The following is a 225,960-nucleotide window of genomic DNA, read 5'->3' as shown; positions in this document are numbered from 1 at the left end:
TCAATGCGGCATTGGATCGGAATGATATGATCGCTGCCCGAGCGACATTGGCTGAGCTTGTTTCCGGCTATTCGTCAACGGGCGAGGTCTCGGATCTCGCTTTCACCGGCGCCGAAACCAATACGGCGGCGTGAACGTAGCTGCGAGTCCGTAAAATCACCGCGACGACGCAGGCGAAGATCTGCAGCCGTGCGGTTAACTGGATCCCATGAGGCATCGTGATAAGCCCAGGTTGTGGTCTTTTGATGATTGACATTGAAGGTCCGATAGGGTTGAAGCGTGATTAGGCTCCCAGCTGCTATGAAATTCTTTGCTAAATTTGAGCCTATGGCGGATGCTGAAAGCTGCGATCATGGAACAAAGATTATTTGACGAGGAAATTAATCTATTCTCTGTTGTTTCCTTTCTAAGACGTGGCATGGCCATCATTATTGTGTGCTGCACCATCGGAGTTGCACTAGCAGGCATGTTCCTCTGGCGTAGCCAACCTTACTATCAAGCCTCAGCACAACTAGTGCTAGCAACCACGTCGGCTCCGACACAGCTCGACCCTGATGCCGTCGCTCTTGTGGAGCCTCGTGAGCATGTTACTTTTCGTCTGCGATCTCCATCAGCTTTCGATCAGCAGACCGTCTCCACGTGCTCCGACGGCGGCCCGGTAACCGCCGAACAGATTTCGCAAAATGTGAGGGTGACGGCACCATCAGTTCCCAATGACGTCATCGAAATTTCCTTTACCGCCCCAACCGCTGAATTGGCGCGGCAGTGCGTCGCCGCGATCGTGCGGGGGGTTCAAGAACAGCAGACGTTGGTTGCGTCCATCAGCTCGGAACATCTGAAATCTCAAATCAGGTCACTGCAGGATCAACTCGTGCAAAATTCGAAGCTCCTGAAGGAGGCGCAGGATTCCGGATGGCAGCAGGCAATATATCTCGCGACACGCGACGATGCGATCGCATTGCGTAAGGACATTGCCGACTTGACGGGTAAACTAGAATTAAGCAAGTCTGCAACTCTGCTTTCCCCAATTTACGCTCCATCGAATCCCGCTTCTCCGACCAAGATAACCATTCTGACTGCAGGTCTCTTTGTCGGGTTCGTTATCGGCGTTCTAGTCAACCTCCTTAAAAGCGCATACCTCAGGCAGCGAAATCGTCGTAGCCGGTCGAACGGCTAATGCGTTAGCGCACCTTGAGCAAGGCCGCACGAAGTACCTGCATGCCCCGCGATACAAGCTTCCTAGAGAAGAAATGTACTGGGCTGGCTCTTAATCCGTGAGTTTCAAGCGCAAGTAGAATTTCTTTGTTTTGCTGCAGAATATTCTTCCAGCTGCGATTTGTCGTGCCGCCCATTCGCATCTTCACCATAGTGCCGGGCAGGTATTTCGACTTGATACGGTGACGTTCCAGAAAGCGCATCATTAATTCTACATCAGCAGCAATCCTATAACAGAGGTCAAATGACCCAAGGCGCTTATAGACCTCGCGCCGAACGAAGAAGGTTGGATGAGGCGGGCACCAGCCTTCTTCGAAAGCCCGAGGTACAAAAGGCGAAGAGCGCCAGTCGCGCACGATCGTTGAGGTATCATCTTGCCGAACATAGCAGAGATCCCCGTAACATGCTTCCAAGGCCGGATCCCGGAACGCCTCCGCGACCTTTGCCAGAGCGCCCGGCATGTAGAAGTCGTCCCCATTTATGAAGCCGATAACATCGCCGGTCGCAAGACTTATTCCTTTATTCATGGCATCATAGATGCCGAAGTCCTCTTCGGAAATTAGGCGCGTGACAACATCGCGGCGTTCGTTGATCCGATCAAGCGTGCGGTCCTTTGAGAGTCCGTCGACGACAATATACTCCATATTTGGATAGTTTTGAGCGCGAACGGATTCGATCGTATCAGCAATCGTGGCTTCGTTGTTGAAGACAACGGTGATGATTGAAATTTTCGGTTCGCGCATTCACACTTACTTTCATAGCTGGTGGGAGGCGAGGTTCCCCGGCCTTCTTCTGTGGTTTGCTACCGGCTTTTGGTGGCAGCCCATTGAACAAGCGCATGGAAATCAGTGATGAAGCGGTTGACGCGTTCATTAGCGATGGCCTGTGCCTTCGCCGCCCTTTCGAACAGAATATCCGGCGAAGACAGATTTGCCGAAGCAAGTGCGTCTGCAAGCGCCTGCGCGTCACGGCGGTCGAAAAATACGGCCACTTCGCCCGCCTGTTCCCTGTTGACGTCCAAATCGGACAAAATCAACGGCACGCCCCACGACAGGGCCTCTTCGACTGTCGTGCTCCATCCTTCGAAGAGAGATGGATTCAGCAAGGCCATACTAGCGGTTGCGAGTGGAGCAAGATCGCCATATGGGATAAGACCGAGAAGAATGAAGTTTGAGGAGAGACCGGAATTGTCGATAGCAGCCTTCACACGCGGAAAATAAGAAGGGTCGCGCGGATCAGACTGGCTGCCACATGCTACGACAGTAACGTCTTGACCGCGGCGACGGAGGATCGTCAATGCCTCCACGACAAGAAGATGGTTCTTGTGCTGCCAGAACTGGTTGGGAAGGAAGATATACCGCTCAGGCAGTCCATATTTGTCGGCAAGAGCACGAGCAGCCGCAGGAACAATCACTACCTTGGGCGGCACCGCAAACCTGACGACGTGTGTGCGCCCCCGGGAGGACGGATAGAAAACTTCGCACGAGACGCGCGAGTCCTCACTGCTCAACATGATCTCGCGTTTTCCCAGGACCTGAATTTTAAACCCTATATCGCGTTTCCAGTAGCCAAGCTTACTGAAGAGATGGGGGAGGAAGCGGTGCTGGAAATCTGGGATCCAGGCAATAACTGGGATGCCGAGATTGAAACCAAAAAATTGTGCCACCTCAAATACGACATCTATCCGGTAAGTTCTAAACAGCTTACGCACACGCCAGTCGGCGCCGGTGACAAGACCGGTGAGCAGAGATCTAAAGCTCCTGGATCTGTTAAAGAGCGGGCTACGGACCACATCAACGCCATTGAGAGCCGCAAATGGAGTTATATCTTCTTCATCGACGTCGGTTCCAAAGAACATAACGGGCGTAAGAGCTCTGCTCTGATCAGCGGACAGCAGCCTAGCGAGATTTATCAGATAGTTATAACCGCCGGTCCAGTTTTTCCCGCCGATCATCGTAAAGGCAATACGGGTCATGATCTCACACCGGATTCCGATCGAAACCACCTGACATAGCCTGAGAGGCCTTCCATCAGATCCTTTTGCCACTCGAACCCGAGGGCCGCGAGCTGCTCGGATTGGGCTATCAGGCTTTGAGGGTCGCCAGCTCTTGCTTTACCCGAAAATTCAATCCTGGCTTCCAAATTGGTCTCGACCGCCCATGCTTGGGCAATACCTTCAACGATCGCACGAACATTGGTGCCGCGGCCGGTGCCGATATTGATAACTTTTGGCGAGGGGTTTGCCTCGGTGTGGATAAGCGACAGCGCGCGCGCGACGTCGGTCACCGCCGTCCAGTCTCTAAGCTCGTTGCCACTTCCACCGAGAAGGAGTCGCTCAGGATGAACCTCGAGCTGGGAGCAAACGTCCCAGAGCAATTGCTTGCGCAATCCTTCCCCATAAACTGAAAACAGACGACCGATCACGACCTTTAACTCGTAACTCTCGCAATAGGAGATGCAGAGAGATTCCATTATATGCTTGTGATGACCGTAGGGAGAGAAGGGGTTGGGTTTCGCCGATTCAGCTATCTGACCTGTATGGCCTGCCCCGTAAACAGCAGCGCTAGAAACCGCCACTAAGCTGCTTTTAGGGGCCTCCAATCTCATCCATTCAAGCAGTTCAATGCTCGAGCTGACTGTGCGGTGGAAATCTTCCCGGGGATTTGCGATTGCTGCTCCGACCGACGAGCCCCCCGCAAGATGGTACACAATGTCCACCGTCCCAAACTGCTGTTGAATCAACCGAAGATTGGGGATATCGACCTCGCCGTTATGCCAAGAGACCAGCCCCCAGCGCTGGGCGTGAAGCGGTGACCAGGTACCGTGCCCAAGGCCGAACACGGAGTTCCCGGCAAGTGCAAGCGACTTTGCCAGATATCTTCCGATAAATCCGTGAGCGCCTGTGATTAGTATACGAGCCATTCTTTTTCTTTATTGGGGCCGCGTGGCGACGAACGAATATAGCCGGCCCGGCCGCCGATCGAATTTTGCTGCGATATGCGAGAAGATCGTCCAGGTTGACCGAGAACTCAAAAGCGCTGGAGCGGCTCTTGCGAAGAGCGGCAATCGCATGCAAATCTGCGCCTTCACCTCCGCCGGAGTGTAGGGGGCGAAGTTGATCTCGCTCTCCAGCGGCATAAGGAGCTTGTCCATCTTGAAACCGGCCGAAACAATTGAGTTCTGATACTCCTTCAGAAGAAAGGCGTTTTCCCCTCCATAGAGTTTGTGGAGGGGATGGCGATCCAGAAAGATCGGCAAATCGCGCTCGCTCGATATCACATGTTCGCGAACTGCGATGAAGCGCCCGCCGGGCTTGAGCACTCGAAAGAATTCGCGACACGCGGCCGACAGATCGGAGGTGTGATGCAGAACGGCTCTGGCAAAGACCACATCGAAGGCATTGTCGGAGAATGGGAGCTTTTCGGAAAACTCCTCGGCGATCGAAATGGGAAGATGAACCTCATTGAAGAGGGCACGAATTGCACCAGCACCCACGAGGTCGCTCGCGTCGGGCTCCAGTGCCGTTACTTCAAAACCTTCCTTTGCCAGAGCATAGCTGGCAATACCACGACCGGCGCCGATATCGACTGCAGTTCCTGGCGCCTGCGGGAGAAATTCGCGAATGGCACCCCACTCGCCGCTCCGCCAATACCGCTCGGCCGCCTGCAGAATCGGATCGTCGTAGTAGGCATCGAGCACCAGCTTTTGCTGGTCAGGCTGTTGCCGAAGCCACTGGACGGCTGCTTCCCACGTGTCCAACTTTGTTGCCGTCATGGTTGACCTTCTGTCTCTTTTTGCGTCCGCTTGAGATTCCGAATTATGCGAGCGGGGTTACCGGCGGCGACGGTATAAGGGGGGACATCGCGCGTGACAACAGCATGGGCTCCAATAACTGCCCCGTCGCCGACTGTCACCCCCTTCAGGATACTCACGCCAAAACCAATCCACACATTGTTCTGAATAAACACTGGCTTGATGGAAACCCCGGTCCAATCCTTCTTTCCTAAGCCCCAATCGGTCACATCGTTCTTGCGCAATTCCCACTCGAGAGAATGAGAATCATGATCCACGATTGTCACTCCCCATGAGATGATAACATCGTTTCCAATCGTAATTCCGGAATGGCATACCAGGTGACTGGCACCAATATAACAGCGATCGCCAATGCTGATGCGACCGCGGGGATCATCGAAGCTGATATTGCAATTGATGATACAGTTCTCGCCGACCTTCACATTGCCTCCGCGAACGGATCGCAATGCCAGCCAACGGACATTGCTACCACTCCCAACGAGAAATTTGCTCCGCTTGCGGGCCAACCATCCCGCCGCCATGTTTGCGATCGTGGTCAGGCTAAGCTTCATGCGCTTGCAGCCAGCTGTTGGAAGTTAAGCCATTGGGCACGCTTGTTGTACACGGTTCGTACAGTACGGGTTCCTTCGTTCGCTAACGCCTGGAGGCGCTCCGGTTCCCGAAGCAGATTTACAATTGTCCGCGCCGCGGATTCCGCATCTTCATATGTTACCATGCTAATATTATTGACCATCCCCTCGGGATAAACACCGGAGTCCGAGACCATTAGCGCACCGCATCCTAGCGCCTCCCAGCATCGCATATTTCCCCTGTCCGTTCCCGCCATATCCACGGCGCCGTTTAGAACAATTTTCGCCTGCGAAATCGCTTCATAAAGCTCACGTCCGAAGAGTGGGGTACGCGACACTGCACGAATATTCTTCGGACGCCTGTGCTTCCCAAGCGGCAGAAGCCAGCCAATCGGGCTCTCAGCAAGCCTAGTCAATCGCGACCGATCAAGGTGGTAATAAACTTTAAAATCCCTTCGAATAGCCGACACGGCTTGCAGTATCTCTGCACGCCGACGATGGTGACGGCTATAGCCGCCGACAAAAAGCACATCGATTGGCCGGTCTCGATTTTCGGCATAGCTATCCATTGCCGGATCATGGGCTGGTGCAAAATATTCCGCACGCCAGCCAAGCTTCCGATAACCTTCCAATATGGTAGGAAAGTTGCAGACGATCAAATCGTAGGCGCCGAAGTCGGTATTGCCGGAAGGCGCCGCTCGCCACATGATTGACTTGCGCACGCAGCCAGGAAGCTTGCGGACGAAATCGTTCCCGTATCGCATCGGATCCGAATTATAAAATATCTCGGTGCGGTGATGTTCGATCTGGCTCAGCAAGATCTGCTCCATGTCGGAGATGGCGGGCAAACCATTTTCTACCGCCCAGTATCGTTGAAGTATCTCGTCATCGCCGTTCGTAAAGAAGATGTCCGGAGAGGTCTCCATCACCGGTTTCAGTATATGGCAGGCGCCATAGCGATCATCCAAAAAAAGAGACAATCTGTCTGAAAACTGTCTCGCATCAGCTGCGAGTATATCAAGCCGCCGCATATAAGCAGCATATACCCCGGAATTTTGAAAAACACGCATATTGGATTCTATACCTGTCCGAGTTGGACAAGATGCTTTTGTCCACCGTCGTTCTTGTCTGGCGCCCACTTCAGCGAGCTGGACAGCGCTACCACTAATGGAACAATCAAAAACAAACCGCCGGTCATCATCGCAGTTGGAAGTGCGGTCGAAAGCATCACGAATATTCCATAGTGGCCGAGAGCCAGCCCCGCAATCGTTGCGACGGTCTTCCCTCGTTTCACTATTAGCTGGATATCCAGCAAGCGGATAAAAAATCCGGCTAATAGCGAAAATAGAAAGACACCCACCCAAGAGAAGTCGGCCCAGGCATCGGCGATAAACATCGCTGTCGAGGTGGAACCTTCCATGCCGCGGTGGACGGCGCCGACCAGTACATAGGTTGGTTGACTGGGTTGACCGGCCAGAGAGCCTACCAGCCAACTGAACTTGCTACCCCAACCATAAGAGAGAACACTTGGAATTGCGGCATAATACTCAAGCAAACTTTCATTTGCGATCATGAATATCCGATAAAATAGAAAATCGAGCGCGTCGCCGACACCATGCAATTCACGAATGGCAACAAGTACCATCGCACCAAACAAAATAACACAAAACGAAATAAACCTAATCGCCATCCCCAATGGCAGATCCAAAGATTTGCGAAGATGTTCCACGACTATCAACTGCAGTACAAATATCGCCAATGGCGCCTTGCTCAAAGTCGAGGCCTTGGCCACCATGACGGCAACGATAAAAGCCCACGCGATCGCTGACAGTTTCATTGACCGCTGTCTTATAGCTATAAAACAGCAAAAAGCAGAGAAGGGAAATAGGTTGGAGACGAGGAGATTGAAAAGATAAAAACGGCTTCCACCCGACTCGCGTCGCATCGCAATCTTCGCGACTTCGCTTGCATCGGAGATGAAGTAGACAATAATTTTGGGGATTTTGTTTTCAACTATAATAAAGGCGAGAATGATAAAGAAACCGATGGTCGAGATTATTTTGAGTCGTTGAGCGACACCGCTAGCTATCCGGACAGGCTGAGTACGCCAGGAATGCAGTGCCGCCTGGATCTGTTGATGGTTAACGCCGAACGCGAAATCCGCCCCTGCTATACCGATAGTGATACAAACAAATGAAAGGGCAAGGGAGAGATCCAGTGCGCCTATAGCATCAGTGTAGGGAGCGGAAGACATGATTGTCTCAAAAAACTTGGTCTGGACACCCCATATTCGAGTGTAATAGAGATACATGGGCCCATGAAGCGCGAGCATGAGACCTAAAAAAACTGACGAAAGCGTCAGATTGATCCCCACCCTCCAGATGTAAAACGCCACTGACATTGTAACAGCCATGGCAAAGACGAGGCTAGTCGACATCTGCTGCCTCTGCGGCTGCGTTACGTGTCGGCAGGAGTATCCGTGTCATGTTACGCAGGCGCAAAAGCGCTTTATGAAGCCACATGCCGTTCGGATAATTGCTATGCGGTACTGGCGGTGCCTCGATATATGATTGGAGCTCTTCCGGCTTCAATCCCAGTTTCTTGGCCACAAACTTTGTTTCCCTGCGGGCATCCTGAACGGAGATGATGGGCTTTGAAATTTCGCGTAGCGCCTCCTCCCGCGTCATTTGTCCGGCAACAATCAAACTTGAAAGATGAAGCCGTCTTTTGTCAAAGTTAAATTTTCTCGGAAGATAGATATCCTGGTAGAATTTTGTGAATCTGGATTCACTGTGCTTGCCGCCGTAGTCACGCCACCCATATTCGCGCTGAAGCTCAGTGCGCGCCTCTTCTTTATTGTAGTCGATGTAGTTGAGCGGACGGTGAATCGTGAGTTGCCGGCGGACGCGGGTAAGCCAAATATACTCAAGGGGGCTCATGAAGGGATAGGTCGTGAGCTTCAAGGAGCCGAAGCGTTTTTGAATCGCGCTCGCATGCGTTCCGTCAATCGACGGATAGCCAAAGCCGCGGGGTATCACCGATTCTGACGCGAAGTTTACGCCGCTGAGGAAGTGACGAATGCCGAATTTAGCTGCTGTCCTATAGAGCGTGGAAAAGAATGCATGATCTTGCGGGATGTCCTGATTGAGGACAGACGCTTTCATAAAGGCAATCTGCAGATCGCGCATCTCCTGCCACTCGACTACATACGTGTGAAGGTCGAGATCGAGTTTTCGGACAAGAATTTCAATATTGTGGACGGCGGGCTCGGAATTCCAACCGCCGTCAACATGGACCGCCAGAAGACGAAGACCATGCTTTCGGGCGGCGAGATGCGCAAGAAACGCGCTGTCAATTCCACCGCTAAGCCCGACCATTGCGTCATATGGCTTACCTGCGCCTTCTTCCTTCAATGTGGCGATCAATCGCCGCATTCGTATGTCGCCTTCGGGGCCAATCCACCACTCGTGCGGCTTGCGATTCAGCGCATCCCGACAGCAGTTACATTGGCCGTTTGCGTCAAACACGATCGACGGGTTAGAATTGTCCATGGCGCAAAATGAGCAAACTCGCGACGCTTTATCCATGAGCACCTTGCTCCGCCTCCTCCAAAATTTCTGGTGCAGGGTAGCTTATGAGGACTGCCCTTAGCCGACCGATAAAGGTGAAGGCGCTCCCCGAGGCCGCGGCGGAAGCGCCGGCATCGAGGCTTTCCACCAGGTGGGCGACGCTTCCGGCACCACCCAAGGCAACGACCGGAATGCTCAGCTTTCGGCTAATCGACTGGATCAACTCAAGATCATACCCGTTGCGCGTGCCGTCGAGAGTTTTCGACTGAAGAATTATTTCGCCAACGCCGGCATCCTGCAGCCTCAGGCAGAATTCTATCGGCTCTTGCCTCGCACCGCTTGAAACGTAGCAGCTCGCCGCCGCGCCGCGACCGTCAACGTCGACACAGGCAACCAGAGCCTGGCTGCCCATATCGGCAGCGATCGCTCCCACCAGTTGCGAATTGCGCGCGCCTCGACCGAGTACAAACTTCTCGACGCCGGAGCGGTTAAGTTCCTCGCACTGCTTAAGCTCGGTGATGCCGCCGCCATATGCCAAAGGCATGAAACATTCGGTTGCGAGTTCGCGAACGAAACCGAGGTCAGGACCTCGCCCCGTACGCGTGGCGTCGATATCGAGAATGCAGATCTCGTCGACTTCCTTTTCGTTGAACAGGCGCACAACATTGAAGGGATCGCCGACGTAGGTGCGCTCACCAAACTCTATCGTTTTCACCAGCCGACGCTTCTGATCGACCAGCAGGACGGGTATAAGCCTTTTTCTCATCAAAGCTTTCCGAATGCTTCAAGAACCCGCATCCCGAAGCGGTGGCTTTTTTCAGGATGAAATTGCACGCCGCTGACATTGTCCGAACTCATTGCGCAACATAGTTCCTCGCCGTAGTCGATGACGGCGGTAACGTCATTCGGATCATCGCAATCGACAAAATAGCTGTGGTCGAAATAAAAGCGCTCCCTCCGGTTGAACCTGTCGAACAGAGCGCTTTCTCGGCGCGGCCTTATCTCAAGCCAGCCGATATGAGGAACTTTAAGGGATGATGTTGCCGGCAGCCTGATGCGCTTCACATCCGCATTTATCCAGCCGAGTCCAGTTTCCGAGCCTTCCTCGCTGGATCGCGCCAACAGCTGCATACCGAGACATATGCCGAGAACAGGAACCCTCCGTTCGCGCACAGCGTGATTCAGTGGATCGACTAATTTTCTGTTTCTCAACGTGGCCATTGCTTTGTCAAATGCACCGACCCCTGGAAGAATGAGCTTCGCAGCACTTTCGATCTCCTTGGGATCACCGCTTGGCCGAGCATCGATCCCCAAATACTCCGCCATATTGGTAATTGCGCCGATATTGCCGACGCCATAGTCTACCACAGTGATCACTCAAAACCCTCTCTTGCGTTTCACAAGATGGTTATTCCATCCAATCAGGCGTCTCTCGGACAAAGCCGTTCTAACGGACCCATAGATACGGGACAAGATAATGCTCCCGGTTTTCGTCATCATCGCCACGGCTGCGATCGCGGCCGAGACAACGCAGACAGTACAGCCATACGCGAAAGCGAGGGACAGCCAGCCATTTATCCAGGTGAAATTCAGGCTTAAAGATCCGACAACTATGCAGATGCCAACCAAGATAGGAGCAACTGTACAGGCGAACATTTGCTCCGCGCTGAAAGTGCGAAAGAAGCACTTGCGAGTCACCAAAAGCGCGAGAGGCACTCTTACAAGGCTGGCAGCAAGCAAACCTGCTCCAGCAGCGTACGGACCGTAAAACCAGATGGAAACGAAAGAAAAAACAACCGTCATCACCGAATACGCAAGCGAAGTATATGCAGCCGGTGCGTTTCTGCCCATTCCCATGGCGTAATACTGGAATACATTCGAGCCGCACCCGACGATGCCGCCGAGAATGAGTATCTGGAGCAGATGCGTGCCGCCTGCAGCGGTTTCTTCGCCGACCCAAACCGTCAACAGCGGCCTAGAGAGAACCGCGATTGGCGAGAGTACGATGGCTCCGAAAGCCGAATTGCCCCATGAGGCGAGCATAAAGAAATCATGCCGCTCCTCTTCGCGGCTGTTCGACATGTTGCCAAATCGTGGAAACAGGACTTCACAGATACGTATGACCGCGATGTAAGCGGCCTCCTGGAGGCGATTGCACACGTTATATTGGCCGACAACGGCAGACGGCGCGAGCGAAGCCAGAACGTAGCGGTCAATCTGGTTGCCAAAGATTCCGGCAAGCTGCGAGAGGCTTTGCCATTTTCCAAAATGAAGCAATGATTTCAGTTCGTCGGGAGACGACGAGATCAATCTGCCGCTCTCACGGAATTCCGGGGATGTAACCCATATCCATCCTGCAGTCGATAATACAAGACTTCCAGCAAATCCGAGCAAATAGCCATTCAGCACTGGAAAGGACCACGTGCATCCCAAGGTCACGATGATGGTTGCGAATGAACTCCACGCTGATGCTTTGGCCACCAATCGAAAACTTTGCTTTCCCACGCAAATACCTTGCAGGACAAACGAGAACTGCTGCGCCACGGTGCCGGTTGCGACAATGACGAAGGAGACGGTGAGATTCTGTGATGGAAGAGACGCACCGGCGATGCCGGTCATGATCCACGGACCGGCAAGCACGATCCCTAGCCACGCCACAGCCGAAGCGATCAGGCAGATTTTCATTCCGACGATAGCAATACGGGCGGCGGCATGCTCCTCGCCACGTCCAATCCGCGCGGAAATTTCCCTGACAACTGCCTGCCCGAGCACCGTACCGATCAGCGTCACGGGAGCTGCGATAGCGATCACTATGCCTGCGCTTCCCAGCGCCTGCAGTCCAATCCAGCGCACGACGAACGGCACTGTGGCAAGGTTAGCAATCAGCGTAAAAAGGAAACCCGCAAAATTCCAGCCTGAGTTTCCAAGAAGATTGCTGCGCCTTCCATGGTTCTCCGGGCGTTCATCACTCACTCGGCGAATCCCCTGATCATATCTGCGACGTACAGGAGTTGAGCTTCTGTCATTTCAGGGAAAATCGGAATTGAAAGAATCTTGGATTGATTTCCAAACGCGTTGGGAAAATCTTCCGGCCGATGGCCGAGGCGTTCGTAAGCCGGCAGGAACGGCAGCGATATTGGATAGTTGACCACGGTTTGGATGCCGCCATGATTGAGGTGGGCGGCCAGGGCATCGCGCCGCTCGTGCTTGATCACAAACAGGTGATAGACGTGATTTCGTCCGGCTGCCGTTTCAGGCAGTTCCAGCCAACCAATATCTTCGAGGGCGCGCGCATAGCGTCTCGCCCATTCCTGCCGCTTTGCAGTCCATTCAGGCAGACGCGGCAGCTTTACCGACAGGATCGCGGCCTGCAGTCCGTCGAGGCGGCTATTTATGCCTTCGATCTGGTGGTCGCCCTTTGAAAGCCCGCCATGCCGCGCAAACATTGCCATCCGATCGGCAAGTGATTTGTCCTTGCAGGTAATGGCGCCTGCGTCGCCCATCGCGCCAAGGTTCTTTCCCGGATAGAAAGAATAGGAAGCGACATCCCCGAAACTCCCGACGACCTGCCCATCAATCTCAGCCAGATGGGATTGAGCACAATCCTCTATGACCCAGAGACCGTGCTTCCGGGCGATAGCCATGATCGCAGGCATATCGGCCGGTTGGCCATAGAGATGAACCGGGATGATGCCAACCGTTCTAGGCGTGATCTTCGCTTCGATTTGAACAGGATCAATGGTGTATGTCGAAGCGTCGGTGTCGCAGAAGACAACATTGCCGCCGGCCTGTGAAATGGTCTCGGTAGTTGAAATCCACGAATGGGCAGTCGTAATAACTTCATCCCCGGGTTTGACGCCTAGCGCGCGCATGGCGATGAAGAGCGAGTCCGTTCCATTCGCACATGAGATGCAATAAGGGGCGCCAACGGCGGCGGCAAATTCGTCCTCGAACTTCTGGACGAATGGCCCCCTGATAAACGAGGAAGAGCGGATGACTGAAGCAATTGCAGCATCGATCTCCTCCTTTAGAGAGAGATATTGGAGATGAAGATCAGCGAAAGGAACTTTCATGAAACCTGCTCTCGGTAAATTGTGATGATTTCCGTGTGCGTCGGCGCCGCCATATGCACCAACTAAAATAACATTCAGCCAAGCATCGGCTCAACGCTGAAACAACCCTTCGCGAAAGACTGGGGCCAACACCCCTTCCCACGGGGGGCTGACGGCGAGAAGCTCAAAGCCAGGGGCATGTACCGACGTGTCCACCCAACGACGACCTTCCTGGGACAAACCTAAACCTCATTCCTTGCCGAACGAGGTAAAGGCCGGGCGGGGTTGCCGGCATAGGTGCCAGAAATGGTGATATCCCGGGTTACAACCGCGCCTGCGCCGATCACAACATCGTCGCATATCCGAACTGCCAGGACCGTAGCGTTTGAGCCGATCGAAACTCGGTTGCCGATCCGGGTCTCCTTCCAGAGCGCGCGATTTCCCCGCGCAGGCCCACCTCCCGAAAAAAGGTCGTTCACAAAAACAACCCCATGTCCGATGAAACAATCCTCACCAATCTCCACAAGTTCGCATATGAAACTGTGTGACTGTATCTTTGTGCGCGGCCCGATCTTCACGCCCTTCTGGATTTCGACGAACGGACCGACGAAACAATCATCCGCAAGTTCGCATTCATAGACATTAGCGGGCTCAACTATTTTCACCCGAGCGCCGCAAACGACGTCTCTGACCTGCGCCTTCCAGAGCGTGGGGGAGCCGTCGGTCACTGGGAAGATCGTCCCAGTTTCGAATGTTTCACTTCCAAAGGCAATTTCACTTCCTGATTGGAAGCGATTGATTCGTATAGTGCGGAGATTAGCTCAAGACTCTGGCGCCCCTCATGACCATCCACGAGGGCTTTTGTATCATTCACTAGGCAATCGACGACATGTTCGTAATAAGCCTGATGACCAAAACCATAAACGTTCGGAGGATTAACAGAGTACTTATCCATAACTTGCTCATCGCCTAAGTCATGGTCGCCGAACTGCCAGGTGCGGATCTTGTTCACCGCAAAACCCGCAATCTCAACAGAACCCCCGGCCCCAAGTATCGAAATCGATCCTTCAATGTCCTTGGGTCGCGTTGCTGCGGTGGCTTCTATAATGCCGAGTGCACCGTTGCGGAACTTCAGTGTGGCTACGGCAGTGTCTTCCGCCTCGATATCCACCAACGCTGTCGCCGCCCGCGCGTGAACACTTTCGACATCACCCATGAACCAACTTAACATGTCGATATGATGACTTGCCTGATTGGCAAGGACACCGCCGTCATATTGCCAGGTACCGCGCCAGTTATCCTGATCATAGTAACCCTGATCGCGGCACCATCGTACCCTAACCGTCCCGAGTACCAGCTTACCGAAGCGGCCCGCATCGAGAGCTTCGCGCGCTTTCAAGACCGGGACGTTAAACCGGTTTTGTTTGACGACAAAAAGGCGAATGTTGTTGTCATCACACGCCTTGATCATCGCTTCAGCGTCGGTCAAAGTCAGCGCCATTGGCTTTTCAACCACGATGTGCCGTTTATATTTTGCAGCAGTTATGACGTGCTCTGCATGCATGCCACTTGGCGTCAATATCGATACGACATTGGCGTCAGTGTTCTGGAGCATTTCGTCGATGGACTGATAGTGAGGAACGCCGAACCTATCTCCGAACTCCTTTGCCTTTTCTTCCACTACGTCACAAACTGCGACTAGCGACGCCCCGGTTATCTGTGACAAGCCCAACAGTTCGGAATGTCTTTTAGCAATGCGTCCGCACCCAACAATAGCGAATTTTATCAAGAGCTTCTCCACGCGCGATAGTATCCGCCGCCCAAAATCATTCGGCGGTTCACATTGACATCGAAGTCATTCCGTTTATGCAAAGCGGGTTTTTGCGCTTGCGCTAAGTCACGCATAACCACTTCCCGGCACATCTCTTTTGCAGAAATCTTGAGAGCCCAAGCAGTTGCCTGAGCTAGCCGGACACCCTTCCGCGATCAAGCGTCGTTCAACGGCCGAACCCACCATACCGGTATGGCCAGCAATGATTTTTTTTGGAAGACTTCTCATATTTGCTTGTGCACCGTGGCATGACCGGAGGCACCCGGTTTTATCGGCGACCGCACAATTGCCATGTCGGACTCGCGCGGACAGGAATGATTTCGCCTCATTGGGTGTTCTCGTCACAAAAGTCAATCTTCATCAATGGTAGTAAACGCACGTACTCTTAGTTTTCCAAACTCACCCACCCCTCCGGGGAGGCGTACTGGAGTTTGCCATTTTCGCCCAGGATCGGCATGCGATCTCTAGGATGGAGGTGGTCTCAATATAGGTGATGCCTGCAACGCTGACACGGGGTGGAATTGAAAGCGCTAGTTTATATGGGATGATATTTTTGCGGCTTTCTTTTGATGAACTCTCGAAAGTCGCAACCGTGCGATGAGGTGAGCCGCCCCAATCGACGTGACGAAAAAGTATAATGGAAGCAATGGTACTGAATAGCGCGGGTTTCCGACAGGAAACGCATACGCGACAGCAAAGGCTGTCGCTAACGAACAAACAAGCAATATTGTTACCTCCTTCGCTTGTATCGTCAAAAATGCAGCAGCCAGCAAAGCCAACAAAAGCCAAAGGTCGGGCGGCACAACACCTATATTTATTGGGTCACGAAGCGCCACTCCGAAGGTCGAAATGTACGGATTGAATGCTGCATAGATCTTAGCGTTTGATAGAACCGCGAACGGAAAAATTGCCGCATCTGAGGCTGCTTGCGGCCCAAAAAAGCGCCCGAATGTCGACCGATAGTCCTCCGAGGATGCCCAGCTTTGCCAACGATAATAACCGTAAAGATGATCGAGAAAATTCCTGGGAGAGTATCCTGGAAAGACTTCATGTGTTTGCGGAACTACCGCCGACGGCAAGATCGCTCCGATTGAGGCCATGGCATATAAGAGCCGGTTCAATTGAACACTCGCCCCATCCGAGCGTAGCGCACTGGCGAGTTCCTCTGCCTTTTCGTTGATCTCGCTATTAGGGCGTCCTTCAGCTCTCCACTTTTCAGCGATTAATAGCGCGTCGGACATTGTGATACCGCTATGCGTCAAAGTGTCCGGAAACCCTGCCACCTTAAGGAGCGCATTCACTGTCGACGAGGGGTGTGGATTAGCCTGCGACGCCGATATTAGAAGGTTGATGCCGCCAGTTGGAAGAAAAAATTGCCCGTCCTGCAGATATCTGTATGTCGGAAACGCTAGGGCCGAGCTAGCCGACACCGCGAAAAGGACAATCATCCATCTAGAAATAAGAAATGTCCGGGAAACAAGTGCGTATAATAACATTAACGCGACTATAGCTCCCCAGTAACTTCTAACTTGGGTCACGCACACGATCACTATAAGAGCTCCAACAACGCAACCACTGATAGACCGACTCCCCCGCGCTATTCTTAAACAACACGAAAACCCTATCAGAACGAGAGATGAAGTGCACGATTCGGTCAGAAGTGAATTATGAAATGCCTGATACGCTGGCAGCAGCAGCAGCAATAGGACAAAAATCATGTGCACGGGCGATGGCCAAAGGCGATAAACCGTCCGAAATGCGAAAATGAGCGCCCCTGCAGCCACCATGTGCTGGAATATTGCGAGCGCCGGCCATTGCCAGGAGACCGGCAACTCGCTGAGCAAGAGCCAGGCTCCCGGCACGCCAGGCCCGAGATGGCTAAATATCCATTGACCTGTTGTTTGGTAAAACAGCTGCAACCCGCCAGGCGAAGACATGGCAGCGGCCAATGATATATAGTCGCGTGAATCGATCCAATACGTCGCCCCGAAGACTACTAAGGCATAGGCATGGATACAAATAATGAGAGGGTAAGTGAACAACTCAACTCGCGACAATCGATCCACCTTAATTGTTAGGCCGCTTGTCATTCGGTTCTGCGAGAACATTCATGCCTCCACCTTCTGGAATTGCCTTACAGCCCAATTCCAGGCTCTGCGGCAGCAACTTCTTCAACTCGATCGACCGAACTGTGACGCTCAAAATTTGATCGAATTTCCCTGGTTTTCCGAATACACGTAGGGAGCCAAATCAAGCAATGATTTTGGGACGAAATGTTGAGATCATATTCGTCGCGCCGAGAAGCACATCCAGTTCATTCCCATCGACTACCCACGGTAGACACAATGTCGACCGCGGATCTGCAAGGGTTTGATGCATCAGGTTGGTCTTTAACGACCTCCGGGCTAGTCTGCCCTGCCATCCGCCCGCCCGTTCACGAACGGCAGCACCCGATGGACGAGGCGATCGAATTCCAGCCATAGCGGAGGAACTTTCAGCTCCCACACTTCATTTGTGATTGGGTCGGCATGCCCAGCAGCGATGATTATCTTATCGCCCACAACATAAGTCGATTGTTCATGTCTTGGTCGCCAGCTGTCAGATAATGGCATTCGGGTCCAATCAATGCCGTTGTCCGTGAACCAAATTCCGCCGACGTTAAGCGTGTCTTTGCTCCAGCCACCAATGACCCACATGCGGTCTCGATACTCTGCCGCCGAGAACCAGATCCGTCCGCTCCATGGCGCATTGGAAACTTTTTTCCAATTGATACCATCTTCAGAGTTCCAGACGTCGTTCAAGGCGATGTAGTCTGGATGATAGGACCCGCCGCCAAGAACCCATAGTTTTCCGTGATAAGCGATGGCTGCGTGAAACGCCCGTGGCTGCCATGCCGCGTGTTCTGTCACTTTAGTCCAATTGATACCATCGCTGGAGCTCCACACGTCGTTCTTAAGGGTCTGCTTGCCATTAACCCACTCAAGCCCCCCGAGAATCCACAGCTTGCCATTTAGCATCACAATTGGCGTAGCTGTTCTTGGGCTCCATGAAGCCGCTGCTTGCACGTTGTTCCAGTGAATTCCGTCATCGGAATTCCATACGGCATTGGTGGCAGGATGATCTGGATCCGAGAGTGTGGTCCCACCTAGTACCCACATTCGGTCCTTGAACACGATCGTCATTGGCAAGTCGGTATAGTGGAAAGGTAGCTCCGGCTGGACTAGATCCCACTTGACACCATCCGTCGAGTTCCAGACATCCCTGAGCAACTCTGTCGGCTTTGTTTTCCAGCCACCCAGGAGCCAAAGCTTGTTGTGATACACGAATTCTCCAGCCGAGTCGCGCGGTTGCCAACGAGCGACAGCTATCCGCTTCAAATTGGGTGCGGGGAACCCCGGTGCTCCGCAATAAATCCATCCGACAACAAGACAAAAAACGACCAATGGAAATACGCAGAAAAACAAAAGCCGTTTGACGTTTAAATTCATGATTTCATCCCGTATCACCGAATGGAGAGCAGGCGTTTATGGCCGCACAAGCGCTTCATGCGCACAATTGCCGATTGTCAAAACTTGCTCAGGGCCGCCAGCTGTGGCGCGGGCCAGTGCGACGCGATTATGTTGATGATTATTTCTGCGGATCACCCAAATTAAGTTTCATCACCCGGCTCGATCCCGCCGACGACGAAGACGGAGCCAAATTTTGATCACCTCAATTGCCGGAAAAAATGGTGCAGTTCAATCCCCTTGCTTCGTCCTCAAAGCTGCACCCTCCCCCGCACCCCATCCGCAATCGCCGTCATCCGATCCGCCGCCACATGGCCGATCAGCATGAAGGCATGCGTCGCGTTCGACCAGTAGACGACATTCATGCCCTTGCGGTTTTCGAGGTCCGGCGCCTTGATGCCTGCATCTGATCTGACGATGCACAGCGCCATCGGGCCGGTTTCGGGGTCGAGATAGGCGATCTGGGCGAGCGGTTTGCCGTCATATTGCAGCAGCAAAGCGCGCTTGAAATCGATGCCCGGCAGCGAGACGGCTTCGGGAGACAGCGACAGGCCGAGTTTGTCGTCGAGGGGGCCGAGCTGGGCGGCCTGGGACTCCCTGGCAGGAACGGGGCCTGCCAGCGTTTCCGGCGTATAGAGCGAGATATAATCGGCGACCACGGCGCGCCATTCGCTGTTTTCGTCCCTTGCCGAAAAGCTCCTGCCGATGCCGATGAAAGCGCGGTCGATGGCGATGCCGGCAATCAGCGAGGCGGCAAGCGCGCCGAGGAAGTGGCGACGGGTGGCGAATGTGGGTGCGGAGCCGGATTTTGTGCTGTTAGCCGCCGGGATTGCGGCGAGCATCGTCTCCAGTTTCCGGCGCGGGGCTTCGGCGAGCAGCGGGGCAAAGGCCGGCTCGAAGGGCAGGCTGGCGCGGGCCAGGAATTCCAGCCGCTCGGCGACGCTCTCGTCTTCATTCACCATGGTCTCGATGCGTGCGGCCTCTTCGGCCGTCAATTCGCCGTCGATGAAGGCGGTCAGATCCTCGTCGGAGGGAATGATTTGCTTCGTGTTCATTGCCGTCCCCCTTCCAGGCCATCGCCTGAGAGCTTGGCGCGGGCTGCCGCCAGCCGGCTCATCACAGTTCCGATCGGAATATCCAATATGCTTGCCACCTCGCGATAGGAAAGCCCTTCGACATAGGCGAGGAAAACCACCGTTCTCTGTGCTTCGGGCAGCGCATTCACCCGTTTCAGCACCTGACCGGCCATCACCCGCGTTTCGGTGGAATGCGCGCCGTCGAAAGTCAGCGTTTCCCGGGCATCGACGAAACCCTGGCCCTGGCGCACCCGGCGGGAACGGATCTCGTTCAGCCAGATCGAATGGAGGATCGAAAACAGCCAGCGGTCGAGCCGGGTGCCGGGAATGAACTGATCGGCGCGTTCCAGGGCGCGAACGCAGGTCGCCTGCACCAGATCGTCGGCGACATCACGCTGATGCGAGAGAACAAGACCATAACGCCACAGCCTTGCCAGATTTTCAGTCAGGCCGCTCCTGATATCCGCTTCGCTGGCGATGGCCGCCTCCGCCGATCCTGCATTTTTCGGAACCGCCGGACGAACCGGCGATTCCATTCTCGCGCGACTATAGGCAGGAAATGAGGTAGGCGCGACAGACATTCTCACATGCCTTTCTCTGTTCCGTTTCCCGCCGGTGCCTGCCAATCAGATCTTCGACGGGTCGATGATGGCGGCGTTCAGATCCTGATATTCCTCACAAGAGGTGCCGCAGATCGCCTTGATGGTGCTCAACTGATCCTTGGCGAGGTCGAGCTGACCCTTGATGACATAGGCTTCGCCGAGATATTCGCGGACCTTGGCGTATTGCGGGTCCATCTTCACCGACTTGAGGTAATAGGAGATGCCCTCGTCGGTGCGGCCGAGCTTGCGGGTGGCATAACCGCGATAGTTCAGCACCTCGGCCGTATTCTGGTCCTTGACCGTGTCGAGCATGGCAAGCGCCTCTTCATAGCGGCCGGTCTTGGCCAGCGAATAGGCGTAGTCGGTGCGGTTCTCGTCCGAGACGTTGGCGCTCTGCTGCTTGACGCATTTCTTGGTCTTCTGGTCGTAGATCTCACCCTTCTTGCAGGTCGGCATCGTGCTGCTGTCATTGCCGGCTGCAAAGACCGGGCCGGAGAAAACGGAAGCGGCAAGGCAGCCGGCGAGAATGAGGGAAGCAATACGGACTGTCATGATCGTCATGGGAAAACTCCTCGAAAGTGACGTTGCGAGGAGAAAACACCGCTGCCCCGCGCTTTATTCGGCAGCCTTCCTATTTTCTCCATCACGGCTTCGTGAAGCCACCGAGGCCGAATAGATCGTCGAAACCGGGTGTTCTCAGCGTTACGCCGGGAACGACAAGGAGAATTTAGTGACCGATACCGTAAAACTCGTCAGCCTCGCCGTCGCCGCACCCGAACATGTCATTTTCCAGAAAGAGGCGGTCGAAGCCTCCGGCCGGCTGTTTGCCGATCGTTTCGAGGATTTCCGCCATCTTGCCCGCGTCTTCGACAGTGCCGGCATTCAAAAGCGCCATGCGGCACGGCCGCTTGCCTGGTTCGACGAACCGCATGGCTGGCAGGACCGGATGCAGGCCTATGCGGAGGTGGCGGGTGAGCTCTTCGTCGAGGCCGCCACCTCCGCCCTTCGTCAGGCCGGGCTGACGGCCGACGATGTCGACTGTGTGGTTACTGTCTCCTCCACCGGTTTTACAACGCCGAGCCTCGACGCGCAGCTGGCCCGCCGGATGGGCTTCAGGGCCGATATCGAGCGCGTGCCGGTGTTCGGGCTCGGCTGTGCTGCCGGCGTGTCGGGCTTTGCGATCGCCTCGCGGCTGGCGCGAAGCCGGCCGGGCGCCGTCGTGCTGTTCGTCTCGATCGAGCTCTGCACGCTTGCCTTCCGGCTGGACGAGCTGACAAGGCCGAACATCATCGCGACAGCGCTGTTCGGAGACGGTGCCGCCGCCTGCGTGCTCCGGTCAGGCGGAGGCGGCTTGGCGGAAGTGGAATCGACCGGCGAACACCTCTTCCCCGATACGCTCGACATCATGGGCTGGAAGATCGACGATGGTGGCTTCGGCATCGTGCTGGCGCAATCGCTGCCACCCTTTGCCGAGCGCGAGCTTGGCCCGGCGGTGACCGCCATTTTGGCGCGAAACGGGCTGAGGCCTGCAGATATCGACCGCTTCATCTGCCATCCCGGCGGAACGAAAGTGCTGGCAGCGATGGAGAGCGCGCTTTCGCTGGCGCCTGGCTCGCTCGATCACGAGCGCGCCGTGCTTGCCGACTACGGCAACATGTCGTCACCGACCATCCTGTTCGTGCTGGAACGGGCGATCCGTGCCGGGTTGCCGGGGCGCGCGGCGATGATTGCCATGGGGCCAGGCTTTTCGGCCAGCTGCGTGACGCTGAGGAGAACGGCATGATGTGGCCGTCGATCGCGCTGCTTACCTTCGTGACGCTGCAGCGGCTGGCGGAACTGGCGCTCGCCCGGCGCAACACCGCCGCCCTGCTCGCCAAGGGCGCCAGAGAGGTCGCGGCGGAGCACTATCCCGTCATGGTGGCGCTGCATACAGCCTGGATCATCGGGCTCTGGCTGCTTGCTTCAGGGAGGCCGGTCGAGCCGTTCTGGTTTGCCGTGTTCATGGGGTTGCAGGCGCTGCGGCTCTGGGTGCTGGCGACGCTGAAGGGCCGCTGGACGACGCGCATCATCGTCCTGCCCGGCGCGCCGCTCGTGACATCGGGACCCTATCGCCTCCTCCGGCATCCGAACTACGCGATCGTCGTCGGCGAGATCGCCGCCCTTCCGCTGGCCTTCGGACTGCCGTTTTACGCGATCGGCTTTTCGCTTCTCAACGCCCTTGTCCTCTATATCCGCGTGAAGGCTGAAAATGCCGCACTGAAAAGCGCAATGATTTTGAAATGAATGCGATTTTTCGTTTGCGCGGCGGTATCCGCACGGGCATTTTCACCCGATAAACAAAGCGGAATGCAGGGGAAATGACGAAGAACGCAATCGTGCTCGGCGCCGGCATCGTCGGGGTGTCGGCGGCCATCCATCTTCAGCGGCGCGGCCGGCAGGTGACGCTGATCGACCGCAAGGATCCGGGCAGCGAGACCTCCTTCGGCAATGCCGGCCTGATCCAGCGCGAAGGCGTCATGCCTTACGGCTTTCCCCAGCAGCTCGGGCTTCTGCTGCGTTATGCACTGAATAACCGCACCGACGCGCATTATCACCTGCGCACGCTGCCGAGCCAGGTCGGCTTTCTCGCCCGCTACTGGTGGAATTCCAATGCGCGGCGCCACGCGGTCATCACCCGGGCCTATGCGCCGCTGATCGAAAATTCAATTGCCGAACATAAGGATCTGGTCGAGGCGGCGCAGGCCGAAGCGCTGATCCGCAAGGACGGCTGGATGAAGATCTTCCGGACTGAGGCCAAGCGTGACCAGGCCCTGGCGGAGGCCGCACTTTGGCAGAATGAATTCGGGGTGGAATATGACAGCCTGACCTCGGCCGATATCGCCCGCATGGAACCGGATATAACAGGCGATTTCGCCGGCGGCATCCACTGGCGCGACCCCTGGTCGGTGCTCGACCCGCATGCGCTGACATCGGCCTATCGCCGCTATTTCGAAAGCCTCGGCGGCCGGTTCGTCAAAGGCGACGCCGCCTCGCTCGGCCAGTTCGGCTCCGGCTGGAAGATCATGACTGCGGAAGGCCCCCTCGAAGCCGACGATGCAGTTCTGGCGCTTGGTCCCTGGGCGGCGGTTGCGACGCGCCGGCTCGGCTATTCCTTGCCGCTCGGCGTCAAACGCGGCTATCACATGCATTATGCCACCAAGGGCAATGCCGTTCTCAACAACTGGATGCTCGATGCCGAACGCGGCTATCTCATGGCGCCGATGCGCCGCGGCATCCGTCTGACGACGGGCGCGGAGTTCGCAACGCTCGATGCGCCAAAGACGCCGGTCCAGCTCGACCGGGCCGAGGCCGTGGCCCGCACGATTTTCCCGCTCGGAGAGAGGCTCGATCCCGAACCCTGGATGGGTGCCCGCCCCTGCACGCCGGATATGATGCCGATCATCGGCAAGGCGCCGCGCCATCAGGGACTGTGGTTCGCCTTCGGCCATGCCCATCACGGGCTGACGCTCGGACCGGTGACCGGCCGCGTGCTTGCCGAACTCATTACCGGCGAGGCGCCGTTCATTGATATTGCCGCCTATTCGCCGCAGCGCTTCAAGCCGTGATACCGAGGGCTGCAAGACCTTCGAGGGCCGTGGCCGAGATGCCGTCGATCGTGTCGTCGATATCGACGGTGACGACGCCATGCTCGCCGGTCGGCGCTTCAAGCGTCGCCAGCTGGCTTTCGAGCAGCGACACCGGCATGAAATGGCCCTTGCGCTCGCCCATCCGTTTCGTCAGCAATTGCCTGGAGCCTTCGAGGTAGACGAAAAAAAGATTGTCGCCGGCAGCAGCTCGCAGCCTGTCGCGATAGATGCGTTTCAGCGCCGAGCAGGAGACGATGATGCCCTCGCCTTTCTCAAGCGAGGCCTTCATGTCTTCGCCGATGCGGTCGAGCCAGGGCATCCGGTCCTCATCGGTCAGCGGAATGCCCTTCGACATCTTCTCGACATTGGCGGCGGGATGCAGCGCATCGCCTTCGACGAAGGCCAGGTGCAAGGCTCCCGCGAGCTTTTCGCCGACGGAGGATTTGCCGCAGCCGCTGACCCCCATGACGATGATTGCATGGGGCCCGCTCGTCTGCTCACCCGGCATGTTTCCTCCTAAAACTTGACTTTCCCACTCAATCGAGCGGGAAGTGACAGGCATATTGTTGTGCACCCTCGCCGCTTAGTTCAGGCGAGACCTGGCGGCAATAATCCTGCGCCTTCCAGCAGCGTGGATTGAAATGGCAGCCCGACGGAGGTTTCAGCGGCGAAGGCAGTTCGCCCTGCAGGCGGATGCGGTTCTTGGCGCGGTCGGGGTCGGCGATCGGTGTCGCCGATAGCAAGGCTGCCGTATAGGGATGGCGCGGCCTGGCGAAGACCTCGGCGGCGGGACCGGTTTCCACCGGCCGGCCGAGATACATCACCATCACCTCGTCGGCGATGTGATGGACGACGGACAGGCCATGCGAGATAAAGAGATAGGCAAGTCCCATCTCCTTCTGCAGATCCATCAGCAGGTTCAGCACCTGCGCCTGGATCGAGAGGTCAAGCGCCGATACCGGTTCGTCGAGCACCAGCACCTTCGGCCGTAGCATCAAAGCGCGGGCAATGGCGATGCGTTGGCGCTGGCCGCCGGAGAACATATGGGGATAGCGGCCGTGATGCTCGGGACGCAAGCCGACGCGGGCCATCATCTCCTCCACCTTGCGGCGGCGCGCGGCGGCGTTGAGATCAGTGTTGATCTTCAGCGGCTCTTCGAGGATCGAGCCAACCTTCTGGCGCGGATTGAGCGAGCCGTAAGGATTCTGGAAGACGATTTGAACCTGGCTGCGCAGGCTGCGGTCGCCGACATGGGCGGGCTTGCCGTCAATCAGCAATTCGCCCGACGTCGGGTTCTCGATCATGGTGACCAGGCGAGCGAGCGTCGACTTGCCACAGCCGGATTCGCCGACGACGGCTAGCGTCTTGCCGGAATGGAGGCTGAAGCTGACGCCGTTCAGCGCCCTGACGGTGGCATCGGCTTTGAAGAGCCCGCGATTGACGGTGTAGAAGCGGGCGAGATCCCTGCCCTCGAGAACAGCGCCCGTCATACGAGATCTCCTGCAGTTTCAACGGCCATGATGCCGGGATGCCCGAGCGGCTTGCCGTCCTTCAAAGGATAATTGCACAGCGCCAGCCCAAGCTCCGGCCCCTGACGGACGACACCGCGGTCACATTCGACCGTGGCGTAGCCGCAGCGCGGCGCGAAAAGACAGCCGGTCGGGCGGCCGTGCTGACCGGGAACGACACCGGCGATCGAGGGAAGACGCTGGCCGACTTCTGCGCGTTCCGGCAGGGCGGCGAGCAGGGCCGCGGTATACGGATGATGCGGATCGCGGAACAGCGCCTTCACCGGCTGCTCCTCGACCTTCTGGCCGGCATATTGCACCTGCACACGCTCGGCGGTTTCGGCAACGACACCCATGTCGTGGGTGATCAGCACCAACGCCATTCCCTGCTCTTTCTGTAGACGCACGAGCAGATCGAGGATTTGCGCCTGGATCGTCACGTCGAGCGCGGTTGTCGGCTCGTCGGCGATCAGAAGCTTCGGATTGCAGGCGAGTGCCATGGCGATCATGACGCGCTGGCTCATGCCGCCCGACATCTGATGCGGGAAGTTCGACAGCCGGTCTTCCGGCGCCGGAATTCCGACCAGGTTCAGGAGTTCGATCGAGCGTTCGCGGCGCTCCTTGCGGTTGAGGCCCATGTGAACGCGCAGGGTCTCGCCGAGCTGGAATCCGACCGTGAAGCACGGATTGAGGCTCGACATCGGCTCCTGGAAGATCATCGCCATGTCCTTGCCGACGATCCTGCGGCGCTGGCGGCCGGAAATACCGCGCAGATCCTGGCCGTCGAACTGCATGCGGTCGGCGGTAATCTTCGCCGTCCAGGGCAGAAGCCCCATCAGCGCGAGCATGGCGACAGATTTGCCCGAGCCGGATTCACCGACGACCGACAGGATCTCGCCCTTGTCGCAGGCAAGCGATACGCGGTCGACGGCGCGGAAGAGACCGGACGACGTCTGGAATTCGACGGTCAGATTTTCAATCTCGAGGAGCGGCATCACGACCTCTTCAGCTTGGGGTCAAGCGCATCGCGCAGGCCGTCACCCATCAGATTGATGGCGAGAACGGTGATGAGGATGGCAAGACCCGGGAATGTTACCACCCACCAGGCGCGCGAGATGAACTCGCGGGATTCGGCCAGCATCGTGCCCCATTCGGGTGTCGGCGGCTGGGCGCCCATGCCGAGAAAGCCGAGGGCGGCGGCATCAAGGATCGCCGCCGAGAAGGCGAGCGTCGCCTGGACGATCAGCGGCCCGAGACAGTTCGGCAGGATGGTCTTGAACATCAGGCGGAAGGTGCCGGCCCCGGCGACACGCGAGGCGATCACATATTCCTTCTCGCGCTCCGATATGACCGAGGCGCGCGTCAGCCGCACGAAATGCGGCTGGTTGACCAGCGAAATCGCGATCATCGCATTGGTAAGTCCAGGCCCGAGCACGGCAACCAACACGAGGGCGAGCAGCAGCGACGGGAAGGCCAGGATGATATCCATCAGGCGCATGATCGCCGTATCGACCTTGCCGCGGAAATATCCGGCGACGAGGCCGATCAGCACGCCTGAAATGACCGAAAGCGTGACGACGACGACGCCGATGAAGAGCGAGAAGCGCGCGCCGTAGATCAGTCGCGACAAAATATCGCGGCCGACGGCATCCGTTCCGAGCGGGAAGGAGATGCTGCCGCCCTCCATCCAGGATGGCACGGCCAGCAGCACCTGACGGTTCTGCTCATTCGGTTCATGTGGTGCAAAGAGCGGCGCGAGGACGGCGACGACCAGGATGATGGTAAAAACCACGAGGCCGATGACGGCGCCCTTATTGCGGGAGAAATAGTGCCAGAATTCCGCGAGAGCGGATGGCTGGCCGGTTTTGATGGTGACGGTGCTCATGAACCGCTCCTAATGACGAATGCGCGGATTGATGAATCCGTAGAGGACATCAACAATCAGATTGACCATCATGATAACGCCGGCGATCAAAAGAAGGCCGCCCTGGACCACGGCGTAATCGCGCTTGAAGACGGAATCGACCATCCATTTGCCGATGCCCGGCCAGGAGAAGATCGTTTCGGTGAGGATGGCGCCAGCAAGGAGAACGCCGATCTGCAGACCGATGGTGGTGATGACCGGGATCATCGCATTGCGCAGCGCGTGCACGCCGACGACGCGCAGCGGCTTCAGTCCCTTCGAACGCGCGGTGCGGACATAGTCCTCACCCAGAACCTCGAGCATCGCCGAGCGCGTCTGGCGGGCGATGACGGCAAGCGGAATGGTCGCCAGCACGATGGTCGGCAGAATGAGGTAGCTGACGGCGGAGGAAAACGCCCCTTTCTGGCCTGACAGCAGGCTGTCGACAAGCATGAAGCCGGTGACCGGCTTGAAGAAATACATCAGCGAGATGCGGCCGGAAACGGGCGTCCAGCCGAGATAGCCGGAGAAGAAGATGATGAGGAGCAGGCCCCACCAGAAAATCGGCATGGAATAGCCGATCAGGGCAACACCCATCACACTCTGATCGAACCACGTGCCTCGCTTGACGGCGGCAAAGATACCGGCGGGCACGCCAAGACAGACGGCGAGGATGATGGCGCAGAGCGAAAGTTCCAGCGTCGCCGGAAACAGCGTCAGGAATTCACCGAGAACGGGCCGCTTGGTGACGATCGAGGTGCCGAGATCGCCATGCAGCAGTTTTCCGAGATAATCGAAATACTGCACATACACAGGCCGGTCGAAGCCGAGATCATGCATGATCTGGGCATGACGCTCCGGCGCCATGACGCGCTCACCCGACAGAAGCATGACGGGGTCGCCGGGAAGCATGCGGATGAAGGAGAAGGCAATGAGGGAAACGCCGAGGAATGTCGGGATCAGCACCGCAAGGCGGCCGATGAAAAAACGCAACATGGCAGATGTCCAATAGTTTCCGGCGGTCAGGAGATCCTGACCGCCGGCTGCGCCCAGCTCTGCCGGGCATTCTTACATTATTCTGGTTATTCGGAAACGTCGACGCCGTCGAAGCGGTGAATGCCGAGCGGATCCATGAAGAAGCCGGAGACCTTCTTGCTCATCGGAACGAAGACGAGCGAGTGATCGAGGGTCGCCCAGGGAGCTTCCTTCTTGAAGATCAGCTGCGCCTGCTCATAGGCCTTGGTGCGCTCGCCGACATCGGCGGTCAGCTTGGCCTTGGTCATCAGTTCGTCGTATTCCTTGTTACACCACTGAGCGCGGTTATTGCCGCCGACGGCGTCGCAGCCGAGCAGCGTATCCATGAAGTTATCCGGGTCGCCGTTGTCGCCGGTCCAGCCGAGGATGACGGCGCCGTCACGCTTCACGTCGGAGGAGAGCTTCAGATATTCGGCCCATTCATGGGTGACGATCTCGACCTTGACGCCGGCCTTGGCGAAATCAGCCTGCATCAGTTCAGCGGCACGGCGCGCATTCAGCATGTAGGGACGCGAAACCGGCATTGCCCAGATCTTCATGCTGAGATCCTTGACGCCGGCATCGGCAAGAGCCTTCTTGGCAGCGTCCGGATCATACTTGTCGTCCTGAACAGCGTCGTTATAGGACCACATCGTCGGCGGGATCGGGTTCTTGGCAACGGCCGCGGCACCCTGGAAGACGGCATCGATGATCGCCTGCTTGTTGATCGCCATGTTGAGGGCGCGGCGAACTTCCGGCTTGTCGAACGGGGCCATCTGCGTGTTGTAGGCGAGGAAGCCGACATTGAGACCGGCCTGTTCCATCACCGTCAGTTTGTCATCCTTCTTCAGTTCGGGAACGTCGGCTGCATTCGGATAGGGGATCAGCTGGCATTCGCCGGCCTTCAGCTTCTGGGCGCGGACAGCCGCGTCGGAGGTGATGGCGAAAACCAGATCGTCGATCTTTTCCTTGCCCTTAAAATAGGTTTCGTTGGCCTTGTAGCGGATGACGGCATCCGGCTGGTAGGCGACGAAGGTGAACGGACCCGTGCCGAGCGGCTGTTGGTTGAGCTGCGCCATCTTGCCGTCGGCTGCGAGCTTGTCGGCATATTCCTTGGAAACGATCGAGGCGAAGTCCATGGCAAGATCGGCGAGGAACGGCGCCTCGGGATGGTTGAGCGTGAACTTGACGGTGAGGTCATCGACCTTCTCAACGGACTTGATCAGATCCGGGAAGCCCATGCCGGCTGCGTATTCGTAGGAACCGCCTTCGACATACTTGTTCCACGGATTGTCGGATTTCAGCTGGCGCTCGAAGGAGAACACGACGTCGTCGGCGTTGAAATCGCGGGTCGGCGTGAAGAAGTCGGTGGTCTGGTACTTGACGCCGGGATGAAGCTTGAAGGTGTATTGCGTGCCGTCGGCCGAAACGCTCCAGCTGTCAGCCAGGCCGGGCTCGATCTCTGTACCGCCATGCTTGAATTCGACGAGGCGGCTATAGACCGTGCGCGACGACGCGTCGAAGGTCGTGCCTGCCGTATAGAGGCTCGGGTCGAAGCCTTCCGGCGAGCCCTCGGAGCAATAAACAAGGGTCTTGGACCAGGCCGACGTCGCCATGACCGAAATCAGGGCCGTCGCTGCCAGCATGACAGAGATCTTTTTCATAATATTGTTTCCCGGTTGTTCTTTTTTGATGTCTGGAGACCGCAGATTGGCATCCCGGTCGACGGTCGATGGAACGACATTTATCTACTGAAAGCAACGGGCTACGGAGAAAATTTTTCCAGTTGGACAATGTTAGAAATTTTCCGTCTAAAATCAGCCTCATTCGGAAATATTCGGATAAAAATATCCCGAATTTCGTCGTATTTTGGATAATTGCGCCTCTTAAGCGTGTCGCGATCGATCGGATTCGCTCCCCACGCGAGGATGTTTATCTCTTGCGAGCCGGTGAGACGCACCAAAATGAAAAACCGCGATTGCCGGGGCAACCGCGGTTTCACAACTCTGTCCTGCTCTTTAAATTCAGGCGGCGGGTGCAATGATCGCAGGTTTGCGATATGGCCGCTCGCCGGTAATTCCGAGCAGGAAATTGATCTGCGGACGCGCCTTGACGAGGTCATCGATGGAATATTCCGAAAGCACGGCGAAGAAGGCATTGAGCGCCTTGCGCAGCGCCGAATTCAGGCCGCAGCTGTCGACCAGCGGGCATTCGACAACACCGTCATCCTCGAAGCATTCGGCCATGGCGAAACTGTCTTCCGTCACCCGAACGACGTCGAAGAGCGTAATGTCTGCCGCCGGCTTACCCAAGCGCACGCCGCCATTGCGACCGCGCACGGTTTCGACCAGGCCCGCCTTGTTCAGCGGCTGGAGGATCTTGAAAAGAAACAGTTCGGAAACGCCGTAAGCCCTGGCGATTTCTGGAATCCGGCTTAGGTGCCCGTCATTGGCAGCACAATACATCAACATGCGAACCGCATAGTTGGTCTGCTTCGTCAACCGCATGCCGATCTCCTGACTCGTGCCTGTTCGGACCTATATAGGCGGTTTGGTAGTTTTGAACAATTCCAAAATATGAAATTTGCATTCAGCTTATGAGGCCATTTGCCGCGACGTCGAATCCTGCTCCGGATTGGGTGCCAAATTTCAATCCCAACAGATCGAACAAAACGGGGGCCAAAAAGGCCCCCGAATTGCAGATCGATCTATCGGTCAGGTCACCTCATCGTCGGCATGACGAATTCGGCGCCGCTCTTGATGCCGGAGGGCCAGCGGGCGGTGACGGTCTTGGTCTTCGTCCAGAACTTGATCGAATCCGTGCCGTGCTGGTTGAGGTCGCCGAAGCTCGAGGCCTTCCAGCCGCCGAAGGAGTGATAGGCGAGCGGAACCGGGATCGGAACGTTGATACCGATCATGCCGATATTGATGCGCGAGGCGAAATCGCGGGCGGCATCGCCGTCACGGGTGTAGATCGCGACGCCGTTGCCGTATTCGTGCTTCATCGGCAGCGACAGCGCCTCCTCGTAGTTCTGGGCGCGAACGACGGAGAGAACCGGTCCAAAAATCTCGGTCTTGTAGATGTCCATCTCGGGCGTGACGTGATCGAACAGGCAGCCGCCGACGAAGTAGCCGTCTTCATAACCCTGGAGCTTGAAATCGCGGCCGTCGACGAGGAGCTTGGCGCCTTCCTCGACGCCGCGGTCGATAAGGCCGCGAACACGGTTATAAGCGTCCTTGGTGACGAGCGGGCCCAAGTCGGCCTGGTCGTCGGTGTAGGGGCCGATGCGCAGCGATTCGATCTTCGGGATCAGCTTTTCCACGAGGCGGTTGGCGGTGTCCTCGCCGACCGGAACGGCAACCGAGATCGCCATGCAGCGCTCGCCGGCCGAGCCGTAGCCTGCGCCCATCAGCGCGTTGACCGCCTGATCCATATCGGCGTCCGGCATGATGATCATGTGGTTCTTGGCGCCGCCGAAGCACTGGGCGCGCTTGCCGTTCATCGCCGCAGTGCCGTAGACGTAGCGGGCAATCGGCGTCGAGCCGACGAAGGAGACGGCGCCGATATCCGGATCGCTGAGGATCGCATCGACGGCACCCTTGTCGCCATTGACGACATTGAGGATGCCGGCCGGCAGGCCGGCCTCGATCATCAGTTCGGCAAGACGGATCGGCAGGGAAGGATCACGCTCGGAGGGCTTCAGGATGAAGGCGTTGCCGCAGGCAATCGCCGGCGCAAACATCCACATCGGGATCATGCCGGGGAAATTGAAGGGGGTGATGCCGGCGCCGATGCCGACCGGCTGGCGGATCGAATACATGTCGATCGCCGGCCCGGCACCCTCGGTGAACTCACCCTTGGAGAGATGCGGAATGCCGCAGACGAATTCGCAGACTTCGAGGCCGCGGATGACGTCGCCCTTGGCATCCTCGATCGTTTTGCCGTGCTCCCTGGAGAGCATTTCGGCAAGCTCGTCCATGTGTTTGTTCAGGAGTTCGACGAACTTGAAGAAGACGCGGGCGCGGCGCTGCGGATTGGTGGCGGCCCATTTCGGCTGCGCAGCCTTGGCGTTTTCGACGGCGGCGCGCAATTCCTCGGCGCTTGCGAGTGCGACCGTCGCCTGCACTTCGCCCGTTGCCGGATTGTAGACATTGCTGACGCGGCCGCTGGTGCCGGCAACCTGCTTGCCGCCGATGAAATGACCGATCTCATGCATGGGATGTTCCTCCTGTTTTTGGATGACCCACAATCGCACTTCAATTTGCACAAATCAATGCGCTGATATAAGTAACCGTTGTGCGTATATTATAGCTCTGCCGTTATGTGCGACGCTGCTGCTCCGAACTTGGAACGGTGTGCGGACAAGTCAAACCCGAGGGGAGGACAAAACCGATGCGCCGGGAACCTGTCGTCAGAATGGCAGAGCTGGAGATCGATCCGGACATGCTGGAAGCCTACCGCGTATTGCTCACCGAAGAAATCGAGGCCTCCGTCGCGCTGGAAGACGGCGTAATTTCGCTCAGCGCTGTTTCCATCAGGGACAATCCAAACCGGATCCGAATTCTCGAGGTCTATGCCGACCAGCAGGCCTACGAGGCCCATCTGCAAACACCGCATTTCCTCAAATACAAGACCGCGACGGCCGGCATGGTGACATCGCTGACGCTGATCGAGGTCGATCCGATCGCAATGCGGGCCAAGCCATGAACTGGGACGATGTCCGGATTTTCCTCGCGGTCGCCCGCACCGGGCAGATCCTTGCCGCCTCCAAGCGGCTGGGGCTCAACCACGCCACGCTCTCGCGTCGACTGACGTCGCTGGAAGAGGCGCTGAAGACCCGGCTTTTCATCCGTCGCACCAATGGCTGCGAGTTGACGGCCGAAGGCGAAGTGTTCCTGGCATCGGCAGAGCGGATGGAAACGGAAATGCTCGCTGCGCAGGCCAAGCTCGGCCACACCGATACGGCGATCGCCGGGACGGTGCGCGTCGGCGCGCCGGATGGGTTCGGTGTTTCCTTTCTTGCGCCGCGCATGGGCCGGCTGATCGAGCGCCATCCGGCGCTGAAGATCCAGCTTGTACCGGTGCCGCGCTCCTTTTCGCTGTCTCAGCGCGAGGCCGATATCGCGATAACGCTGGAACGGCCCGAACAGGGGCGGCTCGTCTCCTCCAAGCTCACCGACTACACGCTCGGCCTCTATGCCTCGCGCGACTATCTCGCCTCCAGGGGCACGCCCGGTGATATCGACGCGCTGAAGGCGCATCCGCGCATCGGTTACGTCGAAGATCTGATCTTCACCGCCTCGCTGAATTTCTCCGGCGAGGTGATGCGAAGCTGGGATGCGAGCTTCGAAATCTCGACGGCGATCGGGCAGACGGAGGCGGTGCGATCCGGCGCCGGCATCGGCATCCTGCACGATTATATTGCCCGGCAGTATCCGGAGCTGCAGCGCATCCTGCCGGACGTTTCGATCCGGCGCGCCTATTGGACGACCTATCACGAAACGGCGCGCGACCTCGTACGCGTCAGGAGCGTCGTCGACTTCCTGCAGGAACTGGTCAGCGCCGAACGGCAGATCTTTCTTTAAAGACCGCCAACGTGCTTTGCCGGCTCGTCGTTCTCATCGGGATTGGGAACGGGTGCCTCGTGGGGAAGCCTGTCCGGCTCGGGCTCGGTGATCGGCGGCATCGGCTTCCAGCCGGGTGCCGGCATCGGCGGCTGATCAGGAATGGGTTCGTTGGGCACGGACATGACCGCCTCCCTTTTCATAATGTTCGATTAAGCTCACGTTCGGCCGGGTTATCTGTCCGGCTTCAGCGGTTCGGCAGCGCGCATCGGCATGCTGTCGATGATGGCGAAAAGCTCGCCGGCGGTGATCGGCTCGCTGAGCTTGAGCTTCACGGTGCCGTCCTTGCCGACAAGGAAGGCGGCGAATTCCCCGATCTCCGCCACCTCGAAATCGCGGCGGATCGCTTCGCCTTCAAGACCATCCGCGTCACCGAAGAGCGGCCGGACACCCGCGCCGGATATCTTGAGCACCACCAGATCCCGCTCGTCGAGGGCTGAGCGGTCGGCCAACAACTGGTTTTCCTGGCGGGCGGCGCGGGCATTGCCCTTGTCGGCGAAAACAACGAAGACGCGGTTCTTCCACTGGAAGGCAGCAAGGCTTTCGACCGGCGCATAAGCGCTGTTGGTCTCGTCGATTTTGGTCGCGCCGTAGAGAAGGGTTTTCGACATGCATATTCTCCCGTTAACTTGGAGAACGGCGCGAGATGGGATGGGTTCCATCGAAACGGCGGGAACTGGGTTTTCGTTCTGATCGTGTGGGGGAGATGGTACGGTTGGGGGGTCTCGAACCTCCGACCTCAGGTGCCACAAACCTGCGCTCTAACCAACTGAGCTACAACCGCATAAATCGCGCTTGGCGCGACGGGGGTCACATACGAGGACTTGGCGATGAATTCAAGCCCCATTCCTCGTCAATATAGAAAAAGGCTGGACGCGGGGTCCAGCCTTTTGTCTTCGACCGGTCAAGACCGATCAGGCAACCTTGAAAGAAGCCATGGCCTTTTCGGCCGCTTCCTTGGAGGGCTTTGCCAGCTTTTCGGCCACCTGCTTGGTGGTTTCCTGCATCGACTTCGCCTGCTCGACGGTGAGCTCGGCCTGCTTGCGGATGAACGAGGTCTGCAGCTCGAAGAATTCTGCGACGGACTTGACGCCGAGCAGCGCTTCCATGTGCGACAGCGAGTTCTCGGCATTGATCCGCAGAACGTCGATCGCCTTCAGGCCGATCTCGACGGTGCCGGCCTGCGCGGTCTGTACGGTGGCTTCGAGCGTCCTGCCGGCTTCTTCGCCAGCGGTCTTCAGCTTGGCATAGGCGTCCTTCGACTGCTGAGCGCCCTTTTCGGCGAATTCACGGAAGGATTCCGAGAACTTGGACGGGTCGAAAGAAGCGATTGAAAAAACGTCGTCGGTCTTTATGGTAGCCATGGGTCGCATCCTTTGGGCTGAGGCAGTCGCTGCCTGCAATAGTTGGGATGATGCTTATATAAGACATTCCATTGTGCATTGCAACATTTATTGTGCAATGCACAAGACGTTAACCTTGCCGGCCGAAAACCCCCTCCTCTTCTGGACCCGCATGCGCCCTGCAGTTATTAATAAGCCGTTAATTTAAGAAGGCCGACAGCGACAAGGTTTGATCATGCCCGCAGTCCAATATCCGTTCATCGATATCGCCGTGCATGCGCGGGTGCGGGAACGATTTTCACGCGGCGAGGCGATGGTGCTGTTTTCGGCCGATCTTGCCCGCCTGCTCTGGGCGAACGGTGCCGGCGCCGAACTATTCGGCCATTCGGCCGTCTATGATCTGCTCGACCAGGGCGTCGACCGCAGCGACATTACCTTCCGCCAGCTGGAAACGGCCGCGCGCCAACTTGCCGATATCGGTGACTCCAGAAGCCTGATGATCCGCGTTGCCAAGGGCTTCCAGCGCGTGCAGGTGCAGGCGGCGGCCGAACTGATCCGGCTTTCCTCAGGCGAAAAGGCCATGCTGTTTTCGGTGCCGGTCTCGGCAAAGCCGCTCGCAGCCAGCGCCTCGGCGGCCCAGATGCTGCAGGGGCTTGATGATCCCGACACGCATATGGCGGTGATCGGCGCCAACGGCGACGTCATCGCCGCCTCGCCAGGTTTTGCCTCGCTCGGGATTTCCGAGCAGACGGCAAAGACCTTGATTAACCTTGCCGGCGCGCATCCCGACCGGCTGGTGAAGCGACCCGTCGCCACAGGCAGAGGCAATCTTCCGGCAGCAGTCGGCAAGCTCAGCGACGAGCCGGCGCTCAATCTGCTCTTTGCGGTGGAGACCGCGATCGGCCATCTCGACCCAATCGACACACCCGCGGCGCCCGAACCGATCGATGCGCCGGCGCAGGAAGATAGCGTGTCACCGGCCGAACAGCTCCACGACGAGCCGGTTGCCGCCGCAGGCTTTACCGAAATCATCGAGGCGGTGTCGGGGATTGAGGAAGTCGAGGAAACGCTCGAGGAAATCACCGGTGAAAATGATCTGCCGGCAGAGACCGCAGCGGCATCCGCAGACGAGGTGGTTGAGGAGACCGATCTCGCCGGGCATGCGGAGCCGGAGTGCGACGGCGGCGTGATCGACAGCAGCGCGGATGAAGCCAACGAGCCTGCCTCCATCATCGAGGACGACCTGGCCTCCGTCACGGAGACGGTGGAAACAGCGGCAACGGCGGAAGCGCCTGTCGAAGACATCGAAGCGCCTGTCGGAGAGGGGCCGGAAGCGGTTCACGAAGAGCCCGTCATTGCAATGCCTGTGGCCCCCTCCCCCGTCCCCGAGCTTGCAGCTGAACCCGGCTTCGTTTTCAGGCCGAACAGCCGCGCCACGCGCTTCGTCTGGAAGATCGATGCAGAGGGCCGTTTCAACGAGGTCAGCCACGAATTTGCCGATGCCGTCGGTCCGCATGCATCCGACATTATCGGTTCTGCCTTCGGCGATGTCGCCGCCCTCTTCAATCTCGATCCCGATGGCAAGCTTGCAGAGGCGCTCGCCCGCCGCGACACATGGTCAGGCAAAACGATCCTCTGGCCGGTCGAAGGCACCAGCCTCGTTGTTCCGGTCGATCTGGCGGCGCTGCCGACCTATACCCGCAACCGCGACTTCGACGGTTTCCGCGGCTTCGGCGTCGTCCGGCTTTCCGATGCGCAGGAAGATCCGCTGGCACTCGGCCTGACGCTCGGCCCAGACGGTATCGGCCATGATGCGGCAAGCCTCGGCCCGGTGTCCGAGACCATTGCCGAGGTGGAACACGCAGTGCCGGCAGTGCAGGAAGAGGCCGTAATCGAACCGGTCCTGACGGATGAGGTCGAGGACCAGGCGTTTGCGGCAACCGAGCCGGAGACGGAGACTGAGCCCGCGCCGGAAGAGATTGCCACCGAGCAGGCGTCCATTGAGCAGGAGTCAGGCGAGCAGGCATCTGGCGAGCCGGTTTTCCAGGAAAGTGTTTCGCAAGCAGCAGGCGATAGTGCCGATGCCCGTGATATCTCCGCCGCCGAACCGGAAGCGGAAACATCGGACGAGCCGCCGGCGCTTCGCATTTCGGAAACGCCCAATCGCCGTTTCTCCGACAAGATCGTTCAGCTTCATAACAGCAGCGCCGGACTGACGGCCGCCGAGCAGGCCAATTTCCGCGAGATCGCCAAGCGTCTCGAGGCCTTCGGCGCCAGCAAGGATGAAGCTGCTGCGCCGGCACCGATCGAACCCGTGACGGAAACGGCCAGCTTCGAAGAGGCTCCCGAATCGGAAGACCTCGCGGCCGAAACACCCGTTGCCAACGAGACGGAAGTGCCGTCGCTCGAGGAGATCGCGCCGCAGGAAGCGATTTTCGAGAATGCCGACGACGCGGCGGGCGACGACGACGGCGCCGCCGAGGAGCCTGAAGTCTTAACCGAGGACGAGGCGACGGAAGGGCTGGAGGAGACGGTCAGCCAGATCGAGGTCCTGACGAGCTTCATCCCGCCGCGCATCAAGATGACCGACGGGCTTTCGCTGGGAACGGTCGACCAGCTGCCGGTTGCCGTGCTCATCCATGTCGGCGATGCGCTGATCCATGCCAATCCGGAATTCATGCGGCTGACCGGCTATGCGACGCTCGACGCATTGCGCGAGGTTGGCGGCATCGAAGCCCTGCTGCAGCGCCGCGAACTCGAGGAAAAGGCCGCAGGCTCCGGCACAATGATGCTGGTCAAGGCCGACGACAGCCTGGTTCCGGTGACGGCGCGGCTGCAATCGGTGCGCTGGGAAGACGCCAATGCCCTGATGCTGGCGCTGATGCCGGTGGAAGGCAAGGATGATAGCCGCAGCGAGACAAATCGCTCTGAGGGCCGATCCGAAGCCCGGTCCGAAGCGCGTCCCGAGCGGATGGTCGAAAAGGTCGCCAAGCTTCAGGTCGAGGTAGAGGAACTGCGCTCGATCCTGGAAACGGCGACCGACGGCGTCGTCGTCATCGGCACGGAGGGCGATATCCGCTCGATGAACCGGTCGGCGAGCGCGCTCTTCAATTACGATGAGCAGGAGACGCGCGGCAAACCCTTCGTTATGCTGTTTGCCCATGAGAGCCAGAAGGCAGTGCTCGACTATCTCCATGGACTCTCCGGCCATGGCGTCGCCAGTGTGTTGAACGACGGGCGCGAAGTGATCGGCCGCGAGGCCGCCGGCGGCTTCGTGCCGTTGTTCATGACGATGGGCCAGCTCACCTCCTCCAACGGCTATTGCGCCGTCATCCGCGACATCACCCAGTGGAAGCGCACCGAGGACGAGCTGCGCAACGCCAAGGGTGCGGCCGAAACCGCCAACGCCCACAAGACCGATTTCCTTGCCCGCGTCAGCCACGAGATCCGCACGCCGCTCAACGCCATCATCGGCTTTTCCGACATGATGGCCGGCGAGCGCTTCGGGCCGATCGGCCATCCGCGCTATATCGAATATGCCAACGACATCGGCCGTTCCGGCCGGCACGTTCTCGATATCGTCAATGACCTGCTCGACATTTCGAAGATCGAGGCGGGCGAGATGGATCTCGATTTTGCCGCCGTCGGCCTCAACGAGGCGGTCGCCGAGGCCGTGGCGCTGGTCCAGCCGCAGGCAAACGGCCAGCGTGTCATCATCCGCACGGCGCTGTCGCATGCGGTGCCAGAGGTCGTGGCGGATCTGCGCTCGATTAAGCAGATCGCGCTCAACATCCTGTCGAACGCCATCCGCTTCACCCCATCAGGCGGGCAGATCGTCGTTTCCACATCCTATGAGGCCAATGGCAGCGTCGTGCTCAGAGTCCGCGATACCGGCATCGGCATGACGCGCAGCGAACTCGACCAGGCGATGAAGCCGTTCCGGCAGGTTTCCTCGACTCAATCGCGCCATCGCGGAGACGGCACCGGGCTCGGCCTGCCGCTGACCAAGGCGATGGTCGATGCCAACCGGGCGGTGTTCTCGATCAATTCGGCGCCGAACGAGGGCACGCTCGTCGAAATCACCTTCCCGTCGCAGCGCGTGCTGGCAGGTTGATCGCGATAAAGAGGAAGCGCTCGGCATAAAGAAAAGGCAGCCGAGGGCTGCCTTTGAATTTGGTGCTGTTCAACAAGAGCTCAGTCGATCACCATCATCGAAAGCCGGAAGGCTCCAGGCCGCCTCGTTCATTTACGGCCCCCAAGTTGGCTTTTAGATTTGACAAACCTTTCTTAACGAAAGGTTTCCATGACAGTGCATGGATAAGTGACAAAAGCTTGTAACTTCCGATCCGCCATCAATCCTTGAGTTCCTCCAACCCCGCGAAGAGCTGCAACGTCTCGGGATTGGCGAGCGCTTCCTGGTTTTTCACCGGCCTGTTGTGGACGACCTCGCGCACCGCAAGCTCGACGATCTTGCCGGATTTGGTGCGGGGAATATCGGCGACCGCGATGATCTTCGCCGGCACGTGCCGCGGCGAGGCTCCGGTGCGAATACGCGTCTTGATCGCCTTGACCAGATCCTCGGTCAGCGCCACACCGGTGGCAAGGCGAACGAAGAGGATGACGCGCACATCGTCGTCCCACTCCTGGCCGATGCAGAGCGCCTCGGCCACCTCGTCCATCTGCTCGACCTGATTGTAGATCTCGGCGGTGCCGATGCGCACGCCGCCGGGATTGAGCGTCGCATCCGAACGGCCATGGATGATCAGGCCGCCATGCTCCGTCCATTCGGCAAAATCGCCGTGGCACCAGACATTGTCGAACCGCTCGAAATAGGCGGCGCGATACTTGGCGCCGTCGGGATCATTCCAGAACATCACCGGCATCGATGGGAAGGCTTTGGTGCAGACGAGCTCCCCCTTCTCGCCGCGCACCGGTCTGCCATCATCGTTCCAGACATCGACCGCAAGGCCGAGGCCGGCCCCCTGGATCTCGCCGCGCCAGACCGGCTGCAGCGGATTGCCGAGCACGAAGCAGGAGACGATATCGGTGCCGCCGGAGATCGAGGCAAGCTGCACATCCTCCTTGATGCCCTCGTAAACGAAGGTGAATCCCTCAGGCGACAGCGGCGAACCGGTGGAGGTCATCAGCCGCAGGCTGGAGAGGTCGTGGCTTTTGCGCGGCGTCAGCCCGCTTTTGCGCACCGCATCGATATATTTCGCCGAGGTGCCGAAGATCGCAAATTTTTCGGCCTCGGCATAGTCGAAAAGCACGTTGCCATCGGGCGCAAAGGGCGAGCCGTCGAACAGGCAGAGCGTGGCGCCGCTGGCAAGGCCGCTGACCAGCCAGTTCCACATCATCCAGCCGCAGGTGGTGAAGTAGAACAGCTTCTCGCCCGCCTCCAGGCCGCAGTGCAGCCGCTGCTCCTTGAGGTGCTGCAACAGCGTGCCGCCGGCCGAATGCACGATGCATTTCGGCACGCCTGTCGTGCCTGAGGAAAACAGGATGTAGAGCGGATGGGAAAAGGCAAGCGGCGTGAACTCGACCTCCCTTGCCTCATAGGGCGCGACAAAGGCTTCCAGCGTCGAGGCACCGGGCGTTTTGAGGGTCACCGCCTCGGCATCACCGGCATAGTGGACGACGACCGTGGGCACACCCAAGCTTTTGGCGACCGTGGCGACCTTGGCGCCGACGTCCTGCAGCTTGCCGGAATACCAATAGGCATCGCAGGCGATGAACAGCCTGGGGCCGATCTGGCCGAAGCGGTCGAGCACACCCTGCTCGCCGAAATCAGGAGAGCACGACGACCAGATGGCGCCGATCGAGGCGGCGGCAAGCATGGCGGCGACGGTCTCCGGCATGTTCGGCATCATCGCGGCGATGCGATCGCCTTTATCGATACCAAGTGCTGCAAAGGCCTGCTGCAGCTTCGAGACCAGCGCGCGCAGCCGATCCCACGACCAGCGGTCCTCGGCCTTGTCTTCGCCGCGGAAGACGATGGCGTCGCCCTCGCCGCGGCCGGCCAGCAGGTTCTCGGCGAAGTTCAGCGTCGCATTGGGAAAGAAGCGGGCCTCCAGCATGCGGTCGCCATTGGCCAGCACCTCTGCGCCGCGTTCGCCCTTGACGCCGCAGAAATCCCAGACGGTCGACCAGAAATTCTCCCGCTCGGCCACCGACCAGGCATGCAGATCCTCAAAGCCGGAAAGCGAAAGCCCGAAATCGGCGTTGCAGCGCTCCATGAAGGCATGGATCGGGCTTCTTGCAACGGCATCCTCCGAGGGCACCCAAAGTGGTCTATTATCCTGCATTCAATTCCTCCTCCCCAATGCCGTCTTATATCATGCTGCATTGCATTATAAAGTGCGGAACCAACGCGATCCCAGCCTATGCATGCAGAAGAACGATGCGTCGCCTCAAAGTGCAACAGCGTCCTTTGCACGTCTGAAAAGACGCGCGGCGCTGTAGGGCATTTGCATATGCCTGATATTTCCTATATCCGCGAAATCAGCGCATAACGGGATGACCGGCTGAATTGCCGGCGGAGATCATGAGCACGTCAAGACATCGCAGGTGGCGCAGGAAGATCGGACCCGTTTCGCGCTGGCTTCCGGCCTTCGCCCGTTTGTCGACAGTCTTCCTGCTGATCGCGCTTGCGCTGTTCGTGGCGTTGAGGGTCGCCGCACCCTATCTCATTTCGACCGGTTTCGTGCGCTCGGGCATCGAGGACGCGCTGTCGAAATGGACGGGTTATCATGCCGAGATCAAAGGTAGTCCGGTTCTGGAATTCTGGCCGACGCCGCGCATCACCCTCAACCAGATCACCATCCGCCAGCCGCGCAAAAGCGGCGACAAGCTGCTCGGCAGCATTGACAGCCTGTCGGCCGATTTCAGCCTCATCGACGCGCTGAGAGGTCGGACGAGCTTTCACGAATTCCACCTGTTGCGCCCCAACCTGGCGCTGACGCGGGACGAGAATGGGCTGATCGACTGGAGTTATGCCGGCCTGCTCGCCCGCGCAATCAGCGGCGTGCGCACCGAAAACGGCGCTGAGGTGCTCGATCCGGATCTCGATGCCGAGATCGGCGCGGTGACAGTCGAAGACGGCACGCTCACGGTGACCGACATCAAGACTGCCAAGGCCTATCATTTCGACAGCGTCACCGCAGATATCGCCTGGCCGAGGCTATCCGGCGCCATCTCGGCGGTCGTCATCGCTCGCATCAATGGCGAGGACCTGAAGGTCGATTTCGCTTCGCGCCAGCCGCTGCTCGCCTTTGCCGGCAGGAATGCCGAGACACGGACGTCGCTCACATCAAACCTGCTGACGGCGCACTTCCAGGGGATTGCCAGCATCGCCAGCCTTTCGGCGCTTTCCGGCAATATCACCGCCAGCATTCCCGATATGCCCGCGCTTCTGGCATGGTCGGGCAAATCGATCCCCGGCATCGCAACGCTGAAGAGCGCCTCGCTGGAATCCGACATCATGTCGTCGGGCAACGGGCTGCGCTTCAACAATCTCAGCCTGTCGCTCAACGAAGCGAGTGCCACCGGGGTGATGGACCTTTTCACCCAACCCGGCAAACGACCGAAGATCGGCGGCACGCTCGCCTTCGACCAGATGAACCTCAAGCCGTTCCTCGACGCCTTCGCGCTCAGGCTCGCCGCTGGCGAGGCGGAGGAAATCTCCGCCGGCATAAGCGGGCCGCTGCGGCTGCTCGATGTCGACGTCAGGCTTTCGGCGCGGCGTGCGCAGATGGGTCTCTTCGAGCTTTCCGATGTCGGCGCCAGCATGATCGTTGCCGGCGGCGAAGCGAAATTCGATATCGGCGACAGCCGGTTCGAAGGCGGCGAGATGACCGCGCATCTCGAAGCGACCCAGCGCGACTTCGACGGTGGCGGCAAGCTGCAGCTGTCGATCCGCGATGCCGACTTCGCAGCCCTTGCCGAGCGCCTGCAGCTGAAGGGGCCGCTGCCGCTGGCGACAGGATCGCTCGATCTCGACCTGCAGTCGCCGAAGGCGATCTGGACGACCGGCCTAGCCGACGTCACCGGCAGGCTGCACTTCTGGACAAAGGAAGGCACGATACCCGGCATCGATTCCGCAGCGCTGAGGACGCAGGCAGCCGAAAAACCGTTCTTCCCGCTGAGCGCGGCAGCAGGCGGCGCCTTCGCTTTCAACCAGCTGAACCTTCAGGCCGATTTCGCCAACGGCTCCGCCGAGATGCACGACGTCCATATCGCCGGCACGGCCGAGACGCTGACGCTTTCCGGGGTCATCACCTATCAGTCGAATGGGCTGGCGCTTTCCGGATCGCTTGATTCGACCGATCCGGCCAAGGCGGCAGAGCTGCCGCTTCTGCCGTTCTTCATTGGCGGCTCATGGCCGAACCCGGTGATCTCGCCGGTTCCGCTTCTCGGCGCCACACCGCACGCGCAATAATCCGTTTTCTTCGAATCATCAGGCGCCGGCAGCCGCCGCACGCTCGTCCCGCTGGCGCTGGATTTCCCGGCGCTTGGTGACGATCGAGGCGCAGATGACGCCGACCGCGACGATGGCGATCAGGATCGTGCACACAGCGTTGATCTCCGGCGTCACGCCGAGGCGGACCTGGCTGTAGATTCGCATCGGCAGCGTGGTGGCGCCCGGCCCCGAGGTGAAACTTGCGATCACCAGATCGTCGAGCGACAGGGTGAAGGCAAGGATCCAGCCGGAGAGCACCGCCGGCGCGATGATCGGCAAGGTGATCTCGAAAAAGGTGCGCACCGGCGGCGCGCCGAGATCCTGCGCCGCTTCCTCGATCGAATGATCGAAACTCAAGAGGCGCGACTGCACGACGACGGCGACGAAGCACATGGTCAGCGTCGTATGGGCCAGCGTGATCGTCCAGAAGCCGCGGTCGAAGCCGATCGCGACGAAGAGCAGCAGCAGCGACAGGCCGGTGATGACGTCGGGCATGACAAGCGGCGCGTAGATCATGCCAGAAAACAGCATGCGGCCGCGAAAGCGCGTATAGCGCACCAGCGTCAGCGCCGCCATCGTGCCGAGGATGGTCGCGAAGGTCGCCGACAGCAGGGCGACGCGAAGCGTCACCCAGGCCGCGTCGAGCAGCGCCTCGTTGGTCAGCAGCGATGCATACCATTTGGTCGAGAAGCCGCCCCAGACGGTCACGAGCTTCGACTCGTTGAAGGAGAAAACGACGAGAAGCACGATCGGCAGATAAAGGAAGGCGAAACCGAGTGTGACGGAGGCGATGTTGAACCGGGTCCATTTCAGCATGGCTTATTTCCCCCGCTCTTCGGCCTTGGCCTGGACATTCTGGAAGAAGACGATCGGGATGACCAGGATCAGCAGAAGGATGGTCGCCACTGCCGAGGAGACCGGCCAGTCGCGGTTCGAGTTGAACTCGCTCCATAGCGTCTTGCCGATCATCAGCGTCTGCGATCCGCCGAGCAGGTCGGGAATGACGAATTCGCCGACGGCCGGGATGAAGACCAGCATGCAGCCCGCCACCACGCCGGGAAGCGACAGGGGGAAGGTGACGCGCCAGAATGCCCGGATCGGCGTGCACCCAAGATCCTGGGCAGCCTCGATCAGCGTATCGTCCATCTTTTCCAAAGCCGAATAGAGCGGCAGCACCATGAAGGGCAGATAGGAATAGACGATGCCGATATAGACGGCGGTGTTGGTGTTGAGGATGATCAGCGGCGTGTCGATTATGTGCAGCGACTGCAAGAGCTGGTTGAGCAGGCCTTCCGGCTTCAGGATGGCTATCCAGGCGTAGACGCGGATCAGGAAGCTCGTCCAGAAGGGCAGGATGACCAGCATCACCAGGGTCGGGCGAAGGCCACGGGGCGCCTGCGCCATGCCGTAGGCGATCGGATAGGCGATCAGCAGCGTCAGGAAGGTAGAAATCCCGGCGATCACCACGCTCGAGACATAGGCGTTGAAATAGAGCGGGTCGTCGGTGAGGTAGCTGTAATTGTCGAAGGAGAGATCGCCGATTTTGCTCCAGAGGCCGGCCCAGCCGTCGGTGAAAGAGAAGACGGGCTCATAGGGCGGCATGGCGATCGCCGTCGCCGATACCGAAATACGGAAGACGATGAAGAAGGGTGCCAGAAAGAAGAGCAGCAGCCAAGCATAAGGGATGACGATGACCAGGCGATTGTAGAGGCCGGACGTGAGCTTGCCCATGATGTCAATCCTTCAGCAGGACGCCGGCATTCTCGTCGAAGGAGACCCAGACGTCCTGATCGTAGGTGAAGGGGTCGTCGACGGAGCGCTGCGCATTGAGGGATGAGGCCTTGACGATGTTGCCGCTCTGCAATTTCACATGGAAGACGGTCATGTCGCCGAGATACGCGATATCCCAGAGTTCGCCTCTGGCGGCGTTGACCGAAGCGTTGATGGGAGGCGTCCGCCCGACCCGCATTTTTTCCGGCCGGATGGCGAAGCCGGCGGCGCTGCCTGCCGAGGGTGTTTCGGAAGCGGCGACACGCACGCTGAAGCCGCTATCGACGGCAATCTCGACGGTGCCGTTGCCCGATGAGGCAACTTTTCCGTCGAAGATGTTCACGTCGCCAATGAAATCCGCGACGAAACGGCAATTCGGCGCCTCGTAGATCTCCGCCGGCGTCGCCACCTGCACGACCTTGCCGTGGCTCATGACGGCGATACGATCGGCCATGGTCATCGCCTCTTCCTGGTCGTGGGTGACGACGACGAAGGTGAGGCCGAGGCTCTGCTGCAGGTCCATCAGTTCGAACTGGGTTTCCTCGCGCAGCTTCTTATCGAGCGCGCCGAGCGGTTCGTCGAGCAGCAGCACCTTCGGGCGCTTGGCAAGCGAACGGGCCAGCGCCACGCGCTGGCGCTGGCCGCCGGAAAGCTGGTTCGGCTTGCGGGAGGCGAACTGCTCGAGCTTGACGAGCTTCAGCATCTGCGAGACGCGCTCTGATATCTCGTCCTTCGCCATGCCGTCCTGCCTGAGGCCGAAGGCGATGTTCTTCTCGACCGTCATGTGCGGGAAAAGCGCATAGGACTGGAACATCATGTTGACCGGGCGGCGATAGGGCGGCGTGCCTGCCATGTCAGTGCCGTCGAGCACGATTTCGCCCGAGGTCGGTTGCTCGAAACCGGCAAGCATGCGCAGAAGCGTCGACTTGCCGCAGCCGGAGGCGCCGAGCAGTGCAAAGAACTCGCGGTGATAGATATCAAGCGACAGGTTATCGACGGCGGTGAAATCGCCGAAACGCTTGGTGACATTCTTGATGGAAATGAAGGGCTTGGCGGACGGATCAGTCCAAGGTGCGAAAGAGCGGCGAATATTGCCTAAAGACTTCATATTGTTCCCCGGAAATACATTCTTTGCTTTTGTTCTCGGCTTTTGTTCCCGGTTTCGCCCAGCCGGGATCGTCAAAAAAAGGCCCGGACGTTTCCGTCCGGGCCGCGATCAGATCATTGGCCGGTGACCACGGTGGTCCATAGCCGCGTCACGAGCCGCTGTGTCTTCGGATCGAGCGGCGGAACGGTGAAGAGCTTCGCCATCACCTCCGGCGTCGGGTAGATCGCCGTATCGTCGAGGACCTCCTTGTCGAGGAACTGCTGCGACGCCTTGTTGCCGTTGGCGTAGAAGACGAAGTTCGAGGCCTTCGCGATCACTTCCGGCTTCATCATGTAGTTGATGAATTCATGGGCTTCCGCCACGTGCGGCGCATCCTTCGGAATGCCGAAGACGTCAAAGAAGATCTGCGCGCCCTGCGACGGGACCGAATAATCCACCTTGACGCCGGCATTGGCTTCCTTAGCGCGGTCGCGGGCCTGGAACATGTCGCCGGAATAACCGAGTGCTATGCAGATATCGCCGTTCGCAAGGGCGCTTATATATTCCGAGGAATGGAACTTGCGCACGAAGGGACGAACCGCAACGAGGACCTCCTGGGCCTTCTTCAGATCCGCGGGATCGGTGCTATTGGGATTGCGTCCGAGATAGGCGAGCACGGAGGGCACGACATCCGTCGGGGAATCCAGCATATAGATGCCGCAATCCTTGAGTTTCGCCGCCTTCGCCGGGTCGAACAACGCATCCCAATTGGGCTTTTCGTCGGTGCCGAGGGCCGCCTTGACCTTGTCGACATTGTAGCCGATGCCCGTCGTGCCCCACATGTAGTCGACGCTGTATTCGTTGCCGGGATCGAAGGACGCGACACCCTTCATGATGACGTCCCACATGTTGACGAGGTTCGGCAGCTTCGACTTGTCGAGCTTCTGGTAGACGCCGGCGGCGATCTGGCGCTGCATGAAGGAAACCGTGGGAACGACGACGTCGTAACCCGAACCGCCGGCCAGCAGCTTGGTTTCCAGCGTCTCGTTGGAATCGAAGGTGTCGTAGACGACCTTGATGCCGGTTTCCTTGGTGAAATCCTCAAGGATGGAACTGTCGATATAGTCCGACCAGTTGTAGACGTTGACCACACGCTCCTGCGCAAGGGCCGGCGCGGCGGCAAGGAGCGCGGCAACGGCGGCGGCCGTCACGCTTGGAATGATTGACCTCATGACTTCTCCTGTTTGTTCAAAGCGCCCGCACCCCCGGACGTCTTTTCCCTCTGGTTTTGCCTGCAGACTAAGAAGGAATTTCACAGCTCACAAGCGCAAAATCCTGTGCGCTCAATGATTTCACAATCACTGGAAATCGAAGGCGCTGAGCCCCGCCACCATCTCGTCGAGCCCGAGCGGCCGCGTCACCGGCGGTTCGGCGCGGGAAAGGCAGCCACGCCGCTCGCAAAGGCGGCAGGCCGGACCGACTTCAACCGCATCGAGCGCCGTTACCTGGCCGTAAACCAGAGCCTCGCCAAGGGCGGCGTCGCAGCCGATCAGGATCGCCGTGCGCCGCAGCCTTTCGCCGAATTCGACGCTCGGCCCCTCCAGAGTGCGGGCGACCGTCAGGAAAGATGCGCCGTCAGGCATGACCACCGTTTCGGCGAGAATCTGGCCCGGCTGCAGGAAGGCGGCGTGGATGTTGAGCTTCGGACAGCCGCCGCCGAAACGGGCCTGCGGAAAGCCCTGGGCGCCCGCCCGGCGCAGCCTGTGGCCCGCGGCATCGATCTCGATCAGGAAGAAGGGGGTGGCGGCCGCGCCGGGCCGCTGCAGCATCGTCAGGCGGGCGGCGGCATGGCCGAAGGAGACGCCGAAGCGCGCCCTGAGAATATCGATATCGTAGCGCGTTGCCTTCGCCGCAGACAGAAAGGCTTCGTAGGGCATTGCGAGTGCTAAGGCCGCAATGCGGGCAAGCTCGAAACGGGCGATGCGGCGGGCCTCGGCCGAGGAGAGCGAGAGATCGTCGAGTTCGGCATCGATGGCCGGCAGCAAAGCGAGGGTTGAGGCCTCGACAGCGATCTCGTGCGCACGGTCCGCCTGTGACAGGCGTTCCGAGATGAAAAGCCGCATCGAATGGCGATCGAAACGGCGGCGCAGATCCGGCATGACGTGGACGGGCAGGACACGCACCGCGATGCCGCGCTCGGCGCGCAGCCAATCCTTGAGGCCGGCGGCAAGATCGAGGCCGCCGGGGAGCGTCGCGGCAAAGGCTTCCGCCGCCGTCTCGATCCGCCCGAAATAGGCAGACCTGCGCTCCAGTGTCTCGCGCACCTCGTCGAGCGGCAACCGGCCGGCAGCAACAGGCGCATGGCCTTCGGCGGCCATCAGCGCCGTCAGGTCCGACAGCCTTGCCGCCTGCTCGCGATAGGCGCGGTAAAGCTTGATCATGCCGCTTGCAGCATTGGGTGCAGCCTCGGCCACCTCGACCAATTCCTGGTCGCCGGGCAATTCACCCGAAAGCAGCGGATCGGCAAAGACTTCCTTGAGCTGGCCGAGACTGCCGCCGGTCTGCCCGCGCAACTCCTCCAGGTCGACCCTATAGACGCTTGCAAGCTTGAGAAGGAGCTGCACCGTCAGCGGCCGCTGGTTGCGCTCGATCAGGTTCAGGTAGGACGGCGATATTTCAAGGGCTTCGGCCATGGCGGTCTGGGTCAGCGCCAGCGCATTGCGGATGCGCCTGACTTTCGGGCCTGCGAATATCTTCCGTTCCGCCATGGCACACCCTTTGACAAGGGAGGAGCGCTTTATTTACAATCTTTTACAAATTCACAGCGCCGCTCTGTCAATCCTCGTCATCTTAACCTCTTTCCGTCCAGGAAATCAAAGGTTTTTCTGGCCATATCGCGTTCCGTTGTCAATCTTGTCATCAGCACGCTTTTGTCGGACTTTTAGTGAGGAGAGCAGCATGACGGATTTTTACAAGCTTGTTCCAAATTCATCGGCAGGCCGCTTCGACGGCATCGAAAGGCCCTATTCGGCCGATGACGTACAGCGGCTCAGAGGTTCGGTGGCGCTCCGCCATACGCTAGCCGAATTGGGGGCGGACCGGTTGTGGCGGCTCCTGCACGAGGAGGATTTCGTCAATGCGCTTGGCGCGCTTTCCGGCAATCAGGCCATGCAGATGGTGCGCGCCGGGCTGAAGGCGATCTATCTCTCCGGCTGGCAGGTGGCGGCCGACGCCAATACGGCATCGGCGATGTATCCGGATCAGTCGCTCTATCCGGCCAATGCCGGGCCGGAGCTTGCCAAACGCATCAACCGCACGCTGCAGCGCGCCGATCAGATCGAGACCGCAGAAGCCCAGGGGCTTTCGGTCGAGACCTGGTTCGCGCCGATCGTTGCCGATGCGGAAGCCGGCTTCGGCGGGCCGCTCAACGCTTTCGAAATCATGAAGGCCTATATCGAGGCGGGTGCTGCCGGCGTTCACTTCGAGGACCAGCTCGCCTCGGAGAAGAAATGCGGCCATCTCGGCGGCAAGGTGCTGATCCCGACCGCCGCCCATATCCGCAATCTTGACGCCGCCAGGCTTGCCGCCGACGTCATGGGCGTGGCGACGCTCGTCATCGCCCGCACCGATGCGGAAGCGGCAAAGCTTTTGACATCAGATATCGACGAGCGCGACCAGCCCTTCGTCGACTATGATGCCGGGCGCACCGTCGAAGGCTTTTATCAGGTCAGAAACGGCATCGAGCCCTGCATCGCCCGGGCTGTGGCCTATGCGCCGCATTGCGATCTCATCTGGTGCGAGACCTCGAAGCCCGACCTCGATCAGGCACGGCGTTTTGCCGAAGACGTGCACAAGGTCCATCCCGGCAAGCTGCTCGCCTATAATTGCTCGCCGTCCTTCAACTGGAAGAAGAACCTCGACGAGGCGACGATCGCAAAGTTCCAGCGCGAACTCGGGGCGATGGGCTACAAGTTCCAGTTCATCACGCTCGCCGGCTTCCACCAGCTGAACTTCGGCATGTACGAGCTGGCGCGCGGCTACAGGCAGCGGCAGATGTCGGCCTATTCCGAGCTGCAGCAGGCGGAATTCGCCGCCGAGGTCAACGGTTATACCGCCACCAAACATCAGCGCGAGGTCGGCACCGGCTATTTCGATGCCGTGTCGCTCGCCATCACCGGCGGCCGGTCGTCGACCACGGCGATGCACGGCTCGACCGAACACGCGCAGTTCAAACCGGCTGCGGAATAACCTCAAGAGAAGGAGAAGATCATGGCATCCATTTCACGCGTCAGGGAACGGGCCGAGGAACAGGCGACCAGCATGAGCGAGGACCAGCAGACGACGATCCGCACGCTCGCCAACGACCTGCATCGGCTGAACCAATCGGTCATGAAAGCCGTCGAGGCCGGCGTCTCGGTCGAGCTGGTGCGCTCGGCCCGCCATCATGGCGGCGACGGCAACTGGGGCGATCTGCTCATTCCCGTCGTTGTCACCAACCGTCATTGAGGAGAACGCCCGCGCATCCTGGAAAGGGCGCGGGCGCTTCAAAGTACGTCAGCCGCGGCTCGGACGTTTTCCGGCGAAGAGATCGGCATAACTTCTGATCAGCTTGGTCATGCGGTCGGCGACTGTGCGGATCTCCGGGCGATGGCGATCCTCGGCGTTCATGACGATCCATTGGGCGTGGCGCAGTTCCGGTAACTCGCCGCCCTGGCGCTGCAATTCAGGGTCGAGATCGCCGACGAAACAGGGAAGCACGGCCTTGCCGGCGCCGGCGCGCACCAGATCCGGCAGCGAACGCGGCCGGTTGACGGTGGCGACGATCCCGGCTGTGGCATTGGCGTGCGGCCAGCGCAGGTAAGCCGATATCGCCTCCTCCTCGGCAACGGCAATCCAGCGTTCATCGATCTCGGCGGCGTTGCGTCTGATATAGATGGCATAGGCCACCTCGCCGAGCCGGCGGGCGGCAAGATTGGCCTCCTCCGGCTCGAAGGCGCGAATGCCGATATCGCTCTCGCGATAGGCAAGGCTCGCCCGCGCCTCACCGATGGTGAGCGAAATCGCAAAGCCATCACCCGGTATGCGGATGGCGGCGAAATTCTCCGTCAGCAGCCAGGCGACCCAGGTGCCGGCGGCGATCCTCACGGTCGTGCCTCCCTCGCCGGATTGCCGCCAGGCTTCCACCTTGCGGGCGGCGGCCTCCATCTCCTGAAGGTGATCGAGCAGCGCCTGGCCATCCTGGGTCAGGCGGTAGCCGGTCTGGCTGCGCGAAAATAAAGCGCGGCCGACCTCCTGCTCGAGATCGAGCATGCGCCGGCCGACGGTCGCAGGGCTGAGCCCGCTTGCCGTGCTTGCCCCCGTCAGGCCGCCGAGCCGGGCGACCTGCAGGAAAAGCTGATAGGAATCCCAACTCGCGTTTTTCATCGATGAAAAACATAGCGGGATTTTCCCTGTTTATGAAGAGATATTCGATGCCTAAATCAGGAGATGTCTTCTACAGAAAGGACATCGCCATGATCGACTTGATCACCATCGCAGGCATCCAGGGATATCGGCACATCCGCAGGCCAGGCGGCGGCAGGGCGGACGAGGATCAATTCTACGCCGAGTTCGGAGACAACAGCCTCATTCGCTTCGGCGCCTGGTTGACCTCGCTCGACATCAGCCCAAAGCGCGTCGTATCAAAAGTAGGGCGGCGGCGGAAAGCTGCGGCGCAATCCGGCGGCGGCTGCCGCCACGTTTCTCAGGCGACTTTCCTTGTCCCCAGGTGAGCGGGCTCTGCGATGATGCGGAAGCGGTCGATCAGCGCCATCAGCGTATCGGCCTCGCCGGCAAGCAGGCGGCTTGCCTGGGTGGTTTCGGCCACCATCGAGGCGTTCTTCTGGGTCATCTGGTCCATGGCGTTGACGGAACCGTTGACCTCCTGCAAGGCGGCCGACTGATCGCGGCTTGCAGTGGCGATGGTCTCGACATGGCCGCTGATCGCGATGATCTCCTGGCTGATCGAGGCAAGGACGCTGCCGGTCTTCTGGACTAGTTCGGAGCCGACCGTCACTTCCCGGCTGGATGTTTCGATCAGCGACTTGATCTCGCGCGCCGCGTCGGCCGAACGCTGGGCAAGTTCGCGGACCTCCTGGGCGACGACGGCAAAACCCTTGCCTGCCTCACCGGCCCGGGCCGCCTCGATGCCGGCATTGAGCGCCAGCAGGTTGGTCTGGAAGGCGATATCGTCGATCACCTCGATGATTTGCTCGATGCGCTGGGAGGCCTCTTCGATGCGGTCCATGGCGGCGACGGCATCGCCGACGACGGCGCCGGAATTGTCGGCCGTCTTCTTGGTCGCGGCGACGACATTATTGGCTTCGCGGGCACGCTCGGCGGACGAGCGAACCGTGACGGTGATCTCCTCGACAGCCGCGGCGGTCTCCTCGAGGTTTGCCGCCTGCGCTTCGGTGCGTTTCGAAAGCTCGCCGGCGGAGGCCGAGACGGCGCCACTGTTACGCTGGATGGTCGAGGCGCTGTCGCGGATACCGGACAGTGTGTCCTGCAGCCGCAGGAGGGAGGCGTTGAAATCGACGCGCAACTGCTCCAACCGGCCGACGAAGGGCGTGCCGATCGTTTGCGAGACATCGCCCTGCGACAGGCGTCCGAGGCCGGCGGCAAGCTGGTTGACGGCAAAGTCGATCTGGCCGTCGAGCGAGCGCTTGTCGGCGTCGTTCCTGGCGCGTTCGGCATCGCTCAAGGCACGCTGTTCGGCAGCCTGCGTTTCCAGGTCGCGCCTGGCGCGGGCGCTATCGCGGAAAAGCGCCAGGGCCCGGCCGATGTCGCCGAACTCGTTCTTCTTGCCGACACAAGGGATCGCTCCATCGAGATCGCCGGAGGAGATTGCGTGAACGCTCGCGGTCAGCGCCTGCAAAGGCTTCACCGACAGGCGGATGGCATAGAAGGCGAGAACACCGACAATGAGCATGACAATGGCGCCGACGCCGAGAACCAGCATCTGCAGCTCATACATACGCTGGTAATAGACCTCCATCGGAATGCCGATGAAGAGAATGCCGACATTGGCGTTCGACGTGTTCTTGATCGGGAAATAGCCGGTCATGAATTTGCGGCCAAATAGCTCCGCCTGGCCGTAATAGGCCTCGCCCCTGGCGAGCACGGGCTGAGCGGGATGCTCGGCAACGAGCTTGGTGCCGACGGCGCGGTCGCCGTTTTCCTTCTTGACGTTGGTGGAGATGCGGACGTAGTCGCCACCCTGCTTCTGGAAGATCGTGGCAACGCCGGCGATCGACTGCGCGGTCCGGTCGACCAGCGAGTGATCGGCGAGGGCCGGAATGGCGTCTTCCGTGACTGTCGAGAGCCGGTCATCCTTCAGCTCGACCCTGGCGCCCTGATCGGCCGCGCCGTAGAGCACGGCCATGGCGCGGGTGGCATCCCTGGCATCGGCGACGGCGCCGTCCATGACATAACGGCTCAGATTGTAATAGGTCACGCCGACAATGGCGGCGGTGCTGATCGCCAGCAGAAACAGTGTGATCGCGACGATCTGGCGGACGATCGACGTAGAGAAAAGGCGCAGCATCAAAACCCCCGGCAGAAGACCGGGGCTAAAGTAGACGAAAAGCGTTAAGGAAAATTTTCTGTAAATCAGGGCCACAGCATGCCCCTATACGAAACGCGAAACGGCCCCGGAAGCCAGGGCCGTTCTCGTGATGATGAGATCAACGATCAGGCGGCGCGGTAGACCTGCGCCTCGCCCGCCTCGCCATCGATCTTGAACTGCTGGATGAGACGCCGCAGCGAACCCGCCTCGTCGGCCAGTTCACGGCTGGCAGCTGTCGTCTCTTCCACCATGGCGGCGTTCTGCTGCGTCATCTGGTCCATCTGATTGACCGTCGCGTTGACGCTCTGCAGTGCATTGGACTGGTCGTGGCTGGCGCGGGCGATCATCTCGACATGCTGGCTGATCGTGACGATCTGGGCGCTGATCTTAGCGAGCACCGTGCCGGTCTCCTGCACGAATTGCGAGCCGGAACTGACCTCGTTGGTCGACTTGTTGATCAGACCCTTGATCTCCTGCGCCGCGGCGGCGGAACGCTGGGCCAATTCGCGGACTTCCATCGCGACGACTGCAAAGCCCTTGCCGGCTTCACCGGCGCGGGCCGCCTCAATGCCGGCATTCAGCGCCAGCAGATTGGTCTGGAAGGCGATCTCGTCGATGACGCCGATGATCTGCTCGATCTGGCGCGAGGCATCCTCGATGCGGCCCATCGCATCGATCGCATTGCTGACGACGACGGCGGAATCGTCGGCGCTGCGTTTGGCCTGGCGAACGATCTGGTCGGCATCCTTGGCGAGTTCGGCAGAGGAGCGGACTGTAACGGTGATCTCGTCGACGGCGGCTGCGGTCTCTTCGAGCGAGGCAGCCTGCTGTTCGGTGCGCTTGGAGAGATCCTCGGCCGACTGGGCCATCTGGTTGCCGTTGCCCTGGATCAGTTCGACATTGTCGCGGATCTGGCTCATCGTCGCCTGCAGGCGGATCATCGAACCGTTGAAATCCTGGCGCAGCTGTTCGAGACGGCCGATGAAGGGCGTCTCGATCGTCGTCGATATATCGCCCTGCGACATGCGTTCGAGGCCGGCAGCGAGCGCGTTGACGGCGAATTCGATCTGGCGATCCATCTCGCGCTTGTCGGCGTCGTTGCGCTGGCGCTCATGTTCGGCGGCGGCGCGTTCCTCGTCGCTCTGCTCTTCGATGCGGATCTTCGAAATGGCATTTTCCTTGAAGATGCCGAGCGCGCGGGCCATGTCGCCGATTTCATCGTGACGCTGCTCGCCGGAAATGCTGGTCTCCAGCGCCCCTTCGGCGATGCGGCGCATGGCGGCGGTGATCTGGCTGATCGGGCGCTGCAGCGTCAGAACCAGGGCGATGCCGCCGAGGATCGACAGGAGGATACCGAAACCGGTAGTGATGACGGAGATGCCGTTTGCCTGGGTGCGCTCGGTACCGGCCGTCTGCTTCTGCAGCTCGGCGAAATCGGTCAGCTTCGTCCAGATCTGGTCGAGCTCCTGGCGGGCAGCGGCATAGGCGGTGACGCGCTCGCCGATCGTATCGACGATCTTCGAGCCGCCGCCGGAGATGGCGTCGAGTGCAGGCTGGATTGCGCCGGATATGCCTTCGGCAAAGCCCATGCCCTTGGCGCTGGTGATCAGCACCTGCATGTCCTTGCCGAGCGTGCCGGCCTGCTGCTGCAGACGCACGAGATTTTCCTTGCTGGAGTTGGCGAGGAAATCGGAAAGCACGATCTGCAGCGAATAGACGGAATTTTCGAGACGCCGGGTATCCTGAAGGACGGAGTTGGTCTGGCCGATGCGGCCCTCGAGCTCGGCGAAACGCTGTGTCGCTTCGCGCATCTTCTGCGTCGCGGTCAGCTGCGTATAGGTCGAGGTCTGGCGGAAGCGCGACACGAGACGGCCGAGTTCGGCGATGTTCTCGTCGGTCGGAGCGGGCATCGCAGTGATTGCCTTGATACTGTCGATGGTCGCGGCCAGGGCGTCGATGACGTTCTTCTGGTTGGTCGGAACCGAGATGGCGATCAGCCGCTGGGATTTGACGATCGCAGGCATCTGTTCGTTGATGAAGGCGATCTTGTCCTCCGGCGTCTGCGGCTTGCTGTAGCCGCTGGCGACGGTGCCGAGGAAATCGCCGCCCTTCAGCAGCCGGTCGGCGGTGCGAAGGGTGATGGTGGCGGCACCCTCGTCGTTCTGAAGCGCGGTCTGCAATTCCTCAGCCTGGTAGGAGACCGTGAAGCGGGTGCTGATCAGGCTCTTCTGCGCCGCGTCGATCTGCTCATGCAGCGCCTGCTCCTGCTCATGCAAACCCCAGAGTTTGCCGACGACGCCAGAAATGTCCTTGGTGCGGCGGGCTGCTTCGGCAAGACTGTCGCGGCCGGCGGCTTCTTCACCAACCTGATTCAGCGTCTGTTCGAGCACGCCCTGCTGGGTAGTCAGATCGGTAAGCAGCTTGTCGCGCGCCTGCTGGCTGGTGACGCGCAGGAAATCGTCCATCGAACCGTAGAGATCCTTGAAGCCGCTCAGCGACTGCAGCACGCTGTTGGATATTTCCATGCGGCCCTGCAGCAGTCCCGAAGCGTAAAGGCCCGTCAGGCCCACCGCCGAAATGGTGACGACGAAAGGCAGAACGAAGATCAGGACCTTCGTCTTGATCCTGAAGCGGGAAAGAATCTTGTCAATCAACATGGCGTTCCGGGCCTTTCATACACCACTCCTCCCGCAGGCGGCCATTTGGCGCCAGCCGGGTGCACATCGAGCTGTTCTTAATTTACATTGGGGAACCTGGAAGCCAGGCGGCAGTCATTGCCAGTTCATGTCCAAACAACTTGGAGATGCCCAAATATTCGCGGGCAATTGTGTCAGATTAGATATTAATTTTCGGATAAGCGGTTGCGGCGGATTAAGCCAAGGCGGTGAAATAGTTGCAATTTTGTAAGCCGCAATGCGGCGAGGCGGTAACGCCCGTGCCGTGACATTCGTTGCAGACCTGAAGACAGGGTCAGATGAAGTGCGAGAGCAGCAGCGCCAGGCTGGCGGCGGTGGCGCCGACTGCCAGCATCAGATAACGCAGGGTGACCATCCGGGCGTTCGGCTTTGCCTCGGCAATTGCGATGGCGCGGGCGCGTCGTGTGTTTCTGGTCATGCTGGAAACCTCACTTCTGTCTGACACAACAATCCAACAAAACGGCTTGCTGGTAAAGCTTATTTAGGAACAGCTTTGCAGACCGCCAATTGAGACAGGATGGCGCACCTCTATTAAGAAGTTTTGAATCGGTATTTCCTTAAAGCGCGTCGCGTCAAATTTGATTCATGCGACGCGCTTTAGTCCTTTGTTTTATGCATGTCGTTGTCCCGGAACCGCTACAGACTTCCGGGCGACATGCATTCGGTTTACGCGCATTCGCCGGCGGCAAATCCGGAGGCCCAGGCCCATTGGAAATTATAGCCGCCGAGCCAGCCGGTGACGTCGACGCATTCGCCGATGAAATAGAGCCCAGGCACGGTTTTTGCTTCCATGCTGCGTGAATCAAGCGTTGCCGTATCGATACCGCCAAGCGTCACTTCGGCGGTGCGGTAACCTTCCGAGCCGGACGGCTTGACCGCAAAGCTCTGGGCGCTCGCGGCAAGGCGCAGCAGCGCCTTATCAGGCAGGTCCGCCATATTGCCCGCGATTTTCTCGCGCTCGACGAGAAATTGGGCCAGCCGTTTCGGCAGGATGTCGCCAAGCGCCGTCTGCGGGGACTGGCGGCCATTGCGCTGCTTTGCCGTCTTCAGATGTGCTGCAATGTCGATATCCGGCTCGATCGAAACGACGATTTCGTCGCCTTCGCGCCAGTAGGAGGAAATCTGCAGGATGGCGGGTCCGCTGAGGCCCCGATGGGTGAACAGCAGCGCTTCGCGGAAGGCGGTCCTGTCATGGCGGATTTCGGCCGGGGCGGAAATGCCGGTGAGCGGGGCGATGGCCTCGAGCAAGCCGGGATCGAGCGTCAGCGGCACGAGGCCGGGGCGGGTTTCAAGCACCGGAAGACCGAACTGTTCGGCGAGGCGATAGGCAAAGCCGGTGGCGCCCATCTTCGGGATCGACTTGCCGCCAGTCGCGACGATCAGCGACGATGCTTCAAAACTATCGTCACCGGTCTTGACGCGAAAACCCGCCTCCACCTTTTCGACGGCTGATATCTCGGTGCCGAGATCCAGCTGCACGCCGGTGCTGCGCATCTCAGCGAGCAGCATGCGGATGACGTCTTTGGCGCTATCGTCGCAGAAGAGCTGGCCCAGGGTCTTTTCGTGCCAGGCAATGCCGTGCCGGTCGACCATGGCGATGAAATCGGCGGGCGTGAATCGAGCGAGCGCCGACTTGCAGAAATGTGGGTTGGCGGAGAGGAAATTCTTCGGTCCGGCGTGGATATTGGTGAAATTGCAGCGGCCGCCGCCCGATATGCGGATCTTCTCGCCGGGCGCCCTTGCATGGTCGAGGATCGCGACCGAGCGGCCGCGTTTTCCGGCCCGGATAGCCGCCATCATGCCCGCCGCCCCGGCGCCGATGACGATGACGTCGCTTTTGCGCTGCAAATCCGTTTCCTCGATCAAGACAGCGTCTTCTTTTCCATCAAAGGGCGAAAGTCAACGTTCTCAACCTCTCGCCAATTGGCAAAGTCCGGTTATGATGGCGCCACGATCAACCAGACCGGTGTGTCATGTCCCCAAAAAAGACGACGCTGAAGCCTGCCAGAAACGTACCCGCCTCGAAGAAAACTCCTCCGGACCCCGGATCCCTGCGCGGCGTTGCGAACTGGAAGGAAGCAGCGCGGTGGCTGAGGGACAGGGGCATCGAAGACATCGAATGCATCACGCCGGACCTTGCCGGCGTTCCGCGCGGCAAGATGATGCCGAGCTCGAAATTCACCTCGAACACCTCGCTGGCGCTGCCTTCGGCGATCTACCGGCATACGATTTCGGGCGAGTACCCGGAGGAGACGGAGAGCTTCCGCTACGAGCCGCGCGACAGCGACCTGAAGCTGATGCCCGACCTTTCGACGCTTTCGGTCGTGCCCTGGGAGACCGACCCGACGGCGCAGGTGATCTGCGACATCGTCGATTCCGACGGCGGCGAAGTGCCCTATACGCCGCGCAACGTGCTGAAACGGATCCTGAGCCTCTATCACGACCGCGGCTGGAAGCCGATCGTGGCGCCCGAGATCGAATTCTACCTGGTCGCCAAGAATGTCGACCCCGACTATCCGCTGCACCCGCCGAAGGGCAGGTCCGGCCGCTCGATCCTCGGCGGCCAGGGCTATTCGATCGCCGGGATCAACGAATTCGACGAGTTGATCGACGACATCTACCATTTCTCGGAGAAGCAGGGGCTCGAGATCGATACGCTGATCCACGAAGAGGGACCGGCGCAGCTCGAGATCAACCTGCGCCACGGCAATCCGATCGAACTTGCCGACCAGGTGTTCCTGTTTAAGCGCACGATCCGTGAGGCGGCGCTGAAGCACGACATCTATGCGACCTTCATGGCCAAGCCGATGCAGGCCCAGCCGGGTTCGGCGATGCATATCCATCAATCGGTGGTCAATATCGAGACGGGTAAAAACGTATTCTCCAATGCGGACGGATCGGCTTCGAAGGAATTCTTCCATTTCATCGGCGGCATGCAGAAATTCGTGCCGAGCACGATGGCGATGCTTGCGCCCTACGTGAATTCCTATCGGCGCCTGCAGCCTGATATGTCCTGCCCGGTCAACAATGCCTGGGGTTACGACAACCGGACGACGGCCTTCCGCGTTCCGGTTTCCGATCCGCAGGCGCGGCGCGTCGAAAACCGGCTCCCGAGCTCGGACGCCAATCCCTATCTGGCGCTTGCCGCCTCGCTCGCCGCCGGCCTGCTCGGCATCATGAAGCAGATTGAGCCGACGGCGCCGACGGAGGATTCGGCCAATGAAGGCTCGATCGACCTGCCGCGTGGCCTGCTGGAAGCCGTGGCGCTGCTCGAGGACGAGCCCGCCTTCGAGGAGATTTTCGGCAAGCAGTTCATCGGCCTCTATACCGGCGTCAAGCGCGGCGAGTTCGAGACCTTCATGCAGGTGATCAGCCCCTGGGAGCGGGAATTCCTTCTGCTCAACGTGTGAGGGACCGTCATGGCATCGCAGGAGATGTGGCAGAGCCCGATCTCGCCGGGACTATCCTGGTATCAGGCAACCATCGGGGAGCGGCCGACTTATGCCGCCCTCGACGGCTCGAGAACAGTAGACGTCGCCATCATCGGCGGCGGCTATACCGGCCTGCAGGCCGCCTATAATCTTGCCAAGGCAGGCGTCTCGGTGGTGCTGATCGAAGCCTGCCGCTTCGGTGACGGGGCGTCCGGGCGCAATGGCGGCCAACTTGGCACCGGCCAGCGATGGTGGCCGGAAGAACTCGAGGAGAAGATCGGCTACGAACGCTCGAAGGCGCTGTTTAATCTTGCCGAGGCGGCCAAGCGCCATCTGATCGATTTCGCCCGCGAGCACCAGATCGAGATCGACTATGTGCCCGGCCAGCTCAACGTCGCGCACAAGGCGAGCTACAAACGCGCCTATTACGAAAATGCCCAGATCGCCGCGCTGCGTTACGACTATCCGCACATCAGTTTCATGGATGAGAAGGAAACGCAGGAGCGGCTCGGTTCGAAGCGGTTTCATTGCGGCGTGCGCGATGTCGGCACCGGCCACATCCATCCGCTGAAGCTGCTGGTGGGGCTGGCCCGGGTCGCCGCCAATGCCGGTGCTGCGATCTTCGAGATGACCGCGGCAAAGGCGATCCGCCAGGGTGGCGGCAAGGTGACGATCGAAACCGAAAGGGGAACGATCACCGCCGATCGGGCGCTGATTGCCTGCGATGGCCATATCGACGGCCTCGAACCAGTGACCGCAAGACATGTCATGCCGATCCGCTCCTTCATCGGCGCCACAGCCCCGCTCGAAGGGCATCCCGATGTCCTGCCGGGCGGCGAGGCCGTGGCCGATTCGCGCTTCGTCGTGCGCTACTTCCGCAAATTCGGCGACGGCCGGCTGCTGTTTGGCGGACGCGAGGCCTATACATCGGACAATCCGAGGGACATTTCCGAGCACATCCGCCGACAGATCGCCGAGATCTATCCGGATCTGAAGGATATCGAGATCACCCATGCCTGGGGCGGCAGCGTCGGCATCACCATGCCGCGCCAGCCTTTCGTGCGCGAGGTCATGCCCGGCGTCATCTCGATCGGCGGTTATTCCGGCCATGGCGTCATGCTGTCAAACTACTGTGGCAAGCTCTACGCGGAAACGGTGCTTGGAAAATCCGGTGATCTCGACCTCTTCACATCGCTCGATATTCCTGCCTTTCCCGGCGGCGCCGGCATGCGGGCGCCGTTGCTTTTCCTCGCCTTGTCGTGGTTTGCGCTTCGCGACAAATTTTAGTCCGATTGCGGATTTCCTCTTCCGGAAATTCGCTCTAAAACCGGCGCCTGAGAGATTCATTGCACCGCACACTGGCTTTTTTAAATCGATTAGATTAAAAGAGCCGCCAACCAGCCTGATTGAGAGACAAGCTCATGAGCAGCCAGATCATTCCCGTTGAGCCTTTTGATTATGTCGTCTTCGGCGGCAGCGGCGACCTAGCCGAACGCAAGCTTCTGCCCGCGCTGTATCATCGCCAGATCGAAGGCCAGTTTACGGAACCGACCCGCGTGATCGGCGCCTCGCGCAGCCCGTTGACGCACGAGGAATACCGCAAATTCGCCAAAGACGCGCTGAACGAGCACCTGAAGAAGGGTGAATACGACGAAGCGGAGGTGGAGAAATTCTGTGCCCGCCTCTACTACGTCTCGGTCGACGCCCGCACGGATACCGGCTGGGATCAGCTGAAGAAGCTGCTCGACGAGGGCAAGGATCGAGTGCGCGCCTTTTACCTCGCGGTCGCGCCCGGTATCTTCGGCGACATTTCGCAGAAGATCCACGACCACAAACTGATCACCAAGTCGACCCGCATCGTCGTCGAGAAGCCGATCGGCCGCGATCTCGCCTCGGCGCTGCAGCTCAACGACACGATCGGCCGTGCCTTCAAGGAAGAACAGATCTTCCGCATCGACCACTATCTCGGCAAGGAGACCGTGCAGAACCTGATGGCGCTGCGTTTCGCCAACGCGCTGTACGAGCCGCTGTGGAATGCCAACTATATCGATCACATCCAGATCACCGTGGCTGAAGCAGTCGGCCTTGAGGGCCGCGCCGGCTATTACGATACGGCAGGCGCATTGCGCGACATGGTGCAGAACCACATCCTGCAGCTGCTCTGCCTGACGGCGATGGAAGTGCCATCGTCGATGGATTCGGAAGCCGTTCGCGACGAAAAGCTGAAGGTGCTGCGCGCGCTGAAGCCGCTCAATGCCTCCAATGTCGAGCAGGCGACGGTCCGCGGCCAGTATCGCGCCGGCGCATCGGGCAGCGGCCCGGTCAAGGGCTATCTCGAAGAGCTCGAAGGCGGCGTCTCGAACACCGAGACCTTCGTCGCCATCAAGGCGGAGATCAACAATTGGCGCTGGGCGGGCGTTCCCTTCTACATCAGAACCGGCAAGCGCCTGACCGGACGCATGTCCGAGATCGTCATCACCTTCAAGCCGATCCCGCATGCGATCTTCGACCAGGCGGCCGGACGCATCGTTGCCAACCAGCTGATTATCCGGCTGCAGCCGGATGAAGGCGTCAAGCAGTCGCTGATGATCAAGGATCCGGGCCCGGGCGGCATGCGCCTGCGCAACGTCTCGCTCGACATGAGCTTCGCCCAGGCGTTCAACGTGCGCAATCCCGACGCATACGAGCGTCTGCTGATGGATGTGATCCGCTCCAACCAGACATTGTTCATGCGCCGCGACGAAGTCGAAGCCGCATGGAAATGGGTGGATCCGATCCTCAAGGGTTGGGAAACCACCGGCCAGCAGGTGCAGGGCTATACGGCCGGCACCTGGGGTCCGAGCCAGGCCATCGCGCTGATCGAGCGCGACGGCCGCACCTGGCATGACGATATCTAGGACGAAACCGATGGCATCGACCCTGCATTCCTTCGCCAGCCCCGCAGATCTCGCCGGCAGTCTCGCCGACAAGGTCGCCGATACGCTTTCGGCGGCGATCGCCGCCCGCGCAACGGCGTCCATCGCCGTTTCCGGCGGCTCGACCCCGAAGCTGTTCTTCCAGGCACTGTCGACGCGCGATATCGCCTGGGACAAGGTGACGATCACACTTGTCGACGAGCGTTTCGTGCCGGCCGACAATGCGCGCTCGAACCATCTGCTGGTCGATGCCAATCTCCTACAGAACAAAGCCAAGGCGGCGCGTTTCCTGCCTCTCTATCAGGACACGGCCTCCGCGGAGGAGGCCGCAAGGCTTGCGACCGAGAAGACCAGGGCAATCAGTTCCCCCTTCGACATCGTCATCCTCGGCATGGGTGGCGACGGCCACACCGCCTCGTTTTTTCCCGGCGGCAGCAATCTTGCCAAGGCGCTCGATGCATCGACGCCGCGCGGCATCATCACCATGGAAGCGGAAGGGGCCGGCGAGCCACGCCTGACGTTCACCTTCTCCAGTCTTCAGGATGCCGCACTCCTGGTTCTTCATATTGAGGGCGAAGGCAAAAAAGACGTTCTCGCCAAGGCAGAGGGCAAGGGTGAAGAGGCAGAAATGCCGATCCGCGCCGTTCTGCGCCGGGCCACTTCCCCGGTCGAGATCTACTGGGCTCCCTGATCGGCCGTCGATCCGGATCGAGATTCAGGCCAGAGCCGCCGAACAGATTAAGACAACGAACAAGGCAGGGATCTTCCATGTCCGCTCATGCACGCATTTCTGCGATCACCGATCGCATCGTCGAACGCTCGAAACCAACCCGCGAACGCTATCTAGAACGGCTGCGCGCCGCCGCGTCCCAGGGTGTGCAGCGCTCGGTGCTCGGCTGCGCCAACCTTGCGCACGGTTTTGCGGTCTGTTCCCCCGCCGATAAGGATGCGCTCGCCGGCGACCGCATCCCCAATCTCGGCATCATCACCGCCTATAACGACATGCTCTCGGCTCACCAGCCGTTCGAGACCTATCCGGCGATCATCCGCGAGGCGGCCGCCCAGGCCGGCGGCGTGGCGCAGGTGGCAGGCGGCGTGCCGGCGATGTGCGACGGCGTCACCCAGGGACAGCCGGGCATGGAGCTTTCGCTGTTCTCGCGCGATCTGATCGCCATGTCGGCGGGCATCGGCCTGTCGCACAACATGTTCGACGCCGCCCTCTTCCTCGGCGTCTGCGACAAGATCGTGCCGGGCCTCGTGATTGCGGCCCTGTCCTTCGGACACCTGCCGTCGATCTTCGTTCCCGCCGGTCCGATGACGACAGGCCTGCCGAACGACGAGAAGTCGCGCGTGCGCCAGCTCTTCGCCGAGGGCAAGGTCGGTCGCGCCGAGCTGCTGGAAGCCGAATCGAAGTCCTATCACGGCCCCGGCACCTGCACCTTCTATGGCACCGCCAATTCCAATCAGATGCTGATGGAGATCATGGGCTTCCACATGCCCGGCTCCTCCTTCATCAATCCGGGCACGCCGCTGCGCGAAGCGCTGACGCGCGAGGCGGCCAAGCGGGCGCTGGCGATCACCGCGCTCGGCAACGAATTCACGCCGGCGGGCGAGATGATCGATGAGCGCTCGGTCGTCAACGGCGTCGTCGGCCTGCATGCCACCGGCGGCTCTACCAATCACACGCTGCACCTCGTCGCCATGGCGCGGGCGGCCGGCATCCAGCTGACCTGGCAGGATATTGCCGAGCTTTCGGAAATCGTCCCGCTGCTGGCCCGCGTCTACCCGAACGGACTTGCTGACGTGAACCATTTCCAGGCGGCCGGCGGCATGGGCTTCCTCATCAAGCAACTCCTGAAGCACGGACTGGTGCATGACGACGTGCGCACCGTCTTCGGCCAGGGTCTCCAAGCCTATACGGTCGACGCCCGGCTCGGTGAAAACGGCGCCGTCCGGCGCGAACCGTCGCCTGAGAAGAGCGTGGATCCCAAGGTTCTCTCCAGCATCGAAACGCCGTTCCAGGCGAATGGCGGGCTGAAGATGCTGCGCGGCAATCTCGGCAAGGCGGTGATCAAGATCTCCGCCGTCAAGCCGGAGCGCCACATCATCGAGGCGCCGGCGATCATCTTCCACAGCCAGCAGGCGCTGCAGGACGCCTTCAAGGAAGGCAAGCTCAACCGCGATTTCATCGCCGTCGTGCGCTTCCAGGGGCCGAAGGCGAACGGCATGCCGGAACTGCACAAGCTGACGCCGCCGCTCGGCGTGCTGCAGGACCGCGGTTTTCGCGTGGCGCTGTTGACCGACGGGCGCATGTCCGGTGCCTCAGGCAAGGTGCCGGCCGCGATCCACGTCACGCCTGAGGCAGTCGACGGCGGCCCGATCGCCCGTATCCGTGACGGCGACATCATCCGCCTGGACGCGATCAAAGGCACGCTCGAGCTGCTCGTCGATGCGGCCGATATGGCCGAGCGCGAACCGGTGACCGTCGATCTCTCCGACAATGAATTCGGCATGGGCCGCGAACTCTTCGCGCCGTTCCGCCGCGCCGTCGGACCTTCGGATCAGGGCGCCAGCGTGCTCTTCCACCACTAGCTAGTTGGCGTCGTGATGCCGCAGCGCCTCCACCAGCAAGATAAATGCTGGAGAGGGGTGTCGGCGAGACGGGTAATACAAATGATAGCCGGGGAACGGTGGTGACCAATCATCCAGGACCTGAACGAGGCGTTTGTCATCCAGATACCGACGCACAACGTCCTCGTGAATATAGGCAAGACCAAATCCATCCAGCGCAGCCTTGATCAGCTGCGGCACGGTATTGAAAGCCACCTGTCCACCGACCCTGACCCGCATTTCTTGCCCCTCACGCCCGAATTCCCAGGCATAGAAGCCGCCATAACTTGGCAGGCGAAGGTTGATGCAGCGGTGGAGGGACAGTTCGTGTGGCGTCTTGGGATGGGATCGATCATGAAAGCAGGATGGCGCGCCGACGACGATCATCCTCGCCAGCGGCCCGATCCGGATCGCAATCATATCTTTTTCAACCTGGTCCCCCAGTCGCACGCCAGCATCGAAACGTTCCGAGACGATATCGGTCAAGGCCGACTCGGCATTCAACTCAACTTTGATGTCGGGATAATCGGCAAGGAACCTGGATAGCTTTGGCCAAAGGATGGTGTCGATTGCATGCTGGCCGGCAGTGATCCGGAAACTTCCGGCCGGCGTGTCACGGAACTCAGTGAGGGCTGAGAGCTGGGCTTCGATATTGCCGAATGCGGGTGCAAGGGTAGAAAGCAGCCCTTCCCCCGCCGCAGTCGGCGCCAGGCTGCGCGTGGTTCGGGTCAGCAAACGGATCCCCAACCGCTCCTCCAGACGCTTGATGATCAGGCTGAGTGATGATTGCGACGTTCCAAGACGCGCGGCCGCCTTGGTAAAGCTCTTCTCCTCGGCCACGACCAGAAAGGCCATCAGGTCGCCTAGTTCTTCGCGTCGCATTTATTGATCTCCGATATAAGTTCAATATTATTTTAGCGTCTAATCGAAGGAAATGGCACGCACTATATTGTTTTTAGATGCGGCATGAACGCAGCCGCTTATTCGAGGGCTTATATTCAAGGGCGAACGAATGGCCTGGTTAGAATTCGAGCTTGCACAGATCGCTGAGAGCGACGACCTGCACATCTCTCCCTTGCGCGACGACGGGACGACCTGTGGCACTCCGACCTGGATTTGGTCTGTCACTGTGGATCGACAGCTCTACGTCCGCGCCTATCATGGCCAACGGTCACGATGGTATCAGGCAGCGGTCAAGCAGAAGACCGGACGGATCATTGCCGCCGGAAAAACCAGAAACGTCGTATTCGAGTCCGTCGAGGGTGCGATCAACGCGGCGATCGATGATGCGTATCGGAGCAAATACGCGACGAGTTCGTACCTCGGCTCGATGATTGGCGAACGTGCCAGATCAGCCACTATTCGGATCATCCCATTCGAACACCAGGTCTGATCCCGCCCGACATTGCCTCGACAGAGACGGCCGTGAATCGGCGAAAGCGAGAAGCTTTAGGCCTGGCCTTGGATCCATCTTATAACATCGATTGGAATAACAATGTCACCCTCGACGACCCTTCGCACCGCATTGACCAACGACGACGTCCGCACCGTTTCACCAGCGTTGGCAAACTATACCCGAAACGCCATCGTCGGCGACCTCTGGAAACGCCCGGGCCTATCTTCAAGAGACCGGAGCATCGTAACGGTCTCGGCTTTAATCGCCCGCGCCCAGACGATTGGTATGACGCACTACTTCAACCTGGCTCTGGAGAACGGCGTCACACCGACCGAGCTCTCGGAGATCATGACGCATCTCGCCTTCTACAGTGGCTGGCCGAACGCATTCTTTGCGGTGGAAATCATGAAGGACATCTTCGCCGAGCGCGGCGTAGGAGAAGGGCAACTGCCGCAGGAGCCTGTCACCCTCCTTCCGCTTGACCAAGCGTCGGAAGCCAGGCGCGCCGAGGCCGTCCAAGCCAATTTCGGCGACGTCTCGCAAGGTGTCGTAGATTTCACCGAACAACTTTTATTCACGGATCTCTGGCTTCGACCTGGACTCGCGCCGCGCGACCGCAGCCTCGTCACAGTATGCGCGCTGGTGGCATCCGGTCAGGTGGCGCAAATCACCTACCATCTCAATCGCGCGATGGATAACGGGCTGACCAGGGCGCAGGCATCGGAAACCTTGACGCATCTTGCCTTTTATACCGGCTGGCCCTGCGTTTTCTCGGCGATGCCCGTCGTCAAAGACGTGTTTGCAAGTCGGGACAAGTAGACCGAGAGGCGGCCCAGCATGAAGTCCCACCGCGGACCGACGTGCATCCGCACTCCATTGAACTTGAATCATGCAGCTGGAGGATATTTTTATGCAGAAACGTAAGCTAGGCCAAGGGCTGGAAGTCTCGGCGCTGTCGCTCGGCGCAATGGGATACGGCAAAGCCCGTGAACTGCCGGACAGGGCGGAAATGATCGCTCTGATCAGGGCCGCCGTCGAACGCGGCATGGACTTCTTCGACACGGCGGAAGTCTATGGCCCATTCACCAACGAGGAGATGGTCGGCGAGGCGCTCCAGCCCGTTCGCGGCAAAGTCAAGATCGCGACCAAGTTCGGCTGGGATGTCGATCCCGATACCGGTGCTCATCACGGTGGTGTCAATAGCAAGCCCGACCATATTCGCCGGGCTGTGGAAGGCAGCCTCAAGCGCCTGCGCACTGACCACATCGATCTTCTCTACCAGCACCGCGTCGACCCGGAAGTGCCGATGGAGGACGTGGCAGGCGTGGTGAAGGATTTGATCGGCGAGGGCAAGGTCGGCTGGTTCGGCCTGTCGGAAGCCGGGCCGTCGTCGATCCGTCGTGCCCATGCGGTCCAGCCGGTGGCGGCGCTGCAAAGTGAATATTCGCTCTGGACACGCGAGCCAGAGGCGGAAATCCTGCCGACTCTCGAAGAGCTCGGCATCGGCCTCGTGCCCTTCAGTCCGCTCGGCAAGGGCTTCCTTACCGGCAAGATCGCCGCGGACACCACGCTGGACACATCGGACATGCGCAACTCTATTCCGCGATTCTCGCCGGAGGCCCGCAAAGCCAATCAGCGGCTCGTCGATCTCATCAAGGCCATCGGCGACAGGCACGGCGCAACTCCGGCGCAGGTGGCGCTGGCCTGGCTGCTTGCACAGAAGCCCTGGATCGTCCCGCTGTTCGGCACTCGAAAGCTGGAGCGCTTCGAGGAAAATGTCGGCGCACTCGAGGTGCAACTGACGGCCGATGACCTCGGCGAGATCCGGTCCGCAGACATTCATATCGAAGGGGCACGCTATCCCGAGGAACATCTCAGCCGGGTCGGCCTCTGATCTACGTGCCACGCATGTCGGTTTCTGTTATAGGCTTTGCGGGTTTGCTACATGTATCGCAAACAGGCAGACGAAGAGAAAGTGACATGGAACACGCTGACACGGCGCTTACTCCGCATCATCTGCAACTCGCGCGGATGTTTGCGGAGCGCTCTGGAACGACCCGCGAGCCATCCACCTGTGCGGTCAGGGAAATTCTTGATCGCGTGGGAGACAAATGGACGATGCTGGTCCTGATCGCTCTGGCCGAACGTCCCCGCCGGTTCAGCGACGTGAACCGCGCAGTTCCCGATATCTCGAAGCGGATGTTGTCGCAGACCCTGCGGGCGCTGGAGCGGGATGGGCTGGTTCTGCGCACAGTCTTCCCAACCAATCCGCCGAGCGTTGAATATGAACTCACGGAGCTCGGCCGCACCATCTTCGAGCCGCTCACGATGCTCGTGCGCTGGGTGGAGCGAAGCCAGGGTGCCATCGGCACGGCGCGAGATCGATACGACACTTCGCCCGAATAGCGATTGTGTGGCAAGAGCGTCAATTGCCAGCATGAACGCAGGATAGTCGTGCCAGCCAAAGATCGTAAAGCGAGGCGCGGAGCGCCTCGCGACTACAGTCAAGCGACCGTGATGATAAGACGTCCCGTGACGTGGCCCCGGGCGCTTAGTTCATGCGCGGCGCCGACCTGGTCGAGCGGAAATGTCCGTTCAACCGGCAAATGGAAGGATCCCGCCTCAAACAGTGCGACGGCACGTTCCAGGACAGGCACCGCGTCCCTTGGATCGAACGAGTTCCTCACCCCATGTTCCGCAGCCGTGAAGTCGGCGATCGATATGACCTTGGAAGGGTCACCGGTGATCGCCACCAGATCCGGGATGGCACCGGAGGCCGCGATGTCGAGCGCACCCTGCACGCCATCAGGTGCAAGCGCCGCCACCCGCTCGCGCAGGCCGGGACCATAGGTCGTCGGCACGGCGCCCAACGACTGCAGATATGCATGCTTCGGCTCGCTCGCCGAGCCGATCGTACGGATGCCGGCGCTGGCGGCCAACTGGATCGCCGCAGATCCTACCCCGCCCGCGCCGCCGCTGACCAGCAGCGTCTCGCCGGGCTTCACGCCGACCTCGTCGATGATCCGAGACGCCGTCTCGACCGCAATCGGGAACCCCGCCGCTTCCTCGAACGAGAGGCCATCCGGCTTGTGCGTCCATTGGTGCAGGATCGCGAACTCGGCCATCGTGTCATGGCCCTTGCCGAACACGGCATCGCCGACCGACACGCCGGTCACGCCTTCACCGATGGCATCGACCACGCCTGACGCTTCCAAACCAGTCCCGGCCGGCAGCGTGAGCGGCATGTGCTCGCGCATATAGCCTGCCCGGAGCTTCCAATCGATCGGATTGACGCCGGCCGCCTTGACCGCGATGCGCACTTGCCCCGCCTGCGGTTCGGGAATTTCGACCTCATCGACCGTCAAGACGTCCGGACCACCATACTCATGAAAACGTACAGCCCTCATCCGAGTGCTCCTTGTCATATTTTGTTAAAAGGGTTGGGAGGAAGATATCGACAGCCAAAGGGATCGGCACGATGACCGACCGTCTTGTCCATTTTGGCGAGGCACCCCGTCGGCAGATATGAGCTGCGCCGGCATATCGTCGTTGTCGCGGTCGCTCGCCAGCCGGTTCATTCGGGCCATGAAAACCTCACGTTGCTTGTCGGCGCCATGACCATTCCTCTTCGGCTGGCTGCCGTTCGCAGTAGTTAGACGAGACCACGGAAGCTGTGAAGGAGGCAGTATTTCCCAACCAGGTGACCGCGCAGTAACCGCTCCGCGCTGCGTGGGCACGGAACCGGGCGTCAAAACAGCGTCGTCGTTCGAGCTCCGGAGAGGCCGTTGCGGCGACAGCCGCGTCATGATTGAGGAGAGGGCGTCAGGGCGATCTGCCACGAACGACAGCGAAGCAAAAGCCAATGCGATCGAGGCCCACGTATCAGGGATCGAAACGCTTCGGCAATTCCGCGGCGAGTGCGTCTATCGCCAGCCGCGACCGCAGCGGCAGATACTGGGTGCTCGGCCACACCGCATAGCACTCGATCGTAGCGCTTGGGCGGTCTCCCCACAGTTCGACAAGATCCCCTGCGCGCATGCGGTCCCGGACCAGCCAATGGGGAAGCCAGGCAAGTCCCATGCCGTCGATCGCGGCATCGGCGATGACTTCGAGGTCGTCGAAGCGCAGCCTTGACGTGACGGAGATATCGATGAGCGCGCCGGTCGCGTCAGGCAGCTGCCATGCGAGGCCATGATCGCCCCGCCAGTAAACAAGCAGGTCTTGCTCCGAGAGGTCGGCGATGGAGCGAGGTTCCCCGCGTGCGGCAAGATAGGCAGGCGAGGCGCACAGCACCTTGCGCTGGCTGACCAGCCGCCTGGCGTGCAGCGAGGTCCCGTTGCCAAGGGCGCCGTTGCGGACGGCAAGATCGAAGCCGTCGGCGATCAGATCGATCTGGCGGTCGTTGAAGCTGAGTTCAAGTTCAAGCTTCGGGTGCTGGCGAGCATAGCCGCGTAAAATCGGCGCCGCGCAGTAGCGGCCGAACAGAACCGGAAGCGAGACGCGCAGTCTGCCGGCGACCTCGCGCCGGCCAGATTCCAGGAGAGACTCACCGGCGCGCAGTTCGTCGATGGCACGAATGCAACGCTCGTAATATTGCTGGCCATCCTCCGTCAGGCTTTGCGTGCGGGTCGTCCTGTGAAACAGCCGGACGCAAAGGCGCTCCTCCAGACGCGCAATCGCCTTGCCGACCGCGGAGCGCGTCAGCTTCAGCCGATCGGCCGCTTTTGCAAAGCCGCCCGCTTCGACCGCCTCAACGAAGATCTGCACGCCATCGAATCTGTCACGCATGCCGGGCAGGGCCTCCAGGATAGCAAATCCATTGATTGTAGAATCACAGGAACCAAAGAAGAGAAAAATGATTTCTAATGGTCTCACGCATTCTACGATACAACCGCCGCGAAGCAAACGATATTTTCGAGACGGTCCCGATCCAAGCGGTCATCGCTGACTTTGGATCAGCATCATCCTCCCGTCGTGCGCGAATCTCGGTCAAATGGAAGGGCGTGAGAATGCTGATATCGATCGTATATGACAGCGGTTATGGCCATACCGCGCGTGTAGCGGAAGCCGTCGCCGAAGGCGTTCGGGAAGTCCAGGGGGCTGAAGTGAACATCGTCGCCGTCGCCGAAGGTCCGGTAGATTGGACGGCGCTGGAAAAGAGCGACGCGATCATCTTCGGGTCGCCGACCTACAGCGGCATGATCAGCGCAAGGTTCAAGCAGTTCTGCGAGGATTCTACGAAAACGGCGTGGTTTGAACAGAAGTGGCGCAACAAGATCGCTGCCGGCTTCACCAATTCGGGCGCGCAGCACGGTGACAAGCTCAACTCACTCGTCTCAATGGCGCTGTTTGCGGCCCAGCACGGGATGATCTGGGTTGGTCTCGACATTATGCCCGGTAACGCCAGCAGCACCGGCAGCGTGGACGATCTCAACCGTCATGGAAGCTGGCTCGGCGTCATGACCCAGTCGAACAACGATCAGGCAGCCGAGGTCACGCCTATCCAGAGTGACCTCAAGACGGCCACTTACCTGGGCCGTCGCGTGGCGGAGACCACAGGCCGGTTTCAGCTCGCATAAACTCAGCCCTACAATCCCCACCAAGGAGTATGATCATGAAACTGCTTTGCCTCGACGTCCCGCAGCCCGGCGCCACAATGGAACAGTACCAGCCGCATATGCAGGATGAAGCCCGCCATGCCTGGCAGATGTACAAGGGCGGCGTCATCCGCGACATCTATTTCCGACAGGACCGTCCCGGCGTCGCCATCATCGCCGAGGCCGAGTCCATCGAGGCTGCCAAGGCGGCGCTCGCCGAATTTCCCCTCGCCAAGGCCGGGCTCATTGACTGGGACGTCATTCCGCTCGGTCCCTTCCTGAATTGGGAAACGCTGTTCGCCCCTGGAAACGCCTGAGGCTGCCAAACCGGCTCCCGGCTGCGCTGAGAGGCGCGGTCGGGTCCAGCAAGCCAAACCAAAGGCCAGGCGCGAGAATAAGGGTACCAACCATGACAGTAATGGGCTTCGCTGCTCGATCGGCCACCGGCCCGCTCGAACAGTTCGCGTTCGAACGGCGCGCACCGCGTCCTGATGACGTCGTCATCGACATCCTCTTCTGCGGCGTCTGCCATACGGACCTGCATCTTGCCCGCAACCATGGCGGCTTCACGACCTATCCGATCGTCCCTGGTCACGAAATCATCGGCCGCGTGCGCGAGGTCGGCACTGGCGTTTCCCGCTTCAAGGCCGGCGACATGGTCGGCGTCGGCTGCATGGTCGACTCCTGCCAGCACTGCAAGCCTTGCCTGAAGGGCTGGGAACAGGATTGCGTCGAGGGCTCGACATACACCTATAACAGCGCCGACCGGCAGGACGGCAGCGTCACCTATGGCGGCTATTCGGATTCCGTCGTCGTGCGCGACAAGTTCGTGCTATCGATGCCCGACGGGCTCGATCCGGCCGGTGCCGCGCCGCTCTTGTGCGCGGGCATCACCACCTGGTCGCCGCTGCACCGCTGGAATGTCGGCAAGGGCAGCAAGGTCGCCGTGATCGGCCTCGGCGGCCTCGGCCACATGGCGCTGAAGCTCGCCAAGGCGCTGGGCGCCGACGTCACGCTGTTCACGCGCTCGGCCGGCAAGGAGGAGGATGCTTTCCGCCTCGGCGCCGATCATGTCGTGCTCTCGGGTGATCCGGAGCAGATGAAGGCAGTCGCCGGGCGCTTCGACGTCATCGTCGACACCGTCCCCTACGATCACGACGTCAACCCCTATATGCCGACGCTGGCGCTGGAGGGCGTTCTGGTGCTCATCGGCTACATGGGCCCGCTCGGCACGCCGGTGAATGCCGGCGGGGTCGTGCGGGGTCGCCGGGCGATCTCCGGATCGTTCATCGGCGGCGTGCCCGAAACCCAGCAGATGCTCGATTTCTGCGGGGCCAACGGCATCGTTTCCGATGTCGAAATCATTCCCATCCAACAGATCAACGAAGCCTATGAGCGCATGTTGAAGAGCGACGTGAAGTATCGCTTCGTCATCGACATGGCCTCGCTCAAGCCCCAAGGAGCATGAACATGGCAGACAACATCAAGCCCATCCTTTGCGTGGTCACCAGTCACCCGATCCGCGGCGACAGCGGCGAGCCGACCGGTTTCGCGATGGTCGAACTCACCCATCCGCTCGAGGTCTTCAAGGCGGCCGGCATTCCAGTCGAGATCGCCTCGATCCGCGGCGGCCATCCGCCGATCGACTTCTTCGACCTTTCCGATCCGGTCAACGACAAATTCTGGAAGGACAAGGAATTCCGCGCCGAACTCGCCCAATCCAAGATCCTTGCGGATCTCGATTTCTCTCGCTATTCGGCGGTCTTCTTCGCCGGCGGCCACGGTACGATGTGGGATTTCGCTGACAGCGAGGCCGTGCAGACGGTCATTCGTGAGATCTGGGAAGCAGGTGGTATCGTCTCGGCTGTTTGCCATGGCCCGGCAGCGCTTGTGAACGCGACGCTGTCCGACGGCAGCTATCTCGTCGCCGGCAAGAAGCTTGCCGCCTTCACCGACGAGGAGGAAGCCGAGGTCAAGTACACGAAGGTGGTGCCTTATCTGCTCGCCACCACGCTCAAGGAGCGGGGTGCGTTGCACCAACCCGCGCCGAACTGGTCGGAAAACGTCGTGGTCGATGGACGGCTCGTCACCGGCCAGAACCCGGCCTCCGCGCATGGCGTCGGCAAAGCCATTCTTGCGCAGCTCACGCAGAAAGCCTGACAACAACCGCAGTACGCTGGCAGCACGCAACACGGTTCGGCGTACAGCAGCAAAACACAGAAGGGCGCCCCGCGAAAGCAGAGCGCCCCGTCGTCAAGCCGGCAACAACGCTCAGGGAACCGGTTTTTCTCTGATGCTCGGTGCGCTAAGCCCGGTACGGTAGCGTCCAAAATCCCGGAGAACTGTCGATGGAAACAATTGCTGGTACAAGCAGCTCTCAACAAGCCGGTATTGATTCTGAGATTATGGCACGGCTCGCCGGGCCGTGGCACCTCGTGACGATTGAGCAGCCCGATGCCAACGGGGTGATGGGGGCGCTGAAAGTGGCCGGTCTCCTCGTCCTTACGCCCGACGGGCATATGACGATCCAGGTCCGCAACATGGAGTCGTTCGACGTCGATAACCCCTATAGCAGCGGTGGTTACGAGGCGAGCTATGGAACAATCACACTCGATTCCGCCAACAGCACCTTCATCTATCATGTCGAAGGTGCATTGGTTCAGGATCTAATGGGCCAGGATTTGCCGCGGTCCTATCGCCTTGCAGACGATCGGCTCATCCTCACGTCCACACGTGCTGATGAAGAATGGCGAGTCGTCTGGCGCCGCAGCGGCAATGACGGCCTGAAGCCGCAAGCTCAAGGATTTTAAAGATGAAGATCATCGCGATCGAAGAGCATGTCCTTCCCAATGACGTGCGGCACGCGTGGAACACTGTATCTGGCGCCGATGATGGAACGCTCGGGCTCAATCCCGGTGTGATCGGCGAACGGCTCGCGGATCTTGGAGAACAACGGCTGGCCCTGATGGACGAGACGGGCGTCGATGTTCAGGTTCTCTCCTTGACGACACCGGGCCTCAACAACCTTGGTCACCGCGGCATCGATCTCGCTCGTCGTGCCAACGATTTGCTGGCTGAAGCAGTTGGTGCCAACTCGTCTCGTTTTCAAGCTATGGCGGCGCTGCCATCCGCGGAGGCCTACGCGGCGGCGCGGGAGTTGCGGCGATCCGTCGAGGAACTCGGCTGCAAGGGGGCCGTTCTTTTTGGGCGGGTCGGCGATAAAAATCTGGATCATTCGATTTTCGAACCGACATTCGCTTGTGCGGCCGAGCTCAATGTGCCGCTCCTGATCCATCCGCAAATTCCGCAGACGAACGTGCGCGGCTCCTATTACGCGGGCTTCGGCGCCCCCATCGATCTCGCCTTGTCCACATTCGCCCTCGGATGGCATTTCGAGGCGGGTATCCAGTTCGTGCGTCTGATCTTGGGAGGCGTCTTCGACCGCTATCCGAACCTTCAGGTGATCCTTGGCCACTGGGGCGAACTGGTGCTTTTTTACCTTGAGCGGTTGGCCATGCTTGATCGGGTGTCCGGGCTGCAGCGGCCATTCATCGAGTATGTCCAGGGCAATCTTTATGTGACGGCAAGTGGTATGTTCAACCCGGCCTATCTGCAGCAGGCGGTCAAAGCCGTCGGGATTGACCGAATCCTATTCTCGACAGACTACCCCTATCAATACCGCCCCGGCGGCGATGCACGGCGTTTCATAGACGCTCTTGAGCTCGACGATGTCAGCAAATCGAAATTCGCTTACCGGAACTGGGAGCGCTTGACCGGAGGTGGCAGCGGGGATCTTGGTACCGCCGCATTCAGGAGCCCTTGAGGAGCGGCAAACGCTCGCACTTTTTGCTTATCGACGCCACTGCTGGGACTGGGAGCCAGGCGTTTGAGAATGACGCAGTTTGGTCAGCGCATCGGCCCGAAAATCGGAATCGGTCTTAGGAAATCACGGTGCGAGAATTGAAAGTGCTAAAGCGTCCTACGTGCCCGACAGGACGCACGGCACTCCAGGCTTAATCGCCGGAGACAAAGAAAAACCCGCAGCGCGCGAAGCACCCCGCGGGTTTTCGATATCAGGCCTTATACCGTCAGGCGCGGATGTCGAGCACGTAGTCGCGGTGCGCGGGATGGGTGCTGTAGACGAAGATCTTGTTCAGCTCCTTTTGCGTCAGCAGGCGCAGGAAGCGGACTTCGACCGTATTGTTGGCGTTGACCTTCATCAGCAGGCAGCCGACCTTGGTGATGCGGGCATCCGGAATGTCCAGATAGAACTGCTTCGGCAGGTTGAACTGAGTGAGGATCGCGAGCGTCGCGCTGCTCATCGAAATCCGGACGATATCGCAGCGGCGCGAAGCCGCGTGCATGACGCCCTTTTCCGTATATTCGATGCGCGCGGCATTCATGGTGTCCTCCATCTTGAACCGCTGCTCGCGGTCATACATGAAGGATTCTTCCTTGCTCAGGAAATGAGATTTTGGCTGTGACGGATTGGAAGCGGCCACTTGCTTATCCCCCTCATAAATTAACGAGGAAAAGGTAGCAGCCGATCTTTAACAGAAAGTGAGAATTCGACCCGCCGCACACAATTCTTGGGACTATCACCCCAAAAATGGCCGTCTCATTTCCGGTACGTATGGCCGGTCGCGTCAAACAGGTGCAGCTTCTGCCGGTCGGCGGCAAACCGCATCCTCTGGCCCTTCTTCACATCATAGATACCAGGCAGCTTGACGACGATCGGTTCGCCCGGGACCAGGCCTTCGATATAGAGCAGCGTGACTTCGCCAAGCGCCTCGACGATCGACACCTCGCCCTCGAAAAGATAGTCGGCGCCGTCGGCGACCCTCAGATCCTCCGGACGAACGCCGAAGCTTGCCTGCTTGCCCTTTTCGGATGCGTCGGTCGCAACATCGAGGGTAACCGACATGCCGCCGGTCAGCGTCACGGTCGTCTGGATTCCGGTTCCGGCGACCGTCGCCGGGATGATGTTCATCGCCGGCGAGCCGATGAATTTGGCGACGAAGAGGTTGGCCGGGCGCTCATAGAGATCCAGCGGCGCGCCGACCTGCTCGATATTGCCGGCGGAGAGAACGACGATGCGGTCGGCGAGCGTCATCGCCTCGACCTGGTCGTGGGTCACATAGATCATCGTCGTATCGGCCATCTGTTCGTTCAGGCGGGCGATCTCGATGCGGGTTGCGACGCGCAACGCGGCATCGAGGTTGGACAGCGGCTCGTCGAACAAGAAGACCTTCGGATCGCGGCAGATGGCGCGGCCGATCGCCACGCGCTGGCGCTGGCCGCCGGAAAGCGCCTTCGGCAGGCGGTCGAGATATTTGGTCAGTTGCAGGCTCTCGGCCGCCGCCCGGACGCGGCGTTCGATCTCCTGCTTGCTTTCGCCGGCGATCTTCATGCCGAACGCCATATTGTCGAAGACGGTCATGTGCGGGTAGAGCGCATAGGACTGGAAGACCATGGCGATGCCGCGCTTGGAAGGCGGCACGTCATTGACGAGATGGCCGTCAATATACATCTCGCCGCCGGTGATCGCCTCGAGACCGGCGATCATGCGCAGAAGCGTGGACTTGCCGCAGCCGGACGGGCCGACGAAGACGATGAATTCGCCCTGCTTGATATCGAGGTCGATCCCGTGGAGAACGTCCACGGAACCGTAGGATTTGCGGATATCCTTCAGCGTCAGTCCAGTCATGTCTCTCTCCCCTCCTGATCCTTAAGCGAGACGGGCGAAATACGCCCCCCAGGCCGGAATATCGATCTTGTCGCCATAGTTGTTGCTGATAAAGCCATGCCCCGTCAACGCCTGCCATTCTCCCGCAGGCAAAGTGACGCCGGTTTCGGCCGGGCTCATGTTGAAGATGCAGAGCAGCTTCTCATTGCCGTATTCACGGGTGAAGACCAAAGCGTCGCCCTGCGGCTCCTCGAATTCGATCTCGCCCTTGGCAAAGGCCGGGTGCAATTTGCGGAAAGCGATGAAACGGCGATAGTGCTCCAGCACCGAAGACTCATCGCCCTGCTGGACGCTGACGGCGCGCAGGATATGCTCGACCGGCACCGGCAGCCAGGGCTTGACCGTGGAAAAGCCGCCCTGGGCGACCTGGCTGTCCCAGACCATCGGCGTGCGGCAGCCGTCGCGGCCCTTGAACTCCGGCCAGAACTGGATGCCGTAGGGATCCTGCAGATCCTGGTAGGCGAGATCGGCCTCGGTCAGCGCCAGCTCCTCGCCCTGATAGAGGCAGACGGAGCCGCGCAGTGTCATCAGCAGCGAGGCATAGAGCTTGGCAAAGGCGTCGTGATCGGCGACCAGCCCGCCCCAGCGGCTGACATGGCGCATGACGTCGTGATTGGAGAAGGCCCAGCAGGCCCAGCCATCCGGTGCCGCGGCTTCGAAATCCTGCATCACCTCTTCGACGCGCTCGGCCGTCAGCGGATCGGGCGCCAGGAATTCGAAGGCATAACACATATGCATCTTGTCATTGCCGGAGGTGTATTCGCCGACGATTTCAAGACCGCGCTGGCTGTCACCGACTTCGCCGACGGCGGCAATTGCCGGGAATTCTTCCAGAACGGCGCGGAAGCGCTTCAGGAAGGCAAGGTTCTCCGGCCGGTTCTTGTCATAGATATGCTCCTGAAAATTATAGGGATTGACCGCCGGCGCCGTCGAGGCGTTGCGGCGCTCGGGCGCAAGGGCCGGATTGTCGCGCAAAAGCGGGTCGTGGAAATAGAAATTGATGGTGTCGAGGCGGAAGCCGTCGACGCCGCGATTGAGCCAGAAGCGGACGACATCGAGCAGACGGTCCTGCACCTCAGGATTATGCAGGTTCATGTCCGGCTGCGAGGTCAGGAAGTTGTGCAGGTAATATTGCATGCGCGTCGGATCCCACGCCCATGCCGAGCCGCCGAAGATCGACAGCCAGTTGTTGGGCGGCGTGCCATCCGGCTTGGCGTCGGCCCAGACATACCAGTCAGCCTTGGCGTTGGTCTTGCTGGAACGGCTCTGTACGAACCAGGGATGCTGATCCGAGCTGTGGGAGATGACGAGGTCGATCATCACGCGGATGCCGAGGCGATGGGCCTGGGCGATCATCGTGTCGAAATCCACCAGCGTGCCGAAGATCGAATCGACATTCTCGTAGTCGGAAACGTCATAACCGAAATCGCGCATCGGCGAGGTGAAGAAGGGCGAGATCCAGATGGCATCGACACCGAGGCTTGCCACATGCGGCAGGCGGGCGGTGATGCCCTTCAGGTCGCCGATGCCGTCACCGTTCGAATCCTGGTAGGAGCGCGGGTAGATCTGATAGATCACCGCGCCGCGCCACCAGTCCTTGTCGGGGGTCGAGATCGATTGGGGAGCCACGTTCATGGAATATCCTGTTTGAAGTCACGGTCGAAAATGGTCAGCCTCCCTTGACCGAGCCCGCCAGCAGGCCACGCACCAGATAACGCTGCAGCCCGAAGAAGACGAGCAGCGGCACGATGATGGTGACGAAGGCCGACGCCGTCAAAATCTCCCAGTTGCCGCCGCGTGAGCCAAGCAGCGCGTTGAGGCTGCCGGTCAGCACGAGGTGGTCCTTGTCGGTGCCGAGGAAGACCATGGCGACGAGCAGGTCGTTCCATACCCACAGGAACTGGAAGATGGCGAAGGAGGCGAGCGCCGGGAAGGACAGAGGCAATACGATGCGGACGAAGATCTCGAAGTCGCTGGCGCCGTCGACGCGGGCGGATTCGATGATCTCCTTCGGCAGGCCGGCGATATAGGCCCGCAGGAGGTAGATGGCGAGCGGCATGCCGAAGGCGGTATGGGCCATCCAGATGCCGGGATAGGTTTTGGACGGCTGGCCGAGCATGGTGCCGATCTCGTTATAGAGGCGCAGCAGCGGGATCAGCGACATCTGCAGCGGCACGACGATGAGGCCGACGACGAGCGCAATCAGCAGCCCGCGGCCGGGAAACTCCATCCAGCTGAGCGCATAGGCGGCGAACGCGGCAATCAGGATCGGGATGATCGTCGCCGGGATCGTCACGGTCAGCGAGTTGATGAAGGACTGGCCGATGCCCTCGCCGGTCAGAACCGTCTTGTAGTTCTGCATCGTGAATTCCGGCGGCGCAGAGACGGATGCATAGATGCGCCGCGGGCGTTCGTCGGGCGAAAAGGCGGCGTTCTTCATATAACGGTAGCTGCCGTCGCCGTTGATCTGCAGGGTTTCGCCGTCGCCGAGATCGGCAGTCTCGCCGGCCTTGAAGGCGGCGGGCTGCTGCACCCGGTTGCCGAAGGCCTTCACCGAGCGGCCGGTCTGGCCTTCCAGCACATTGCCTGAAATGACGTAAGCCGCACCTTCCTGCTGCTGCTGATCGGCTGTGCCGAGGCGGACAGCGACCGTCTGCGTCGAGCCGACGAAGGATGTCCACCAGCCGGAGACGACGATCTGGTCCTTGTCGCGCAGCGCGCTGACGAAGATTCCGAGCGTCGGGATCAGCCAGACGATGACGATCAGCAGAACGGCGGCGTGAACGAAGAGACGGGCGGGGCCGATCTTGAAGTAGCTTCCGACAGCGGTCATCTCAGTGGCCCTTCAGTTCGCGATTGGCGCGTCGCACGTTCCAGACCATGATCGGCGTGACGGCGAGCATGATGATGATGGCGATGACGGCGCTTCGGCCGGAATCGCCGCCGCCGCGGAACAGCCAGTTGAACATCAGATTCGCCAGCACCATCGACTGCCACTGGCCGTTGGTCATGGTCAGCACGATATCGAAGACCTTGAGGACGAGGATGGTGATCGTCGTCCAGACAACCGCGATCGAGCCCCAGACTTGCGGCACCATGATGCGCCAGAAGATCTGCCAGCCATTGGCGCCGTCGATGACGGCGGCCTCTATCGTCTCCTCGGGAATGCCGCGAAGGGCGGCCGACAGAATGACCATGGCAAAACCGGTCTGGATCCAGATCAGGATGACCATCAGGAAGAAATTGTTCCAGAAGGGAACTGAGATCCACACCTCAGGTGTGCCGCCGAACGTCTGGACGATGGCGTTCAAGAGGCCGATCTGGACGTCGTTGCCGCCGCGATATTCATAGATGAACTTCCAGATGACCGAGGCGCCGACGAAGGAGATCGCCATCGGCATGAAGACGATGCTTTTTGCGATATTGCCCCACCAGATGCGATCGGTCATCACGGCGATGACGAGGCCGAAGAAGGTACAGGCGGCCGGTACGACGGCAAGCCAGAGGATGTTGTTGAAGATCGACTGGCGGAATTCGCGGTCGCCGAGTGCCCATTTGTAGTTCGCGACACCGACGAATTGCTCGCCGGCGCGGTCGTAGAAGGAGAGGATGAAGGTCGCAACGACCGGATAGACGAGATAGACAATGAGCAGGAATAGCGCCGGGCCGACGAACAACCACGGGCGCACGAGCGCACGGCGGTTGAGATTGCGCGATGCGGCGCGGATGTCGCCATCCTTCACCGGCAGAGCGAGATCCAGGATCTTGTTCGAAAAATAGAAATAGGCCGAGCACGCGAAAACGGCGACGACCACGACGGCCAAAGCGGACACTATCTGCGACAGCATTTCGTCCCTCCCCTGCTTCCCCTGATCTTATTGCGACCGGTTGTTATTCTGACGGGTCAGCGCCGGTCATCGTCAATCTGTTTGTATTGCCCAATCACAATAAATCCTGCGATGGCCGGGCTCTTTGCGAACCCGGCCAGTCATGCAAGCCATGCCGCCGGCAAGCCGGCGGCATAATTTTTGAGGATTACTTGATGCCGTCCCAGGCGCTCTGGATTTCGCCAGCAGCATCTTGAGCCGACTTGCCGCCGACGAAATCGACCATGCCCGTCCAGAAGGCGCCGGCGCCGATCTTGCCCGGCATCAGGTCGGAACCGTCGAAACGGAAGGTGGTGGCGGAGGTCAGGATCTCGCCTTCCTTCTTCATTTGCGGGTTGGCATAGGCCTCGGTGCTGACGCCCTTGTACGGCGTCAGGAAGCTCGACTGCGCCATCCAGACCTCATGCGCGATCGGGGTCTTCAGGAAGTCGATGAAGGCACGAGCCGCCTTCGAATCCTTGGTGATCGAAACGAGCGTGCCGGCGCCGAGAACCGGCTTGCCGAGTTCGGGATGGGAAGCAAAGGTCGGCATGTAGAAGAAGTCGGCATCCTGGCCGAGCTTCGTGCCCTCAGGGAAGAAGGATGGGATGAACGAGGCCTGATGGTGCATGTAGCATTTCGGCGGAACCGCGAAGAGGCCCTTCGGGCTATCGCGGAAATCGGTCGAGGCCACGGCCGCGACGCCGCCATCGACGTATTTCTCGTTCTTGGCAAACTTGCCGAACTCGTCGATCGCGGCAACGACGGCCGGATCGGTGAACTTCAGCTCGTTGGTCGTCCACTTGTCATAGGCTTCCGGCGGCTGGGTGCGCAGCATGATGTCCTCGACCCAGTCTGTGGCCGGCCAGCCAGTGGCGCCGCCTGAGCCAAGACCGATGCACCAGGGAACGCCGCCATCCTTGACGATCTGGTCGGTCAGGGCATGCAGCTCTTCCATGGTCGTCGGGATCTTGTAGCCGGCTTCCTCGAAGTTCTCCGGAACGTACCAGACCAGCGACTTCACGTCGGCCTTATAAGGGAAGGCGTAGAAGGCTTCCTTGCCGTCCTTGCCCTTATAGGTGCCGTAACCGACCCAGCTGTCGCCGGCGCCGTAATTGTCCTTGATCCACTTGGAGTTGTCGTCGCCGAGCGGCGTCAGGTAGCCCTTGCTGGCGAGGTCGGCGAGGAGGCCGGGCTGCGGCAGAACGGCGATGTTCGGTGGTGAGCCTGCCTGCGTGTCGATGACGATCTGCTGTTCGTAGTTTTCGGAAGAGGAGTATTTGGCTTCGATGCCGGTCGCTTCGGTGAAATAGGCAAGAACGCTCATGAAGAACGCCTCGTCCTCGCCGCGCCACGGCCCGAAGATCGTCAGGGGCTGCCCCTTCAGATCGGCATGAGCGGCCTTGAATTCGTCATAGCTCTTCCAGTTGAACTTGGAATCCTGTCCCGGGGCAAATTTCAGATCGGCCGCGGACGCAGCACCGGCAAAAAGCGCTGCCACGGCAACGCCCATCAAAAATGACTTTTTCATGTGATCAACCTCCCATCACAATCCCAACCGCGCCGAATTCCCTTTAAAAGGAAATTTCAAAGCGCTTTGACACCTAACTCATTCCACTTTCGGTGGAATGGAGTCAAGTCATTTCACGAGAACCCCGCCGTGAACGCGCCTGTACGGTGGCGCAACGGCGGTTATCGGGAAATATGGAGCGATTTTTCTTGAGTCAAGCGCACCAAATGCTACATAATTGAAAGCGCTTTGGATGCCACTGGGAGGCGGCAGGCCTTTTGAAGACGGCCGACGGGCGGGCCGGGAGGAAGCATAGCAGGTGAATCTCAAACAGCTATCGGAATTGCTGGGGCTGTCGCAGACGACGGTGAGCCGAGCGCTCAACGGCTATCCCGAGGTCAACGAGGCGACCCGGGAGCGCGTGCTTCAAGCTGTCAAGGAAACCGGATACCGGCCGAACAAGGCGGCGCAGAGGCTTGCGACCGGCAAGGCCGGCTCGATCGGCCTCGTCATGCCGACGGCGCCCGGCCACCAGTCCGACGTGCATTTCGGTGAATTCCTGGCCGGGCTCGGCGAAGAGGCCGTGCGCCACGACTTCCACTTCGTCATCATGCCGGCCGACCCGGACGACGAGGTTGCGGCGCTCAGGCGCCTTGCGATCAGCGGCAATGTCGATGCGCTGTTCGTCGCCTATATGCGCGGCCACGACCCGCGGCTCGCCATGCTGAAATCGCTCTCCATGCCCTATGTCGTGCACGGCCGATCCTTCGGCTCGGAGCCCGACTATCCCTATCTCGACATCGACAATGAGGGCGCCTTCTACGATGCGACGCGGCTCTTGCTGCAGCTCGGCCATACGCGCTTTGCGCTAATGAACGGGCCAATACATCTCGATTTCGCCATCCGCAGGAAGAACGGCATCATATCAGCGCTTGCCGAGCGCGGGCTGACGCTCGACGAGGATTGCGTCAGCCATGCGCTGATGACGGACGAGCAAGGTCTGCTGGCGATGGAACACTTCCTGCAGCTGCCGGAGCGGCCAACGGCCATCCTCTGCTCCAGCACGGTGCTGGCGCTCGGCGCCATCCGCGCGGTCAACCAGGCGGGATTGCGGCTCGGCGAGGATATCTCGCTGATCGCCCATGACGACGTGCTGCCGCTGTTGAAGCCGGAAAACTTCTCCGTGCCGCTGACGACGACGCGCTCCTCGCTCAGGGCCGCCGGCGTTCGCATCGCGCAGCGGCTGATCGGCACGGTGAAGCAGGCAGGCCCCTTTCCCGATCAGGAGCTCTGGAAGACGGAACTGATCGTCAGAGCCTCAACCGGCCCTGCCCCGCAGCAGCCATAATCAGAACTGCGGCGGGGTCTGTCCTGCAGCACGATGGGCGGCGATGACGGTATTGGCCATCAGCATGGCGATGGTCATCGGCCCGACGCCGCCCGGAACCGGGGTGATGGTGCTGGCGACCGCAGAGACCTCCTCGAAGGCGACGTCGCCGACGAGCCTGGTCTTGCCCTCGCCTCTTTCGGGGGCTGCCACGCGGTTGATGCCGACGTCGATGACCGTCGCACCCGGCTTGACCCAATCGGCCCTGACCATCTCCGGCCGCCCGACGGCGGCCACCAGGATGTCGGCATTGCGGCAGACCTCGGCGAGGTTCTTGGTTCTTGAGTGCGCGATCGTCACCGTCGCATTGGCGTTGAGCAGCAATTGCGCCATCGGCTTGCCGAACAGGTTGGAGCGGCCGATGACGACGGCGTTGAGGCCGGAGAGGTCCTCGCCGTGGGTGCGGCGGACGAAGACCATGGCGCCGGCCGGCGTGCAGGAAACCAGTCCGGTCTTCAGGTCGCCGATGGCGAGCTTGCCGGCATTGGCGATACTGAGGCCATCGACATCCTTTTCCGGCAGGATCGCCTGAATGATCGACTCACTGTCGAGCGGTTTCGGCAGGGGCAATTGCACCAGGATGCCGTGGATCGACGGATCGGCGTTGAGGGTGGCGACGAGGGCTGCCAGCTCCTCCTGGGTGGTTTCGGCCGGCAGCGTGTGCTGGACTGATTTGAAGCCGCATTCCTTGGCCATGCGGCCCTTCGAGCCGACATAGGCGTGGCTTGCCGGATCGTCGCCGACGATGACGACCGCAAGGCCGGCGGTGACGCCGCTGCTCTTTTCCAGCGCTGCCGTCGCGCTCTTGACCGTCTGAATGACCGATGCAGCTACGTTCTTGCCGTCGATTACTGTCGCCACGCGTCTCTCCGCCCTGTTTAGCGTCAATCTATGGATAGTCGGCGAGCGTTAAATGCCCGCTAACGCCCTATCCTGTCGGAAAGCAGCAATGCAATATCAAAAATGCAAGGAAGTGTTCGTTCAGCGCAGCGGCTGCCGCGCTTCGAACGTATGAACACGAAGCCGGTCGCGCAGGCCGGAGATCTCCGAGCGCAGCACCTCCATCTCGTCGACCGTGGTCGGGACCGCTTGCAGTGCCGGCGGCGCGGAAGACAGCGGTGAGGATGCCGACATTTCCTCTTCGGATGCCGCAATGGATTTGCGGAGGCGCAATAGGAAAGCCGCAGCAAGACCGGCGACGAGACCCGCGGCAGCGCCGGCCAGCGAGCCGCCGGTCAGGCCATCGGGCGCCGATACCGCCGTTGCCAGCGCCGGCTTCATGAGAGTGATATGACCGTCGGTGACCGTCCCCGCCGACGCGGAAGCCGAATCATCCAGGCGAGAACGCGCGGCCGCCGCCTTGTCGCTGAGCTCGGTCAGCCGGGAAAGATCGACACCGGTATCCCGGCTTTGAGCGATCAGCGTGTTGCGGCGGTCGTTCAAGGCCTTGCGCGCATCGACGGCGGCCTTGGCAGCGACGTTGGCGGTCTGGGCAAGACGGGTCAGCTCCTTGCCCATATTCTCCTTCAGACCATCGGTTTCGGCCTGCTGCTGCAAGAGGCGCGGATGGCGCGGGCCGAGCTCGGCCGAAAGCTGCGCAAGCGCTGTCTTGGCGACCGCATATTTGTCGCGCCAGTCCTGCAGCGCCGGCGAGAGCATATCGGAGGGGAACGAACCGTCGAGCACCCCGGCAAGTTTTGCGGCCTTGAGCCGGTCGGCCTGCGCCTTGGCGTCCAGGATAGTCTGGTCGGCCTCTTTCAGATCGGCATCGAGCCCGTCGATCTGACGGCGAAGATCGACCGCCACCTTGACGTTACCCTCGCCGCTCTTAGCCGTGAAGGCTGTCAGTTCCGCTTTCGCCTCGTCATAGGCCTTGCGCAAGGCGGCGTCGGTTGCGGCGTTCCCGCCGGATCCGTCCGGCGGGGAAACCGCTTCGGCAAGCCTTGCGGCAATGCGCATGGATTTGCCGCTGTCGCCGGTCGTCACCCTCACGAGGATCGTCCCGGCGGCGGCATCGGGCAGTATCTCGACCGCATGCTTCAACGTCGCCTCGGCGCGCGAGGTCGGATCGGCAGCAGCCCCGGTCGCAGAGAGGAGATCGAGCGCAACGCCAAACGCATTGGCTCTGGGGCCGGCAAATTCGGGATCGTGATCGAGTTTCAGGGCGGCGACCGTCGAAGCAACCACCCGCGCCGACATCAGCCCTTTCGCCGCGACCTCTGTGAAGGCGGCCCGGCTTGCGGGATCGGTCTTCACCGCAAGCGTCGCTTCGGCGCGGTAGAGGGTTGGCGAAGCCGGCATCAGTGCCGGCAGGCCCGCGCCGATCGTCGTCGCCGCGGCCAGCATCATTGCAACACCAATGCCGCCGACGCGCCGCCGTGGCACTACCGGGCGAGGCTCGGCCGGTTTCTTAATGATCGCGGTCAGCGGTTCGAGCGAGATCATCGGCTCGCTGGCCGGAGCAGCCGGTTCTTCACGGCGCGCCTGTTCCTGAGGAAGCGCATGGCCGACGTCGTTGGCGGCTCGCAGGCGATTGCCGAGGATGGTCTCGATGCGATCAACCAGCGGCGCCGTGGCCGCCGCTTTTGCGCGCTGTTCTTCCAGCGCGCGGCCGATGGCGCGCAGCAGTTCGGCCTCGGGCGGCGCGATATCGGGCCGGTTCGACGGGGGCGCTCCCCGGGGCGATCCATAGGGACCGTCATGGGCGCGCGCCAGTGCGGGCGCCGCCGGCCGGGCGGCTGCGCGATCGTGAAAACTGCTTCTGGCCCTGATATCGTACATTTGCGCCACATCTCATGCACATGATGGCCGAATTCGCTCATCCGCGCGGATGCAGATGATTAAACCAGTCTAAATAATCATGGCAAAGAAATGGTTAACCGCAGCGTGTAAGAATTATGCATCATTCCTTAAATCGGAATCGATCTAAGGATAAAATTTGCGCGCCTTAAAAGACGCGCAGCGCTGTAGCGTCAGCTCGCTTTCTTGTGGTCTGACCGCGGCTGCAGCGTGGTCACGACCTCTTCCGGATGGCTGAGTATCCTTTCGCGCCGGCGGAAGCGGTAGCGTAGGACATGGAAAAGAAAGATCGGGATGCCGACGATGTAGCGGCGCCAAAGGCGCGTCGGCTCCTGCAGCAGGCGATAAGCCCATTCCATTCGCATCATCCGCACCGTCTTCGGCGCGCGCGGGACGGCGCCGGAGACGAAGTCGAACAGAGCGCCGACCGTCAGCACCAGGCGCGCATGATCGGCACGGATATTGTCGTGGACCCATTTCTCCTGCAGCGGCGTTCCCATGCCGACAATCAAAATATCGAGCTTCTGGCGCTCAAGCTCGTCGGTAACGACAGTGGAATCGACCGTGTCGAAGTAACCGTCGGAAACAACGACGAATTCATGCCAGGGTGTATGCCGGCGGAAATTTTCCGCCGCCGCCTCGACGACCGAACGTGTGCCGCCGATGAGGCCGATGCGGCGCGGGGCCTCCATAAAGGTGAGGAAGGCCGGGACGAAATCGGTGCCGTTCAGATTGGCGGGAAACGGCGCACCATGGGCGATCTGCGATGCAATGTTGAGGCCGATGCCGTCCGGCAACACCAGATTGTGCGACATGATCCGGTAATATTCGTCGTCGTGAAGCGCGGTCAGCATGTTGTGGGCGTTGACGAAGCAAACCACGGTCTGGCCGACGGGAATGGAGGCCAGCTCGTTGATGAAAACGAGGGCGTCGTCCCAACCGAGATCGCAGACCGGCAGATCGAAGATCGTCCGCCGCGATGCGAGCACCGCGAAGTTTGCAATCAGATTCATTCCTACCTCCTGCCGAGGGTGCTGCATGCGCCCGACATCCCGGAAAACAAGCCCATAATCCCGCACCGGAGGTCTCGAAAGGACCGGCCGCGTCCAGCCCGGACGGCGCTGCCCCGATTTTGGGAGGCAGCATACGCCAAGCTGTGACATCTGATATAACAGGACGGTTTCAAACAACCCTTAGGAAAATTCCTTGAATTTTTATGCGCGTATAAGTGGTTTATTAACCACGCGCGCCAACGAAAAACGGCGCCTTGCGGCGCTGTTTTTCGTCGACGACAATATAACGCTTAGTGGGCGGCTGCCGCCGGCGCTTCGCCGGCCGGTGCGGTCTCGACGATCTTGATAGGTGCGCCCATCTTCTTCGGCTGCCCGGCGGAGCTTTGCTTGACATCTTCCTTGGAGAGATAGTCGAGCTGCTCCAGCATCACGTCGGCGACATACTCGCCGCCGAGGCGCTCGTTCATGCCCTTCTTGATCTCTTCGCGGAAGGCCTTCGGATCGAAGGATTTGATGTGGGCGATATCGACCGTCTTGTTGCCGACGAGCAGGCTGAAAAGCTCGTCCGTCGTCATCTCGGCCAGCGGCAGCGTCACGCCCTTCAGCATCTCCTTGTTCATCATGAAGGAAACGCGGCCAAGAAAGTAGCCGGTCACCGCGCCGTTACCGATGATCGGCACTGTGATCGTTTCACCCTTCACCAGTTCGAGCGCGCTCTGCTTGGAGTCCGTTGCCGCGGGCGCCGGCGCGGTCGCCAGGTACACCGAGAAATAGACCGATGCCAAGGTAATAGCGCAAACCCAGACACCGGTGAGGACGAGCTTGATCATCAGTTTCCACGCACGGCGAATTGTTCCTGGGAATAGGTGCCGTCGGCATCGGCGTCCTGAACGGCGTTCTTCAGGAGGTCGGCGACGGCGCGAACCGCTTCGAGGTGCGCCTCGACACGACGGGCATTGAGAACCAGCTTCTTCTTCAAGCCGTGCAACTGATCGAGATGGGCAGCGGCGAGCTCGGCCGGATCGGTGTCGCGGAACAGCATCGACAACTCGTAAAGGCAGCGGCTCTTATGCGCATTGGAGACCTTGAGATCAAACTGCGGGTCGTTGCCGATCCGGGTGTTCTCATTGTCGATGATCATTTCGAGGCGTCCGAGAACGGATTTGATCCTATATTCGTTCGAAACTATTTCCATGGTACCCCCGGTTATGCGTCGTTTGGAGATTACGCCGAAAAGTGTGCGCGGTTTTCGGACGATATAACGCTCTAACTATCTGATTGAGAACAGGATTCACATTTTAGGTCAATGGGCCTAAATTCATCCTGTTTTATCGGTCTTGGCTTCGGCGGTCGGCGTGCCAAATGTCTTGCGCTGGAAGTCGTCGATCATGCTGAGCGCAATGTTGCGGTCATCCTTATCGGTCGAAGCATTGACGATCTTGCCTTCCTGCCGGCGCAGCTGCTCGCTGTACATCTGCTTGGCGATGCCGATGCCGTCACCCTTGGCCATGACGTTGCCGAGCTGCTCGGCCATCATGCCTTTCCAGATATCGCCGGTCGCACCCTTACCGTAGACGTCGTCGCTTTCGCTCGGCAGCATGTTCTTGACGAAATTCTGCAGAACCATGGCCTCGAATTTCCGATAGCTTTCCGGCACTTCCTCAGCCTTGGTGCGGTTCTGGATATTGTTGACGCCGCTCTTCTGGCCGATATGGTCGAGAATATCGACCGTATTGGCGAAGCCCTTGCCGTTCTCGGCGAGGCTCGTTGCAGCAAAGGCCGCACGATTTGCCTTCAATTTTTCCTGGGCTGCCTGAACCTCCATGGGGTCGGCAGCTTTGACAACATCCAGGACCAGATCACTGGGGGGCGAAATAGCCACGTTACAATCCTCTAAATTAAGATCGTAACGACTATGGATTTCGAAGCTTGCTGGAGGCTGGCGTTGCGAATTGCTGATCGATGACATCGTAGACGGCATTGTCATCGGCCTCGCGGCGCTCGGCCTCAAGGGCCTCTTTCATGCCTTCTTCGAAACGATCCCCCTTGGCGCGTTCGCGCGCCAGCCGCATCTCGTGGACCTGCTGCATGCCGGTCAGCTGCTGGTCCTTGATGCTGAGCCTGCCGAATCGATCGGCGTAATTCTGCGAGAAGGCGTGGTGGACCGGGTCCATCGAGCCGAGCGCGAGGATGACGTCGTCCATCGCCGCATTGACCTCGACGCGCTGGCGGCTGGTTTCGGCCAGATCGTTCTCGGCCATCCTTTCGATATGCCGCTGCACCGAGAGCAATCGCTTGAGCTTCTGGGAGCGGTTCTTTTCGATCATGGCAGCCTCATCGCCCGATATAGATCGAGCCGAAGGACTGGCCGAACTGGCTGACCATCGCCGCAATCGAGAAATAGATCAGGAAGAGCCCGCCCATCAGCAGATAGGGCGTCGAGATGAAGTAAACCGGTATCTGCGGCGCCAGCTTGTTGATGAAGCCGATCGAGACATTGAAGATCAGGCCGTAGATCAAGAACGGGCTCGACAGCCGCAACATGATGTAGGTGGTCTGCTCCAGCGTGTCGGTAAAGGAGATCAGCGTCGCGCGCATCTGCATCAGACCGCCGAACGGCATGGTCGTGTAGGAATCGATCAGTGCGCGGAAGACGATGTGATGAAAATCCATGATGAACAGGATCATGATGCCGGCAAAGGTGACGAAAGCGGAAAGGCTGGTCTCCGGCGTATCTTCGAGGATGTCGGCGGAACCCGGCTGGGAGTAGCCGACCATCATGGCGAGGATCGAGGCGGCGAACTGCATGCCGAGCGTGTAGATCCTCGCCAGCATGCCGTACATCACGCCGATCAGCGATTCGCTGACGATCAGGCCGATATATGTTCCGGAACCGGTGTGAACGGCCGGATAGACAGTGTCCCAGAGCAGCGGCATGACGGCGATCGAGAGCGCGCCTGCGATGAAGACGCGCAGTTGGTCGGGCACGCGCGCCGAGGAAAAACCCGGAAGAGCCAGCACACACCCACCGATTCGGCAGAAAACCAGAAACAGCGCGAGAACGGTCCCTTGCGGGTCTGTTATCATGAAATGGAGCCCAAAATCTTTATCTCGATGCCCTTGGCCAGTTCGACATGCGACAGGACCGGCAGCGTGGCAAACAGCCGTTCGATGATCATGCGCACATAGGAGCGTGTTTCCGGCGACGTGACAAGTACGAATGGCAGGCCGCGATCCATGAACTCACGGATAACTTTGGTGGCTTGCTCGCTGAACTCCTCGAGGCTGCGCGGATCGATGTCGAATTCGATCACTTCGCCCTTGGCGTCGCGCTTCAATGCCTGGTGGAAAGCGAGATCCCATTTGCTACCCAACCTGAGGACGCGCAGCACGCCGTTGTCGGCGAGGTCGCCGCAAAGCTGCTGGGCCATGCGAATGCGGACATGCTCGACGATCTGCTCGGTCTTTCTGACATGCGGAGCGAGCTCGGCCACCGCTTCGAGAATGAGGTGCAGGTTGCGGATCGACACGCGTTCGGCAAGCAGAAGCTTGAGCACCGCCTGCAGGCCCGAATAGGACATGTGCGACGAGCAGATCTCGTCGGCGAGCTTCTTGTATTCGGGATCGAGCCGGTCGATCAGCACCTTGACGTCCTTGTAGGACAGAAGCTGCGGCAGGTTGTTGCGGATGACCTCGCTCATATGGGTCAGCACGACAGAGACGTTGTCGATCGGCTGGAAGCCCTCGCGTTTCAGATCGTCGGTGAAGTTTTCGAGGATCGAGACGGCAGGCATGCCGAAGGCGGGTTCGCGGATTTCATCGCCGGGGATGCTTGGCCGGCGGCCGGCACCGGTGACGACGAGGACTTCGCCGACGCGCAGCAGGTTGGAGGCGACCGTCGTGCCGTGAATGCGGATCTGGTAGGATTTCTCGGCGATGGCGATATCGTCGGTGACCTTGATTTCGGGCACGACGAAACCGTATTGCGTGGCGAACTTCTTGCGCATCTTGCCAACGCGGAAGGCGAGTTCCTGGTGGGCGCCGAGCAGGCGCGTCGAGACCATCTTACCGAGTGCGAGCTCGATCTCCGAGGTGCGCAGTACCGCCTTGACCGAATCCTTTTCCAGTTCCTTGCTTTGGACGACCTTATTTTCCTCCTGCTCGCGGCGAAGCTTGTTTTCAGCCTCGACCTTACGCGGTATGAACCAGGCGCCGAAGGCGAGAAGACCGCCGAGGATCGTGAAAGGGACAAACGGCAGGCCCGGCATCAGCGCCAGGATGAACATCAGCACGGCCGAGACGGAAAGCGCACGGGGGTAACCGCTGAGCTGATTGACGACCGCCTGGTCGGTGGAGCCGGTGGTGCCGCCGCGAGAAACGAGAAGGCCGGCGGCGAGCGAGACGATCAGGGCCGGCATCTGCGAGACGAGGCCGTCGCCGACGGAGAGCTTGACGAAGACGTCGGCCGCTTCGCCGATCGGCATGCCGTGGCGGAAATAGCCGATGATGATGCCGCCGAAGACGTTAATGGCGGTGATGATGAGGCCGGCGACGGCATCGCCACGCACGAATTTCGAGGCACCGTCCATCGCACCGAAGAAGGAGCTTTCCTCTTCGAGTTCTCTGCGCCGGCGCTGAGCTTCCTTCTCGTCGATGATGCCGGCCGAAAGATCGGCGTCGATCGACATCTGCTTGCCGGGAATGGCATCGAGCGTGAAACGCGCGCCGACTTCGGCGATGCGCGTGGCACCCTTGGTGATGACGATGAAGTTGATGGTGATGAGGATCAGGAAGACGATCAGACCGATGACGAAATCGCCGGACATCACCAGGCTTGCGAAACCGGCGATGACGCCGCCCGCCGCATCGTGGCCTTCATTGCCGTGGGACAGGATGACGCGCGTCGTCGCGATGTTCAGCGCCAGCCGGGTCATCGTTGCGATCAACAGAATGGTCGGGAAAGACGAGAAATCGAGCGGTTTCTGAATCCACAACGCGACCATCAGGATCAGCACCGAGAAGGCGATCGAGAAGGCAAGTCCCATATCGATCAGGAATGGCGGAATCGGCAGGAAGAGAATGCAGATGATGCCGATGATGCCGAGGGCAAAACCGACATCGCGCAGGCTCGGGGCGACTTTCGGAAGGGGGAGTGCAGGTGGTTGCGCCATAACAGTTCCGTCTCTTCATGAGAGGAGGCGGACTCGGTCCACCCAATTCGGATCGAGAGTTAAATGGCGAAGCTTGCGCGAAGGTGGCTCAAAAGCCGGACTGGATGCGCGAGAAGACCAGATTGGTGAAAATCGAGATCTGCGAGCCGACGAAGGGTGCTGTGACGCCGACGGTGATCAGCACCGCGACGATTTTCGGCACGAAGGTCAGCGTCGCTTCCTGCACCTGTGTCAGTGCCTGGATCAGGGCGATGACGAGACCCACCACCATCGCGGCGATGACCGCGGGACCGGCGGCAATCAGCACGGTCCAGATCGCGGCCTGGAACAGATCCAATGCATCAGCTTCATTCATCTGAAGGCAACCTCATATCGCCTCGAAGCAGCCCCGCCATTGCCGGGCCGCTTTTGGTTGGTATCACCCGACGCGTCTTCGCCGCGGTATCAGGTATCAGTGCTGTCGCTGGTCGTGGTCGTCGTGGCCGGCGCCTGGCTGGCAACAGTGATTCCCGCCTGCACGAGTATCTTACCCCCATCCTTGGTCGTCGCAATCACGCCGTCGGAATAAACTTTGACGGAATCGATGATGCCTTTGACGGTGCCGTCGGCGCTTTCCATGTATTTGCCGACGTAGCTGCTGGCCTGGGTAAGGCTGGAGCTGGACAGCAGCGTGTCCAGCTTGGTGTTGGTCTGGATCGTCTGCTCGACCTGCGAGAAGCTTGCCAGCTGCGACATCTGCTCGCTGGCATCGACCGGGTCGGTCGGATCCTGATTCTTCATCTGCGCGATCAGCAGCTGAAGGAAATTGTCGTAGTTCAGCGTCGCTTTTTGCTGGGCCGAATTCGTCGTGCTCGTCGTGCTCGTGTTGGTCACGCTTGATGTTGCATCTACCGCCATGGTGCAATCTCCCTGCGAATCTGCTCGACCATCGTCGGCGGCATTTCGTGGTTGTTGAGGATATTGTCTTCGATCGCATAGAGGCCGCGGATCGCCTTCAACGCATCAAAAGCGCGGCCGGTCGAGACGAGCGCATCGATGCGCTTCAGTTCCGCGAGGATTTCCTCGTTTTTGAAGCAGCTGAGCAGCATGGTGATCGACTTGCGGAACATCGCCGTCGAGTGGTCCTTGCCCTCGGGATTGATGAGGATCATCTGCGCGATGAAATAGAGCTGACGCAGGGGCGTGGTGGCCGCTTCCGGCTGGAGGACGTGGTTTTCGAGAAGGAACGTCACGTCATTCAGGAATTCCAGCGCGACCTTGCGGTCGACGCGCAGGACGGCGCCGTTGATGAAGATTCTTTCTCCGGCTTTCAGAGAAATGCGAAGTGTACTTTTCATTTAAGTCCATCCCTGATGATGGTGGTAACGTCGATGATGCCCTGGTAGTTATTCGACAGACGCTTTCGTATCCTGTCGCATTCCTTCAATATCCAGATCGCGATCGAGATGAGGTTGGCCCTGAGCTGGATCTCCAGCTGATTGTCGGGATGTTTCAGATCCTCGATGAAGCTGATCCACACCCTGCGCGTATAAAACAGGGCTTCGATGGCTTCCCGGCCGTATTTTTCCTTTTCGCGCGCCAACGACAGCAGGTCTATGGACCGGTCAAGAACCTGCCATTCCCGCTCTTTCGCGTCGGCCACCGAGTCCTGCATGACTTCGGCATATGAGAACTGATACATTCATGCATCCTTCTTTATACTGCGCGCCTTTGCTCATCAAAGGTAGTTTACGAGACTCAACTGCTGGATCTTCGAGACGATCGTGTAAGCCGTTTCAAGCTGTGTTTCCAAAGTCTTGACCAGGGTCGAGGCTTCGTAGGGATCAACGCCCTGAAGATCGACCAGCTTGTTCTTGATGATATTCGACTGGGCGTCGAGAGCGTCGTTGGACTTCTTGACGCGCTCCTGGGAAAGGCCGAGCTGGCTTGCCTGCGTCACGAGGCCGCTGGTCGCCTTCGTCGTGTAGGTAATCGCCTGCTTGGACACCGTGCTCATCGCATCGCTGCTGAGGTTCTGGCCGAGCAGCGCCGAGGTCATCACCGAGGCGAGCGCCATGTAGCGCATGCCTTCGGAATTGGCGTTGGTCGAGGATTCGATCACTTCGGAATTGCTGATGCGGCTCGTCATGTTCTGGCTGGATGCCTGCGACCAGCCGGTCGTCGGGTCGGTCCAGGCAGTTTCGCTGAACATCGGCTCCACCGTCGTCGTGATGAAGGTGCTCATCTCGGTGCCGGTGAGGTCGCTGACCGCCTTCGGCGGGGCGAGAGCGGCTGCATAGCTGTTCAATGCCGTAACGATGGCGGCACTCGTCGCGGTCGTCTTGTCGGTCAGCGGCTGCACATCGGTGTTGATGCCCGAGAACAGATATTCACCGTTCACCATGGTATTGGCCGTGTCCATCATGGTGGACAATGCGCTGGTTGCCGACTGGATGGCGACGGTGATGCTGCCGGGATCATGGCTGCCCTGGAGCGCTGTCAGCTTCGAAACGAGGCCGTCGCCGACGTCCTTCATTTTGGAAAGGCCGAGCTGCGAGGATTCCATCCGGGCGGTGACCAGGGAATTGCTTGCTTTGATCGAGTCGATCCTGTCGACTTCGCGGCTGAAATCGACGCTTCTCGCGGCATTGCCGCCGAGCGAGATGCCGATATCCGCATAGACTCCCGTCGTTGCTTCCATCGTCGCCTTGGTCATCTGGTTCTGCGCCTGACGGATCGTCAACCGCATCGCATTCTGAATGGCCGAACTTGAAATAAATGAGCTCTTCATGGCTTAACTCGCAATATCCAGCAATGACTTCAGCATTTCGTCGACGGCGTTGAGGATCTTGGTCGCCGCCTTGTAGGACTGCTCTATGTCGAGGAGCAGCGTCAGTTCCTCGTCGAGGTTGACGCCGGTCTCATTGGAATAGGCCTCATCGGAGCGTGACAGCGCCGCCGAGGTGTTTTCCGCCGCCGTCGTGGCGTTGCTGCGGTATTGTTCGAGCCAGCCGAGGGAATTGGTGGCGAATTCCATGATGCTGACGTTCGAATCGATGCCCGTTGTGGCGTCGAAACCGACCGCTGGTCCCGCTGCCGGGTCGAAATCGATGTCGGAGCCCAGTGCCGTATAGAGGCGATCGAGTTCCGTCGTATAACCGCTGACGCCGGTGGGATTGAGGACAAGGCCTGTAGCGTTGACGCCGCCATCGCGCAGGCGCATCGGATCGCCGCCCTGCGCGGTGATGACGCGGCTGCTGACGGTGATGGTCGCCGCCATGCCCGCGACCGCGGTGGCGCCGGTATCGACCGTGCCGCCGCTCCAGGTGAAGAGGCCGGGCACATAGGCCGGGCCGGCTGCCGTGTTCTGCTCCTTGAAGAGCGAGACCAGACCGCGGGCGACTTCATCGAGCTGCTTCTGGAAATTAGGGGCGATCTCGTCACGGACCTGGAGGAGCGACTGGAGGCTGCCCTGCCCCGTTGCCGTCGATCCGCTGCCGCGCGCAAGTGCGACACCGTCGATATAAACCGAATTGCCGGCGATGGTAGCGTTGTAGACATCCTGAGACTTGAACGTCACCTTGCGCGGGATCGTCTCGAAGAGGATCGTCCCGTCAGATGTGCTCAGCACCATGTCGTTATTGTCGCGCGTCGTCGTATTGACACCGACGATCTGCGAAATCTGCTTGAGAGCCTTCTCGCGTTCATCGAGAGCGCCTGAGGCATCCGCACCCGAGGCCGTGGCGGTCTTCACCGCATTGTTGGCTTTCTCGAAGTCACTGAGGAGCGTATTCAGCTTATCGACGTCGGTGGCGATCTGCTTGTCGGCGGTGGCGCGGACGTCCTGAACGGATTGCGAGGCATTGTTCAGCGAGTTGGCGACATCCTGGGCGGCAGTGATGGCGCCCTGAGCGGCGACGGTGCTGCCCGGCGTCGTGCGGAAGGCCTGAAGCTTCTGCTGGAAAACACCGAGATAGGTGGATGGCGACGTTTCGTAGTCGTTGCCACCCATGATCGACTTCAGGTCCTCGAGACCGCCCAGCAATGCCTGCTGGGCGCTGTCCTGCGAGGATGTCTTCAGATATTGGCGCAGCAGGGCATCTTCCTGTGCCCGGTCGATCTTGACGACCTGCGCGCCGTTCAAGGACGTGGTGAGCATCGCCTGTCGGCGCACGTAATCTTTGTTGCCCGCATTCGAGATATTGTTCGATACGACACTGCTCTGCGTGCCGGTATTGTTGAATATGTTCTGCGCGGTATTAAGTGCGGATGTGAGCGACATGGCTTACCCGTTACCCTGCTTATCTCTTGAGGTTGACGAGGACGTCCATGATGTCGGAACCCGTCTGGAAGACCTTGGAATTGGCGGTATAGCTGCGTTGCGATTCGATCATCTCGGTCAGCTCGCCGGCGAGGTCGACATTCGAACCTTCGAGAGCGCCCGATTTGATCGTGCCGAGACCGTTGGTCTGCGGGAAACCGGTGACGGTGACACCCGACTGGCCGTTGGCGCTGTAGACGTTGCCGCTCATCAGGGTCAATTTGTCCGGGCTTGCGACATTGGCAAGGGGAATACGGTACAGGGGCTTCGTGCTGCCGTCTTCATACTTAGCGTAGACAATGCCGTCGCCATCGATCGTGACGTCTTTGACCGGGGTCGCCGCCTGGCCGTTCGGCGTACCGGTGCCGGAGAAGTCGGCGCCGAGCTGGGTGAAGCCGGAGAGGTCCATGGCGATCGACTGGCCGGTCACCGTATCGGCGATCGTGACGGCGCCGGTTGAGGTCATCTTGCCGTTGGCGTCGAAGGTGAGCGTTCCCGTGCCGACAGAACCACCGGCGCTATAGGGGAAGGAGGTCGTGCCGCCGACCGCCGCATTGGCGTTGCGGAACATCGCCACTTCCCAAGTGGCTGCAGTAGCGGGAGATGCCGGTGGCGGCGTCACGACCGAGCTCTTCGTGAAGTAGAAGTCGTACATCACTTTGTTGCCGAGACGGTCGTAGGCGACCATCGAGACCTTCTTGGTGTCGGCCGTCGTTGTGGCAAGGTTGGCGCTCGGAGCCGTCGCGGGAGCGACCGGAGCGATCTTCGCATTGGAATCGAGGTTGCCCTTGAAGATGCCTGAGGTCGAAGCGATGGCGGTCAGGCCATCCTGGTTGACGTTGACCGGAACGAGACCGTCGAAGCCGTTGACGACGACGGCGGGGGCGCCGGAGTCGTAGGAATAGCCCATCAGCTGAAAGCCGGCGGCATTGACGAGGTTGCCTTCGTCGTCCTTGGTGAAGTCGCCGGCGCGGGTCAGAACCGGCGTGCCGTCAGCGCCCTGGACGATGAAGAAGCCGTCGCCCGAAATCGCGAGGTCGGTGCCCGAGGTGGTGTAGGAAATGTCGCCCTGGTCGGAGACGGCCTGGCGGACCGAGGTCTGGACGCCGCCGGAATTGTAATTGCCGCCCGAGGAAGGCAGGACCAGCGACGAGAAGCTCGTCGACACGGCCTTGTAACCGGTGGTGTTCACGTTGGCGATGTTATCGGCAACGGTGCTGAGGCGGTTCGCCTGTGCGTTCATCCCCGATACTGCCGTCTTCATGCTGCCGAAAATGCTCATCTGAAAACCTCGTTTTACCTGTTAAGCTCGAGAGTATTTGTCGGGCCTTGCGTGAAGCTGTCTGTCAGGGCGAGCTGCGAGGCCAATATCGAGGTTCAGCCGGGCGCCGCCGCCCGGCCGGAAAAATCAGGCCCAATCGATGCAGTAGCCAAGGAAGCGCTTGGAATCGACCGGATCGACGCCGAGCTTCTTGCGCAGCTTCTTGCGCAGCTTCGAGATGTGGCTTTCGACGACGTTCTCCTCGACCTCTTCATCGAAGATTCCGTAGATGGCGTTGAAGATCTGGGTCTTGGTGACCCTGCGACCGCGATTGGCGATCAAATATTCGAGGATGCGGCGCTCGCGCCGGGGAAGCGCGAAGACTTCGCCGTTGATCTCGGGGTCGCGGCCATCCGAGAAAACACGGATCCCGCCGATCTCGGTGTAGTTGGAGATCGCCTTCAGCCGGCGCCGGATCGCGGCCGCCCTTGCGAGAATTTCGCGGGGATGCACCGGTTTGCGCACTACGTCGTCGACGCCGCAATCGAACAGTGCAAGGGTGTTTTCCAACGAGTGCTGGTCGCTGACTGCAATCACCGGCGCCATTGACCGGTCCCGGATCGCCCGGGGCAATTCGTAGTTACGCTGACCCTGACCGATCAGGAAGGCCTCGACTGCCGCTATATCGGAATCGGCAGCGGTCTGTACCCACTCGCCAAATTCCGTCGGATCAAAGCCGGTGGAGGGAATGCCCTCACGGCCAAACAGAGATGTGTATCCATCTTTTACGAGCTCACGCTCATCAACCACGACGATCATTCGTCCGCCTCCGAATCAGTGTGGCACTTCGATGATCTATGGGTACGAATCGCAGGAATCGGCGACAACTCGTTAAAGTTAATGGCAGAAACTAATAATTGATTAAGATCCTTGGGGCGATTTGATCTATATCTAGTGGGTACTATTGTTTATGCACACCAAAATTTCGTGGAAAAGTTAACGGTCTCTTAATTATGACTTGCGCAGGTGATTCACGCCGGATTCCCGCCATATTGTGACACAGTTTCGTCACAATATGCCTACTCCATCTTTGGTTGAATCAATTTCGACAAAAGTTACTCGCATTGGGAGTCCACTTGCCGTAGCCCGTGGCGACCAGATTGGCGATGACGCGGCAGACATATTGCTTCTGCGCGGGGTCATTGTTAGGACCCGCATGGTATCTGGCTACCGCCATCGTCCATGTCTCGTGACGGTCATGCAGGTTGCGGAGGAATTTTGCCGCATACTCCACATTGCGATGCGGGTCGAACATATCTTCGGCCGAGCCGAAGTTTTCGCCATGATAGTAGTGGTTGATCTGCATGCAGCCGATGTCGATAAGCTTGGCGCCGCTGCTGCGGGCGACATCGAACTGTCTCATCGCGTCCTGCTCCGAGGGCGGAAAGACCGCCCTGCCTTCGACGTTCATGGCGTAGGGATAAAGCGAGCCCTTGCGGCCAGTCTCCGTCAGGCCGACCGAATAGAGGATGCCTTCCGGGATGCCGTACTTGGCAGCTGCCGACTGGATCTCACGCTCGCAGGCGCCGGTGGAAGCGATCGCCTCAGAGGTAAACGCCGCCAATGCCGCTGCTGCGGCCAGCAGAAACGTCTTCAATACCGGTCTCGCCTGCGCCATTGAAGCCCCCATCCGTCCGCTGTGCCGTCTGATTGTGGCGCTCGCGCGCCTCGCCGCCCTGCCCCTGCTGGGGGAGCGACTGCTGCTGAGAGGCCTGGCTTTGGCTGCCGGCCTGGTTGCCGGCGTCGCTACGCTCGACCGGCGCCATGCTGATGGTGACGTTGTCGACGGCGTAGCCCTGGCTGCGCAGAGCTTCGAGAATCTTGCCGTGATCTTCCTTCATCTGACGGTACGCCGCGCCGGTTTCGACCTTGAGGTCGATGTTCAGGGCGTCGCCGGACAGGCGCATAGTCGCCGTCACCAAGCCGAGATCGAGCGGGTTCATCTGGATCTTCAGCGTATTGACCACCTTGCCGGTGCTCGTCCATTCCGCCGCGTTGGAGAGTGCCGAGCTCGGCTCCATGGCGCGCGCCCATTCGGAATCGCCGGAGAGAGCGGCAGTGACGGAGGCGGAATTCGAATTCTGCATCAGGCCGATATAGCGGCGCGATTCAAGGACCGAAACATTTTCGACATCGGCCTTCTTCGAGCCGTCCTTCGGCCCGGCCTGATCGGTGCCGAGGTGAACATCCATAGAGACACCACGGCCATCGGCGCGGCTGATCCTGAACGTCCTGCCGTCGGCGGATTCGGCATTCTCCGATCCGGGAACCTTGACGTCATCCGCCTTGCCGCTGTCGACGTTGCCGCTGACGACCGCCAGGGCGTCCGACGCATGGCCGCCTGCCTTGGCGTCGATACCATCGAGTTTCTTGCCGTCAGGTTTGACTTCATCGGCTTTGGCGGAAGTGTGATGCGCGCCTGCTGCCGCCGATAAAGCGACCGCGCCGTCGGTCGGTTCCTGCTTCAGCAGGCCGAGGACATCGGAAATGCCGCCGTCATCAACGTCGCCGTCGTTGTCGGTGTCGGTTTCCAATGCGTCGGCCCTGGCGTGTTTGCCGCCTTTAGCCGCCTGAACGACCTCGTCTGCCGAGCGGTCCTTTGGGTCGAGCTTGCCGAAGGCAAGATCCGCCGGCATTTTGACCGCGGCCTTTCCAGGCTTTGCCGCGACCTTTTCGGCATTGGCGATCGTTTCCGGCTGCACCTCAGCCTGTGCCTTCAGCGCGGCGTCGCCGAGATCGATCAACGGTTTTGCGCCGTTGCGGCCGCGGATCGTCCGCGCCACTTTCTCGGCGCTGCCATCAGCAACCGCACCCTGATCCGGCTGCGCATCGTCGGCGTCGTCATTGGCGGTACCACCACTTGCCTTGGCAAGTGCGTCGGAGAAGCCATTCTTTTGGCCGGCCGTATCGTCTTTACCGGCCGGTCGCGCAGATTTCGTAATCGCGGCGGACTCCGCACCGGCGGCTCCGCCGGAGACGCTCATATCCATCATTGTTCGTTGCCTTCCTGCGCCAGAAGACCGTCGATCTCGTCGAGCTTGGACCGATTGGTCGTCACAAATGCGTTGAATGAGGGGTCGGTACCCTGGCTCTGGCCAGTCGATGCCACACCTCCCGGAACAGGCTCGGGAAGCGCGCCTGGCGCTCCCGGTTGCGTCTCTATAGCCGCAGCCTTTTCAGAAGTGATTTCTTGATTAGAAGTGTTAGGGTTCGAGGCTTGTGTCAGGCTTGCCGGATCGGGAGCGCGCAGGATCTGCTCGGCAATCGATCGCGCCGCCTCCTGCAGCGCCTGATCGCGCGGTGAAAGCGTGTTGCCAGCGATGTCGCTGACATTCTTCGCCGCCCGGTCGATATCCTCGGTGGGAAGGCCGGCCATGCCGCCATAGAAATTCGCCAGCGGACCGAAGGCATTGTCGGTGCCGCCGCCAAGCGACTGCACACGCTCGACCGCCATGTGGGCCAGCTCCGGCTTACCCGCGATCGCGGCAGCGCGGGCGATGCGCAGATAGACCTCGCGTTGGCGCGGCGCGTCCATGAAGGACAGGATGTCGATGACATCCTGCGGCTTCACGTCGTGATCGTGGCCGACGACGAGCGTGACGAAAAGATCGGCGAACTGGCTGGCATAGGGCGAATGCAGGAAGCGCCTGATATAACGCTGCGAATAGGCCATTCCCCGGTCGAGCATCCCCTTGTCGACGCAGATGGCGACCGAGCGGCGCAGCGCCGCTTCCTCGACGATCGTGCCCGGCGCCGCAAGGCGCGCCTGGTCGTAGAGATCGAGTGCGTCTGCCGGCTTCGTCGCGATCAGCACGTTGCCGCCGATCAATGCAAGGTAAGGGCCGATCTTCTTGTCGCGGTATTCCCTGGCGGTCTCCTCCAGCGTCTTGGCGACGAGCAGCCCCTTGCCGCTCAGATATTTTCTGAGCACATCGGTAACACGGTTGTCGAAATAGCCGTTGACGTCGTGGGCGATCAGATATTCCAGCGTCTGCGGATTGCCGCCGCTCATCGCGTAGATCAGCGCTGCGTCGACATTGCGGTCGTCATCGAAGACCGACGTATCGACGCTGCGCAGCCGCTCGTCGATCGTGCCCAGCATGAAGCGCTGCATCTCACCGGCCGAATGATCGCCGGAGACCACGGAATCCTGCACGAACTGCAGCGACCGCATCATCTTGTACGGCTCGAGATCGTCCGGATCCTGCGCCCTGCCTGCGGCCGACGAAAGCAACGCCAGGCCGAGGGCCACAAATCCGACATAGCGATACTGCCGACGCGCCATCCTGTTATCCTTGATCCGCCTGCACCAGAATCTCAATCCGGCGGTTGGTCGCGTTGAACGGGTCGGACGGCAGCTTCAGCCGACGGTCGGCGAAGCCCGAGACCTGGGAGATGCGCTTCTCGTCGAACCCGCCGCGCACGAGCATGTAATAGGCGCTCTGGGCGCGGTCCATCGAAAGCCGCCAGTTCTCATTCTGCCCGCCCTTGTACGGGCGCCCGTCCGTGTGGCCGCGGATGGCGACCGCGCCACCCCTCTCCTTCAGGATTGCGCCAATCTTTTCCATGGCGAGCACCATCTCCTGGCGTGGAACCGCAGAACCGATATTGAACATCGAATCGTCGTTCTGGTCGGAGATGCTGACCAGCAATCCGCCTTCGGATGCCGTCACGGTCAGGCCTTCGGCAAGCTTGCCGGCAACGCCGCCGATCTGCTGGGCGATCTGCTCCTGCAGCTGCTCGGCTTCCTTCTGCTGCTGCTCGGTCTCTGCCGCGCTCTTGTCGGCATCCTTCCGATGATCGGCGTCCTTTTGCGCTTCGGCCTTCTTATCGCCAGCCTTCTTGTCGCCGGACTTTTTGTCACCCGGCGCCTTGCCGTCCTTGGTCTCGGCCGCGGTCTTGGTTTCCTTGGGTTCCTGACCGGTGGCCTTCTGATCGGTGGTCAGCGGCATCGGCTTCATATCCTCGACCTTGGCGATCTCGGTTGTCCCGCTCTCGGCCGCCTGCTCGTCGTTCTTGCCCGGAGGGGTGGACTTGCCGGCTGTCGTGACCTCGACCTGCTTCGTCCAAAAATCTGGATCGAAGGGATCACGATAGGCCTCGCCGCCATCGGCGCCGGTGGCCGGGCCGGAATCGGCGGCACCGCCATCGCCCTTGGCGCTGACATTGGCCTGCTGGCCGACTTCCTGCGCGATTTCGGCGAGAACCGAATAAGGATTTTCGAAGAAATCGGCCTCGGAATAATTGGTCTGGTCACCTGATGTCGATGTCTGATCGTCACCATCCGCCGCCGATTTGCCGTCGTTCGGGTTTTCTTCCTTCTGTTTCGACTTTTCCTGCTTCTCCTCGCCTTCGGCGTTGTCGACGGGCTTCTTCAGTCCCTTTTCGGTCGGCTTTTCGTCGGAGAGCTTGATCGGATTGAAATAGGTCGCGACCGAGGCCTTGGTCTCCTCATTGGCGGCATTGACCAGCCACATGACCAGGAAGAACGCCATCATCGCCGTCATGAAGTCGGCATAGGCAATTTTCCACGCACCGCCATGGGCGCCATCGTGATCACCGCCGCCATGTCTCTTGACGATGATGATCTCGTTCTTGCCGTGGTGGTGGTTTTCGCCTTCGCTCATTCGAGAACTTTCTTCAAGCTGGCCGCCCAGGCGGACATACGGGTGACGATGACGGATTCACCGATTTCGACGGCAAGATCGATATCGTCAGTCTCAACGTGTCGAACCGCCCCGGCATGTTCGCCGAGTTCGGCCGTTAGGAGTTCGAAAAGCCGGGTCGGCCCGCGCACGACAATCGGGCCGGCGGCACCCTCGAGGATCGCGTCACGCAGCAGGACGGCGAGGCTTTCGGCAGCCTTGGCGGCCAGCGCTTCGGTCATCACAGGTGCTAAGGCGACGGCGGCGCCGGCGCTGACCAGCTGTGCGACCTCTTCGGCGATATCGCGAATGCGGGAGCCAATGACCGCCGCCGCCTCGACTTCGTAGCGAAGCTTCAGCTCCTCGAACTCACGCGCATGGACCTCGGCCAGCGCCCGCGCCTCGGCTTGGAATTTCTCGGTCAAATCAGCGGTGGCTGCGGCATGACCTTGCGCATAGGCTTCGCGGCGCTCCGCCTCGACGTCGATTGGCGGTTCGCTTGGCATTTCGGGAAAACCGTCGCCGCCGAAATCGTCGATGTCGATGATCGGCGCTGACGGTTCCGGTTCACCGAAGTCCTTCAAATACCGGGAAAGCGTAATGCTCATAAAAAACCATCCAGCATTCGGGAGGCATGCAGCATATCCACCCCCGCTCAAAACGACCTTGCGCGCCGGCATGTCGCTTCGAAACGGGCAAGGGCTTCACCTTGCGCCGGCACGGATTCGGACGATGCCTTCGTGCCGGAAACTAGGAAGTCAAACTTGCGCGAGGATGAATGGCGCCGCCATCCGCGATCGCGCTCACCTTTATTCCAGCAGAATCAGAATCTTGCTCGAAGCCGTGTTGAGGATCGAGATTGCTTCGACAGCCATCTGCTTCTGGGTTTCGATCGCCTTCTGCCGGATCGAAGCCTCGTCCATGTCGGTATCGACGAGCGCACCGACGCTCTTGTCGATCGAATCGGCGAGATCGGCAGTGTAATCTATCTGATCGTCGATACGCGTCTTCATCACGCCGATCGAAGCAGCCGTCGTCGTCAGCGAGGAGAGCAGCGAGTCGGTCACATCAAGCATATCGGTGAGTTGCGCATCGGTCGTATTCTGGCCGATCGCAATTTCCGTCCCTGTCGTCGGCGTGGCCGAGTTGGCGTTCAGCAGATAGTAGATGCGCGCCGTCGCGCCGTTGTTGTTGATCGCATTGGCGTCGACCGCCTTGGTGAACAGGCCACCGCTCGCATTGTTCTCGTCGATGAGGATGGTCTGCGACGACGGGAAATCGATGGTCCGGGCCTGATATTCGCCGGTCGGAGCGCGCACGAAGCTTGAGATGACCGACCATGTCGGGGGCGCCGTGGTATTGCCGTTCAGCAGCCAGTTCTCGCCCGCAAACGAGGTCGATTCAACGACCGTCTGCAGTTGCTGTTTGTATTCGCTGATCTCGGCGTTGATCTTGTCCTTGTCGGTGCCCGGCTCTTTCGCCGACACAAGCTTGGCACGAATCTGGCCCATGAGATCGATCGCCGAATTCATCGCCGTGTAGGTCGCGTCCACCTTGGCCGCGCCGAGACCGAGCGCATCCCCGATCGTCCCGAGATTGGTGCTGTCCGAGCGCATGACGGTCGCAACCGACCAGTAGGACGCATCGTCGGCGGCCGTCTCGATACGATATCCCGAGGACACTTGCTGCTGGGTCTGGCCGGCTTCTTTGTTGATGCTGCGCAGCACCGCAAGCGCATTCACCGCGGCCGCGCTGGTAATCTTAACGGTCATCGACAGGCTCTCGGAGTAAGGTAAAAGGGCAGGCCGGATTGCCGGCGGCGACTAAAGTGGCGTCATGCCTCCGGCAGCGTTTCTACCGGCGTGTCGCAAAAGCAAATCAACTCAAAGCGAGGTTAACTCGATATCAACCTGTTCGGCAAGAGCGCGGCGCTGAACTCGCCGCGCCGATCACGGCGGCAGGCAAGCTATTGATATAAAAGAAAAAACCGCGCCGTTTCGGGCGCGGTCCGGGAGGCTTTCTGCTTGCTGCCGAACGATGGCGCAAGATTCGGTCCAGCTTCAGCGCCTGGCTTAGCTGCGGAACAGCGTGAGGATGTTCTGCGCGCTGGAGTTGGCGATCGACAGCGACTGGATAGCCAGTTGCTGCTGCGTTTGCAAGGCCGTCAGCTTGCTCGATTCCTCTTCCATATTGGCGTCAACGAGGCGGCCGACGCCCGAGTCAATCGAATCACTGAGTGCTCCAACGAAGTTTTCCTGCAGTTCGATGCGCGTGGAAATAGAGCCGAGCTGCGAGGCAGCCTTGGTCATGGCATCCAGGCCAGCCTCGATCGAGGTCAGGGCCATGGAAATCTCAGGCGAACCGAAGGTGCTGATGTCCATCGAGTAGATCGAGCCGATAGTGCCGTATGATGTGCCGATAATGCCGGAGCTCGTGTCGATCGTGCCAGTCGAGGTCATGCCGAAGAGAACGTTGCCCATGGAGCTCGTGTCCAGGATGTAATCGGTCGTCTTGACTGAGACATTGCCGCTGCCATCGCGCACGAAAGTAGAAACGACGCTCTTGGTGCCGTCAGCACCAGCAACCCAGTTTTCACCGGAGAAGGAAGCCGACTGCGCGATGCTCAGGAGCTGCTGTTGCAGCTGGCCGATTTCTTCCTGGACCTTGGTCTTGTCGACGCCCTTTTCGGTCGCGGCGACGATCTTCGCCTTGATTTCGCTGATGATGTCGATGGCGCTGTCCATGGCAGAGTAAGCGGTGTCGACCTTGGCGGCGCCGAGGCCGAGGGCGTCGGAGACGGCGGAGAGTGCCTTGTTGTCCGAACGCATCGTCGTTGCGATCGACCAGTAAGCCGCGTTGTCGGCTGCCTTTTCGACGCGGTAGCCCGATGATACGCGATTCTGCGTAGCCTCAAGGCCGTCATTGATTCCGCGGAGTGTCTGAAGCGCGGCCATGGCCGCGACGTTGGTCAAAATGCTGGTCATGAAATGATTGCCCCTTGTCGGCAGATGGAAAAAAGGGACATTCCGGAACGCTACCGGGAACGGGGACCAGCCTCATGCCTGTTAACCGATTCTTAGATTTGGTTAACCCACCGTCTCGTTGACCTGAGAAAACAGCATTATGGTTAATCGATCGTTAACGGACATTAAAAAAACCGCGCTCCATAGAAGCGCGGCTCGTTGCTGGGGGCTCGCCGGAGACCGGCGGGCCGATGTTTTCTGCGGTTATTAGCCGCGGAACAGCGTGAGGATCGTCTGCGAAGAGGAGTTCGCGATCGACAGCGATTGCACGGCCAGCTGCTGCTGGGTCTGCAGAGCGCTGAGCTTGGAGGATTCTTCTTCCATGTCGGCGTCGACGAGGCGGCCGACACCGGAGTCGATCGAGTCGCTGAGTGCGGACACGAAGTTTTCCTGCAGTTCGATGCGCTTGGAGACCGAGCCGAGAGCAGCGCCGGCGCTGGTCATGGACTTCAGAGCCGATTCAACGTTCGTCAGAGCCGACTGGATCTCGCCGAGGGTGAAGTTGGTGATGTCCATCGCGTAGACAGAACCGGTCGCGCCATTCGACGTGCCGAGAATACCCGTGGAGGTTTCGACTGCCCCGCCGCTCATGCCGAACAGAACGTTGCCCACGCTGCTATCGTCGAGCACATAGTCGGTCATCACGACCGACACGGCGTTGGAGCCGTCACGGACGAAGGAGGCAACGACATTCTTGGTGCCGGAAGCGCCGGCCACCCAGTTTTCACCCGAGAAGGAAGCCGACTGAGCGACGCTCATCAGCTGCTGCTGCAGCTGGCTGATTTCTTCCTGGACCTTGGCCTTGTCGACGCCGTTTTCAGTGGCGGCAACCAGTTTGGCCTTGATGTCGCCGACGACGTCGATGGCGCTGTCCATGGCGGAATAAGCGGTGTCGACCTTAGCGGCGCCGAGGCCGAGAGCGTCGGAAACAGCCGAGAGAGCTTTGTTGTCCGAACGCATGGTCGTTGCGATGGACCAGTAAGCAGCGTTGTCGGAAGCCTTGCCGACGCGATAGCCGGACGAAACGTGAGCCTGGGTTGTCTGGAGACCCTGGTTGATGCCACGGAGAGTCTGGAGGGCTGCCATTGCAGCGTTATTGGTGTTGATGCTCGTCATAGTTTAATTGCCCCTTGTTGGCAGATTTTAAGAAGGGACATTCCGGATTTTCGGCCGGCCCACAGCGATCAGCATCATGCCTGCTAACCATTTTTTGTTAAGGTTAACTCGCCGTTTCGATGGGCCTAGAAAACACCAAGATGGTTAAGGAAAGCTAAATCCAAACTGGAAATTACTTAAAAATATCTGAGACTTAGAAGAGTTTTCATTAACCTTATGTTAAAACATTTCGCGGCCGGGGATGACCCGGCCGCGAAACTTGGAAACCTTGTGCCGACCGGTCTTAGCGGAACAGCGACAGGATGTTCTGCGAAGAGGAATTCGCGATCGACAGCGACTGGATCGCCAGCTGCTGCTGGGTCTGCAAGGCGCTGAGCTTGGAGGATTCTTCTTCCATGTTGGCATCGACCAGACGGCCGATACCGGAGTCGATCGAGTCGCTGAGCGCGGACACGAAGGTGTCCTGATTGTCGATGCGCTTGGAGAGCGAGCCGAGAGCAGCGCCGGCGCTGGTCATCGACTTCAGAGCCGATTCGACGTTCGTCAGAGCCGACTGGATCTGGCCGGCGGTGAAGCTGGTGATGTCCATCGCGTAGATCGAGCCGGTCGCACCATTCGAAGTACCGAGGATACCGGTGGAGGTTTCGACCGAACCGCCGCTCATGCCGAACATTACGTTGCCCGCGCTGCTGTCGTCGAGAACGTAGTCGGTCGTGGTTACCGAAACGGCGTTGGAGCCGTCGCGGACGAAGGAGGATACGACGCTCTTCGTGCCGTCAGCGCCGGCAACCCAGTTTTCGCCATTGAAGGAAGCCGACTGGGCGATGCTGAGGAGCTGCTGCTGCAGCTGACCGATTTCTTCCTGAACCTTGGCCTTGTCGACGCCGTTTTCAGTGGCGGCAACCAGCTTGGCCTTGATGTCGCCGACGACGTCGATGGCGCTGTCCATGGCGGTGTAAGCGGTGTCGACCTTCGCAGCGCCAACGCCGAGGGCGTCGGAAACAGCGGAGAGTGCCTTGTTGTCCGACCGCATGGTCGTTGCGATCGACCAGTAAGCAGCGTTGTCAGAAGCCTTTTCAACGCGATAGCCCGACGAAACGTGGTTCTGCGTCTGGTTTAGGCCCTGGTTGACGCTACGCAGCGTCTGGAGAGCGGCCTGTGCGGAAGTGTTCGTGTTAATGCTTGTCATAAATCTGTCCCCTGGAAACTAGATACAAAAAGGAGGACATACCGGACTATAGTACCGGCGATGACGGACCAGCTTCATGCTACTCGGCGCCTTTTTTGTTTGGCCCAAACCCGTCATGTCCAGGGCAATCTCGCAGCCAATGCTTGCCAACTTCTTAAAAATACTGGCCTCAAGCCGGCTCCTCGCAGGGCATAGTTAATGCTTGCTGAATATATTCCTCTACATTCTAATTCTCTTGGAAAGTAAGCGTTTTCCCTGCGGAAAAGCGGCCATTTCGCCGGGAAAACAGAGGTTCGTCAACTCACCGGTTTCAAGCAAGCTTCGAATGCCAATGTGGCAGGCGCCGGGATAGCACCATCGGACCGATCCACCCGTTTTCGGGGAGGACAAACCGTGCATGCGCCGGGCGATCGACCGCCATTGCCAGAACATTTCCTTCACGGAGTTGGGTTTTGAACAGCAAAGTTTCGTTCTCTGCGGCATCCAAGGATTACCAGATGGGCCGCTACACACAGTCCCTGGCGACGCTCAACCAGTTGATGGATATCCAGCAGGACGCCAAGACCTATGCGCTGCTGGCCAAGAACCTCGTGCAGCTCGGATTCAAGGCCGACGCCGCGAAAGCCTATGGCCTGGCCGGCAACTGCGAAGGACCGAACGCCTACGAATACCAGAAACAGGCCGCCAAGCTGCATTACGAGACTGGCAACGAGGACGAAGCGCTGCTGATCGCCATGCGCAACCTTGCCAAAGCGCAGGAAGATGCCGAACTCGCTTTCATCATCACCGCGATCTATCTGAAGCGCCAGCAGCGCGATATCATCCGTCCGTTCAAGACGGTGCTGTCGGAAAGCATGAATCCCGACCACATGCGTCTGGCGGCCCTGCTGCTCAGCGACGATCTCAACGATGCAACCAACCAGAAGCTGGCGCGCAACCTCTTCAAGCGTTTTCCAGGCAATCACGCCTTCCGCTTTCTCCACCTTGTTTTCGCCCGCGAATTCAACGAATTCGAAGAGGCAGCCAAGCATCAGGCGGTGATCGACGCGGCCCTTGCGAAAGGCGATATCGAGATCCTGCGCAAAGACAACCCGTTCTATCACCTGCACTGGTGCGGCAACGAGGACTTCAACCGCTATGCGACGATCGGCACCACACCTCTCAACCACGAACGGGTGACCTTCCGCCGCAACCAGCCGCACATCTGGTCGGACAAGATCCGCATCGGCTACATGTCGTCGGACTTCTGGGACCGGCACGCGACGATGAAGCTGCTGCAACGCATCCTCGAACTGCACGACAAGGATCGGTTCGAGGTGACGCTCTTCTGCCATACAGGCCCGGAATACCTAAAGCACAACGACACCGATCGCAGCCGTTGGGGCAGGATCGTCACCGTTCACGGCTTCTCCGACCGGGCGATGCTGGAAACGGTGCGCGCGCATAATATCGACATCATGGTCGACCTGAAGGGTCATACATCAGGCAGCCGCGCGACTGCTTTCAACCTGCCGCTGGCGCCGGTACATGTCGGCTGGCTCGGTTTTCCCGGCAGCACCGTCAATATCGACCTGGACTATGTCATCGGCGACCATTCGGTGTTGCCCGAGGTGGCCAAGCCTTTCTATCACGAAAAATTCTGCCGACTGCCGGAAAGCTACCAGCCGAACGATCCGATGCATCGTCCGAAGCCGCGCGCCGTCACCCGTGAGCAGCTCGGCCTGCCGGAAGATGCCTTCATCTTCGCCTCCTTCAACGGCAACCGCAAGATTACGCCTGAGGTAATCGACAGCTGGTGCCGCATTCTCAAGCGCGCGCCGAACAGCGTGCTCTGGCTGATGGCGAATTCGCCGCGCAACCAGGCAAATCTCTTGAAGCAGTTCCAGGCGGCAGCCATTTCGCCCAAGCGGATCATCTTCTGCCCTCGCGCTCCCTACGAACAGCACATCGACCGTCAGCAGGCGGCCGACCTCGGCATCGACACCTTCCCCGTCAACGGCCACACGACCACCTCGGAGCAGCTCTGGGGCGGCCTGCCGGTTCTGACCGTCAAAGGCACCAACTTCGCCTCACGCGTCAGCGAGAGCCTGCTGCGGGCCATCGACCTACCCGACCTCGTCGCAAGCGACCTGCAGGACTACGAGGATATGGCCGTGGAACTGGCCGAGAATCCCGGGCGGATCGCCGAATACAAGGCACATCTCAAGGAGAAGCGCTATATTGCGCCGCTCTTCGATGCCGAACGGTTCTGCGACCATCTGGAGCAGGCCTATGAAATCATGGCCGCGCGCGCCAAGCAGGGTCTCGCACCCGACCACATGGACATCGCGGCGCTGCCGCCGCGCACCGCGCCGTTCGCCGCGGAGTGAGGCTTTTAACGCCACGAAAGAACCCGCCGGGGCAATCCGGCGGGTTTTCACGTTTGGAAAAGGAAGAGGCCGCAGCCTGTCAGTTGAATGAGCGCACCAGGCTGCCGACAAGCAGGTTCCAGCCGTCGATCAGCACGAAGAAGAGAATTTTGAACGGCAGCGAGATCGAGGTCGGCGGCAGCATCATCATGCCCATCGCCATGGTGATGGTAGCGACGATCAGGTCGATGACGAGGAACGGCAGGACGACGAGGAAGCCGATCTCGAAGCCGCGGCGAATCTCGGAAATCATGAAGGCCGGGATCAGCACACGGTAGTCGATCGGATCGGTCGTCTGGATATTTTGTCCGCGTTCACGCGCCAGATCGACGAAGAGCGCCAGATCCTTGTCGCGGGTATTGGCCGACATGAAGGTGCGGAACGGTTCGGCGATCCGCTGGACCGCCTCGGTTTCGTTGATCTGATTGGCAAGCAGCGGCTGCACGCCGTTCTGCCAGGCCTGATCGAAGGTCGGCGACATGACGTAGAAGGTCATGAACAGCGACAGCGACAGAAGGATCATGTTGGAGGGCGTGGAGGAGAGGCCCATGCCTGAGCGCAGGATCGAGAAGGCGATGATGAAGCGCGGGAAGCTCGTCACCATGATCAGGATGCCCGGCGCGACCGAAAGAATGGTCAGCAGGCCGAAGGTGCGGATGATCCAGGCGGCGACGGAGCCATCGACCGGCACGTTCAACAGGTTAGTCGGCAGCTGCTGTGCCACCGCCAGTTCCGGTACCGCTATCATGGCGGCAAGGAAAACTATGAGACGAATCATTCGATGACAAATGTCCTGAACATGACCTTCGATACGCGCCCTTGCGAGCGAAGGTCAACACGTTCCTGTATGTCATCCTTGAGATATTGAAAGCCCCGCGGCCCCTCGATCTGCTGCAGGGAAACGGTCCTGATATATGCGAGGATATCCTGATGAATATCCTCGGAAACCTTGACATCCGGCGGCCCGTTGAAGAGCAGCGCGACCTCAAGTCGGACCCAGTTTTCGGAGGGGTAAGCGAGATTCGACGTGATCGGCTCGAGCTGGACGACGTTGTTGGCCTCGGTGGAGATGTGGGCCAGGCCTTCCTCACCCTTTTTCTTCGCTTCGGCGTCCTTGGCCTGCTCGGCCTCCTTGGCGCCCTTGATGTTGGGCGCGACGATCGTGCCGACCGCCCAGCCGCCACCGGCGCCGAGCAGCGTCAGGACGGCGACGCCGATGATCGTCATCAGCGTGCCGGATTTCTTCTTTGATTGATCTGCGCTTGCGTCTGGCTCTGCCATCGTCGTTCAGCCTCAAAGCGGCGAGAAAAGATCGACGGCCTGCTGGCCGCGCGGAGGCTGCTGCACTTCCATCAGGCGGCCGCGGCCACCGTAGGAGATGCGGGCTTCGGCGATCTTGTCGTAGGAGATCTGGTTTTCGGCATTGACGTCCTGCGGACGAACGATACCGGCGACGTTCAGGATACGCAGTTCCTGGTTCAATCGGACTTCCTGCGAGCCCGATATGACGAGGTTGCCGTTTTCGAGAATGCCGGTGACGACGGCGGCGACCAGCAACGTCAGCTTGTCGGTGCGCTCGATCTTGCCCTTGCCGTCGGTGCTGGTGTCGGAGCCATAGGTCAGGTCGGTCTTGGACTCAGGCGTCCAGCCGAAGATCTGGGCGTTGACGTCCCAGTTCATGCCGCTCGAATTCTTGCGGCTGCGGTTGGTCTCGTTGTCGAAAGAACCCTTGTCGTTGATCTGAATGTCGACGGTCAGGATGTCGCCGACGTTGAGCGCGCGTGCATCCTTGAAGAGCGCCGCCTGTGAATCGCTCCACAGCGAATAACCCTGCGCCACAGCGCGCGGCTGCTTCGGATAAAGCGCCATCTGCGGCGTCTGGCCGTAGGCAAGGCCGCTGCCGATCGGGCTCATGGCGGGCGCACGGCCGATCTCGCTGACTGCCGTCGGAGACTGGCAACCCGCAAGGAGTGCGAGGGCGGCAATCGCGGCCGGGAGACGCATATTCATGAAGGATCCTTCGACGTATTGGGATCGGACGCACTGGCGATGACGCTGGCGATGGCCGCGGCCTTCTTCGCGTCCATCTCGTTGAGGATGAGGCTCGACTGACGCGGTCCGAGCCGCATGATCACGGCGGAGGCCACCTCGATCTTCATATCCTGCAGCTGGAGTGCGGCCACATCCGGCTTCATCTTCTTATAGATCTCAGTGAGGCCGGCTTCAGCCTGCTTCAGGAAATCGTCGCGCCGCTTCAGCCAGTCCTGGTATTCGGCCTTGCGTTTATCCATTTCCGCCATGCGGGCGTCGATGTCGGCGCGAAGCTTTTCCAGCTCCTGCTTCTGCAGGAGGTAACGCTGGTCGCGGGCGGGGTCGGCGATGTTGGTGCAGAACTGCTTGACCTCGTCCTGGGAGATGATGTCTCCCGCCGGCGCATGCTCCTGCGCGAAGGCGCCCGGGATCGACAGAAGGACGAGGCCTGCTGCGGGCAGCGCCAGCCGGCGCAGCAATTGCAGGACCGTCATGTCAGGGTTGATGAACTTTATCATTGCAGCACAAGCTCCGCCTGCAGGGCGCCTGCCGACTTGATGCCCTGGAGAATGGCGATGATGCCATCCGGCTTCACGCCGATATTGTTGAGACCGGCGACGAGGGTCCTGAGGTCGGGACCGTCGATGATGGCGACGCGCCCGCCGGTCTGCTCAGCCGCGATATCGGTCTGCGGCTGGACGGCGGTCCGGCCCTGCGAGAAAGGTTCGGGCTGGATGATCTGCGGCGTCTCGGTAACCTGAACCGTCAGTGTGCCGTAGCTGACTGCAACCGGCGAAACGCGGACGTCCGAGCCGATGACGATCGTTCCGGTGCGCTCGTTGATGACCACCTTGGCCGGCGTATCGGTTTCGACGATGAGATTTTCGAGGTCGGCCATCAGCCGGGTGAGATCGGCCGTGCGCGGCTTCTGGATCACCACTTCCTGCGAATCCTTGGCTTCGGCGACCGGGCCGCCGAAGCGTGCCGAGGCATAACCGTTGACGATGTCGGCGATGCGGATTGCCGTCGAGAAGTCGGGGTTGCGCAGCTGCAGGACGAGATTGACCGAGTCCTTGAAGCGCGACGGAAGTTCGCGTTCGATGATCGCGCCGCCGGGCACGCGGCCGGCGGTCGTCACGCCTTCGGTCACCGTTGCGGCCTGGCCCTGCGCCTGAAATCCGGAAACGATGGCGGCGCCCTGCGCGACGGCATAGATCTGGCCGTCGGCGCCGGAAAGCGAGGTCATGACGAGCGTGCCGCCGCGCAGCGACGTCGCATCGCCGAGCGAACTCACCGTCACGTCGATGCGGCTGCCGGGGCTAGCGAAGGGCGGCAGGTTGGCGGTGACCATGACGGCCGCCGTGTTCTTGGCGTTGGACTGGCCGCCCTGAGTCGAGATGCCGAGATTCTGCAGCATCGCCCGCATCGACTGCTCGGTGAAAGGCGAGGCACGGAAGCCGTCGCCGGTTCCCTGCAGACCGACGATCAGGCCATAACCGATCAGCTGGTTGTCACGGCCGGCCTGAAGCGAAGCGATATCCTTGATGCGGGAGGTCAGCGCCCAGGCGGGCGCGACGTCGGCCAGGCTCATGGCGAAGACCGCGACAAGGGTCAAGAAACGGAAGAACAATTTCATTTTGCCCTCACATGGACCGTGCCGTCCGCAAGCACCGTGCCGCTGACGATAACCCCGGAATCCATATTGCGTGCGCGCACGACCTGCCCGGTCGAGCCGTCTTCGAGCGGCGAGCCGGCAGCCGAGATCGTCATCGCGCCAAGCGAAAAGACCAGGCGGATCGACGAGCCGCGGGTCACCGTATAGGCTTCGCGCAGGCCCGAAACCGAAATCGTGCGGCCCGGCAGCAACGTGCGCTTGGAGACCATGCCTTCGACCTGGGAAATGGATTTGGCAAAATCGCCGGCGAGGTTGGGGTTGGTGACCTCGACCTCCTGAAGCTGGCTGGCCGACAGTGTGTCGCCGGGGTAGATGATCGTCGTCGGGACGACGGCATAACCCATGCCGGCACCCGCGTCCGCGGGCAAGAAAATGCCCGCGACTGCGATCGTGGCTGCCGCCACCCATCCTGAGATGTGTCCTGCCCGGCAAAACATCATGTTTCGGCCCTTCCCTCTACTTCAGGTTCTTGCTGACGACGGTGGCCATTTCGTCAGCGGTGGTGATCACCTTGGAATTCATTTCGTAAGCGCGCTGGGCCGAGATCAGCTCGGTAATTTCCTTCACCGGGTCGACGTTCGAGGATTCCAGATAGCCTTGCTTCATGTAGGCGAAACCTTCCTCGTCGGGATTGCCGACGACGGCTTCGCCGGAGGCAGCCGTTTCCTGGAAGAGATTGTCGCCGATCGGCTGGAGGCCGGCCTCATTGACGAAATCGGCAAGCGTCAGCTGGCCAAGCGTGGTCGCGGTCGTCGCGCCGGGCAGCTTGGCCGAAACCTGGCCCGAGCGGCTGATCGTCAGCTCGGTCGAGCCCGTCGGAATGGTGATGCCGGGAAGGACCTCGTAGCCGTCGATGGTGACGAGCTGGCCCTGCTCGTTCTTGTTGAAGGCGCCGGCACGGCTGTAGAGCGTCGTACCGTCGGTCGATTGGATCTGAAAGAAGCCCTTGCCGATCAGCGCCACGTCGAGGTCGTTGCCGGTCTGGGTCAGTTCGCCCTGGAGATGCAGGTTGCGCACCGCCGAGGTCTGGACGCCGAGGCCGATATTGGCGCCTTCCGGGACGACGGCCTGGTTGGCGCGGTTGGCGACACCCTTGGCGCGTTCGGTCTGGTAGAGAAGATCGGAGAATTCGGCGCGAGCGCGCTTGAAACCCGTCGTATTGATGTTGGCGATATTGTTCGCGATGACTTCCAGATTGGTCTGCTGGGCATCCATGCCCGTTGCTGCGATGGCGAGCGCTCTCATGTGTTCGTCCTCAATTCAGTTACATCTGCATCTTGGTGACTTCGAGAAAGGCCGAGACGACCTTGTCACGGATGGCGATCGCGGTCTGCAGCGTCTGCTCGGCCTGGAGCATGGAATCGACGACTTCACGCGTCGTCGCCGTGCCCTTGATGCCGGCAAAGGACATGCTTTCCGCACCCTTCAGGCTGGTGACCGCGTCGGTTGCCATGTTGCCCATGACGGAGGCAAAGCTCATGCCGTTGGCCGCACCTGCGGTGCCCGGCATGGTGGCGGCAGACGACGAGGCGGAATTTTCGGTGTCGACGGCGCCAAGCGCTCGGGTCATCGAAAGGTTGCTGACATTCTGGACGCTGCTGATCATTATTATTGGCTCTTCAGGAGGTCGATCGTGGAGGAGATGAGATCGCGGGTCTGCTTGATGGTCTGCAGATTGGCGTCATACGAGCGGTTGGCTTCGCGCATGTCGGCCATCTCGACGAGGATGTTGACGTTCGGCAGTTTGACGACGCCCTTCTGATCCGCGGCCGGATTGCTGGGGTCGAATTCGGTGCTGAAGTCGCCTTCGTCGACGCCGACCTTCTTGACATCGACCGTCTCGACGCCGCTGGCGCGATCCATCTGCTGGCCGAAGGTGATCGTCTTACGGCGATAGGGGTCGGCTCCAGGCGTGTCGCCGGTCGAGCGAGCGTTAGCGATGTTTTCCGAAACGATGCGCAGGCGCGTCGACTGCGCCTCGAGCCCGGAACCGGCGATTTTCATTGCTGCTGAAAGCGGATCCATGAATTTTTACTTCCTGACGGTCATCAACATCATGCGGTTGAAAGAACTGACCAGCGAGGTGTTCAGATCGTACTGGCGCTTGATATCGCCCGACTTGGAGAGCTCTTCGGCCACACCGACGGTATTGCCAGATTCCTGGACGCCGATTTCCTGGTCGAGTGCGGCGTCCTTGACGTCGATATCACCGCTGGCGCTGAAATCATTGCCGCTGAGATGGGCCGGATTGGTGCGCGTCATGGTGATGTCGGACTTGTCCAGCACGGCGTCGAAGGGCGTGACGTCCTTGGCGTGGAACTTCGGGGTGTTGGCATTCGCGATGTTGCCGGCAACAACCTGCTGACGGATCGTCAGCCATTCCGCCTGTCGCGAAGCCAAGTCGAAAAGTTGGATCGGTTGCATGAGACTCTCCGTTTTTACTGTCCCGAACCTAGTGCGGTAATCTTGCGTGGGACTTACGGGAATTCAGGTTTCAAGGCGCTTTTCGGGCAGCGCTGCGCTCAAAAAAACAGGGGCTCCGGCCGGTTCGCGGCGGAGCCCCTGTTGCCTTCGGCGTTGGCCGACAGGTTCAATTATTCTGGTAGGTATCGCCCTTGGAGGTAACGATCACCCATTTGCCGTCGCGCTGCTCGAGTGTCGCTAGGCGGCTCTCGTCGGGCAGGATCGAACCGATGCGCACCACATACATACCCGAGGGATCCTCGATCAGCGCCCGGCCGTTGGAAACGTGCAGCAGGCGGAAGGAAGACTTGCCAGGGAAAGGCTGATCCTCGGGTATGGGGCGGCCATTGCGTTCCTTGCCGAGGTCGGAAACCGTTGCCGTCGTCAGCGGATCGATCGGCGGGGCCTTTTTGTCCGGCTCGTTCTTGTTGATCATGGCAAGCGGCGAGACGCTGAAGACGTTGCGGGCCGGCCAATCCGGCAATTCGCGCGAATTGTCGCTGGCGGCGACGTTGATGCCGAACTTATCTTCGTTGAAAAATACATACCACGGAAAGAAGGCGGAAGCGCCGGCAAGCGCCAGGCCGGTGAAAGTCAGAAGCCGATCCAGGATGACGGTCTTCCGGCGCTGCTTCAGAGAAGCGATGCGTTCGTCGTCGAATTCAGCCACGTCTATCTCCTCTGAATGGGTGCGCCCTGATTGCCCATACCGGCTGCAGCTTTGAGCGCGCCGGCGAGATCGGCGAAGGCATCGGCCGAGTCGCGGTCGCCCGGCGACTGTTTCAGGACGTCGTAAATGATCGGTACCTGCTTGACCGCCATATCGAGATCGGGATCGGCACCCTGGCGGTAACCGCCGATTAGGCGCAGGTCGCGTGTTTCCTCGAAGCGATGGATCAGCACCTTCAGCCGCGAGACCAGCTTTTCCTGGTCCGGCGTCCAGGCCTTGCGGGCAAGACGCGAAATCGAGGCTAGCGGATCGATCGGTGGGTAACGCCCTTCTTCGGCGAGGCTGCGTTGCAGGACGATATGACCGTCGAGGATGCCGCGCGTCGAATCAGCGATCGGGTCGTTGTGGTTGTCGCCGTCGACGAGAATCGAGATGATCGCCGTGATGGTGCCGGCGCCCTCGGGGCCGGGACCAGCGCGCTCCAGCAGGCGCGGCAGCTCGGTGAACACGGAAGCCGGGTAACCGCGTGCGATCGGCGGCTCGCCGGAGGCAGTCGCCACCTCGCGGATCGCATGGGCGAAACGCGTGACGCTGTCGACGATGAAGAGAACATTCTCGCCCTTGTCGCGGAAATGTTCGGCGATGGTGACGGCCGTCAGCGGCGCCATCTTGCGCAGCATAGGGCTCTCATCGCTGGTTGCAACGACGGCGATAGCCTTCTTCATATTGCTGCCGAGCGTATCCTCGATGAATTCACGCACCTCGCGGCCGCGTTCGCCGACAAGCGCAATGACGACCTTGTCGAAGGCGTCGGCGCGGGCGAGCATGGACAAAAGCGTCGACTTGCCGACACCGGAACCGGCGAAGATGCCGAGGCGCTGCCCGAGGGAGAGCGGCGAGAAGATGTCGATCGCGCGTACGCCGGTCTTGAAGCCGGTCTGGACACGCTTGCGGGTCATCGAGGGCGGCGCGGTATTGGCGATCGAGCGGCGATCGAGGCCCTCGGTGATCGGACCCAGCCCGTCGATCGGTTCGCAGAGCGAGTTGACGGTGCGCCCGCACCAGCTGTCAGACGGTGAGATACGAAACGCGCCCTTGCGGATGACCGTATCGTTGATGCCGATCGGCTCGCCTGGTTCGATCGGGCAGACATAAATCAGGTCCGGCTCGACGCGAACGACCTCACCCAGATGGACGCCGGTCGCCGATTTATGGGCGACAAACTCACCGAGGCGAACATGGCGGGAGAGACCGCGAACCGTGTAGTGGCCTGCGGCGATGGTCTGCACGCGACCGCCATGGGCAACCGCGAACTCCGGCGATGCGTATCGGTCGACGAGATCTGCCAGATGCGCCAATTTTGGGGAAAGACCGTCCTCGGACAGTAGTGTGGTGCTCATGCTTAGCGGCTACCCCCGAGCGTCTGCACGGCTTCCTTGAAGGAATCCTCGCTGTCGCGCATCAGCGACGAGACGCTTTCGAAGGCGCGGTTGACTTCGATCAACTGGGTGATCTCGCGCATGGCGTTGACGTTGGAGTTTTCGAGATAACCCTGCTCGACGCCGACATTGAAGCGGTCGACGACGGCGCGCGGCTGGTCAGTGGTCATGATGCCGCTGTTTTCGTAGCGTAGGTATCCCTTGCTGACATCGGCCTCGAACAGCCCGAGCGAGGCGACCTGGCGGTCGCCCTGGTAGATGATGCCGTCGGTGCCGACGGCCGGCTCGCCGCCCTTCGAGTTGAGCTGGATGGGCGCGCCGCCGGCGTCGAGAACGGGATATCCGCGGATCGACACGAGTTCGCCGGTATCCTTGAGCGTGAAGCGGCCGTCCCTCGTCAGGACGCGGCCTGCCGGCGTATCGAGCGAGAACCAGGCATCACCTTTGACGGCGAAATCGAGCATGTTGCCGGTGTGCTGCAATTCGCCATTTCCCTCGTTCAGATAGTCGTTGCCCTGGGAAACGAAGGCGACCTTGGTGTTGAGCTTGTTCTTGGAGTTCGCCACCATCTCGTCGAACTTCACCTCGGTGGCGCGAAAGCCGGTCGTGTTCACGTTCGCCATGTTGTCTGCGATGGTGGTCAGGCGCTTTTCGAGCGCCATCTGCGACGACAGTGAAACATAAAGACCGGATTGCATGTCGGTAAGCTCCAAGCATTGGCGATGAACGGAACGAAAAGCCGGGCGTCGTCTTTGTGATTCGGCCGGGATTTCGCTGAGGCGGCATCTCAGAAACGGGTGCGGACACCCATTCGTCTCCTTTAGCCTGACGGCAGATGCTTGCGCGAAGCTGGCACGCGGAAATGCCCCGCGACCAGCCCTTTCATCAGCCTCACGCAAGGCAGAAATCCTATCCGTCTCAGAGAAAAGCAACGTTCAGATTGGGCTGACGATGAATATTATTATCGGATTTATTGTTGTCTGCGGCTGCATCGTCGGCAGCTTCATGGCGATGGGCGGCGAAGTGAACGCGCTGTTCCAGCCCTTCGAATTCCTCATCATCGGCGGCGCCGGCCTCGGCAGCTTCATCATGGCGAACCCAATGAAAGTGGTGAAGGATTCCGGCAAAGCGCTCGGCGAAGCCTTCAAGCACGCTGTGCCGAAAGAACGCAATTATCTCGACACGCTCGGCGTGCTCTATTCGCTGATGCGCGACCTGCGCACCAAGTCGCGAAACGAAATCGAAGCCCATATCGACAATCCGGTCGAATCGACGATCTTCCAACAGGCTCCGACAGTTCTGAAGAACAAGGAACTGACGGCGTTCATCTGCGACTACGTGCGTCTGATCATCATCGGCAATGCCCGCAGCCACGAGATCGAGGCGCTGATGGACGAAGAACTCAACACCATCATGCATGACAAGATGAAGCCTTACCACGCGATCCAGATCATGGGCGATTCCTTCCCGGCGATCGGTATCGTCGCCGCGGTTCTCGGCGTCATCAAGGCGATGGCTCACATCAACGATTCACCTGAGGTGCTCGGGCACCTGATCGGCTCGGCGCTCGTCGGCACCTTCCTCGGCATTATCTTGTCCTATTGCGTCTGCTCGCCGCTGGTCTCCCAGATCAAGATCGTGCGCAACAAGCAGCACCGACTCTACGTCATCGTCAAGCAGACGCTGCTTGCTTACATGAACGGCTCGGTGCCGCAGGTCGCTCTCGAATACGGCCGCAAGACGATCTCGGCTTACGAGCGTCCGTCCATCGACGCGGTCGAACAGGAAATGATGAACCCAGGCGGCGAAAACAAGGCGGCTTAAATGACTATGAGCAATGCTTCGCATGACAAACCGGCAATGGATCCTGCCCTTCTCGCCAAGCTGACAGGCGGGCTTGGCGATAGAGGCAGGGTCGCCAAGATCTGCAGTTCCTTCGGGGAAGTCTACAGCGAATTCTTTCCCGACGTCATCAAGAGCGAGACCGGCCTCGACGTGACGGTCAACTATCTCGGCTGCGAGATCGGCTATAAGAACCACCTGATCGACGACCTGAACGCGAACGTCACCCTCGTCGACGTGACACTGCGCAACTGGTCGCAGAACATCACGCTTGCCTGCGGCAACGGTTTCGTCATCACGCTGATGGAGCACCTGCTCGGCGCCACCGCCGATACGATCGAGGAGCCGGCCGACCGGCTGCTGTCGGTCATCGAAATCGACCTGGCGGTGATGGTTTTTGACAAGATCGCCAAGGTGCTGCGCTCGGCCGTCAACGCGCCCGGCGGTTTCGAACCGAGCCTTTCGGCCCCGCACGCGCTCGAGATGCGCGCCCGGCCGCCGGAGGACCGCCCGGACGAATTCGCCGCCGCCATCAATATGTCGATCACGCTTGCCGGCATCGTTTCGGAATTTTCGTTGATGGTTCCGCAGACCGCGCTGCTCAAGACCAAGGTGACGCCGCCGAAGCCGAAGCGCCAGGCGACCGGCAAGTCGGCGGAGTGGACCGAACAGCTGGGCGACCAGGTCCGCCGCTCGCATGTCACACTCGAGGCCAAGATCAGGCTGCAGGACCTGACGCTGCGCACGATATCGAAGCTGATGGTCGGCGACGTCATTCCGTTCCGCGACAGCGGTGACGTGCGCGTCGAGGTCAGCGCCAACAGCAAGGAATTGTATGTGTGCGAGTTCGGGCGTTCAGGCGAAAACTACATGGTCCGCGTCAGGGATACGATGAACTCGGATGACGAACTCATCCGTCATTTAATGAATTAATCGGTTCTCTGGCTTTTGGGCTGCAAAGGCAGTTTGAGGCAAGTTTCAACTGGAATAGTGATTTCATGGCTACGAAGAAAACACAGCAGAACAGCGACCTCTCCCTGGATCTTCCGGGCAGCGAAGCGGATCTCGACCAAGCGATCGACGATCTGCGCGGCGTGCTGAAGCAGGATGCCGATGGCGACTTGCCGCAGTTTGGCGACGACCTGCAGAACGACGCCTTCGCAGCAGGAACCGATCTGGCGGCCTTCGGCGGCGAGATGTCGGACACCCCGTTTGGCGGCGACGATTTCGGCGGCGATTTCGGCGCCGGCAATGCCAGCCCGGCCGCCGGCATGGATTTCGGCGACAGCCCCTCTTTCGACGCATCGCCGGCTCCGCTCGGCAGCGCGCTGAATTCGAACTTCGACCTGATCATGGACATCCCGATCGACGTCCAGATCATGCTCGGCACCAGCCGCATGCAGGTCTCCGGCCTGATGAACCTCAATGAAGGGGCGACGATCGCCCTCGACAAGAAGATCGGCGAACCGGTCGAGATCATGGTGAATGGCCGCAGGATTGCGCGCGGCGAGATTACGGTGCTTGATAATGACGACACGCGATTCGGTGTGAAACTGATAGAAGTTTTGAGTACGAAAAAAGCCTGATCCCTGTGTGGGACGGAGAGGTTAGACCATGATGGACTTTGACGATTTCGGCGGCGCGCTAGCCGGGAAACCGTTGACCCAGGCTGAAAAGGCGGCGGCTGTTCTTCTCGCTATGGGAAAGGGAGTCGCCGGCCGGCTGTTGAAATATTTCACCCAGGCCGAACTGCAGACCATTATCTCATCCGCTCAGTCGCTGCGCGCCATCCCGCCGGACGAACTCTTGATGCTCGTCGGCGAATTCGAAGACCTCTTCACCGAGGGCGCCGGACTGATGGACAATGCCAAGGCGATCGAGGCCATTCTGGAAGAAGGCCTGACGCCCGACGAGGTCGACAGCCTGCTCGGCCGCCGCACGGCATTCCAGGCCTACGAAACCTCGATCTGGGATCGTCTCAGCGAGGCCGAGCCGACCTTCGTGGCACAGTTCCTGCTGCGCGAACATCCGCAGACCGTCGCCTATATTCTTTCGATGATGCCTTCCAACTTCGGCGCCAAGGTGCTGCTGCAGCTCCCAGACAACCGCCGTGCTGACATCATGAACCGAACGGTCAACATGAAGGCCGTCAGCCCGAAGGCTGCGCAGATCATCGAGAACCAGGTCATGACGCTGCTTGCCGAGGTAGAGGCAGAGCGCAATGCCGCCGGCTCGACGAAGGTCGCCGATCTCATGAACGAACTCGACAAGCCGCAGGTCGACACGCTGCTCACCTCGCTGGAATCGATCAGCCGCGAATCCGTCAACAAGGTCCGTCCGAAAATCTTCCTGTTCGAGGACCTCATGTACATGCCGCAGCGCAGCCGCGTCATGCTGCTCAACGACATCTCGACGGATGTGCTCACCGTCGCGTTGCGCGGTTCGCCGCCAGAGATCCGCGAATCGGTTCTCTCCGCCATCAGCCCTCGCCAGCGCCGCATGATCGAATCGGATCTGCAGAGCGGCATGGGCGGCGTCAATCCGCGCGAGATTGCCATTGCCCGGCGCGCCGTGGCGCAGGAAGCGATTCGCCTGGCCAACTCAGGCCAGATCGAGCTCAAGGAGAAGGAAGGCGACGCTTCGGCAGCCGCCTAAAGCGGGGCGCGCATTGACCTTCGTTCGTGCGACCCGTTTTCGTTCCAGGTTTTATGCGTATCGGTATCCCGGATACCGCTGCCCGCTTCCGAGCGACATACATAGCACTCCGAGACTGTTGACAAATCCAGCCGCCTGCAAAGCGGCTGTTGATCGCCATGCGACAGGCGACTACCCTTCCAATACAGGCCGCGCTCTAAAGCGCGTCGCAGGGAACCCGGTTTCCGCGGCGCGCTTTAGCTCTTTGTTTTGATGCATGTCGTCATTCCAGAACCGCTGCACACTTTTGGGCGACATGCAGTAGCTGCTGCCTATTTCTTCGACGGAGGGCCGCGACTTGGCAGACGATGACAAGGACAGCAAAACAGAAGCCCCGACCGCGAAAAAGCAAACCGACGCGGCTGAGAAAGGCAACGTGCCGTTTTCGCGCGAGCTGTCGATCTTTGCGACCATCCTTGCCACCTATATCTATCTGGTGTTCTTCCTCCCCGACAGTGTCGGCCGCATGACTGAAACCCTGCGCGACATCTTTGAGCAACCCGACCAGTGGAAGATCGAGACGGGTCCCGACGTCCTTTCGCTGTTCGTCAAGCTCGGCTGGGCATGTGCGGCGCTGCTGGCGCCGGCCTTCATCCTGTTCATGGTGTTCGGCATCGCCTCCTCCGTCTTCCAGAACCTGCCGACGCCGGTGCTCGAACGCATCCGGCCGCAGGCCTCGCGCATCTCTCCCGCCAAAGGCTGGGAACGGCTCTTCAGCCTGCCGGGCCTCGTCGAGTTCGGAAAATCGCTGTTCAAGGTCGTCGTCGTCGGGGTGATCCTGTTTTTTGTGCTCAGAAGCGAATATTTTAGCTCGATCGACGCGATGTTCTCCGATCCGCAGACGATCCTGGTGCGGATCTCGACGGCGATGCGCAAGATCATCATCGTCGTGCTGATCGCCACCGCGATCGTGGCGATCGTCGATGTCTTTTGGACGCGCCATCACTGGTTCACCGAGCTGAAGATGACGCGGCACGAAATCAAGGAAGAAAACAAGCAGGCACAGGGAGACCCCTTCGTCAAGGGGCGGCAGCGCTCGCTGATGCGCGACCGCGCGCGCCGGCGTATGATCGCCAATGTGGACCGGGCGACGCTCGTCATCGCCAACCCGACGCACTATGCGGTGGCGCTACGCTATGCCCGCGAAGAAAACGACGCGCCGGTGGTGCTGGCCAAGGGCCAGGACCTTATTGCGCTCAAAATCAGGGAGATTGCCGAAAAAAACGGCATCCCGGTGTTCGAGGATCCGCCACTTGCGCGCTCCATGTTTGCGCAAGTCTCGATCGATAGTGTCATACCGTCAGTCTTCTATAAGGCCGTTGCGGAGCTCATCCACCGGGTCTACGCCGCAGATGCCAAGAACAAACGGGTAAGATAAGCCGAATGAAAAAATGCCCTCACTCTACCCAGCGTGAAAAGATCCTCGCAGTTGCGATCAGCCCGGTCGCCACGGAACTGCGCCTTCTGGATGCTTCTGACCTTATTTCACTGCTGCGCTTCGAGTATTACGGCAACCTTTCCGATCTCGTCGCTTCGGCGGCAGAGCTTTTCTTTCATCCGGGCACGGTGAATTTCGGCCTGGGCGGCAACTATACGCTGGAATGGGGCGGCAAGCCCGAAGTCGTTCTCGATCTGGAAATCAAGCCGCGCGGCGTCACCGTTTATGCACAGCTGACTCTCGCCGAAGATCACGCCGGCATCGAGATCAATCATATCGCTTTCCAGGATCCCTCGGCCGATCCCGACGAAAACACCGTCTTCCTCGAAAAGAGCCTCCGGGAAGCGCGCTACAACGTCAATCAGTCGCCCCGGTCGCTGGCGGGCTGACATCTCTCAGGACAATCGCGCTTTCATCCGTCCTTCGACAGCGCATCGCCCCACAATCGGAAACGGTTTTGACTCAAGCGCGTCGCATCAAACTTGATTCATGCGACGATGCGTGTCGTAGGCCCGGAACCACTGCACAGTTCCGGGCGACACGCATCAAACGCAATCTTAAAATGAAAGAGCCCGGCCCGCAGGGCCTCAGCTGATGTAGCCGAGCCGGATCGCCTTGGCGATCGCCTGGATGCGATTGACGGAATCGAGTTTGATGGTCGCCGAGCCGAGATAGGCGTTCACGGTGTGCACGGACAGGCCGAGCTTGTCGGCGATCTCTTCGCTGATGCGGCCGTCGCCGGCGAGCTGGAGACAGGCGATCTCGCGTTCGCTGAGCGCCTCGGCGGTGGCCGTGCGGCGTTCGTCGAGCGAGAGCAGATCCATCATAATATGGCAGCAGCGACCGTGCAGCTCGACGATCGTATCGCTCGAGGGATCAATCTCATCGCCGGTGAAAAGGATGAAACCGTTGCCGACCGTGCCGAGCCGCACTGGAAAGGCAAGGCCGGAAAAAGGCACAATACCGTCCTGCAGCCGCGTCATGAACGGGGCGAAGTCCGCAGGACCAGGTGCCGCACGGTCGTAACCGCCGGCCCATGAGAGCGGCAACAAAGACTTCTCGATATGGTCGAGAAGGATATCGCCATAGGCATCTGTGAAGGCCTTGCCGAAGCCGGCATTGGAAGACCCCCAGTTCTCGAGTTCGCAGACAAGGCGCTGCTTTGCCGGAAGACCCGAGCCGCTGACGCGGAAGATCGCAAACCCTTGAGCATCGGCGAGCTTCTGCATCGCAATCAGCCGCGGGAAAAGATCGGACCGGCTGGAAATCCTGTTCACACGCACCATGCGCAGCTGTTCGGCGCTGCTCATCGTCCTGGCTGATGGATGCCCCATAGATCCCCCTATACGAGATTATTGCGGACGGCGAAGGCAATCGCCTCGGACCGGGTCTTGGTCGCCGTCTTGCGCATCACGCTGGTGATGTAGTTGTTGATGGTATTGCGGGAGATTCCGAGGATCATGGCGATCTCGTCGCTGGTCTTGCCCTCGGCGATCCAGAAGAGGCATTCCAGCTCGCGGTCCGTCAATTCGAAATCGCGGTCGACCCTCGTACCACCGCAGCGGAGGAAACTCGCGACATAACCTGCAAGCAGGCCCACATCTCGCAGGCGCTCAGGCGAAAGGATGAACCCCTCGCCGAACAGGAACATCAGGGCCAGCCGCGACCGGCCGACATTGAAGGTGAGAGAACAATATTGACGGCTGGCGCCGTCGGGCACGTCGGCAGTATCAGGCATAAGAGCAAAATTCGGCTGGAAGACCTGCATGCATTTTTCCAGCTCCGTCGAACGGGCATAGCCGCGAACCAGATCATTGGCGATATCCCTGACCAGGTCAAAGGGCCAATCCGACGAAACAATGAAATCGAGACCGCTTTCCTGAAGGAGATCGCAGCGCGCCAGAAGGTAGTGCGAAGCACCCACATACTCGGTCAGCGCCCGCAGACCGGACTGCAACCTGCCAGTGTTGGCGACGCCGTGCAGGCGCTGGAGGAGTTGATCGCGCGGCAACAGATCCGGCATCACCGCGCTCGCGAAATTCGCCATCTGCCTCTCGCCTTTGCTCGCCTGAATTACGTTCATATCCATTGGCAATGTCCTGCGGCTGAGAAACGATCGAACTCGGTGCAACAGCAATTTTTCTGTAAGGGATTCAATTCAAGTTCCGCTCGAATCCCATTTCGAATCACCCAAGGGTAAGCCAGCCGATGCAAATCACCATCTCCGACTTCTAGGGATTTACTTTCGCTGTCGCCCATGCGCTGATTCGATGATCAATTCCACCCCTCAAGATATAGGGGAGGCTAAGGTGATTCTGGGGGTATCGCAACTTCATTCGCGTTTTACGCGAGTTCGCCTTATTAAATTTCTCGACAGCGACACTTTTCGGCATCATGCGCTGGTGCGGTCGGATCTGTTCCTGGTCTTCATGCCGAATGCCCGACATTTACCGTCACTGCTTCCAGAGCGGTTCGTCATTTGTTTGCGGGAACTGACAACGATCCCGTTACAGGAAATCAAGCGTGGTACCGACATGAAAAAGGCCGGTTGCCCGGCCTTTTTTCTTACGCTGCCTCGTCGATCGCCCATTTCCGGAGGATTTTCGCGGCGCGTTCCTCGTTGATCTCGACCATGCGGGAGAGCTTGCGCTCCGGGCCTTCCTTGACGCGACGATTGAAGTTTCCGTCGTCGTCGCCGAGGCTGAGCAGATCCTCGGTGCTGTCGAAGCCGAAGTCGGAGCCGAAGCCGTCCATGAGGGCTCCTCCGGGCGCGCCTGCGGAAGGCGCGAAGTCCGGAAGCTCGAGGCCGGCCGCCTCCGGCGTGGCGTCGCCGAGGACCGACGAGCTGCCATTGCCGCTGACGCTGCGCACTAGAGGCCGCAGGCCCATCCAGACCACCACGAAGGCGACCGCGACGAAGGCGAGAGAGTTGATAATGCCGGCGAGGTTGCGGCTCAGCATATCCATGACGCGCACACCACCGGTGGCGTCTTCGAGCAGCTGGTTCTCGAGGAAATCCATCGCCGTAACGGTGACGACGTCGCCACGCTTGGCGTCGATGCCGGACGCCGAAGCGACGATCTTCTGCATTTCGGCAAGATAGGCATCGATCTTGGCCTGGTCGGCGGGCTCGCCGACCATCTTGGCGATGCGGCCCTTGTTGACCACCACCGCAATCGACAGCTTCTCGACCTTGTAGCTGTTGCGGGTCGTCGCCGTCGTCCGGCTGTTGATTTCGTAGTTGGTCTGCTCTTCGCGCTTGTCGGACTTGTCCTGCGATTCGGGCCCGGCGGAACCGCCGGCCTCGGGAGCCGCCTGCGGAATATTCTGCTCGACCGTCGTCGCGCTGTCCGACTGTTTCTGCTGCGACTGCTGGGCTTCCTTGGTCGAGCGGACCGAGCGTTCGACCTTGGACTCGGGATCGTAGGTCGTTTCCTGGATCTGCTGGGCGTCCGTGTTGAGATCGGCGGTCACGCTGGAACGGAAGTTGTCCATGCCGAGGAAGGGTGCCAGCGCCTTGTCGATGTTGGATTCGACTTCCTGCTGGACGTTCTGGACGATGGTGAGCGAGCGGTTCAGCGAGCTGTTGCTCGCTTCGTCGCCGGAAGCGAGCAGTTGACCGGCGGAATCGAGGATCGTCACGTCATCGACGTCAAGCCCCGGCACGGCCGAGGCGACGAGGTGGCGGATCGAGGTCGCGGCACTGCGCCCGGTGGTGGCGCTGGCACGAATCATGACGGAGGCGGTCGGCTTCTGCTCCGCCTTTCGGAAGTTTCCAACCTCCGGCATGACGATATGCACGCGCGCGGCGGTGATCCCGGAGATCGACTGGATGGTGCGGGCGATTTCGCCTTCCAGCGCTCGAACCCGCGTCACCTCCTGCATGAAGGAGGTCAGGCCGAGGGAGCCGACATTGTCGAAGAGTTCGTAACCGGCATTGGCGCTGTTCGGCAGGCCGCGCTCGGCAAGCAACAGCCTGGCTTTGCCCGTCATCCCTGCGGGGACGCTGATACTGGTGCCGTCCGTACCGACCTGGAAATCGACGTTGGCTTCGGCAAGCGCCATGCTGATCTGGTTGAGATCCGGCGCATCCAGACCGACATACAGCGTTTCCTGTGCCGGCTTGTTGACGAAAAGAGCGGCCGCAAGGACGATTGCGATAGAGACGGCGCCGACGCCTCCGAGAATCATCAGGCGTGTTCGGCCAAGGGAACTGAAGTTCTTAAAGATCTGAACTAATTGATTTAACAGATTCATTCTGTTCTCGCACGATTCGTCAAAGACAAAGCAGGCTTATTGCCTCATCTGACGAATAATCGGCGAAACTTGTGCGAGCGTTTCGTGAAGCGCCGGCGGGAGCAAAAAAGGCCGAATGAATGCGCCCCAAAACTTCGCAGCGGTTTTGGGAAACGACATGCATAAATCAAGACTTGGAGCGCCGCATGAATCCGGCTTGAAGCGATGCGCCTTAGAAGAAGTCGAAGTCGCCGGCTGCCTTGCTCAATGGCTGGGAATGGCCGTGGCGTGTGGCGCCGCCCAATGCCTTCTGCATTTCTGCCAGCTTGACGAGGCTGAGCGCGGTGGCGACGTCGACTGCCCAGCCGTGCGGGATTTCGCCGGTGATGGTGTCGATGAACTCGGCAAGGCCACGCGATTTCTGCACGGCGAGGTCGATGCCCTGCATGACCTTCATGGCATCCGGTGAATTCAGAATTTCGGCGCCGCCGAGATCGAGAAGCTGCGGCTCGATGCGCTCGATGAGATAGGCGACATCGTGCAGTTCGGAAACGATGCGCATCAGGATGTCGCTCAACGCCTCGACAGGCGCAGGCGGCTCCATCACCGGGTTAAATGTCATATGAAAATCCTCGACATCAAAAAAATTCGATACTGGTTTCGACGGGCTTCGGCGGAGCGGCAGGGCGCTGCTCGAGAGCGACGGTTCTCTGCGTTTCGGCGCCGGTCAGGGGGTATTGCCGGGCACGACCGGAGACGGGCCAAAATTCAAGCTTGCGTCCGTGGTCTCCGCCTGTGGAGGAACCGACCACCGGAATGCCTTCATCCTTCAGGAACTGCATGGCGAAGGCCGCGTTCTGCTCACCGACATTGGAGAATGTCGAGATCGTCTTGGCGCCGCCGAAGATCTTGGCCTCCAGCCTGTCGCGCCGGGCGCCCTGTTTCAGGAGACCGTTGATCAGCAGTTCCATCAGATGCACGCCGTAACGGGTGGCATCGCCGCCTGAGGTCGGCGACGTCGCCGAACCGGGCAGCAAGAAGTGGTTCATGCCGCCGATGCCGGCGATAGGGTCTCGGAGGCACGCAGCCACGCAGGAACCGAGAATGGTCGAGAGGACCGCATTCGGATCGTTCAGAACCTTGTACTCGCCCTGAATGATGTGCACGCGGCGGGCTGCCCCCTCAGTGATCATTTCAGGGCTCCAAACACAGCTTCGATGGCCGCTTTCATCTTCTCGATCGTGAACGGCTTGGCGAGCACGTTGTTGGCCCCGAGCTGGGCTGCCTTCTGCACCAGTGCTCGGTCGCCCTGGGCGGTGAGGATGATGAAGGCTGCCTTCTTGGTGTTCGGATTGGTGCGCACGGCCTGAAGGAAGCCGATGCCATCCATCTTCGGCATGTTGAAGTCCGAGATCACCAGGTGGTGCGGCTGCTCGGCCATGATTTTCATGCCCTGCTCGCCGTCGCCTGCGGACGTGATCTGCTTGAAACCGAGCTGGGTCAGCGCGTCACTGAGCAGCAACCGGCTCGTTACCTGATCGTCGACGATCAGAACTTTGATTTTCTCCGCGATCGACATTTTATTCGGTCCCTTCCTTTCGGGCGGCTGTCATTTTCAATATTTCTTCCCCGATGGCAGACAGGGGCAACTGCTGCTCAACGGCGCCAAGTTCATGGGCAACCCTTGGCATTCCGTAAACGACACAGGTTTTTTCGTTCTGGCCGAGTGTTCTGGCGCCGGCGTGGCGCATTTTCAACAATCCGGCGGCACCATCGCGGCCCATTCCGGTCAAAATCACACCGACGGCGTTGCGACCCGCCAACTCCGCGACCGAATCGAACAGCACGTCGACCGATGGCCGGTGACCGTTGACCGGCGCCCGGTCAACGAGACGGCAGCACGGCGCCGAGGCACTGCTGACCTGGAGATGGCGCTCGCCGCCGGGCGCCAGATAGATCTTGCCGATTTCGAGCCGGGCACCGTCGGTTGCTTCCTGCACCACCGGCGCACAGAGGCGGTTCAACCGTTCGGCGAAGCTCTTGGTAAAGGTCGGCGGCATATGCTGGGTGATGACCGTCGGCGGGCAATTGGCCGGAAACTTCTGCAGCACGGCGATCAGCGCCTCGACGCCGCCGGTCGACGAGCCGATCGCGACGATCTTGCGGCCGACGCGGAAATCGGCGACGGAGGGCGGGGGTGCTGCGGGGGCAACCGGATGGGAGAACTGGCGCTGCGTGCGCGCGGCAGCCTTGACCTTCTCGGCGAGGTCGCCGAAGGGCCGGAGTTCGCCCGGCCCCGGCTTGCCGACGCAGTCGAACGCACCGATCTCAAGTGCCGCAAGCGTCGCCTCGGCGCCGCGGTGGGTCATTGTCGAGACCATGATGACAGGCATCGGACGCAGCGTCATGATCTTTTCGAGGAAATCGAGACCGTTCATGTTCGGCATCTCGATGTCGAGCGTCACCACGTCGGGGTTCAGCCGCTTGATCGCCTCGCGCGCTTCCAGCGCGTCGCCGGCCTGGCCGATGACGTTGACCTCGGGGTCCGAACTCAAGACGGCGGTGATCAGACCCCGCATCGTCGGGGAGTCGTCAACAACGAGAACCCTTGCCGGCGCGCTCATGCCTTCCTCCCGAGACCTTTGGCCGTATAGCGATAGGTCGTGATGCCGATATTGTCGAAGACGTGTTTTGCCTCGCCCGACACACGCTCGGAATGGCCGATATAGAGATGCCCGCCCTCCGGCAGCAGGCCGGCGAAACGCTGCCAGATCTTCATCTGCGTCGGCTCGTCGAAATAGATGACGACGTTGCGGCAGAAGATGACGTCGAACTTGCCCTTGAACGGCCATTGCGCCATCAGGTTCAGCTCGTTGTAGGTGATCAGCCGCTTGACCCGGTCGTCGACCTGGAACTTCCTGCGGCCCTGGATCTCGACTTCGCTGAACCATTGCTTGCGCATGGCGGGCGAAACGGTTTCGAGCGCGCTTTCGTCATAGGCGCCGGCCCGGGCGATCGCCAGGATCTTCGGGTCGATGTCGGTTGCCAGGATCTTGAAGTCGTAATCGGCGACATTCGGCATCAGCGAGAGCACCGTGAGCGCGATCGAATAGGGTTCCTGCCCGTCGGAGGAAGCGGCCGACCAGATGCGCACCCTGCCGCCCGATCTCGCCCTTTGCAGAAGTTCCGGCAGGACATGGTCGCGCAGGTGGTCGAAATGATGGTTTTCGCGGAAGAAGCGGGTAAAATTGGTCGTCAGATGCGAGAGCATCTCGCGGCGCGGCGCAGCTCCCGCCGGCGAAGCGACGAGGTCGCAATATTCCCGGAAGCCGGACAGACCGAGATTACGGATATGTTTCGACAGGCGCGAATAGACGAGCGACGCCTTCGTCTCGTTGAGGAAGATGCCGGCATCCGAATAGATCATCGCGGCAATCTCCGTGAGGTCGCGGCGTGTCAGCGGATATTCACCGCTCGCCAGCACCTCGTCGGATCCCTGCCTCTGATCTTTTGCGCCCATTGCGTTCATGCGGCTTCGCTTTCGGTCTCGGGAAAGAGGGATTCGAGTTCGATCAGGCAGATCATGCGCTTGTCGATGGCAAGAATGCCGCGGGCAAATTGACGCTCGAGCTCGGAGGAGATCTCGGGCGTCGGCTGGACGGTCTCGTCGGTCACCGTCAGGATATCGGAGACGGCATCGACCAGCAGGCCGACGACCTTGCGCCGGACCTGGGCGACGATGATGACATGACGGGCAGTCGGATCGGCCGGCTTCATGCCAAGCCGGGCAGCAAGGTCGATGATCGGCAGCACCGCGCCGCGCAGGTTGATGACACCGAGCATATAGGCAGGCGAGTGCGGCATCGCGGTCGCCGGGGTCCAGCCCCGGATCTCACGAACCGACATGATGTTCACGCAAAATTCCTGATCCCCGATGCGGAACGCGATCAGCTCGCGATCCCCCTCGTTCAGATTTTTTACGGCGTACGACATTGCCTTACCCTACCGCTGCTAACGACATTTCCGCTTTGAGCGACTGGCCGCGCGAGGCGCCGACGACCGCGTCGACATCGAGGATGAGAGCGACGCGCCCGTCACCGAGAATGGTCGCGGCGGCAATGCCCGGCACATGGGTATAGTTCGCTTCCAGGCTCTTGATGACCACCTGGCGCTGACCCTGGATGGCGTCGACCATCAGGGCGCGCTGGCCGCCGCCTTCGGATTCCACCAGAAGCGCCACGCCCTCGACCGGGTTGGCCTGGGTGGCGCGGAAGTTCAGGATGCGACCGACATCGACCAGTGGGCAGAAGCTGTTGCGGATCGAGATCAGCCGGTGGTTTGCACCGAAGGAGTGGATCGCGGCCGCTTCCGGCTGCAGGGTTTCGACGATCGCAGTCAGCGGCACCACCAAGGTCTGGCCGGCGACGGTGACCACCATGCCGTCGAGGACGGCGAGCGTCAGCGGCAGGCTCATGGTGAAGACCGAGCCGTGGCCCGGCTTGGAGGTGATGTTGATACGGCCGCCGAGCGCCTGGATCGAACGCTTGACGACGTCCATGCCGACGCCACGGCCGGAGATGTCCGAGATCTTGTCGGCCGTCGAGAAGCCCGGCAGGAAGATCAGGTTGTCGATTTCTTCGTCCGACAGGTTGGAATCGGCCGGGATGAGGTCGTTGTCGATCGCCTTCTGGCGGACCTTCTCGCGGTTGATGCCGGCGCCGTCATCGGCAAGCTCGATCAGGATGCGTCCTGAACGATGCTTGGCGGTCAGGCGGACCGTGCCTTCGGTGTTCTTGCCGGCGGCTGCACGCTTTTCAGGCGTTTCGATGCCGTGGTCGACGGCATTGCGGATCATGTGGGTCAGCGGCTCGGCCAGCTTGTCGATGACCGTCTTGTCGACTTCGGTATTTTCACCTTCGGTGATGAGGCGGATCGATTTGCCGGTCATGTCGGCGATTTCGCGGACGATACGCGACATGCGCTGGAACACCGGCTTCACCGGCTGGGCGCGAATCGCCATGACCGAGTCCTGGATCTCGCGGGTGAGCTGCTGCAACTCCTCGAGACCCATGTTGATCGAGGAGGTACCGGTCGTGTCGTTCTCGATGACGCTCTGCGACAGCATCGCCTGGTTGATGACCAGTTCGCCGACGAGGTTGATGAGGCGGTCGACACGGTCGAGATCGACGCGGATCGTCTGGCCGGCGCCGGCGGCGGCGTTGTTCTGGGCGGCAGCACTTGCAGCGGCTGCTGCGGCGGCGGCCGATTCCTTCTTCTCGACACGGGCGGCGGCTGAAGCCATCTGCGTGACGTTGGAGGCGGTCTCGGCGGCGGCAACGGCGGCGGCCGTCTCCTCGGCCCTTGCGTTGGCGGCGGAAACTTCTTCCGTTGCGCCGCTCTCATCCAGGATCGACAGATCGAAGGGAACCGGCACCATCGGCAGTTCGTCGTTGCTGGTCGCGTCGGCCCTTGCTTCCTCGACCGGCTTCACCGTCAGTTCGCAATCCCACTCAGCAAATTCGAAGACGGTACGAATGGCGTCCTCGCCCTTGTCCGTCTTGATCGTGACGTTCCAGAAGAAATAAGCGCCTTCCGGATCGAGTTCCTCCAGGCCCGGCAGGTCGTCGGTATTGCAATAGATGGTCATTTCGCCGAGGCGCGAGAGGTCGCGCAGCAGCAACGTTGCATCATTGCCCTTGGAATAGAGTTCGTAGCGCGGCTTGAAGATGACTTCATAGGCCGGCATGCCGGAGTCCGCACCGCCCTCGCCGCCAAAATCGTCGAAGGAAAAGGGGACCGGCTGGAAGCCGCTGTCGTCGGTGGGCTTGACTGTCGGCGCCGCAGCGGCCGGAACGGCCTTGGCCACGGGCTTTGCTGCGCCCTTCGGGGCCGGCGCCTCGGCCAATGCCGAGGGAGATGGCAACTCACCGTTGGCCAGCGCCTCGAGCTCCTTGACCAGGCTTCGGCTGCGGCTTTCATCGACGCTGCCGCCGTCACGCGCAGCATTCGTCAGGTCGGCGAGCACGTCGGCCGACTTCAGCATCACCTTCAGGACGTCCTGGGTCGGCTCGAGCTTGTTGGATCGAACGCAATCGAGAGTGGTCTCGAAAACATGGGCGAAGGCGACCAGATCATCAAGGCCGAAGGCGCCGGCGCCACCCTTGATCGAATGCACGGCACGAAACACCGCATTGACGGTTTCCGGATCGCGATCGCCATCATTCAATTTCAGAAGACCGGATTCCAGCTCGGCGAGCTGTTCCTCGCACTCCTGGAAAAAGATCTCTTTGATTTCGTTCATATCCATCGGTGCAAATCCTGGGTTTAAGCGGTTACACGCTCAATGGCATCGATCAGTTTGGCCGGATCGAAAGGCTTGACGATCCAGCCCGTGGCACCGGCCTGGCGGGCGCGGTTCTTCTTTTCCGCGTCGCTTTCGGTGGTCAGGACCAGGATCGGGATCGCCCGATATTTTTCGTTGCGGCGGACACCTTCGATGAAGCCGAAACCATCGAGGCGCGGCATGTTGATGTCGGTCACGATGACGTCAGGATTGGACTCTTCGAGAATCTCGAGACCCTCGATGCCGTCTTCCGCCTGAATCGTCTCGAAGCCGGCATTGTTCAGCGTCACGAGAAGCATGTTTCGGATGGTGCGGGAATCATCCACGGTAAGAACTTTTTTCTTCATTGCCGAATCTCCTTGGCAAGCAGGTGATCAATATTGACGCCCGCCAGCTGCATGGTTTTCTGAAATGCGTCGGACACCTTGGAGAAGGTGAATGGCTGCTTGTCCTGCACCCAGGTCTTCTCGGCGGACATCAGAACCTGGGCACAAAGAGCACCGATCCGTTCGACGCCGGAAGCGTCTATTGACAGGCCGCTACCCCTGAGGGAGAGAAGTTTGTCGCGCAAGGCGGAAGCCTCGTTGAGGTCGAGCACCGCTGTCAAATCCAGCGTCTTGCCACTCTTCTTTGCTGCCATCAGCTTTTCCTTGTCCCCTTGTCCCCGGCCCGAGAAGACGAGCTGAGGCAATCATCCGATAGGTTAGTAAACATTCCGCCCACCTCCGACGCTTGCGAACGGCCGCGGAAGGCTAGAATCATCATTTTCGTATTCGTCTTCGGCCACAGCCGGACGAGCGGCGGCTTCGATGGCGCGCGGCGACGTCACACGAACCGGCGCCGGGCGTCCGGCATTGGCGTTTTCCCGGGCGATGCGGAATTCGCGAATCGTCTGACCGAGTTCGAGAATGACGGTATGAAGGTGGTCGGCGCCTTCGGCGGAACGCTCCACAAGGCCGGCGCTGTCCGCCACCTCGCTACCCAGGCCCTTGATGTCTGAAGTCACGATGTCGAGGCTTGCGGCATGTTCGCCGGTTCGGGTGGCGATGCCCGCGATGGCGGCATTGATGTCGGTGACCTGACGCACGATGCTGCCGATCGAATCCTGTGTGCGGCCGACCATCTGCACGCCTGCGTCGACCTGGGCCTTGGTCGTCGTCACCAGCGTCTTGATCTCGCGGGCGGCTTCGGCCGAGCGCTGGGCCAGCGCGCGGACCTCCTGGGCGACGACGGCAAAACCGCGGCCGGAATCGCCGGCGCGAGCGGCCTCGATGCCGGCGTTCAGCGCCAGAAGATTGGTCTGAAAGGCGATCTCGTCGATCGCGCCGATGATCTGGCCGATCTTTTCGGCTGACTGCTCGATGTCGGCCATGGCGCTGATCGCGCGGCCGACGACCTCGCCGCTTTGTTCGACGGCGGCGCGCGTCGAGGCGGCGGCCTGTTCGGCAGTGCGGCTGTCGGCAGCACCGTCGCGGACACTGCCGGCGATACCGGCAAGGGCAGCGGCAGAAAGCTGCAGCCGGTCGGCCTGGTCCGAAGCCGTGCCGGCGAACTGCCTGGACAGGCCGGCAAGCGAGCCTGTCGCCGCTTCGGCCTTGAGCGTGCGCTCGGTGATGGCGGTGAACTCGGCCTGGAGGCCATCCAATGCGCCGTTCAGCGCGGCGGCGATCGCGGCATGGGCTCCATCGACGGGCGCGCGCCGCGTCAAGTCGCGTGCCGACAGGCCTTCGATGACATCGCCGAAGATCCTGACGATCTCGGCCTCGTTATCGGCGCGCTGATCGGCAAGCGCGCGCTGTTCAGCGGCGCGCTGCGCGTTGAAGCGGAGCGAGACGGCGATTTCCACATCGACCATGACGATGCGGATGATCGCTGTCATCAGATCGGAGATTTCGCGGGTGCGACGCTTGGCGGACGGCAGCAACGATCGGCCGGCGATCTGCTCGGCGAGACCGGAAACAACATGCTCCAGCACGACGCCATGGCCAGCCACGTGCCAGCGCGGATCGAGGCCGATCTTGCTTTCGGTATCGGAGAGAACCTTGACGCGCTCGGCATAGAGACTGTCGAACCGCGCATCGGTCAGCACATCCCAGTGCGAGGACTGCAGATCATGCAGGCGCTCGACTTGGCGCTCGCTCTCGAAATTACGCGCGGCGTCGGGGAATGACTGGAACCTGTGGAAGAGATCTCTGAGACCTGCCTTCAAATGCGCTTCGAGGGCCGGTCGATTGCGGCGCACCAGCTCGCACTGGTCGGCATCGAGACCGACAAAGCGCAGGCGGTCGCGCAAGCTGCCTGCCTGCGCTCCACGAGCCTGATCTGATGGCATATCCTGCCTCAACGCCTGTCCCCGACCACATTCCGAGCGAAAGCCCGGCCAAAAACTTTTGCAGCATCCGTCGAAACGCAGGTCTGGAGACGGTCCTCACCAACCGGTTACAACCGGCGGATCGAAGCCCCTTGATCAGCTATGTTTCGGAGCTGTCTGAAGAGATGGATACCGGATCAACCCGGTACGGCGGGACGGCGTCATGCCTGGTGGGAACGAGTGAATCTTCCCATTCCGACGTGTAAACCAATGTTTATGGTTAATTCCTTGCTTGAAGGTTAATAAGCCTTTGGCAGCACCGGCTTTTGAAGCAATTCAAGGCCGTTCACAGCAAATACTGCTGCGGAGTTGCACGGCTGCTACAAGGCACACGCAAGCTCCGTGATATACGCCGGTCGATAACCAAGACATGACGTCGACAAGGACAGAGCAATGATTGTTCTCGGATTGGGTTCCTGCTTGATTGCAATGACGCTGCTCGCCGCCGTCGCCCGCCTCGATTTTCTCGCCGCAAACCGCGATATCCGCGCGCTTCGGGTGTTCTAAAACCCATCCATCCCCGTTGGCAGTCCGGCACCTTTGGTGTATCGCACTGGCGCCTTTCATGTCAGCGGAACACTCGCTTATGTCCCCCAGATCTGGTCTCCTCATCGTTCTTGGCTTCACGCTCTGGCGCGTCGTTACGCTGCATTTCGATCAGACGGACCTGTTCGTCGACGAGGCGCAGTACTGGTTCTGGGCGCAGAATCTCGATCTCGGCTATTATTCCAAACCGCCGATGATCGCTTGGGTGATCCGGGCGATGACCGAGCTTTCCGGCTCCAACGCCATCTACTGGATCAGGCTCTCCGGACCACTGATCCACATGGCGGCGGCACTGGTTCTGATGAAGGTTGCAAAGCGTTTCGTCGGCCCGGAGATCGAAGGGTGGACAGGCGCCACCTACATTACCCTCCCGGGCGTCGCACTTTCCTCGGTATTCTTCTCGACCGACGTGATCCTGCTGTTCTTCATCGCGATCAGCTTGTTTGCCTATTTCGGCTTGACGCAGCGTCGCTCGGTGGGGCTCGCGCTCGTCATGGGCCTCGGCGTCGGCCTCGCCTTCATGACGAAATACGCCGTGCTGTTCGTCGTTCCGGGCGGCGCGCTTGCTCTCCTCTTCATTCCGGCGGCGCGCATCGCCATCCGGGATTTCATCATTGCGGTCGCGATCGCGACGGTGGTTGCCTTGCCGAACCTTTGGTGGAACCTGCAGCACAATAATACGACGGTGCGGCATACGCAGGACATCGCCCACTGGAGCGAACTCGGCATCAATCTCCGTCGCGGGTTTGAATTCTTCTCCGCCCAATTCGGCGTCGTCGGGCCGATCATCTTCTTTGCGATGCTCTGGGCAGTCTATCGCATGATCAAGGGCAGGAGCGACGATCGGGAAAAGATGCTGGTCTGGCTGTCGATGCCGGTGGTGGTGCTGATCACGCTACAGGCAACGGTCGCCAAGGCCTATGCGAACTGGGCGGTGACCGCCTATATCGCCGGGACCATCCTTGCCGTCTGGCTGCTTTATCGGATGTGGCCGAGGGGCCTGAGACTGTCGCTCACCATCAACGGCATCGCCAGCCTGCTGTTTCCGCTGGCGACGGTCTTTCCGCAGCAGTTGCTGCTGCCGAACGGCGACGAACTGATGAAGCGCTATCTCGGCCGCGCCGAGGTCAGCCGCGAGGCCGCCGCACTCGCGGCTCAGGCCGGCACCGACATCATCGTCACCGACAATCGCGACATGGTCGCCGATCTTTTCTATACGCTGCGCGATGCATCCTACCGGATCTATGCGCGGGCGCCGGCCGGCCTTCCGGAGAGCTATTACGAACAGGAATTCGCTCTACCTGCCGACATCACCGGCAAAGTGCTTTTCCTGACGGATGGGTCCCTGACCTGCGCCGCGGAGACGCCCGAGGTTCTGAAGAACTGGCAGCCGACGGAGGGCTATTACAGGGGTAAGTCGCTCTCCGTCTACAGGGTCTCCGCCACCTGCCTGGCGCCCTGAGTCGATCGATTCCGATTTGAGGAATTATGCCGTGGACAGGCAGAGGCCGGTACCCGCCCCATCGATCTCGACGAATTGGACCCCGCCTTCCTCGAAGGCGAGGCGCAGCTGCGCCTCCGTCGCGCGGTGGATGTCGTGGAGGCGACCCTCATAATCGCGGATGGTGCTGCGCGAGACGGCGGCCCTGTCGGCAAGATCGGTCTGGGTCCAATCGAGCAATCCGCGCGCCGCGCGGCAGAGTGCGGGAGTGAGAATTGTTTCCCTTGCGCCTTGACCCATAATTTCAACTTACCCATATTGGTCGATATAGACCATATATGTCATATTACGAACGGGATTTCCAGATCGGGAGACAGCAATGCCACACGATACGCCCTTGATTTCGACAATCGTCGGCGGCCTCGTGCTGGCTTTCGTCTTCGGCGCGCTTGCCCATCGGCTGCGGATGCCGCCGCTCGTCGGTTATCTCATAGCCGGCGTGCTGGTCGGACCACACACGCCGGGTTATGTGGCGGATCAGAGCCTGGCGCCGGAACTTGCCGAAATCGGCGTCATCCTGCTGATGTTCGGCGTCGGCCTGCACTTTTCGCTGAAAGACCTGCTGTCGGTGCGCGGCATCGCCGTGCCAGGCGCGATCGCGCAGATCGCCTTCGCGACGCTGCTCGGCTGGGGGCTCGGCGCCTTCATGGGCTGGCCGACCGGCGGCAGCCTGGTCTTTGGCCTGGCGCTTTCGGTCGCTTCAACCGTGGTGCTGTTGAAAGCGCTGCAGGAGCGGCGCCTGGTCGAAACGGAGCGCGGCAGGATCGCCGTCGGCTGGCTGATCGTCGAGGATCTCGCCATGGTGCTGGCGCTGGTGCTCATCCCGGCCGCAGCCAGCATCGGCGGTGACGGTCACGCGCCTGTCGAGCCGCTCTCGGCCGGGCTGAACCGCCTGTTGGGCCTCGATCTCGGCATCGGCGGCATGATCGCCATGACGCTGGTGAAGGTCGCGCTGTTCGTGGCGCTGATGCTGGTCTTCGGCCGCAAGCTCATTCCATGGACGATGCACCGCATCGCCCATACCGGGTCGCGCGAGCTGTTCCGGCTCGGCGTACTGGCGATTGCGCTCGGCGTCGCTTTCGGAGCGGCAAAGCTCTTCGGCGTGTCGCTGGCGCTCGGCGCCTTCTTTGCCGGCATGGTGCTTGCAGAAAGCGAACTCAGCCATCGCGCCGCACAGGAAAGCCTGCCGCTGCGCGACGCCTTTGCCGTACTCTTCTTCGTCTCGGTCGGCATGCTGTTCGATCCGAACATCCTGATCGACAAGCCGCTGCCGATCCTCGCCACCATCTTCATCATCGTCATCGGCAAATCCGTCGCCGCCCTGCTGATCGTGCTCGCCTTCAAGAAGCCGCTTAGCACGGCGCTGACGATTTCGGCCAGCCTCGGCCAGATCGGCGAATTCTCCTTCATCCTCGCCGCCCTCGGCGTCGAACTCGGGCTGCTGCCGGAGGAAGGCCGCGATCTGATCCTTGCCGGCGCCATCATCTCGATCATCCTCAATCCGCTGCTGTTCTTCCTCTGCGACCGCGTGCGGCCGCTGCTGGACGGGGCAAAGCGGGAAGAGGTGGTGGCGGCCCCTCTCGCGGCAGCTGCGATCGCCGCCCAGGAGGAGGTTTTGCCCGAAGACGACGAGGTGCACCCGACCGCTCTCAGCGGCCACGCCATTCTCGTCGGCTACGGGCGGGTTGGCAGCATCGTCGGGCAGAATCTCAAATCGTCAGCCACACCTTTCCTCGTCATCGAGGATTCCGACAAGCGCATCGGCGAGCTGAAAGCTCAGGGTATCGAAACCCTGATGGGCAATGCGGTGATGCGGGAAACGCTCGACCTCGCCAACCTTTCCGCCGCCCGCAGCCTTGCCATCGCCATCCCGAACGCCTTCGAGGCCTGCCGCATCGCCGAGCAGGCGCGCAGCGTCAATCCGTCGATCCTCATCGTCGCCCGCGCCCATTCCGACGCCGAGGTCGATGAATTGAAGCACTATGGCGCCGACACCGTCATCATGGGCGAGCGTGAAATCGCGCTGGGTATGGTTGACCGGCTCGCCCAAGTGCATCATGAGAGTGTGCCCTATGAAGACGAGCGTGGGCCTGATACAATTATCCCGGCGGATGACGCTCCGCCGCAAAGAGAATGAGATTGGCGCGCTTTTGAGCCGATACGGGAGTGACATCGCCGGGACGGAGAAGATGGAGCTGGACCAGCACCGTCTGACCAACCGTGTCGCCGCTTCTCTCCTCGTCGCCATCCTTGCCTATCTCGGCCTGCTTTTCGGCGGCAATCTGGTCATCTCGCCGGCCGCTGCCGGCAATACGCTTTCCTCCTCCGGCCGTGATCCGCAACCGCCGCAGCTGACTGCGCGCGATGCCGTGCGCGGGTTGCTCGCCACCGAGCGCAAGCTTGCGCCGAAGCAGGCAGCTCATGATGCCGGATCGCCCGCCCTTGTCGCTGCCCCGGTTGTCGATTTCGCCGGATGGAACATATCGGCCGCTTTTCCGGCATCCGAAGCTCTGCTTCATGCCGTGGTCTCCAGGACCCATCAGCCGCGCGCACCGCCGGCTGCTGCCTGACGTTTGCGCCGAGGCGCTTCCGACATCTGACGACATGCCGCCAGCGCCCGAGCGCCGGCCCCCCGATTATCTAAGGAATACAACATGCGTACTTCACCATGGCTGGTGTTCACCTATACCGTGATCATCTTTCTCGGCCTATTGATCGCCCTGCCGAACGTCCTGCCGCAATCCGTCCTTCAGCGCGTGCCAGCATGGCTGCCGCATGAACAGGTGTCACTCGGCCTCGACCTTCGCGGCGGCTCGCATCTCGTTCTGGAAGTCGACGAAGCGGACCTGACCAAGGAGCGGCTGCAATCGCTGCTTCAGGACGCACGCCGCGTGCTGCGCGAAAAGGGCATCCAGCCGAAGGCCGTCGTCCGCAGCCAGAACCAGATCGTCGTGACGCTCGCCGATGCCGCGCAGAGCGATGCCGCCGTCACCGACCTCAAGACGCTCGCCAATCCGATCAGCACCGGCATCAGCGCCGGCCAGACGGATCTTGATGTCACCGCGAACGGCGCCACGATCACCATCGGCTTCTCGCCGGCCGGCATCTCGACCAATGTCGATAATGCCGTCCAGCAGAGCCTTGAAGTCATCCGTCAGCGCGTCGACCAGGTCGGCGTCTCCGAGCCGACCATCCAGCGCGTCGGCGCCAACCGCGTGCTCGTCCAGCTTCCGGGCGCCCAGGATCCGTCGCGCCTGCGCGAGCTTCTCGGCTCCACCGCCAAGATGTCGTTCCACATGCTGGCGCCGAACAACGAGGCGGGACCTGGCGTGACCATGCTGAAGGACGAGGAAGGCAGGTCCTATCCGGTCCTCGACCGCGTCGAAATCTCCGGCGACCGGCTTTCGGACGCCCGCGTCAGCTTCGATCCGAACACGCATGAGCCGGTCGTCAGCTTCCGCTTCGACAGCGCCGGCGCCACCCGCTTTGCCGAAATCACCCGTCAGAACGTCGGCAATCCGTTCGCCATCGTCCTCGACGACAAGGTGCTAAGCGCGCCTGTTATCCGCGAGCCGATCACCGGCGGTTCCGGCCAGATCTCTGGCAGCTTCTCGGCCGACAGCGCAACGACGCTTGCCGCCATGCTGCGCGCCGGCGCCCTGCCCGCCAAGCTGACGGTCATCGAGGAACGCACCGTCGGCGCCGACCTCGGCGCCGACGCCATCAAGATGGGTATTTATTCCGGCCTCGTCGGCTTTGCGCTCGTCGCACTGTTCATCTTCGTTCTCTATGGCACTTGGGGCGTTCTGGCGAATATCGCGCTCCTGATCCACACGATCCTGACCTTCTCGGCCCTGACGCTGGTGGGTGCGACGCTGACGCTGCCAGGCATTGCCGGTGTCGTGCTCGGCATCGGTCTTGCGGTCGACGCCAACGTTCTGATCAATGAGCGCATCCGAGAGGAAACACGCAAGGGCAAGAGTGCCTTCGCCGCCATCGATACCGGCTTCCGCCGTGCCTATTCGACCATCATCGACGGCAACATGACGGCCCTGATCGCTGCGGCCATCCTGTTTTATTTCGGCTCCGGGCCGGTTCGCGGCTTCGCCGTGACCATGGCGCTCGGCCTGATCATCTCGATGTTCACCTCGGTCGCCTTCGTGCGCGTCGCGATGATCGAGATCACCCGCCGCAGCAAGCTCAAGGTGCTGAACATCCGGCCGCTGATCCCGTTCAGCCCCTATGACAAGCACATTCAGTTCATGAAGGCGCGCTTCTTCGGGGTCACCGTTTCGGCGCTGCTTTCGATCGCTTCGGTCCTGCTGTTCATCCATCCGGGTCTGAACTACGGCGTCGATTTCCGCGGCGGCATCCAGATGTCCGTCAAGACCAGCGGCCCGGCCGATCTCGGCACATTTCGCGATGGCCTGAACACTCTCGGGCTCGGCGAAATCACATTGCAGTCCTTCGGCGACAAAAACAGCATTCTTGTGCGTGCCCAACGGCAGGAAGGCGGCGAAGAGGCGCAGACGGCAGCGGTGACCAAACTGAAGGCCGAAGTCGCCAAGATTGATCCGGGCGCCACCGTCGAAGGCACAGACGTCATCGGTCCGAAGGTCAGCGGCGAGCTTGCCTGGGCCGGCATCCTGTCGGTGGTGATCGCCAGCTTCGCGATGCTCATCTACATCTGGGTGCGGTTCGAATGGCCGTTTGCCGTCGGCGCCATCGTCACGCTGGTGCTCGACGTCACCAAGGCGATCGGCTTCTTCGCGATCACCGGCCTCGACTTCAACCTGACAGCCATCGCCGCCATCCTGACGCTCGTCGGATACTCAGTGAACGACAAGGTTGTCGTCTACGACCGCATGCGCGAAAACATGCGGCTCTATAAGTCGATGCCGTTGCGCGAGATCATCGACAAGTCGATCAACGAGACCCTGGCGCGAAGCCTCTACACCAATGCGACGGCCTTCCTCGCGCTGGTGCCGATGGCGATCTGGGGCGGCAGCGCCGTCTCAAGCTTCGCGATCCCGATGGTCTTCGGCATTCTCGTGGCCGGCGCCTCTTCGATCTTCATCGCGGCACCGATCCTGCTCTTCCTCGGCGACTGGCGCCGCCGCCATGCGAAGGCACCGGCAACCGACGGCGCAGTCGAAATCATCCCGCCGGAACAGGGTCGCCCGCGCAAGTCAGCGAGCTAAAATCCGCGTGTAAACGCATCTTGAAGAGGGCGCCGGTTGCAGAACCGGCGCCCTCTTTCTATTGTCGACCAAAGCGCGATGGCGAAAAATGTGAGCGTTTTCGGCATCATGCTCAACTTCAATAAGTTAGATCCGGATTCCGGTTTCGGAATTCTCCGCCAAAAGATCGGGGAAGCGCCAATGTCATCCAACCCGACGAGACCGCAGGAAACCAACGTTGCCGGCGATAGCGAGGAGCGCATCAAGCGTTTTCTCGCAACCGCCTCGCACGACCTGCAATCGCCGCTCCGTCATATCGCCATGTATGCCGAGCTGCTGCTCGACGATCTCGAGGAGACGCTGGACGGCGAACAGCTTCAGAGCCTCAGGATGATCATGGAAAAGGCGCAAGTCGCGCAGCGCCTCACCAAGGCATTGATGAGCCTTGCCGGCGGAACACCTCAGGTGACGCCTGAAGAGGTCGATCTGCAGGCGCTGGCCGAAAATGTCTGGGGCGAACTGACCGACGAGACGGCGACCCACGACGCGACGCTTGAGAGCCAAGGCCTGCCCTCCATCCGCACCGACCCTGCCCTGCTCGGCCTGGCGCTGAGGCATCTGCTGACCAATGCCCTCATCTATCGCAGCGAAGCGCCCCCGCATGTGGGCATTGCGGCGGAGCGAGAGGGGACCGATTGGTTGATCCGGATTTCCGACAATGGGATGGGCATCGATCCGGCTTATCGGGAGCGGATATTCGAGCCGTTCTGGAAATTGCCCAAGGAGGGAGCGGTCCAGGGCGCCGGTCTCGGATTGACGACGGCGCGGGAATTTCTAACAGCGCTTGGCGGCGATATCGGCCTTGAACATTCGGATGCAAGCGGCAGCCGCTTCGTCATCCGCCTTCCCATCGCTTGATCGTTAGATACTGTAGTCGTCCTTCCAAAAATCCGGGACGTCGTAGGTCACATATTCGCGGATGATGTGCTGCAGCGTCTGGGCATCGATTTCATCCTTGCCGATGCGGAAATCGACGCCGTAATTCGGGAATTCCTGGAAATAGCCGCCCGATATATCGGTCGAGACGACGCCGATCGGGCCGGTGTAACCGATGCCGCGCAATTCCGGTACCGTTTCGCGGAAATCGGCGTTCGGCAGGAGGCGGTTGTCGAGCAGGATCAGATCGAAACGCTCCAAGCGGATCTTTTCCAGGGCGTCACCGATCGATGGCGAATATTCAACCTCGACGGCCGGCTCGGAGAGATCGGCGATCTTCTTCTTGAGCGCACGGAATTCGATGAATTCGTCGTCGACAAAGAGAACTTTTACGGCGTTCCTTCGGCCCGTTTCGGTGATCATCTCATTTCCCCAATCCCGAAACCACCGTCACGAAACCAAACCATTCCTCAAGGCGATCGCCACCATGTGAACGCGGTTGACAGCGTCAAGTTTGCGTGCGGCCGCGGTGATGTGCGAATTGACCGTGTGTTCGGAAAGACCGAGAATGATGGCGATCTCAGCCGACGTCTTGCCTTCGCTCGTCCATTTGACAATTTCCTGCTCGCGCTGGGTCAGCCGTCCGGACATTTCCTGCGTCAAGATTTCCTCATAAAGCTTGTCGAAAATGCGCATGGCGTCGAGAAGCATGTCGGCGACTTCGCTCTGATCCGGCTCCTGGCGCTCGCCGCTGAGCACGAGGCAATAGCGCCGCCCTTCCGGCGTAAACAGCGGGATGAACAAAAAGACGCCACTCCGGAACTCGTTGAAAACGAGATCGGAGCGATAGTCTTCCGGCTGTGCGCTTCTGCCATGAACCGGGGTTGCCAGAAACTGGGCGGACTTTGCCCGGACGGTCCCCAGCGCTTCCTTCAACGTCGTGATGAAAAGGCCGACACGCCGCTCGGCGACATTGGTGATGACGACATCGCGTTCAGCGAAAGGGGCCGAAGCCTCGGAGATGCGGGCCAGCGCGAAATGATCGAAGTTGTAGTGCTGCGCCGCCGACTTCAGCAGCCGGAAAAAATCGGTGCGATTGATCGCCCGGCTCAGTTCCGGTCCGGCGTGAAAGGGAATTGCCGGGGCATTATTCATTCCCACTCTTCCTCTCCTCCCGCCAATACCTCCAATCCCGAAATCTTGGGATATACGTCTTTAACGCGAAGAGCTACAAAAATTGCGAGACGGTTGATGACGAATATCGAAAACGGGGACTTTCGATATCTAAGGCGGAAATCATCAATTATCTCAACGACAAGTGATGCACGGGCAGATTTTACTGAGGGCAGTAGTTCTTACCTGGGTATCGTATTCTTCCTGCATTCAACATCCATGAATGCGAGAAGGCAGTGCCAGACGTAAGCGCGAGAGAGCCGACAGGCCCATTCAGCTAAGGGGTTGGCTGATGTTCGTGGCGGCGAACGCGGGTTGATCGGTTCTCTCAACGCTTATTTTGCGTACCATTTCCTTCGCGTCGGTTGCATCTTGTGATGCGTCCTCGACCTTGTCAATTGCGGTTCGTCATATGGCTTGGACAAAGAATGGAGTATGGGTTACCGGGCGCTCGCCGTTTCCTACATCTCAAGATTGAGAAGAATCCTGGCGAGGTCAAGCGGCTTTTCCAGATAGGCATCGGCGCCGGCCTTAAGTGAGCGCGCACGATCCTCGGCAGCATCCGAGCCGCTGCAGACGGCAAGCCGCATCGCTTTGAAACGATCGTCCCGACGCAGCGTGCTCACCAAGGCAATGCCGCTGTCGAGCGGCATGTAGAGATCGGCGACCAGCAGCTCCGGCAGGGCCCAGCCTTCCGCCGCACGCTGTTCCAGCGCCGCCAGCGCCGTCTCGGCGGTCGAAAAACAGAATAGATCAACCTCTATCTGCTGCTTCCTGCGGATATAGTCGAGATAGAAGAGATCATCCCTGCTGTCATCGACGTAAATTATGGTAGGCATTCAGCACCATGATTTGGATATTGTTCGAATGAACTTCGCTGTCCTTCAACGTCACGATATCGCGGTTTCACGAAAATTCGATCCATCTTATCGAAAAATCATTTCGCAAAAAGCGCAGCACCGCCCTCCCCTGCCTATTGAGTATTCCTCGATTTCGGAAAAAATGGCCGCGCGAACCGAGGAGGACACGACGAGTGCAGGATAAGTCCAACGTGGACCTGCAGGACCAACGGAGGCGGTGGCGCTACCGTGGCTTCGCGATTGCGGTTGGCGGCCTGATGGTCCTGCTCGGAATGAGCGCCGTTGCCGGTTGGCTGCTGCAGATCACGGTGATCATTTCGCTCGTTCCCGGCTTTCCATCGATGGCCTTCAACACCGCGCTCTGCTTCGTGCTTTCCGGCGTGGGACTTGCCGCCTCGACGCTGGCTGTCCGTCGTTTTCGGATCGCGGCAACGATCATGGCAGGGTTTGCGGCGGCAATCGCCGCGGCCCGGCTCGTCGAAATCGCGACGCTCGGCCGGACCTTCCACAATGTCGACCTGCTGATCGCCCGCTTCGTCATCCCGCCCGATTTCATCGCGCAGATCGGCGGCGGCATGGGGCCGAACACGGCGTTGGTCTTCCTGATCGCCAATCTTTCGCTGCTGCTCTCTCTCCACGCGGTGAGGAAAAGCCAGGTGGTGCAGGAACTGACGAGCTACGTCGTCATCACCCTCGGCATGATCGCCCTGGCCAGCTATATCACCGATGCCGAACAGGGTTACCGCTGGGGGCCTTACGCGGCGATGGCGGTGCATACGGCGGTCGGCATCGTGATCTTCGGCTCGGGGCTTCTCGCCCGTTCCTGGTGGTTGCTGCCGGCAAACCGAGCGCAGATCCCGCTCTGGATCCCAGCTGCGGTTTGCTTCACCGGCCTTCTCGTCGATCTTTATACGCCGCTCGGTGTTGCGAACGGCATTCTCTATGTGCCGCTGGTGCTGACGGCGCTCTGGTTCGGTAACCGGAACGCGCCGCTTTTCTTCGCCTTTGCCTGCACCGTGCTGCTGATGCTCGGCTTTTTCGCCGTCAAGCACGACGAGGCAGCATTCTGGCAGGAGATCGCCAACCGCACGATCACGGCCGCGACGCTGTGGCTGATCGCGATCCTCATCTTTTATTTCATGCGCAACAATCACAACCTCGAAACCGAGCGGGTCCGTTTCGGCGCGCTGGTTCGCGGCACGCCCGATGCCGTCATCGTCATCGACGAGAGTGGAGCGATCAGGAGCTTCAACCCGGCGGCTGAAAGCATGTTTGGTTACTCCCCGCAGGAGACGATCGGCCGGAATATCAAGATGCTGATGCCCGAACCCTACCATTCCGAGCATGACGGCTATCTCGCCCATTACCGGCGGACCGGCGAGGAGCGTATCATCGGCAAGACGCGCATGGTCTCTGGACGGCGCAACAGCGGCATCGTCTTTCCGATCGACGTTTCCATCAGCGCCGTCGCCACCGGCGATACGAAGATCTTCGTCGGCATCGTGCGTGACATCAGCGAGCGCTCCCGGCAGGAAGAGCGGATGAAAACGACACTTGCCCAGCTCGAGGCCTATACGGCCGAACTCGAGCGCAGCAACCACGACCTCGACGAATTCGCCTATATTGCCTCGCATGATCTCAAGGAACCGCTGCGCGGCCTGCACAACCACTCGCGTTTTCTCCTCGAAGACTATGAGGACAAGCTCGACGACGATGGCGTGCGCCGACTGAACCGGCTGGTGCGCCTCAGCCAGCGCATGGAAAAACTCGTCAACGACCTGCTTTATTTCTCCCGGCTCGGACGGCAGCAGCTGGCGGTCAAACGCACCGATATCGGTCTGATCGTCAAGGATGTCGTTGCGACGATGGAACTCCTGCTGGAGGAGCGGCATGCCAAGGTCATTATCGACGGCCAGTTGCCTGATGTGGTCTGCGACGCGCCGCGGTTGACCGAGGTGTTCCGCAATCTCATCACCAATGCGATCAAATACAATGACAAGTCGGCACCGCTCGTTTCGATCGGCTATCTCGATCGGTTCGTAGGCGAGGACGGTACCGTTGCCCGCAACGTTTTTTTCGTCAGGGATAACGGCAAGGGCATACCCCAGGAATTCCATGAGGACATTTTTCGCATTTTCAAACGGCTGGAAAAGTCGCAGGATTCCGACGACGGAACCGGAGCAGGCCTCACCTTCGTCCGCAAGATCATCGCGCGGCACAACGGCGATATCTGGCTGGAATCCGAGGTCGGCGCCGGCACGACATTCTATTTTACTCTGGGAAAAAAGCGCGAGGGGCAGAATGCAGCAGCGTGACACGCAACCCATCCTGATCGTCGAGGACAGCGAAGACGATTTCGAAGCGACGATGCGCGCCTTCAAACGCACCAACCTGCGCAACTCGATCCGCTGGGCGGCCTCCGGCCAGGAAGCGCTCGACATGCTCGGCGCGATGGTGCCGAAACCGGGGCTGATCCTGCTTGATCTCAACATGCCGGGGCTTGACGGCCGCAAGACGCTGGAGGCGATCAAGTCGAACGCCGGCTGGCGCAAGATCCCGGTGGTGATCCTCACCACCTCCGACGACGAACGCGATATCGAAGGTTGCTATGCGCTCGGCGCCAATACCTATGTGCAGAAGCCGGTCGATCTCGACGGGCTCTTCGGGGCGATCCAGCGGCTGAAGGAATACTGGTTCGAAATCGCCATCCTGCCGCTTGAGGACTGACAGATTGGCGGAAAACTGCAGCATTCTCATCATCGACGACAATATCGACGATCGCGAGGCGTATCGCCGCATATTGGGCCGCGTCTCCAGTACCGCCTATTCCGTCCTGGAAGCGGAAACGGGTGAGGAGGGCCTTGCGCTGAACGGCCGGAAACGGCCGAACTGCATCCTGCTCGACTATTCGCTGCCGGGGCGCAATGGGCTCGGCGTTCTTGCCGATATCCTGGAGAACGATCCCGCCGCCAACGTCATCATGCTGACCGGCCAGGGCAACGAAACCGTTGCCGTCGAGGTGATGAAGAGCGGCGCGCGCGACTATCTGACGAAGGATTCGCTGTCGCCGGAAACACTGCATCGCTGCATCCAGAACGCCATCATGCACGGCATGCTGGAAGCACGGCTGGAGCAGAAGCGGCAATCGCTCGAGATCTTCACGCGCGCCATGGCCCATGATCTGAAGGAGCCGCTCCGGACGATCAAATCCTTCAGCCGCATCCTGCACGGTTCTGCAGCGCTTCCGGCTGAAGACCGGGAACTGCTCGATTACGTGCTCAGCGCCGCCGACCATATGGAAGATCTGATCGTCAAGGTGTCGGGTTTCACCAGACTCGAGGCCTCCGGCGGGCCAGTGCTGACGCCGGTCTCACTCTTTGATGTGCTCGATCAGGTGGAGAACAATCTGCGCCAGCAGACCGAAAGCCGCGGCGCCGTCATCATCCGCGGGGCGCTGCCGGAGGTTATGGGCGATGCGACGCTGCTGACCCAGCTGCTGCAGAATCTCGTGTCGAACGCCATCCGCTACTGCGAGCAGAAGGTTCCGGAGGTCACGATCTCGGGCGAAGCGCATGGCGATTTCTGTCGCCTCACCGTGCGTGACAACGGGCCGGGCATCGATCCTCAGCATCGCGAACTGATCTTCCAGCCATTCAAGCGCCTCGTCGGCCGCGGCATCGAGGGCACCGGGCTCGGCCTTGCCATCTGCCGCCGCATCGCACAGCTGCACGGCGGCTCGATCTGGTGCGAGGCGGAAAATGGGCCGGGCGCCACCTTCATTCTCGACGTGCCGCTCTCCGAGACGAGGCCCGCGCCGCCTGCTGTTTCGGCCATCCCGCACAGCAGCAAGCCGGCGGAGCAGCCAGGCGAAGGTGCAGGCCGGCTCGCCGAAGTGCTGCTAGTGGAGGACAGCCCGGCCGACATCCAGCTTCTGAAGATCAAGCTGATGCGGCGGGAGAAGGTGGATTTCCACCTGCATGTCGCCACCAACGGACGCGAGGCGATGCGGCTGCTCGAAGAACGCGCCGGTAGCGCCGATGTGCCGCAAATTGACCTGATGCTGCTCGACATCAACATGCCGATCATGGATGGCTTCGAGGTGCTGCGTGCGCTTTCCGCCGATATCCGCCTCAACCAGATTCCCGTCTGCATTCTCAGCACGTCAGGCGATGAGAGCGACCGACAGCGGGCCAGAAATCTCGGCGCGCGCGCCTATATGGTCAAGCCGCCGACCCTGCAGCAACTCGAAGAGGCACTCGAAGATGTCGAACATTTGGAGTTGCTGCAGCGCGGCGATTCGCTTGCGCTTTGTGCGGAACAAAACTAAGCGGTGGTCATTGGCAACGGTATGACCTTCGCAGCTCTCATACTCGCGCTCCTGACGACACCGCTTCAATCAGGACTGCTTCCGATGGTATCAGGTATACATCACGTGACGGCCGTCACCCGAAAGGTGCAGGCGAACGTGGACTTTTACGTCGGTTTTCTCGGCATGCGGCTCGTCAAGCAGACGGCCGGCTACGAGGACGCGACACAACTTCATCTCTTCTACGGCGACGCGGCAGGAACGCCGGGTTCGCTCCTCACCTTCCTCGCCTGGGAAGATGGCGCGCCAGGCCGGGCGGGCTTCGGCCAGATCAGTGAAATATCACTGTCGATCGACCCCGCCAGCATCGGCTACTGGCTGACGCGAGCCATGAGTTTCGGCCTGCGCTCGGAAGGGCCGGCCGCTGAATTCGGCGAGCCTGTGCTGCGGCTGAAGGATCCGGACAACATCATCCTCAAGCTCGCGGGCGCAAAGACCCTGGTGTCGCCGGCTGCCTGGGACCGCGCATCGATCCCGGTCGAACATGCCGTCCAGCGCGTGCGCGGGGTAACCATGCTGACCGAGAAGCCTGCCGAAAGCCGCAGCTTTCTCGAAAGCCATTTCGGTTACCGCTTGCAGGCGAGCCGCGGCACGATCGACAGGCTGATTTCGCAATCCGGCGACGTCATCGACGTGCGCGATGCGCGTGGCTTCTGGTCCGGCGCGCCGGGCACCGGCACGGTCGATCACGTCGCCTTCCGCGCCGCGGACGAGGAGACGCTGCTTTCCGTCCGCAAGGCACTCGAGGCGACCGACGCCTCGCCGACCAGCATGCACGACCGCAAGTATTTCCGCTCGCTCTATGCCCGCGAGCCCGGCGGCACGCTGATAGAACTGGCGACCGACAAGCCGGGCATGACCGTTGACGAACAGCAGGCCGCCCTTGGGTCGAAGCTGTTCGCGCCGCCCGAAGCGATCACCAATCTCCACGACCTGAAGGTCATGCTGCCGCAATTTGCCATGCCCGGCCAACCGCGCATCAATTACCGCGAATTGCCATTCGTCCATCGCTTCTATACGCCGCCGGACCCCGACGGCAGCGTCTTCGTGCTGCTGCACGGCTCCGGCGGCAATGAGACGACGCTGATGCCACTGTTGAACAAGGCGGCACCGCGTGCGACGCTGCTTGGCGTGCGCGGCCGCGCGACGGAGGAAGGCTTTCCGCGCTGGTACAAGCGCCTTACCCCCTTCTCCTTCGATCAGAACGACATCAAGACCGAGGCGGAGGCCTTCGCTGCCTTTATCGAGGGTGCCGTCAAATCCTACGGGCTCGATCCTCAGAAAGTCGTCTATGTCGGCTATTCCAATGGCGCCAACCTATTGAATTCGCTGCTCTACCTGCACCCGAACCTGGTTCACAAGGCAGTGCTGCTGCGCTCCATGCCGGTTCTCAGCGACTATCCGCATGCCGATCTCAAAGGCACCGACCTGCTCGTCATCAGCGGCAAGACCGATGCCTACGGCAAATATGCCAGCGAGTTGGAAGCGCGGCTGAAGAGTTCGGGCGCCACCGTCGATTCCGACGTCATTCCCGGCGGCCACGATCTCGGCGATGCCGACGTGCCGATCATCCAGAAATGGCTGCTGCAGGAGAATCGCTGAGCGTCGTTTCCGAAAACGGCTAAACCTGAACGCGAGAAGCGCGGGCAACCATGATGCCGGCGAGCACGACGGCAGCGCCGAGCGCCTGCATCGTCCCGATTGCCTCGTTCAACAGTGCCCAGGCAAGGATTGCCGCGACGACCGGCTGCAACAGCAGCGTCAAAGAGGAAAAGGCCGGCGGCAGATAGGCCAGCGCGTAGGTGATCGCCACCTGTCCGCCGGCGTGGCTGATAAAGGCAAGACCGAAGAGGATCGACCAGCCATAGACGGTCCCGGGCAGCATCTGACCTTCGTAAAAGAAGCCGATCGGGAAGATGAAAATGGCAGCGGACGCCGTGCTCCACAGCATGATTCTGATCGTATCGAACCGGCTCCGCAGCCTGCCGATCGCCAGGATGTAGCAGGCGTAGAAGAAGGCAGCGATCATCGCGATGCCATCGCCGCTGAGATCGCCATTGCCGATGGCTGCCGGTCCGCCCTTCAGAACGACGACGCCTGCCAGCGCCAGGGCAAGCCCGAACAGGAAAACGCCGCTGATCCTCGCCCCCAAAAAGACGAAGGCGATCACCGTGACGAAGACCGGTGCGAGGTTGGCCAGCAGCGTCGCATTGGCAACCGAGGTCATGGTGAGCGAAAGGTGCCAGGCGGCGAGGTCGAGCGACAGCATGGCGCCCGGAAGGATCAGCATGCCGTAATCGGAAAGGCTCTGCGGCTTCGGGCCTGCATCCTTTTTCATGAGCGAAACGATGAAGATCGCGATCAGCGCCAGCGCTACGCGCCAGAAGGCCGTGGCCATCGGTCCGACTTCGGACAGCCGGACGAAGATCGGCGAGCCGCCGATCGCTGCCCCGCCCAGAATGAGGGCGGCGAGGGCGAGGCGATTGGAAGGCGAGGCTTCGGAAAGGGTGGAGGCAGCCTGCGACATGATCTTGATGCTTCTTCTAAGCCACCCGGATGCCCGGCGGCGGGACAATACCGCGAGGAACTATCAGAAGTCGGTCGTCGGCGACAGCCAAGGAGCGACAGATCGATCGAAAATCAGAGCGGATGGATATTTTTAGAGGTTGCCCGCAGCTTGACGGCGATCTCGGACGCGACGAAGAAGGCATGCTCGGTCACCTGCGGCAGGCCCATCAACTCGCCGAATGTACCCCGCGCCAGCGGGCCGGAGATCAGCAGCGAAGGATCGCCCGTTCCCGACGGGCCGATTGCCTCAGAACGCTCGGTGCAGGCAAGGCCGAGGCCGGTCGGATCGAGCGACAGGTGGCCGCTTGTCGCGAGGGCTGCAAGCCAAGGCTGGGTGTCAAGGATGCCGCCATGGGCCGGGCCGGTGGTGACGATGACGGCGTCATAGCACCGCTCCAGCGGCAGGCGCTGATGACGCGGCTGCAGGGCGCACAGAATGAGTTGGCCTTCGATGCGTGCATCCGCGACCGAACCGGCCAGGATGTCGAGGCGGCCCGCGGCAATCGCGGCGTCGAGCACAGCCTCGACCTGCGGCGCGATGCGGAAACGGTGCACATCCCAATAGGGACGCAGATGGCGGACAAGACGGCGTCGCTCAGTGTCCGGCAGCGCCTGCCAGAGATCGTGTCCCTGCGCCCGCACCTGATCGATGACGCCGTGCCAACTAATGCCCTCAGCCTTCGCCGCTTTTATGGCGGCGCGGATCCTTGCCAGCAGCGAGCCGGCAGAATGTGCCGCATCCACGACGAAGTCGCCAAAGAGCGGCTGCGGCACCGGCGCGTGCCCGCGCGAACGCAGACCGCGGCGCGAGATCGCGGACACCGGACCGTCATGTCCGCGCTCAGCAAGCGAGGCGATGACATCGGCGGCCGTCAGGCCGTTGCCGATGACCAGTACCCGGTCATGCGGGCGGATCACCTCGAGCGCGCCCGGCTTCGTGGTATCGGCGACGAAACGGGGATGGGCCGCAAGCCGGCTCGCCAGCCGGCCGGGGGCTGCGGGCGGCGGATGGCTGGTGGCGATCGCGACGATATCGGCCTCGGTCACGCCGCCCTTATCATCGCGGATGGTCCAGCGGCCGGCACGGCGCTCGACACCGGTGACCGCCGCCCGGCAATGACGCACGCGACCGTCTTTCACGAGCGGCTTCAGCAGGGAGGCGACATAATCTCCGAACAGCCGGCGCCGCGGGAAGAGCGAGCCATCGGGCTGTCTGGCCTGAGGGTCGCCGGCGACGGCGTCGCGGGCTTCGATCCAGGCCTGGAATTCGCCCTGGTCGTCGGGCTGCAGGCTCATCTTGGCGGCCGGGACATTGATGCGGTGGGCGGGATCGGCCGTGTCGTAGGCAAGGCCGCGGCCGAGTTCGGCGCGCGGCTCGAAGACCAGGATGACGGGAGGCTCGCCGTAGTTCGCCCGGGCGAGGTGATAGGCGACGCCGGCGCCGGAGACGCCGCCACCGATGATAGCGACGACGGGCCGTTCGGACTTCGGGAAAGGCTTAGACTGCATGGTGGCCGGATCATCGCTTTCGATGCCCAAGCATAGAAGCCGGGCATGGGTCGCGCAATCCTCCCCGGCAATTGTCTATAAGTATTGTGTAGATTCAATCTATGCCGATATCGTCATCGAAAAATCGGGGTTGCCGCGGATCGTGTTGCTCACCGTGCAGATTTCATCCTCGGCTGCATGGACGATCTTCTGCCGGGTTTCCTCGTCGATGTCGCCCTTGATCGAGAAGGCGATATTGAACCTGGCAACACGCGAAAGACCTTCCGTCGCCTTCTCGCCGGTGACCTCGGCAGTGATCTCGCCGATCTTGTCGAGAACACCCATCTGGCTGGCGGCCATGCGGGCGCTAAGCACGAGGCAGGCCGAGAGCGAGGCATAGAGCAGATCGAGCGGATTGAAGCCCGGCTGCGAGGGCGAGGTGACGATATCGATCTCACCCCCGGTGGCGGAGGTGACATGCGGAAAACCGGTGCGGCCGAGAACGGCGGTGGCACCGGTCGGGCGGGGACGGGCCTTGAGATCGACCATGATGAAATCCTTTTGACGAACTGTCTGCAGATGGCAATTTCCGCCCGGCGCCGCAACGGGCAAGGGCCGCCCGGCGGTTTCGGAACCTTTGCATTCCCTATCAGTTGATTACACCTGAACGAAATCAGCGACAAAGGTGAATTGCGATGCCTGATGTCCGTAGCGTGGACCGTCAAAGCGGGCGCATGGACGCGCGCGATCGGCTGATCGTTGCGCTCTATGCGCAGCTGAAAGCCGAGCGGGAAACGCGCGAAACGCTGGAATGGGCGATCCGCAACGGCGCCGTCTCGAAGGAAGTGCTTGAAGCGATCGCTGCCGATCCGGTTCCTGTCGTCACCAGCGAGGATATCGCTTCGCTGGAGAAGATCATCGCCCTCGACGAGCGGCGCAAACCAAATCGGAACTAGGCGCAATTCCAGCAAAGTGTGCAGTGGTTTGCATTCGGAATTGCGTGAAAACGAAAAGAGAGGAGATCCGAAATGGCCGATATCACCTATCAGGTCGTGCCGCACGACAATGGCTGGGCCTATAAGCTCGGAGACACGCTTTCGGAAACCTATGCAACGGCCGATGAGGCGATAGTCCATGCCAAAGACGCTGCGTCACGCCAGAAGATCGGCGATGGCGACGCGCTGCTCGCCTATCCCGCGGCCGATGGCGGCGGCTGGGCATTTCAGGAAATCGAAACCGATAAGAGCAACAGTCGGCTCTGATTTGCAGCGAGGATGGAATGGCCGCGCGGGCAGGCTGGAAAGGTCATCTGAAAGTGGGTGACCTTGCCTGTGCCGTCGGGCTTTACACCGCCATTTCTCCTCCGACCGCGTCTCCTTCAACATCATCAACCGCAGGACCGGCCATCGGGTGGAGCGGCAATTCGTCGACGGCGAGACCGGCAAACCGGTCGAGCGCGACGAACAGGTCAAGGGCTATCCGCCGGAGAATGGCGATTACATCGTCATCGAGGGCGACGCGTGCCTTAAACCCGTCGCGAGACAATTTCTCTTTGGCTACTGAATGGACAGTCAAACGACGCGACATCATGACGTGATTTTATCGGCTGGATTCGCGGAATGAGTTCGCTTAAAGTCGCGCCGCATAGCGAAGTGAGACGTGCCGCTTCAACAGGCTTGGGCCACTGGGCAGGTTTGCCCTGGGCAGTTTGCGAAACTAGGACGACGTTATCGAAACGCCCAAACGAATTCGTTCTTCGCGAGCGGAAGCCGAGGAATGCAGAAAATCAGTTCCTGGCTCCGTTCAATCGAATACCGGCATGCCTTGATCGTGGCGAACAGCCGGAGTTTTCCAGATTGATCTATGTGAGCCTTTGATGACGATAGAAGATGCAGCTTTAGCAAGACACCACTATCCGGCGGGCTACCACCGGCAGTCTGTGCCCCGGTGGCGGGTCAGACGCGATGTGCTGGCAAAACTTGTTCTTACAATAGCATTTTATGCTGCTCTTTGGCGGGCCACAAGCATGTGGTACGGCCTGCCCGCAAACTTCGAAGACGGCGCATTTGTCGATCCACTTCCGATGAAGCTCTTGCTCTACAGCCTTATTCCTTTGTCGGGCTTGTATTTTCTGTTGGAGCAAAAGCAGTTCCTGCGGGTCTTTTCAAGGATTTCACCGTTCATCGTCGTTGTTGGCATTTCGTGCCTGACATCAATAGTCTTCTCCATCGACAAGGCCGCGTCCTTAAAAGGATTGGCCGCGGTCATCGTTCTCGCAATCCCACCTCTTCTGTACCGTGCGCGCTACGGCAACGTCGAAGCGTTCCGGATACTCGGGCGTTTTGCGATAGCGGCGGCATTTATCAACGTTCTCTACACAGTCGCTTTCCCACAATTCGCCATCATGCGTGGCAGCTATGCGGGCATGGTCAAAGGTGCTTTTTATCATAAGAACACGTTGGGACAGTTTTGCTCGGTCAGCTTTGTCTGCCTGTTATCGACGGAAAAGCTCGGCCGGCTTCGTTACAGCACCCTGATACGCTGGGCTGCGATGCTTTGCCTTCTTGCCTTGATTGTGGCAACGAAGTCCTCGACAGCAGTCGTCTTGACGATGTTCGGCAGCATGATGCTGTACGGCGTTCGCATTATTCACATCTACCCGAACCGTCTTTTTCGTTCCTTCGTCGTTTTCCTGTTGTTCGTGATCGTCGGCTTCGGCGCCAGCTTCGTTTATCTCGGGGTGGCCTCGGCAGTTGCAGAAGCATTCGGCAAAGACATTACTTTCTCAGGCCGCACCAACATCTGGGAACAGCTATTGCCATTGATATGGGATAAGCCCCTAACCGGTTATGGCTTTGCGATGTTTCGTCAGCCCGAGGTCATGGAGCAATATGTCAAGGTTACCTTCGATGCCCGCTCGACCCACAACACCTATCTTGAGTTAGCGCTGAATATCGGCATTCCAGGCATTGCCGCATGGAGTTTGTTTTTGCTGACCCGCCTGTTCAGGAAGATGACCATCGTCGACGCCGATCCGGCCGAATCCGGCGCCAGGCGAAAGGAGATTGCCATCATCATCCTCATCATGCTTGGAGCCATGACCGAGGCAGGCATGATGCTGGCACCGTTCATTCTCTGGCCCCACATGGTCATGGCGCTCTCCGAACTGCGTCCCAGGTTGCGGACAAACCGGAATCTACACCAGCCCTGAGGGGAGGGCTCGACGTCTGGCGCGCCTCCGGGATGGCTTGTATGGCGTTGGCACGCGCCCCAGTTCCAGCGCCGCCAGCGATAGGTCGATCTAGATCGAGAGATAGCGCTTCTGCCAAGGCAGCCTATGCTCCTGCCATGCGCGCGGCGTGAAGTCGTCATAGGCCGTCTCGGCGATCGCCAGCATCCAATTCTGCGCCTTGCGGGCCAGCAGCACGCAGGACAATTCCATGCCAGGCGCAACGGTGACGGAAGGCCGGTTGGCGCCTGGAATATCGATCCCCTTGTCCCGCCACTGGATGCGGATCTCATCGGGCTCGGATGACCATTGGCCAGACGAAACGGACGCTTTTCCGTCGGGCTTGAAGGCAAGCGGCGGCGGGGTGATGTTCAGGAAGCTGCCGTCATTGAAATAATTGCCATCGATATCACCCGCGGTCGCTTTGCCCTTTCCCTTCAAAACGATATCCTGCTCGCAGCGCAGGAATATGTTGCGCCGGAAGCTCCCGGACCACGGACGGTTGGCGAAGAATGCGATGTCGCATTGGCTGATGACGTTGTCGTGGATATCAATGTCTTTGCGAAATGCCTGTTCCTGATCCGAAAAACCGCTCAGGCTGACGCCGCGATTGGTGTTCTCGATCCAGTTGTCATAGACGTGGTGGCCGGCGTGGTCGGCCTTGTCGCCGATGCCGTAGCCGAAGGAATAGTCATTCATCCTGCCGTCGCGCATGATGTTGCTGCGGACGACGGCTTCGTCGCCGATCGACGAAAAGGAAAAATTCTTGCCGCCGATGAAGTTGTATTCGACAAGGTATCGTCTTGTTTTGTCGCAGACCAGTGCACCCTTGTTGGATGTGCTCGTCGGCGACTGAAGGAAGAGGTTGCCGCGGATCGTGACATCGGAGCTGATATTGTCGTCGCTGTTTTGATAGGCAAACTGGCAACAATCTGCGCCCTCGCCCGGCGCCTCGCCCATGCGGTTGTTCTCCAGCAACACATGCGCCGTCTTCGTGAGATAGATGCCGTCGCCCCTGACATTCTCCGTTTCGCATCGCCTGACGGTGAGATTTTGGCCGTTGTGAAATTTGAAGCCGCGAGGCGAATTCTTGACGATCACGTCCTCCACCACCGTATCGGAAAACACCTGATAGGCGACGCCGATATCGTCAGCCCCGTCGATGACCTGTCCCCTTGTCGCGGCGCCGTGAATTTTCTTTCGCAGGATGGCGGGCATGGCATTTCCCTTCGATAGCGGTGCAGCGGGATTTAAGCAGAGGAGGTGTGGCGGATGTTTGAATATTCGGAAATCATCTACTCCCGATCATATCCTGTGTCAGCTTACGAAGCGCCCATCCCGGAGAAACGACATTCACGACGCGATAACCGTTTCCGGACAGGAAGACGGCGAGCTTCTCCATGCTTTTCTTCGTTCGGGCAATGCCGTGAAAAAGGATGACTGTGTCGTTCATCACCTGTCCGCTAAACCGGCCGCTGTCGATCAATGCCGAATAGCCAAAAATTCGAATGGCTTCGTTGTGGCGTACGAATTCCTTAAATCGGAGTCGATTTAAGGATAAGTTGTGCGGCATTCAAAGTGCTACAGCATCTGAAAAGACGTTTGCGCTGTCGAGAAAGAGAAATGCGAGCACGTGACGACCAGCATCAGACATATCGCTAAACTCGCAGGAACGTCAGTCTCGTCGGTCTCGCGTGTGCTCAACAACAGCGGTTACGCCTCGCCCGAGCTCAGGGACCGCGTCGAGGCGGCAATCCGAACACTGAACTACACCCCCAGCAAGGGTGCCCGTATGCTGCGCGGTGCACCAAGCCGGATGATCGGACTGATGCTGCCGTCGATTGACGTGCCGTTCTTCGGCATCCTCGCCCATGCCATCGAACAGGAGTTGTTTCAGCACGGCTATCAGACGCTGATCTGCAGCACGGCGGAAAATATCAATCACGAGGCACGCTATATCTCCATGCTGCTCGCCCAGCGCGTCGATGGGGTCATCGTCGCAAGCGCTTTCGGCAGCATCGAGCATTTCGGGGCACTGCGGGACGCCCACATTCCGATCATCGCCATTGACCGCGAGCTGAAGGGCATCGCCGACGACGCGGTGATGGCCGATCATGAGGACGGCGGTCGGCTGATGGCGCGCCATCTCATCGGCCTCGGCCACCGGGCGATCGCCATCGTCGGGGCGCCGGCACACAGCCAGCCTATCCAGCTGCGCCTTCAAGGCATCACGGCGGAAATGGCGAAAGACGGCATCACGCCTGCCGCCGTGGCAATGGCGGAAGAGCACAGCTTTGCCGAGACCTACCGGCTGGCGCGAGAATTGCTGGCGTCTCGACCGGAGGTCACCGCGATCATCGGCACCACCGACGTTTCCGCGATTGCCGCAATTCATGCGATCCAGGATCGCGGATTTTCCGTTCCGAACGATTATTCGGTCGTCGGTTTCGACGACCTGCCAGAGGCAGCCTACGTCTTTCCACGGCTGACAACGGTCGCGCAGCCGATCCGCAATGTCGGGCAGCAGGCAGCACGGCTGCTGGAAGCGCTGATCGGGGACCAGCAAACGGGGCACGGATCTCGACAGGGTTCGATCGTCAAAGTGCCGGTCACGCTGATCGCGCGCGATTCCACCGGCCCCGTCCGCAGCGGAAAAAACCCGCTTTAGGGCCGGACGATGACCTTGATCTCGCCTGGCAATGGCGCGTTGCCCACCGCGTCGGCGACCTCCTCGAGACCTATGGTTTTGGTGACCAATGCGTCCAGTTCCAATGCCCCGCTTGCCACCAGTGCCGCGGCGCGCGAATGGGTGAAGGGGTTGAGGTAGGCCGGCCTTATGTCGACTTCATTGATCAGAAGATCGAAGGGCAGAACCGGCACCTCGACACCTGTCGGCGTCACCCCGAAAAGCACAAAGGTACCACCGCGCCGCGCCATCCTCAGGCCGCTTTGCAGAGTTTCGCTCACGCCGGCGCACTCGATGACCACGTCTGCGCCGACTTTGGTGATCTCCCGAACACAAGCGATTGTGTCCGAAGAGGTCGGGTCGAAGGCGTGGGTGGCCCCCAGGCGCAGAGCGGTTTGGCGTCTCGATTGCTGGCGCGTGATCAAAATGACCTTGCCTGCCCCAGCCAGACGAGCCAGTTGCACCATCAAGAGGCCGATCACTCCCCCGCCGAGGATAGCGACGCCGTCGCCGGGACGGATCCTTGCCTTGTCGATGGCATGGATACAGCAGGCCAGCGGTTCACAGAAGGCGCCGTGAACGGGATCGAGGTCGGCCGGCAACAGGAATGCCTGCGCGTGCGGCACCGCCACGTATTCCGCAAAGCCGCCATCCCGTGTCACTCCGATGGCGGTCAAGCTCTCGCACAGGTTCGGCCGCGCTTGCGCACAAGCCGGACAGGTGCCGCAGGCGATATTCGGGTCGACCGTCACCAACTCGCCGCCAGTAAACCGGGCGACTTCATTGCCAATCTCTTCGACTATGCCGCAAAATTCGTGGCCCATGGTGACGGGGATAGAAGTCGGGTATTCGCCCTTGCACATGTGTCGGTCGGAACCGCATATGCCTGCCGCCGCGACCCGGACCAGCAGCTCGCCAGGTCCGGCAACCGGTTTCTCAACGCTGCGCATGGTCAAAGACCCGATCGACTCCAAGCGTACAGCCCTCATTCCACTCCTCCAGACCTCAAGTTCGATTGCCTATTCCTGCTGATTAGGCCAAGCGCTCAGCTCATGACATTGCCGCCGTCGACATTGTAGCATTGCGCCACGATATATGCTGCATCAGGCCCGGCCAGGAAGGCTGCCATGGCAGCCTGTTCCGCAGCGGCGCCAAATCGTCCGGCGGGGACGGCGGCGGCCACGCGAGCCTTCACCTCGCCGGGTTTCAAACCTTCCCGGCTGCCGAGTTTTGCATCGACGACGTCCCACATCGGCGTATCGACGACGCCGGGAGCGATGGCGTTGACGTTGATCCCGTAACGGATCAGCTCCAGAGCGCAGCTTTGCGTGATGCTGATGACGGCCGCCTTGGAAGCGCAGTAAGCCACCGCCGGTCCTTCGCCCCGACGTCCAGCCTGAGACGAGAAGTTGATGATGCGCCCACCTTCTCCTCTCTCCACCATGTGCCGGGCAACGGCCTGTGTCATGAAAATCAGGCCTTCGATATTGACCTGAAACACCTTCGCGGTTCGCTCCCGGGTTATTTCCAGAATAGACTCGACGTCGTAAATGCCTGCGGCGTTGACCAGGATGTCGATCTTGCCGGCGGCGGCGATGGAAAAGCGCAGGGCTTCTTCGATGCTGTCCTGGCTGGTCACATCAAGTGCTAAACCCCAGGCATCAGCGCCGATCGTCTCGGCCACCCGCGCGCAGCGTCCACCGTCGAGATCCGCGACGACAACCTTGGCGCCGTCAGCGGCGAAGCGTTCGCATACCGCTTTGCCAATACCGCTGGCGCCTCCGGTGACCAATGCCACCTTGCCGGAGAGCCGCGCGTTTTCTGTATATGTCATCGCGCTGCCTCCCCGATCGTCGCTAAACCGGCAAAGTCGCCATGCACGGCGGCCATTATGCATCGCTTCATGTTTGCTCCTCCCTTTTTGACTGGACGCTCGTCGGAGCCGCCCTCTGCCGAGGCGACGCCTATCGGCTAGGCCGGGTTAGGCTCCTTCGCCTCCCGCAGCAGAACAGACATGTCGGGGATACCGTCGGTGGCCGTCGCACCCGTCAGGCAACGCGCAGCAGCAGCATGGGCGACGGCGCAGATATGCTCGACAGGCCAGTTCTCATGCAGGCCGTAGAGCACGGCGGCACAGAAGGCGTCTCCCGCGCCGACAGTACTGACGATGTCATTGGGATCGACGGGTCGTGAACGCGTCATGATCGGGGAGGCGCCGGGCGCGAACCAGAGACAGATTTCCGGCGCGTGGATGATCGCTCCCTTCGTGACGCCCGCGGCAAGCAGGCGCTCGCCCGCCTTCAAAAGCCCCGCCTCGATCAAATCTCCGTTCGCATCGCGAACGATAGTGCCGGTTGCCCGACCCGCCTCCATCTCGTTGATGATCAGGAAGTCGCAGAAGGGCAGAGCGACGCCGACCTTGGCTGCAAATTCCGGGTCTTCACTCGAGACGAAATCGACGCAAGTCGTAAGCCCAGCGCGGCGTGCGGCTTCGAGCAGGCGCGAGGCGCCCGAAAGACCGTCGGCCCCTATTCGGTCGAGACCCGGCAACAGCATGAGATAACCGAGGTAGAACAGCCGATAGCCGGCTTCGGCGAAGGTCGCGGGTGAGATGCGCTTGTCCGTGACGGCATCGTTGGCGCCGCCATGATAAAAGAAGGTCCGGTTCTGACCGGGCACATTCATCACATGCGTATGCGCCGTCACCCGGTCGGCAAGCGCTGTGAGACCATCGACATCGACGCCGGCCACTGCAAGCCTGGATTTGACGATCTCTCCGTCCGGATCGGCGCCGATGCATCCCGCCGCCGCCAGTCTTCCGGGAAATCCAAGCGAGGCAAGATCGGTGACGACATTGGCAGCCCCGCCCCCAACGCCCAGATCCTGGTGCAGGATATGCGCAAGATTGCCCTGTTCTGGCCAATAGGACAGGGTGTGGACGCGATCGACAATGAAATTTCCGGCGCAAACGATGCCGCCCTGCTTGCGACTGTCGCGCTGGTGAACCTCCTCCCCGGTTCGCATCAGCAGACCCCTTCGTTCCACAAGGGCCTGAGCGGCGGCTCGTCTTCCTCGATCGCGGCAAAGCGCCCGATCGGCTCCAAAAAGAAATTATCGCTGTTGTCGTCGTTGACCTGGCTGACCTCGCCGACAAGGACAGGTCCGCCGCCTTTCCTGCCGTAAAAGCGGTGGTAAAGCCCGGTGCGGATGGTCACGCTCTGGCCAGGTCGAAGAACCAGCGGCTCCCATGCAGCGAGCCGGCGCGGCAGCCCGTCGACCGGAACCGTCACATCATCCTTCAGCAGATGGCCATCGGTATCGGTGGCGGCGAATTCGATGACGAGATCGCCGCCGGCGCGATTGATGATGTCTTCCATCTTGGCTGCATGACGGTGTGTCGGCGTGAGCTGCCCTTCCTCGACGAAGAGCAGCTTTTCGGCATAGGTCCGTTCACCCTCGACATCAACGATGCCATTGCGCAGGCAAAACAGCACGAGGCCGCATTCGGCAAATCGGTTCGAGCCGAAATCGGTGACATCCCACCCGAGTTGATGGGCGCGCAAATAGGCCGATGCCTCGGGATGAAGGGCAAAATCCGCCGCTGTCCAATAGCCCCATGCCGGCAAGGACCAGTGCCAACGTTTAAGGGTCGCGATTGCTCGCTGCAACGCGGCATTGATCTCGGAGCGCTGCATCAGAGGGACGCCCCCTCATACTCGACCGGCACGACGACGTCCTCACGGCCGGATTTCAGAGCTGCCGTCAGGACCGCATGATGCGCCTGCGCCTCCGCCGGCGTCGCACAGCCAAACCCGTTCGCATTGCCTCCGGCAAGCTCGTCGAGGAAGGCCGCCCACATCTGCTGGATGGCGTCGGCAAAACCGAATTCGAAGATCTTGCCGGTTATGGCTGGAAACAGCGAGCCGTATCCGAGATCCTCGGTGCTCCAAGCCTGCGCGCCGCCGTTGTAATCCATCCACTGCCACTGACGCGGCGACTTGGTGCTGAAGAATGCGCTTTTCTTCATGCCGAGAACGCGGATGTACCAGGTGTTGGATTCGCCGGGCGCGATGCGCCAGGTTTTCAGCACCATCGGGAAATCCTGATTCCCGGCGCTCACGCGGCTGCTGATCGTCGCATTGTCCCAGGTGGTGCAGGGCAGCATGCCGCCCTTGCCGTCCGGACGTTCGGTGACCTTTTTGACCAATTGCGCATGCAGGGTCGTCGGTCGCCAGCCGAGACGCAGCGGCACGTGCAGCACATGCATGCCGAGATCACCCATGCAGCCATAGTCGCCGTTGATCTCGGCCATGCGCTTCCAGTTGATCGGCTTTTGCCGGTCGATATCCGAAGAGTGCAGGAAACCTGCCTCGACTTCGATTATGTCCCCCATCTCGCCGCGCTTTGCGAGGGCGATGACCTTCTGTGCGCCGGGAAAGAACGGCATTTCCGACGAACAGCGGACCAGGAGTTCGGGGTGCTCGGCGAGAACCGCCATGATCTCCCGGTTCTGAGCCGCGTCCATGCCGAAGGGCTTTTCGCCGAGAAGATGCTTTCCGGCCTTCAGCACGTCGACATAGAATTGCTGGTGCAGCACATGCGGCAGAGCACAATAGACTGCATCGACCTCGGGATTGGCCAGAAGCTCCTTATAGTCGGCGGTGACCTGGCGAACGGTCGGCACATGATCCCTGAACCAGTCGAGCAGCGTCGCATTGGTATCGCAGACGGCGACAATTTCCGGTCGCGCCTTCACATCGGCCAGATGCAGCCAGCGCGCCGCGGCACTCGCGAACTCGCGCCCCATCAGACCGCAGCCGATGACGCCGAAGCGGAATATTTTCGTCATGACATGTCCTCCCAGACGCGTCAGCCAAGATGCAGCGAGGCTTGCTCGACGGAAGCCTTGTCATGGACGATCGCCATCAAGGCCTGCGTCATGCCGCCGGGATTCTTGTGTTGAATGACGTTGCGGCCATAGACGATGCCACGGGCGCCCTGCTCCATCAACTGCTTGGTGCGGGTCAGGATTTCCTGATCCGTAACGCGGCCGCCGCCGCGCACCAGCACCGGCAGGCCCTGGGCGATCTCGACCACACGGTGATATTCCTCGACATTGTCGCATGGGTCGGCCTTGATGATATCAGCGCCGAGTTCGGCCGCCTGGCGCACAAGCGGCAGGATCTTGTCGATCGCACCATCGACCATATAGGCGCCCTTGGAATTGTCCTGCATGACGAGCGGCTCGACCATCAGCGGCATGCCGTAGATCTCACATTGGCGCTTCAAGCTGTTCACATTGCGCACACAGGCACGATAGACTTCCGGCTGGTCCGGCAGCATCAAAAGATTGACGACGACACAGGCAGCATCCAAGGCAACGCCCTGTTCCACCGGCCTGTCGATCATTTCGGAAAACAATTGAGATGGCAGGGGATTGCCATAGATATTTGCGATGTCGGTGCGCAGCACCAGCGCCGGGCGATGCTTGCCGGGAATGGCCTGCAGAATGGGTGCGGTCCCCGGCGGAAGCTGAATGGCATCCGGCGCCGCCTGCGCGATCACCTCGATGGCTGTCTTCATATTCTCGATGCCGGCAAGGAATGTTCGTTCATTGAACATGCCGTGATCGATAGCGACGTCAAAACAATTTCCGGACACGCCGAAAAGTCGGTTCAACCGTGCGGACTTCATCAAGCTCCTCCCTGATATGGCAACGTTTCCACATTCAAATAAATCGGGCAGGAATGCGAGTCAACAAGATGTGGTAACGTTTCCATACCCGCTGATTATCGCGCCAGGCAGTTTTCCAATTCGGACGAGGCGCTGCTCGCGCCTCGTCCCGAAAGCGCTACCAGCAGGTGAACCCAGCATCGACGTTGACGATGGCGCCGGTCATCAGGCTGGCAGCGCCTGAGGCGAGGAAGAGGACCGCGCTTGCGACCTCCTCCGGCGTTCCCATCCTGCCCATCGGCGTGTCGGCGAGCCAGATTGGAATCCGCTCGCGATTGGCTTCGACGGCCACCACCATCGGTGTCTCGATGTAGGTGGGCGCGACGGCGTTTACCCTGATGCCATGCTGCGCCCATTCGGCGGCCAACGAGCGCGTGAGGTGATGGACTGCCGCCTTGGAGACGTTGTAGGCCGTCTGCGGCTGCGGCCGGTTGCAGATGTGCCCCGACATCGAGCCGAGGTTGACGATGGCGCCCCGCTTCATCGAGATCATGTGACGACCGAAGGCGCGCGAGCACCAGAAGACGCCGTTGAGATTGACGTCCATCATGCGCAGCCAATCGGCATCGGTGAGATCCTCCGCCGCGATGCCGTTCTGACCGATCCCGGCATTGTTGACGAGGATCGTCGCCGGCCGGGCTCCGCCGGCAAGCTCATTGGCGATTACATCCATTCGGCCGGCGTCGGTGACGTCGCCCACCCGGACTTCGATATCGTACCCCTTATCGCGCAACGCAAGCGCTTGCTGGGCGTCGGCCTCGCTGCGTTCGATGACGACGACAGCGGCGCCTGCCTCCGCCAGCGCCTCGGTGCAGCACAGCCCGATCGCACGCCCTCCCCCCGTGACCACCGCACGTTCACCGTCGAGGCGAAATTTCTCCTGGTAGCTCATATCAGGCTCCTTCAGATGTCGAATGCGCTTGGAAGTACCACGATATCGCGGATGGTGACGTTGCGCGGCCGGGTCAGCATGAAGATGATCGCGTCGGCGACCTCCTTGGGCTCGATCAAAGCTCCAGCCTCCTTGGCCTTGCGAAGGTTTTCCTCCGGCCAATCCGCGAGCAAAGCGCTGATCACCGGCCCGGGAGACACCGATCCCACGCGAATGCCGTTTTTCAGAAGCTGGCGTCGCATCGTCTGGACGAAGCAGGTCATCGCCCACTTCGATGACGAATATACCGGTTCCCATGGGATCGCCGAATGTCCAGCGACGGAGCTGGTGACGACAATGTCGCCAGTGCCCCGTTCGATCATGTGAGGAATGACATTGTGAACGTTCTTGATGACGACATTCACGTTAAGATTGAGCATCCGATCGATCGTATCGAGGTCGGTTTCCACAAGGTCGCCGCCGATATAGGTGCCCGCATTGGCATGCAGAATATCGAGTTTGCCGGCCTTCGACAGGACTCCCTCGAGCAGTCCCGCACACTCGTTCGGATTCAGTAGATTGATCACGAGCGGAATAGCGCGCTCGCCAAGCCGATCGCAAACCGTCTCAAGTGCCTTCTCATCCCGGTCCACCAGCACGACGGTGGCGCCCGCGGCGAGCATTGCCTCCGTCGAGGCCAATCCTATGCCGGACGCTGCGCCCGTGACCGCCGCGATCTTCCCCTTCAATTCCTGCATCGATTTCTCCTCCTGCTTGATCCTGATTGCTAATTCTTCCCGACGCCGCAGGCGGCGTGATAGTCGGCGAGACTGTTCATCACTCTCCAGATCAGAACCTCATCCGGATCGAGCGGCGCGTCTGCAAAATCCTGCGCGGCCGGCATATACTGCCAAAACAATGGCAGCGGGACGGATTGCCCTCGAAGGGCCCTGCACAGGCGCCGGACGGCATCTTGCCCTTCAGCCGACGCCCAATAATAGCGGATGCGGTCGGACAGCGAGTAATGTCGCAACCAACGCATCTCGGCTTTTGTCCCTTGGTAATGGCGGCTCCAATTGCCCGGCTGATCGAGCATCAGCGCTTCCATCGCCGCATAGAGCGGACGCTGGCCGTAGTCGGGCAAGAGGTCCGAAGCGATCGCGTCGAGCGCGTAGAGCGCTTCACGCAGGACGAAGGTCAACTCGGGACCGACCTTCAGAATGGGGAACCCGTCCTTCACCAGCGCGGTCAACGGCCTGGTCCGCTGATAATCCGTCGAGTGGGCCTCGAACACAAATTGCGGCTCGTCGATGAGCACCGATTTCAAGCCGTCTATCTTGCTGCGGTCGTAGAAGATGACATTCTGATTGCCGAACTCGACGCCCGGCTGAACGACCAGCCCGATCGCCCGTTCAAACGCTTGCCCGAGTCCAGCCTCCGCAAATATCCGGCGGTGGACGTCGATCGTCTTCAGCGCCGCCGCGGCAGCCGTCGGCTCGATCGTCGTCAAGGTATGGTCGGCCCCGCCGGGCGGCGGCACTTCGGTGCCGATGACGTAAGCCGGCATTGCGCCTCCGGTCTTCCTGGCCGAAGCCTCGGCGACCGCGGCAAGCCGGGCGGCGCGATGGGCGGTGGTTTCGTCGTCGAGCGCCGTCGGCTCGCCCTTGCAGCCCATCGAGGCGTCCAGGTGAATCTTGCGGAATCCGGCGTCGACATAGGCGGCAACCATCTTCTCCGCCTCGGCCATGGCCTCTTCCGCCGGGCGGTCGCGCCAGGGATTGGGGCCGAGGTGATCGCCACCGAGAACGATCAGTTTTTCGGGGCAACCCTCCTCCGCCGCGATCGTCATGACGAGGGACGCGAAGTCGCTTGGCGTCATCCCGGTATAGCCGCCGAGATGATTGACCTGGTTGCAGGTCGCTTCGATCAGCACGGTGCTCTCCTGTTGCCGCCCGTGTCGGAGCGCAGCTCGAAGCACGATCGGATGGGCGGAGCACACGGAGGTCACGCCTCTCGGGTGGCCTTCCATCCTCTGCCTGGCCAGTTCGTTGAGATGCACCTGCATTACCGCCGCCTTTCCGTTGAAGCGATAAACGCATCGAGTTCTGAGCGGCTGCCGGCGCCTTCCATCGGACCCAGCACCATGACGTTGCGGGCGCCGGCGGCCGAGGCATAGGTCAGAGCCTGCTGCGGAGACATTCCGAGCCGCCGGCAGGTGAGATAGGCACCGCCGAAGCAGTCGCCGGCGCCCGTAGGGTCGACCTCCTGAACGACAAAGGCCGGAGCATCGACGCGGTCTCCCTGGCTGCCGAAGTAGGTCGCGCCGTCGGCTCCGCGCTTCAGCACGATCTCCTTGACGCCAATCTCGAACAGGCGCCCGATCGCTTCTGCCTCGCCTTCGACACCTGCGGCACGCTCAAGCTCCTCTCCGGAAGGCAGAAGGAGATCGGCGGCGGCGACAAGCTTGGAAAACCGGCGCTCGGTGTCCTCGTCCAGCTTCAGCTCCTTGCGAAGGTTCGGATCCACCGACAGCGTTCCCCCGCGCGTCTTGACGATGCCGACCGCCTTGTCGATCACCGCGCGCGCACTCGGAACCGACAGGGCGGAGCCCATCACGTGAAGATGTCCGCTCCGGTCAATGAGATTGCCGACCAATTCAGACCAGCCGAAGCGCGCGGCGGCCGAGGTGGCGATGTTGTAGACGAAATCTCTGGAGCCATCCTTCCGGTAACGAACGAAGGCGCTTCCCGTCGGATAGTCCGGATCAATCGAGATCGCCGAAACATCGACGCCGTCGCGTTTGAGGCGATCGGTATTGACGCAGCCGAAATCGTCATCGCCGACGGCGCCCACCATTGCCGCCTTACCGCCGAGGCGGCCGCACTGCGAAATGAAGATCGCCGGCGCTCCGCTCGCAAACGGACCGACGAGCGGCTGGGCTTCGAGGAACCCGTCTCCAACCGTCGTGGCGACGATCTCCACGAGGATCTCCCCCACGCAAACCGTGGGACCAAGCGCGTCCGGAGCCAGTATTGAAGCCATTTGCAATCCTGCTTTCGATCCCTGTTGTCGTTAACTCATCGCCGATGGGACCGGCACACCGTCCTCGCTGCCGAACTCCTCGCTTTCCAGCGACAGAAAGCGCCGGTGCAACATGCATGCCGCCCCGAAGGCCGAACGAAACTCCGCATCATCGTCCACGACGATCTCCGGCGTGGGGAAAGCGATGTTCTGGCCTTCCGACATATGGACCGCTACGCGGGCAGCCACCATCGGGTAGAGGGATGCAACGGAGCCGCCGAGTACGATCCTGTCCGGGTCGAGCAGACGACAGGCCTGCAGCAATGCATATGCGAGATGGCGCGACCAGGTTTCGGCGATATTGACCGCGGCCGGGACGCGATCACGAACGCCGCCAAGGAAATCCTGCAGATCCGCGTCGTCGCGTCCAATAGCCTCGCGATACTGCTTGATGAGCACCTCGCGACCGATCAGTTGTTCAAGCTTCTGACCGCCGCTTCCCGGCACCAGGGTGTGGCCGATTTCTCCCGCCAGACCGTGGCCGCCACGAAACAGCTTGCCATCGATCATGATGCCGCCGCCGACGCCCGTTTCCATCAGCAGAAACAGGGTCACCCCTGCGACGCCGTGACGATAGCTGTCGCCGATCGCAAACGCATTGGCATCGTTTTCGACCGCGATCGGCACGGCGGCCGGGAAGGCTGACCGGGCAATCTCTTTCAACGGCACGTCTCGCCAGCCGATGATCGGCGCCAGCGTGACAAACCCATCCGGACGGACGTGGGACGGCGTCGATAGGCCCAAGCCTTTGCACCTGTCGATCATCCTCTTAGCCATTGCGCCGATAATCAGTTCGATACCCTGCGCCACGGCCTCCTCCACCGTCGAAGACGGTGTGTCGAACGCCATTTTCCGACATGCCCGAACCTCGGCGGAGAGGTCGACAACCACAGCCGATATATGTTCGACGCCGATCTCGATCCCGACGAAGAATGCAGCATCCGGAACCAGTTCGAGCATGATACCGGGACGACCGGCACGGGAATGCTCCAGGCGCTGCTTGCCGCTCTCCTCCGACTCCTGAACGAATCCGCCCTCCGTCAGTTCGGCGACGATCTCTCCCGAGGATGAGCGGTTCATGCCGAGCTTGCGGGCGAGGTCGGCCCGGCTGAGGCTTCGGTGGGCGTAAATCGTCTGCAAGGCGGCGACGATATTGTTCTGCCGGATCCTGCGCGGCGAACTTCCGATGGAGACGGTGTCGTTCATATTTCAGTTCCCTCCAAGTCGCCCAACCCTTACACGACTGGAACAGGCTGTCAGAAGGATATTCAGGGCCGCGCGCTTGTGGCGCGGCGACGCTTGGCCTCGTCATATTTCAGCTCGATGTAGCGCTTCGCGTGCGCCGCAAGCAAATCATTATCCTCCCAGGTATCGCGCCAGATCGCGCAGGCGAGCGACAGGCCTTCATCGACAACCGTCGTCGAGAAGCTCTCGAACACGACGTCGCCGTTGTAACCGATGTCGAGCAGCGCGTCGAAGATCAGATCGAAGTTGATGACGCCGTCTCCGAGATAGCCGCGATTGCTTTCGCCGATGTGGAAGTAACCGATCTTATCGCCGGCAAGACGGATCGCGGCGGCCGGATTGGCTTCTTCGATGTTCATGTGGAACGTGTCGAGATGGAGACGGACATGCTGCGATCCTGTCTCGGAGATGAACTTGAGCCCTTGCGCCGTGGTATTCAGCAGGTTCGTCTCGAACCGGTTGACTACCTCCAGCACCAGGTCGACGTTCGCCTGCCTGGCGACTTCGCCGGTCGCGGCGATCGCGGCGACGCTGTTGTCCCAGCCCTTCTTCGTCGGCTGGCGATTGTACTTGGTGTGCGCGGAATAAAGAATCCCGCCGAGCTTGTTGCCGCCGATATCGCGGACCGCACGAACGGCGTCGGCCAGCGTCTGCTTGCCGGCGGACACCGCAGAAGCATCCTCGCTCGATACGTCTTTGTCGAGCGGCAGGCCCATGGTCACGCCAATCTCCAGATCGAGAGATTGTGCAAGCTTTGCCAGTCGATCGAGATTGAATTTCTCGGGGCGCAGATAGGCAAATTCGATGGTGCGATATCCGTGTTCCGCCGTCTTGTTGAGGGCCATTTCCAGGCCTTCCTGCGTTTGGCCGCCCGTCCATACAAATGAATGGATACCCAATCGACGCATAGGTTTTTCCTCCACGATATGCCAGTGATTTCGCCCAGTGCTATGCCATTTAGTTTGGCAAGACAACAAATAAATTTCGACACGCTCCTTTTATTGCCTCGCAAAATTACTTTGCAATGCAGCATTTTATGCCCATTGCCATCGCCTCACATTCGCTGGGGAAATTTGTTCCTGCGAAAATCAATGGGATAGACCATCTATTTGCATGGTTAGACAACAAATGTTGCGCTGTCAGTTTTTTTGGCCTACACAAAGCACCGGCGAAATGATCTCGCTGCTATCTGGGAGGATTGGAAATGCACTATGCTTTGAAGGCTAGCGCGCTTGCGCTGACGCTCGGCCTCGCGACGACCGCTTCGCCGGCCTGGGCTGACTTCTGGTCCGACGCCGGCGCAAAATTCAAGGGTGTGACACTGCACGGCGTCACCGAAAGCACCCCGCCATCGAACTACATCAAGAACGTGCTCGCTCCGGAATTCGAAAAGAAGACCGGCATCAAGGTCGAAATCGAGACGACGTCCTGGGATCAGATGTACGACAAGGCCATCAAGGACATGGAAGCCAAGACCGGCATCTATGACATGGTCTATATCGAGCAGGACATCATCTACTCCTATCTGGCCAGGAATTTCCTCGTCGACATCACCAAGACGCTGAAGGATCAGCCGGATCTGAAGGCGCCGACCTACGACGACTCGAATTTCACCAGCTTCTCCGACTACTTCAAGGATGCGAGTGGCGATCTCTTCGGCACTCCGATGGAAGCTTTTCTGAAGACATATCTCTATCGCAAGGACCTTTTCGACGATCCGAAGATCAAGGAGGCCTTCAAGAAGGAAACCGGCAAGGACCTGAAGCCGGCGACCACACACGAGGAATACACTCAGATCGCCGAATTCTTCACGAAGTACGGCAAGGACAATGGCATGGAGCTCTGGGGCACGACCGCTCAAGCCCATACGGGCCATCCGGCGTCGTGGTATGAATTCTTCGAGTCCATCGTACCGACGTTCGGCGTCTACAATTGGGGCATCGACGCCAAGAACAACTATGCGGCGACGGTCGAACACGGCGGCACGATGAACGGCGACAAGGCGAAGGCCGCGTTGAAGTATTGGCTGCACCTGCGCGACATCGCTCCGCCTGAATCGACGCAGTCGACCTGGACGGAAACCGCAACGACCTTCGCCGCCGGCCGTGTCGCCCAGGGGCTCATCTACGGTGAGAATGCTGCGTGGATTGCAAGCGATCCCGCGCAGTCGAAGGTTGTGGGACAGGTCGGATTCGCTCTGCCGCCGCTCGAGCCAGGCGTGTTGGACGATGCGAAAGCCGGAAAGGGCTACATCGGCTACTACGATGGCGGCGCCTTCGGCGTGCCGATCACGTCGAAGAACAAGGAAGCATCGCTGCTGTTCCTCGAATTCATCGGCCAGAACGAAGTGCAGCCCGACTGGGCCATCGCCGCACCACGCATCACCAACAAGGCGACGTTCGACGATCCGAAGGTGAAGGAGATGGATATCAAGCTCGGCGGCTTCTACACGATGCTGAAGGACGAGGGCAAACTCTTCGCCGGCGCTCCTCCCTACCCCTTCCATGCGCAGGTGCGTGAAGCGACCGCTCCGATCTTCTACGACATCCTGACCGGCAAGATCGCTCCCGATGAAGGCCTCGACCAGATGGCGGCCAAGGCCGAAGAGGAACTGACATCGCTCGGCTATCGCAAATAAACATCCTCCCCAACTGACGGGTCGTGTCCTACGACCCGTCATCTTTCGCTCCGGGATGGGGCGGACGTCGACACAACGTTCATGGGGGATAGGCGATGCATTCACAGAAGCTCGGGTGGCTGTTGCTGTCACCGACCATCGTGATCCTGGGGCTGTTCGGGATCTTTCCGTTCATCTACGTCCTCTGGGTCTCGTTCCATGCATGGAACCCGTTCGCAGCCAACCCGGGCATGGTCTTCAATTGGGCTGACAACTATCGGCGGCTCGTCTTCGATCCCCAATTCCTGGCCTCGCTCGGCATCACCCTCACATTCGTCTTCTTCGCGGTCGTGTCGGAGCTGGTCCTTGGCTACATCCTCGCCCAGGCGCTGCTGAAGGACTTTCCTGGGAAAGCGGTGTTTCGCACGATCCACACCCTGCCGCTGATCATGGCGCCGATCATCGTCGGTTCCGTCTGGAAGCTGATGACCACACCGTCCATCGGCATCATTCCCTATCTTCTCAGGAGTTGGTTCGGCTACGATCTGAACATCGGCCAGAGTGCTGCCGCGGCCTTCACCGTCACGGTGATCATGGACATCTGGCACTGGACGCCGCTCGTCACCCTCTCGCTGATCGCCGCACTGGTCTCGCTTCCGTCAGACCCGTTCGAGCAGGCGCAGATTGACGGCGCGGGCAAGAGCCAGATCTTCTGGCACATAACGCTCCCCTTGATCCGCCCGGCCCTGCTCGCCACGGTGTTCATCAGGCTGATGGACGCGCTACGCACCGTCGACGAAGTGCTGATGCTGACCGGAGGCGGCCCGGGTTCATCGACACGCTACATCGGTGTCCATATCTTCAAGGAAGTCTTCCCCAAGACGAATTACGGCTACGGTTCGGCGATCTCCGTCATCGTCCTATACCTGACGATCGTCGTCTGCTGGCTGCTCTACGTCGGCTTGATTGCGCCCCGCGTGAAGAGAGGTTGACGCGATGAAGACCCAGAACCCCTGGCTTCCGGTCGTACTTTGGACTTTGATAAGCCTAGCGACCCTTTTCCCGATCTACTGGCTGTTCGTCATATCGGTGAAACAGCCCTTCGATCTGTTCTCGACGCCCGATGTTATTCTCCGCAGCTTCTTCTGGAAGAACTACCAGGACGTGCTCACAAATCCGACCTTGCGCGGATACATGCTGAACTCGATGATCATTTCGTCAGGCAACGCGCTGCTCGTCACGACGCTCGGCTTTTTTGCCTGCTACGCGCTGACACGCTTCGACCTCGCCGGCAAGGAGAGCATCTTCTTCTGGACGATCACCAACCGCATGGCGCCTCCGGCGGTCTTCCTCCTGCCACTTTTCCTGCTGTTGACGCAGGTCTACAGGATCGGCGACTTCTCGCTCGCCGATTCCCGGCTGGGCATGATCCTGGTCTACTGCTCCTTCAACCTTCCCTTCGCCATCTGGACGCTACGCCCGACCGTAGAGGGAATTCCGAAGGAGTTGGACGAGGCGGCCTATATGGATGGCGCCAGCCCATGGACCGTCCTCTACGACATCGTCTTTCCTTTGGCGCGGCCCGGACTTGCAGTGACGCTGATCCTGACCTGGGTATTTGCGTGGAACGAATACCTCCTCGCTGCGACGCTCACCAACTTCAATGCGCGGACACTGACCACCGGCCTGTCGGAATACGTGACGACCACGGGGACGGCCTGGGGCATCATGGCCGCGATCTCAATGCTGACACTGGTTCCGGCGCTCATCGTCTTTTCGGTGGTGCAACGTCACATCGTTGCCGGCCTGACCTTCGGCGCAGTGAAAGGATGAAGCAATGACGTCTCAATCAGGAAATAACGAACGCAAGCCGGGATTTCTGCCGATCGAAACGAACTGGTTCGACCGGCTCTTCATCTCGGTGGTGCTCTGGGTCGCGCTCTCGCTGTTCTGGATGCGGTTCATCGAGCCGTTCGGGCTTTCGGTATGGTTCGCGGCGGCAATCGCGGCAGTCCTCGGCGTCTACGTCGTCTGGAAGGGATGAGCCGATGAGTAACACCACAGAGACAAAAGCCGCGCTGCTTTAGGGAGGAACGACATTGGCAAACGTACAGGTAAGCGACGTCACCAAAAAGTATGGCGCGCTTCAGGTCATGCACGGCGTCAGCGTCGACATCGAGGACGGCGAATTCGTCGTGCTGGTCGGGCCCTCCGGATGCGGCAAGTCTACCCTGCTGCGGATGATCGCCGGTCTCGAGACCGTCAGCAGCGGTGACATCCGGATCGGCGGCCGTGTCGTCACCAACGCTCCTCCGAAGGAGCGCGACATCGCGATGGTCTTCCAGAGCTACGCGCTCTACCCCCATAAGACCGTCGCCGAGAACATGGGCTTTCCGCTGAAGATGGCCAAGCGCCCCAAGGCGGAGATCGACGAGAAGGTCGGCAGGGCGGCCGAGATCCTCGACCTGACGCGTTATCTCGACCGCTATCCGAAGCAATTGTCGGGTGGGCAGCGTCAACGCGTGGCGATGGGCCGTGCCATCGTCCGCGATCCGAAGGTCTTCCTGTTCGACGAGCCGTTGTCGAACCTCGACGCCAAACTTCGCGTCACCATGCGCGTCGAGATCAAGGAGCTTCACCAGCGGCTGAAGACCACCACCGTCTACGTCACCCACGATCAGATCGAGGCGATGACGATGGCCAACAAGATCGTGGTGATGCGCGACGGCAGGGTCGAGCAGATCGGCAAGCCGCTCGATCTTTACGACTTCCCGGTCAACCTCTTCGTCGCCGGCTTCATCGGCAGCCCATCGATGAATCTTCTTCAGGGCCGCGTCGCCACCCGCGACGGCAGGAAGTTTGTCGTCACCGACCAAGGTGTCGCCCTTCCCATGGAAAACACCAAGGTGGATGAAGGAAGGGCCGTGACCTACGGCATCCGACCGGAGCATATCACCATCGGCGACGACGGCGTTCCGGTAGAGGTATCGGTGTTCGAGCCCACGGGTTCGGAGACATTGATCTTCGGCCGCGTCGGAGGCGTGCCCATCGACGCGTTGATCCGCGAGCGCATCGAGGTAGATCCCGGACGGACGATGTACTTCCACATCGATCCCCGACGTGCACATATCTTCGATCGGGAAACGGGCCAGAGACTGTGAGGGAGACCACCATGGACTTCAAAGGAAAGACGGTCATCGTTACCGGTGCTGGAAAAGGCATCGGACGCGAAATTGCGAGGATGCTCATCGAGCGTGGTGCTGAGGTCGTCGCTCTGACCCGCAGTGCGAGCGACGTCGACCTGCTGCGAGAGGAACCCGGCTGCCGCGCCATACAGGTCGATCTCGCGGACGCCGATGCGACCAGGGAGGCGGCGATCGCGGCCCTTCCGGCAGATTTCCTCGTCAACTGCGCCGGCACGACCGAACTGCAGCCTTTCCTGGATACGACAGTCGAAGCATTCGACCGTCTTGTTGCGGTCAACACGCGTGCTCCGATGATCGTGGCGCAGGAATATGCTCGTTCGCTGATTAAGGAGGGCCGCAAGGGCGCCATCGTCAATGTCTCATCGGTCGCGTCGTTTATCGGCATCCCCGACCACGCTGCATATTGTGCGTCGAAGGGTGGATTGGACGGCTTGACGCGTGTCATGGCAAAGGAACTTGGGCCGCACGGCATACGCGCGAACGGCGTCCACCCAACGGTGACGCTGACGCCAATGGCGGTGAAGGCATGGAGCGATCCCGACAAGGCCGCCGGGATGAAGCAGCGAATTCCCGTCGGCCGCTTCGCCGAGCCGAGTGACATCGCCGACGTCGTTCTTTTCCTGCTCTCAGATCAGGCTGCGATGGTGAACGGGATATCGATGCCGGTGGACGGCGGCTTCATGATTGCGTGACGTTGACGGCGCCGCGCGTCTTTTCAAGGATCTACTGCACCAAACGGCGCAACTGGTCCTGATCAACAAAATGATCCGTCACGCCGGCCTCTTTATCCGGATGACTGAAAACAAGACCGTCGGAATCCTCAAGCTCCAGGGCTTGCTCCGTATTCATAATCCCGAGCGGCTGGCGCTCATACTCGGACTCGAGCGCCGCCTCGACGATGGCTTTCTTCTTGCGCATATTCATGTCCTCCGTTGCTCAATGGATAACGGATGGCCGGACTCGCAGTTCCCATTAGGGATTCACGATATAAGACCGGGTGAAACGAACGCTCGCATACACCACGGCCGCCGCGCGGGCGGTGGTGTTTCCCTGGTGTAGACGCTTTCGTTGAGACAGCTCCCGGTACTGGCGACACTGCCTAATTCGGCAAGGCGTCACGCCCGTCGGCGGCTCTTTGAACCAAACGGGCAACCACTTCAGTGCGGTTCTGCGCCTGCAGCTTGCGCATGATGTGTTGCACATGCATCTTTACCGTATGCCCCGACAAATTGAGTTTTCCTGCAATTACCTTATTTGAGCATCCACATTGCAACTCTGCGAGGACATCCGCTTCGCGAGGAGTGAAATCGGCAATCGCCAAGTACTGCGTCCTATCATCCAATCTTTTTTCAGCCTCGTTTCTGGCCGGACTATGTTCGTTTGAGCCGTTTGTGACCGCTCCCAAAAGCTGCGGGAAAAAGGTTCCTCCTGCCAGAACGAGACCAAGACCGGCAAGGGCAATGTCAACGGGAAGTGAAGTCGAGAAAAAGCCGCGGATGCCCACCTTGAGCGCTTGACGCGCTATGATGGCGTCATCCGTACCTGAGAGCAACGTGATAGGAGCCTCAGGAAAACGTGCCGTAATCGCCGCGAGGTCATCACGCAGGCTGGAGCTCTCAACACCTCTTCCGGCCAGATCCAATGCAATCAAACGCACCTCGGCTCCAAGTGCTCGATCGAGACTCTCGGTCGAGATCAAATCGATAAAGTTCCAGCCGGCGAGTTCACGCTCAAGAAGCTTCACTACGGTCGTGCGCGCCAGTGTAGAATGCCCAACGATGATCACAGTTGGTGCATTGCGCCCCATACGGCGCTTAATTCCAGCACTGTCGGACACTTGCGTGCTCCCCAGAATATTTGCAACCAACAGGCATTCATACTATGCCTGTTCTCACTACATGTCATGATAAAAAGAGAGTCTATTGTCGATATCGATAGTCAGATCTCTCATGATAATTCTTATAGCTAAGGTTTCAGCGAGAGATGACTGGGGCCTGCAGAGCACATTGAAGAGCTTGTTCATGATGACATGCAGATTCGACTTGTCGCTTCAGACTTACCGGTCTTCTCCGAGTTCACGTACGGCAAGCAGGTCAACAGAGCTTTCAAAGGCACTGAAAAGGCAACGTATATAATGAAGATCCATTCAGAAAAGATCTACTTGATATAACTAGATTCCGATCATCTTGGCTTTGTTACCATATCTCAATTCAAAATTGTCGCAGACCCGACAGCAAAACAGCAAACGCGAAAAGCAACAGACGGACAAGATCACCGACTACCCATTATGATTACTAAATGATTCGGCTCTATCGATGCATTATTACCCAGTTGGGCATCGTTTTCACTTAGGCAGCATCGCGCCGGCACCAGCCAGATGCCGGACAGAGGTCACGGCCTCTGACGGCCGAATCGGCGACAATGCGGATGCGATCATGGTGGATTGTTCGGCATCCCAGTGAGCCGGCCGTTCGGGGGTCATGTCGGATGCAGGTGGGGAGCTATCCGCTAGCGAGCATGTCGCGCAAAAAGTTTTGCGATAACGACATGCGTAAAACCAACGACCTCAAGCGCGAGGAGCGAAACTGAAAGATCGCGGCGCGCTCTAGCCATGCATGAAGCTCAGAATGTCGTCTACCAGAGCGGAATGGGCGTCGGTGAGGTTACCGTCTCCGCCGTGGCCTGCGATGCCGGCCAATTGAAGCGCATGCTGATCATAGAGAACATGATCGATCTGTTGGGCGTCCGCCGTCCCACCGGCGGGAACGGCAATGTTGATGGGATGGAAATAGCCGACATTGACGTCGACCATGCTGCCGGTTGACGATCCGTCGCCGCCACCGCCACCCGCATGGTTGCCGGTGAAGATCGTGTCCGACGACAGGTTGAAGCCACCGCCGTTGCCGCCGATGCCGGCGATCTGCACAGTGCCCTGATCGAAAATGACATTGTTTGTCTGATGAGCCTCCGCCGAGCCGCCTGCGGCGCCGATGGCGATGTTGATCGGCGAGAAGATGGCTATACTTATGTCGACCATGCTGCCGACGAAATATCCATCGCCGCCGTGGCCCGCATAAAAGTCGCCGGTCAATGTCAGCGCCGTTCCCGGGCTCATCGACGAGCCATGGCTCGCGACGTTATGGTCTCCGCCCGAGCCGCCCATGCCGCCGATCTGGGTTGCGCCCTGCAGAAACAAAGCATTGTTCGATTGCTCGGCGTGCGCCTCCGCGCCAGGGCCCGCAGCCACAGCGGTATTCACGGGGGCAAACAGCGCGACTTCGGTGCTTACGAGTCCACCGTAGAAGACGCCATCTCCCCCAGTGCCGGCATGATTGGCGCCATCGCCGCTGCCCACGGCAACATTGCCGCTTCCGCCATTCCCGCCTATCCCGGCCATTTCGGTGGGATGCTGATTGATGAGCGCATCGTTGCCCTGGAAAGCGTCGGCGCTCGAATGAGGTCCCGCAATAGCGGCATTGGACGGCATGAAGACGGCCAATGCGTTGCTGCTGATCACGCCTTCGCTTATCCCGTCACCGCCGCTGCCGGCTGAATTGGAGCTCGAACCGGAAGCAACATCCAATGGAAGCCAGGTCGGCACCAGCGCCAGATGCCCCGCGGCCAGACTGGAGGCGAGGTTTTGATCGGTGCCCGCTTTGGGCGAATCTTCCAAGAAGGGACGAATTTCCGTCATTGCCGTCTCCATCCGCGGTCAACCGCACGTCCGCCAAGCGTGTCGCGCATGTAGCCTGAATTATTCAGCCATTGTGCCTCTGAAGTTAAGAAAAGCAGAGCCTGCAATTCGTCTACATCCCGTCGGCTAGGTCTATAGCCATTTGGCTATCATGGCCGTAACGCCCCGTTGTGCAGGTTTGACAGCACTCAACCCGCCTTCGGGCTAGAGTCCTGCATTGGCCTCCGTTTTCGTGGCGGGTTGATTTTTCTCGCCCCAAACAGAATCTCCTCCGCCAAGCGCAGCCTGGTCAGGACCTCGGAATACGGCCGGTTCGCTTCGGCGGCCGTTTGGGAAAAACGACGTCGCTTCGACGAGGCCGCAGACATGATCATGCTCATCCCATCCGGCGCAAGATCACCAAATACCAATCCAAAATAACGCTCCGCCACCTCCAAGCATACGCCCGAAGGAATGTCGCCGAATATCTAGATAGTACGCAGATTGAATCGCGGGCAATATTCGCCTGCGGCTGTATTGTCTGGCGGTGACATACTAATACCCACGCCGTAGGGGGAACGCCGTAGAATTAAAACGGACGAACCAAAGTAGAAGGAGTGACTGAAATGCCTATCCCACAAATATCTGACACGATTCACCTTAATCACCCAGATGCAGGTGACGCGAATGCCGGCAACGGCGGTGATGGCCACAATAATGGGAATATTGACTACAACCCGGTTGCATATGTAGACCCCGTGCAAACGGTCGACGGGGCATCTACCCATCTGCACAACGGCGATCACGTTTGGCAGACGGCAGATTGGGACGCCGGCAATGGCGGACCCGGTGGCTTTACCCAGGCCCAGAACGGCTTCCTGGCGGCAATCTCAAACAGCGGCGCCGGCGGCGCGGGGGGAGATTCCGACTCCAACGGCAGTCAAGGAAACTCAAGCGGCCACGACACGGCTGCGGTGGCTGCGGCTACGACCGCGACACAATATACGCAGCTCGTGGCCGATCAGCATGCCACCATTCTCGCAGGCGTCGGCGGTAACGGCGGCAACGGGAACTACGCTCTGGGCGGCGACATCTCGTCAGCATTGGTTCACACCAATCCAGAAACGACGACGGTGCACAATGATCTCGATCATTTCATAAACGCCTTCGGCCATATCGATGTCAGCCATCTTGGCTCATGAACTCATCTCCCTTGAGGGTCGCTCGTTTCGACTGGCGACCCTCAGGCTTACTGAACCAGCCCGCAGCCTCTTCTTGTCAGTATCCAGTGCAGCGAGATCTGACGATGACAACGATTTCGATAAAGCCATCGATAAAGCCATCGCGGCCGCAGACACACCTCGTTGCGGCGCTCCGGGCTTGTGCCGGAGCCTTCGGGTTGGTCTTCCTCTATAGCTGCGGCTATAACCTCTTTCTTCTGACGCCTTCCATCTATCTCCTGCAGATCTATGACAGGGTCCTGTCGAGCCGAAGTGCCGACACGCTGCTGATGCTGACGATGATCATCGCCATAGCAGTGTTGGTCGGGTCCATGCTGGACATCGTGCGCAGGGCAGCTCTTTCGCGCATCGGTAGCTGGCTGGACCACAGGCTCCGGCCCATGGTGCTGACCGCATCATTCGAATATGCCGCGCTCGCCGATGCGGGAGCCGCCACGGAGTGTTACAGGGACCTGGCCGCACTACGCCAATTCCTCGATTCACCGGCTAGCGCCCTTTTTTTTGACGTTCCCTGGGCGCCAGTATTCCTGCTCCTGCTGTTTCTTGTTCACCCGCTGCTTGGGACCATCGGTCTTCTATGCGCATTTGCACTTCTGCTGTTCGCGTTCCTGACGGAACTGGCGACGCGAGAGCCGCTTGCCCACGCCAACCTTGCCCTTTCGAGGAGCTATTTCCGATTTGCGACCGCCCTCAAAAACATCGAGGTGATCCGGGCAATGGGCATGCAGGATGGCGCAGCGATGATGGTCTATCGCGAGGCGGAAATGGCGAGAAGAACGCAGGACATCGCGATGCATCGCACGGAGATCATTCTTGGATTCTCCAAATCGATCCGCACACTCGCGCAGATCCTCATGATGGGATCTGCTACATGGCTGGTGCTCGTAAACAACGGCAGTCCCGGAATCATCTTCGTTGCGAGCTTGCTGCTCGGGCGCGGGCTTGCACCGATCGAGGGCGCAATAGGTGCATGGCGCTCCTTTACCTTTGCACGCAATGCTTTCAATCGCTTGAACAGAATGCTGATCGCCGTTGCATCGAACCAGGATGCCCGAATGGTGCCGGTACCGGAACGTAACGGCCTCGTTCTCGATGACGTCAGCTACATCCAGCCATTCGCCGATCGGCCGATATTGACAGGCGTCACGTTGCGCCTCGCGCCCGGCGACTGCATAGCGCTCATCGGTCCGTCGGGATCGGGGAAATCGACTCTCGGTCGCGTCATGGCAGGCGTTGTGCAAGCAACGAGCGGCTGTGCTCTTCTCGGCGGGGTCGATATCACGGCTCTGCGCCTTTGCGGAGGGACCCGCCACGTCGGATACCTGCCGCAAGACATCGAACTTTTCGGAGGAGCGATCAAGGATGTGATCGGCCGGCTGGACGGAGGAGATCCCGGCAAAGCAATCGACGCCGCGAAGCTGGTTGGATTGCACGACGCGATCATGCGGCTGCCCCAGGGCTACGAGACCGATATCGGTGAGGGTGGGAACCTGCTCCTTCGAGCTCAGCGTCAACAGCTGGGACTGGCACGCGCGGCTTATGGAAATCCATCTCTGATCGTTCTCGACGATCCGAACTCGAGCCTGGATTATGACGGCGAACGGATGCTGTTCACTGCAATCGAGCGCATGAAATCCAGGGGGATGACCGTCGTTATCATAACGCACCGGATGGGGATCCTGCCAGTCACCAACAAGATTGCCATCATGCGTAACGGGACTGTGGCTGCCATCGGCGACAGTGAGCGGATTTATGAAACCTATCTTCAACCACCGTCTCGAACAGGAACGTAGGGAGGGACGCCGCCATGACCCTGGTTCAACTGGACGCAACGCCGGCGAGAGTTTCAAATTCGCCAAGGACGGACCAGCGGTTCGCTCAACGATCGACAGCGACAGCCAGGCAACAGACGGTCTATTCGCCGGTGATCGAACAGAAACAGCGCGGACCGGCCCCGTCTTCGCCCATGCCGGGGCTGAGAGGCGTTGTTTGGACGGGTAACCTGTTGATCCTGGTTTTCATCGTCGGATTGGGAATCTGGTCGGTTCTGGCGCCGCTGAAAAGCGCTGCGATCGCATCGGGCGTTATCGAACCGGAGTCCAGCCGCAAGACCATTCAGCATCTGGAAGGCGGAATTGTGCGACGGATCCGCGTCAGAAACGGCGATGCCGTCATGGCCGGGCAAATCGTGATAGAACTCGACGACACGAAGTCTCGCTCGGAGCGCGACAGCATCCAAGGGCAACTTTGGGACGCCGAAGGAAGCCGCGCCCGCCTGCTTGCGGAGCAGACGGGCGACGACCATGTCGCCTATCCTGAGGATCTCAGGGCAGCAATCGACAAATATCCTTCGGTCAGCGCGATTCTGATCGGTCAACAGAAAATCTTCGAAGCCCGTCGCCGGGTCATGCAGGCGGAAATTCAGATCGCCAATGAAAAAATCGCGCAGGTGCGGCAGGAAATCGTCGGACTTGGCGCGCAAAAGGCAGCATTGGCCGACAGAGCCGCAATCTCGAGCCAAGAACTGGATCAGGTTACGGCCCTCAACGCCAAGGGACTGGAAACAAGGAGCAGGCTTCTCAACCTCCAGCGGGAAAAAGCAGACCTTGACGGCCAGCAGGGTCAAGTAGAGGCACAGATCTCTCGCGCCTACCAGGTGATCAGCGAGTCACAGGCCGATCTCGCAAAGCTTGAGAGCGACCGGTTGAGCGAAGTCGCCCAGGGCATGCGTGCTACGGAAAGCCAGATCATGCAATTGCGCGAGCGCTTGCGGGCGATCGACGACCAGCTTTCAAGGACCGATATCCGTGCGCCCGAAGATGGAACAATCATGAACCTGCGCATCCACACAGCCGGTGGGGTAGTCGGCGCGGGCGAACCGCTCGTCGATCTTCTGCCGCGCTCCGATCGCCTTGTCGTGTCTGTCCACGTCAGGCCGGAAGATATCAATGTCGTTCGTGCCGGGCTCGCGGCACAGGTTCACCTCCTTCCATACAATCAGCGGCGCGTTCCACTCCTGAAAGGTCGGGTCGAGTATGTATCGGCGGACCGTCTCACCGATACGGCAAGCGGCCAACCCTACTATGCCGCGACAATCCGCGTAACGGACGAGCGGTTGGCGAAAATGAAGGATGTCGAAATGGTCGCCGGCATGCCCGCACAGACCCTGATCGAGACCGGCAAAAGCAGCGTGGCACTCTATGCACTCAGACCTCTTCTCGACAGTTTCAACAGAGCATTTCGTGAGGACTAAAGCGGTGATGGGCAAGAGAAAATTCGACGACGACCAGATTACGGGCATTCTGAAGGAGCACCAAGCCGGGGTGACGGTGGCAGATGTTTGCCACAGGTACGGCATCAGCGAGCCGACCTTCTATCGGTGGCAATCCCTGCAGTTCGGAAATGTCGGTCTTCATGTCAGAAGGGTGAGAGCCCTGGAGGAAGAAAACCAGAAGCTCAAGAAGCTTTTGGCCGAATCCATGCTCTCGGCGGCAACGCTGAGCGAGATGCTGGCGAAGACATCGAAAGGGCGAAACTAAACTGTCAGCAGAGGGGTTTGTTGGCCGCCTTCTGGCTAAGGCTATCCGATACTATGCATACGATTAGTAGGGAAATGTGTGGTGCCCAGGACCGGAATCGAACCAGTGACACGCGGATTTTCAATCCGCTGCTCTACCAACTGAGCTACCTGGGCTAACCAGCTTCCGATGGACCTTTTTCAGAAAAAGAACCGCGGGGCTTTGGTGCGCCCCGGAAGCGAGCGGGGTTATAGCATCTTGTTCGGCCATGGCAAGCGGTCAAATGACTCTTTTTTGACGGTCCTGCCGGTTTTGCCGATTCATGAGGAAAAATAATAGCTTCGCGGGCGCTTTAGCTCGTTGTTTTATGCATGTCATACTCCCGGAATCGCTTCACGCTCCCTGATGACATGCTTCAGTTTTCCTCATCCGGATATTCGGCCTTGGTCTCGTCGTCGGCAACGGGAATCGCATAGGCGCCGGTCAGCCAGCGGGAGAGATCGACCTCGCGGCAGCGGTTGGAGCAGAAGGGGTAATGTTCGCGGTGAGAGGGCTTGCCGCATTCGGGGCAAGGGCGCGCCTTGCGCAGCGGTTCGACCTTGGCGGCGGCTTTTTTGTCTTCAGGCACAATCGGTCCGTCCTAATTCAGGAATTGGCCGCGGGCTTCAACCCTCGGGCCACCGGCTATGCACATCGAAGCCTTCGCCGGTCAGAAGCACAATGGTTTCATAAAGCGGCAGGCCGACGACATTGGTGTAGGAGCCCACCATCTTCTGCACGAAGGTGCCGGCAAGGCCCTGGATGCCGTAGGCGCCTGCCTTACCGCGCCACTGGCCGGAGGCCAGGTAGTTCTCGATCTCGAAACCGGAGAGGCGCTTGAAGCGCACCTTGGTCTCGACGATCTTCTGGCGGATCTTGCGATCCGGCGTCACCAGACAAACGCCGGTGTAGACGAGATGGTTGCGTCCCGACAGCAGATGCAGCGAACTCAACGCCTCGTCGGCAAATTCGGCCTTGCCGAGAATACGCCGGCCGACGGCGACCACCGTATCGGCGGCGAGGATATAGCTGCCCTTCCAGGTGATGTCGCCCTTGATGGCGGCGAGCGCTGCCTCGGCCTTCTCGGCCGAAAGCCTGCGGGCGAGCGAACGCGGATGCTCCGATTTCTTCGGCGCCTCATCGATATCCATCGGCATCAGGCGCGCGGGCTCGATGCCGGCCTGGTTGAGCAGGTCGACGCGACGGGGCGAGCCCGAGGCCAGAATGAGCTTGTATTTCAGCGCCATGGAACCTCGACCATCGGCAGGCGGGGGAACACCCCTTGCAAGACCTTTGGCAAATTTACTTGAAACGGTAGGTGATGCGGCCCTTGGTCAGATCGTAGGGCGTCATTTCCACAAGCACCTTGTCGCCGGCGAGAACGCGGATGCGGTTCTTGCGCATGCGGCCGGCGGTGTGGGCGATGATCTCGTGTTCGTTTTCGAGCTTCACGCGGAACGTCGCATTCGGCAGAAGTTCGGTGACGATACCGGGGAATTCGAGGACTTCTTCTTTCGGCATATAAGTGTTTTCTTCCTGTGGGTTGAATAGGCAGCGCAGCGCGCGCCTTTAAAATTTGCGCGGAAACTACACAATCAACGCAGGTTTGTGAACCTTGTTGGACGGCCTTTCCTTTATTTGTTTTCATGCCGTTTGCGCGGCAATGCCATTTCGTTTGAGTAGCCGGCTTTCGATGAGGCCAGCCAGGTGATCGCGGACCTCGCGATAACTCTCCAGAATCTGCTCGCGTGTTCCGCTGACAACCGTCGGATCCATGGTCGGCCAGTAGATGACGTCGATTGCATTCGATCGCGTCAGCTCGAGTGCGGCATGATGGGCCGGCGGCGACAGCGTGATGATCAGATCGAAATAATCGTCCTCGAGCTCTTCCAGCGTCTGCGGCAGGCGGCGCCCGAGGGAAAGCCCGATCTCATCGAGCACGACATCGACGAAAGGATCGCGCTCGCCGGCGCGTACGCCGGCCGACCTGATATAGGTATTACCAGGCAGAATACTACGGGCGATCGCTTCGGCCATTGGCGAGCGGATGGAATTCATCCCGCACATGAAAAGGATGGCGCCCGGCCTCTTTCCCTCCTCGATGTCGGCGGCGCGATCCATTGCCGTCATCCGCGCCAGTAGAGCACACAGACCAGGGTGAACAGGCGCCGGGCGGTGTCGAAATCGACCTCTATCTTGCCGGTCAGCCTATCCTTCAGCGTCTGCGAACCTTCATTGTGGATGCCGCGCCGACCCATGTCGATCGCCTCGATGCGGCTCGGCGTCGATGAACGGATCGCCTCGTAATAGCTCTCGCAGATCATGAAGTAATCCTTGACGATCCGCCGGAAGGGTGTGAGCGACAGGATATGGGTGGCGACGTCGCCGCCCTCTTCGGTGGTGACGGCGAAAACCAGTTTTGAATCGACCAGCGAGATCTTCAGCCGGTAGGGCCCGCCGGAATGGCCGAGCGGCGCAAAACTGTTCTCCTCGATCAGATCGAAGATGGCGACGGCGCGTTCATGCTCGACATCGGGCGTCGAACGGCCGATCGTATCGTCAAGGACGACGTCGCAAAGCCGGAAATCGCCCTTCGCCATGCCCTCACCTTTCGAGGTTGAGGCGGATCGCGACCGATCGCGCATGGGCATCGAGGCCTTCGGAGACGGCAAGGGCGATCGCCGCTGGGCCGAGGGTGCGCAGCTGCTGCGGACCGAGGCGCAGGATCGAGGTGCGCTTGACGAAATCGAGCACCGAAAGACCGGATGAGAAGCGCGCCGAGCGCGCCGTCGGCAGCACATGGTTCGAACCGCCGACATAATCGCCGATCACCTCGGGCGTATGGGCGCCGATGAAGATCGCGCCGGCATTGCGGATGCCGTCGAGCAGCCGGTCCGGATCGGCGACGGCGAGTTCGAGATGCTCGGCAGCGATGCGGTTCGCCAAGGGAATAGCCAGTTTCAGATCGGCAACGAGGATGACCGCGCCGAAATCGCGCCAGCTTGCCGCCGCCGTCTCGGTGCGGTTCAGCGTCATCAGCTGGCGTTCGACCGCCTGTTCCACCGCCTTGCCGAAGTCGGCATTGTCGGTGATCAGGATCGCCTGGGCGCTGACATCGTGCTCGGCCTGCGCCAGGAGGTCGGCGGCGATCCAATCCGGATTATTGTCCTTGTCGGCAATCACCAGCACCTCGGAGGGGCCGGCAATCATATCGATCCCGACGGTGCCGAAGACATGGCGCTTGGCGGCAGCGACATAGGCATTGCCGGGGCCGGTGATCTTGGCGACCGGGGCAATGGTCTCAGTGCCATAGGCCAGAGCCGCGATCGCCTGGGCGCCGCCGACACGATAAACCTCCGTGACACCAACAAGCTTGGCGGCGGCAAGCACCGCCGGATTGACCGCGCCGCCGGTGGCCGGAACGGCGATCACGATGCGATCGACGCCGGCGACCTTGGCCGGCACGGCATTCATCAGCACCGAGCTCGGATAACTCGCGGTGCCGCCCGGAACATAGAGCCCGACCGCTTCGATCGCCGTCCAGCGCGAGCCGAGACCGACGCCGAGGTCGTCCTCGTAGATATCGTCCTTCGGCAGCTGCCGGCGATGATGGCTCTCGATGCGCAGTGCCGCGAGCTTCAGCGCACCCAGCACTTCCGACGGCACCGCCTCAACGGCGGCGTCAAACTCTTCCGGCGTGACACGCATCGGCACGGTGGCGAAATCGATGCCGTCGAACTTCAGCGAATATTCGGCAAGCGCCACATCGCCGCAGGCCCTGACATCATCGATGATGGCGCGAACGACCACGTTCACATCCTCCGAGACTTCACGCTTCGTCGTCAGAAAGGCGGCAAAATGCTGCTCGAAACCTTCCGATGCCTGATCCAGCCAGATTGCCAAGGCCGATTTTCCTTCTCAACTCGAAACTGCGATGTTCAAACGTCAAACGTCAAGCGTCAGCGGCGTCAGCGATGGCGAGGCTTGGAGGAGGCCTCCCAGGCACCGCCGATATCGGCGAGCTGCACCTCGATGCATTCGACATCGAGCGCAATCGAGGCGGTGCCGGACAGCGACAGCTCGATCGTACCTTCCGGTCCGTCGCCCTTCTTATCGAATCGCAGCGCCAGCAATGACAGCACCTCGTCGCGTTTGCCACGATCGATGCCGAGCGACCGGACGGCCAGCACGCGCTTGAAGACCAGGGCGGCCCGGCGGCGCTCGAAACCCTTGCGCTTGCGTTCGGCGCCTTCCCAAACGAAACGATTGACGGCCAGGGCGAACTGCGCGTCGCGCGGCGACCAGTCGATGTCGCCGACCTTGAAGACGCTGTCCTGCATATGCGCGGAGATGATCGCGAGGTCCTCGTCATCGAGCGCAACAAGCTTCAGATCGGTCATTCAGTCTTACCCCAGCAGGCACCGCCGGAATGGCGATGCGTAGACAAGGGAAATAAGATGCTGCGGCCAATTACGCAACCGGGATGAGTGCCGCTTACTCGCTGATGCGCTCGACGACGGCGCCGCAGCGGGTCAGCTTCTCCTCGAGCCGCTCGAAACCGCGGTCGAGGTGATAAACGCGGGAGACCGTGGTTTCGCCCTCGGCGGCAAGGCCGGCGATGACGAGCGAGACGGAGGCGCGCAGATCGGTCGCCATGACGGGCGCACCGCGCAGGCGTTGGACACCCTCGATCTTCGCCGTCTGGCCGGACAGCGTGATCCTGGCGCCGAGGCGGGCAAGCTCCTGCACATGCATGAAGCGGTTTTCGAAGATGGTCTCTGTGACATGCGAGATGCCGGACGAGCGGGTCATCAGCGCCATGAACTGCGCCTGCAGATCGGTCGGGAAACCCGGGAACGGATCGGTGACGATATCGACCGGCCTGATGCCGGCGCCGTTGCGCTTGATGCGCATGCCGTTGTTGGTTTCAGAGATGTCCGCGCCGGCGCGGCGCAGCGTTTCCAGCGCAGTTTCGAGCAGCGCCATATCGGTATTCTCGAGCACGACGTCACCGCCGGCCATGGCGACGGCCATGGCATAGGTGCCGGTCTCGATACGATCCGGCAGCACCCGGTGTCGGGCGCCGGAGAGCGAGGTGACGCCTTCGATGGTGATGGTCGCTGTGCCGGCGCCCGAGATCTTGGCGCCCATGGCGTTCAGGCAGTTGGCGAGATCGACGACCTCAGGCTCGCGAGCGGCATTGCCGATCACCGTGGTGCCGCGGGCAAGCGTTGCCGCCATCATCATCACATGGGTGGCGCCGACGGAGACCTTCGGGAAGGTGTAGCGCGCGCCGATCAAGCCGCCATTCGGCGCCTTGGCGTTGATATAACCGGCTTCGATCTCCATGGTGGCGCCGAGCGCCGTCAGGCCGTCGATGAAAAGATCGACGGGACGCGTGCCGATGGCACAGCCGCCCGGCAGCGATACGCGGCAATGGCCTTCGCGCGCCAGCAGCGGGCCGATGACCCAGAAGGAGGCGCGCATCTTCGAGACCAGCTCATAGGAGGCTGTGGTATCGACGATGGTGCGGCAGGTGAAATGGATGGTGCGCGAATAGGAATCTTCCTGGCGTTCGCGGCGGCCGTTGACCGCGACATCGACGCCGTGATTGCCGAGGATGCGCATCAGCAGTTCGACATCGGCCAGATGCGGCACGTTTTCGAGCGTCAGCGTATCGCTGGTCAGAAGCGAGGCGATCATCAGCGGCAGTGCGGCATTCTTGGCGCCGGAAATCGGAATGATACCATTCAGCTCATTACCGCCGACGATTCTGATACGATCCATGTGCGCTTACGGGCCGCGCCCGCCTTTCCTGAAAGTACTGCCTTGGAATAGGAGTGGGGTGTTTAAGGGATTTTTGGCGACGCTTCAATTCGCCGCGGACGGAACATTACGATTCGTCCATTTTTGCGGCAGGCAGTCCATTTGTTTCGTCGGCTTGCCCGGAACGGCGGGCGCGCACCTGCTGTTTGCGTTTTGAAAGATTTTCCCGGAGTTTTTCGGCGGCGCGCTCGCGGCGCAGTTTCGCCTGTGCCTCGATCGCCTCTTTGCGGCTATGCTGGCCGGTTTCGGTCTTTTCATTCATGTGACAGGATTAGCCGAATTCGCTCCGATCCAAAAGGCCCTTGCATCCCAATCCACGCAAAGTTGGAATTTGCTGCTTGCGCTTGCCGCCAAGCTGTGGCAATAGCCGCCCCGTTCCCGCGATGTGAGCCACACGGCTCGCACGGGTACTGGTCCTGCTGCCGTAGCTCAGTGGTAGAGCACACCCTTGGTAAGGGTGAGGTCGGTGGTTCAATCCCACTCGGCAGCACCAGTTTTTCGGTAAGAACATGACCTCCCTTTGCGCCCCTCGGCAAAGCTAGTAACAGCTGGGAAGCAGCACGCTTTTGTTTGCGCAGTCGGGAATCTCGGTTACCTCGAGATAGTAAGGTATAAACGGCGAAAACTGCCACAGTTCAATCAGTTCTCTGGTGACTGTCACTTCGTCCTTAATTGGCGCGTGAAGCCACGAAAAAGTTCCATCGAATATACCTTCGACATCCCACCGATCAAAAGCCTTAGACCAAACATAGGCAGCAACATCTATCGCCGTGCCTTCATCCTGGGGTGTCAGGGTAGCCCGCAAATATTCCCGCTGGAGTCTTGGGACGGTTTCAATGGAGAGACGCGTCAGGAGAGCGTCTTCAGCAGACACCTCTGCCCCGCGGGCGAGGACCGGCATAGCCAGGGCTCCGCAGAGAAAAGCAGCCTGAATCAGATTTCGACCTAAACCCATGTGGAGCCCTCGGCTTCACAAGCATGGTAGCGATGATGCCGCGCCGGCGCCATAGGAGTGGTTGCACCTTCCAAAAATTCCCTTCTCCTTATTCGTCATGCTTACAAATACCAACGAAATTTTGGTTCTCGCCGGCCCGATCGCTCCGCGAATCTCACCAGCGGAAATTTCGCCTCACCGGCTGCAATCCATTCCGCCCATTGCTGACGGCAAAAATCACGCTAGAGTATTAACTATCGCAAAGTCTCCCCGGAGGAACTGGGAGATGCTGCGCTTCGTTTCTGTCGACAATCGTGGAGGAGCGTCAATGGCAACTGAAAGATGGAACAGCCCGGTCAAGGTTGGTTTCGAAGGTGCGGATGCGCGAACGGTCAATGGTCCGTTCGATGCGCTGAAGTGCCTGGCGGATCTCTGGCCGAGTATGCGCGGGCTTCGTTATATCAAGGCCCGCAGCACCTGCCGGGCAGCGCTCGACGGGCGCAAGAGCGTGGAAGAAGCAAGAGCCGAGTTTCTGGCGGCCGCCGAAGAGGCGAAGCTGAAGTTGCATTAGCACTTCGGCAAGGAATTTCGGGCGATTTTCGCCTTCTGGGCGCGCAAGCGTGCCGGAACGGGATAATGCTTTAATTTTGGGCTTTAATTTTGGTTTAACCCTGCAACAAATGCTTTCCGGGATTTGATGCAACAGGCGTTGCGCCTGGTACAGGTGTCTTCACGGAAGATGCCCAGCCATCATGATGATGGTTAGAGGCTCGTACTCTCTGCGGAAACGCAGGCGAGCCTCGTCCGAGCAGGACCGCCTTTTTTCAGCAATCCGCGCCGCTCTCATTCGCGATCTCGACATAACCGACACCGATGATGGTACCATCTGCCGCGCGGATGAAGGAGGGCAGATAGTGAGGCTCTACCGGTGTGCAGGCGACGGCCCCGGTATATTCGTTGAGGGCGATCTGGTCCTTCGGCAAAGCGGAGTAATTCGTGCCGGTTTCCAGCGAGGCATGGGCGGAGCCGGCAAAGACACCACAACCCACTATCAAGGTCGTTGCCCACAGGCGAGGAAGCAACTGCATGAGAGTCTCCAGCGGTTAGGTCCGGCCTTTCAACACGCGAGAGAGCATTTTGGTTCCCTTCATGCATCGCAAAGAGATGAGCGCGCAGATCGGCGGAGCATCTCCTTCACCGGACTTTTATTTGATGCAGGTCGTTGTCCTAAAACCGCTGCACACTTTTAGGCGACATGCATTAGCGTCGCAGCAAGCGAGCACGCACATAGCCTCGGCCGACGACGCCCTCGGCGATCTCGATCGCCCGCTCGACATCGCCCCGCCGGCGCACGAAGCCCTCCAGGATGACATAGGAGCCCGATAGGCTGACGGTGATTTCGCCGGCTTCGATATCGGCGGCCGCATGAAGGGCGCTCTCCACCGAGGCGCGCGTCGCGGCATCGCTGTGGCCCTGCCGGCCGGGCTCGCCATGCCCCGTGAATGCTGGAAAGCCGAGCACCGTGAACGTTTCCTAATGTTGGTTGATGACTGTTAACGCCGCAGCGACGCATTCGTTGCGTCCCCGGGAAAAGAAGAGCCTGCTCGACAGCGATACCTGCGCGGTGGCATGGGCACCCCTTGGCGAAAGGCGCCGCGGCTTCCATATCTGGCTGCAGTCGAAAGAGGGATGATGACGATGAAAGCGCTTCTGTCCGCCTTATTTGCCGGGGTATTGCTTGCCGGCTGCTCGTCGGCCGATACGCCGGCGCTCGACCCCATTCCCGGCAGCATCACCTATGGCGGGCAGCCGCGAACGAAGCTCACCAAGTCGCCGGTCGGCAGCGCCGTCTATAACCAGTTCTACAATGGGACCGGCCAGCGCGTGGAGGAAACCTATATTCTTCAGCCGGACCGCAGCCTGAAGCTGGTGCGGCGCGTGATCGGACCGGATTTCCCCGATTGACGTTGCGTTGGAGCGGCAGGCTTGACAGCGGCTGAAATCGCGAACATTCAAGGAACATCTAATTTTCCGCAGTGATTCTGCGAGAGCCCGACCGGACGGCTGGATGTATCTCGAAAAGCTCAATCCCCAGCAGCGCATGGCCGTCGAGCACGGCACGCTCATCGACGGCAGTCATATTGCCGGGCCGCTGCTGGTCATTGCCGGCGCCGGCTCCGGCAAGACGAATACGCTGGCGCATCGGGTCGCCCATCTCATCGTCAAGGGCGCCGATCCGCGCCGCATCCTGCTGATGACTTTCTCCCGCCGGGCCGCCGCCGAGATGATGCGGCGTGTCGAGCGCATCTGCCGCGACGTGCTGGGCTCGAATGCCGGGGTCATGGCCGATGCGCTGTCCTGGTCCGGCACCTTCCACGGCATCGGCGCGCGGCTGTTGCGCGATTATGCCCAACAGATCGGCCTCGATGCCGACTTCACCATCCATGACCGCGAAGACAGCGCCGATCTGATAAACCTGATCCGGCACGATCTCGGTTTCTCAAAAACCGAAAGCCGGTTTCCGACCAAGGGCACCTGCCTTGCCATCTATTCCCGGGCGGTGAATTCGGAAACCGCGCTCGATCAGGTGCTGCGCGACGCCTTTCCCTGGTGCGCGGCCTGGGAGAAACAGCTCCGTGAGCTTTTCGCCTGTTATGTCGAGGCGAAGCAGAGCCAGAACGTGCTCGACTACGACGATCTGCTGCTCTACTGGGCGCAAATGGTCGGCGAGAGCGTGATCGCCGAGGATATCGGCAGCCGCTTCGACCATGTGCTCGTCGACGAATATCAGGACACCAACCGGCTGCAGGCGTCGATCCTGCTGGCGCTGAAGCCCGGCGGCCAGGGGCTGACCGTCGTCGGCGACGATGCCCAGTCGATCTATTCCTTCCGCGCCGCGACGGTGCGCAACATCCTCGATTTTCCCGCCGCCTTCAGCCCGGCCGCCAATATCGTCACCCTCGACCGCAATTACCGCTCGACGCAGCCGATTCTGGCGGCGGCCAACGCCGTCATCGATCTCGCCTCGGAGCGCTTCACCAAGAACCTGTGGACCGAGCGGCAATCATCCGAGCGGCCGCGTCTGGTTTCGGTGCGCGACGAGGCCGACCAGGCGCGTTATGTCGCCGACATGGTGCTCGACAACCGCGAGGAAGGCCTGACGCTGAAACAGCAGGCCGTGCTGTTCCGCGCCTCGCATCACAGCGGGCCGCTGGAGGTCGAGTTGACCCGGCGCAACATTCCCTTCGTCAAGTTCGGCGGGCTGAAGTTTCTCGACAGCGCCCATGTCAAGGACATGCTGGCCGCCCTTCGTTTCGCGCAGAACCCGCGCGACCGGGTGGCGGGCTTTCGGCTGATGCAGATCCTGCCGGGCGTCGGGCCGTCGACGGCGCAGAAGGCGCTCGACCTGATGGCCGAGGATGCGAGCCCGATATCGGCGCTTGCCGCCATGCCGGCGCCGCCGCGCTCCGGCGAGGACTGGACGTCCTTCGTGTCGACGCTGCAGGAGCTGAAATCCGGCAAGGCCGGATGGCCGGCGGAAATCGGCCTGGCGCGGCAATGGTACGCGCCGCATCTGGAACGGCTGCACGAGGACGCAGCGACCCGGCAGGCCGATCTGCTGCAACTCGAGCAGATCGCCGGCGGTTATGCCTCGCGCGAGCGTTTTCTCACCGAGCTCACTCTCGATCCGCCGGATGCGACCAGCGACCAGGCAGGCGTGCCGCTGCTCGACGAGGACTATCTCATCCTGTCGACCATCCATTCCGCCAAAGGCCAGGAATGGACGAAAGTCTTCATGCTGAATGTCGTCGACGGCTGCATTCCGAGCGATCTCGCCGTCGGCGCCACTGCGGAAATCGAGGAGGAGCGCCGGCTGCTCTATGTGGCAATGACCCGCGCCCGGGATGGTCTCGACCTCGTCGTGCCGCAACGCTTCTTTACCTATGGGCAGAATTCGCAGGGCGACCGGCACGTCTACGCCTCCCGCAGCCGCTTCATTCCGGCAACTCTGCTGCAGTTCTTCGAGGCCTGCAGCTGGCCGCAGGCAAAGTCCGGAGCTGCCGCGCAAGCGCAGGCGCGGCAGGTTCGCATCGATGTCGGCGCCCGCATGCGCGGCATGTGGCGATAACCAGATAATCCATCAAAGCGAAAGCGGCGGCTCGGCCGGTTTCAGGAAGCGCTCGACCGTTGCAGCCCCGACAGCCTCGATACTTGCCGGCGACCATTTCGGATTGCGGTCCTTGTCGATGACGGCGGCGCGGATGCCTTCGAAGAAATCGGGATTATCCAGCATCTGCAGGCAGGCGCCGAGTTCACGGCCGAGGCATTCGGCAAGTGAAGCGCTGCGGCGGCCGGCTCTCAGCAGCGCCAAGGCGAGTTTCAGGCTGGTCGGCGAGCGGGTCATCAGCACCCGGCGGGTCTCGGCGGCGAAGTCGCCCTCCTCCCCGGCAAGTGCTGCCAGGATCTCCTCGACGCTGTCGAAACAGAAGACGCGATCAATCACCGATGCGTTCTGCCTGAGCCGGCTTTCACCTGCAGGCTCCGAAAGCGCCTGCAGCACCGCATCGACATCGCTGGGGGAGCCGGCGCGCGGCAGGACAGACAGCGCATCGATCACCGCGCCGAGCCGCGACGACGCAATCTGAAGGTCGGCAAGGCTGGCGTGGATTGCGTCGGCAGCACCGATATCGAGCCCGGTCAGGCCGAGCCATGTTCCGGCTTCGCCGGGGGCGCGCGGCAGCAGCCAGGTGGCGCCGACATCCGGGACATAGCCAATGCCGGTTTCGGGCATGGCAAGCCGCGTGCGCTCTGTGACGATGCGGTGGCGGCCGTGCGACGACAGGCCGACGCCGCCGCCCATGGTGATGCCGTCCATCAGCGCCACATAGGGTTTGGGGTAGGCGGCGATCTGATGGTTGAGGCGGAATTCCTCGCGCCAGAAGGCGCCCGCGAGACCATCGCCGGCGCGGGCGCTTTCATGCAGGGCGCGGATATCACCGCCGGCGCAGAGGCCGCGTTCACCCTCCCCGCTCATGACGACGCTCGCCACGTCGGCATCCCCGGCAAAACCATCAAGAGCGTCAGTGATCGTCCGGATCATCGGCAGCGTCAGGCTATTTAGCGCCCGCGGCCGGTTGAGCCGGATGATGCCGGCAGTGCCCTGCTGTTCAATGATGACTTCGCCGTCTTGCATGGTTCACCTCCGCTGTCGAAGTCTTTCCTGGTCAGATTGAAGCATTCTGCCCGGGAAAGGCTCGAGACCATGAATAGACGACGATGCAACGTCGCTCCAGTCGATTTAAGATCGGCCGGGGATCGACCGGTCAGGCAGAGAGCGAATTGCGGGCGGAGGCTGCGGCTTCGCACCGGGCGGCATAGTCGATTGCAAGTTCCAGCGGCAGCGGCCGCGAGAAATGATAGCCCTGCGCCAGACGAACGCCCGCCGCCTTCAAGCCCTCGGCGATCGCCTCGCTTTCGACGCCTTCGGCGACGGAGGCAATGCCGAGATTCTGGCAGAGATTGGCGACCGAGCGGGTGATGTTCATGCAACGGGCGTCGCGATCGAAATTCATCACGAAGGCCTTGTCGATCTTCAGCTTGTCGAAGCCGAGACGGTGGATATGGCTGAGGCTGGAATAACCGGTGCCGAAATCATCGAGCGCGATCGAGATGCCGGCAGCCCGCAGCATTGAGATGACCTGGTCGGCGGTGTCGAAATCGGAAAGCAGCGCCGTCTCGGTGATCTCGAATTCGATGCGCCTGGGATCGATGCCGGAGCGGGTGACCATGCCAAGCAGCGCCATCGATGTCTCATGGTCGCAGATATCGCGCGCAGAGAGATTGAAGGAGAGCCGGAGATGGCGTGGAATGATCGCCAGCGCTTCGAGCGCCCTGGCAAAAAGGATGCGTGTTATCCGGCCGATGACCGCCGTGCGCTCGGCAGCGGGAATGAAGGCGTCGGGACTGATGCGGCCGAAGCGGGCGCTGTCCCAGCGGGCAAGCGCCTCGTAGCCGACGACGCGGCCGCTCTTCAGTTCGACGATCGGCTGATATTCGAGTTTCAATTCGCTGGCGAAATCATTCGCCTGCAGCTCGAGCTCGATCAGGTGGCGCTGCGTCAGGATCTTCTCGTGCTCCGCCGAGAAGAATTCGACGCCGCTGCTGCGCTTGCTCTTGACCTGGTAGAGGGCAAAATCGGCTTTCTCGTAGAGATCCTCGGCGGTGTATTTGCCGATCTCGGGATAGACGATACCGCAGGAGCCGAAAACGCGAACTGAGCCATCAGGGATTTCGTAGGGATCGCGAACGGCGGCGCAGAGCGCCTGGCCGAGATCGGCGATCGCCTGGCGTGTCATCGAACAGGGGAAGATGATGCCGAACTCGTCGCCGCCGAGACGGGAGACGATACCCTCTTCGCCGACCAGCGCGGTGAAGCGGCGGGCGGTCTCCTTGAGCACGAGATCGCCGGCGGCATGGCCGAAAACATCGTTGACCGGCTTGAAACCGTCGAGATCGAGAATGCCGAGGACGGGCGGCGCGGACGGATCCTTCTGCAGCCGCTTTTCCAGCGAGAGAAAGAAGCTGCGGCGGTTGGCGAGGCCCGTCAGCTGGTCATGCAGGGCGTTGCGGCTGTTGACGAGGTTCAGCTCCTCGGCTTCCGCCCGCTTCTGCTTCAATTCCTCGGTCAATTGCACTAGGCCGACGAAATTCTGGAAATAGCTGTTGATCACCCTGAGGAAGGGCAGGATCAGGAAGAGGCCGCTGACGGCGGTCGCCACGAAAACCGGATTGCCCGAGAACATGAAGGTCGCCACCATGGCCGAGAAGGTGATGACCGTGGTGAGCGCTGCCGCCATCGGCAGATGCATCAGGCAGAAGATGCAGGAAATGCCGGTGACGACGAGGAAGTAGGCGATCTGGCCCTGTTGGGAAGCATCGCCGTATTGGTAAAGCGCGATCGCCCAGCTGCCGAAAGCGATCGTGAGGATACCGGCGCCCGATATGGTGATCTTCATCAGCCTGTAAGCCCGCTCGGCTGTGACGTTTTCCTTGCCCCTGATCTCCCACCAGCAGAGACGGAAGACACAGACGATGCTCAAGGCGACAGGAATATAGAGCGAGAGCCAGAGCGGCGCGGATTTGAGGTGGGTGATCGCCACCGCAAGGGCGTTGATGACCAGCAGGATATAGAGAATGGGGATCTGAGACGACAGGGCCCGGAACTGCGCCGTCAGAAGCGTCGGATTGTCTTTTTGCAGCTGCAGTGAGGCCAGAAAGTTCTTCATCTTCCCTTTTCCAAGCACCACTCAGAACGAAGCGGCTGCCAGTGCCCGGTGGATGCTGTGCAGGTCGTCGACGTTTCTGTTCGACAGGAAGATTTCCCAGTCGAGCGAACTCTGGACGATGGTTTCGAGCGAATCGTGCCGGGGCCTCCAGTCGAGCACCTGCCGGGCGAGCGAAGCATCGGCGACGACGCTGGCCGAATCGCCGGCGCGCCGCGGCGCCATGTGGATCTTGAAGGAATGTCCGTGCAGGCGCGTGATCATGTTCAGCACGTCGAGCACGGAATAGCCGCTGCCATAACCGCAATTGGCAACGAGCGAGCCCTTGCCCCTGCGCAGATGCTGCAGCGCCTTCAGATGCGCATCGACAAGATCGGTGACATGGATGTAGTCGCGCACGCCGGTGCCGTCATGGGTGGGATAATCGATACCATAGACGCTGACGCTGTCGCGCCTGCCGAGCGCCGCCTCGCAGGCAACCTTGATGAGGTGGGTGGCGCCTGAGGTCGACTGGCCGGCCCGGTGATCAGGATCGGCGCCGGCGACGTTGAAATAACGCAGCGCGACGTAGTTGAAATCATAGGCGGCGGCGGCATCGCGCAGCATGAACTCGGTCATCAGCTTCGATTGGCCGTAAGGATTTTCCGGATTGAGGGAGGCCGTCTCCTTCACCGGAAGGTCGGTCTTTTGCTGACCGTAAACGGCCGCCGTCGAGGAGAAGACGAAGTTTCGGATCCCGGCCTCGACCGAGGCCGAAAGCAGCGCCCGGGTCTTGCCTGAGTTGTTGTCATAATAGGAGAGCGGATCGGCAACCGAGACCGGGACAACGGCGGAACCGGCGAAATGGATGATCGCCTCGATATCGTTTTCGATGAAGATCTTCTTCAATATGTCGGCATCAGCGACGTCGCCGAGATAGAAGCGCGCCGCCGGCGCCACGGCCCAGCGAAAGCCCGTGGAGAGGCGGTCGAGCACGACCACATCTTCACCTGCATCGAGCAGCGCCCAAACCATGTGACTGCCGATATATCCGGCGCCGCCCGTCACCAAAACCGCCATGACCCGCATCCCTGCTTTCGTTTGATAAGCAGGGGCATCAGGCCCGGTTTTTCTTTCCAATTTTCTTATCGAATGGCCGTTCGAGGCCCTTTGAACCGGTATGTTTGGACTTGTGGTTAGAGGCCGATTTCGGGCTTTGTTCAAGTTTTATCGATCGGGCGATTCCGGCACGAAATCGCCCGATCGAGCCGCTTCTCAACGCTTGAGGATATAGTCGCAGAGACGCTCGGCCGCGACCGCCACCTGCGCAGGGTCGCGCAGGAAACAGGCGCGCAGGAAGAGTTCGCCGCCAGCGCCGAACGCGGTGCCGGGGGCAAGGCCGACGCCTGTCTTGTCGACGATATCGATGGCGGCGCTGCGGCTGTCGGCGACGCCGTCGATCTTGAGGAAGGCGTAAAGCGCGCCGTCCGGTTTCAGCGTCTCGACGCGGTTGGTGGCGACAAGCGCGTCGCAGAGAATATCGCGGGAGCGGGCCGCCTTGGCGATATTGGCAGCGACGAAATCGTCGCCTTCATTCAGAGCTGCGACGGCGCCCTTCTGCATGAACTGCGCCACGCCCGATGTCGAATACTGGATGAGGTTTTCGAGCACCTGGCCCATCTCGGGCGGGGCGACGATCCAACCGACGCGCCAGCCGGTCATCGACCAGTTCTTCGAGAAGGAATTGACGAAGAGGATCTTGTCGTCCGGCTCCATCACATCGAGGAAAGAAGGCGCCCGACCGCCGGCAAAATAATAGAGAGCGTAGATTTCATCCGCCATGATCCAGAGATCGTGCCGGCGGGCGAGCGCCAGGATGTCGGCAAGATCCTTCTTCGTCGCCGTCCAGCCCGTCGGGTTCGACGGCGTGTTGACGAAGATGCCCCTGGTCTTCGGCGTGATGGCAGCTTCGACGCGGTTCAGATCGACCGCCCATTTGCCGCCTTCGAACTGCAGCTCGACGCCGACGGAGCGCGCGCCCGAGATTTCGAGGGCGGCAGCGATATTCGGCCAGGCGGGGGTGAAGTAAACCAGTTCGTCATCCGGCGAGGTCAGCGTCTGCACGGCGATCTGGATCGCCTGCATGCCGGAACCGGTGACATAGAAATGCTCGACCGGAAGCCGGATTCCGAAATGTCTGAAGTAATAATCCGAAAGCGCCTGGCGAAGCTCGGGAATGCCGCGCTGCCATGTGTAGAAGGTCTCGCCTGAAGCAAGCGCGGCCATCGCCGCTCTGCTGATGAAATCAGGCGTCGGCAGGTCGCCTTCACCCACCCAGAGAGGCAGCAGGCCTTCGCGGCCACGGGCATAGTTGACGACTTCGACGATCCCGCTTTCGGGCGCCGCTATGGCGCGCGGGCTGAGGCTCTTCACGATCGACATGCATATCTCCGGTTTCCGCCTTCATAGTGGATTTGCGTCGGCAAATCCCATGATATCCAGTGATGGAATATCGATTTTCGTGATGAATGGTCGGGCCGCGCCGGCGTGGTGAAGCACGCCAGGAGATCCACGCTCGCCCTTCATCCGCCTGCCGGCCCCTGCTCCCGGTAAACGGAGCGAAGGGGGTGTGCCGCGACCTCTCCGTTCCTCGGTAAGCTCTCGCAGGGCACGTCCCCTCTCCCCGTTTTTTACCGGGGTCCGAAGGACGGGTCGAGACCAGCGGCTCGACCCCCGGTTGGGCTAGGGTGAGGGGCAGCCTTCAGCCACGATCAGGCCGTCGGGCGCTTGGCGAGGAGATCGCGGATTTCGGTCAGCAGCTGGACGTCGGCGGGCGGCGGGGGCAGCTCTTCCGGTGCGGCCTTTTCCTGGCGCTCGACCTGCAGGCGCAGATAATTCACGCCCCTGACCATCAGGAAGATGATCCAGGCGAGAATGAGGAAGTTGATCAGAACGGTGAGGAAGCTGCCATAGGCAAAGACCGCCCCTTGCGCGCGGGCGGCGGCAAGCGTCGGCGCGTTGACGGCCGACGCAAGTGGCAGAAAGTAATTCGAGAAATCGAAGCCGCCGAAAATGGCGCCGACAATCGGCATGATCAGGTCGTCGACCAAGGATTTGACGATGCCGCCGAAGGCGCCGCCGATGATGACGCCGACTGCAAGATCCATGACATTGCCGCGGGCGATAAAGGCCTTGAAGTCGTTGAGCATCGGATCCGTCCCCCTTCGATCCATTTCAGAGAGTATACGATGGATTTTATTAGCTACATCTTCACTGCAATTAATCAATCGGCAATCGCAATTATTTGGCGATACCTCTGGCGGTCTTTGACTTAAGGCCTAGACGGGCAGGAATTTTCAAAGCACCTGAAATGACTTAAGCTGCTCCAAGTTGCGGGAGGTCCCGGCGGGTTTTCCGCCGGCGGAGGGTCAATGCTTCCAGGCTGGGTCATATTCGCGTCTGCCTTCGGCTATCTGCTCCTGCTTTTCGCCGTGGCAAGCTATGGCGACCGCAAGAAGCGCGGCCAGGGCGGGCTCGAAGGCGGATGGCCGGTGGTCTATGCGCTGAGCCTGGCGATCTACTGCACCTCCTGGACCTATTTCGGCAGCGTCGGGCTTGCGGCGCAGCGCGGCCTGGAATTTGCCGGCATCTATATCGGCCCGATCCTGGTCTTCACGCTCGCCATGCCGCTGCTTCGCCGGATCATCGAGCTCGCCAAGGCCGAGAAGCTCACCTCGGTTGCCGATTTCGTCGCCGCGCGCTACGGCAAAAACCCGACGGTCGCAACGATCGTCGCGCTGATCTCGCTGATCGGCACCATTCCTTATATCGCGCTACAGCTCAAGGCGATCTCCAGCACCGTTAGCGCCATGGTCAACCCGTCCGATTACGGCATCGGCAGCGGCAATCTCTACTTCCTGGACCTGCCGCTCATCGCGACGCTGGTGCTTGCCTGCTTCGCCATCATGTTCGGCACGCGGCATACGGATGCGACGGAACACCAGGACGGCCTGATCCTCGCAGTCTCGATGGAATCCGTGGTCAAGCTCGTCGCCTTCCTGACCGCCGGCGTCTGCGTCATCTGGTTTCTCTTCGATGGCCCGACCGATCTCTGGCAGAAGACTGTCGACAACGAGCTGGTCATGTCGGCGCTCAACTACCATACGCCGATCAGCCGCTGGATCACGCTGATCCTCCTCTCGGCCTTCGCGATCATCCTGCTGCCGCGGCAATTCCACGTGACGGTCGTCGAAAACCGAACGCCGAAACAGCTGAAACTCGCCGGCTTCCTGTTTCCCACCTACCTCATCGCCATCAATCTCTTCGTGTTGCCGGTGGCGATCGGCGGACTGCTGACCTTCGGCGGCGCGGGCAACGCCGATTTCTACATGCTGTCGCTGCCGCTTGCCGGTGAGATGCCTGTGGTGTCGCTGATCACCTTCATCGGCGGCTTCTCCGCCGCAACGGCGATGGTCATCGTCGATTCCGTGGCGCTGTCGATCATGGTGTCGAACGATATCATCATGCCGATCTTCCTGAGGCGCAAACTCGCCGGCCGCGCCAGCCAGCGCGACAATTTCGCCAAGACGCTGCTCAACATCCGCCGCAGCGCGATTTTCGCCGTGCTGCTGTTCGGCTACGCCTATTACCGCTCGACCGACAGCACCGCCGGCCTGGCCTCGATCGGCCTTCTTTCCTTTGCCGCGATCGCGCAAATCGCCCCTGCCCTCATCGGCGGGCTGATCTGGCGGCGGGCGAATGCGCGCGGCGCGATCCTCGGGCTTTCCTCCGGCTTCATCATCTGGATCTACCTGCTGTTCCTGCCATCGCTCGGCGGTCCCGATTATTCCTATGTGGCGAGCGCCGTGCTCGGCTTTATCTTTCCCGGGACGACATTGTTCAGCGCAGCCGACGCCGATCCGCTGGTCAATGCAACGGCGATGAGCCTGCTCGTCAACACCGCCTTCTTCGTCGTCGGCTCGCTCACCCGCAATGCCCGGCCGCTAGAACGCATCCAGGCCGGCATCTTCGTCAAGCGGCATTCGCGCTCGCAATTTGCCACGCGCGGCTGGAAGACCCGCATCAGCGTCGGCGATCTCAAAGCGGCGATCTCGCGCTATCTCGGCGAAGAGCGCATGCAGCGCTCATTGACGACTTACGAACAAAGCTCCGGCCGCAAGCTAGGGGACGAACAGCCGGCCGACATGGCGCTCATCCATTTCAGCGAGCAGCTGCTCGGCAGCGCCATCGGCTCGTCCTCGGCCCGGCTCGTGCTGTCGTTGATCCTGCAGAAGATCGAGGATGCCTCTTCCGACACCGCCTGGCTGCTCGACCAGGCAAGCGAGGCGCTGCAATATAACCAGGATATGCTGCAGACCGCCCTTTCGCAGATGGATCAAGGCATTGCGGTGTTCGACAGTTCCAACCGGCTGACGATCTGGAACCGGCGCTTCCGGCAATTGCTGGACCTGCCGGAAAGTGCCGGCCAGGTCGGTTTTCCCCTCGCCGACATTGTCACCACGCTGAGTGAGCGCGGCGACATCGCGCCCGGCGATCTCAATCAGACGGTACGGCATTTCCTGACACTGGACAAACCCTTCGCACTGGTGCTCAGCGGCGGCGAGCGGATCATCGAGGTCCGCTCCAACGCCATGCCCGACAAGGGCATTGTCGCGACCTTCACCGACATCACCCAGCGCGTCAGCGCTGACCAGGCGCTGAAACAGGCGAATGAGACGCTGGAGCAGCGTGTCGCCGAACGCACCGCCGAGTTGACCCGCGTCAACCACGAACTCGCCGAGGCGCGCGCCGCCGCCGACGAGGCGAATATCGGCAAGACCCGTTTTTTCGCCGCTGCCGGCCACGATATTCTGCAGCCGCTGAACGCCGCCAGGCTTTATTCCTCGGCGCTGGTCGAGCGCATGGCGCAATCAGACAACAGCCCGATCGTGCGCAACATCGATTCCGCGCTGGAATCGGTCGAAACCATTCTTGGCGCCGTGCTCGATATATCCAGGCTCGATACCGGCGCCATGCGGCCGCGGCTTGCCGCCGTGGCACTTTCCGACCTGTTGGAGCGGATCGAGACCGATTTCGCGCCGATTGCCCGCGAGAAACAGCTGAAGCTGGTGGTCATGCCGACATCGCTTCGGGTGCGCTCCGACCCCAATCTTCTGCGCCGGCTGGTGCAGAACCTCGTTTCCAATGCCATCAAATACACGAACACGGGCAAGGTGCTGGTCGGAGCGCGGCGGCGCGGCAACCACGTGATCATTCAGGTAATCGATTCCGGAATCGGCATTCCGCCGTCGAAATTCCGCACGGTGTTCAAGGAATTCGCCCGGCTGGACGAAGGCGCCAAAACCGCCTCCGGCCTCGGGCTCGGTCTTTCGATCGTCGACCGCATCGCCCGCGTGCTCAACCATCCGGTCGAACTGCACTCGACGCATGGCAAGGGCACGGAATTCCGCATCTCCATGCCGCTCGACATTTCGCGCCCCGCGGAGGCTACAGCGGCAACCACTGCTGCCGACCGTCCGGGACAGCCGCTCAAGGGGCTGAAGATCCTCTGCATCGATAACGAACCAAAGATTCTCGAAGGTATGCGGCTGCTGCTCAACGGCTGGGGCTGCGAGGTGGAGGCGCTGGATAGTCTCGCCGAGGTGATATCGAGCGACGGCCATGGCGGGCCGCCGGATCTCGTCATCGCCGATTATCATCTCGACGACGGCACCGGGATTGCCGCAATCCTGCATCTTCGCCGGCAGTTCGGCGCCGACATTCCTGCGCTGATGATTACGGCCGACCGCACGCCGGAGGTGCGCAGCGAGGCCGAGAAATACGACATCGCCGTTCAGCACAAACCGGTGCGGCCGGCAGCACTGCGCGCCTATATTACCCAGATTTCCGGCTTGAAGCGCGCGGCCGCGGAGTAAGAGTCAGTCCGCAGCGTCCATGACGCGCGCGATGAGATCACGGACCCGCGCCGCATCCGGCACGTCTCCGAACAGGATGCGGTACATGATCGGCGCCACGACCTGATCCATGACGCGGTCGAGATCCGGAAAGACCTCACCACGAGCCTTCGCCCTTTCGGCGATGACGACGATCTGCTGGCGGGTATATTCGCAGCATTTGCAGGCATTTGCGCCCGTTTGCGCCGCCAGCACGTCGCGGATCATCTCGCGGCCCGGCCCGGACGACATTTCCTCGGCATATTGCTCGGCCCAGGCTTCGAGGTCCGCCTTGCCGCTGCCGGCATCGACCGGCTGCATATCCGGCCGCAGCCGCTCGACGGCAACGTCGGCAAGAAGCGCCTGCAGGTCACCCCAACGGCGATAGATGGTCGACGGTGTCACACCCGCCTTGGCAGCGATCAGCGGGATCGTCACCTCAGCGCGGATCATCTCGGCCAACAGCTCATGGACCGCCTTGTGAACCGATGCCTGAACCCGCGCGCTTCTGCCGCCCGGACGGAGATTCTCTTTTACCGCCATGCCTGCAATCCAACTTTCGTTTCTTTGTTTTATGCATGTCGTTATCCCGGAACCGCTGCACACTTCCGGGCGACAGGCATACCATGGTTCAAAATCTTTGACAGAACCATGAACGCAAAGAATTTGCCTTTACCATGCATTCGCCCTACATGGAGCTAACGCAACGGCTTAGCTTTAAGAGGGCTTATATATGGTCGCCGCAGCCAAATCCACCGGGAATGCGCAGAGGCCCTCGATCGGTTTTCATGCGCTGACACTCGCCACCTTCTTCGGCGCCTCCGCGGCGCCGACGCCGCTCTATCGGATCTATCAGCAGAATTTCTCGCTCTCGCCTGTGCTGATCACGGTGGTCTTCGCGATCTACGCATTCGCGCTGCTGGCGGCGCTTTTGACCGCCGGTTCGATCTCCGACCATCTCGGCCGCAAGCCGGTGATCTTTTTCGCCCTCGTGCTCGAAATCATCGCCATGGCGCTCTTCGTCGTCGCCAACGGGCCCGGCTGGCTGATCGCGGCGCGGATCGTCCAGGGTATTGCAACCGGGATCGCCGGCGCCTCGATCGGCGCGGCGCTCGTCGATGTCGACCGGGCAAAGGGGCAAATCGTCAATTCGATCGCGCCGCTTTGCGGCATGGCGGTGGGGGCGGTCGGCACCAGCGCCTTGATCCAATACGGCCCCTTCCCGATGCATCTCACCTATGCGCTGTTGCTCCTTGCCTTCACGCTGCTGGCAGCGGGCATCTGGTTGACGCACGAGACCGGCGGCACGCGGCCGGGCGCGCTCGATTCGCTGATCCCCAGGGTCGCCATTCCCCAGCAGGTGAAACGGCCACTGTCGCTGGTGACGCCGATCAACATCGCCAACTGCACGCTCGCCGGCTTCTATCTCTCGCTGGTCCCGTCGCTGGTCGCCAGCACCACCGGTAGCGGCGCGCCGCTGACCGGCGGGGCCGTCGTGACTGCGCTGATGGCGAGCGGGGCGAGCGCCGTCTATCTCAGACGCAGCAAGTCGGCCTCGGCCAATCTCGGTTTCGGCGTGTCGGCCAAAACGCTCGGTATTTTGACGGTCGTTGCCGGCGTGCATCTCGCCAATGTGCCGCTGCTTCTCATCGGCACGGTCTTCACCGGCGCCGGTTTCGGAACCAATTTCCTCGGTTCGATCGGCACCATCATGCCGCTCGCCAAGGCGGATGAGCGGGCCGGGCTTTTGTCTGCCTTCTATATCCAGAGCTATCTCGCCTTCAGCCTGCCGGCGATCCTTGCCGGGTTCCTGGCGAAATCGGCCGGATATGCGCTGACGACGGATATCTATGCGACGGCCATCCTGTTGCTGATGGGCGTCGGACTACTGGGGCTTCGCGCCGGCCGTCGGAAGGCGGCCGCGTGAGGGCATGACGGCGACCAGCCGTGGCGAGGGAACCGTCTCCGTTCCGCTGAACCGAACGGATCAGAAGTCCTCCCAGCCGTGGTCGGCCGGAGCGGTTGCCTTTGAGCCGCCACCGAGAGCGGTCGCCAGCGTCTTCTTCAACGCACGGGCCGGAGAGGGAACAGGGATGGACGTGTGCGATGATACGATTTTCGGAGCGGCGATCGAACGCGGCGCATTCGAACGCGATATTGCCGACGTCATGCCCATGCCGGTATCGAGGCGAAACTGGCCCAACCGTCCGGACAGGGCAGAGACTTCGGTCGCGAGCGTGTGGGCTGCCGCATTCGACTCCTCCACCATGGCCGCATTCTTCTGCGTCGCCTGATCCATCTGATTGACGGCGGTATTGATTTCCTGAAGGCCGGTCGACTGCTCGCGTGCGGATTGAACGATCGCGTGGACATTGCGGTCGATCTGCTGCACCTCTTGAACAATCCCGTCCAAGGCATCGCCGGTCTCGCGCACCAGGGCAACACCATGTCGCACCTGGCCGCCCGAAGCGCCGATCAGCGCCTTGATCTCCTTGGCTGCGCCAGCCGAGCGCTGCGCCAGCTCACGGACTTCCTGGGCGACGACGGCGAAGCCCTTGCCGGCTTCACCGGCGCGCGCGGCCTCGACGCCGGCATTCAGCGCAAGCAGGTTTGTCTGGAAGGCGATCTCGTCGATGACGCCGATGATATTCGAGATCGACTTGGACGACTGTTCGATGTCGTTCATCGCTTCGACAGCCCGCTGCACGATCTGGCCGGACCGTTCGGCATTTTCCTTCGTGCGAACAACCATCGATCCTGCTTCTTCGGCACGCGCCGTGGAATCCTTGACGGATGTGGTGATCTGCTCGAGCGCCGCGGCAGTTTCTTCAACGGAGGCAGCCTGCTGTTCCGTACGCCGCGCAAGATCGTCGGCCGCAGAACGGATCTCCTCGGTGCCGCTTTGGATGACCTCGGCATTTTGCGAGAATGACACCAGCGCCGAACGCAATTTGACGACCGACTCGTTGAAATTGATGCGGGTCTCGTCAAGCGTCGCAGCGAAAGGATGCTCGAGTGCGCTCGTCATGTCGCCTTCGGCAAGCTTCGCCAGGCCAAGCGCCAATTCACCGACGGCGAATTTGACGTCGGCTTCCTGGGCCTGGTCGATCCGAGCGCGCTCTGCACGCTCCTTTTCCTGCAGCGCGCGGTTTTCTTCTGCCGCGGCCTCCAGCCGCGCCTTTTCGCGATTGCCCTCCAGCAGCGCCTTCAGCGAGCGCGACAGGTCGCCGATTTCGTCCTTCGCGTCGCTGTCCTTCAGGTTCACATCGAGTTTACCTGCGGCAATCTCGGCAGTCTCGCCGATGACGCTGGAAATCCGACCGACGAACCGACGTGCGATCAGCCAACCGGCGACGCCGAGCAGCAAGGCCGCCAAGCCTGTTGCGAGAATGGCATCCCGCACCACCGCATACAGAGGCCCGAAGAGTGTTGCCTTCGGGACCGAAACGATCGCATACCAATCCGAGCTCTCGGCAAGCTTGACCGCGACCGCAATCGCCAGCGATACGCTGCCGTCCTCATTGGTCACCTCACGCTCAACACCGGGATTGGCGATAAGACGATCCCACTCCGCAGTCTTTGCTCCCGTCTCGGAAAGGCTCTTGCCGATGAGGCCTGCATCCGGATGGCTGACGATCTTGCCGGCACTGGTCACCAGGCCAAGGAAGCCCGCTCCCATCGGTCGAACGGCTGACAGCGCCTTGTTGGTGTCCTGAAGCGAAAGGTCAAGGCCTGCAACGCCCACCGCCTTGCCGTCGATGACAATCGGCTTGGTGACAGAGGTCATCAAGACGTCTTTTCCATCGATCGCATAAGAATACGGCTCGATGACAACGGTTTTGCGCTGCGTGAACGGCAGCTGATAGTAGTCGCCCGCTCCAGCCACGGTATAATCGGTCAACGCGGTATTGGCAATCTGCCCCCCGCTCCGCACCCAATAGGGCACATAGCGGCCCGTCGCGTCGTGTCCTTCCTTGCCGACATAATCCTTGTCCTTGCCGTCGAAAGCATTCGGCTCCCATCCGGTCCAAGTCCCAAGGACGGGGGGGTTGGCTTGCAGCAGGTTGAGCAAGACCTTGTCCGCCCTGGCACGATCGGTGTCGCCCATCTGCTTCATCGTGGTCAGCACGACATCAAGTCCGTCGACGATATGCACGGTACCGCCGATATTCTTTTCGACTTTCAGCGCTTCGGCCGTCGCGATCTGGCGCATCTGTTCGATGCTGCCGCCGCGAATTTCGGTATAGGACCGATAGAAAATGACGCTGGAAGCGACAATAACGGCGATGACGCCACAGGCCGCCACAGAAAAAAGATTGCGACTTGTCGTAGACTTGAAAAGCATGTTCTCCGCCCGCCTTCGCTGCTGTACTGACGCACGCCTTAAGTCCAATTCGCCGGCACGTATAAACAACCGTCATCCAGCAGAAACTGAAGGCCTCCCAATCTCCATGCTTGCAAAATTTGATTAAAACAAAGTTCTTATTCTCTAAAGCGCGTCGCGATCTTTCAGATTCGCTCCTCGCGCTTTAGGTCTTTGTTTTTTGCGTATGTCTTTGCCGTAAAACCGCTGCGCGGTCTGTGCGACATGCTTGACCGGCAACGGAATTATTCAACAGGGTCTGCACTTTGCGGTTTCAGATCGAGCAGCGCGCGGCCGCTGCCATCCATGGCGAAGGGCACCGAGGCGTGCTGATGGGCAACCAGCCAGCGGCCATCCCGCTTGACGAGGCCGAGGGTCTGGCGGAACCAGAGATCGACCTCGGCCCCATCGGTCTTGGTCCCGGTCATGCGCAGGAGACCACTCCAGAAGGCGACATCCCCGCCGACCGTCAATCTGGCATCGCGCACTTCGCCGCCGATCGGGCCTTCCCAGGTATCGAACCAGGCCTGTAGGCCGGCCGCGTCCTTGCCATTGCTGACGAGCGGCGGCGCCAGCGAGAACTCGACGGAATCCTCGACCTCATAGGACAGCGCCTCCTCGGCGTTCTTTTCGCTGAGCGCCTTGGCCCGCATCATCAGCATGGCGATGATCGCCTCTTCTTCGTGCCTGACATTGGCTTCGTCTTTCACAACCGTTCTCCTTTTCCGTTATAGACAGAGGACGAACGGCAAGAGGACGATCCGACAAGGATGCATTTCCGTTTTCGTAATTCCGGACGCAAAACCGCCGCGCAGTCTTGCCGGAATCGCCTCAGAGATAACTCGTCACCGCCGGTTCGTTCCACCAGGCATCATGCCTGCCGTCGTAATAACGGACCGGCAGTGCTGCCAGTTCCTCAGGGGTGATATCGTCGAGGCAGGCGATGTTGATCGAGACATAGGCGCCGCCGATCGCCTCGACATAACCGTCGCCAAAGGCGGGCACGCCGCAGGTGCGACAGAAGCGGTGGTGACCGCTCATCGTGTTGAACTGGTAGTCAGCCGTTTCCGCCTCGTCGCACGTCAGACGAAAATCCTCGGGCTTGACGTTGGCGCCCCAATAGCGCCGCTTGGCGCAGATCGAACAATTGCAGCGGCCGGTGCCCTCCTCGAGGTCGATATCCACCTCGTAGTGCACTCTGCCGCAGTGGCAGCTTCCCTTGTAGGTTTTCTTCATGGCGCGCTCCTCCTTCAATATTGCGTTCAGTGCCTCGATATGACAATATGTTGTCACTATGAATGAGATACAAAATAGACAACATGTTGTCAAACAGAATCGACCGGAGCGGACGATGGAAGGGAATGCCTTTTCCGCTTTCGCAATCACCGCCCTTCGCCTGGCCGGCCATCTGACGGCGGCGGGCGACCAGCTGGCAAAGCCTGCAGGACAGACAAGCGCCCGCTGGCAGGTGCTGGCCGCGGCAAGGCGCGGCGACATGTCGGTGGCGCAGATCGCCCGCGCGCTCGGCCTCGCTCGCCAGGGCGTGCAACGGCTTGCCGATGTGCTGGAGGGTGAAGGGCTGATCGCCTATGCGGAGAACCCGCAGCACCAGCGGGCCAAGCTGGTGCGGCTGACGGCGGAAGGGACCGCACGGCTGGGGGTAATCGAGGTGGCGCAGGCCGGATGGGCGGACGGGCTGGGTGCTGCGTTTACGTCAGCCGAGCTCGATGCGGCGCGGGCGGTGATGCTGCGGGTCATGGAGATGCTGGAGGCTGACGGGGCGCCCGGAGGCTGATTGGCCTTGCGGTGATACGGCCGAGGCTGACGCAAATAAAAAAGGCCGGGCTAACCCGACCTTCCCTGCCATCTCAACGAACCGTGCCAGTACATCCGTGGTCACGATCCGGAGATGATATTCAAAGCTCCACGCGTCCGAGAGGACGCGCCAAACTTAAGCCGCCTGGAGGCGGTCTGCCGACATTTTGCCGGACTTGTTGTCGCGGACGAGCTCGTAAGACAGCTTCTGGCCATCCTTGAGGTCACGCATGCCGGCGCGTTCAACGGCCGAGATGTGGACGAAAACGTCGGCAGCGCCGTCATCCGGCTGAATGAAGCCGAAGCCCTTGGTTGCGTTGAACCACTTAACGGTACCTGTGCTCATGACGATATCCTTTTCGAATCGTTCATAGAAGATTGCCGCCCGGGCAAATGCCGAGCGGCGATGAAAACCGATTTTGGAGGAAGTTCGCCAGGAACGACGCGAGCGTCGTTTCAAAGTTCATCTAGCAAGATCGATGCGTGAACGTTTAATCGGAAATTGTGTCCGTGACAAGGCCGCAACACGGAAAAGTCGAGTTCGTGCTCTTGGGGCGAAAGGGTCTTTGCCGTCGTGCCGCGGCGGCACCCTCTGCCCTGCCGGGCATCTCCCTCACAGGTGGGGAGATCGGCAAGTAGCCCGCCCACCGGACCTCTCCTGCGACTAGCCGTGACGGACAAGATTCGGGGAGATCCTCGCGCCCAGCCAATCTCCCCACTTGTGGGGGAGATGCCCGGCAGGGCAGAGGGGGCGGCCACGGTATGACGGTAAAGATTGCCCCCTCAAAACCCACACCGCGAAACGGCTTACGCCGCTGCCTTCGCCCCTGCATAGGGATCGAACCGTCCGTAAAAAGTCTCACCATTGGCGGCCAAGTCTTTCAACAATGACGTCGGCTTGAAATGGTCTCCGTAAGCCTCAGCTAACTTCTCCGCCAGTTCCACGAAGGCCTTCGCGCCCATCCCGTCGATATAACTCAGCGCCCCGCCGGTATAGGGCGCGAAGCCGAAGCCGAGGATCGAGCCGACGTCGGCCTCGCGCGGATCGGTGACGATGCCTTCCTCGACGGTGCGGGCGGCTTCGAGCGCGATGGTGACAAGGAAGCGTTGCTTGAGAACGGCGATGTCGACGTCATCCGCTTTCTTCTGCGGGTAGAGGCTCTTCAACTCGGGCCAAAGCGATTTCTTGGCCGGTTTCGGCGGATAATCGTAGAAGCCCTTGGAATTCTTGCGGCCTAAGCGGCCCTCCTTTTCCACCATGCGGGAGATCAGTTCCATATGCCTGAGGTCGATCGCCTTCTCGCCGAGATCGGCGGCCGTGGCCTTGAGGATTTTCAGCGAGAGATCGATGGCGACCTCGTCGTTGAGTGCCAACGGACCCACCGGCATGCCGGCCATCTTGGCGGCATTCTCGATCATCGCGGGCGGCACGCCTTCGATCAGCATGTCGTAGCTTTCCGACATGTAACGCAGCACGCAGCGATTGACGAAGAAGCCGCGGGTGTCGTTGACGACGATCGGCGTCTTCTTGATCGCCGCGACATAGTCGAGAGCGACGGCCAGCGCCCTGTCGCCGGTCTCCTTACCGAGGATGACCTCGGTCAGCATCATCTTTTCCACCGGCGAGAAGAAATGGATGCCGATGAAATCGGCCGGGCGCTTGGAATTCTTCGCCAGCCCGGTAATCGGCAGGGTCGAGGTATTAGAGGCTAAGATCGCTCCTTGCGGCAGCACGGCTTCCACAGCCTCGATCACCGCTTTCTTCACCTGGCGATCCTCGAACACCGCCTCGATGACCAGATCGGCATTGGTGAGGTCGGCGTAATCGGCCGAGGGCGTGATGCGAGAGAGCAGGGCTGCGGCCTCGTGCTGCGTAAATCGCCCCTTACCGACGGAATCCTTGGCGAGACCTTCGCAGACGGCCTTTCCCTTGGCAGCAGCCTCCAAGTCACGGTCGATCAGCGTCACCGGAATGCCGGCGGCGGCCGTAACATAGGCGATCGAAGCGCCCATGAAGCCGGCGCCGACGACGCCGACATGTTTCAGCTCGGTCTTCGGGTGACCGGCCGGACGGCGCGCACCCTTGCCGAGTTCCTGCATGGAGATGAACAGCGAACGGATCATCGAGAAGGCTTCGCGGGTCTGCACCACCTCGGTGAAATAACGCTGCTCGATCTTCAGGCCGGTGTCGAACGGCACCTGAAGGCCTTCATAGACACATTTCAGGATGGCAAGCGCTGCCGGATAATTGCCCGATGTCTCCCGACGCAGGATCGCCGGCGCCGCCGGCCAGAGCTGGGCTGAAGCCGGCGTCCAGATGCCGCCGCCGGGCGCCTTGAAACCCTTCTCGTCCCAGGGGGCGACCGGTTTCAGGCCATCCTTGATCATCTGCTTGGCGGCGGGGATCAGTTGGTCCGGCTCGACCACCTGATGCACGAGGTTCATCGCCTTGGCGCGGGAGCCGGTCAGCGACTGGCCCGTCGTCATCATCTGCAGCGCATCCTGGGCGTTCGCCAGGCGCGGCACACGCTGTGTGCCGCCGGCGCCGGGGAAGATGCCGACCTTGACCTCGGGCAGCGCGATCTTGACGCTCTTGGCATTGGAGACGACGCGGCCGTGGCAGGCGAGCGACATTTCGAAGGCGCCGCCCATGCAGGTGCCGTTGATGGCGGAGACCCAGGGCTTGCCCGATGTTTCGAGCTTGCGAAACAGGCCGGTCATGCTGCCGACCATGTCGAAGAGTTTCTGCACGGCCGTTTGCGGGCTCTTTTCTTTCTCATCCTGGTAGAAAGTGAACGTCGACTTGACCATCGACAGATCGGCGCCGCCGGAGAAGGAGGACTTGCCCGAGGTAATGACGACACCCTTGACGGCGGCGTCAGTGGTGGTGGCATCGATGATGGCGTCGAGCTCGGCCATCACCTCCGCGGTGAAGACGTTCATCGATTTGCCGGGCATGTCCCAGATGACGAGAGCGATGCCGTCGGCGTCGGTTTCGAGCGTGAAATTTATGTAGGTCATTGGGTTTCCTCCCCGATCAGGCCGGCAAATGGCTGCGCTGCGCGTCGACTGTCTTCGTCTTTTCGGTGACTACATCGCCGATATGCTTGGTCTGCGATGGCTCGAAAAGCACGATCCAGCATTCCTCCTCCGCCACCGGATTATGCTCTACGCCCCTCGGCACGACATGAAAATCGCCGGCGTTCAGGTGCACATGCGGGCGGTCGCGATATTCGATGGTCAGCGCGCCCTTCCAGATGAGAAAAAGCTCGTCCTCGTCGCGGTGAGAATGCCAGGCGAGCTGGCCCCGGACCTTGGCGAGCTTGACGCTCTGGCCGTTGAGATCGGCAATGACGCGGGGCGACCAGTGCTCGGTGACCTCGGCATATTCGGTTTCGATCGTGCCGGTGTTGAAGCTCATCGTCAGACCCTTTCGATAACCGTCGCGGTACCCATGCCGGCGCCGATGCAGAGCGTCACCAGCGCGGTGTTGAGGTCGCGGCGTTCGAGCTCGTCCAGCACCGTGCCGAGGATCATCGCGCCGGTGGCGCCGAGCGGATGACCCATGGCGATGGCGCCGCCATTGACGTTGATCCTGTCGTGGTCGATGTCGAAGGCTTGCATATAGCGCAGCACCACGGCGGCGAAGGCCTCGTTCAACTCGAAGAGATCGATGTCGGCAAGGCGCATGCCGGTCCGTTTCAGCAGCTTCTCGGTGACATCGACCGGTCCGGTCAGCATCAGGGCCGGATCGGAGCCGATATTGGCGAAGGCTTTGATGCGGGCGCGCGGCTTCATGCCCATGCTCTGACCGCCTGCCTTGGAGCCGAGCAGGACGACGCCGGCGCCATCGACGATGCCTGAGGAATTGCCGGCATGGTGGACATAGTTGATGCGCTCGATTTCCGGGTGCGCCTGGATTCCGACGGCCTCGAACCCGCCCATCTCGCCGGGCATCTGGAAGGAGGGATTGAGGGAGGCAAGCGCCTGCATGTCGGTGCCGGGGCGCATATGCTCGTCCTTATCAAGGATCGTCAGGCCGTTCTGATCCTTGACCGGCACGACCGACTTGTCGAACCAACCCTGCTGCCAGGCATGTCCAGCGCGCTTCTGGCTCTCGACGGCGTAGGCGTCGACATCGGTTCTGCTGAAACCATATTTGGTGGCGATCAGATCGGCGGAGACGCCCTGCGGCATGAAATAGGCCGGGAAATTCACCGAGGGATCCATGAACCAGGCGCCGCCGGACATGCCGAGGCCGACGCGGGACATGCTTTCGACGCCGCCCGCGATGACGATGTCGTCGGCCCCTTGGGCAATCTTGCCGGCGCCGAAATTGACGGCATCGAGGCCGGAGGCGCAGAATCTGGAGATCTGCATGCCGGGCGCCCTGGTGGAATAACCGGCTTCGAAGGCGGCTGCCTTGGGGATGACGGCACCGGCATCCATGACCGGATCGACACAGCCCATGATGATGTCGTCGACGGTCGTGGTATCGAGCCCGTTGCGGTCGCGGATCGCTTCCAGCGTCTTGGCCGCCAAGCGCACGGAAGGCACCTCATGCAGGGCGCCGTCCTTCTTGCCGCGGCCGCGCGGCGTGCGAACGTGGTCGTAAATAAAAACCTCGGTCATGTTCTGCTCCCTATCGGCGGCGAGGCCGGTGAATTTCAACTCCCCTTCTCCCCTCGGGGAGAAGGTGGCCGAAGGTCGGATGAGAGGGCGCTCGCGGCAAACTCGACCTTGCTTGCGCGCGGCCGTTCGCTCCTTCGTCGCTCACCCCCTCATCTGTCCTTCGGACATCTTCTCCACGCAGGGGAGAAGGGGGAATTCGTCAAAACGCTTCGGCGGCAAGTTCCATCATCGTGTCTGCACCGGCTTCGATACGGGTCTTGCGAAGCGCGGTTTCCGGCATGATGCGTTCCATGAAGAAGCGGGCGGTCACCAGCTTATTCCTCAGGAAATCCTCACGGGTTCCATCGCCGGATGCAAGGCCGTCCTCGGCGGCTTTCGCCATCTTTGCCCACATATAGCCGAGAACGACAAGGCCGAAGAGGTGCATGTAATCAGTCGAGCCGGCGCCGGCATTGTCGGGCTTGGCCATGGCGTTCTGCATGAACCACATGGTCGCGCCCTGGGCGTCGTTCAAGCCCTTCTTCAGATGCTTGGTGAAGAAGGACAGTTTTTCATTGTCCCGATTCTCTTCGCAGAAATCGCCGATCTCCTTGAACAGCGCCATGGCGGCACGGCCGCCGTTCAAGGCGAGCTTGCGGCCGACGAGATCGAGCGCCTGAATGCCGTTGGCGCCTTCATAGATCATGGCGATGCGGGCATCGCGCACATACTGGCTCATACCGTGTTCTTCGATATAGCCGTGGCCGCCGAAAACCTGCTGGGCCATGACAGCATGATCGAAGCCCTTATCGGTCATCACGCCCTTGAGGATCGGGGTGACGAGGCCGAGAATATCGTCAGCCGTCTGGCGCTCCTTCTCGTCAGTGGCACGGTGAGCAATGTCCGACTTGAGCGCGGTCCACAGCAGAAAGGCCCGGCCACCCTCGTTGAAAGCGCGGATGGTCATCAAGGTGCGACGAATATCGGGATGAACGATGATCGGATCGGCCTTCTTATCCGGCGCCTTGGGACCGGACAGCGAGCGGCCCTGGATACGGTCGCGGGCATAGTTGGCGGCGTTCTGATAGGCGATCTCGGAAATGGCGATGCCCTGCAGGCCGACCATCAGTCGGGCCTCGTTCATCATCACGAACATGGCGTTGAGGCCGCGGTTTTCGGCGCCGATCAGGAAACCCGTCGCCTCGTCGTAATTCATGACGCAGGTGGCGTTGGCGTGGATGCCCATCTTGTGCTCGATCGCGCCGCAGGAGACAGCATTGCGGTCGCCGAGGGCGCCATCCTTGCCGACCAGGAATTTCGGAACGATGAACAGCGAGATGCCCTTGGTGCCCTCGGGCGCGCCTTCGATGCGGGCAAGCACCAGGTGGACGATATTGTCGGCGAGATCATGCTCACCGGCAGAGATGAAGATCTTCTGGCCGGAGATCCTGTAGCTGCCGTCGGCCTGCGGCACCGCCTTGGTGCGCAGCATGCCGAGATCGGTGCCGCAATGCGGCTCGGTGAGGTTCATGGTGCCGGTCCAGGAGCCGTCCACCATCTTCGGCAGATAGGTGCTCTTCTGCTCGGACGAACCATGGACGAGGATCGCGGCGATCGCGCCTTGCGTCAGGCCCGGATACATCATCAGCGACATGTTGGCGGCGGAGGTATATTCGCCGACGGCGGTATGCAGCGTATAGGGAAGCCCCTGCCCGCCGAATTCCTCGGGCACGGCAAGGCCGATCCAGCCGCCTTCGCGATAGGCCTTGTAAGCCTCCTTGAAGCCCTTCGGCGTCGAGACGCTGGCATCGTCGTGGCGATGGCAGCCTTCCTGATCGCCGGAATAATTCACCGGGAAGAGAGCCTCCTCTGCAACCTTTCCAGCCTCGCCGAGGATCGCCTCGATCATGTCAGGCGTCGCGTCGGCAAAACCGGGAAGATTGTTGTAGCGTTCGAGGCCCAGCACGTCGTTCAGGACGAAGAGCGTATCGGTCACCGGGGCCTTGTAGACTGGCATCTCTGGATTTCCTCCCATTCGACTGCGCGGGTCGCGACGGCCTCGGGGACTGTCTTACAAAATATTGACGTTTGCGTAAACGTCAAATTCTGCCGCTTCGCCGCCTTTCATGAAAAAATTTGTCATGACGAGTCTGCGGGCGATGAAGGGCCCGAAAGGCACGAGACGTCGTCTCCCCTTCCTTGTCCATCGTGGAACGGCGTATAAACGCAAGCGTCTTTCAACCCGCAATTCGGGAATGCCAGGGGAGGATGGTCGGGATGATCAGTTTCGAGGCGATAAGGCAGCGTGCGGAGCAGCGGAAGGGCGGAGCCGCCGCTTTGCAGGCCTTGCTGGAGAAGCATAGGCCGGATCACAACCGGCTGCGCACCATGCCCGACGACCGCATCCTCGCAGACATGACCCGGCGCATCTTCTACAGCGGCTTCGTCCAGAAGGTGATCGATGCGAAGTGGCCGGGTTTCGAGGCGGCGTTTTCCGGCTTCGAGGCGGCTATGCTGAATATCGCGCCCGACGATTATTGGCATGACCTGACTTCGGACGAACGGATCATCCGCAACGGTGCGAAGATCATGTCGGTTCGCGCCAATGCCGCCTTCATCCGCGAACTGGCACGGGAACACGGCAGTGCCGGCGTCTTCTTGGCCGACTGGCCGCGGGAGAACCAGATCGGCCTTCTCGACCTGTTGGGGAAACGCGGCAGCCGGCTCGGCGGCATGACCGGGCAATATTTCCTGCGGGGCATCGGCCGTGACAGCTTCGTCAGCACGATCGACGTGCTCGCCTGCCTGAGATCGGCCGGTGTGCCGCTCTCCTCCTCCGGCATGGCGAAGAAGGACCAGCCGCTGATCCAGCAGGCCTTCAACGACTGGGCGGAGGAGACTGGCCTTTCCTTCATCCTCCTGTCGCGCATCAGCGCCTATTCGATCGATGCGGCGCACACGCACGGAAATTCGCACGGGCAGTAGCGCAGGCCGCTCGGAGTTCCTACGTCTTCCGGACGATTCATCGAGGAGGATATCATGACCGACTTTCCCTATGAGAGCGCCCTCATCGTCGGCGCGGGCTCCGGCATCAGTGCGTCGCTTGCACGGCAATTGTCGGCGCTCGGCGTCAAGGTCGGGCTTGCCGCCCGCAATGTCGAAAAGCTCCAGCTGCTCATCGAGCAGACCGGCGCCAGCGCCTTTACCGCCGACGTCTCGCAGCCGCAAAGCGTTGCAGCGCTGTTCGAAGAGGCTGCCGGCGCGATCGGCGGACCTGACGTGGTGATCTTCAACGCCGGCGCCCGCCTGCGCGGACCGCTGGCCGAACTCGATCCCGCCGATGTCGAAAAGGCGATCGCGACCACCGCTTTCGGCGGTTTTCTGGTGGCGCAGCAGGCGGCGCAGCGGATGATACCGCGCGGCCGCGGCGCCATCCTGTTCACCGGCGCTTCGGCGAGCGTCAAGGGTTATGCGCAATCGGCCCCCTTCGCGATGGGCAAGTTTGCGCTGCGCGGCCTTGCCCAGAGTGCGGCTCGTGAACTTGGGCCGATGGGCATCCACGTCGCGCATTTCGTCATCGACGGCGCGGTGCGCTCGCAGATGCGGCCGGACCGGGCGGAGAAGCCGGATGGCACGCTTTCGCCGGAGGCGATCGCCCAGACCTATATCGACGTGCTTCGCCAGCACCGCAGCGCATGGTCGCTGGAGGTCGAAGTCCGGCCCTGGACGGAGAATTTCTGAGCTGCCATCGGCGGAGAAGGCAGCTATCGCGGCGACGATGGACAGACTATGTTTCGTCGCCGGAGCTGACCAGGATGATTTTAGGCCGGATGGCCTAAAATCATCCTGGTCCAGATTCAATGGTTAGAGCATGATGCCGTCCGAAAACCGCTCACACTTTTCGGCATCATGCTCTCGGAGGACAC

Annotated in this window: 217 protein-coding genes, 3 tRNA genes and 2 pseudogenes; 68 read left to right on the top strand and 154 right to left on the bottom strand. The window is 60.4% G+C overall.

All coding sequences use genetic code 11. The features are described from left to right. The first annotated feature begins 334 nt into the window (after positions 1-334). Entirely contained in the window at positions 335-1,177 is an 843-nt protein-coding gene (locus tag HJB89_RS21015) for a Wzz/FepE/Etk N-terminal domain-containing protein (RefSeq protein WP_259672084.1), read from the top strand. 4 nt (positions 1,178-1,181) lie between these two features. On the opposite strand, the gene HJB89_RS21010 is transcribed toward HJB89_RS21015, so the two are convergent. The 16 genes from HJB89_RS21010 to HJB89_RS20935 form a co-directional block, all read right to left on the bottom strand. Next, on the bottom strand, positions 1,182-1,958 hold the full coding sequence (locus HJB89_RS21010) for a glycosyltransferase family 2 protein (RefSeq protein ID WP_221150501.1): 777 nt from the start codon (positions 1,956-1,958) through the stop codon (positions 1,182-1,184). 59 nt (positions 1,959-2,017) lie between these two features. After that, entirely contained in the window at positions 2,018-3,190 is a 1,173-nt protein-coding gene (locus tag HJB89_RS21005) for a glycosyltransferase (protein WP_221150500.1), read from the bottom strand. Further along, positions 3,187-4,137, bottom strand: a complete 951-nt coding sequence (locus HJB89_RS21000; protein WP_221150499.1) for an NAD(P)-dependent oxidoreductase — start codon at positions 4,135-4,137, stop codon at positions 3,187-3,189. Before HJB89_RS21000 ends, HJB89_RS21005 begins: the two co-directional genes overlap by 4 nt. A gap of 9 nt (positions 4,138-4,146) precedes the next feature. After that, positions 4,147-4,989: a class I SAM-dependent methyltransferase gene (locus tag HJB89_RS20995; protein WP_221150498.1), complete on the bottom strand. Its 843-nt coding sequence runs from the start codon at positions 4,987-4,989 to the stop codon at positions 4,147-4,149. Then, positions 4,986-5,579 carry a DapH/DapD/GlmU-related protein gene (locus HJB89_RS20990; protein ID WP_221150497.1) on the bottom strand — a complete coding sequence of 198 codons (594 nt, stop codon included), beginning with the start codon at positions 5,577-5,579 and terminating at the stop codon, positions 4,986-4,988. Before HJB89_RS20990 ends, HJB89_RS20995 begins: the two co-directional genes overlap by 4 nt. After that, positions 5,576-6,667 (bottom strand): glycosyltransferase, encoded by a 1,092-nt coding sequence (locus HJB89_RS20985; protein WP_221150496.1) that lies wholly within the window; start codon positions 6,665-6,667, stop codon positions 5,576-5,578. The genes HJB89_RS20990 and HJB89_RS20985 overlap by 4 nt, the downstream gene beginning before the upstream one ends. An 8-nt stretch (positions 6,668-6,675) precedes the next feature. Continuing rightward, positions 6,676-8,034, bottom strand: a complete 1,359-nt coding sequence (locus HJB89_RS20980; RefSeq protein ID WP_221150495.1) for an oligosaccharide repeat unit polymerase — start codon at positions 8,032-8,034, stop codon at positions 6,676-6,678. Next, positions 8,024-9,184, bottom strand: a complete 1,161-nt coding sequence (locus tag HJB89_RS20975) for an N-acetyl sugar amidotransferase (RefSeq protein WP_221150494.1) — start codon at positions 9,182-9,184, stop codon at positions 8,024-8,026. Before HJB89_RS20975 ends, HJB89_RS20980 begins: the two co-directional genes overlap by 11 nt. Further along, complete coding sequence (locus tag HJB89_RS20970) at positions 9,177-9,932, bottom strand: imidazole glycerol phosphate synthase cyclase subunit (RefSeq protein ID WP_259672086.1); 756 nt, start codon at positions 9,930-9,932, stop codon at positions 9,177-9,179. The genes HJB89_RS20975 and HJB89_RS20970 overlap by 8 nt, the downstream gene beginning before the upstream one ends. Then, on the bottom strand, positions 9,932-10,543 hold the full coding sequence (gene hisH / locus HJB89_RS20965; protein ID WP_221150492.1) for an imidazole glycerol phosphate synthase subunit HisH: 612 nt from the start codon (positions 10,541-10,543) through the stop codon (positions 9,932-9,934). Before hisH ends, HJB89_RS20970 begins: the two co-directional genes overlap by 1 nt. Further along, positions 10,544-12,139 (bottom strand): oligosaccharide flippase family protein, encoded by a 1,596-nt coding sequence (locus HJB89_RS20960; RefSeq protein WP_221150491.1) that lies wholly within the window; start codon positions 12,137-12,139, stop codon positions 10,544-10,546. Next, positions 12,136-13,239 (bottom strand): DegT/DnrJ/EryC1/StrS aminotransferase family protein, encoded by a 1,104-nt coding sequence (locus HJB89_RS20955; protein WP_221150490.1) that lies wholly within the window; start codon positions 13,237-13,239, stop codon positions 12,136-12,138. The genes HJB89_RS20960 and HJB89_RS20955 overlap by 4 nt, the downstream gene beginning before the upstream one ends. Positions 13,240-13,460: 221 nt before the next feature. Further along, complete coding sequence (locus HJB89_RS20950) at positions 13,461-13,946, bottom strand: acyltransferase (RefSeq protein WP_039618020.1); 486 nt, start codon at positions 13,944-13,946, stop codon at positions 13,461-13,463. After that, the gene (locus tag HJB89_RS20945) at positions 13,943-15,019 is read right to left on the bottom strand and encodes a Gfo/Idh/MocA family oxidoreductase (protein WP_311044377.1); all 1,077 of its coding nucleotides are present in this window, start codon (positions 15,017-15,019) and stop codon (positions 13,943-13,945) included. Before HJB89_RS20945 ends, HJB89_RS20950 begins: the two co-directional genes overlap by 4 nt. Before the next feature lie 560 nt (positions 15,020-15,579). Then, positions 15,580-17,157 (bottom strand): hypothetical protein, encoded by a 1,578-nt coding sequence (locus tag HJB89_RS20940; protein WP_221150489.1) that lies wholly within the window; start codon positions 17,155-17,157, stop codon positions 15,580-15,582. Between the two features lie 297 nt (positions 17,158-17,454). After that, the gene (locus HJB89_RS20935) at positions 17,455-18,537 is read right to left on the bottom strand and encodes a hypothetical protein (RefSeq protein WP_221150488.1); all 1,083 of its coding nucleotides are present in this window, start codon (positions 18,535-18,537) and stop codon (positions 17,455-17,457) included. A 38-nt stretch (positions 18,538-18,575) separates the two neighbouring features. On the opposite strand from HJB89_RS20935, the gene HJB89_RS20930 reads away from it, so the two are divergent. Beyond that, entirely contained in the window at positions 18,576-18,755 is a 180-nt protein-coding gene (locus HJB89_RS20930; protein WP_221150487.1) for a hypothetical protein, read from the top strand. A gap of 51 nt (positions 18,756-18,806) precedes the next feature. Here the strand turns inward: HJB89_RS20930 and HJB89_RS20925 are convergent, their stop codons facing one another. From HJB89_RS20925 to HJB89_RS20915, 3 genes are read right to left on the bottom strand one after another with little or no spacing between them, the layout of a single operon-like run. Next, entirely contained in the window at positions 18,807-19,610 is an 804-nt protein-coding gene (locus tag HJB89_RS20925) for an anti-sigma factor (RefSeq protein WP_221150486.1), read from the bottom strand. Next, positions 19,607-20,212, bottom strand: a complete 606-nt coding sequence (locus HJB89_RS20920) for an RNA polymerase sigma factor (RefSeq protein WP_221150485.1) — start codon at positions 20,210-20,212, stop codon at positions 19,607-19,609. Before HJB89_RS20920 ends, HJB89_RS20925 begins: the two co-directional genes overlap by 4 nt. Before the next feature lie 45 nt (positions 20,213-20,257). Continuing rightward, complete coding sequence (locus HJB89_RS20915) at positions 20,258-20,794, bottom strand: tetratricopeptide repeat protein (RefSeq protein ID WP_221150484.1); 537 nt, start codon at positions 20,792-20,794, stop codon at positions 20,258-20,260. Positions 20,795-20,963: 169 nt separating this feature from the next. On the opposite strand from HJB89_RS20915, the gene HJB89_RS20910 reads away from it, so the two are divergent. The 3 genes from HJB89_RS20910 (at position 20,964) to HJB89_RS20900 (ending at position 23,838) form a co-directional block, all read left to right on the top strand. Beyond that, a complete protein-coding gene (locus tag HJB89_RS20910; RefSeq protein ID WP_221150483.1) occupies positions 20,964-22,016 on the top strand; it encodes a type III polyketide synthase in 1,053 nt (350 codons plus the stop codon). Then, a complete protein-coding gene (locus HJB89_RS20905; RefSeq protein WP_221150482.1) occupies positions 22,013-22,516 on the top strand; it encodes an isoprenylcysteine carboxyl methyltransferase family protein in 504 nt (167 codons plus the stop codon). The genes HJB89_RS20910 and HJB89_RS20905 overlap by 4 nt, the downstream gene beginning before the upstream one ends. Positions 22,517-22,590: 74 nt before the next feature. Further along, the gene (locus HJB89_RS20900; RefSeq protein ID WP_207583009.1) at positions 22,591-23,838 is read left to right on the top strand and encodes an FAD-binding oxidoreductase; all 1,248 of its coding nucleotides are present in this window, start codon (positions 22,591-22,593) and stop codon (positions 23,836-23,838) included. Here the strand turns inward: HJB89_RS20900 and HJB89_RS20895 are convergent. The 8 genes from HJB89_RS20895 to HJB89_RS20860 all read right to left on the bottom strand — a co-directional run bounded on the left by HJB89_RS20895 (position 23,828) and on the right by HJB89_RS20860 (position 32,500). Further along, complete coding sequence (locus HJB89_RS20895; RefSeq protein WP_221140251.1) at positions 23,828-24,367, bottom strand: gluconokinase; 540 nt, start codon at positions 24,365-24,367, stop codon at positions 23,828-23,830. The genes HJB89_RS20900 and HJB89_RS20895 overlap by 11 nt on opposite strands. Before the next feature lie 28 nt (positions 24,368-24,395). Next, positions 24,396-25,349, bottom strand: coding sequence for a peptide ABC transporter ATP-binding protein (locus tag HJB89_RS20890; protein ID WP_207583007.1), 954 nt, complete (start codon positions 25,347-25,349; stop codon positions 24,396-24,398). After that, the gene (locus tag HJB89_RS20885) at positions 25,346-26,362 is read right to left on the bottom strand and encodes an ABC transporter ATP-binding protein (RefSeq protein WP_207583006.1); all 1,017 of its coding nucleotides are present in this window, start codon (positions 26,360-26,362) and stop codon (positions 25,346-25,348) included. The genes HJB89_RS20890 and HJB89_RS20885 overlap by 4 nt, the downstream gene beginning before the upstream one ends. Then, positions 26,362-27,252 carry an ABC transporter permease subunit gene (locus HJB89_RS20880; protein WP_207583005.1) on the bottom strand — a complete coding sequence of 297 codons (891 nt, stop codon included), beginning with the start codon at positions 27,250-27,252 and terminating at the stop codon, positions 26,362-26,364. Before HJB89_RS20880 ends, HJB89_RS20885 begins: the two co-directional genes overlap by 1 nt. A 9-nt stretch (positions 27,253-27,261) precedes the next feature. Beyond that, positions 27,262-28,266, bottom strand: a complete 1,005-nt coding sequence (locus tag HJB89_RS20875) for an ABC transporter permease subunit (protein ID WP_207583004.1) — start codon at positions 28,264-28,266, stop codon at positions 27,262-27,264. A gap of 86 nt (positions 28,267-28,352) precedes the next feature. After that, positions 28,353-29,948, bottom strand: coding sequence for an ABC transporter substrate-binding protein (locus tag HJB89_RS20870; protein ID WP_207583003.1), 1,596 nt, complete (start codon positions 29,946-29,948; stop codon positions 28,353-28,355). Positions 29,949-30,308: 360 nt separating this feature from the next. Further along, positions 30,309-30,791, bottom strand: a complete 483-nt coding sequence (gene rirA / locus HJB89_RS20865; RefSeq protein ID WP_207583002.1) for an iron-responsive transcriptional regulator RirA — start codon at positions 30,789-30,791, stop codon at positions 30,309-30,311. A 212-nt stretch (positions 30,792-31,003) separates the two neighbouring features. After that, the gene (locus HJB89_RS20860; protein ID WP_207583001.1) at positions 31,004-32,500 is read right to left on the bottom strand and encodes a CoA-acylating methylmalonate-semialdehyde dehydrogenase; all 1,497 of its coding nucleotides are present in this window, start codon (positions 32,498-32,500) and stop codon (positions 31,004-31,006) included. 176 nt (positions 32,501-32,676) lie between these two features. Between HJB89_RS20860 and HJB89_RS20855 the strand changes: the two genes are divergently transcribed. Continuing rightward, entirely contained in the window at positions 32,677-32,991 is a 315-nt protein-coding gene (locus HJB89_RS20855; protein ID WP_207583000.1) for a putative quinol monooxygenase, read from the top strand. Next, on the top strand, positions 32,988-33,869 hold the full coding sequence (locus HJB89_RS20850) for a LysR family transcriptional regulator (protein WP_207582999.1): 882 nt from the start codon (positions 32,988-32,990) through the stop codon (positions 33,867-33,869). Before HJB89_RS20855 ends, HJB89_RS20850 begins: the two co-directional genes overlap by 4 nt. On the opposite strand, the gene HJB89_RS20845 is transcribed toward HJB89_RS20850, so the two are convergent. The 4 genes from HJB89_RS20845 to HJB89_RS20830 form a co-directional block, all read right to left on the bottom strand. Continuing rightward, positions 33,866-34,033: a hypothetical protein gene (locus HJB89_RS20845; protein WP_221150481.1), complete on the bottom strand. Its 168-nt coding sequence runs from the start codon at positions 34,031-34,033 to the stop codon at positions 33,866-33,868. The genes HJB89_RS20850 and HJB89_RS20845 overlap by 4 nt on opposite strands. A gap of 48 nt (positions 34,034-34,081) precedes the next feature. Further along, positions 34,082-34,519 (bottom strand): DUF4174 domain-containing protein, encoded by a 438-nt coding sequence (locus HJB89_RS20840; protein ID WP_221150480.1) that lies wholly within the window; start codon positions 34,517-34,519, stop codon positions 34,082-34,084. Between the two features lie 96 nt (positions 34,520-34,615). Continuing rightward, a tRNA-His gene (locus HJB89_RS20835) sits at positions 34,616-34,692 on the bottom strand. A gap of 130 nt (positions 34,693-34,822) precedes the next feature. Further along, a complete protein-coding gene (locus tag HJB89_RS20830; protein WP_221150479.1) occupies positions 34,823-35,272 on the bottom strand; it encodes a phasin in 450 nt (149 codons plus the stop codon). 214 nt (positions 35,273-35,486) lie between these two features. On the opposite strand from HJB89_RS20830, the gene HJB89_RS20825 reads away from it, so the two are divergent. After that, positions 35,487-39,365: a PAS domain-containing sensor histidine kinase gene (locus HJB89_RS20825; protein ID WP_221150478.1), complete on the top strand. Its 3,879-nt coding sequence runs from the start codon at positions 35,487-35,489 to the stop codon at positions 39,363-39,365. Between the two features lie 238 nt (positions 39,366-39,603). Here HJB89_RS20825 and HJB89_RS20820 read toward each other — a convergent pair whose 3' ends face one another. Next, complete coding sequence (locus HJB89_RS20820; protein WP_221150477.1) at positions 39,604-41,556, bottom strand: acetoacetate--CoA ligase; 1,953 nt, start codon at positions 41,554-41,556, stop codon at positions 39,604-39,606. Positions 41,557-41,795: 239 nt separating this feature from the next. Between HJB89_RS20820 and HJB89_RS20815 the strand changes: the two genes are divergently transcribed. After that, complete coding sequence (locus tag HJB89_RS20815; RefSeq protein ID WP_221150476.1) at positions 41,796-43,688, top strand: AsmA-like C-terminal region-containing protein; 1,893 nt, start codon at positions 41,796-41,798, stop codon at positions 43,686-43,688. 18 nt (positions 43,689-43,706) lie between these two features. Here the strand turns inward: HJB89_RS20815 and HJB89_RS20810 are convergent, their stop codons facing one another. The 5 genes from HJB89_RS20810 to HJB89_RS20790 all read right to left on the bottom strand — a co-directional run bounded on the left by HJB89_RS20810 (position 43,707) and on the right by HJB89_RS20790 (position 49,334). After that, entirely contained in the window at positions 43,707-44,525 is an 819-nt protein-coding gene (locus tag HJB89_RS20810; RefSeq protein ID WP_207582992.1) for an ABC transporter permease, read from the bottom strand. A gap of 3 nt (positions 44,526-44,528) precedes the next feature. Further along, complete coding sequence (locus HJB89_RS20805) at positions 44,529-45,440, bottom strand: ABC transporter permease subunit (RefSeq protein ID WP_209887663.1); 912 nt, start codon at positions 45,438-45,440, stop codon at positions 44,529-44,531. Positions 45,441-45,444: 4 nt separating this feature from the next. After that, positions 45,445-46,587: an ABC transporter ATP-binding protein gene (locus tag HJB89_RS20800; protein WP_207582990.1), complete on the bottom strand. Its 1,143-nt coding sequence runs from the start codon at positions 46,585-46,587 to the stop codon at positions 45,445-45,447. A 113-nt stretch (positions 46,588-46,700) separates the two neighbouring features. Then, complete coding sequence (locus HJB89_RS20795; protein WP_207582989.1) at positions 46,701-47,798, bottom strand: polyamine ABC transporter substrate-binding protein; 1,098 nt, start codon at positions 47,796-47,798, stop codon at positions 46,701-46,703. A gap of 126 nt (positions 47,799-47,924) precedes the next feature. Next, positions 47,925-49,334 carry a short-chain fatty acyl-CoA regulator family protein gene (locus tag HJB89_RS20790; RefSeq protein ID WP_221150475.1) on the bottom strand — a complete coding sequence of 470 codons (1,410 nt, stop codon included), beginning with the start codon at positions 49,332-49,334 and terminating at the stop codon, positions 47,925-47,927. Positions 49,335-49,524: 190 nt separating this feature from the next. On the opposite strand from HJB89_RS20790, the gene aceA reads away from it, so the two are divergent. Both aceA and HJB89_RS20780 read left to right on the top strand, forming a co-directional pair. Beyond that, complete coding sequence (aceA, locus tag HJB89_RS20785; protein ID WP_221150474.1) at positions 49,525-50,814, top strand: isocitrate lyase; 1,290 nt, start codon at positions 49,525-49,527, stop codon at positions 50,812-50,814. 21 nt (positions 50,815-50,835) lie between these two features. Beyond that, entirely contained in the window at positions 50,836-51,072 is a 237-nt protein-coding gene (locus HJB89_RS20780) for a hypothetical protein (protein WP_221150473.1), read from the top strand. A 48-nt stretch (positions 51,073-51,120) separates the two neighbouring features. Here the strand turns inward: HJB89_RS20780 and HJB89_RS20775 are convergent, their stop codons facing one another. Next, positions 51,121-51,990, bottom strand: a complete 870-nt coding sequence (locus HJB89_RS20775) for a LysR family transcriptional regulator (RefSeq protein ID WP_207582986.1) — start codon at positions 51,988-51,990, stop codon at positions 51,121-51,123. Positions 51,991-52,079: 89 nt separating this feature from the next. Here HJB89_RS20775 and HJB89_RS20770 point away from each other — a divergent pair, with 89 nt between their 5' ends. After that, positions 52,080-52,337 (top strand): hypothetical protein, encoded by a 258-nt coding sequence (locus HJB89_RS20770; RefSeq protein WP_207582985.1) that lies wholly within the window; start codon positions 52,080-52,082, stop codon positions 52,335-52,337. Here the strand turns inward: HJB89_RS20770 and HJB89_RS20765 are convergent. The 4 genes from HJB89_RS20765 to HJB89_RS20750 form a co-directional block, all read right to left on the bottom strand. Beyond that, positions 52,310-54,151 (bottom strand): methyl-accepting chemotaxis protein, encoded by a 1,842-nt coding sequence (locus tag HJB89_RS20765; RefSeq protein ID WP_207582984.1) that lies wholly within the window; start codon positions 54,149-54,151, stop codon positions 52,310-52,312. The two genes, HJB89_RS20770 and HJB89_RS20765, sit on opposite strands and share 28 nt — an antisense overlap. Positions 54,152-54,297: 146 nt before the next feature. Further along, positions 54,298-56,829, bottom strand: a complete 2,532-nt coding sequence (locus HJB89_RS20760) for a HAMP domain-containing methyl-accepting chemotaxis protein (RefSeq protein ID WP_221150472.1) — start codon at positions 56,827-56,829, stop codon at positions 54,298-54,300. 313 nt (positions 56,830-57,142) lie between these two features. After that, on the bottom strand, positions 57,143-57,286 hold the full coding sequence (locus tag HJB89_RS20755; RefSeq protein ID WP_207582982.1) for a hypothetical protein: 144 nt from the start codon (positions 57,284-57,286) through the stop codon (positions 57,143-57,145). 248 nt (positions 57,287-57,534) lie between these two features. After that, positions 57,535-58,734, bottom strand: coding sequence for an NAD(P)/FAD-dependent oxidoreductase (locus HJB89_RS20750; RefSeq protein ID WP_221150471.1), 1,200 nt, complete (start codon positions 58,732-58,734; stop codon positions 57,535-57,537). Between the two features lie 107 nt (positions 58,735-58,841). On the opposite strand from HJB89_RS20750, the gene HJB89_RS20745 reads away from it, so the two are divergent. The 5 genes from HJB89_RS20745 (at position 58,842) to edd (ending at position 65,806) form a co-directional block, all read left to right on the top strand. Further along, a complete protein-coding gene (locus HJB89_RS20745) occupies positions 58,842-60,278 on the top strand; it encodes a glutamine synthetase family protein (RefSeq protein ID WP_207582980.1) in 1,437 nt (478 codons plus the stop codon). Between the two features lie 9 nt (positions 60,279-60,287). Beyond that, on the top strand, positions 60,288-61,586 hold the full coding sequence (locus HJB89_RS20740; RefSeq protein WP_221150470.1) for an FAD-binding oxidoreductase: 1,299 nt from the start codon (positions 60,288-60,290) through the stop codon (positions 61,584-61,586). Positions 61,587-61,720: 134 nt separating this feature from the next. Then, the gene (zwf, locus tag HJB89_RS20735; RefSeq protein WP_007633233.1) at positions 61,721-63,196 is read left to right on the top strand and encodes a glucose-6-phosphate dehydrogenase; all 1,476 of its coding nucleotides are present in this window, start codon (positions 61,721-61,723) and stop codon (positions 63,194-63,196) included. Between the two features lie 10 nt (positions 63,197-63,206). After that, entirely contained in the window at positions 63,207-63,905 is a 699-nt protein-coding gene (pgl, locus tag HJB89_RS20730) for a 6-phosphogluconolactonase (protein WP_221116069.1), read from the top strand. A gap of 77 nt (positions 63,906-63,982) precedes the next feature. After that, positions 63,983-65,806, top strand: a complete 1,824-nt coding sequence (gene edd / locus HJB89_RS20725; RefSeq protein WP_221150469.1) for a phosphogluconate dehydratase — start codon at positions 63,983-63,985, stop codon at positions 65,804-65,806. Here edd and HJB89_RS20720 read toward each other — a convergent pair whose 3' ends face one another. Continuing rightward, positions 65,807-66,706, bottom strand: a complete 900-nt coding sequence (locus HJB89_RS20720; protein WP_221131252.1) for a LysR family transcriptional regulator — start codon at positions 66,704-66,706, stop codon at positions 65,807-65,809. Between the two features lie 130 nt (positions 66,707-66,836). On the opposite strand from HJB89_RS20720, the gene HJB89_RS20715 reads away from it, so the two are divergent. From HJB89_RS20715 to HJB89_RS20700, 4 genes are all read left to right on the top strand, one after another. Beyond that, positions 66,837-67,217, top strand: coding sequence for a DUF2255 family protein (locus tag HJB89_RS20715; protein ID WP_221150468.1), 381 nt, complete (start codon positions 66,837-66,839; stop codon positions 67,215-67,217). A gap of 132 nt (positions 67,218-67,349) precedes the next feature. Next, positions 67,350-68,039 (top strand): carboxymuconolactone decarboxylase family protein, encoded by a 690-nt coding sequence (locus HJB89_RS20710; protein WP_311044376.1) that lies wholly within the window; start codon positions 67,350-67,352, stop codon positions 68,037-68,039. Positions 68,040-68,130: 91 nt separating this feature from the next. After that, entirely contained in the window at positions 68,131-69,114 is a 984-nt protein-coding gene (locus tag HJB89_RS20705; RefSeq protein ID WP_221150466.1) for an aldo/keto reductase, read from the top strand. An 86-nt stretch (positions 69,115-69,200) separates the two neighbouring features. Further along, a complete protein-coding gene (locus tag HJB89_RS20700) occupies positions 69,201-69,626 on the top strand; it encodes a helix-turn-helix domain-containing protein (RefSeq protein WP_221150465.1) in 426 nt (141 codons plus the stop codon). A 98-nt stretch (positions 69,627-69,724) separates the two neighbouring features. On the opposite strand, the gene HJB89_RS20695 is transcribed toward HJB89_RS20700, so the two are convergent. Next, the gene (locus tag HJB89_RS20695; protein WP_221150464.1) at positions 69,725-70,627 is read right to left on the bottom strand and encodes an NADP-dependent oxidoreductase; all 903 of its coding nucleotides are present in this window, start codon (positions 70,625-70,627) and stop codon (positions 69,725-69,727) included. Between the two features lie 475 nt (positions 70,628-71,102). After that, the gene (locus HJB89_RS20690) at positions 71,103-72,008 is read right to left on the bottom strand and encodes a LysR family transcriptional regulator (RefSeq protein WP_221150463.1); all 906 of its coding nucleotides are present in this window, start codon (positions 72,006-72,008) and stop codon (positions 71,103-71,105) included. 221 nt (positions 72,009-72,229) lie between these two features. Here HJB89_RS20690 and HJB89_RS20685 point away from each other — a divergent pair, with 221 nt between their 5' ends. The 6 genes from HJB89_RS20685 to HJB89_RS20660 all read left to right on the top strand — a co-directional run bounded on the left by HJB89_RS20685 (position 72,230) and on the right by HJB89_RS20660 (position 76,640). Continuing rightward, positions 72,230-72,799: a flavodoxin family protein gene (locus HJB89_RS20685; protein ID WP_221150462.1), complete on the top strand. Its 570-nt coding sequence runs from the start codon at positions 72,230-72,232 to the stop codon at positions 72,797-72,799. Between the two features lie 35 nt (positions 72,800-72,834). After that, on the top strand, positions 72,835-73,134 hold the full coding sequence (locus tag HJB89_RS20680) for a superoxide dismutase (protein ID WP_221150461.1): 300 nt from the start codon (positions 72,835-72,837) through the stop codon (positions 73,132-73,134). Between the two features lie 92 nt (positions 73,135-73,226). Then, positions 73,227-74,285: an NAD(P)-dependent alcohol dehydrogenase gene (locus HJB89_RS20675; protein WP_221150460.1), complete on the top strand. Its 1,059-nt coding sequence runs from the start codon at positions 73,227-73,229 to the stop codon at positions 74,283-74,285. Between the two features lie 2 nt (positions 74,286-74,287). Next, positions 74,288-74,977 (top strand): type 1 glutamine amidotransferase domain-containing protein, encoded by a 690-nt coding sequence (locus tag HJB89_RS20670; RefSeq protein ID WP_221150459.1) that lies wholly within the window; start codon positions 74,288-74,290, stop codon positions 74,975-74,977. A 188-nt stretch (positions 74,978-75,165) separates the two neighbouring features. Further along, a complete protein-coding gene (locus tag HJB89_RS20665; RefSeq protein WP_221150458.1) occupies positions 75,166-75,627 on the top strand; it encodes a lipocalin-like domain-containing protein in 462 nt (153 codons plus the stop codon). Positions 75,628-75,629: 2 nt separating this feature from the next. Beyond that, positions 75,630-76,640 carry an amidohydrolase family protein gene (locus HJB89_RS20660; protein ID WP_221150457.1) on the top strand — a complete coding sequence of 337 codons (1,011 nt, stop codon included), beginning with the start codon at positions 75,630-75,632 and terminating at the stop codon, positions 76,638-76,640. A 265-nt stretch (positions 76,641-76,905) separates the two neighbouring features. Here HJB89_RS20660 and HJB89_RS20655 read toward each other — a convergent pair whose 3' ends face one another. The 6 genes from HJB89_RS20655 to HJB89_RS20630 all read right to left on the bottom strand — a co-directional run bounded on the left by HJB89_RS20655 (position 76,906) and on the right by HJB89_RS20630 (position 83,960). Next, entirely contained in the window at positions 76,906-77,259 is a 354-nt protein-coding gene (locus HJB89_RS20655) for a hypothetical protein (protein WP_207582966.1), read from the bottom strand. Positions 77,260-77,435: 176 nt separating this feature from the next. Then, entirely contained in the window at positions 77,436-78,524 is a 1,089-nt protein-coding gene (locus HJB89_RS20650) for an ABC transporter ATP-binding protein (protein WP_221150456.1), read from the bottom strand. A gap of 21 nt (positions 78,525-78,545) precedes the next feature. Then, the gene (locus HJB89_RS20645) at positions 78,546-80,198 is read right to left on the bottom strand and encodes an alpha-glucosidase (protein WP_221150455.1); all 1,653 of its coding nucleotides are present in this window, start codon (positions 80,196-80,198) and stop codon (positions 78,546-78,548) included. 34 nt (positions 80,199-80,232) lie between these two features. Then, positions 80,233-81,396, bottom strand: coding sequence for a carbohydrate ABC transporter permease (locus tag HJB89_RS20640; protein WP_207582963.1), 1,164 nt, complete (start codon positions 81,394-81,396; stop codon positions 80,233-80,235). A 1-nt stretch (position 81,397) separates the two neighbouring features. Further along, on the bottom strand, positions 81,398-82,411 hold the full coding sequence (locus tag HJB89_RS20635) for a carbohydrate ABC transporter permease (protein ID WP_207582962.1): 1,014 nt from the start codon (positions 82,409-82,411) through the stop codon (positions 81,398-81,400). A gap of 187 nt (positions 82,412-82,598) precedes the next feature. Next, a complete protein-coding gene (locus HJB89_RS20630) occupies positions 82,599-83,960 on the bottom strand; it encodes an ABC transporter substrate-binding protein (protein ID WP_221150454.1) in 1,362 nt (453 codons plus the stop codon). A 298-nt stretch (positions 83,961-84,258) separates the two neighbouring features. Between HJB89_RS20630 and HJB89_RS20625 the strand changes: the two genes are divergently transcribed. Further along, on the top strand, positions 84,259-85,287 hold the full coding sequence (locus tag HJB89_RS20625; RefSeq protein WP_207582960.1) for a LacI family DNA-binding transcriptional regulator: 1,029 nt from the start codon (positions 84,259-84,261) through the stop codon (positions 85,285-85,287). Here the strand turns inward: HJB89_RS20625 and folD are convergent, their stop codons facing one another. From folD to HJB89_RS20495, 26 genes are all read right to left on the bottom strand, one after another. Then, a complete protein-coding gene (gene folD, locus HJB89_RS20620) occupies positions 85,288-86,187 on the bottom strand; it encodes a bifunctional methylenetetrahydrofolate dehydrogenase/methenyltetrahydrofolate cyclohydrolase FolD (RefSeq protein WP_221131260.1) in 900 nt (299 codons plus the stop codon). A 120-nt stretch (positions 86,188-86,307) separates the two neighbouring features. Then, on the bottom strand, positions 86,308-88,107 hold the full coding sequence (locus tag HJB89_RS20615) for a succinoglycan biosynthesis protein exop (RefSeq protein WP_221150453.1): 1,800 nt from the start codon (positions 88,105-88,107) through the stop codon (positions 86,308-86,310). Between the two features lie 191 nt (positions 88,108-88,298). Further along, positions 88,299-89,138, bottom strand: a complete 840-nt coding sequence (locus HJB89_RS20610; RefSeq protein ID WP_221150452.1) for a WecB/TagA/CpsF family glycosyltransferase — start codon at positions 89,136-89,138, stop codon at positions 88,299-88,301. A 290-nt stretch (positions 89,139-89,428) separates the two neighbouring features. After that, a complete protein-coding gene (locus HJB89_RS20605) occupies positions 89,429-89,968 on the bottom strand; it encodes a hypothetical protein (protein WP_207582956.1) in 540 nt (179 codons plus the stop codon). Next, positions 89,968-90,333: a hypothetical protein gene (locus HJB89_RS20600; protein ID WP_207582955.1), complete on the bottom strand. Its 366-nt coding sequence runs from the start codon at positions 90,331-90,333 to the stop codon at positions 89,968-89,970. The genes HJB89_RS20605 and HJB89_RS20600 overlap by 1 nt, the downstream gene beginning before the upstream one ends. Positions 90,334-90,456: 123 nt before the next feature. Then, positions 90,457-91,020: a rod-binding protein gene (locus tag HJB89_RS20595; RefSeq protein ID WP_207582954.1), complete on the bottom strand. Its 564-nt coding sequence runs from the start codon at positions 91,018-91,020 to the stop codon at positions 90,457-90,459. A 31-nt stretch (positions 91,021-91,051) separates the two neighbouring features. Then, positions 91,052-91,465, bottom strand: coding sequence for a hypothetical protein (locus tag HJB89_RS20590; protein ID WP_207582953.1), 414 nt, complete (start codon positions 91,463-91,465; stop codon positions 91,052-91,054). Between the two features lie 7 nt (positions 91,466-91,472). Continuing rightward, complete coding sequence (gene fliR, locus HJB89_RS20585) at positions 91,473-92,225, bottom strand: flagellar biosynthetic protein FliR (RefSeq protein WP_221116086.1); 753 nt, start codon at positions 92,223-92,225, stop codon at positions 91,473-91,475. Then, positions 92,222-94,309, bottom strand: coding sequence for a flagellar biosynthesis protein FlhA (flhA, locus tag HJB89_RS20580; RefSeq protein ID WP_207582951.1), 2,088 nt, complete (start codon positions 94,307-94,309; stop codon positions 92,222-92,224). Before flhA ends, fliR begins: the two co-directional genes overlap by 4 nt. A gap of 88 nt (positions 94,310-94,397) precedes the next feature. Then, positions 94,398-94,664, bottom strand: coding sequence for a flagellar biosynthesis protein FliQ (gene fliQ, locus HJB89_RS20575; RefSeq protein WP_009992823.1), 267 nt, complete (start codon positions 94,662-94,664; stop codon positions 94,398-94,400). Positions 94,665-94,753: 89 nt separating this feature from the next. Continuing rightward, the gene (gene flgD / locus HJB89_RS20570; protein WP_221131263.1) at positions 94,754-95,206 is read right to left on the bottom strand and encodes a flagellar hook assembly protein FlgD; all 453 of its coding nucleotides are present in this window, start codon (positions 95,204-95,206) and stop codon (positions 94,754-94,756) included. After that, positions 95,197-95,646, bottom strand: a complete 450-nt coding sequence (gene flbT / locus HJB89_RS20565; protein WP_007633262.1) for a flagellar biosynthesis repressor FlbT — start codon at positions 95,644-95,646, stop codon at positions 95,197-95,199. The genes flgD and flbT overlap by 10 nt, the downstream gene beginning before the upstream one ends. After that, positions 95,643-95,990, bottom strand: coding sequence for a flagellar biosynthesis regulator FlaF (flaF, locus tag HJB89_RS20560; protein WP_164006557.1), 348 nt, complete (start codon positions 95,988-95,990; stop codon positions 95,643-95,645). Before flaF ends, flbT begins: the two co-directional genes overlap by 4 nt. Positions 95,991-96,026: 36 nt before the next feature. Continuing rightward, entirely contained in the window at positions 96,027-97,079 is a 1,053-nt protein-coding gene (locus HJB89_RS20555) for a flagellar hook-associated family protein (protein ID WP_207582949.1), read from the bottom strand. Between the two features lie 3 nt (positions 97,080-97,082). Continuing rightward, positions 97,083-98,570: a flagellar hook-associated protein FlgK gene (gene flgK, locus HJB89_RS20550; protein ID WP_207582948.1), complete on the bottom strand. Its 1,488-nt coding sequence runs from the start codon at positions 98,568-98,570 to the stop codon at positions 97,083-97,085. A 19-nt stretch (positions 98,571-98,589) separates the two neighbouring features. After that, positions 98,590-99,891 carry a flagellar hook protein FlgE gene (locus HJB89_RS20545; protein ID WP_207582947.1) on the bottom strand — a complete coding sequence of 434 codons (1,302 nt, stop codon included), beginning with the start codon at positions 99,889-99,891 and terminating at the stop codon, positions 98,590-98,592. A gap of 126 nt (positions 99,892-100,017) precedes the next feature. Next, entirely contained in the window at positions 100,018-100,689 is a 672-nt protein-coding gene (rem, locus tag HJB89_RS20540; protein WP_007633267.1) for a transcriptional activator Rem, read from the bottom strand. Positions 100,690-100,969: 280 nt separating this feature from the next. Next, positions 100,970-101,527, bottom strand: coding sequence for a lytic transglycosylase domain-containing protein (locus tag HJB89_RS20535; RefSeq protein WP_207582946.1), 558 nt, complete (start codon positions 101,525-101,527; stop codon positions 100,970-100,972). Further along, positions 101,475-102,923 (bottom strand): flagellar hook-length control protein FliK, encoded by a 1,449-nt coding sequence (locus HJB89_RS20530; protein WP_207582945.1) that lies wholly within the window; start codon positions 102,921-102,923, stop codon positions 101,475-101,477. Before HJB89_RS20530 ends, HJB89_RS20535 begins: the two co-directional genes overlap by 53 nt. Next, positions 102,920-104,215: a chemotaxis protein MotC gene (gene motC, locus HJB89_RS20525; RefSeq protein WP_221150451.1), complete on the bottom strand. Its 1,296-nt coding sequence runs from the start codon at positions 104,213-104,215 to the stop codon at positions 102,920-102,922. Before motC ends, HJB89_RS20530 begins: the two co-directional genes overlap by 4 nt. Before the next feature lie 4 nt (positions 104,216-104,219). Then, complete coding sequence (locus tag HJB89_RS20520; protein WP_207582943.1) at positions 104,220-105,557, bottom strand: MotB family protein; 1,338 nt, start codon at positions 105,555-105,557, stop codon at positions 104,220-104,222. After that, on the bottom strand, positions 105,554-106,183 hold the full coding sequence (locus tag HJB89_RS20515; RefSeq protein WP_221116089.1) for a hypothetical protein: 630 nt from the start codon (positions 106,181-106,183) through the stop codon (positions 105,554-105,556). The genes HJB89_RS20520 and HJB89_RS20515 overlap by 4 nt, the downstream gene beginning before the upstream one ends. Positions 106,184-106,384: 201 nt before the next feature. Beyond that, positions 106,385-107,347, bottom strand: a complete 963-nt coding sequence (locus tag HJB89_RS20510; RefSeq protein ID WP_221150450.1) for a flagellin — start codon at positions 107,345-107,347, stop codon at positions 106,385-106,387. Between the two features lie 300 nt (positions 107,348-107,647). Next, positions 107,648-108,559: a flagellin gene (locus HJB89_RS20505; protein ID WP_207582940.1), complete on the bottom strand. Its 912-nt coding sequence runs from the start codon at positions 108,557-108,559 to the stop codon at positions 107,648-107,650. Between the two features lie 246 nt (positions 108,560-108,805). Then, entirely contained in the window at positions 108,806-109,714 is a 909-nt protein-coding gene (locus HJB89_RS20500; RefSeq protein WP_207582939.1) for a flagellin, read from the bottom strand. A 283-nt stretch (positions 109,715-109,997) separates the two neighbouring features. Continuing rightward, complete coding sequence (locus HJB89_RS20495; RefSeq protein WP_207582938.1) at positions 109,998-110,903, bottom strand: flagellin; 906 nt, start codon at positions 110,901-110,903, stop codon at positions 109,998-110,000. A gap of 452 nt (positions 110,904-111,355) precedes the next feature. On the opposite strand from HJB89_RS20495, the gene HJB89_RS20490 reads away from it, so the two are divergent. Beyond that, entirely contained in the window at positions 111,356-113,272 is a 1,917-nt protein-coding gene (locus HJB89_RS20490; protein WP_221140277.1) for a glycosyl transferase, read from the top strand. 79 nt (positions 113,273-113,351) lie between these two features. Here HJB89_RS20490 and fliP read toward each other — a convergent pair whose 3' ends face one another. The 13 genes from fliP to flgF form a co-directional block, all read right to left on the bottom strand. Next, positions 113,352-114,089 (bottom strand): flagellar type III secretion system pore protein FliP, encoded by a 738-nt coding sequence (gene fliP, locus HJB89_RS20485; protein WP_207582936.1) that lies wholly within the window; start codon positions 114,087-114,089, stop codon positions 113,352-113,354. Beyond that, positions 114,086-114,592, bottom strand: a complete 507-nt coding sequence (gene fliL, locus HJB89_RS20480) for a flagellar basal body-associated protein FliL (protein WP_207582935.1) — start codon at positions 114,590-114,592, stop codon at positions 114,086-114,088. Before fliL ends, fliP begins: the two co-directional genes overlap by 4 nt. 12 nt (positions 114,593-114,604) lie before the next feature. Then, complete coding sequence (gene flgH, locus HJB89_RS20475) at positions 114,605-115,321, bottom strand: flagellar basal body L-ring protein FlgH (protein WP_007633287.1); 717 nt, start codon at positions 115,319-115,321, stop codon at positions 114,605-114,607. Next, a complete protein-coding gene (locus tag HJB89_RS20470; protein ID WP_207582934.1) occupies positions 115,318-115,860 on the bottom strand; it encodes a MotE family protein in 543 nt (180 codons plus the stop codon). The genes flgH and HJB89_RS20470 overlap by 4 nt, the downstream gene beginning before the upstream one ends. Next, entirely contained in the window at positions 115,857-116,978 is a 1,122-nt protein-coding gene (locus HJB89_RS20465) for a flagellar basal body P-ring protein FlgI (protein WP_207582933.1), read from the bottom strand. Before HJB89_RS20465 ends, HJB89_RS20470 begins: the two co-directional genes overlap by 4 nt. Next, positions 116,975-117,457, bottom strand: a complete 483-nt coding sequence (gene flgA, locus HJB89_RS20460) for a flagellar basal body P-ring formation chaperone FlgA (protein ID WP_207582932.1) — start codon at positions 117,455-117,457, stop codon at positions 116,975-116,977. The genes HJB89_RS20465 and flgA overlap by 4 nt, the downstream gene beginning before the upstream one ends. 16 nt (positions 117,458-117,473) lie before the next feature. Next, positions 117,474-118,262: a flagellar basal-body rod protein FlgG gene (gene flgG, locus HJB89_RS20455; RefSeq protein WP_164006538.1), complete on the bottom strand. Its 789-nt coding sequence runs from the start codon at positions 118,260-118,262 to the stop codon at positions 117,474-117,476. Between the two features lie 19 nt (positions 118,263-118,281). After that, positions 118,282-118,623, bottom strand: coding sequence for a flagellar hook-basal body complex protein FliE (locus HJB89_RS20450; protein WP_207582931.1), 342 nt, complete (start codon positions 118,621-118,623; stop codon positions 118,282-118,284). Between the two features lie 2 nt (positions 118,624-118,625). Next, on the bottom strand, positions 118,626-119,042 hold the full coding sequence (gene flgC / locus HJB89_RS20445; RefSeq protein ID WP_007633309.1) for a flagellar basal body rod protein FlgC: 417 nt from the start codon (positions 119,040-119,042) through the stop codon (positions 118,626-118,628). Between the two features lie 6 nt (positions 119,043-119,048). Then, entirely contained in the window at positions 119,049-119,441 is a 393-nt protein-coding gene (flgB, locus tag HJB89_RS20440) for a flagellar basal body rod protein FlgB (protein ID WP_207582930.1), read from the bottom strand. A gap of 166 nt (positions 119,442-119,607) precedes the next feature. After that, positions 119,608-120,150, bottom strand: a complete 543-nt coding sequence (locus tag HJB89_RS20435; protein ID WP_221116093.1) for a flagellar protein — start codon at positions 120,148-120,150, stop codon at positions 119,608-119,610. A 2-nt stretch (positions 120,151-120,152) separates the two neighbouring features. After that, positions 120,153-121,550: a flagellar protein export ATPase FliI gene (gene fliI, locus HJB89_RS20430; RefSeq protein WP_221150449.1), complete on the bottom strand. Its 1,398-nt coding sequence runs from the start codon at positions 121,548-121,550 to the stop codon at positions 120,153-120,155. A 2-nt stretch (positions 121,551-121,552) separates the two neighbouring features. Continuing rightward, positions 121,553-122,287, bottom strand: a complete 735-nt coding sequence (gene flgF / locus HJB89_RS20425) for a flagellar basal-body rod protein FlgF (RefSeq protein ID WP_207582927.1) — start codon at positions 122,285-122,287, stop codon at positions 121,553-121,555. Between the two features lie 253 nt (positions 122,288-122,540). On the opposite strand from flgF, the gene motA reads away from it, so the two are divergent. From motA to HJB89_RS20395, 6 genes are all read left to right on the top strand, one after another. Then, complete coding sequence (motA, locus tag HJB89_RS20420; protein WP_207582926.1) at positions 122,541-123,413, top strand: flagellar motor stator protein MotA; 873 nt, start codon at positions 122,541-122,543, stop codon at positions 123,411-123,413. After that, positions 123,414-124,364, top strand: coding sequence for a FliM/FliN family flagellar motor switch protein (locus HJB89_RS20415; protein ID WP_207582925.1), 951 nt, complete (start codon positions 123,414-123,416; stop codon positions 124,362-124,364). It abuts the gene before it with no gap. Between the two features lie 65 nt (positions 124,365-124,429). Beyond that, positions 124,430-125,017 carry a flagellar motor switch protein FliN gene (gene fliN / locus HJB89_RS20410; RefSeq protein ID WP_207582924.1) on the top strand — a complete coding sequence of 196 codons (588 nt, stop codon included), beginning with the start codon at positions 124,430-124,432 and terminating at the stop codon, positions 125,015-125,017. A gap of 28 nt (positions 125,018-125,045) precedes the next feature. Then, positions 125,046-126,086, top strand: a complete 1,041-nt coding sequence (gene fliG, locus HJB89_RS20405; protein WP_207582923.1) for a flagellar motor switch protein FliG — start codon at positions 125,046-125,048, stop codon at positions 126,084-126,086. A 337-nt stretch (positions 126,087-126,423) separates the two neighbouring features. After that, complete coding sequence (gene flhB, locus HJB89_RS20400) at positions 126,424-127,503, top strand: flagellar biosynthesis protein FlhB (RefSeq protein WP_207582922.1); 1,080 nt, start codon at positions 126,424-126,426, stop codon at positions 127,501-127,503. Between the two features lie 5 nt (positions 127,504-127,508). Continuing rightward, positions 127,509-127,952 carry a hypothetical protein gene (locus HJB89_RS20395; protein ID WP_207582921.1) on the top strand — a complete coding sequence of 148 codons (444 nt, stop codon included), beginning with the start codon at positions 127,509-127,511 and terminating at the stop codon, positions 127,950-127,952. 198 nt (positions 127,953-128,150) lie between these two features. Here HJB89_RS20395 and visR read toward each other — a convergent pair whose 3' ends face one another. The 13 genes from visR to HJB89_RS20330 form a co-directional block, all read right to left on the bottom strand. Then, positions 128,151-128,897: a transcriptional regulator VisR gene (gene visR / locus HJB89_RS20390; protein WP_221131267.1), complete on the bottom strand. Its 747-nt coding sequence runs from the start codon at positions 128,895-128,897 to the stop codon at positions 128,151-128,153. Positions 128,898-128,905: 8 nt separating this feature from the next. Further along, positions 128,906-129,652, bottom strand: a complete 747-nt coding sequence (visN, locus tag HJB89_RS20385; RefSeq protein ID WP_207582919.1) for a transcriptional regulator VisN — start codon at positions 129,650-129,652, stop codon at positions 128,906-128,908. A gap of 476 nt (positions 129,653-130,128) precedes the next feature. Beyond that, the gene (gene fliF, locus HJB89_RS20380; protein WP_207582918.1) at positions 130,129-131,820 is read right to left on the bottom strand and encodes a flagellar basal-body MS-ring/collar protein FliF; all 1,692 of its coding nucleotides are present in this window, start codon (positions 131,818-131,820) and stop codon (positions 130,129-130,131) included. A 211-nt stretch (positions 131,821-132,031) separates the two neighbouring features. Then, entirely contained in the window at positions 132,032-132,421 is a 390-nt protein-coding gene (locus HJB89_RS20375; protein WP_003584234.1) for a hypothetical protein, read from the bottom strand. A gap of 16 nt (positions 132,422-132,437) precedes the next feature. Beyond that, complete coding sequence (gene cheD, locus HJB89_RS20370; RefSeq protein WP_207582917.1) at positions 132,438-132,992, bottom strand: chemoreceptor glutamine deamidase CheD; 555 nt, start codon at positions 132,990-132,992, stop codon at positions 132,438-132,440. Continuing rightward, positions 132,989-133,378 carry a response regulator gene (locus HJB89_RS20365; protein WP_003556488.1) on the bottom strand — a complete coding sequence of 130 codons (390 nt, stop codon included), beginning with the start codon at positions 133,376-133,378 and terminating at the stop codon, positions 132,989-132,991. The genes cheD and HJB89_RS20365 overlap by 4 nt, the downstream gene beginning before the upstream one ends. Position 133,379: 1 nt before the next feature. Then, positions 133,380-134,423 carry a protein-glutamate O-methylesterase CheB gene (gene cheB / locus HJB89_RS20360; protein ID WP_164006523.1) on the bottom strand — a complete coding sequence of 348 codons (1,044 nt, stop codon included), beginning with the start codon at positions 134,421-134,423 and terminating at the stop codon, positions 133,380-133,382. After that, positions 134,420-135,328 carry a protein-glutamate O-methyltransferase CheR gene (gene cheR / locus HJB89_RS20355; RefSeq protein ID WP_207582916.1) on the bottom strand — a complete coding sequence of 303 codons (909 nt, stop codon included), beginning with the start codon at positions 135,326-135,328 and terminating at the stop codon, positions 134,420-134,422. Before cheR ends, cheB begins: the two co-directional genes overlap by 4 nt. Then, positions 135,325-135,792 (bottom strand): chemotaxis protein CheW, encoded by a 468-nt coding sequence (locus tag HJB89_RS20350; protein WP_207582915.1) that lies wholly within the window; start codon positions 135,790-135,792, stop codon positions 135,325-135,327. Before HJB89_RS20350 ends, cheR begins: the two co-directional genes overlap by 4 nt. 4 nt (positions 135,793-135,796) lie before the next feature. After that, positions 135,797-138,106, bottom strand: coding sequence for a chemotaxis protein CheA (locus HJB89_RS20345; RefSeq protein ID WP_207582914.1), 2,310 nt, complete (start codon positions 138,104-138,106; stop codon positions 135,797-135,799). Positions 138,107-138,123: 17 nt separating this feature from the next. After that, positions 138,124-138,489, bottom strand: a complete 366-nt coding sequence (gene cheY1 / locus HJB89_RS20340; RefSeq protein WP_017958972.1) for a chemotaxis response regulator CheY1 — start codon at positions 138,487-138,489, stop codon at positions 138,124-138,126. Then, a complete protein-coding gene (locus tag HJB89_RS20335; protein ID WP_207582913.1) occupies positions 138,486-138,782 on the bottom strand; it encodes an STAS domain-containing protein in 297 nt (98 codons plus the stop codon). The genes cheY1 and HJB89_RS20335 overlap by 4 nt, the downstream gene beginning before the upstream one ends. A gap of 63 nt (positions 138,783-138,845) precedes the next feature. After that, complete coding sequence (locus HJB89_RS20330) at positions 138,846-140,474, bottom strand: globin-coupled sensor protein (RefSeq protein ID WP_221150448.1); 1,629 nt, start codon at positions 140,472-140,474, stop codon at positions 138,846-138,848. 625 nt (positions 140,475-141,099) lie between these two features. On the opposite strand from HJB89_RS20330, the gene HJB89_RS20325 reads away from it, so the two are divergent. Then, positions 141,100-142,521, top strand: coding sequence for a glycosyltransferase family 39 protein (locus tag HJB89_RS20325; protein WP_221140301.1), 1,422 nt, complete (start codon positions 141,100-141,102; stop codon positions 142,519-142,521). Positions 142,522-142,545: 24 nt separating this feature from the next. On the opposite strand, the gene HJB89_RS20320 is transcribed toward HJB89_RS20325, so the two are convergent. Next, the gene (locus HJB89_RS20320; protein WP_221131270.1) at positions 142,546-142,800 is read right to left on the bottom strand and encodes a helix-turn-helix transcriptional regulator; all 255 of its coding nucleotides are present in this window, start codon (positions 142,798-142,800) and stop codon (positions 142,546-142,548) included. 79 nt (positions 142,801-142,879) lie between these two features. Between HJB89_RS20320 and ybaL the strand changes: the two genes are divergently transcribed. The 4 genes from ybaL (at position 142,880) to HJB89_RS20300 (ending at position 148,658) form a co-directional block, all read left to right on the top strand. After that, on the top strand, positions 142,880-144,697 hold the full coding sequence (ybaL, locus tag HJB89_RS20315) for a YbaL family putative K(+) efflux transporter (RefSeq protein ID WP_221140303.1): 1,818 nt from the start codon (positions 142,880-142,882) through the stop codon (positions 144,695-144,697). Between the two features lie 52 nt (positions 144,698-144,749). Continuing rightward, the gene (locus HJB89_RS20310) at positions 144,750-145,130 is read left to right on the top strand and encodes a hypothetical protein (protein ID WP_221150447.1); all 381 of its coding nucleotides are present in this window, start codon (positions 144,750-144,752) and stop codon (positions 145,128-145,130) included. A gap of 84 nt (positions 145,131-145,214) precedes the next feature. Continuing rightward, entirely contained in the window at positions 145,215-147,761 is a 2,547-nt protein-coding gene (gene secD / locus HJB89_RS20305) for a protein translocase subunit SecD (protein ID WP_207582907.1), read from the top strand. Between the two features lie 180 nt (positions 147,762-147,941). Then, a complete protein-coding gene (locus tag HJB89_RS20300) occupies positions 147,942-148,658 on the top strand; it encodes an ATP-binding protein (RefSeq protein ID WP_221150446.1) in 717 nt (238 codons plus the stop codon). Between the two features lie 3 nt (positions 148,659-148,661). Here the strand turns inward: HJB89_RS20300 and HJB89_RS20295 are convergent, their stop codons facing one another. The 3 genes from HJB89_RS20295 to HJB89_RS20285 form a co-directional block, all read right to left on the bottom strand. After that, positions 148,662-149,099: a response regulator gene (locus HJB89_RS20295; RefSeq protein WP_207582905.1), complete on the bottom strand. Its 438-nt coding sequence runs from the start codon at positions 149,097-149,099 to the stop codon at positions 148,662-148,664. Between the two features lie 27 nt (positions 149,100-149,126). Then, entirely contained in the window at positions 149,127-149,831 is a 705-nt protein-coding gene (locus HJB89_RS20290; RefSeq protein ID WP_207582904.1) for a LuxR C-terminal-related transcriptional regulator, read from the bottom strand. A gap of 479 nt (positions 149,832-150,310) precedes the next feature. Continuing rightward, positions 150,311-150,688, bottom strand: a complete 378-nt coding sequence (locus tag HJB89_RS20285) for a response regulator (protein WP_221116097.1) — start codon at positions 150,686-150,688, stop codon at positions 150,311-150,313. A 194-nt stretch (positions 150,689-150,882) separates the two neighbouring features. Here HJB89_RS20285 and HJB89_RS20280 point away from each other — a divergent pair, with 194 nt between their 5' ends. From HJB89_RS20280 to HJB89_RS20265, 4 genes are read left to right on the top strand one after another with little or no spacing between them, the layout of a single operon-like run. Continuing rightward, entirely contained in the window at positions 150,883-153,024 is a 2,142-nt protein-coding gene (locus tag HJB89_RS20280; RefSeq protein WP_207582902.1) for a PAS domain-containing sensor histidine kinase, read from the top strand. Then, on the top strand, positions 153,011-153,436 hold the full coding sequence (locus tag HJB89_RS20275; protein WP_007633372.1) for a response regulator: 426 nt from the start codon (positions 153,011-153,013) through the stop codon (positions 153,434-153,436). Before HJB89_RS20280 ends, HJB89_RS20275 begins: the two co-directional genes overlap by 14 nt. A gap of 4 nt (positions 153,437-153,440) precedes the next feature. Further along, complete coding sequence (locus tag HJB89_RS20270; RefSeq protein ID WP_221150445.1) at positions 153,441-155,036, top strand: response regulator; 1,596 nt, start codon at positions 153,441-153,443, stop codon at positions 155,034-155,036. A 21-nt stretch (positions 155,037-155,057) separates the two neighbouring features. Then, the gene (locus HJB89_RS20265; protein ID WP_221150444.1) at positions 155,058-156,677 is read left to right on the top strand and encodes a VOC family protein; all 1,620 of its coding nucleotides are present in this window, start codon (positions 155,058-155,060) and stop codon (positions 156,675-156,677) included. Positions 156,678-156,696: 19 nt separating this feature from the next. Here the strand turns inward: HJB89_RS20265 and HJB89_RS20260 are convergent, their stop codons facing one another. From HJB89_RS20260 to HJB89_RS20250, 3 genes are all read right to left on the bottom strand, one after another. Then, positions 156,697-157,602 carry a DMT family transporter gene (locus tag HJB89_RS20260; protein ID WP_221150443.1) on the bottom strand — a complete coding sequence of 302 codons (906 nt, stop codon included), beginning with the start codon at positions 157,600-157,602 and terminating at the stop codon, positions 156,697-156,699. 113 nt (positions 157,603-157,715) lie between these two features. Next, positions 157,716-159,152, bottom strand: coding sequence for an FAD/NAD(P)-binding protein (locus HJB89_RS20255; RefSeq protein WP_221150442.1), 1,437 nt, complete (start codon positions 159,150-159,152; stop codon positions 157,716-157,718). Positions 159,153-159,251: 99 nt separating this feature from the next. Further along, positions 159,252-159,680: an OsmC family protein gene (locus tag HJB89_RS20250; RefSeq protein WP_221116102.1), complete on the bottom strand. Its 429-nt coding sequence runs from the start codon at positions 159,678-159,680 to the stop codon at positions 159,252-159,254. Positions 159,681-159,826: 146 nt separating this feature from the next. Between HJB89_RS20250 and HJB89_RS20245 the strand changes: the two genes are divergently transcribed. The 4 genes and pseudogenes from HJB89_RS20245 to HJB89_RS20230 all read left to right on the top strand — a co-directional run bounded on the left by HJB89_RS20245 (position 159,827) and on the right by HJB89_RS20230 (position 162,342). Continuing rightward, positions 159,827-160,087 (top strand): hypothetical protein, encoded by a 261-nt coding sequence (locus HJB89_RS20245; RefSeq protein WP_207582896.1) that lies wholly within the window; start codon positions 159,827-159,829, stop codon positions 160,085-160,087. A 72-nt stretch (positions 160,088-160,159) separates the two neighbouring features. Then, positions 160,160-160,393, top strand: coding sequence for a DUF2188 domain-containing protein (locus HJB89_RS20240; RefSeq protein WP_207582895.1), 234 nt, complete (start codon positions 160,160-160,162; stop codon positions 160,391-160,393). A 17-nt stretch (positions 160,394-160,410) separates the two neighbouring features. Beyond that, positions 160,411-160,649 (top strand): annotated as a pseudogene (locus HJB89_RS20235) (Ku protein); the annotation flags it as partial. A 358-nt stretch (positions 160,650-161,007) separates the two neighbouring features. Continuing rightward, the gene (locus tag HJB89_RS20230) at positions 161,008-162,342 is read left to right on the top strand and encodes an O-antigen ligase (protein WP_221131274.1); all 1,335 of its coding nucleotides are present in this window, start codon (positions 161,008-161,010) and stop codon (positions 162,340-162,342) included. A gap of 90 nt (positions 162,343-162,432) precedes the next feature. Here the strand turns inward: HJB89_RS20230 and HJB89_RS20225 are convergent, their stop codons facing one another. Beyond that, positions 162,433-163,578 carry a right-handed parallel beta-helix repeat-containing protein gene (locus HJB89_RS20225; RefSeq protein ID WP_221140319.1) on the bottom strand — a complete coding sequence of 382 codons (1,146 nt, stop codon included), beginning with the start codon at positions 163,576-163,578 and terminating at the stop codon, positions 162,433-162,435. 121 nt (positions 163,579-163,699) lie between these two features. Further along, positions 163,700-163,813, bottom strand: a pseudogene (locus tag HJB89_RS20220) (lipase); the annotation flags it as partial. 180 nt (positions 163,814-163,993) lie between these two features. Between HJB89_RS20220 and HJB89_RS20215 the strand changes: the two are divergent. Then, positions 163,994-165,028 carry a LacI family DNA-binding transcriptional regulator gene (locus HJB89_RS20215; RefSeq protein ID WP_221140321.1) on the top strand — a complete coding sequence of 345 codons (1,035 nt, stop codon included), beginning with the start codon at positions 163,994-163,996 and terminating at the stop codon, positions 165,026-165,028. On the opposite strand, the gene HJB89_RS20210 is transcribed toward HJB89_RS20215, so the two are convergent. From HJB89_RS20210 to HJB89_RS20155, 12 genes are all read right to left on the bottom strand, one after another. After that, entirely contained in the window at positions 165,025-166,035 is a 1,011-nt protein-coding gene (locus tag HJB89_RS20210; RefSeq protein ID WP_221150441.1) for a zinc-dependent alcohol dehydrogenase family protein, read from the bottom strand. The genes HJB89_RS20215 and HJB89_RS20210 overlap by 4 nt on opposite strands. Positions 166,036-166,091: 56 nt before the next feature. Then, positions 166,092-166,880 carry an L-iditol 2-dehydrogenase gene (locus HJB89_RS20205; RefSeq protein WP_207584252.1) on the bottom strand — a complete coding sequence of 263 codons (789 nt, stop codon included), beginning with the start codon at positions 166,878-166,880 and terminating at the stop codon, positions 166,092-166,094. Positions 166,881-167,017: 137 nt separating this feature from the next. Then, positions 167,018-168,070, bottom strand: coding sequence for a carbohydrate kinase family protein (locus HJB89_RS20200; RefSeq protein ID WP_207582890.1), 1,053 nt, complete (start codon positions 168,068-168,070; stop codon positions 167,018-167,020). Continuing rightward, positions 168,070-168,741, bottom strand: coding sequence for a D-lyxose/D-mannose family sugar isomerase (locus HJB89_RS20195; RefSeq protein WP_207582889.1), 672 nt, complete (start codon positions 168,739-168,741; stop codon positions 168,070-168,072). The genes HJB89_RS20200 and HJB89_RS20195 overlap by 1 nt, the downstream gene beginning before the upstream one ends. Then, the gene (locus tag HJB89_RS20190; protein ID WP_221150440.1) at positions 168,741-169,895 is read right to left on the bottom strand and encodes a Gfo/Idh/MocA family protein; all 1,155 of its coding nucleotides are present in this window, start codon (positions 169,893-169,895) and stop codon (positions 168,741-168,743) included. Before HJB89_RS20190 ends, HJB89_RS20195 begins: the two co-directional genes overlap by 1 nt. Before the next feature lie 20 nt (positions 169,896-169,915). Then, positions 169,916-170,740 carry a class I fructose-bisphosphate aldolase gene (locus HJB89_RS20185; RefSeq protein WP_221140329.1) on the bottom strand — a complete coding sequence of 275 codons (825 nt, stop codon included), beginning with the start codon at positions 170,738-170,740 and terminating at the stop codon, positions 169,916-169,918. Between the two features lie 157 nt (positions 170,741-170,897). Further along, entirely contained in the window at positions 170,898-171,671 is a 774-nt protein-coding gene (locus HJB89_RS20180) for an SDR family NAD(P)-dependent oxidoreductase (protein ID WP_207582886.1), read from the bottom strand. An 11-nt stretch (positions 171,672-171,682) separates the two neighbouring features. Beyond that, positions 171,683-172,408: an SDR family oxidoreductase gene (locus HJB89_RS20175; RefSeq protein WP_221116109.1), complete on the bottom strand. Its 726-nt coding sequence runs from the start codon at positions 172,406-172,408 to the stop codon at positions 171,683-171,685. A gap of 29 nt (positions 172,409-172,437) precedes the next feature. After that, positions 172,438-173,715 carry a D-tagatose-bisphosphate aldolase, class II, non-catalytic subunit gene (locus HJB89_RS20170; RefSeq protein WP_221150439.1) on the bottom strand — a complete coding sequence of 426 codons (1,278 nt, stop codon included), beginning with the start codon at positions 173,713-173,715 and terminating at the stop codon, positions 172,438-172,440. Further along, positions 173,715-174,692 carry a sugar kinase gene (locus tag HJB89_RS20165; protein ID WP_221150438.1) on the bottom strand — a complete coding sequence of 326 codons (978 nt, stop codon included), beginning with the start codon at positions 174,690-174,692 and terminating at the stop codon, positions 173,715-173,717. The genes HJB89_RS20170 and HJB89_RS20165 overlap by 1 nt, the downstream gene beginning before the upstream one ends. A 30-nt stretch (positions 174,693-174,722) precedes the next feature. Then, positions 174,723-175,937, bottom strand: a complete 1,215-nt coding sequence (locus HJB89_RS20160) for an ROK family transcriptional regulator (protein ID WP_207582882.1) — start codon at positions 175,935-175,937, stop codon at positions 174,723-174,725. Between the two features lie 62 nt (positions 175,938-175,999). Beyond that, complete coding sequence (locus HJB89_RS20155) at positions 176,000-176,884, bottom strand: sugar phosphate isomerase/epimerase (RefSeq protein ID WP_221116111.1); 885 nt, start codon at positions 176,882-176,884, stop codon at positions 176,000-176,002. A gap of 296 nt (positions 176,885-177,180) precedes the next feature. Between HJB89_RS20155 and HJB89_RS20150 the strand changes: the two genes are divergently transcribed. From HJB89_RS20150 to HJB89_RS20125, 6 genes are all read left to right on the top strand, one after another. Then, positions 177,181-178,614, top strand: a complete 1,434-nt coding sequence (locus HJB89_RS20150; protein ID WP_207582880.1) for an extracellular solute-binding protein — start codon at positions 177,181-177,183, stop codon at positions 178,612-178,614. A 95-nt stretch (positions 178,615-178,709) separates the two neighbouring features. Beyond that, positions 178,710-179,585: a carbohydrate ABC transporter permease gene (locus HJB89_RS20145; protein WP_007633420.1), complete on the top strand. Its 876-nt coding sequence runs from the start codon at positions 178,710-178,712 to the stop codon at positions 179,583-179,585. 4 nt (positions 179,586-179,589) lie between these two features. Then, entirely contained in the window at positions 179,590-180,426 is an 837-nt protein-coding gene (locus tag HJB89_RS20140; protein WP_207582879.1) for a carbohydrate ABC transporter permease, read from the top strand. Between the two features lie 4 nt (positions 180,427-180,430). After that, positions 180,431-180,637 (top strand): DUF2160 family membrane protein, encoded by a 207-nt coding sequence (locus HJB89_RS20135; protein ID WP_221116112.1) that lies wholly within the window; start codon positions 180,431-180,433, stop codon positions 180,635-180,637. 55 nt (positions 180,638-180,692) lie between these two features. Next, complete coding sequence (locus HJB89_RS20130) at positions 180,693-181,754, top strand: ABC transporter ATP-binding protein (protein ID WP_207582877.1); 1,062 nt, start codon at positions 180,693-180,695, stop codon at positions 181,752-181,754. An 11-nt stretch (positions 181,755-181,765) separates the two neighbouring features. Continuing rightward, a complete protein-coding gene (locus tag HJB89_RS20125; protein ID WP_207582876.1) occupies positions 181,766-182,491 on the top strand; it encodes an SDR family oxidoreductase in 726 nt (241 codons plus the stop codon). Positions 182,492-182,522: 31 nt separating this feature from the next. Here HJB89_RS20125 and HJB89_RS20120 read toward each other — a convergent pair whose 3' ends face one another. From HJB89_RS20120 to HJB89_RS20110, 3 genes are all read right to left on the bottom strand, one after another. Next, positions 182,523-182,723, bottom strand: coding sequence for a hypothetical protein (locus tag HJB89_RS20120; RefSeq protein ID WP_207582875.1), 201 nt, complete (start codon positions 182,721-182,723; stop codon positions 182,523-182,525). 175 nt (positions 182,724-182,898) lie between these two features. After that, the gene (locus HJB89_RS20115; protein ID WP_221116146.1) at positions 182,899-183,606 is read right to left on the bottom strand and encodes a response regulator transcription factor; all 708 of its coding nucleotides are present in this window, start codon (positions 183,604-183,606) and stop codon (positions 182,899-182,901) included. Between the two features lie 798 nt (positions 183,607-184,404). Beyond that, a complete protein-coding gene (locus tag HJB89_RS20110; protein WP_221116114.1) occupies positions 184,405-185,493 on the bottom strand; it encodes a hypothetical protein in 1,089 nt (362 codons plus the stop codon). Positions 185,494-186,098: 605 nt separating this feature from the next. Here HJB89_RS20110 and HJB89_RS20105 point away from each other — a divergent pair. From HJB89_RS20105 to HJB89_RS20090, 4 genes are all read left to right on the top strand, one after another. Continuing rightward, positions 186,099-186,674: a PE-PGRS family protein gene (locus tag HJB89_RS20105; RefSeq protein ID WP_207582873.1), complete on the top strand. Its 576-nt coding sequence runs from the start codon at positions 186,099-186,101 to the stop codon at positions 186,672-186,674. Positions 186,675-186,778: 104 nt separating this feature from the next. Then, positions 186,779-188,506: a type I secretion system permease/ATPase gene (locus HJB89_RS20100; protein ID WP_207584250.1), complete on the top strand. Its 1,728-nt coding sequence runs from the start codon at positions 186,779-186,781 to the stop codon at positions 188,504-188,506. 14 nt (positions 188,507-188,520) lie between these two features. Beyond that, entirely contained in the window at positions 188,521-189,966 is a 1,446-nt protein-coding gene (locus HJB89_RS20095; protein ID WP_221150437.1) for an HlyD family type I secretion periplasmic adaptor subunit, read from the top strand. A gap of 7 nt (positions 189,967-189,973) precedes the next feature. Beyond that, on the top strand, positions 189,974-190,252 hold the full coding sequence (locus tag HJB89_RS20090; protein ID WP_207582871.1) for a transposase: 279 nt from the start codon (positions 189,974-189,976) through the stop codon (positions 190,250-190,252). A gap of 79 nt (positions 190,253-190,331) precedes the next feature. Here the strand turns inward: HJB89_RS20090 and HJB89_RS20085 are convergent. The 10 genes from HJB89_RS20085 to HJB89_RS20040 all read right to left on the bottom strand — a co-directional run bounded on the left by HJB89_RS20085 (position 190,332) and on the right by HJB89_RS20040 (position 196,358). Next, positions 190,332-190,407, bottom strand: a tRNA-Phe gene (locus tag HJB89_RS20085). Positions 190,408-190,646: 239 nt separating this feature from the next. Further along, entirely contained in the window at positions 190,647-190,859 is a 213-nt protein-coding gene (gene yacG / locus HJB89_RS20080; RefSeq protein WP_049732883.1) for a DNA gyrase inhibitor YacG, read from the bottom strand. 37 nt (positions 190,860-190,896) lie between these two features. Continuing rightward, positions 190,897-191,517, bottom strand: coding sequence for a Maf-like protein (locus HJB89_RS20075; protein ID WP_007633452.1), 621 nt, complete (start codon positions 191,515-191,517; stop codon positions 190,897-190,899). Positions 191,518-191,572: 55 nt separating this feature from the next. Then, a complete protein-coding gene (gene infA, locus HJB89_RS20070) occupies positions 191,573-191,791 on the bottom strand; it encodes a translation initiation factor IF-1 (protein ID WP_003545338.1) in 219 nt (72 codons plus the stop codon). Between the two features lie 123 nt (positions 191,792-191,914). Then, entirely contained in the window at positions 191,915-192,400 is a 486-nt protein-coding gene (locus HJB89_RS20065) for a low molecular weight phosphatase family protein (protein WP_221116116.1), read from the bottom strand. Then, positions 192,397-192,870, bottom strand: coding sequence for a UPF0262 family protein (locus tag HJB89_RS20060; RefSeq protein WP_221116117.1), 474 nt, complete (start codon positions 192,868-192,870; stop codon positions 192,397-192,399). The genes HJB89_RS20065 and HJB89_RS20060 overlap by 4 nt, the downstream gene beginning before the upstream one ends. A 4-nt stretch (positions 192,871-192,874) precedes the next feature. After that, positions 192,875-194,173, bottom strand: a complete 1,299-nt coding sequence (gene hisD, locus HJB89_RS20055; protein WP_221150436.1) for a histidinol dehydrogenase — start codon at positions 194,171-194,173, stop codon at positions 192,875-192,877. Between the two features lie 65 nt (positions 194,174-194,238). Beyond that, positions 194,239-194,670, bottom strand: a complete 432-nt coding sequence (locus tag HJB89_RS20050; protein ID WP_207582867.1) for a DUF2948 family protein — start codon at positions 194,668-194,670, stop codon at positions 194,239-194,241. 94 nt (positions 194,671-194,764) lie between these two features. Next, a complete protein-coding gene (gene murA / locus HJB89_RS20045; RefSeq protein WP_207582866.1) occupies positions 194,765-196,057 on the bottom strand; it encodes a UDP-N-acetylglucosamine 1-carboxyvinyltransferase in 1,293 nt (430 codons plus the stop codon). 106 nt (positions 196,058-196,163) lie between these two features. Continuing rightward, positions 196,164-196,358, bottom strand: coding sequence for a hypothetical protein (locus tag HJB89_RS20040; protein WP_221150435.1), 195 nt, complete (start codon positions 196,356-196,358; stop codon positions 196,164-196,166). A gap of 156 nt (positions 196,359-196,514) precedes the next feature. On the opposite strand from HJB89_RS20040, the gene HJB89_RS20035 reads away from it, so the two are divergent. Further along, positions 196,515-196,589, top strand: a tRNA-Thr gene (locus tag HJB89_RS20035). Positions 196,590-196,634: 45 nt separating this feature from the next. On the opposite strand, the gene HJB89_RS20030 is transcribed toward HJB89_RS20035, so the two are convergent. Beyond that, complete coding sequence (locus HJB89_RS20030) at positions 196,635-197,051, bottom strand: hypothetical protein (protein ID WP_221116118.1); 417 nt, start codon at positions 197,049-197,051, stop codon at positions 196,635-196,637. A 307-nt stretch (positions 197,052-197,358) separates the two neighbouring features. Between HJB89_RS20030 and HJB89_RS20025 the strand changes: the two genes are divergently transcribed. After that, positions 197,359-197,601, top strand: coding sequence for a DUF982 domain-containing protein (locus HJB89_RS20025; RefSeq protein WP_003545294.1), 243 nt, complete (start codon positions 197,359-197,361; stop codon positions 197,599-197,601). Between the two features lie 253 nt (positions 197,602-197,854). Here the strand turns inward: HJB89_RS20025 and HJB89_RS20020 are convergent, their stop codons facing one another. Then, the gene (locus tag HJB89_RS20020; RefSeq protein ID WP_221116119.1) at positions 197,855-198,118 is read right to left on the bottom strand and encodes a hypothetical protein; all 264 of its coding nucleotides are present in this window, start codon (positions 198,116-198,118) and stop codon (positions 197,855-197,857) included. Positions 198,119-198,290: 172 nt separating this feature from the next. Beyond that, complete coding sequence (locus tag HJB89_RS20015) at positions 198,291-198,551, bottom strand: BON domain-containing protein (RefSeq protein ID WP_221133081.1); 261 nt, start codon at positions 198,549-198,551, stop codon at positions 198,291-198,293. Between the two features lie 177 nt (positions 198,552-198,728). Here HJB89_RS20015 and HJB89_RS20010 point away from each other — a divergent pair, with 177 nt between their 5' ends. After that, positions 198,729-198,995: a hypothetical protein gene (locus HJB89_RS20010; RefSeq protein ID WP_221116121.1), complete on the top strand. Its 267-nt coding sequence runs from the start codon at positions 198,729-198,731 to the stop codon at positions 198,993-198,995. A 103-nt stretch (positions 198,996-199,098) separates the two neighbouring features. Next, on the top strand, positions 199,099-201,159 hold the full coding sequence (locus tag HJB89_RS20005) for an ATP-dependent helicase (RefSeq protein ID WP_221150434.1): 2,061 nt from the start codon (positions 199,099-199,101) through the stop codon (positions 201,157-201,159). A gap of 12 nt (positions 201,160-201,171) precedes the next feature. On the opposite strand, the gene HJB89_RS20000 is transcribed toward HJB89_RS20005, so the two are convergent. From HJB89_RS20000 to mscL, 5 genes are all read right to left on the bottom strand, one after another. Continuing rightward, positions 201,172-202,224, bottom strand: coding sequence for an enoyl-CoA hydratase/isomerase family protein (locus HJB89_RS20000; RefSeq protein WP_207582859.1), 1,053 nt, complete (start codon positions 202,222-202,224; stop codon positions 201,172-201,174). Positions 202,225-202,354: 130 nt separating this feature from the next. Next, positions 202,355-204,316 (bottom strand): bifunctional diguanylate cyclase/phosphodiesterase, encoded by a 1,962-nt coding sequence (locus HJB89_RS19995; RefSeq protein WP_207582858.1) that lies wholly within the window; start codon positions 204,314-204,316, stop codon positions 202,355-202,357. Positions 204,317-204,337: 21 nt separating this feature from the next. Beyond that, positions 204,338-205,372, bottom strand: coding sequence for a UDP-glucose 4-epimerase GalE (gene galE / locus HJB89_RS19990; RefSeq protein ID WP_207582857.1), 1,035 nt, complete (start codon positions 205,370-205,372; stop codon positions 204,338-204,340). A gap of 195 nt (positions 205,373-205,567) precedes the next feature. Further along, the gene (locus tag HJB89_RS19985; protein WP_207582856.1) at positions 205,568-206,734 is read right to left on the bottom strand and encodes a pyridoxal phosphate-dependent aminotransferase; all 1,167 of its coding nucleotides are present in this window, start codon (positions 206,732-206,734) and stop codon (positions 205,568-205,570) included. A gap of 329 nt (positions 206,735-207,063) precedes the next feature. Then, positions 207,064-207,501 (bottom strand): large conductance mechanosensitive channel protein MscL, encoded by a 438-nt coding sequence (gene mscL, locus HJB89_RS19980; RefSeq protein WP_207582855.1) that lies wholly within the window; start codon positions 207,499-207,501, stop codon positions 207,064-207,066. Between the two features lie 222 nt (positions 207,502-207,723). Between mscL and HJB89_RS19975 the strand changes: the two genes are divergently transcribed. After that, positions 207,724-211,227, top strand: coding sequence for a hybrid sensor histidine kinase/response regulator (locus tag HJB89_RS19975; protein ID WP_207582854.1), 3,504 nt, complete (start codon positions 207,724-207,726; stop codon positions 211,225-211,227). A gap of 3 nt (positions 211,228-211,230) precedes the next feature. Here HJB89_RS19975 and HJB89_RS19970 read toward each other — a convergent pair whose 3' ends face one another. Next, positions 211,231-211,788 carry a TetR/AcrR family transcriptional regulator gene (locus HJB89_RS19970; protein ID WP_207582853.1) on the bottom strand — a complete coding sequence of 186 codons (558 nt, stop codon included), beginning with the start codon at positions 211,786-211,788 and terminating at the stop codon, positions 211,231-211,233. A 190-nt stretch (positions 211,789-211,978) separates the two neighbouring features. Between HJB89_RS19970 and HJB89_RS19965 the strand changes: the two genes are divergently transcribed. Continuing rightward, positions 211,979-213,172, top strand: coding sequence for an MFS transporter (locus HJB89_RS19965; protein WP_221150433.1), 1,194 nt, complete (start codon positions 211,979-211,981; stop codon positions 213,170-213,172). 60 nt (positions 213,173-213,232) lie between these two features. On the opposite strand, the gene HJB89_RS19960 is transcribed toward HJB89_RS19965, so the two are convergent. The 3 genes from HJB89_RS19960 to HJB89_RS19950 all read right to left on the bottom strand — a co-directional run bounded on the left by HJB89_RS19960 (position 213,233) and on the right by HJB89_RS19950 (position 216,844). Continuing rightward, the gene (locus HJB89_RS19960; RefSeq protein WP_221150432.1) at positions 213,233-215,590 is read right to left on the bottom strand and encodes a methyl-accepting chemotaxis protein; all 2,358 of its coding nucleotides are present in this window, start codon (positions 215,588-215,590) and stop codon (positions 213,233-213,235) included. A 263-nt stretch (positions 215,591-215,853) separates the two neighbouring features. Continuing rightward, a complete protein-coding gene (locus tag HJB89_RS19955; RefSeq protein WP_207582850.1) occupies positions 215,854-216,318 on the bottom strand; it encodes a nuclear transport factor 2 family protein in 465 nt (154 codons plus the stop codon). 121 nt (positions 216,319-216,439) lie between these two features. Next, the gene (locus HJB89_RS19950) at positions 216,440-216,844 is read right to left on the bottom strand and encodes a GFA family protein (RefSeq protein ID WP_207582849.1); all 405 of its coding nucleotides are present in this window, start codon (positions 216,842-216,844) and stop codon (positions 216,440-216,442) included. A gap of 58 nt (positions 216,845-216,902) precedes the next feature. Here HJB89_RS19950 and HJB89_RS19945 point away from each other — a divergent pair, with 58 nt between their 5' ends. Then, positions 216,903-217,403, top strand: coding sequence for a MarR family winged helix-turn-helix transcriptional regulator (locus HJB89_RS19945; RefSeq protein ID WP_207582848.1), 501 nt, complete (start codon positions 216,903-216,905; stop codon positions 217,401-217,403). Between the two features lie 156 nt (positions 217,404-217,559). On the opposite strand, the gene HJB89_RS19940 is transcribed toward HJB89_RS19945, so the two are convergent. The 5 genes from HJB89_RS19940 to HJB89_RS19920 form a co-directional block, all read right to left on the bottom strand. Continuing rightward, on the bottom strand, positions 217,560-217,769 hold the full coding sequence (locus HJB89_RS19940; protein ID WP_003545273.1) for a cold-shock protein: 210 nt from the start codon (positions 217,767-217,769) through the stop codon (positions 217,560-217,562). 461 nt (positions 217,770-218,230) lie between these two features. Beyond that, positions 218,231-220,444: a 3-hydroxyacyl-CoA dehydrogenase NAD-binding domain-containing protein gene (locus HJB89_RS19935; protein WP_221150431.1), complete on the bottom strand. Its 2,214-nt coding sequence runs from the start codon at positions 220,442-220,444 to the stop codon at positions 218,231-218,233. Between the two features lie 16 nt (positions 220,445-220,460). Next, positions 220,461-220,844 (bottom strand): cupin domain-containing protein, encoded by a 384-nt coding sequence (locus HJB89_RS19930; RefSeq protein ID WP_207582846.1) that lies wholly within the window; start codon positions 220,842-220,844, stop codon positions 220,461-220,463. A gap of 2 nt (positions 220,845-220,846) precedes the next feature. Next, on the bottom strand, positions 220,847-222,055 hold the full coding sequence (locus HJB89_RS19925; protein WP_221116147.1) for an acetyl-CoA C-acetyltransferase: 1,209 nt from the start codon (positions 222,053-222,055) through the stop codon (positions 220,847-220,849). 199 nt (positions 222,056-222,254) lie between these two features. Then, complete coding sequence (locus tag HJB89_RS19920; protein WP_221116125.1) at positions 222,255-224,051, bottom strand: acyl-CoA dehydrogenase C-terminal domain-containing protein; 1,797 nt, start codon at positions 224,049-224,051, stop codon at positions 222,255-222,257. A gap of 260 nt (positions 224,052-224,311) precedes the next feature. Here HJB89_RS19920 and HJB89_RS19915 point away from each other — a divergent pair, with 260 nt between their 5' ends. Further along, positions 224,312-225,019: a DNA-3-methyladenine glycosylase I gene (locus HJB89_RS19915; protein WP_207582844.1), complete on the top strand. Its 708-nt coding sequence runs from the start codon at positions 224,312-224,314 to the stop codon at positions 225,017-225,019. Positions 225,020-225,073: 54 nt separating this feature from the next. Continuing rightward, a complete protein-coding gene (locus HJB89_RS19910; protein WP_207582843.1) occupies positions 225,074-225,775 on the top strand; it encodes an SDR family NAD(P)-dependent oxidoreductase in 702 nt (233 codons plus the stop codon). Positions 225,776-225,960: the final 185 nt, after the last annotated feature.

The organism is Rhizobium sp. NZLR8, from assembly GCF_019685025.1.
In the GTDB taxonomy this organism is placed as follows: Bacteria; Pseudomonadota; Alphaproteobacteria; order Rhizobiales; family Rhizobiaceae; genus Rhizobium.
The sequence above is the reverse complement of the archived record's forward strand: the minus strand, read 5'-3'. Positions and strand labels throughout refer to the sequence as shown.

Bases quoted from the DNA above. Each gene is read 5' to 3' on its own strand.
- HJB89_RS21015 (WP_259672084.1), top strand. From the start codon at position 335: ATGCTGAAAGCTGCGATCATGGAACAAAGATTATTTGACGAGGAAATT.
- HJB89_RS21010 (WP_221150501.1), bottom strand. From the start codon at position 1,958: ATGCGCGAACCGAAAATTTCAATCATCACCGTTGTCTTCAACAACGAA.
- HJB89_RS21005 (WP_221150500.1), bottom strand. From the start codon at position 3,190: ATGACCCGTATTGCCTTTACGATGATCGGCGGGAAAAACTGGACCGGC.
- HJB89_RS21000 (WP_221150499.1), bottom strand. From the start codon at position 4,137: ATGGCTCGTATACTAATCACAGGCGCTCACGGATTTATCGGAAGATAT.
- HJB89_RS20995 (WP_221150498.1), bottom strand. From the start codon at position 4,989: ATGACGGCAACAAAGTTGGACACGTGGGAAGCAGCCGTCCAGTGGCTT.
- HJB89_RS20990 (WP_221150497.1), bottom strand. From the start codon at position 5,579: ATGAAGCTTAGCCTGACCACGATCGCAAACATGGCGGCGGGATGGTTG.
- HJB89_RS20985 (WP_221150496.1), bottom strand. From the start codon at position 6,667: ATGCGTGTTTTTCAAAATTCCGGGGTATATGCTGCTTATATGCGGCGG.
- HJB89_RS20980 (WP_221150495.1), bottom strand. From the start codon at position 8,034: ATGTCGACTAGCCTCGTCTTTGCCATGGCTGTTACAATGTCAGTGGCG.
- HJB89_RS20975 (WP_221150494.1), bottom strand. From the start codon at position 9,184: ATGGATAAAGCGTCGCGAGTTTGCTCATTTTGCGCCATGGACAATTCT.
- HJB89_RS20970 (WP_259672086.1), bottom strand. From the start codon at position 9,932: ATGAGAAAAAGGCTTATACCCGTCCTGCTGGTCGATCAGAAGCGTCGG.
- HJB89_RS20955 (WP_221150490.1), bottom strand. From the start codon at position 13,239: ATGAAAGTTCCTTTCGCTGATCTTCATCTCCAATATCTCTCTCTAAAG.
- HJB89_RS20940 (WP_221150489.1), bottom strand. From the start codon at position 17,157: ATGTTCTCGCAGAACCGAATGACAAGCGGCCTAACAATTAAGGTGGAT.
- HJB89_RS20935 (WP_221150488.1), bottom strand. From the start codon at position 18,537: ATGAATTTAAACGTCAAACGGCTTTTGTTTTTCTGCGTATTTCCATTG.
- HJB89_RS20930 (WP_221150487.1), top strand. From the start codon at position 18,576: ATGGCCGCACAAGCGCTTCATGCGCACAATTGCCGATTGTCAAAACTT.
- HJB89_RS20925 (WP_221150486.1), bottom strand. From the start codon at position 19,610: ATGAACACGAAGCAAATCATTCCCTCCGACGAGGATCTGACCGCCTTC.
- HJB89_RS20920 (WP_221150485.1), bottom strand. From the start codon at position 20,212: ATGTCTGTCGCGCCTACCTCATTTCCTGCCTATAGTCGCGCGAGAATG.
- HJB89_RS20915 (WP_221150484.1), bottom strand. From the start codon at position 20,794: ATGACGATCATGACAGTCCGTATTGCTTCCCTCATTCTCGCCGGCTGC.
- HJB89_RS20905 (WP_221150482.1), top strand. From the start codon at position 22,013: ATGATGTGGCCGTCGATCGCGCTGCTTACCTTCGTGACGCTGCAGCGG.
- HJB89_RS20900 (WP_207583009.1), top strand. From the start codon at position 22,591: ATGACGAAGAACGCAATCGTGCTCGGCGCCGGCATCGTCGGGGTGTCG.
- HJB89_RS20895 (WP_221140251.1), bottom strand. From the start codon at position 24,367: ATGCCGGGTGAGCAGACGAGCGGGCCCCATGCAATCATCGTCATGGGG.
- HJB89_RS20890 (WP_207583007.1), bottom strand. From the start codon at position 25,349: ATGACGGGCGCTGTTCTCGAGGGCAGGGATCTCGCCCGCTTCTACACC.
- HJB89_RS20885 (WP_207583006.1), bottom strand. From the start codon at position 26,362: ATGCCGCTCCTCGAGATTGAAAATCTGACCGTCGAATTCCAGACGTCG.
- HJB89_RS20880 (WP_207583005.1), bottom strand. From the start codon at position 27,252: ATGAGCACCGTCACCATCAAAACCGGCCAGCCATCCGCTCTCGCGGAA.
- HJB89_RS20875 (WP_207583004.1), bottom strand. From the start codon at position 28,266: ATGTTGCGTTTTTTCATCGGCCGCCTTGCGGTGCTGATCCCGACATTC.
- HJB89_RS20870 (WP_207583003.1), bottom strand. From the start codon at position 29,948: ATGAAAAAGATCTCTGTCATGCTGGCAGCGACGGCCCTGATTTCGGTC.
- rirA (WP_207583002.1), bottom strand. From the start codon at position 30,791: ATGCGGTTGACGAAGCAGACCAACTATGCGGTTCGCATGTTGATGTAT.
- HJB89_RS20860 (WP_207583001.1), bottom strand. From the start codon at position 32,500: ATGCATGAGATCGGTCATTTCATCGGCGGCAAGCAGGTTGCCGGCACC.
- HJB89_RS20855 (WP_207583000.1), top strand. From the start codon at position 32,677: ATGCGCCGGGAACCTGTCGTCAGAATGGCAGAGCTGGAGATCGATCCG.
- HJB89_RS20850 (WP_207582999.1), top strand. From the start codon at position 32,988: ATGAACTGGGACGATGTCCGGATTTTCCTCGCGGTCGCCCGCACCGGG.
- HJB89_RS20845 (WP_221150481.1), bottom strand. From the start codon at position 34,033: ATGTCCGTGCCCAACGAACCCATTCCTGATCAGCCGCCGATGCCGGCA.
- HJB89_RS20840 (WP_221150480.1), bottom strand. From the start codon at position 34,519: ATGTCGAAAACCCTTCTCTACGGCGCGACCAAAATCGACGAGACCAAC.
- HJB89_RS20830 (WP_221150479.1), bottom strand. From the start codon at position 35,272: ATGGCTACCATAAAGACCGACGACGTTTTTTCAATCGCTTCTTTCGAC.
- HJB89_RS20825 (WP_221150478.1), top strand. From the start codon at position 35,487: ATGCCCGCAGTCCAATATCCGTTCATCGATATCGCCGTGCATGCGCGG.
- HJB89_RS20820 (WP_221150477.1), bottom strand. From the start codon at position 41,556: ATGCAGGATAATAGACCACTTTGGGTGCCCTCGGAGGATGCCGTTGCA.
- HJB89_RS20815 (WP_221150476.1), top strand. From the start codon at position 41,796: ATGAGCACGTCAAGACATCGCAGGTGGCGCAGGAAGATCGGACCCGTT.
- HJB89_RS20810 (WP_207582992.1), bottom strand. From the start codon at position 44,525: ATGCTGAAATGGACCCGGTTCAACATCGCCTCCGTCACACTCGGTTTC.
- HJB89_RS20805 (WP_209887663.1), bottom strand. From the start codon at position 45,440: ATGGGCAAGCTCACGTCCGGCCTCTACAATCGCCTGGTCATCGTCATC.
- HJB89_RS20800 (WP_207582990.1), bottom strand. From the start codon at position 46,587: ATGAAGTCTTTAGGCAATATTCGCCGCTCTTTCGCACCTTGGACTGAT.
- HJB89_RS20795 (WP_207582989.1), bottom strand. From the start codon at position 47,798: ATGAGGTCAATCATTCCAAGCGTGACGGCCGCCGCCGTTGCCGCGCTC.
- HJB89_RS20790 (WP_221150475.1), bottom strand. From the start codon at position 49,334: ATGGCGGAACGGAAGATATTCGCAGGCCCGAAAGTCAGGCGCATCCGC.
- aceA (WP_221150474.1), top strand. From the start codon at position 49,525: ATGACGGATTTTTACAAGCTTGTTCCAAATTCATCGGCAGGCCGCTTC.
- HJB89_RS20780 (WP_221150473.1), top strand. From the start codon at position 50,836: ATGGCATCCATTTCACGCGTCAGGGAACGGGCCGAGGAACAGGCGACC.
- HJB89_RS20775 (WP_207582986.1), bottom strand. From the start codon at position 51,990: ATGAAAAACGCGAGTTGGGATTCCTATCAGCTTTTCCTGCAGGTCGCC.
- HJB89_RS20770 (WP_207582985.1), top strand. From the start codon at position 52,080: ATGATCGACTTGATCACCATCGCAGGCATCCAGGGATATCGGCACATC.
- HJB89_RS20765 (WP_207582984.1), bottom strand. From the start codon at position 54,151: ATGCTGCGCCTTTTCTCTACGTCGATCGTCCGCCAGATCGTCGCGATC.
- HJB89_RS20760 (WP_221150472.1), bottom strand. From the start codon at position 56,829: ATGTTGATTGACAAGATTCTTTCCCGCTTCAGGATCAAGACGAAGGTC.
- HJB89_RS20755 (WP_207582982.1), bottom strand. From the start codon at position 57,286: ATGACCAGAAACACACGACGCGCCCGCGCCATCGCAATTGCCGAGGCA.
- HJB89_RS20745 (WP_207582980.1), top strand. From the start codon at position 58,842: ATGTCCCCAAAAAAGACGACGCTGAAGCCTGCCAGAAACGTACCCGCC.
- HJB89_RS20740 (WP_221150470.1), top strand. From the start codon at position 60,288: ATGGCATCGCAGGAGATGTGGCAGAGCCCGATCTCGCCGGGACTATCC.
- zwf (WP_007633233.1), top strand. From the start codon at position 61,721: ATGAGCAGCCAGATCATTCCCGTTGAGCCTTTTGATTATGTCGTCTTC.
- pgl (WP_221116069.1), top strand. From the start codon at position 63,207: ATGGCATCGACCCTGCATTCCTTCGCCAGCCCCGCAGATCTCGCCGGC.
- edd (WP_221150469.1), top strand. From the start codon at position 63,983: ATGTCCGCTCATGCACGCATTTCTGCGATCACCGATCGCATCGTCGAA.
- HJB89_RS20720 (WP_221131252.1), bottom strand. From the start codon at position 66,706: ATGCGACGCGAAGAACTAGGCGACCTGATGGCCTTTCTGGTCGTGGCC.
- HJB89_RS20715 (WP_221150468.1), top strand. From the start codon at position 66,837: ATGGCCTGGTTAGAATTCGAGCTTGCACAGATCGCTGAGAGCGACGAC.
- HJB89_RS20705 (WP_221150466.1), top strand. From the start codon at position 68,131: ATGCAGAAACGTAAGCTAGGCCAAGGGCTGGAAGTCTCGGCGCTGTCG.
- HJB89_RS20700 (WP_221150465.1), top strand. From the start codon at position 69,201: ATGGAACACGCTGACACGGCGCTTACTCCGCATCATCTGCAACTCGCG.
- HJB89_RS20695 (WP_221150464.1), bottom strand. From the start codon at position 70,627: ATGAGGGCTGTACGTTTTCATGAGTATGGTGGTCCGGACGTCTTGACG.
- HJB89_RS20690 (WP_221150463.1), bottom strand. From the start codon at position 72,008: ATGCGTGACAGATTCGATGGCGTGCAGATCTTCGTTGAGGCGGTCGAA.
- HJB89_RS20685 (WP_221150462.1), top strand. From the start codon at position 72,230: ATGCTGATATCGATCGTATATGACAGCGGTTATGGCCATACCGCGCGT.
- HJB89_RS20680 (WP_221150461.1), top strand. From the start codon at position 72,835: ATGAAACTGCTTTGCCTCGACGTCCCGCAGCCCGGCGCCACAATGGAA.
- HJB89_RS20675 (WP_221150460.1), top strand. From the start codon at position 73,227: ATGACAGTAATGGGCTTCGCTGCTCGATCGGCCACCGGCCCGCTCGAA.
- HJB89_RS20670 (WP_221150459.1), top strand. From the start codon at position 74,288: ATGGCAGACAACATCAAGCCCATCCTTTGCGTGGTCACCAGTCACCCG.
- HJB89_RS20665 (WP_221150458.1), top strand. From the start codon at position 75,166: ATGGAAACAATTGCTGGTACAAGCAGCTCTCAACAAGCCGGTATTGAT.
- HJB89_RS20660 (WP_221150457.1), top strand. From the start codon at position 75,630: ATGAAGATCATCGCGATCGAAGAGCATGTCCTTCCCAATGACGTGCGG.
- HJB89_RS20655 (WP_207582966.1), bottom strand. From the start codon at position 77,259: ATGTATGACCGCGAGCAGCGGTTCAAGATGGAGGACACCATGAATGCC.
- HJB89_RS20650 (WP_221150456.1), bottom strand. From the start codon at position 78,524: ATGACTGGACTGACGCTGAAGGATATCCGCAAATCCTACGGTTCCGTG.
- HJB89_RS20645 (WP_221150455.1), bottom strand. From the start codon at position 80,198: ATGAACGTGGCTCCCCAATCGATCTCGACCCCCGACAAGGACTGGTGG.
- HJB89_RS20640 (WP_207582963.1), bottom strand. From the start codon at position 81,396: ATGACCGCTGTCGGAAGCTACTTCAAGATCGGCCCCGCCCGTCTCTTC.
- HJB89_RS20635 (WP_207582962.1), bottom strand. From the start codon at position 82,411: ATGCTGTCGCAGATAGTGTCCGCTTTGGCCGTCGTGGTCGTCGCCGTT.
- HJB89_RS20630 (WP_221150454.1), bottom strand. From the start codon at position 83,960: ATGAAAAAGTCATTTTTGATGGGCGTTGCCGTGGCAGCGCTTTTTGCC.
- HJB89_RS20615 (WP_221150453.1), bottom strand. From the start codon at position 88,107: ATGTACGATATCAGGGCCAGAAGCAGTTTTCACGATCGCGCAGCCGCC.
- HJB89_RS20610 (WP_221150452.1), bottom strand. From the start codon at position 89,138: ATGAATCTGATTGCAAACTTCGCGGTGCTCGCATCGCGGCGGACGATC.
- HJB89_RS20605 (WP_207582956.1), bottom strand. From the start codon at position 89,968: ATGATCAAGCTCGTCCTCACCGGTGTCTGGGTTTGCGCTATTACCTTG.
- HJB89_RS20600 (WP_207582955.1), bottom strand. From the start codon at position 90,333: ATGGAAATAGTTTCGAACGAATATAGGATCAAATCCGTTCTCGGACGC.
- HJB89_RS20590 (WP_207582953.1), bottom strand. From the start codon at position 91,465: ATGATCGAAAAGAACCGCTCCCAGAAGCTCAAGCGATTGCTCTCGGTG.
- fliR (WP_221116086.1), bottom strand. From the start codon at position 92,225: ATGATAACAGACCCGCAAGGGACCGTTCTCGCGCTGTTTCTGGTTTTC.
- flhA (WP_207582951.1), bottom strand. From the start codon at position 94,309: ATGGCGCAACCACCTGCACTCCCCCTTCCGAAAGTCGCCCCGAGCCTG.
- fliQ (WP_009992823.1), bottom strand. From the start codon at position 94,664: ATGAATGAAGCTGATGCATTGGATCTGTTCCAGGCCGCGATCTGGACC.
- flgD (WP_221131263.1), bottom strand. From the start codon at position 95,206: ATGGCGGTAGATGCAACATCAAGCGTGACCAACACGAGCACGACGAGC.
- flbT (WP_007633262.1), bottom strand. From the start codon at position 95,646: ATGAAAAGTACACTTCGCATTTCTCTGAAAGCCGGAGAAAGAATCTTC.
- flaF (WP_164006557.1), bottom strand. From the start codon at position 95,990: ATGTATCAGTTCTCATATGCCGAAGTCATGCAGGACTCGGTGGCCGAC.
- HJB89_RS20555 (WP_207582949.1), bottom strand. From the start codon at position 97,079: ATGAAGAGCTCATTTATTTCAAGTTCGGCCATTCAGAATGCGATGCGG.
- flgK (WP_207582948.1), bottom strand. From the start codon at position 98,570: ATGTCGCTCACATCCGCACTTAATACCGCGCAGAACATATTCAACAAT.
- HJB89_RS20545 (WP_207582947.1), bottom strand. From the start codon at position 99,891: ATGAGCATTTTCGGCAGCATGAAGACGGCAGTATCGGGGATGAACGCA.
- rem (WP_007633267.1), bottom strand. From the start codon at position 100,689: ATGATCGTCGTGGTTGATGAGCGTGAGCTCGTAAAAGATGGATACACA.
- HJB89_RS20530 (WP_207582945.1), bottom strand. From the start codon at position 102,923: ATGATGGATATGAGCGTCTCCGGCGGAGCCGCCGGTGCGGAGTCCGCC.
- motC (WP_221150451.1), bottom strand. From the start codon at position 104,215: ATGGCGCGTCGGCAGTATCGCTATGTCGGATTTGTGGCCCTCGGCCTG.
- HJB89_RS20520 (WP_207582943.1), bottom strand. From the start codon at position 105,557: ATGAGCGAAGGCGAAAACCACCACCACGGCAAGAACGAGATCATCATC.
- HJB89_RS20515 (WP_221116089.1), bottom strand. From the start codon at position 106,183: ATGAGCATTACGCTTTCCCGGTATTTGAAGGACTTCGGTGAACCGGAA.
- HJB89_RS20510 (WP_221150450.1), bottom strand. From the start codon at position 107,347: ATGACCGTTAAGATTACCAGCGCGGCCGCGGTGAATGCGCTTGCGGTG.
- HJB89_RS20505 (WP_207582940.1), bottom strand. From the start codon at position 108,559: ATGACCAGCATTTTGACCAACGTCGCGGCCATGGCCGCGCTTCAGACA.
- HJB89_RS20500 (WP_207582939.1), bottom strand. From the start codon at position 109,714: ATGACGAGCATCAACACCAATAACGCTGCAATGGCAGCCCTCCAGACT.
- HJB89_RS20495 (WP_207582938.1), bottom strand. From the start codon at position 110,903: ATGACAAGCATTAACACGAACACTTCCGCACAGGCCGCTCTCCAGACG.
- fliP (WP_207582936.1), bottom strand. From the start codon at position 114,089: ATGATTCGTCTCATAGTTTTCCTTGCCGCCATGATAGCGGTACCGGAA.
- fliL (WP_207582935.1), bottom strand. From the start codon at position 114,592: ATGGCAGAGCCAGACGCAAGCGCAGATCAATCAAAGAAGAAATCCGGC.
- flgH (WP_007633287.1), bottom strand. From the start codon at position 115,321: ATGAATATGCGTCTCCCGGCCGCGATTGCCGCCCTCGCACTCCTTGCG.
- HJB89_RS20470 (WP_207582934.1), bottom strand. From the start codon at position 115,860: ATGATAAAGTTCATCAACCCTGACATGACGGTCCTGCAATTGCTGCGC.
- HJB89_RS20465 (WP_207582933.1), bottom strand. From the start codon at position 116,978: ATGAAATTGTTCTTCCGTTTCTTGACCCTTGTCGCGGTCTTCGCCATG.
- flgA (WP_207582932.1), bottom strand. From the start codon at position 117,457: ATGATGTTTTGCCGGGCAGGACACATCTCAGGATGGGTGGCGGCAGCC.
- flgG (WP_164006538.1), bottom strand. From the start codon at position 118,262: ATGAGAGCGCTCGCCATCGCAGCAACGGGCATGGATGCCCAGCAGACC.
- HJB89_RS20450 (WP_207582931.1), bottom strand. From the start codon at position 118,623: ATGATCAGCAGCGTCCAGAATGTCAGCAACCTTTCGATGACCCGAGCG.
- flgC (WP_007633309.1), bottom strand. From the start codon at position 119,042: ATGGATCCGCTTTCAGCAGCAATGAAAATCGCCGGTTCCGGGCTCGAG.
- flgB (WP_207582930.1), bottom strand. From the start codon at position 119,441: ATGCAACCGATCCAACTTTTCGACTTGGCTTCGCGACAGGCGGAATGG.
- fliI (WP_221150449.1), bottom strand. From the start codon at position 121,550: ATGAGCACCACACTACTGTCCGAGGACGGTCTTTCCCCAAAATTGGCG.
- flgF (WP_207582927.1), bottom strand. From the start codon at position 122,287: ATGCAATCCGGTCTTTATGTTTCACTGTCGTCGCAGATGGCGCTCGAA.
- motA (WP_207582926.1), top strand. From the start codon at position 122,541: ATGAATATTATTATCGGATTTATTGTTGTCTGCGGCTGCATCGTCGGC.
- HJB89_RS20415 (WP_207582925.1), top strand. From the start codon at position 123,414: ATGACTATGAGCAATGCTTCGCATGACAAACCGGCAATGGATCCTGCC.
- fliN (WP_207582924.1), top strand. From the start codon at position 124,430: ATGGCTACGAAGAAAACACAGCAGAACAGCGACCTCTCCCTGGATCTT.
- fliG (WP_207582923.1), top strand. From the start codon at position 125,046: ATGATGGACTTTGACGATTTCGGCGGCGCGCTAGCCGGGAAACCGTTG.
- HJB89_RS20395 (WP_207582921.1), top strand. From the start codon at position 127,509: ATGAAAAAATGCCCTCACTCTACCCAGCGTGAAAAGATCCTCGCAGTT.
- visR (WP_221131267.1), bottom strand. From the start codon at position 128,897: ATGGGGCATCCATCAGCCAGGACGATGAGCAGCGCCGAACAGCTGCGC.
- visN (WP_207582919.1), bottom strand. From the start codon at position 129,652: ATGGATATGAACGTAATTCAGGCGAGCAAAGGCGAGAGGCAGATGGCG.
- fliF (WP_207582918.1), bottom strand. From the start codon at position 131,820: ATGAATCTGTTAAATCAATTAGTTCAGATCTTTAAGAACTTCAGTTCC.
- HJB89_RS20375 (WP_003584234.1), bottom strand. From the start codon at position 132,421: ATGACATTTAACCCGGTGATGGAGCCGCCTGCGCCTGTCGAGGCGTTG.
- cheD (WP_207582917.1), bottom strand. From the start codon at position 132,992: ATGATCACTGAGGGGGCAGCCCGCCGCGTGCACATCATTCAGGGCGAG.
- HJB89_RS20365 (WP_003556488.1), bottom strand. From the start codon at position 133,378: ATGTCGATCGCGGAGAAAATCAAAGTTCTGATCGTCGACGATCAGGTA.
- cheB (WP_164006523.1), bottom strand. From the start codon at position 134,423: ATGAGCGCGCCGGCAAGGGTTCTCGTTGTTGACGACTCCCCGACGATG.
- cheR (WP_207582916.1), bottom strand. From the start codon at position 135,328: ATGAACGCAATGGGCGCAAAAGATCAGAGGCAGGGATCCGACGAGGTG.
- HJB89_RS20350 (WP_207582915.1), bottom strand. From the start codon at position 135,792: ATGTCGTACGCCGTAAAAAATCTGAACGAGGGGGATCGCGAGCTGATC.
- HJB89_RS20345 (WP_207582914.1), bottom strand. From the start codon at position 138,106: ATGGATATGAACGAAATCAAAGAGATCTTTTTCCAGGAGTGCGAGGAA.
- cheY1 (WP_017958972.1), bottom strand. From the start codon at position 138,489: ATGAAGAAAAAAGTTCTTACCGTGGATGATTCCCGCACCATCCGAAAC.
- HJB89_RS20335 (WP_207582913.1), bottom strand. From the start codon at position 138,782: ATGGCAGCAAAGAAGAGTGGCAAGACGCTGGATTTGACAGCGGTGCTC.
- HJB89_RS20330 (WP_221150448.1), bottom strand. From the start codon at position 140,474: ATGCCATCAGATCAGGCTCGTGGAGCGCAGGCAGGCAGCTTGCGCGAC.
- HJB89_RS20325 (WP_221140301.1), top strand. From the start codon at position 141,100: ATGTCCCCCAGATCTGGTCTCCTCATCGTTCTTGGCTTCACGCTCTGG.
- HJB89_RS20320 (WP_221131270.1), bottom strand. From the start codon at position 142,800: ATGGGTCAAGGCGCAAGGGAAACAATTCTCACTCCCGCACTCTGCCGC.
- ybaL (WP_221140303.1), top strand. From the start codon at position 142,880: ATGCCACACGATACGCCCTTGATTTCGACAATCGTCGGCGGCCTCGTG.
- HJB89_RS20310 (WP_221150447.1), top strand. From the start codon at position 144,750: ATGGAGCTGGACCAGCACCGTCTGACCAACCGTGTCGCCGCTTCTCTC.
- secD (WP_207582907.1), top strand. From the start codon at position 145,215: ATGCGTACTTCACCATGGCTGGTGTTCACCTATACCGTGATCATCTTT.
- HJB89_RS20300 (WP_221150446.1), top strand. From the start codon at position 147,942: ATGTCATCCAACCCGACGAGACCGCAGGAAACCAACGTTGCCGGCGAT.
- HJB89_RS20295 (WP_207582905.1), bottom strand. From the start codon at position 149,099: ATGATCACCGAAACGGGCCGAAGGAACGCCGTAAAAGTTCTCTTTGTC.
- HJB89_RS20290 (WP_207582904.1), bottom strand. From the start codon at position 149,831: ATGAATAATGCCCCGGCAATTCCCTTTCACGCCGGACCGGAACTGAGC.
- HJB89_RS20285 (WP_221116097.1), bottom strand. From the start codon at position 150,688: ATGCCTACCATAATTTACGTCGATGACAGCAGGGATGATCTCTTCTAT.
- HJB89_RS20275 (WP_007633372.1), top strand. From the start codon at position 153,011: ATGCAGCAGCGTGACACGCAACCCATCCTGATCGTCGAGGACAGCGAA.
- HJB89_RS20265 (WP_221150444.1), top strand. From the start codon at position 155,058: ATGACCTTCGCAGCTCTCATACTCGCGCTCCTGACGACACCGCTTCAA.
- HJB89_RS20260 (WP_221150443.1), bottom strand. From the start codon at position 157,602: ATGTCGCAGGCTGCCTCCACCCTTTCCGAAGCCTCGCCTTCCAATCGC.
- HJB89_RS20255 (WP_221150442.1), bottom strand. From the start codon at position 159,152: ATGCAGTCTAAGCCTTTCCCGAAGTCCGAACGGCCCGTCGTCGCTATC.
- HJB89_RS20250 (WP_221116102.1), bottom strand. From the start codon at position 159,680: ATGGTCGATCTCAAGGCCCGTCCCCGCCCGACCGGTGCCACCGCCGTT.
- HJB89_RS20245 (WP_207582896.1), top strand. From the start codon at position 159,827: ATGCCTGATGTCCGTAGCGTGGACCGTCAAAGCGGGCGCATGGACGCG.
- HJB89_RS20240 (WP_207582895.1), top strand. From the start codon at position 160,160: ATGGCCGATATCACCTATCAGGTCGTGCCGCACGACAATGGCTGGGCC.
- HJB89_RS20230 (WP_221131274.1), top strand. From the start codon at position 161,008: ATGACGATAGAAGATGCAGCTTTAGCAAGACACCACTATCCGGCGGGC.
- HJB89_RS20225 (WP_221140319.1), bottom strand. From the start codon at position 163,578: ATGCCCGCCATCCTGCGAAAGAAAATTCACGGCGCCGCGACAAGGGGA.
- HJB89_RS20210 (WP_221150441.1), bottom strand. From the start codon at position 166,035: ATGAGGGCTGTACGCTTGGAGTCGATCGGGTCTTTGACCATGCGCAGC.
- HJB89_RS20205 (WP_207584252.1), bottom strand. From the start codon at position 166,880: ATGACATATACAGAAAACGCGCGGCTCTCCGGCAAGGTGGCATTGGTC.
- HJB89_RS20200 (WP_207582890.1), bottom strand. From the start codon at position 168,070: ATGCGAACCGGGGAGGAGGTTCACCAGCGCGACAGTCGCAAGCAGGGC.
- HJB89_RS20195 (WP_207582889.1), bottom strand. From the start codon at position 168,741: ATGCAGCGCTCCGAGATCAATGCCGCGTTGCAGCGAGCAATCGCGACC.
- HJB89_RS20190 (WP_221150440.1), bottom strand. From the start codon at position 169,895: ATGACGAAAATATTCCGCTTCGGCGTCATCGGCTGCGGTCTGATGGGG.
- HJB89_RS20185 (WP_221140329.1), bottom strand. From the start codon at position 170,740: ATGAAGTCCGCACGGTTGAACCGACTTTTCGGCGTGTCCGGAAATTGT.
- HJB89_RS20180 (WP_207582886.1), bottom strand. From the start codon at position 171,671: ATGAGCTACCAGGAGAAATTTCGCCTCGACGGTGAACGTGCGGTGGTC.
- HJB89_RS20175 (WP_221116109.1), bottom strand. From the start codon at position 172,408: ATGCAGGAATTGAAGGGGAAGATCGCGGCGGTCACGGGCGCAGCGTCC.
- HJB89_RS20170 (WP_221150439.1), bottom strand. From the start codon at position 173,715: ATGCAGGTGCATCTCAACGAACTGGCCAGGCAGAGGATGGAAGGCCAC.
- HJB89_RS20165 (WP_221150438.1), bottom strand. From the start codon at position 174,692: ATGGCTTCAATACTGGCTCCGGACGCGCTTGGTCCCACGGTTTGCGTG.
- HJB89_RS20160 (WP_207582882.1), bottom strand. From the start codon at position 175,937: ATGAACGACACCGTCTCCATCGGAAGTTCGCCGCGCAGGATCCGGCAG.
- HJB89_RS20155 (WP_221116111.1), bottom strand. From the start codon at position 176,884: ATGCGTCGATTGGGTATCCATTCATTTGTATGGACGGGCGGCCAAACG.
- HJB89_RS20150 (WP_207582880.1), top strand. From the start codon at position 177,181: ATGCACTATGCTTTGAAGGCTAGCGCGCTTGCGCTGACGCTCGGCCTC.
- HJB89_RS20145 (WP_007633420.1), top strand. From the start codon at position 178,710: ATGCATTCACAGAAGCTCGGGTGGCTGTTGCTGTCACCGACCATCGTG.
- HJB89_RS20140 (WP_207582879.1), top strand. From the start codon at position 179,590: ATGAAGACCCAGAACCCCTGGCTTCCGGTCGTACTTTGGACTTTGATA.
- HJB89_RS20135 (WP_221116112.1), top strand. From the start codon at position 180,431: ATGACGTCTCAATCAGGAAATAACGAACGCAAGCCGGGATTTCTGCCG.
- HJB89_RS20125 (WP_207582876.1), top strand. From the start codon at position 181,766: ATGGACTTCAAAGGAAAGACGGTCATCGTTACCGGTGCTGGAAAAGGC.
- HJB89_RS20120 (WP_207582875.1), bottom strand. From the start codon at position 182,723: ATGAATATGCGCAAGAAGAAAGCCATCGTCGAGGCGGCGCTCGAGTCC.
- HJB89_RS20115 (WP_221116146.1), bottom strand. From the start codon at position 183,606: ATGGGGCGCAATGCACCAACTGTGATCATCGTTGGGCATTCTACACTG.
- HJB89_RS20110 (WP_221116114.1), bottom strand. From the start codon at position 185,493: ATGACGGAAATTCGTCCCTTCTTGGAAGATTCGCCCAAAGCGGGCACC.
- HJB89_RS20105 (WP_207582873.1), top strand. From the start codon at position 186,099: ATGCCTATCCCACAAATATCTGACACGATTCACCTTAATCACCCAGAT.
- HJB89_RS20100 (WP_207584250.1), top strand. From the start codon at position 186,779: ATGACAACGATTTCGATAAAGCCATCGATAAAGCCATCGCGGCCGCAG.
- HJB89_RS20095 (WP_221150437.1), top strand. From the start codon at position 188,521: ATGACCCTGGTTCAACTGGACGCAACGCCGGCGAGAGTTTCAAATTCG.
- HJB89_RS20090 (WP_207582871.1), top strand. From the start codon at position 189,974: ATGGGCAAGAGAAAATTCGACGACGACCAGATTACGGGCATTCTGAAG.
- HJB89_RS20075 (WP_007633452.1), bottom strand. From the start codon at position 191,517: ATGGCGCTGAAATACAAGCTCATTCTGGCCTCGGGCTCGCCCCGTCGC.
- infA (WP_003545338.1), bottom strand. From the start codon at position 191,791: ATGCCGAAAGAAGAAGTCCTCGAATTCCCCGGTATCGTCACCGAACTT.
- HJB89_RS20065 (WP_221116116.1), bottom strand. From the start codon at position 192,400: ATGACGGCAATGGATCGCGCCGCCGACATCGAGGAGGGAAAGAGGCCG.
- HJB89_RS20060 (WP_221116117.1), bottom strand. From the start codon at position 192,870: ATGGCGAAGGGCGATTTCCGGCTTTGCGACGTCGTCCTTGACGATACG.
- HJB89_RS20050 (WP_207582867.1), bottom strand. From the start codon at position 194,670: ATGACCGATCTGAAGCTTGTTGCGCTCGATGACGAGGACCTCGCGATC.
- murA (WP_207582866.1), bottom strand. From the start codon at position 196,057: ATGGATCGTATCAGAATCGTCGGCGGTAATGAGCTGAATGGTATCATT.
- HJB89_RS20040 (WP_221150435.1), bottom strand. From the start codon at position 196,358: ATGAATGAAAAGACCGAAACCGGCCAGCATAGCCGCAAAGAGGCGATC.
- HJB89_RS20030 (WP_221116118.1), bottom strand. From the start codon at position 197,051: ATGGGTTTAGGTCGAAATCTGATTCAGGCTGCTTTTCTCTGCGGAGCC.
- HJB89_RS20025 (WP_003545294.1), top strand. From the start codon at position 197,359: ATGGCAACTGAAAGATGGAACAGCCCGGTCAAGGTTGGTTTCGAAGGT.
- HJB89_RS20020 (WP_221116119.1), bottom strand. From the start codon at position 198,118: ATGCAGTTGCTTCCTCGCCTGTGGGCAACGACCTTGATAGTGGGTTGT.
- HJB89_RS20010 (WP_221116121.1), top strand. From the start codon at position 198,729: ATGAAAGCGCTTCTGTCCGCCTTATTTGCCGGGGTATTGCTTGCCGGC.
- HJB89_RS20005 (WP_221150434.1), top strand. From the start codon at position 199,099: ATGTATCTCGAAAAGCTCAATCCCCAGCAGCGCATGGCCGTCGAGCAC.
- HJB89_RS20000 (WP_207582859.1), bottom strand. From the start codon at position 202,224: ATGCAAGACGGCGAAGTCATCATTGAACAGCAGGGCACTGCCGGCATC.
- HJB89_RS19995 (WP_207582858.1), bottom strand. From the start codon at position 204,316: ATGAAGAACTTTCTGGCCTCACTGCAGCTGCAAAAAGACAATCCGACG.
- galE (WP_207582857.1), bottom strand. From the start codon at position 205,372: ATGGCGGTTTTGGTGACGGGCGGCGCCGGATATATCGGCAGTCACATG.
- HJB89_RS19985 (WP_207582856.1), bottom strand. From the start codon at position 206,734: ATGTCGATCGTGAAGAGCCTCAGCCCGCGCGCCATAGCGGCGCCCGAA.
- mscL (WP_207582855.1), bottom strand. From the start codon at position 207,501: ATGCTCAACGACTTCAAGGCCTTTATCGCCCGCGGCAATGTCATGGAT.
- HJB89_RS19975 (WP_207582854.1), top strand. From the start codon at position 207,724: ATGCTTCCAGGCTGGGTCATATTCGCGTCTGCCTTCGGCTATCTGCTC.
- HJB89_RS19970 (WP_207582853.1), bottom strand. From the start codon at position 211,788: ATGGCGGTAAAAGAGAATCTCCGTCCGGGCGGCAGAAGCGCGCGGGTT.
- HJB89_RS19965 (WP_221150433.1), top strand. From the start codon at position 211,979: ATGGTCGCCGCAGCCAAATCCACCGGGAATGCGCAGAGGCCCTCGATC.
- HJB89_RS19960 (WP_221150432.1), bottom strand. From the start codon at position 215,590: ATGCTTTTCAAGTCTACGACAAGTCGCAATCTTTTTTCTGTGGCGGCC.
- HJB89_RS19950 (WP_207582849.1), bottom strand. From the start codon at position 216,844: ATGAAGAAAACCTACAAGGGAAGCTGCCACTGCGGCAGAGTGCACTAC.
- HJB89_RS19945 (WP_207582848.1), top strand. From the start codon at position 216,903: ATGAATGAGATACAAAATAGACAACATGTTGTCAAACAGAATCGACCG.
- HJB89_RS19940 (WP_003545273.1), bottom strand. From the start codon at position 217,769: ATGAGCACAGGTACCGTTAAGTGGTTCAACGCAACCAAGGGCTTCGGC.
- HJB89_RS19935 (WP_221150431.1), bottom strand. From the start codon at position 220,444: ATGACCTACATAAATTTCACGCTCGAAACCGACGCCGACGGCATCGCT.
- HJB89_RS19930 (WP_207582846.1), bottom strand. From the start codon at position 220,844: ATGAGCTTCAACACCGGCACGATCGAAACCGAATATGCCGAGGTCACC.
- HJB89_RS19925 (WP_221116147.1), bottom strand. From the start codon at position 222,055: ATGACCGAGGTTTTTATTTACGACCACGTTCGCACGCCGCGCGGCCGC.
- HJB89_RS19920 (WP_221116125.1), bottom strand. From the start codon at position 224,051: ATGCCAGTCTACAAGGCCCCGGTGACCGATACGCTCTTCGTCCTGAAC.
- HJB89_RS19915 (WP_207582844.1), top strand. From the start codon at position 224,312: ATGATCAGTTTCGAGGCGATAAGGCAGCGTGCGGAGCAGCGGAAGGGC.
- HJB89_RS19910 (WP_207582843.1), top strand. From the start codon at position 225,074: ATGACCGACTTTCCCTATGAGAGCGCCCTCATCGTCGGCGCGGGCTCC.